This is a genomic window from Microbacterium sp. T32, assembly GCF_001619615.1.
Lineage (GTDB): Bacteria > Actinomycetota > Actinomycetes > Actinomycetales > Microbacteriaceae > Microbacterium.
On sequence record NZ_LQQP01000023.1, the window covers coordinates 1 to 230686 of the forward strand.

Sequence of the window (230686 nt, forward strand, 5' to 3'; positions counted from 1 at the left end):
CGGCGGGGAGGGTGTCGGGGTCGTAGGTCACCCGCCGGTCGGGGGAGAGCGCCCGCACCTCGTCGGCGATCGCCCGTGCGTAGACCGCGACGCCGTGCGGTCCCGCGGGCGTCAGCAGGACGGGACGCACGCTCATGCCGCTCGCCATCGACGCAGGAGCGGCGCGAGCCGTTCCACCGCCGCGCTCACGAAGGCGGGGTGCGCGGCGTACCACCGACGATGGGCCTCGGCGACGGTGTCGGCGTCGAGCGTCTCGCCCGCGACGATCCAGTCGCGTCGGGGCTCGGCATCCAGGTTCCAGGTGTCGACGACCCACGGCTCGAGCGGCGCGTGCACGTCGGCGAGGATCGGGCGCCCGGGGTCGACCGCGGTGCCCGGCGCGCCGAGGGCCGCGACGATGCGCTCGCCCAGCGGCAGGAACACGGCGTTGCCCGGGTGGTTCACGGTGCGCGCGAGGTCGGCGACGACGGGGGCGTACAGATCGGATGCCACGACGTCGACGCCGAGGGCCTCGCGGCGGCGCAGCTCGGCGAGGGAGTCCTCGGCCACGGATCGCACCGCCTCCACCGGGAGGGTGGCGGCCACCGGGAGCCCCGCCGCCTCCGCGAGCAGCCGGACGTCGTGGTACGCCACGAGCGGCGAGTCCTCGTCGACGCCGGGCACGCGGATCGCGGCCTGGAACGGGTGCAGTCCGCCGAAGCGGAGCGAGGGCACGACGACCGTCCGGGCGTGGGCGGGCAGCGCCGCGCGCAGCTGGGCGGTGCCGAGCGGCAGGCCGCGGTAGTCGTCGCGGATGGGCTGGACGATGAGGAACGACGCGCGCGCCAGCAGGCGGTGCAGGCGTTGGGCATCCGCGGCATCCATCTCGTGCACGGCCGGGATCCGCACGCCGGGGTGCGCGTCGTTCGACACGACGAGTCGGATCGACTCGGCCTGGCAATTGCCCACGACGACGCCGTACCCCTCGGGCGCGGGAGCGTCGCCGAAGAACTCCGCGTAGTGCCGACGGCGCGCTAGCACCGCCGCATCCTCGTCCGCAAGGCTCTCGGAACCGCTCTCACTGCCGCGCATGATGTGAACGTACGCCGTCGGTGCCGTCGCCTTCGCAACGGTCCCGTTGCCTTGCGACCTCTCTCCTGATGCGATACACGCCCCCACCGCCGTAGCACAGGAGGACTCCCGATCGACACCGCAGCCCCTCGCCGGATCCGAGTCGCCGCCGTGCCCGCCGGGCACCCGTACACCCGAGCCGTGACCGACGAGCGCGTCGTCGACCTCCGGTCCGACCCGCCGCCGCCCGGCGCCGCCCCCGGGCAGTGGTGGCCGCCGCAGGTGCTGCTGCCGACGTGGCTCGACGCGCACGCCGACGAGATCGACCTGGTCCACGTGCACTTCGGCAGCGAGTCGTACTCGGCGGACGAATTGACGGCGACGGTGGATGCTCTCCGCCGCCGCGGCATCCCGCTCGTCTACACGGTGCACGACCTCGAGAACCCGCAGCTGACCGACCAGCTCGCGCACCACGCCGCCCTCGCCGTTCTCATCGGGGGCGCCGACGCCCTCACGACCCTCACGGCCGCGACCGCGGCGGAGGTGGAACGCGACTACGGCCGCTCCCCCGAGGTGATCCCGCACCCGACGCTCGTCGACGGCGGGACCCTCCCCACCGGACTCCCGCGCACGGCCACCCGCGTCGGCGTCCACCTGCGCGATCTCCGGCCCAACATCGACGGCGTCGGGACCACCGCGACGCTCGTCCGCGCCGTCGCCGACCTCCGGGCGCGCGGGGTGGACGTCGAGGCCGTGGTGCGCCTCAACGAGAGAGTGCGCGACGCCGAGGCCGCGGCATCCGTCCACGCCCTCGCCGGGAACGCCGACGGCGTGACGCTCGAGCGGTCGCCACGCCTCGACGACGACGCGCTCGCGGCGTGGCTCGCCGACCTCGACGCGTGCGTGCTGCCGTACTCGCACGGCACGCATTCCGGGTGGGCCGAGCTCTGCTACGACCTCGCGGTCCCGGTCGTCGGCACGCGCGTCGGCCACGTGGCATCCCAGCACCCGGGCGACTTCCACCTGTTCGGCCTCGGCGATCCGGTGTCGCTGGAGCGGGCGATCGTGGATGCCACGGCCCCCGCGTGGTCGGTCCCGGGGTCTGACGCACGGGCCGCCGAAGTCGCCCGCCGTCGCGAAGAGCGGCTCGACGAGCGCGAGCGGGTGCGGGCGGCACACGTCGCGCTGTACCGCCGGTCGCTCCGGGCGGAGCACGCGGCATGACCCGCGCGCTGAACCGCATGCGGGTACTCGTCGTCGCCCCGTCGCGGTACCCGCTGCGCCAACCGCACGCCGGCGGCCTCGAGGCGACGGTGTGGGACCGCGTGCGGTGGCTGCGCGACCGCGGACACGAGGTGACGCTGTGTGCCGCGGAAGGTTCGGACTTCCTCGAGGACTCGGCCTACGCCCTGCCCGCGCCGGAATGGTCGCGCGTCGAGGACGCCTCCGACACCGGGTACCCCGAGGGGTACGCCGCGGCGACCGACGCCGCACACGCGGCGCTCCTCGAACGCCTCCGAGACGAACGGCACCGCTTCGACGTCATCGACAACCACAGCCTGCACCCCGCTCCGATCCGGTGGAGCCGGGATGCCGGCATCCCGGTCGTCACGACCTTGCACACGCCGCCGCTCGAACCGCTGCTCGAGGCCGCCGCGTACGCCCGCGGGAGCGCGCACCGCTTCGTCGCGGTGAGCCAGGCCACCGCCCGCGCGTGGTCGGTGGAGGGCGTCGATGCCTTCGTCTTCCCGAACGGCATCGACACCGACCGCTGGACCCGCGGACCGGGCGGCTCGCGGTGGGTGTGGTCGGGGCGCATCGTGCCCGAGAAGGCCCCGCACCTCGCGATCGAAGCGGCCCGGGTCGTGGATGCCGAGATCGTCGTCGCCGGGCGCATCGGCGACGTCGACTACTTCCAGCAGGAGGTCGCCCCGCGGCTGGGTGACCGCGCGCGCTACGTCGGCGCGCTGCATCAGCCGGACCTCTGCCGACTGGTCGGCGCCTCGGCCGTCGCGCTCGTGACACCCATGTGGGAGGAGCCGTTCGGGCTGGTGATCGCGGAAGCCCTCACCACCGGAACCCCCGTGGCCGCGTTCGACATCGGCGGGGTGTCGGAGGTGCTCGCCGGGATGCCGGGCACCGCCGCCGTCATGCCGGGCGACGTCACCGCGCTCGCCCACGCGGCCCGCGATCTCGCCGCCCAGGGGCAGCGCGAACCGCTGACGCGCGTGTGGACGCGGCGCGCGGCCGTGCGCGAGCACGCCCTGAGCCGCCGGTACCGCGACGTCGAACGCGTGCTCGCGCACACCGCGCAGCCGGCCGCCGAGCGCCGTGTTCCGGCGGTGTCGTGGTGATCGGCTGGTACGTCCACCATCACGGGTTCGGGCACGTGGCGCGTTTCCTCGCGGTGCACCCGCACCTGCGCGGACCCGTGCGCGCGTTCTCGTCGCTCCCCCGCCCCGCGGCGCTCGCCGACGACGTGGAGTGGGTCGTGCTCCCCGACGATGCCGACGCGGTCGAACGCGAGGACGGCAGCCGCTTCGACCCGCGGCACGCCGACCCGACCGTCCGCGGCGCGCTGCACTGGGCGCCGCACGACCACCCCGGGCACCGCGCCCGCCTCGCGCGGATCGCCGCCGGTGCCGCGGATCTTCGCGCGATGGTCGTCGATGTGAGCGCCGAGGTCGTGGCCTTCGCGCGACTGCTCGGTCTCCGGACCATCGCGGTCACGCAGCCGGGCGAGCGCACCGACGCGGCGCACGCGCTCGCGTACGACCTGGCCGACCGCATCCTCGCGCCGTGGGCGCACGGCGCCGTCCCCGCCGGAGCCTTGGCGGCCCGCACCGACCGCGTCGTGTGGACGGGCGGAATCTCGCGGTACGACGGGCGAGGAGCGACCACGCCGGACGCCGGCCGCACCGTGCTGTTCCTCGGCCGCGTTCTCGACGACGACGTGCGCCGGGATGCCGAGCGCCTCCTCGCCGCGGCCGGATGGCGCACGCACGCCGTCGGGCACGACGCGGACTCGCGCATCGACGACCCGTGGCCGCTCGTGACCTCGCACACCGTCGTCGTCAGCGCGGCGGGACAGAACAGCATCGCCGACCTCGCCGCGGCGGGAGCGCGCGCGGTCGTCGTCGCGCAGGACCGTCCCTTCGACGAGCAGCGTCACACCGCGTGCGCGCTGCACCGGTGGGGGCTCGCGCGCGTCGCGCCGGAGGGCGTCGACGCCGCGGGGATCCTCGCGCTCGTCGAAGCCGCCGCGTCCGACGAGCCCGACTGGTCGCGGTGGCAGGTGGTCGGCGCCGCCCAGCGCGCCGCCGAAGCCGTTGAGGCGATGCTGCCGTGAGGATCGCGGTCCTGACGGTCGCCTCCGCCGCCCGACGCGCACACCTGGAACGCCAACGTGCGGTGCTCGCCGAGGTCGCGCCGGACATCGCCCGGGTGGAGGTGTTCCTCGACGCGGCGCTGCCCGACGGCATCCGGGATGCCGACGTCCGCACGCTGCACGTGCCGCCCGGCCCGCACGGACTCCGCGTGGGCGCGGGACGCAACGCGGCAGCCGCGGCCGCGATCGCGGAGGGGGCGGAACTGCTCGTGTTCCTCGACGTCGACTGCCTGCCGGGACCCGAGGTGTTCGCGCGGTACGCCGACGCCGCCGCGGCCCACCCCGACGCGCTGCTCGCCGGGCCGGTGACGTACCTGGCGAGCGTGCAGCGTCCGGCCGTGGCCGACCTGCCGCACGTGACGCGCCCGCACCGGGCACGGCCGGCGCTGCCCGCCGGCGAGACGCGCGTCGCGGAGCCGGACGAATACGACCTGTTCTGGTCGCTGTCCTTCGCCGTCACCCCGGCGACGTGGCAGCGCCTCGGCGGCTTCCACGACGCCTACGAGGGCTACGGCGCGGAGGACACCGACCTCGCATGGACCGCGCGGGCCGCCGGCGTTCCGCTCGTGTGGACGGGCGGGGCGGATGCCTATCACCAGTGGCATCCGGTGTCCTCGCGGCCCTGGCAGCACCTGGACGACATCCTCCGCAACGGCGCCGCGTTCCACCGCCGCTGGGGCGTCTGGCCGATGCGCGGATGGCTCGAGGCGTTCGCCGCCGCCGGCGCGATCGAGCGCCGCGGCGACGCGTGGGTGCGGTCCCCCCGCGCGTGAGGGGTCAAGAATTGTCGCTTCGGCTGGGCCCGAAGCGACAATTCTTGACCCCTCACGCGCCTGACATCAACCCAGCGCCGCGCGCAGCGCGTCGACGATGCGCGTCGCGCGCGGGTCCTCGGACTCCATACGGTTCGTCACGAACGCGAAGCCCACGCGGGCGTCGAGGTCGGCGAACGCGACCTGCCCGCCGGCGCCGTCGTGCCCGATGCTGCTCGAGCCGAGGTAGCGGCGGGCCTCGGAGTCGAGCTGCATCCCGGCGCCCCACTCCGGCCATGGCGCGGGAGCGTCGAACACCGGAGCACCGCTCGTCCGCACGGCCCCGGCGGCACGGACCGTCGCGTCGTCGAGGAGCCGCACGCCCTCGGTCTCGGCCACGGTCGCCGACCACATCGCCGCGAGCGCGCGAGCGGTCGCGATTCCGCCGGCGCCGGGGATCACCGCGGCGCGGACGTCGTCGGCGTTGAAGCCGTCGTCCTCCGTCACGAGAGTGGGCGGCAGGGCGCCGCCGAGGGTCATCGCCCGGTCGAGCCAGTCGACGCCGTGGGGGTCGCGCGCGGCGGCCTGCGCGGCGACGCCCGCGGCGAGGGTCGGTCCCACCTCGAGGTGGGCGACGGATGCCGCGACCTCCGCCGGCATCCTGAGCCAGGCCCCGCCCCCGACCGCGTCCGCCATCTCGGCGAAGGCGGCGGAGATCCCGACTCCCCCGGCGCGCCGCACGATCTCGCCGGAGATCCAGCCGTGCGTGAGCGCGTGGTACGCCCACCCTTCGCCGGGGGTCCAGAGGGGCGCCTGCGCCGCGATGATCGCGGACACCGCGTCGAAGTCCAGCAGCTGGGTGCGGCTGACGTCGACGCGCGGCGCCGAGACCCCGGCGCGGTGCGCGAGCGCGTCGCCGACGGTTACGGTGTCCTTCCCCTCGACGCCGAATTCCGGCCACAGCTCCGCGAGCGGACGGTCGTAATCGAGGCGACCGGATGCCACGAGCCGGGCGGCGAGGATCGACATCAGGCCCTTGGTGCACGAGAACACCACGGTCGGGGTGTCGCGATCCCACGGGCGGCCGACGCGGGAGTCGGCGATGCCACCCCACAGGTCCACGACCTCACGACCGTCGACGCGCACCGACAGGGCGCCGCCCATGCCCGGGTGGCTCTCGAACGCCGCGCGGAACGCCTCGGCGACCGCCTCGAACCCGGATGCCACGAACCCCTGCGCCGCGGTCATCGGACGAGCTCCGTCACCACGAGACGGTCGCCGTCCCACGCGACCGGCAGCGGGTCGGAGAGCGTGCCGACGAACGCGCCGTCGGCGGCGACGTTCTCGAACGCCAACAGCACGGGTCGGCCGTCGGCGTCCTCCGCGATGCGTCCGCTGTAGAGGTTCTCGGGTGCCACGATCGTCGCGCGGCCGACGTCGTACGGGCCGCGGGGGTCGTCCAGCGCCACGGCCCAGATGCCGCCGCGCTCGCCGGCCCGGTCGCCGGCGAGGTGCGCGGAGTCGCACGAGAAGACCAGAGCCCAGCGCCCGTCGACCTCCACCACCTGCGGCACCTCGAGGTGCGCGAACCCCGCGCCGGGAGTGCTGCGCGGCGGCCGCACCTCCCACCGCACGAGGTCCGGCGACCACGCGTGCCCGACGACTCCGCGGTCGCGCCCCGGGCCGTCGACGGCGCGGGCGGTGACGAGCATGTGCCAGCCGTCCCCGTCGGGATCCGCGAACACCCACGGGTCGCGCCACGCCTCCTCGTGCCAGGTGCCGGCGGCGAGCGTCTCGTACCAGCGCGGGTCGGCCGCGACCACGACGGCGGGGTCCTTCCCCCACTCGGTCAGGTCCCGAGAGGTGGCGGCGAGCACCGTCTCGACGTTGGTGATCCGCCCCGGCTCGAGGAACCGTGACCCCGTGTAGAACATGCGCCACCCCGCCGCCGCCTCGACGATGCTGCCGGTCCAGGTGGCCGTGGCATCCGGAGCCTCTCCCCCGGCGGGCTCGAGCACCGTGCCGTGCACGGTCCACGAGCGCAGATCGCTCGAGGTCGCGTGCCCCACCGTGGCGTTGCGGTGGCGCAGGTCGGGGTCGCCGAGACTCGTCGGCGCCTGGAGGAAGAGCATGTGGTGGGTGTCGCCGTCGCGGGCGAGCCAGAAGTCCCAGACCCAGTGGTCGGGCAGCGTGAACGTCATGATGTCCGTTTCGGAAGGAGGATGGGGCCGCTCAGCCCTTGACGGCGCCCTGGACGAGCGCGCGGATGAACTGCCGCTGGAAGACGAGGAAGAGCAGCACGGCCGGCGTGATGATGATGAGCGCGCCCGCGTTCAGCAGCGGGATGCTGAGCGAGTACTGCCCCTGGAAGAAGGTGAGCGCGCCCGCGACGGTCCGCTGCAGCGGATCGGCGATGAGGACGACCGGGAGCAGGAACTGGTTCCAGGTCCAGATGAACAGCAGGATCGCCAGGGCCGAGAGGGCCGGCGTCGCCAACGGCAACTGGATGCTGCGGAACTCGCGCCACAGCGATGCCCCGTCCACGCGCGCGGCCTCGGACAGTTCGCGCGGGACGTTGATGAAGTGCGCGCGCATCCAGAACACGCCGAAGGGCATGTAGAGGCCGATCAGGGGGAAGATCACGGCCCACGGGGTGTTCACGGTTCCCATCGACTGCGCCTGGTAGTAGAGCGGGATGATCAGGGCCTCGAACGGGATGGTGAGGCCCAGCACGAAGAAGACGAGCACCCCGCGACCGAACCGCACCTGCAGCGACCCGAGGGCGTAGCCGGCGAGGGTCGCCGCGATGAGGCTCACGGGCACGACGCCGAGGACGATCACGAGGCTCGAGCCCATGAGCTGCCACACGTGACCGGTCTCGAACGCCGTGGCGAAGTTGCCCCACTGCGGGTCGGTCGGCCAGGTCAGGCCGGTCGGGTTGCGGTCGGCGGGCTGCAGCGCCGCCGAGAACATGCTGATCAGGGGCAGCAGCGTCACCATCGCGGCGACGGCGAGGAGGACGGTTCCGAGCACGCGCTCGGTGCGGCTGGCGATCACGAGTCACTCGCTCTCGAGAGGCGTTGGATGGGGAGGACGACGACGAGCACCAGCACCATGAGCACGATGCCGAAGGCCGAGGCCAGGCCCACGTCGCTCTGCGTGAAGCCGATGCGGTAGATCGACAGACCGGGCACGAGCGTCGCGCGGCCGGGGCCGCCCTGGGTCGAGGTGTAGATGATGTCGAAGCTCGACAGCGCGGCGATGACGGTGACGGTGACGAGCACCGCGACCTCCTGCCGCAGGCCCGGCAGGGTGATGGTGAAGAACTCCCGCCACCAGCCGGCGCCGTCGAGCCGGATCGCCTCGTACAGTGAGACGTCGATCTTGCCGAGGCCGGTGAGCAGCAGCACGGTGCACAGTCCCGTGAGGACCCATGAGCCGATGAGGCCCACCGCGGGAAGAGCCGTGCCGTAGTCGGCGAGCCACGGCCGGGTGATCCAGCCGAGCCCGACCCAGCCGAGGATCTGGTTCACGGCGCCGGTCTGCGCGTACATCCACGACCACGCGATACCGGCGGCGGCGAGCGGGATGATCTGCGGCAGGAACAGCACCGTCTGCGCGGTGGCCGCGAACGCCTTGTACCGGATGCCACGGATCAGCGTCGCGAGAACCAGCCCGAGCCCCACGGGGATGATCGTGAAGAACGCGATGAGCACGAACGCGTTGCGGATCGCGCCGAGCAGGTCGGGGTCGGTGAAGACGGTGAGGTAGTTGCCGAAGCCCACCCACCTGGCCACGCCGATGCCGTTCCAGTCGTAGAACGAGTACTGCACACCCTGAAACAGGGGCCAGATGACGAACGCGACGTAGAAGCCGAGCGCGGGGACGAGGAGCAGCCAGCCGGCGAGGGTGGCCCGGCGGGCCACTGCGCGTGCAGCGGCCCGCCGAGGCGGTGCGGTCGTCGTCGCCGGGTCGGCGGCGTCTGTTCGGGGGGCCGCCGCGACGGCGACCGCACGATCGGTCATTACTTGCCGACCTCGCTCTCGTAGAACTTCTGCACGCGGTCGACGAAGTCCTGACCGGTGATCTGGCTGGTCACCAGCAGCTGCGACTCGGGGATGATCGAGCCCGCGTAGATGCCGGCGGTGGTGTTGGCCATGAAGTCGACCTGGCCGTTCTCGGCGCCGATCTGCGCCGACATCTTCAGCGCGTTCTCGATGAGGGAACCCGGCTGAACGGTCGGGAGCGCGAGGCTCGGGTCGCCACCGGGCGAGGCGCCCGTGACGTCGACGATGGTCTGCCGCGCCGCGGGGTCGGTGTGCACCCAGTTGAGGAAGTACACGATCTCGTTGAGGTGCTTCGACTTCGCCGCGACCGAGAACGAGTTGGCCGCCCCCATGGCGACGTGGTTCGCCCCGGCCTCGGCCGGCGGCACCAGGAAGAAGCTGACGTTGTCGCCGAGCGCCTTCTGGTAGTTCGCGGCCTCCCAGTTGCCGTTGAACGTGAACAGACCCTCGCCCGCCCCGAAGCGGCTCGTGAAGGTGAAGTAGTCGATCGCGTTGATGTCGGACGGGAAGTACCCGGCATCCGCCCACTTCCGGATGAGTTCGGCACCCTGGACGTTGCCCGGCTCGTCGTAGCGCGCGCCCGGCTCGTTGAACATCCACGACAGGAACTGGTCCTTGTCGACGTACTGGTTCATCGCGGCCTGCACGACGAAGTTCACCACACCGTCCTTGTCGCCCGCCATGATCGGCAGGATGCCGGCGGCCTTGGCCTTGGCCATGTCGGCCTCGAGCTCGGCCAGCGTCTGCGGCGGGGCGGTGATGCCGAGCTGCGACGCGAGGGTGTCGTTCATGTAGATGCCGGTGATGCTGTAACCGAGGCCGAGCTGGTACAGCGACCCCGAGCCGCGGATGCCGTCCTCGCTCATGCGCAGCGGCGCGAGCTGCGACGCCGGCCAGGCGTCCCAGCCGTACGCGTCGAAGTACGGATCGAGGTTGGCCACGAGCCCGTCGCGCACGGTGTCGCCGAGCGTGGGGAGGCGGATCAGGTCGGGAGGGGTGTCGCTCGCGAGGAGCTTGGGGGCGTTGGCGGTGAGGTTCTGGAACGTGTCGCGCGTGATGGTGAACGTCACGTTCGGGTGCTGTTTGGTGAACTCCTCGGTCAGCTTGTCGGTGACGGGGAATCCGGTCTCGTCGGCGATCGTGAGCTGCACCGGGTCGCTGGTGAGCTCGGTGCTGACGTCGGTCGCGGCGGCGGTCTGCGGTGCGGCGGCACCGGGGGCGCAGCCGGCGAGCAGTGCGCCGGTGAGCCCGGCGATCGCCGCGAGCGCGAGGGGCGCGACGCGACGGGTTCGCGAGCGCGGGGTACGGGTGGACATGTCGACTCCTTCGTCTGTGCTGCGGGTACCCGAACGGGGTGTTTCTGGCGCGATCCTTCCTGCGGTACAGTGCTGAAAGGATTTAGCAGGGCTATTTACTCAGACCGCTTCGGCCCTGTCAAGATTCGACGGAGGATCGTTACCGTCGGCACCGTCGCCGACGACCCGGGAGGTGGGCATGGTCAAACGCGTCACGCTGAGCGATGTCGCGCGCCGCGCGGGGCTCTCCCCCTCCGCGGCATCCATGATCCTCAACGGCCGACCCGACACCCGGCTCTCGCGCGACGCGCACGAGCGCGTCCTGGCCGCCGCCGCCGAACTCGGGTACCGCCCGAACGTCGCCGCCCGCGCGCTGAGGACCCGCACCTCCCACACGATCGGGTTCGTCTCGGACCTCGTCGCCACCACGCGCTTCGCGAGCGGTCTCATCAAGGGCGCGCTCGGCGCGGCGGAGGCCGCCGGACACGTCGTGCTCGTCGCGGAGACGGGCGGCGAGCCCGAACGCGAAGCCGAGGCCGTGTCGGCACTGCTCGATCGGCAGGTGGACGGGGTCATCTTCGCCTCGATGCGGGCGCGCGAGATCCTCGTCCCGCCGATCCCCGCCGGCGTGCGGGCGGTCATGCTCAACGCCACGAGCGAAGCGCACGGCTGCAGCGTCCTGCCCGACGAGGAGACGGGCGGGCGTCGAGCGATCGAGCTGCTCCGGGATGCCGGCATCCGCGACGACATCCTGCTCCTGGGGTACGACGCCGAGGCCGAGCGCGATCTGTTCCGCTCGGCGACGGTCGCCGCCCGCGTGCGCGGGATCTACGACACGATGACGCGCGAGGGCATGGCCTTCTCGCGCGAGGAGTCGATCTGGCTGTGGGAGCCCGATCACGGACACGAGGTCACGGCGCGGGTCCTGGCATCCGGTCCCCCTCCCCGGGCGATCGTGTGCCTCAACGACCGTCTCGCGTTCGGCGCCTCGCAGGCGCTGGGCGAGGCCGGGCTGCGGGTGCCGGACGACGTGGCGCTGGTCTCGTTCGACAACGACGAGCTGGCCGCGTACCTCCGCCCGGGCCTGACGACGATCGGCCTGCCGCACGAGGCGATGGGCCGCCGCGCCGTCGAGCTGCTCCTCGCCCCCGACGGCCCTCCCCCCGGCGAGCACCTGGTGGAGATGCCGGTGGTGATCCGCGCCTCGCTCCCCTGACGCTCCGCACGATCGCGTGAGGGGTCAAAAGTTGTCGCCTCGGCACGCCGGAAGCGACAATTCTTGACCCCTCACGCCAGACGAGCAGGGGGGATGCCGGGGGCCTAAGCGCTCCGGAGCCAGGCCGACGCCTCGCCGGGCAGCGCGCCGTCCGCGACCGGAGCGCTCGAGAGCAGCACCTCACCCGCGGGGAGCTCGACCGGCTCGGTGCCGAAGTTCGTCACGACGGTCCATCCGTCGGGGCGGGCGAAGGCCACCACGTCCTCGCGGCCGAGGTCGACCCACTCCAGCTCCTCGGCGGTCTGCAGCCCGTGCCGCAGATCGAGGGCGCGGCGGTACAGCGACAGGGTCGAGTCGGGATCGCCGTCCTGGCGGTCGACGGCGTACGCGGCGAACCACTCCGGCTGCGGCAGGTGCGCTCCGCCCGCGCCGAAGCCGAACGCGGCGTCGGAGGCGCTCCACGGCAGCGGCACGCGGCATCCGTCCCGCCCGATATCGACACCGGGGCTGCGGAAGAACGTCGGGTCCTGGCGGGCGGCGTCGGGGATGTCGGCCACCTCGTGCAGGCCGAGCTCCTCGCCCTGGTACAGGTACGCCGAGCCCGGGAGACCGAGCACGAACAACGCCGCGGCGCGGGCGCGGCGGGCGCCCCGCTCGGCGTCGAGCGCGGGCTCGGTGCCGCCGGCGAGCAGCCACTCGTTGCCGTGCTTGCGGGTGGGCCGACCGTCGGCGCCGCGCTCGGCGTCGGGCAGGCCGTAACGCGTGGCGTGGCGCACGACGTCGTGGTTCGACAGCACCCACGTCGTCGACGACCCCGACTGCGCGGCGAGCACGAGGTTGTCGGCCACGATGCGACGGAACTGGCCCGCGTCGAAGTCCGCCTCGAGCAGGTCGAAGTTGAACGACTGTCCCAGGCTCTCGATGCTCGCGTACAGCGGCACACGCGAGGGGTGCACCCACGCCTCGGCCACGGCGGTGCGGGGCGGGTCGTACTCGTTGAACACGGCGCGCCACTCGGCGTACACCTCGTGCACGTCGTCGCGGTCGATCAACGGGTGGTTCCCGTCGATCGGCAGCGCGGCGAGCTCGGCTGCCGAGGGCAGCGGCTCGCTGAGGTCCTTCGTGAGCATGTGCGCGACGTCGATGCGGAAGCCGTCGACGCCGCGGTCGCTCCAGAAGCGCAGGGTCTTCACGAAGTCGGCGCGCACCTCGGGGTTCGCCCAGTTGAGGTCGGGCTGCGACACGTCGAAGTTGTGGAAGTACCACTGCCCGTCCGCGACGCGCTCCCACGCGGACCCGCCGAACACCGACTGCCAGTCGGTGGGCGGCTCGGATCCGTCGGGTCCGGTTCCCTCGCGGAAGATGTAACGGTCGCGCTCCGCGGAACCGCGGCCGGCGGCGAGCGCCTCCTGGAACCAGGCGTGGTCGTTCGAGGTGTGGTTCGGCACGATGTCGACCACGACCCGGATGCCATGGGCGTGCAGCTGCGCGATGAGCTCGTCCATGTCGGCCAGGGTCCCCAGGCGCGGGTCGACGTCGCGGTAGTCGGCGACGTCGTACCCACCGTCGGCGAGCGCCGACGGGTAGAAGGGGCTGAGCCAGATGGCATCCACCCCCAGTTCGGCGAGGTACGGGACCCGGGAGGTGATGCCGGGGATGTCACCGAGGCCGTCGCCGTTGCTGTCGGCGAAGCTGCGCGGATACACCTGGTACACCACGGCCTGGCGCCACCAGTCGGGGGCGTCGGAGAGCTCGCGGGCGTGCACGGAGGGTGCGGCGGTGGTCACGAAGGATCCTTTCGAGGGGTGGCGGGTCAGCCCTTGACGGCGCCCTGCGTGACACCGGCCATCACCCATCGCTGGGTGAACAGGTAGGCGACGATCGCGGGGGCCATGGCCATGAGGTAGGAAGCGAAGGCGACGTTGTAGTTGTTGCTGAACTGCGTCTGGAACAGGTTCTGCCGCACGGGCAACGTCTGCAAGGCCGGATCGCTGATGATGAGCGACGGCATCATGAAGTCGTTCCACGCGTACAGGAAGGCGAAGATGCCGACCGTGGCGCTCATCGGGGCGAGGAGCGGGAAGATGAGCCGCCAGAACGTCTGCCACGTGGTCGCCCCGTCGATGCGCGCGCTCTCCTCGAGCTCGAGCGGGATGGAGCGCAGGAACGCGGTGAACAGCAGCACGCTGAAGCTGAGCTGGAACATCGTCGCGAGCACGATCACGCCGAACGGGTTGTCGAGGCCGACCCGGCCGGTCAGCTGGATCTGCGGAAGAGCGACGACCGGGAACGGGATGAACATCGCCGCGAGCAGGTAGAAGAACGAGTACCGGAACAGCTTGCGGTCCCAGTTGCGGGCGATCGCGTACGACGCGAAGGCCGCGAGGACGATCGTCGCGACCACGGTGCCGGCGGTCACGAGCAGCGAGATCGCCAGGCCGACCGGGAACTTCGTGAGCGTCCACGCCTGCACGAAACCGTCGAAGCTGATCGGCGTCGGGAACGAGAAGGCGTTGCCGTCGACGACCTGCGCGCCGCTCTTGAGCGCCATCGTGACGGTGACGTACAGCGGGAGCAGCACGGTCACGGCGCAGAGGATCAGGACGGTGGTGGCCGACCAGTTGATGCGTTCGGTGCCGACCCGGCGGAAGCGGCCGCCGGTGCGACGGCGGGACGGGACGGAGAGTTCTGCCTGCTCGAACGCGAGCGCGGGCTGGTTCACGGCGGTCATGCGAGGGTGTTCCTTCCGCGGGTCAGCGAGAGCTGCAGGAGCGAGATGGCGACGGCGACGAGGAAGAAGAGGGCGGCGTTCGCCATCTGGTAGGCGTAGTCGCCGCCGTTGAAGCCGAGGATGATCGACATCGCGACGCTGCGCGTCGAGGTGCCGGGCCCGCCGCCGGTGAGGCCGACGATGATGTCGTAGGCGTTGAGGAAGCCCTTGAAGCCGAGGATGACGTTGATCACGACGTAGCCGGCGACGAGCGGCAGCGTGATCCGCAGCAACTGCTGGGCCTTCCCCGCCCCGTCGAGCCCGGCCGCCTCGTAGACATCGCCCGGCACGGACAGGAGCCCGGCGATGTAGATCAGCAGCGTCCCCGGGATCGCCTGCCACGCGGTGACGATCACGATCGCGACCCACGCGAGGTCGGGGTTGGCGAGCAGGCTCGACTCGAGCCACGGGATGCCGAGGGCGCTCCCCGCCTGCGGCAGGGAGTTGCTGAAGAGGAAGTTGAAGACGTAGGCGATGATGATGCCCGAGATCACCATCGGGATGACGAAGACCGTCCGAAGCGCCTTTTTGAAGCGGATCTGCGCGGTGAGCCCGACGGCCAGGAGGAACGCCGCGACGTTCACGACGATGACCGTCGCCACCGAGAACCCGAACGTGAACAGGTAGGACTGGAGGATCGCCGGGTCGCTGAAGATCGCGATGTAGTTCGTGAAACCGACGAAGTTCCACTCCCCGATGCCGATGGAGTCGGTGAAGCTGAAGAAGATGCCGATGATGCCGGGCACCGTGATCGCCAGCGTGAACAGCACGAGCGTCGGGATGAGGAAGAAGTAGTAGATCGGCTCGACCCGGCGGGTGCTGCGGCGCGCGGACGCCTTGCCGCCGGTGACGATGGTCGTGGTGGTGGTCATCGCTGGCCCCCTTCGGCTGTGGCGGTCGGCGCGGTGGCCGCGGCCGACGCGTCGGCTGTGGCGATCGGCGCGGTGGCGGGCGCCGCGGCGTCGCTCGTCGATGCGGCGGGCTGCCGGAAGGCGAGGCGCGCCCAGTCCTGGTCCATCGTGCGGAGGGTGGCCTCGGGCGAAGCGCCGAGGATCATCGCCTGCGCATAGTTGAACGTCGGGATGGTCTTCGGCACGAGCACCGACGCGCCCTGGTAGATCCGGCCCTCGTCGTAGTACGGGATCATCCCGGCCACGCGCGGATCACTCGGGGCGGGGGCGTTCTTCGTCGGGGCGAACCCGAGCTGCGACTCGTTGTAGGCCTCGATGATCCGCGGCTGGTAGAGGTACTCGAGGAAGTCGCGAGCGGCATCCTGGTGTCGGGATCCCTCGGGGATGATGGCCGCGAGGTCCATGTTGACCCGGACTTTCAGGTCGTTCGGGTCGTCGGTCATCGGGAGTGGGAAGGTGCCCACGCGCAGGTCGGGCGAGGTCTTCGCGATCTCTCCGAGCGCCCACGGTCCCTGCAGGTACATGCCCGCCTGGCCCTGCGCGAACGCGAGGTTGCCGTCGCCGTACGCCCGGCTGTCGGCATCCGGGTTCGTGTAGGTCGAGGCGAGCTGGGTCATACGGTCCATGGCCTGGCCGAAGTCCTTCTGGAACGACACCGTCGAGTCGGGGCCGACCCGGTCGCCCTCGGCCGCGAGCGCGTCGAAGAAGTCGATCACGTTCAGCGAGCCGCCGACCGCGTAGTCGTACCAGCCCTGTCCGACCGTCCAGTCGTCCTTGAAGGTGCCGTAGAACGGCGCGATTCCGTTCGCCTTGAGGGTTTCGGCGGTCTGGACGAGCTCGTCCCAGGTCGTGGGCACCGAGAGTCCGAGCCGGTCGAAGATCTCCTCGTTGTAGATCACCGACGCGGCCATCACCGAGTACGGCAGCGCGCTCGTCCGTCCGGGGCAGACGCCGTACTGGTCCATGAGGGGCTGCAGGTCGTCGCGGACCGTCGCCGCGGCTGCGGTGCCGGAGAGGTCGCTGAGCGCGCACCGCTGCACGAACCGCGCGACCTCGTAGTTGTAGTTGGCGAGCATGATGTCCGGCGGGTTGCCGCGGACGAAGCTCGCGGACACGACGTCGACGCCCGAGGCATCCATCTCCACGCGGACCTTGTCCTGCGAGGCGTTGTACTCGTCGACCACCTGGCCCATGAAGCCGAGGGCTTCGCGCTTGCTGAACGTGAAGCGGATCGTCTCGCGGCCGTCGGCGGAGCAGCCGGCGAGCATCGCTGCTCCCAGAGCCGTTACCGCCAGCGCCGCGAGCCCGCGTCGCACCGTTGTCTTTCTCGACACCTGTTCCCCTCGCATCCTTGCGATCTTGAATCGGAGATTAAATCTACTCGCCAAATCAATGTGTTGACGGCAGTATTGCATCAGGCACGAGAGGGGTCAAGAACCGATGACGGATGCCACAAGCTCGCTGCCATCACTCCGGCGCCACAGTCTCGACGCGGTGCTGGCGTACGCGTGGGACACCGACGTGTTCACCGCCAGCGACGTCATGTCGGCGGTCGCCCTGACCCGCTCGACGACGATCGACGTCCTCGACGAGCTCGTCGCGCGCGGGCTGCTGGAGGAGCTGCCCAACGCGCGCGCCGTCGGCGAATACTCCAAGGGGCGGCCCGCCCGCCGGTTCGCGCTGCGCGCCGACGCCGCGCTCGTGGTCGGAGTGGATGCCGGCCGGGGGCACGTGACCGCGACGGTCGCCGACCTCCGCGGGGCCCCGATCGCCACCTCGCGCTTGTCGATCGACCCCGAGCGCGACTCCCCCGAGCGGCGGCGCCGCGCGGCCGAGAAGGTCGTCGACGCGACGCTGACGCGCGCCCACGCCTCGCGCGACGCCCTCGTGGCGGTGTGCGTGGGCGTGCCCGCCCCGGTCGACCGCGCGGGCCGCTCCCCCGTGCACCACGACGGCTTTTGGCAGCGGATGAACCCCGACTTCGTCGACACCTTCGCGTCGTGGGCGCCGGTCGTCCGGGTCGAGAACGACGCTTCGCTCGCCGCGGTCGCCGAGCACGCGCAGGGCGCCGCCGTGGGCTACGACGACTTCGTGGCGCTGCTCGCCGGCGAGCGGTTCGGCGCCGGGCTGTGGCTCGACGGGCGGCTGCTGCGCGGAGCGCACGGCGGCGCCGGTGAGACGGTGGCGTTCGACCGGGTCGAGGGCGTCGGCAGTGCGTACGGCCTCGCGCCGCGGTGCGTCGACGCCGCGCGCGCAGCGATCGCGGCGGGCACCCTGCCGTCCGGCAGCGCCTTGGCCGACGTTCCCCCGGACGACCTGGATGCCAAGCGCATCCTCGACCTCGCCGCCTCCGGCGACCCGGGGGCCCTGGCCGTCGCGGCCGAGGTCGGCGGTCAGCTCGCGATCGTGACGGGGCTCCTCGGGAGCCTCTTCGACGTGCGCCGGGTCGTGATCTCGGGCGCGATCGCCGCCGGCGCGGGGCCGATCATCGCCGCCGCGACCGAGACCCTCCCCGCCGCGCTGCACCTGCCGCCGCCCGAGATCGTGGCCTCGCCGCTCGGTGCCGACATCGTCTCGACCGGCGCCGTCGCCGCCGCGATCGAGGCGACCCGCGCCCGCGCGATCGACCTGGAGCCCTTTTCCCTGCCGGCCGAGCGCGCGCGGGCCTGAGTCCGCGCGCGCGTGAGGGGTCAGTTTTTGTCGCTTCGAGCGAACCGAAGCGACAGAAACTGACCCCTCACGCCCACCCGGGGGCGCAACCCGTCGCCCGGACGGGCGCCGGCGGATAGCCTCGGGGGCATGCCCGACTGGCCCGCGCACGTTCTCTGGTGGCACCTGTACCCGCTGGGGTTCGTAGGGGCGCCGATCCGCGACGGCATCGACCCCGACGCGGAACCTTCGCACCGGCTCGGGCGGATCGAGCCGTGGCTCGACCACGTCATCGAGCTCGGCCTGAACGGTCTGCTGCTGGGGCCGATCTTCGCATCCGAGACCCACGGGTACGACACCGTCGATCACTTCCGCGTCGACCCGCGGCTCGGCGACGACGGCGACATCGACCGGCTGCTGGCCGCGGCGCGGGGGCGTGGCATCCGGGTCCTGTTCGACGGCGTCTTCAATCACGTGGGGCGCGGGCATCCCGCGTTCCAGGCTGCCCTCGCGGGCGGGGATGCGGCGCTGTTCCGCGGCGCGTGGGTCGACGGCCGGTTCGAGCCCGAGGTGTTCGAGGGGCACGGCGCGCTCGTCGCGCTCGACCACTCCTCCGACGCCACCGCCGACCTCGTGGTCGACGTCATGTGCCACTGGCTCGCGCGCGGAATCGACGGCTGGAGACTGGATGCCGCCTACGCCGTGCCGCCGGAATTCTGGGCGCGCGTGCTCCCCCGCGTGCGCGAGCGATTCCCCGAGGCATGGTTCCTCGGCGAGGTGATCCACGGCGACGGGGCGGCGATCGTGAACGCGTCGACGATGGACTCGCTGACCCAGTACGAACTGTGGCAGGGCATCTGGCACGGCATCGCCGACGGCAACTTCTTCGAGCTCCGTCACGCGATCGAGCGGCACGACGAGCTTCTCGCGACCTTCGTCCCACAGACCTTCGTCGGCAACCACGACGTCACGCGGATCGCCTCGGCCGTGGGGTCGGAGTTCGTCCCGCACGCCCTCGCCGTGCTCTTCACGGTGGGCGGCACCCCGTCGGTGTACGCCGGCGACGAGTTCGGCTGGACGGGCGTCAAGGAGCAGCGCGAAGGCGGCGACGACGCGGTGCGTCCGGAGTTCCCCGCGACCCCGGCGGACGTGACCGACGTCGATGAGCGCATCCTCGACGCGCATCGCGCGCTCATCGCCCTGCGCCGACGGCATCCGTGGCTCTGGCGCGCCCGCACCGACGTCGTCGAGGTCACGAACGAGACCCTCGTGCTGCGCACGGCCGTGGATGCCGAGGCGGTCATCGTCGCGCTGAACCTCGGCGACTCGCCCGCGTCGCTGCCGGCCGCCGACGCCCGGGCCCTGTCCGCCGGCGACGCGTCCGTGCGGGACGCCCGGGTCGACGTCCCGCCCCGCGGCTGGGCGGTGCTGTCCTCGCACGCGTGAGGGGTCAATTTCTGTCGCTTCAACGGGATGGAAGCGACAGAAATTGACCCCTCACGCGCCAGAAACCCGGAAGCGGTGCTCGGGGCGGCCCGTCGAGCCGTAGCGGAGGCCCACCGTGACCAGGCCCCGCTCGGCCAGCGTCGTCAGATGCCGCTGCGCGGTCGCGCGCGAGACGCCGATGCGATCCGCGACCTCCGTCGCCGACGCCTCGTCGTCGCCGAGCGCCGCGAGAATCGTCTGCTCGGTCGCCGAGCGGGCGAGCGAGGCGCCGTCGCGCTCGCCCCGCATCACCGCCGCGGCGCGGTCGATGTCGTCCTGCGTCAGTGATCGCGGCGTCGCGAGCAGGTTGCGGTAGCGCGCGTAGCGGTCGAGGCGTTCGGCGAGGACGCGCGTGTCGAAGGGCTTCACCAGGAACGCCAGCGCCCCGGCCGTGAACGCGCGCCGCACGGTCGCGGCATCCGTCGCCGCCGACAGCACGAAGGCGTCGAGCCCGAGCGATCGGACGAGCTCGATCCCGTCGCCGTCCGGCAGATACACGTCGGCGAGCACGAGGTCGGGAGCGTGTGCCGCGACCGCCGCCCTCGCCTCGCCGACGGTGCGGGCGGGTTCCAGCGCCGCGAAGCCCGGGCGCGCGTCCACGGCGTCGCGGTGGAGCCCCGCCACCCGGAAGTCGTCGTCGACGACGAGCACACGGATATCGGTCATCTCTCCTGCTCCGTTCCGGAATGCAGCACGCCGGGCAGTCGCGCCGCCACCACCGCGCCGCGGCCGGACCCGCCGGCATCCACGATCCAGACGTCTCCCCCGCGCCGCCGGGCGAACTCCCTCGACAACGGCAGCCCGACCCCCAGGCCGTGCACGGCGGCGGGGTCGTCGGTTCGGTCGCGCGGGGCGAACGCGGCGTCGACGTCGACGATGCCGCCGCCGGTGTCGGCCACCGTCAGCACGATGTCGGCGCCGTCGCCGAGCACAGCGACCTCGACCTCGCGGGGTTCGCCGCCGGATGCCGCGGCGCTCACGGCGTTGTCGACGAGGTTGCCGAGCACGGCGACGACGTCCTCCACGTCGGCGACGGTCGACGGCAGCCACGTGTCGTCGCTCACCCGCAGCTCCACCCCGCGCTCCCGCGCGGAAAGCCCCTTCGCGCCGAGGAACGAGCGCAGCATCGCATCGCCGACCAGGTCGAGACCGGGAACGGCCCAGTCGACCGAGCCGCGGTCCACGAGGTCGGCGAGGAACTCCCGAGCCTCGGCGGTGCGCCCCGCGTCGAGCAGCCCGACGGCGGCGTGCACGCGGTTGGCGTTCTCGTGGCGCTGGACGCGCAGCGCGTCGCCGAGCGCGCGGACGCTGTCGAGACGGTCCGTGAGCGCCACGACGTCGGTGCGGTCGCGCAGCACGGCGACGCGGCCGAGCGCCCGCGGCCCGCGCCGGACCGGCCCGACGTCGACGAAGACGATGCGGTCGCCGATCGGCATCCCGGTCGGGGCTCCGGATCCGGCGAGCGCGGCGAGGACCGCGGCCGGCAAACCCAGGTCGTCGAGCCGGCGTCCGACGGCACCGGTCACCCCGAGGAGCGTCTCGGCCGTGGTCGTGCACACGCGGATGACACCGGTGTCGTCGATGGCCACGACCCCCTCGTCCGCGCTCTCCAGCACGGCTGTCTGCGTCTGCACGAGGGCGACGAGCTCCTCGGGCTGCACGCCGAGCGTGACCCGTTCGAGGCGTCGGCGCATGAGGAGCGCCACCGCGACGCCGAGTCCCACGGCCACGACCACCGCGATGCCGATGCCGATCAGCAGCGCGGGGAGGTCGTCGAACACGCTCGCGCGCTCGAACCCCACGCTCACCTCGCCGACCGGGTCGCCTCCCCCGGGCGGGTACACCGGCACTTTGGCGCGCGCGGATTCGCCGAGCGTCCCGGTCTCCCACGTCACGACCTCGCGCCCGGCGAGCGCGTCGGCGAAGCTCGTGCTCACGACCTCGCCGAGGCGGTCGGGGTCGGGATGCGCGAGACGGATGCCATGGTCGTCGGTGATCACGACGAACAGGCCCTCGGTCCGCGCGGTGACGTCGGAGGCGTAGCGCTCGAGCGTGCCGCCGCGCAGGGACGCGGCATCCGGAGTTCCCGGGTCGGCCGAATACTCCGCGACGAGCGCGCGAACTTCCGGGGCCTCGGCCACGGACCGGGCGATGTTGAGCGCGGACGAATCGGCTTCGGCGCGGAGCTGCTGGATGCCGAGTCCCGCGAACACCGCGGTGCACACGGCCACCACCGCGACCATCGTGGCGATCTGCACGAGGAGCATCCGGGTGGCGAATCGCATGACACCTCCGGACGCCGTCGTGCGCGAAATGCGCAGAACCTACGCTACGCGCACAACGCCGCTCAATGCGAGCAAGCGCGCGCGGGGGCACCGCGCTCCGTAGCCTCGGCCCATTCCCCGGCGCGGAGCGTGCCGGCATCCACGACGAAGGAGTCGCGATGACCCCCCACATCCTCTCGGCCGCGGGCCGACGACTACGCCGTGGCGTACACGCCCGCGGACGGCGTACTCGTGGCCCTCGGCTTCCTCATGGTGCTGTCGTTCATGGCGCTGATCATGACGCGTCGGCTCACCCCGATGGTCGCGCTGATCGTGGTCCCCACGGTCTTCGGCCTCATAGCCGGAGCGGGCTTCGGCCTCGGCGACATGGTGATCGACGCGATCGGCAAGATGGCGCCGACCGCGGCCCTGCTGCTCTTCGCGATCATGTACTTCGGCATCATGATCGACGTCGGCCTGTTCGATCCGCTCATCCGCGTGATCACGCGCTTCCTGGGCGACGACCCGGCCAAGATCGTGCTCGGCACGGCGATCCTCGCCGGTGCGGTGTCGCTCGACGGCGACGGATCCACGACGTTCATCATCACGACCTCGGCGATGCTGCCGCTGTACCTGCGCCTGGGCATGAGCCCGGTGGTCCTCACGTGCGTCGCGGGCCTGATGAACGGAACGCTGAACATCGTGCCGTGGGGCGGCCCCACGGTACGCGCGGCCACGGCCCTCGGCCTGCAGCCGACCGACGTGTTCGTTCCGATGGTCCCGTCGCTGCTCGCCGGTCTCGTCGTCGCGCTCGCCTTCGCGTGGTTCCTGGGTCTCTCGGAGCGCAAGCGCCTCGCGGGCTCGGTGGACACCTCGAAGCTCGACGGCCCCGGCGGATTCGGCCGCCTGGGTGCGCCGAAGCTGTTCCGCGGTGCCGAGTCGAAGCCCGGCGCGCTCGCGTCGCTGCGCACCGGCAACATCGTGACCGTCCGCGGCGGACGCGGCGCCGTCGCCGCCCCCGAGCTCGTCGAGGCGGCCGACACCGCGATGGCCGACACGATGCTCGACCCGAACCGCGCGACGCTCCGCCCGAAGCTCATCTGGTTCAACCTGGCGCTCACGATCGCCGTGATGGTGCTGCTCGTGCTCGACCTGTTCCCGCTGGCGTTCGTGTTCATGGTCGGCGCGGCCCTCGCGCTCATCGTCAACTTCCCGAAGCTGCGCGGACAGGCCGACGAGATCGTGGCCCACGCGCCCAGCATCGTCGGCGTGGTCTCGATGGTCCTCGCCGCGGGCGTTCTGGTCGGCGTGCTGAACGGCACCGGGATGGTCACCGCGATGGCCGACTGGATCACCCAGGTCATTCCGTCGTCGCTCGGACCGTTCCTCGCCGTCATCACCGGCGTGCTGTCGATCCCGTTCACGTTCTTCATGTCGAACGACGCGTTCTACTTCGGCATCCTGCCGGTGCTCGCCGAGAGCGCCGCGAATTACGGCATCACTCCGGTCGAGATGGCCCGCGCCTCCATCACCGGTCAGCCGGTCCACCTGCAGAGCCCGCTGGTGCCCGCGATCCTGCTGCTCGTCTCGCTCGCCGGCGTCAACCTCGGCGACCACCACAAGAAGGTGCTGTGGCGCGCGACGATCGTCTCGCTCGTGATGCTCGCCGTCGGCGTGCTCGTGGGGGCGGTCCCGCTCCTCGGCTGAGCCGCTCCGCACGGGCGTGAGGGGTCAAGAAGTGTCGCTTCGCGCCCCGCGAAGCGACACTTCTTGACCCCTCACGCGGGAACGAAGAGGACCCCGGATGCCATGGCATCCGGGGCCCTCTGGGTTCAGAGCGCTAGGACACGGTGCGGCGCGGGCGACGCGTGGTCCACACCACCCCTCCCGCAACGAGCAGGAAGGATGCCAGCAGTGCCGCCCCCAACGGAGCCTGCGCCCCGGTGGCCGCGAGCTGGCCGGCCGCGACCACCGTGATCGGCACGGTGGCGATCGTCCGTCCGTCCGCGCCGAACACCACGATCGAGTGGCTGCCCGCGGCGAGGTTGCCGGGGATCTGCACGTCGAACGTGACGCGGCCGCTGGCGTCGGCGGCGGGGATGCCGGCGATGCGGATCGGGGTGCTGCGCAGTTCGGCCGTGACCTGCTCGCCGGGTTGCAGCCCCGTCACCGTCACCTTCACGATGCCGCCCCGCTCGACCGTCGTCGTCGAGACGGACACCGTCGGAGTGGAGCCGGGTGCCGAGGTCGGCTGGCCGGTCGGCGTCGCCGTCGGGCTCGCCGTGGGGCCGCCCGTCGGCGTGGCCGTGGGCTCGACCGTCGGTTCCGGCGTCGCGGTCGGCTCCGGCGTGGCCGTCGGCGTGGGCGTGGCCGTCGACGTGGGAGTCGGCGTCGGCGTCGGGCCCGGGTCGTCCGGAACCTCCCGCGGTGCGACGCTCGAGAGCGTCGGCTTGACGGTCTGGAAGAGCCCGTCCGCACCGATCTCGAGACGGTCGATCGTCGTCTCGCGGTTGGTTCCGCCGCCGCCCGGGATCGCGAACCGGTGGTACGCGATGTACCACTCGTCGGTGCCCGGCACGTTGATGATCGAGCTGTGCCCCGTGCCGAGGATGCCCTGCGAGGCATCCTTCGACAGGATCACGCCGCGGGAGGTCCACGGGCCGTCGATGCTCGTCGACGTGGCGTAGCCGACGCGGTAGTCGGCCGAACCGGTGTCGTCGATCGAGTACGTCAGGTGGTACAGACCGTCGCGGTAGTTCACGAACGAGCCCTCGCGGAAGTCATTCAGCCCGGAGATCGGCTTGATCGTGCCCGCCTTGATGCTCTTCATGTCGTCCGACAGCTCGCCGTAGACAGGGTTGCCGTTCCCCCAGAACAGGTAATACTTGCCCGTCTGGGGGTCCTGGAACGCCGCCGGATCGATGGCCTGTCCGCTGTGGACGCTCTCGCCGTTCGTGATCATCGGCTGCGCCTCCGCGGTGAACGGCCCCTCGGGGCTGTCGGCCACGGCGACGCCGATCTCCTTGCGATTGTCCTGCGGGTTGTGGCCGCTGAAGTAGAAGTAGTACTTCCCGCCCTTCTCGATGATCGTCGGCGCCCACGCGTTACCCGAGGCCCACGGAACGTTGCCGTTGGCGCCGTCCAGCGTCAGGAACGGCTTGTCCGAGCGCGTCCAGTCGACGAGGTTCTTCGACTTCCACACGTAGAACGTGTTGCCACCCCAGCCGGGAGTGCCGTCGGTCGTGGCGTAGATGTAGTACGTGTCGCCGAACACCGCGATGTTCGGGTCGGCGTACAGCCCCGGCAGGACCGGGCTCTTCATCTCCACCGCCTTGAACGTCCACACGACGTCGGACTGTCCCTCGGTCTTCAGCGTCACCGTCACCGGCGTGCTGAGATTGCGGACCGTTCCGGACGCCGGGGTGGCCGTCGTGCCGGGTGCGGTCGTGAACGTCGGACGCAGCTTCGACAGGTCGGTTCCCGGTACGACGGGGAACAGCACGGTGCGGTTGTCGGCGTCGACGATCGGGGCGACCTTGAGCGCAGCGGCATCCTGCAGACCGATGCCGGTCAGGAGGCCCGGGTTCTGAGCGGCGATCTCCTCCGGGCTCAACGCACGGTTGTAGAGCGCGAACTCCCGCATCTGGCCGCGGAACAGGTTGTCCTCGTTGTACACGGACTTGCCGAGGTAGTTCGCCAGGGTCGCGCCCTTGCCGATGTCGCCTGGTCGAACGGTGACGTTGGTGTTCTCGGCGACCTTCTGCCCGTCCAGGTACAGCCGCGCGGTGTTTCCGCTCAACGTGTAGGTCAGGTGCACCCAGCGGTCACGCGGGAGAGCGCTGGCGGCGGACGCGTTCTGCTCCCCGGTCCAGTTGCCCGTGGTGATCGCGCCCCGATACTGGCCGTTGCCGGTCGAGAACAGGTAGCCGTTCCCCTTGCCGTCGGTGCCGGTGTTGCCGAAGCCGTACAGGAAGTACGGGTTCTTCTGCGCCGGGTCGATCCGCACCTCGGTGTCGACGGTGACCTCGGTCACCCCCGCCAGCACGTTGTCGGGCAGATCGACGTAGTCGTTGCTGCCGTCGAAGGTGAGCGCCCCGTCCGAGAACGTCGCGCCGCCCTGGATCTGCGCGTCGCGCCCCGCACCGGAGCGGTCGTGCAGCGTTGCGCCCGAACCGTCGGTGAAGTCGTACCGCAGCACCTCGCCCTTGTCGTTGGCCGTGACCGGGGTCACGGTCGGCTCGGTCGGGATGTTCTTCCGCAGGGCGGCGAGCTCGTCCGCGGTCACGGGCATGACCGTGCCGTGGCGCGGGCTGCTCGGCAGCTTGTAGCTCGCCGGGACCTGCCAGTTCGGGTTCGCGATGTCGGTCGTGGCGAGAGGGATGTAGCCGCGGCCGCCGTATTCGTCGACGAACAGGTAGTACTTGTCGCCGTTGACGTCGCCCGGGTTGGACTTGAAGATGCTCGGACCCTCGACCGCACCCGTGCCGGCCTTCTTGCCGATGCAGGAGGCGACCTGCGTCCAGTCCTTCAGCGGAGCGGTGAGGACCGGCGAGCTCTCCTGGATGATGTCGCTGCACCCCGTGGTGCCGGCGCCCTCGTCCTTGGTGAAGCGCTGGTAGACGCCGTTCGCCTTGATGACGGTGGAGTCGATGCGCGACATTCCGCCCTGCCACACCTTCGTGTCACTGAAGGTCACGAAGTCGCGCGTGGTGGCGTACAACATGCTGTTGTCGACGCCCGCGGTGTGGTTCGGGTCGTTCTCCGCGTAGAGCTTCGACGCCCAGAACACGACGTACTGGCCGAGGGTCTCGTCGTAGTACGCCTCGGGCGCCCAGGTGTTGCCCGCGGTGTCGGGCGAGACGCGGACGTGACGCTGGTCGCTCCAGTTCACGAGGTCGTGCGACTCCCATACCTCGATGTACTTCGAGCCCTGGCGCTGCGAGGTGTCCCAGGACGTGCCCCCGCCGATCGAGAGGTCGGTGGCGATCAGGTAGAACGTGTCGCCCTCGGGAGAGCGGATGATGAACGGGTCGCGCAGGCCCTTCTCGCCGTACTTCGAGGTGAGGACGGGCTTGCCGCCGTTCAGCTCGGTCCAGGACAGGGCGTTGTTGCCGTTGCTCGCCGCGAAGTAGATGTTCTCGCCGGCGATGGTGTTGCCGGTGAAGTAGGCGAACGTGTACCCCGCGAAGGCTCCGATGTGGGCAGCCTTACGGACCGTCACGACGATGTCGCGGGTCTTCGTGGTCGAGCCCTTCGTGACGGATGCCGTGAGGGTCACCGTCGTGTCGGTCTCCTGGCGCGAGACGACACCCGTCGTGGAGACCACGGCGGGGTTCGAGCTCGTCCATGTCACGGGCAGACCGCTCGCGGTCGTCGGCAGGGTCAGGTTGCCGCGCGCGTCGTCCGCGTTCACGACGGTGATGCCCTCGAGGGCCTTCTGCGCTGCTCCGGCGTCATCCGGAACGGCCAGCACCGTCGCGGCGAAGGCCGCGGTCTCCGTGGCGGATCCGCGCGTGAGCGTCGCCGTGAGCGTGACCTTCGCGTCGGGCTGTCCGGCCGCGGGGCGCGTCACGGTGCCGGTGGCGGATACGACCGCGGCGTTGGAGGACGACCAGGAGATGCTCGCGCCGTTCGTGCCGGTGGTGGGCAGGGCGATGTTCGCGGTGACGGCGCTGAGGTCTCCGAGACTCAGCGCGGCCTTGTCGCGTGCGACACGCTGCGCGTCGGTCGGGACGAGCGTCGTCACCTCGTCCGCGGCCAGCGCCCGGTCGTACAGGCGGAACCCGCGAAGGCTGCCCGCGAGTCGCTTGTCGGGGGTGTAGTTCGAGCGACCGAGGTAGTTGGCCGTGGTCGTCCCGTTGCCGATCGATCCGGGGGTGGTCGTCGTCTTGGTGTTCTCGGCGACCTTGACGCCGTCGATGTAGAGGCGCGAGGTCTTGCTCCCCGCGTCGAGGGTGTAGGTGAGGGTCTTCCAGACGCCGCGGTCGAGGTTGGCCGAGCCGCGAGTCTCCTGCTCCGTGGTCCAGTTCCCACTGGCGATACCCGTGCGTGCCGGATTTCCGGTCGCGAACAGGTAACCGTTGCCGTACCAGTCGGTCGTGTTGCCGAGGCCCCAGATGAAGTAGTTGCCGGACTGCTCCGGGCGTACGAGGACGTCCGTGCTGACCGTCACAGACGAGAGCCCCTTGAGGATGTCATTGGGAACGCTCACATAGTCGTCGACACCGTCGAGCCGCACACCGTCAGTGCCGGTGAGCGAGGGTCCACCGACGTACGTGGCATCCCGACCGTTGCCGGAGACGTCGTGCACGACGGTTCCCGACGTCTCGTCGAGCGGGTAGGAAACGACCAGGCCGGTCGAGGGAGTGTCCGCATTTGCGGCTATCGGGAGCGTGATCGGCGCCGCGACCAGCGCGGCGACGACCGGGACGGCAAGCGTCCAGGATGGGAGACGGCGGGGGAGCGCCGTCCGGTGGGGCGTAGGCACGGGGGTGCTGATCCTCTCGTGAATGCGACATTGCATGGAGTCGTCGACAGCGGCGACTGTCTGCGATGTTAGCGCTCACACTCCGCCATGACCAGGTTGTGACGCGATCGTTGCCGTGTGAGCGGTCCCACGAGAGCCGGGTGAACCGGGCGGCGCGCCGAGCGGAGTCGGGCACCGCGAACGGCTCGCGTCAGGGACGCAGCGGCGCCGAATCGCGCACGACGAGGCGCGTGGGGAGCGGCGTGCTCTCACTCACCGTGTCCGGCTCCTCCACCATCAGCAGAACCTTCTGCATGAGGATTTCACCCAGCGCGGCGAAGTCCTGGCGCACGGTGGTCAGCGAGGGGAACAGGAACGGCGCCTCGGGCACATCGTCGAAGCCGACCACCCCGATGTCCTCCGGTACGCGGAGGCCGCGCTCCCGCAGTGCGGACAGCACGCCGATGGCCATGTGATCGTTGGCGACGAAGATGCCCTCGCCGGGGGCGAGGTCGGTCTCGGTGGCGATCCGGTAGCCGCTCGCGGCCGACCAGTCGCCGTGGACGGGAGGGGTCGACTGCGCCCGAGCGGAAGCGATCTCTTCGCGCCACCCGCGGAGGCGCTCGACCGCGTCGGGGTTGCGCGCGGGACCGGCGATGTGACGGACCGTGCCGTACCCCGACTCGAGCAGGTGCCGCACGGCTGCCCGGGCACCGCGGTACTGATCGATGGCCACGAGGCGCGGGTGCGGACGGCTGGTCGTGGCCGCGGCCACGATCGGCACGTCGATCTCGATCGCCTGCACCGCCGCGAGCACTTCGACGTCCACGACGATGAGCACGATGGCATCCACGCGCTGCTTCAGGAGCCCGTCGATCGCCGCGCGGACAGCGGCGACGTCGTTCTGGGGCGAGCTGATGGCGTCGACGTTGTAGCGCGCGGCGCGCGCCGCGAAGTTGAAGTTCGTCGCGATCGACGAGGGGCCGTAGTCGACGGTCCCGGGGGTGACGAGGCCGATCGTGCGGGTACGACGCGTGACGAGCGCCCGCGCGGCGGGCGACGGGCTGTACCGGAGCTGCGCGATGGCCTGTTCGACGCGCGCCCGCGTCGCCGGGCGCACGTTCGGCATGTTGTTGAGCACACGCGACACCGTCTGGTGCGAGACGCCGGCCAATCGAGCGACGTCGAAGATGTTGGCGGTGCGGGATGCCTTCTCGTCAACCATCGGCCAGCCCCTCCTCCTCCGTGGCGGGCTTGGCCACGAGGGCGAGGAGGGCGTCGGACGTGAGTTCCGCGGCGGGGAGGATCTGCGCGAGCACGCCGTCGCGCATCACCGCCACCAAATGGGCGACGCGCAGCACCTCGTCGAGCTCCGCGGAGATGTAGACGATCGCCAGGCCGTTGTCGGAGAGCTCTCCCACCAGGCGCTGGATCTCGGCCTTCGCTCCGACGTCGATGCCGCGCGTCGGCTCGTCGAGCACGATGACGCGCGGCGACAGCGCGAGCAGTCGGGCCAGAAGCACCTTCTGCTGGTTTCCCCCCGAGAGCGTCGAGACGGGGCGATCGATGTCGGCGGGACGGATGTGGAGCGCCTCCACCCAGCTCGTCGCCAACTCGCGGCGTCGCGCGGTGCTCAGCCGGTGGAAGATCCCCCGCTGCGCCTGCAGCGCGAGCGTGATGTTGTCGAGGACGCTGAGGTCGCCGATGATCCCCTCGGTGCGCCGGTTCTCGGACGAGTAGGCCACCCGCCGACGGATCGCGTCGCGAGGTGACCCGAGCCGCACCGGCTCACCGTCGATGCGCACCTCTCCCCCGTCGGGATGATCGACGCCGGTCAGCGCGCGCGCCAACTCGCTGCGTCCCGACCCGAGGAGCCCGGCGACGCCGATGACCTCGCCTTCCGCGATGTCGACGTCCGCGTCGCGCAGGCGGGGTCCGGATGCCAAGCCCCGCGCGCGCACGATCGACGGCCCCTCCGCGGGCAGCGACGTCCGCTGTCCGAGCGGCGCCAGCGCGTCGGCCGCGGCGCCGAGCATCTTCTCGACGAGGTCGATGCGCAGGAGCTCGCGTGTGCCGTACTCCCCCACGAGGCGCCCGCCGCGGAGCACCGTGACGCGGTCGCAGATCTCGTAGACCTGGTCGAGGAAGTGCGACACGAAGATGATCGCGATCCCCTGCGTCTTCAGGTCACGGATGACGCGGAAGAGCTCGGCGACCTCGTCGGCATCCAGGCTCGAGGTCGGTTCGTCGAGGACGAGCACCTTCACGTCGATCGAGACGGCGCGGGCGATCGCCACGAGCTGCTGGATCGCCAGCGGATGCGTCGACAGGACGGACGACGGGTCGACGTCGACGCCGAGGGCGGAGAGCGCTTCGATCGCCCGTTCGCGCATCGCGCGGTGGTCGATCATCCCGAAGCGGCGCGGCTCCCGCCCGAGCGAGATGTTCTCGGCGACGGTGAGGTTGGGGAGGAGATCGATCTCCTGGTAGACGGTCGAGATCCCGACCGCCTGGGCGTCCGCCGGGGTGGAGAACTGCATCGGGCGCCCCTCCAGGAGGATCTCGCCCTGGTCGAGCCGGAGCGCGCCCGTGATCGCTTTGATCAGCGTCGACTTGCCGGCACCGTTCTCGCCCATGAGCGAGTGGACCTCGCCGGGGCGGAGCCGGAAGTCGACATCGGCGAGCGCCGACTCGACGCCGAAACGCACCGTCGCCCCGCGCACCTCGAGGAGGGGCGGGGCGACGGTCGACATGGGGTCAATCATGCCCTCGCGATGACCGCAGCGTGAACATCCTGTGCGGGCGCGTCATTTGCTGAGGGCCGAGCGGGACACGATGATCCGCTGCACGACGACGAACAGGAGCAGGAGCGCCCCGACGGTGATGCGCGTCCAAGACTGCTCGGCGCCCGAGAACGAGATGATCGTGCGGATCAGACCGTAGACGAAGACACCGATCATCGAACCGAGCACGAAGCCGCTGCCGCCGGTCAGCAGCGTTCCGCCGATGACGACGGCGGCGATCGTGTCCAGTTCCGTGCCGACGCCGTTCAGGGGGTATCCCGCACCGGAGTAGGCCGTCAGGACGATGCCCGCGAGACCCGCGCACACCCCGCTGATGACGTACACCGAGAGCTTCGCGCGGACGACCGGGAGACCCATGAGCCGGGCCGACTGCTCGTTGCCGCCCACCGCGTAGACGGTGCGCCCGAACCGCGTGAACCGGAGAACGAAGGCCGCGAGCGCGACCGTCAGCAACGCGATGATGCCCGTCGGCGTGATTTACCACCCGGCGAACGAGAAGCGGGTGGACTGCAGCCAGAGGATGCCCTCGTTGTCGACCTTGATCGATTCGAGGCTCACGACGAACGCCAGGCCGCGGGCCAGGAACATGCCGATGAGCGAGGCGATGAACGGCTGCACGTCGAAGAACTGCACCAGCACCCCGATCAGCAGGCCGATCGCAGCGCCGATCAGGATCATCGCGGGGATCGCGACGGCGACCGGAACGCCCTGCGAGAGCAGACTCGCGCACAGGATGCCGGTGAACGCCATGACCGCGCCGACCGAGAGGTCGATGCCCCCGGTGAGGATGACGAAGGTCATGCCGACCGCGAGGACGAGCAGGTACGCGTTGTCGAGCAGGATCGACGACAGGATGCGCGGGAGCTGGAAGTTGGGGAAGTACGCCATCGCCCCGGCGATCATGATCAGCAGGATCGCGATCGCCGCGAACACCGGGATCCAGGAGACGTGACGGTTCAGGAACCGTCGATACGTGGTGGTGGCGGCGGCGCCCGAGGGGCCGCGCTCGGCGGTGAGAGTGACCATCAGGACAGCACCTTTGCGTCGGGACGTCGGGTGAGGGGCCGCAGGGCCGAGCGGCCCGCGGTCTGGAAGAACGCGCGGAACCGGCGCGACTGCAGCAGCACCACGATCAGCACGGCCGCGGCCATGAAGACGGGGCTGACGGCGGGCGGCACGCCCAGGAACGTGATCGTGCTCTTGAGCGTCTGGATCGTGAAGACACCCACGACCGTGCCGGCCAGGCTGAACTTTCCGCCGGCGAGCGACGTGCCGCCGAGGACCACCGCGAGGATGGCATCCAGTTCGATGTACAGACCGGCCGCGTTGGCGTCGGCGGCCATGATGTTCGAGCTGTAGAGGACACCGGCCATGCCGGCCAGCGTGCCGCTGGCGATGTAGGCGCCCCAGATGATGCCGCGCGAGCGGACACCGGCCAGACGGCTCGCCTCGGGGTTGATGCCGACGGCCTCGGTGAGCATGCCCAACGCGGTGCGTCGCTCGACGATGCCCACGACGATCACCGCGGCGATCGAGACGTAGAACGCGAACGGCAGCCCCAGGACGTATCCCTGCGCCATGAACTGGTACGGGTCGCTGTTGATCGTGGTGATGAAGCCCTTGGTGATGAGCAGGGCGACGCCGCGACCGGCGAGCATCAGCACGAGCGTGGCGATGATGGGCTGGATGCCGAGCACCGAGACGAGGAACCCGTTCCAGACGCCGAGCAGTAGCGCGGTGCCGACGGCGGCGACGATCGCGATCATGACGACGCCGAGGTTGCCCGGGTCAGGCGAGGCCTCGATGATCGTCAGCGCCACGGCGCCGGAGACCGCCATGATCGCCCCGACCGACAGGTCGATGCCGCGCGTGGCGATGACGAGCGTCATGCCGAGGGCGACGAGCATCAGCGGAGCGCTGTTGCGCAGGATGTCGATCAGCGACCCGTACAGCTCGCCGTTCTGCACCGTGATGCTGAGGAACGACGGTCGCGAGATCGTGTTGACGGCGATGAGCGCCACGAGTGCGGCGATGGGCCACACGAGGCGGTGCGAAAGGAACTTCTTCATGCGATCTTCTCCCGATCGGACGACGTTGTCTCGGGCTGCCCCTCGGCGATGTAGGCCACCAGGCCGTCGAGGTCGACGTCCTGGGTGGCCAGCTCGCCGATCTTACGACGATCGCGCAGCACGGCCACGCGTTGGGCGATGCGCAGCACCTCCTCGAGCTCGGAGGAGATGAACACCACGGACAGGCCCTTCTGGGCGAGCTCGGCGACCTTGCGCTGGATGTCGGCCTTCGCGCCGACATCGATGCCGCGCGTGGGCTCGTCGAGGATCAGCAGTTCCGGCGCGGTGGCCAGCCATCGGGCGAGCAGCACCTTCTGCTGGTTGCCGCCCGAGAGGTTGCGGATGAGCGCGTTCGGGTTCGCGGGGCGGACGCCGAGCGCGGTGATGTACTCGTCGACGATGGCCTGAACCTCGGCGGCACCGAGCTTGCGGAGTGCGCCGCGACGGGCCTGCACGCCCAGGATGATGTTCTCGGCGACGGTGAGGTCGCCGACGATGCCCTCGGCGCGACGGTCCTCCGACGAGAAAGCGATGCCGCGGTCGAGAGCGTGACGCGGTGAGCCGAGGCGTGACGGGGATCCGGCCACGTCGACCTGACCCTGGTCGGCGCGGTCGGCGCCCGCGATCAGGCGCGCGAGCTCGGTGCGCCCCGATCCCAGGAGTCCCGCGAGACCGACGATCTCGCCGGGGTAGACCTCGAGGTCCACCGGTTCCAGGGCGTTCTTGCGGGCGAGCGAGACGGCCTTCAGCACCGGGGTGCCGGAGCGGTCGATGACGCGCTCGGCGCTGGCGGAGATGGCATCCAGTTCGCCGAGCTCACGGCCGATCATCTTCGCCACCAGCTGCTCGCGGCCGAGCTCGGCGATCGGGTACTCCCCCACCAGCGTGCCGTTGCGGAGCACAGTGAGGAGGTCGGAGATCTCGTAGATCTGGTCGAGGAAGTGCGAGACGAAGAGGATCGCGACGCCACGGTCGCGGAGATCCCGGATGACGCCGAAGAGCTGCTCGACCTCTCCGCGGTCGAGGCTGGAGGTCGGTTCGTCGAGGACCAGCACGGTGGTGTCGACCACCATCGCGCGACTGATCGCGACGAGCTGCTGCACGGCGATCGAGTGGCTGGCGAGGATCGAGCGCGTGTCGATGTTCAGGCCCAGCTCGGCGAGAGCCTTCGCGGCAGCGGCGTGGGTCGCGCGCCAGTCCACGAGGCCGGCGCGGCGGACCTCGTTACCGAGCATCACGTTCTCGCCGACGGACAGGTTCTGGCAGAGGTTGACCTCTTGGTACACGGTCGCGATGCCGGATGCCTGAGCGTCGGCGGTCGAGCGGAACAACCGCTCCTCGCCCTGGACGCGAATGGTGCCGGAGTCGATCCCGTACACGCCGGTGAGGGCCTTGATGAGGGTGGACTTGCCGGCGCCGTTCTCTCCCATGAGGGAGTGCACCTCACCGGGATAGAGGGTGAAGTCCACGCCGTCGAGCGCCTTCACTCCGGGGAAGGAGATGCTGATGCCGCGCATCGCGACGACGGCAGCACGTTCGGATGTCATGCTCGATCGCTTTCTCAGGGGGTGAGCGGAGGGAGGGTGTGCGGGGCCGAGTCGGCCCCGCACACCCGAGGGGGGTACGGACGTCGAGCGTCCGCGAGTGGATCAGTACTTGCGGTCGGGCAGAGCGGCCTTCGCCTGCTCCTGGTCGAACGCCTGGTCCTCGACGATGTACTGCTTGTCGACGGACTCGCCGGCGACGACCTTCTTCACGACGTCGGCGACCTTTTCACCGAGCAGCGGGTTGCACTCGACGATGTAGTTGAACTCGCCGTCGGCCAGAGCCGTCATGCCGTCCTTGACCGCGTCGATCGTCACGATCTTGATGTCGGTGCCGGGCTTGAGACCGGCGGCCTTGATCGCGTCGAGGGCGCCGAGGCCCATGTCGTCGTTGTGCGCGAACAGCAGATTGATCTGCGAGCCGTACTTCTGGAGGAAGCCCTCCATGACGGTCTTGCCCTCGGCGCGGGTGAAGTTACCCGTCTGCGAGTCGAGCACCTTGATGTCGGTGCCCTTGATCGCGTCGTTGAAGCCGGTCGCGCGGTCGGTCGCAGCCGACGAACCCGTGGTGCCCTCGAGCACGACCAGATTCGTGGGGGTCTTGCCGAAGTTGTCGGCGACCCACTTGCCGGCGGTCTCGCCTTCCTTCTTGAAGTCGAGGCCGACCCAGCTGGCGTACAGGTCCTTCGACGCCGAGACCGTGCGGTCCTCGAGGATCACCGGGATGTTGGCATCCTTGGCTTCCTTCAGCACGTCGTCCCAGCCGTCGGTGACGATCGGGGCGAGGACGATGGCATCCACACCCTGGTTGATGAAGCTGCGGACCGCGGCGATCTGCGCCTCGGGCTTGTTGTCGGCGGCGTTGAAGATGAGGTTGAAGCCGTTGGCCTCGGAGAACGCCTCCTTCATCGACTCGGTGTTGGCGCTGCGCCAGCCGCTCTCGGAACCGGTCTGGGCGAACCCGACCGTGATCACCTTCTTGTCGCCGCCGTCTCCGCCGGCCGTGGAGCCGCCACCGGCGCAGCCCGTCGCGGTGATGGCGATCGCGCCCACGAGCGCGAGTCCGGCGAGAGTCTTCTTCGCCTTCATGTTGAAACCTCCTCGTTTCGCCGGCTGCGTCGCCGGTCCATGTGATGCAGCCCCCTCGGGCGGGCTGACTCCTGAATGTTAGCGCTCACACTTGCCGTGCTGTCAAGAACGATTTGCAACGGAAAGATCACGGCACGCGCGATGTGAAGCCTCACAAAGCGCGGACGCTCCGCGGAGACGTGTGTCGTCGCGTTTCGCGTTCCGGCGCCGTGGCCCGTGGCGCGCGTTACCGTCGAAACATGACTTCCCTCCCGCAGGAGCGCCCCGAGCACACGCCGACCATCGGCACGTCCGTCACCGCGGACGACTTCAAGCGCGCGTTCCGAGGCCACCCCGGCGGCGTCACGGTCATCACGGCGTACGGCGAGCACGGCCCCGTCGCCCTCACCGCTTCGTCGGTGTCGTCGGTCTCGGCCGACCCGCCGCTACTGATCTTCTCGGTGTCGAGCCTGTCGTCGGCGACCCCCACGATCGTCGCCGCGTCGACCATCGTGGTGCACCTGCTGGACGTCGAGGACATCTCAGTCGCGCGCGCCGGTGCCACCAGCGGCCTCGACCGCTTCGCCGACACCTCGGCGTGGTCGCGCCTGTCGACCGGCGAGCCCGTCTACCACGGCGTGCGCGCGTGGCTGCGGTGCGCCGTGGTGAGCCGGATGGATGCCGGCGGCTCCACGGTCATCGCGGCCCAGGCCCTGCAGGTCAACATCGAGCGCGACCTCGAGCCCGGCGAACCCGGCGCAGCGCTGGTGTACTACAACCGCTCGTGGCACGGCCTCGGCGAGCACTCGCTCCTGGACTGACGCCTCACCCCGGGGTGCGTTGCGACGCGTGACCTCGACCAGGGCACGTGATCCGACGGCCTCGGGATCAGTGCGCGGCGGCCTCGCCACGAGAGAAGACCCGACGGATGCCGGTCACCACGGCGACGATGAGGAGGCCGAGGATCAGGCCGAAGACCGCCGAGATCGCGGTGTCCACGATCCACACGACGACCGGCCCCGTGGCCTCGATCGCGTGCTCCACGGCGTGCAGCAGGTCGGCCGGTCCCGCCCACAGCGTCTCGCCCAGGTTCTGGATCACGAGGTGGCCGCCGACCCACAGCATCGCGATCGTCCCGATGACGCTGATCACGCGGAAGACGGCGGGCATGGATGCCACGACCCGGGCACCGAAACGACGGACGCCGCGCGCCGAGCTCTTCATGAAGCGCAGGCCGATGTCGTCGATCTTCACCAGCAGCGCGACCGCGCCGTAGACGACCACCGTCATCGCCAGCCCGATGATGAGCAGCGCACCGAGCGTCATCCAGATGCCGAAGTCCGGGTCGAGACTCGAGAGCGCGATGAGCATGATCTCCGTGCTGAGGATGAGGTCGGTGCGCACGGCGCCGAAGACGAGCTTGCGCTCGTCGCGCGGCCCGTTCTCTTCCTCTTCCCCGTGCGCGACGCCGAACCACTCGAGCACCTTCTCCGCGCCCTCGTAACAGAGGAACCCGCCGCCGAGGATGAGGAGGAACGGGAGGACGCCCGGGGCGAAGGCCGTGAGCAGCAACGCGATCGGGATGATGACGACGTACTTGTTGATGATGCTGCCGAGGGCGATCTTCCAGACCACGGGCAACTCGCGCGCGGGCGTGATCCCCTGGACGTACTGCGGCGTCACCGCGGCGTCGTCGATGACGACGCCGGCGGTCTTGGCGCTGGCCTTGAGCGCGGCGCTGAGGATGTCATCGACGACGGCGAGCAGTCCGACCGACATGCGTGGATCTCCCTGGGTGGATGGCTGCGACGGGAGGCCCGCGCAGTGACGGAGTCGTCACAGCGACCCTAGCGGCCCGGCGCCACACCGGTCTCCGGGGAGCTTTCGCCCGGGGTGATCCAGTACTGTTGCGGCGCTCCGGCTCCATGGGGCGTGCGACGCTGAACGGATGCTCGAGACCCTCACGCTTCCCGCCCTGGTCGTCGCCGCGGTCTTCGCCGTCAGCGGCATCGGCAAGCTTCTCGACCTCCCGTCCGCTCCCGCCACACTCCGGGCGCTGCGGCTGTCGGGGCTGCCGCCGCGTCCGGTCGTCGCCGGCGTCGCCGGCGTCGAGATCGTCCTCTCCGCCGCGCTGCTGCTCACCAGCGGTCCCGTCCGCGTCGGAGCGGCGGTGGCGGCGCTCGCCGTGACCCTCGGCTTCCTCGCGATCGGTCTACGCGCCCAGGCGCACGCGTCGACCGACGACTGCGGCTGCTTCGGGCGACTGGCGTCCACGCGCGTCGGTCCCGCCATGACGGCGCGCAACATCGCTCTGGCGGTGCTGGCGACCCTCGCCCTCCTTGGCGCCGTGCTCTCTCCCCCCGCGTCGGCGGTGGCCCTCAGCCTCGTGATGTCGCCCCTGCTCGGGGTCGTCGTTCTGATCAGCATCGTGGCCGTGGGGGTGATCGGCGCGACGCTGTGGAGTCCGCCCACCTCGGCCGCCCCGGCGAGCGGGAGCGTCCCGGATGCCGCCCTGATCACCCCCGAGGGCGACGTCGTCGTCCCCCGCCAGCGCGCCCTCCGCGGACGGGCGCAGCTGCTCCTGTTCGTCCGGCGCGGCTGCAGCTCGTGCGAGAACCTCATCAGTCGGATGACGTGGGACCGGGAGCTCCTCGAGACCCTCGTCGACGTGCGGCTCATCGTCCCGGTCGGCGACGGCTCTCCGCTCAGCGCCGCGGACGAGGGTCTTCACGCGGATCCGTCCGGGGAATTCGCCGTCGCCCTAGGCATCCCGGGCAACCGTCCCGTCGGGGTCCTCCTGACCACGACGGGAGAGATCCTGCAGCCGGTCGCGGTGGGCGGCGACGAGACCGCGACGCTCGTCGACACCGTGCTCGCCGCGGCGGCCGACGCCCGCGCCGGCGAGGGTTCCTCGACGAGCTGACACGCGCGAGCGGGAGATCCGACAATCGTCCCTGTCGCGGCCACGATGACCTGGCTAGGGTGAATCACGTCCGCTCCGGGGAGGAAAGAGGCATCCATGTCGTTCATCACTCGAGGGTTCTCCGGACGCCGAGGCGACCGCGATCCGCGCCTCCCTCCCGGCCAGACGCTGGTGGGCGACTGGCCCGTGCTGTCGGCGGGACCGACACCGGAGGTCGAGTTGGACGAGTGGGAGTTCGTCGTCCGCACCGAGAACGGCGATCACCGGTGGAACGCCGAGCAGCTGCAGGCGCTCGGCGTGGAGGACATCACCGTCGACATCCACTGCGTGACGCACTGGACCAAGCTCGACATGCCGTGGCGCGGAGTCTCGCTCGACCGCATCTTCGACGAGGTCGAGACCGCGCACGACTACGTCATGGCGCACTCCTACGGCGGCTACACGACGAACGTGCCGCTCGAAGACCTGCTGGACGGCAAGAGCTGGATCGCCTTCGAGGCCGACGGTGAGCCGTTGACGCCCGAGCACGGCGGCCCGGCGCGGCTGCTCGTGCCGCACCTGTACTTCTGGAAGAGCGCCAAGTGGGTGCGCGGCCTCGTGACGATGCCCGACGACGACCCCGGCTTCTGGGAGCAGAACGGCTACCACCTGCACGGCGACCCGTGGCAGGAGGAGCGGTACTGGTGACGCGCCGCCCGACCGCCTGGCACACCGCGACGGTCGCGGACATCCGCGCCGAGACCCCGACCGCGCAGCGCATCGAGCTCGACGTGCCGACGTGGCCGGGGAACGACGCGGGCGCCCACCTCGACCTCCGGCTCACCGCACCCGACGGCTACCAGGCGTCGCGGTCGTACTCGATCGCGTCGTCGGGGGACGGCACCCGCGTGCTGCTCGCGGTCGACGAGGTCCCGGACGGCGAGGTCTCCCCCTTCCTCGTGCACGACCTCCGCGTCGGCGACGAGATCGAGGTGCACGGACCCCTCGGGGCGTTCTTCGTGTGGACGCCGCCCACCGAGGCATCCCCCCGACCCGTTCAGCTCATCGCGGGAGGATCAGGCGTGGTGCCGCTGTACGCGATGGCCCAGGCTCACGCCGCAGCCGGCGACGCCACCGACTTCCGTCTGCTGTACTCGGTGCGCACCCCCGACGACGTGTTCTTCGCGGACGAACTCGCCGCACTCGCCGCCACGGGAGCGGTCGACGTCGACCTCGTCTACACGCGCGTCGCTCCCCCCGAGGCATCCGTTCCTCCCGGCCGGCTCACGGCCGACCGGTTGCGTGACGCGGTCGTCCCGGCCGAGCAGAATCCGCGCGTGTACGTGTGCGGTCCGACCCCGTTCGTCGAGGCGGTCGCGCGCTGGCTCCAGGACGCCGGGCATCGCCCCGGCGACATCCGCACCGAGCGATTCGGAGGCTCGTGATGAACGTGCTCGACGGCAACGCGCTGGCCGGCCGGTTGGCCGACCTCCTCGGGTGGGATGCCACGGACTCCCCGATCCGCTGCCGCTCCTGCGGCGCCGGCGACGCGGTCGCCGTGTCCGCGGTGTACGTCAGCCCGATGGGAGTCGTCGCGCGATGCCGCTCGTGCGACTCCGTCCTCCTGACGATCGTCGACGCCGTCGGCGGACGGTCCTGGTTCGGGATGCCGGGCATCGACGCCCTCGAGGTGCGGCGGGCGTAGCGCGGCCGACCGGGCCGCCGACGGGGATCACCCCGGCAGCGGCCCGACCGTGCCCGCGGCTACAGCTGTTGCAGCCAGACGTCGTCGATCTGTTCCCATGTCCCTCCGCCCGCACCGTACAGCCCAGCGTGCAGCCGAAGGGAGGTGGCGGAACCATTGGTGAAGCTGACGACGTATCGGGCGTAGCCCGTGGCCTGGCCGTGCCGGAGCTCTCCGATGACGGCGTCCGTCGTGGTCTTGGCCCCGACCCAGGCGTTGTTCACGTTGTCCGAACTGCGCACCCACACGATGAGGCGGTACGTCGCGTTCGGCGTCACCGGAACGGTCTGACGGAGAGCTCCCCAGCCGGTCCCGGACGTCGCGATCCACCCATTGTCCAGTCCGGAGCGCGCCTTGCCGGCGTTGACATCGACACCGTAGGTGAGACCGCCGCCGTCGCTCCACCAGGGCGTCGTGGTCGCGGAGATGGTCGTCTGCGTCTCGAAGCCGCCATCGGCGACGAGGTTGGTCCCCAGCGCCGAAGGCGAGGTCTGCAGTTCATGGGCTCCGATGTCGACCCCGAGCCCCACGCCGGTCGGATTCCCGGCCAGGTCTGTCGTCGACGCCGCTGTCGTTCCGTTGTCGACCGCTGGACTCGTCTGCACCGGCCGATAGTCGCGGGCAGACGCGTTCACGTATGCCGGAGCGGCGATGATGTCTCCAGCGCCGAGGGCGTAGCTCACCTTCACGGACGGCGCGAACAGGTTGTGGTCGTGCGGGAAGTTGAAGAAGCTGAATTTCCCGGACGTCTGGAAGATGTTGTTCTGGATCGTGGCCCAGCCCGCGCTCGGCGACGGTCCGGTGACGCGGTAGTAGTACTGGTCGAACAGCGTCGCGGTGTCGGAGGACCGGATGACCGTGTTGTTCTGCACCACGTAGCCGCTCGGCGTCGTCGTGGTGTCCCACGCGATGAACTGCTGGTAATCGTCGCTGACGTTCTCGCTGACCGTCACATTCGCCGTGGACGTCTCGGTCACCTCGAGGAAGCCCTGCGACCCCCGGGAATAGTTGTGGTGAATCGTGACGTCGTCCTTCGTGTAGAGGAAGCCCTCGATCTCCACCGCACCTCCATCGGCGCCGTACGGGCTGTTCGTGGAACGACAATTCAGAAAATCGTTGTACGCGAGCTCGACCCCGCTGTTGTTCACCGAGACCCCGATGGCACCATAAGAGGTCTGGACACCCGAGTCCGGACCACGGTAGGCGATCCGAAGGTTCTGGAACGTGTTGTGCAGCACCTTTGAGGACGCCCCGTAAGTCTTGACCCCCACTCCCACGTCGCTGAACGTGCTGTCCTGCACGAGCGCTCCGATTCCGTTGCCGGTCACGGCGACCGCCCCACTCCGCTCGTACTTGAGCCCCGTGATTCCGGCTCCATCGGCGTTGTCGAACACGGCCCCGTTGGCGAAGGCGAGATCCTTCACGGCGACGTAGGGGGCATCGACGAGAAGCATGTTCCACCCGCCCGGGTTCGTGAGAAGAGGCTGCGCACCCGACCCGTAGGCGGTGAGGGTCACGGGATTCGTGCTCGTGCCCCCGCCGGAGATCGTCGCGGATCCGGTGAAGGTGTCGCCGCGCTCGAACGCCACGACGTCGCCCGGACCGAAGACGTGGGAGGTGACCTTCGCCAACGTCTTCCACGCGGAGGCGGGCGAGGTTCCGGCATTGGCATCGCTGCCCGCGGTGGCGTCGACGTAGAAGATCGTGCCCCCGGAACCCGCGGTCGGACCACCGGAGCTGGAAGGTCGGGCCCCGGTCGCGGGCGAAAGCGGGTCGGCCGTCGCGGGCGACGCGACGCCGACGGACGCGACCAGCAGCGCGAGAGTCGCCGTTCCCACGGCGACGGCTCGGATGGGTGTCATTTCTGCTCCTTTGCAGAGGAATGCCGGCGGTACTCAGCGCTCGGATCGCGCCAGCTGAACGATCCGAGAAGCGACGTCCACCGCTCGAGCGGTGGCGTGGTGCAGCGAATCCCCGAGCGCCAGTCGTCCCGCGAGGACGCCGGCGAACGCATCCCCCGCACCGGTCGTGTCCACGGCCATCACAACGGGGGCCGGAACCAGTTCGACCGTGTCGTCGAGAGCCACGACGGCCCCTCGGGGACCGTCGGTGACGACCACGGAGCGCGACACGAGCGAGAGATGACGGGCGAGGTCGGTCACCCCGGCCCCTCGAAGGCCGCTGAGGAGCTCGGCTTCATGACGATTGACGATCAGCGGATCCGCCGACGAGAGCACGTGCGGATCGAAGACGATCATCGGGCTGGGGTTGAGAAGGAACCGCGCGTCTCGCGACGCGCACCACTCCGCCGCCCGGTACACAGCGTCGAGCGGAACCTCGAGCTGACAGAGGACCACCGTCGGGCGGAGCGACTCGAGCGCGGCGAAGACCCGGTCGCCCGTCAGGTCGGCGTTGGCCAGCGGCACGACGACGATGCTGTTCTCGCCGTCGGGAGTGAGGGTGATGAAGGCTCGTCCCGTCGGTTTCGACGAGGGACTCACCGCCTGGACATCCACCCCCGCTCGCGAGAGGTCGGCGCGCGCTGCGCCGCCCGCGGCATCCGTTCCCAGAGAGGCCACCAGGGCGGTGTCGACCTCCCGGGCGGCCGCGAGGGCCTGGTTGGCCCCCTTTCCGCCGACGACCTCGGCCAGGTCGCGACCCGCGACGGTCTCGCCGGCGCCGGCACGTCGATCCGCGGTCACCACGACGTCGAGGTTGACCGACCCGACCACCGCGACGCTGCGAGCTGCTGCGCCGCGTGCACTCATTCCTTGCTCCCGGTGCTCGAGACGGATGTGACGAAGAACCGTTGCAGGCCCAGCAGGATGGCCGCGGGAATCACCGCGAGGATCGCGGTCTCGGCGAAGACCCGCCCGTAGTCACTCGAGAACGCTCCGAACGATTTCGCGATCGCAACAGGGGCCAGATCCATCGCCTGGGTCGAGGTGATGAGAATCGGCCAGAGGTAGGCCTGCCACTGGAACAGGAACAGGATCAACCCGGCGCCGATGAGGGCGGGTCTCGTGAGCGGGAGGTAGATCGACCAGTAGATGCGGAACCATCCCGCGCCGTCGAGGTGAGCGGCCTCGGACAATGAATGAGGGATGCCGAGGAAGAACTGCCGCAGGGTGAACACGGCGAGACCGTTGCCGAGGCCCGGAAGGATCAGAGCGACGAGCGTGTTGGCGAGTCCCCAGTCCGAGATGATGCGCGACAGCGGTATCGCGATCGCCTCGAACGGGATCAGGAAGCTCAGCACGACCACGGTGAAGACGGCACCACGGCCACGGAACGGGATCACCGCGAGAGCGAACGCCGCGGCGGAGCTGATCACGAGCCCGATCACCACGGTCGCCGCGGCCACGACGAGGCTGTTGCCGAGTGCCGTCACAAATCCGCTGGCCACCGCGGAGCGCAGGTTGTCGAGGGTCCACTCCTGTGGCCAGAGCACCTGCCAGCTCAAGGGAGAGCTGGACGCGAACGTCTCGGTGGCGGATCGGAACGTGCTCGCGAGGAGCCACAGCACCGGGGCGAGGAAGGCGAGCGAGATCACGACCGCGAGCGCGGTCAGAAGCGTTCGCGACAGCAGGCGAGGGCTGGCGTTCATTCGTCGGTCGCTCCGTTCCCGAGCAGTCGGAACTGGATCGCCACGATGACGATCATCAGGACGAGGAGCACGACGAGCTGTGCAGAAGCCTGGTAGGGATCGCTGAGCTCGAAGCTCCGGTGGAAGATGTCGTACATCAGAAAATCGCTGCGACCCTCCGGACCGCCACCCGTGAGGATCTGGACCGGCGCGAACAGCACGAAGTTCGAGACCGTGTCGGCGACGAGGACGAAAAGCAGGGGGCGTCGGAGCATCGGGAGGGTGACGGAGAAGAACGTTCGCAGGGCTCCCGCCCCGTCCAGGCGTGCCGCCTCGTAGTACACCGGCGGGATGTCGTTGAGACCGGCGATGAGGAACATCATCCAGTACCCGATACCGATCCAACTGGCCAGCACGATGATCGATATCAGAACCTGGTCAGGACTGGTGAACCACGGCTGTGCGGGTACCCCGAGCAGCTGCAGGAACCCGTTGACCGGCCCGTCCGGGCGCAGGGCGATCCCCCAGACGATGGTGCTCCCTGCCAGTGGCACGGCCGCCGGCAGGAAGATTAGCGTGCGCCACAGGCCGCGCCCGGGGAGATTCTGGGTCAGGAGGACTGCGAGCGCGAGCGCAAGGACGATCTGCAACGGATTGACGACGACGTTGAAGATCAGCGTCTGCAGGACGCTGTTCCAGAACGCCGGACTCGCGAACATCTTCCCGAACAGTTCGAGCCCCACGAACTCCGGCTCGGCGAGGCTGCCCGGCAGACCGCTGCGCGTCGCATTCACCACCGCGCCGATCGTCGGCCAGATGCGCAGCAGCACGATGAGGACGATGGTGGGGAGCAGAAAAGCCGCCGCAGCGAGCAGGTCGCGCCGCGCACGGCCACGGCGCCTGCTGCCCGCGCGGGCGGGAGCCGCTGCGACCGCCGTGGCGCGATCGACATGGTCGAGCCGGTGTGTTGCCGAAGTCATGATGTCTCTCCTGATGGCCGGTACCGGGGCGGGAACCCCGGTACCGGCCGCGGTGTCACTGGCGGTACTTCGACCAGGCGTCTTCGAGTTGAGTGGATGCCGAGGCAAGGGCCGTCTTGGCATCCGTGCCGTTGATGATGTCGTCGAAGGTCTTCGTCATGACGTCCTCGAACTCCACGTAGCCGACGGTCTGGAGGCGCAGCGTGGCGGTCTTCGCCAGCTCGCTCTTCATCAGATCGACCACCCCAGCCATGCGGGGGTCCATGAACGCCGACGATTCGTAGAACTTGGCGGACCCGTCCAGATTCGACGGAGGGACCGCGAGGGCGGACAGGTACTGCGCGTACCCGCCGTTGTCGATGCCCATGAACTTCATGAAGATCGCACTGGCGTTGGCCTTCTCCGCCGTCTCCTTGGGGTTCATGCCCAGGGACCACCCACCTGTCGGAGTCGCCGCCGTGCCTCCGGCGAACGCGGGGAACGGTGCGACACCGAAGTCGAGCCCCTGCTCGGCGACGAACTGCCCCGCCCACCAGGGGCCACCGACGTAGTAGGCCACCTTTCCGGCGGCGAAGAGGCTCGGCGTGTCCGCGACCGCGACCCCGCGAGGCGACAGGTTGTCCGCGAACAGCGATCCGTACCAGTCGAATGCCTTCTCCCATCCGGCGTTGGTCACGTCGGGAGTGAGGTTGCCCTCGCCGGTGCCGCCGGCTCCACCACCCGCGCTCTCGGCCAGCGGCTGGAGCTGGTAATAGCGATCGATCTGGTCGAAGACCAGACCGTACTGCGCGCCCGCAGCCTGTGCCTTCTTGGCATCCGCGGTGAGCTGCTCCCACGTCGCACGATCCGCGGGTTTCGCGCCGGGAGCCGAGATGCCTGCCTTCGCGAGAAGGCTCTTGTTGTAGTACATGATGTTCGTCGACGTCTGGTACGGCATCGTGACGAGCTTGCCGTCGACGGTCGCCGCCTTCAGACTCCCGGGATCGACGGCCGAAGCCAGGTCAGGGAAGGTCCCGGAAAGGTCGGTGAGCCATCCCCGCGCCGCGTATGCGGCCGTGCGCGGCATATCGACATCGAACACATCGATGGCGTCTTGCGACGACGTCAACCTCGCCGCGAGCACGCTGTTGAAGTCGTCGAACGGAACTGCTTCGTAGTTCACCGTGATGTTCGGGTGCTCCTTGTGGAACGCGTCGAGCACGGGCTGGATCTGCTTGGCGTCGTACGCCGCGCCGGCGTAGGTGACGGTGATCGGCTGCGTCGGCTCGGTCAGGCTCGTCGGGCCGACGCCTTGGGCGGTCCCTGAGCCCCCCGATCCGCTGCAGGCCGTCAGGGCTGCGAGGGTGAGCGCGGTTCCGGTACCGGCGGCAAGCCAGCGGGTCACACCATTGTGAGATCGCATGTCGGGTTACTCCTTCTGCTGTGGGGGTTCGATGCCCGATTCGGGCGCGGAGGTGAGTTCGATGCGGGAAAAGAAGAGTCGGCGGAACGCATCGACGTCGGTGTCCGTGGCGACGGTCGCGTTCGGAGCCGCGGGCACGGTGAGGGAGAGCCCCCGGTCGGCCACGACGAGGCCACGGGCGAGATCGCTGACGAGCTCCACCTCGACGTGAGCGGCATCCCAGTCGCAGATGCGCTCGTCGAGGTGGGCCGCGATGACCAGAGGGTCGTGGAGGAAACAGCCGTCGGCGTGCTCGGGACGCTTGGGGAAGGCGCGGGCAAGGTAGTCGATCCAGGCGTTGGTGCATTCCCCGACCCACTGCGCGAACGGGTCGGGAGACGCCAGCATCCGCTTCGCATCGGCACGGGTGAGCATGACCTTCGAGGTCTGATCCAGTCCGACCATCCTGATCCGGCCACCGCTGCGGAGAACGGCATCCAAGCCTTCGGGGTCGACATAGGCGTTGAAGTCCCCGACGACGGTGACGTTCTGGGCATAGGTCGTGGCGCTGCCGGCCATCAGGACGAACTCGCGGACGTTGCGCGCGAAGGACGGAGATCGTTGCATCGCGAGCGCCAGATTCGTCATGGGGCCGATCGCGAGGATCGTGATCTCCCCGGGGAAGCGCTCGACCTGTTCGATCATCCAGTCCGCCGCGTGCCCATGGGTGCTCGGGCCGCGAAGTCGTTCGACCGCGCGTCCCGCCTCATGACCGGGGACGGCGTCGAAGAGCGCCCGGACGGATGCCATGTCTCGGATCAACGGCGTGTCGGCCCCGGCGACCACGGGGAGGTCCGGGACACCGAGGCGATCAACGAGATTGCGGGCCACGTTCACGCCGGTCTCGAGGGTGACGTTGCCGTTGACGATGGTCAACCCGAGGACCTCCAACTCGGGGTCGCGCAGCGCCAGGGCGATCGCGAGACCGTCATCGATGTCGCTACCCGGCTCGCCGAGGCCCGGATCCGTGTCGATGATGACCTTGTGGCGGGTCATCGCAGCGCCACCTTGGACGGCGCCGCGACCGCGATCTGAACGACCGCGAGCGTGCGGTCGGCGAGTTCGTCGATCGTGATCCGATCGAAGTCCCGGATGCTGCTGCGCACTCGGCGATGCGTCGAGCCGACGAGTTCGGCGGGAATCGCGTCGTCGCCGTGCAGGGCGCCGTAGATGCTTCCCGTGGTCGCAGCGGACGAGTCGGTGTCGCGTCCGGCCGCAATGGTCAGGGCGACCGAGTCGGTGAATCCGCTCCCCCACAGCAGTCCGACGGCGATCGCCGCGGCGTTGTGGATGGTGTGTACCCAGTTGTAGTGGCCGAGTTCACGGTCGATCCAGTCAAGTGCGTCGACGGGTCCGACGCCGCTGCGGTGGACATCGAGGATGCCGTCGAGCGCCGCCGCGAGGCGGGAGCCGTCGGGCACGAAGCTGCGGCCGACGAGGAGTGCATCTTCCGCCTCGCCTGTGGAGAAGGCAGCCGCCACAACGGCGGCGGCCCACATCTCGCCGTAGATGCCGTTCTTGACGTGCGTGAGACGGGCGTCGACGAGGGCGAGCCGAGCGGCCGCGACCGGATCGCCGGGATGGACGTAACCGAAGATGTCACCGCGGATGAGCGCTCCGATCCACTCGCGGTACGGGTTGTCGACGATGGCTGTATCTGGGGCGCTCAAGCCGTGCACCAGGTTGCGATAGGCGGCCCGCTCCGCCGTGAAGGTCTGGGTGAACGGGATGCGATCCAGCCACTCGACGGCGATGTCGTCGGTGGTGAGTCCTCGACCGTACCGCTCGATGAGGTGCAGCCCGAGGATCGTCCAGTCGATGTCGTCGTCGCGGGGGACGTCGGCGAACCGGCCCGCGGCCGAATCGGGCGCGGATTCGTGCAGGTGCGACACGCCCGCCGGGAGGGGATCGAGCAACGCGACGTAACCGGTCTGCGGCCACTGCCCCGCGGCGCGCAGGTACGCCTCCACCTCGGCGCGGGTGAGCCCTTCGATGGGCTTGCCGAGCGTGTTCCCGACCGCGCGCCCCCGCCATGCACCGCGGAGGCGACGCGGCAGATCGTCGGGGTCGACGGGACGGGGAGCGACCCCGGCTCCGAGGAGCTCCAGGGTGGCCGGGTCGCTGGGCTCGTCGTACGTCCAGTCGGCTCGCCGTGGTGCCGCAGCCAGTTCTTCCCTGATTCGAGCGAGCTCCCGCAGGTCGGACGCTGATGCGGCGGCGCGGGCGCGGGCCCCGAGATCGCCGATGAGATATCCGGAGTGGGCGAGTTGTTCGGCCTCGTCGGGGACGAGGTCGCGGGGATCGAGCGCAGAGTGCACTAGGACTTCTTCCTGGGTGAAGGGACGCGATCGACGGCGGGTCGTCAGGCCGATTCGCGGATCTGGAGGGTGTGCTGCACGAGCACGTGCCGGTGGGTCGTCGTCATCCCCTCGGAGATGCGGTGAAGGAGGAGTTCGCCCGCGGCCCGGCCGATCTCTTCAGCCGGAATGCGGACCGTCGTGAGCGCGGGGCGCACCAAGGCAGCGGCATCGATGTCGTCGACACCCAGGATGGCGACGTCCTGGGGCACCGAGAGGCCCAGCCGCCGGGCGGCATCCAGGGCACCGATCGCCATCATGTCGTTCGCGCAGAAGACGGCACTCGGCCGGTCGCGTCGCGCCGCGAGTCGCATCATGGCCTCGAACCCGCTCTCGCGAGTCCATTCCCCGTGCTCAATCAGCTCCGACGTCACGGGCAGATCGAGGTCGGCCATCGCGCGCAGATATCCGACGTGCCGCGGCTTGCCGGGCGTGTGACCCAACGGCCCTGTGATCGTGGCGATCCGACGATGACCGAGGAGGTGCAGGTGCATCACAGCATCCGCCGCGATTCTCTCGTCATCGGCGGTGACCCAGTCGATGGGGAGCTTTGACGCGCCCGACCCGACGGCGACCACGGGTATACCCGCATCGCGGAGCCGAGCGATGTCGTCGTCGACGTCACTGATGGCGATGACCACCCCGTCGGCGCGCCGCTGGATGGCGTCGGTGACGAAAGCGTGGGTGAGCCCGCCCTCCCCCGCGCCGGCATCGAACAGCATGACGACCTGATCCCGGCTGGATACGGCCGCCTGCAACCCCCGCGCCAGCGACGGGTAGAAGGGATTCGTGATGTCCTGCGCGATGAGGGCGATCGTGTTGCTCCGGTTGCGATTCAGGGCCTGAGCGAAGAAGTTCGGGCTGAAGCCGAGCTCGTCCATGACCTTCTCGACGCGGCGACGGGTATCCGCGGACACGGGCCGGTTACCCGACAGCACGTGCGACACCGTCGTCTTGCTCACGCCCGCCGCAGTGGCAACGGCCTGGATCGTGACGGCCGAAGCGCCATCGCCCCGCTCGGAAGAATCCAAACCGGTTTTACGTGGAGCCATCGCGCGTGCCGCCATTCGTGGTTACTTTCGCTTTTTTAGGCCGCAAACAGTTTGCAAACCAGTTTGCGTGTTGAGACCATATCGCGTTGACTGAGAGCCGTCAACCAGCCGAGAGACCCAGCGCAGACGGTGGCGTGCCTCGAAGACCCGATCCGCCGCGTCGACCGCGCTCATCGACCCGAAGCCGTCCCCGTCAACCGGGCCCCGATCTCGGCCCCTTGCCGCGGACGCGGGATGCCGTCAGACTCGGGCGAGCACCGAGTGGGGCGGGCGAGAAGGGGGAGTCCGATGGCGGACGCACAAGCGGGCTGGTACGACGACGGTTCGGGCCGGATGCGATGGTGGGACGGTCAGCAGTGGACCGATCAGTATCAGACGCCGACCCCGCCGCAGCCGGGCATCGAGGGCTTCATCGCCCGCGCGCAGGCGGATGCCGTCGCGGGGGCGCAGCCGCGCCCGGCGCAGAACGGCTGGAACTACGTCGTGCTGCAGGTGGTCCTGAAGGAGAAGTTCTTCGGCACCGGATCGGGCAACCTCACCGAACTCGAGAACGTGATCAACCGGCAGGCGGCGCTGGGCTTCCGGCTGCACACGATCACCACGGCGTCCTCCGGCAGTACCGGCTTCGGTGGCGGTGACCGCATCCAGGCGACGATGGTGTTCGAGCGCGAGAGCTGATCCCGGTCAGTCGTCCGTTCCCGGCAGCAGCGCGATCGCCGCTTCCGGAGTCGCGATGCGGAAGCTGAAGGACTCCTCGAGGTACAGCTGGACCCGGTCCTCGGTGGTCGCGAGGTACCCGAGGGAGACGTCCTGACCCATCTCGAGCAGGAAGTCGCCGCCGCGGAGGCTGATCACGACGGCGCCCTCGATGCCGGGGGTCCACACGACGTCGCCGCCGAGGATCCGTTCGATGTGGCGCCGGAGGGGCTGCCCGCCGGCGTCGTTCCCACCGAGCACCTCGACCCATTCCCGCGATCCGACCGCCATGCCGTACGGACCGCCGACCCCGGCGTCGCCGAGTCGGCGGACGGCCCCGGCGGTCCGACGCGTGAGCCCGGTGGCATCCCCCGCTCCGTCGATCGGCTGATGCGGGGAACTCGGGACGATGCCGGCGAATCCGACCTCCGGCCACCCCGTCAGAATCGCCGCGTTCTCGCGCACCGCGAGCCGGTGCGCCGCCTCGTCGAGCGCCGAGAGGTCGGTGTCGACCGCGCCCCGCGCGGTGTCGTCGAGCTCGGTCCGTGCCAGGGCGAAGTCGGCGCGCACTTCGGTGAGCGGCAGCACGACGCGCTGGCGCGCCCGCAGTCCGGTGTCGTCGCCGACGGGGCGCACTCGACCGGTGTTCGTCGACGAGTGCTGCCACCCGAGGGGGCCGACGAAGTCGACGAGGCGGCGCGCGCCGAGGACGGGCTGCAGGCGCGTGCGGGCTTCGTCGTCGAGGGCGTCCCAGGTCTCGTCGGTGATCGGGGCGAGCGGGCGAGTGAGATGGTCCATCAAACCTCCTGGGAAACGCGGGCGCGGTTCGCGCCGATGCCGAGGGACGTGGGGGATGCCTCGACGCTCGGCGAGGCGGTGGCGGGCACATCGACGGCGTCGCCGAGCGTCGACAGCAGTCCCGCCGACGGCGCGAAGAACGTCGTACCGGTCTTCGGCACCGAGAAGTCGAGGAGCCGGTCGTGCACGCCGGGCGGATCGCCGACGAACATACGACGCAGCATCGTCTCGATCACCCACAACGCGCGCGACTGGCCGAGGAAGTACGTGCCGAACTCGGCGTGCCCGGGACGACCGAACGGCATGTTGTCGCGGATGATGTCGTGCTCGACCCCGGCGTCGTCGACGATCGTGGCGAGTGTCTTGTGCGACTTCTGGCCGGAGGTCGCGTCGTCCAGCTCCAGGTTGTCGGCCTTGGTGCGGCCCATGATGCGCTCCTGCGCCTCCGTCGGCAGGGCCTGCCATCGGTCCAGCGGATGCAGGTACTTCTGCACCACGACGTAGGTACCGCCGACGAAGGCGGGGTCCTCGTCGCCGACGAGGACTCTGTCGGCGGCATCCGTCCCGACGGGGTTGGCGGTGCCGTCGACGAAGCCGAGCAGATCGCGCCGGTCGAACGACCGGAAGCACGAGGTCTCGTCCTCGACCTGGATGCCATCGCCCAGCGCCGCGACCAGGAGCCGCTCGAACTCGAAGCACAGATCGGCCCGATCGCTGCGGATGTGGAAGAGCAGATCGCCCGGCGTGGACACCGCGGTGTGGACGGCTCCGGCGACGGGCGTGAACGGATGCAGTTCGCGCGGCAACGGGCCTCCGACGAGCACCGGCCAGATCCGCGCCCCGATGCCGACCGTGCACGAGAGCCCGTCCGCGGGATCGCGGAAGCGCACGGTCTGCACGAGGCCGCCGAGGTCGCGGAGCACATCGCGAACGCCGTCGACGGCCTGGTCCGACACGGTCACGACGAGGAAGACCGCGTGCCCGGTGAGCGGCGCGGTGAACCGCTGCACGCCGTCCGGCACCCCGCTCACCCGTGCACCCGCCGCGTAGCCCGCATCCGTCTCCCTTTCCTTCCCGAACGCTCTCGAACGCTAGGCGCTCGGACCCGGCATCCGCTCCGACACGAGTCGAAGAACGATCCGACGGGCGGTCAGCCGCGGTGGAGCAGGCGGCGCAGGACGTTGGTGTCGGCGAGGTCGATGAGTTCGTCGCCGCGACCCGAGAGCAGCGTCCGCAGCGCGAACAGGGCGAATCCCTTGGCCTGCGCCACCGTGATCGTGGGCGGGATCGCGAGTTCCTGCCGCGCCACGACCGCCGAGATGAGCGCGGGTCCCGGGGCGTCGAGGGCCTCGGCGAGCGCGTCCCGGAGCTCGTCTCCGGTCGTCACGCGATATCCCGGGATGCCGATGGCCCGGGCGACCTCGGCGAAGTCCGGATTCTTCAGGTCGGTGCCGGCGTTGACGATGCCCGCGGCCTTCATCTCGACCTCGACGAAGTCCAGCGCCGAGTTGTCGAACACGACGATCTTGATGGGAAGGTCGTTCTGGCGGATCGACAGGAGGTCGCCGAGAAGCATCGCGATGCCGCCGTCGCCGGCGAGCGCGATGACCTGGCGGTCACGGTCCACGGCCTGCGCCCCGAGCGCCTGGGGCATCGCGTTGGCCATCGAACCGTGCGTGAACGACCCGATGAGGCGGCGGCGCCCGTTCATGTGCAGGTAGCGGGCAGCCCAGATGACCGGGGTGCCGACGTCGGCCGTGAAGACCGCGTCGTCGGCGGCGTGCTCGTCGATGAGACGCGCGACGAACTGCGGGTGCAGAGGCGGCCGACCGTCGTCGTTCGCGAGCTCGTCGAGTCCTTTCCGCGCGTGCTGGTAGTGCTCGAGGCTGCGGCGGAGGTGACGGTCGTCACGCCCCTCGCGCAGCAGCGGGAGGAGGGCGCGGGCGGTGTCTCCGGCATCCCCCACCAGGCCCACGTCGATGGGGGTCCGGCGGCCGAGCTGTTCGCCGCGGATGTCGACCTGCACGACCTTCGCGTGGGAGGGGTAGAACTGGCGGTACGGGAAGTCGGTGCCGAGGAGGAGCAGGGCGTCGCAGTGCTCCATGGCGCGGTAGCCGGATGAGAAGCCGAGGAGTCCCGTCATCCCGACGTCGTAGGGGTTGTCGTACTCGATCCACTCCTTCCCGCGGAACGCGTGCACGATCGGCGCCTGCAGCCGCCCGGCGAGCGCGAGGACGTCAGCGTGCGCCCCGGCCACCCCGGCGCCCGCGAGGATCGTGACGTTCTCGGCGCCGTTGAGCACCTCGGCCGCGGCGGCCAGTCCGTCGGCGGCGGGGACGACGTGCGTGCGGGTCGCGACGATGGGCGCGCCGGCGCGGCGCTCCGGAGCCTTCTCGAAGAACACGTCGCCGGGGACCACGACCACCGCGACGCCCTGCTTCTCGACCGCGGCGCGCATCGCGGTCTCCAGGACCCACGGCATCTGCTCGGGGCTGCCGACGAGCTCGGAGTAGATGCTGCACTCGCGGAACTGCTCCTGCGGGTGCGTCTCCTGGAAGTAGCCGGAACCGATCTCGGCCGAGGGGATGTGCGACGCGATCGCAAGGACGGGCACGCGCGAGCGCTGGGCGTCGTAGAGACCGTTGATGAAGTGCAGGCTGCCCGGGCCGCAGCTGCCCGCCACCACCGCGAGACGGCCCGTGATCGCAGCTTCGCCCGCGGCGGCGAAAGCCGCGGATTCCTCGTGGCGCACGTGCATCCATTTGAGCGTCCCGTCGCGCCGCAGCGCGTCGGTGAACGCGTTGAGGGAGTCGCCGGGGAGGCCCCACACGCGCTCCACCCCCGCTCGACGGAGCGTGTCCACCATGGTCTCGGCGATGTTCATGTCTGCCTCCGGCTCTGCTCGTCCTGGGCGGGCGCCCGCCGCCAGCGACGCTACGCCGAGGGGCGGACGTACGGGTCGGACGTGCGCCGATGGTCCGTTCGACATCCGTCGGATCGCGTCGCGCGGACAATCGCCTAGCCTCGGGGCACGGCGGCGCGCCCGGCGACCGCCGCGACAGGACGGACCACACCATGACCGGAGCCGACGCGAGCGCCCTTCCCGATCTCACCGGATCGGTCGACGACCGCCTCGCGCTGCTCACCGAGCTGGAGCGAGCGCACCCCGTGCTGCCGGCCGACTGGCTCCATCGTCAGCTCCGCTCGGCTCTCGCGGAGTGGGCGGGGGATGAGACGCAGCTCGACATCGCGCGCGAGAACCACGACGACTACTGAGCCTCAGCCTCACACGGCCCCGGTTACCGCGTGCCGGCCGCTCCCGACGTGCACGGCCTCGCGGCCCGGGAGCTTGATCACCGCCGTGCAGCCGGGCGGGATGTCGGCATCCAGGCGGACGGCATCCCCGTCGAGCTTCCACCGCACGCGGATCGTCCCGAACCGGGAGTCGAGCGAACCCTCCGCCCAGGTCAGGCCCCCGCCGATGAGCGGGGCGATCGAGATCTCGCGGTACCCGGGGATCAGTGGGGCGATGCCGGCGATCCGGCGGTGCAGGAAGTCGGCCACGGCGCCGAGCGCGTAGTGGTTGAAGCTCGTCATCTCGCCCGGGTTCACCGTGCCGTCAGAGAGGAGCGAATCCCACCGCTCCCAGATCGTCGTCGCGCCGAGCGTCACGGGGTGCAGCCACGACGGGCTCTCGGTCTGCATCAGCAGGCGGAAGGCGACGTCGGCGTGACCGGTGTCGGCGAGCGCGTCGAGCACGAACGGTGTGCCCGCGAAGCCCGTCGCGATGCGGTAGCCCGACTCGGCGACGAGGTCGGCGAGACGGTTCCCGGCCCTCACCCGATCGGCATCCGTCAGGAGGTCGAAGACCAGGGCGAGCGCGTAGACCGTGACGCAGTCGCTCTCGACGATCCCCTCCGAGACGTAATGAGCGCGGAAGGCCTCGCGCACGTGGCCGGCGAGCGCCACGAACCGCTGAGAGTCCTCGCCGAGCACTTCGGCGGCGCGCGCGACGGTGGACAGCGTCCGGTACGCGCACGCGGTCGCGACGACGCCGCGGTCGGCGCGGGCACCGGCCGGGTCGTCCGGCGGGGCGGCGGGGTCGAGCCAGTCGCCGAACTGGAATCCGGTGTCCCACAGTCCCGTCGGCGAGAGAAGCCCGGCGATGCGGTCTGCGTGCGCGGCCATCGAGGCGAAATGCCGTTCGAGCACGTCCGGGTCGCCGTACGCCCGCCAGACCGCCCACGGCACCCACACCGCGGCATCCCCCCAGATCGCCGTGTCTGTGGCGGGGAGTCCGCCGTACGCGGGGTCGTATTTCAGGATGTCGGGCACCACGTGCGGCACCCGCCCGCCCGCGAGATCCTGCTCGATCGCGACATCGCGCAGCCAGTCCGACAGGAAGTCGTGTGTGTCGAACAGGAAGGATGCCGTGTCGGCGAACACCGCGATATCGCCGGTCCAGCCGAGGCGCTCGTCGCGCTGCGGGCAGTCCGTCGGCACGTCGACGAAGTTGCCGCGCATGCTCCACACGACGTTCTCGTGCAGGCGCGACAGCAGTGGATCGGAACAGGAGAACCTGCCGATGCGGCGCATGTCCGAACCGATCACGACGGCCTCGACGCTCTCCTCGAGGGGAGGAGCGGATGCCGGCCACCCGGTGATCCCGGCATACCGGAAGCCGTGGAACGTCAGGGTCGGCTCGAAGACGTCGTCGCCCCCGCTGAGGACGTAGCGGTCGGTTGCGCAGGCGCTCCGCAGTGGACGGGTGGCGAGCTCGCCATGCTCGAGCACCTCGGCGTGGCGCACGACGATCTCCGCGCCACGCGGTCCGCGTACGCGGAAACGGACGAACCCGACGAGGTTCTGACCGAAATCGACGAGGGTCGCTCCCGAGGGCGAGGTCCACACCCGCTCCGGCGGGATCGTCTGGGTGCGACGCACGGGCGGCGCGAGGTACGGCTCGAGCTCGTCGTGCCGCGAGGCGATGACGACGTGCGCACCTGTCGCGCCCTCACGTGAGGACCAGTCGTCGGAGAGGGTGGCATCCACGGTCTGCCCGTCGTACAGGTCGGCGCTGCGCACCGGGCCCTCGCTCCACTCCCACGTCTCGTCGGTCTCCACGGTCTGCGTGTGCCCGTCGCGGTAGGTGATCCGGAGGCTCGCGAACACCGCACCCCGATCACCGTAGATGTGCGACTGACCCCGCCAGCCCAGCCGCCCGAGGTACCAGCCGTCGGCGAGCTGCAGCCCGAGCACGAATCGATCGGAGAGGAGGGATGCCACGTCGGTCTCGGCATACCGGAGCCGACGCTCGTACGCGGTCCAGCCGGGGACGAGGAGCTGATCGCTCGCGGGCGTCCCATTGATCGAAGCCTCGACGATGCCCTCGGCGCTCCACCGGAGGCTCGCGCTCACGATCTCGGTCGACGGACGGTCCAGCGCGACGACGCGTCGGAAGCGGGGCGGCGCGTCCGTGGGGGTCGACGCGGCGATGAAAACGGCGGTCATGAGGCGCTCCCGTTCCTTCGTGCTGCATGGGCGTCCACGTCCGCCACCGTGGAGGCGCGCGCCACCAACGTCGGCGGGACGAGACGGTGGCGGTCCGGCACCGGCCCACCGACCCCGAGTTCGGCCAGCAGCAGGTCGACCGCGGTCTCGCCGACCGCCTCGCCCGACGTTCGGATCGTGGAGAGGGGAATGGCGGCGACCTCGGCGATGTCGTCGCCGTCGAAGCCGATCACCGCGACGTCGCGCGGAACCTCGATGCCGCACGACAGCAGCCCCCGAACGACGCCCAAGCCCACGAGGTCGTTCACGGCGAACACTCCGTCGGGCAGGGGCGAGCCGCTCGTGGCAAGCTCGACGCCGGCGGCGAAACCGGCATCCATCGTGCGCTCGTCCGCGCGGACGGCGGTGAGCGTCGCGCCCGGCGTCTCCCCCACGGCGCGACTCGCCCCGTCGAACCGCTCGGCGATCTGCGCGACGCGGAACGGGCCGCCCACGAACACGATCCGGCGCCGACCGAGGTCGAGCAGGTGTCGCGCCGCCAGATACCCGCCTGTCGCGTCGTCGGCCGACACCGACGCGATGAGGTCGGAGGCCGAGCGACGACCCGTGATGACCGTCGACATCCCGCGTTCCCGCAGCTCTTCGAGCCGGGGCTCGACGTCGTCGAGGGTCGCGACGATGATCCCGGCGACGCGCTTGCGCTCGAACAGCTCGAGGTACTCCCGTTGCCGGCGGGCCGAGCCCGCGGAGTTCGCGATCATCACCGTCCGGCCGCTCTCCGACGCTCGACGCTCGATGGCGTCGGCGATGACGCCGGAGAACGGATTCGTGAACTCGTACGCGATGTAGCCGATCGTTCCGGTGTCGCCCGAGCTGATCTTGCGGGCGGCGTCGCTCGGAACGAACTGCAGTTCCGCGATGACGCGGGCGAGGCGCTCCCGCGTGGACGCGGAGAGGAGCTCGGGGTGATTGAGGTAGTTCGACACCGTGGACCGGGATACTCCCGCGGCCGCGGCGACGTCGGTGATGGCCGCGCGTCGTGTGGTCATGTGTGTTCGCCTCATTGCGGTCTGTGGGGATGGGCGCGATCGAACTGGTTCAATCTCGACCGAATCATCCGATTCTGCGGCCCATCGGACGCGAACGCAAGCGATCGGGGCCATAAATTGGACCGATTCAAGTACGGGGTACAAGAGCTTCTCGACCCGACCCAAGAACCCGGGAATACGATCGCCCGCACGGCCCGTCACGCGGCCGTCCGCGTACACCGCCCCACCAGCGAGGAGCACCCGTGAGAGAACGCATCCTCGACCTGGTGTTCCTCATCGGCGTGCTGTTCAAGGGGATCGACGGTCTCCTGGAAACCGTCGGCGGCATCCTTCTCCTGGTCATCAGCCCCGAACGCCTCGTCTCGGCCGCGAACGCGGCCACGGCGAGGGAGCTGGCGGAGGATCCCCACGACGTCATCGCCAACCTGCTCGTGCACGGCGTCGCGCATCTGAACGCCGGGAGCAAGACGTTCTTCGCCGCCTACCTGCTCCTCCACGGCGTCGTGAAGCTCGCGATCGTGATCGCGCTCCTGATCGGCTCGCGACGCGTCTACCCGTGGGCCATGGCGGCGCTCGGCGCGTTCGTCGTGTTCCAGCTCTACGAACTCGTCCGATCGCCCTCCATCGCAGTCGTGGTCCTGACGCTCCTCGACATCCTGATCATCTGGCTGACCTGGCGCGAGTGGCGACGCAACCGCGAGCTTCGGCACACCTGGCGCGGCACGGTCGACGGGATCCTGCGGCGCCGGCGGGCGCGGTGACCCGGGGGGGGTTCAAAGGATGTTACATATTTCGCACACAGAGGCGGTGTTCGATTTACCTACCATGCTGGTCGTGGTATATTTTCCGAACACGCTATCTCGACGCTTTTGTCGGCCGTGAAGGAGGCGGCGCACGTGAAGCTGCAGACCTCGTCCGACCTCGCGCGCCTGATCAAGAACGCTCGTGTTCAGCAAAACCTCTCTCAGCAGGAGGTCGCCGACGCCGTCGGCATCACACGCCAGTCCCTTGCTCGCCTCGAACGCGGCAATGGGGCCACCTCCTTCGACACGGTGCTGCTCATCCTCGATCACCTCGGCATTCACCTGAACGTCACCACCGACCGCCGCTCCCCTGCTCCCACCACAGTCGCTACGAGGGGGTCAGCCCAGGCCGCGGCCAATGCGCTCAACGAGCGCTCTACACCGCAGATCAGCTCAGGACTTCGTGACGCACTCCGCACGCAGATTCTCGAAGCGCACCACGAGATCGATCCCGCGCTCCGTCCGAGGATCGACCTTGGCGACTTCCTGGAACAGATGACGGCCAAGATCGACCCGGCCACGGTTTCCTCCCTCCGCGAAGCCACCCGCGGACTTACTGCGCGTCTCGCCATCCCCGGCTCGGTCCTGAGTGATCCGCCGCGAGCGGTGGAAGCCGACTCCCCCACCATCGCCGAGACCCCAGCGGAGGCTGACTCGGATGCACCGGGGGGTACCGAGTGATCCGATCCCTCGACGTCCACCTCTACGACACCCACGTCGCCGTGATCACGCGGCAGGGCGAGAACGTGCAGCTGCGCTACCGCCCCGAGTACGTCGAATCGGACAACCCGGTCCCCATCTCCGTGACACTCCCCGTCGTCACGACCCCATTCGGGAACGACAGCACCAAGCGGTTCCTCGACAACCTCCTGCCCGACCGCGCCGACGTCCGCTCGCGCTGGGCACGGGAAGCGAGGTTGGCAAGCGACAGCACCTTCGACCTGCTCACCGTCTACGGCGCCGATGTCGCCGGCGCGCTCGAGTTCTCCCCGGCGGGCACAGCGCCTCGACAGGAGGAGAACCTAACGCCACTCACCGAGGTGGAAATCGGCGACCGGATCCGACAGATCCGCCGGGACGACTCCGACTGGCTGCAGCACCGTGCCATCGAGGAGGGGTTCTCGCTCGGCGGCGCTCAGGGAAAGTTCGCGCTCACTCTTCGCGACTCCCAGTGGTTCGAGCCGTCGGGGCGGCAGCCGTCGACGCACATCTTCAAACCGGGGATCCAGCCGCTGCCCGGCTCCGACGTCACCGAGCACATCACCCTGCACGTCGCGCGCCTACTCGGGATCGATGCGGCGGCATCCGTGATCGCTGAGTTCGACGGCGAGCACGTCCTCGTCGTGGAACGCTTCGATCGGTACGACGACGATGGCAGAGTCGGCCGACTCCACCAGGAAGACCTCGCGCAAGCCACCGGGACGTCGCACGTGCAGAAGTACGAGTCCGACGGGGGGCCCGGTTACCGCGACATCTTCACCGTCTTCGACCGCAATCTCGCTGCCGCCGACGCCAGAGCCGCCAAGGAGCGGTTCGCGAAGCTGCACGTCTTCTCCTGGATCATCGGTCACAACGACGGCCACTCCAAGAACTACTCCTTGACCCATGTTCCCGGTCGTAGCGTGCTCGCCCCGTTCTACGATCTCAACAGCTCGCTGCCGTTCCTGCCGCGAGAGCAGATTCTCGCCCACGACCCCGCCGTGTTCGACAACGTCGAACTCGCCTTTCGCGTCGGCGGAGCGAACACTCTCGGCACTTTCAACGCCGACAGCATCCGGCGTCTCGAAACCGACGCCGGACTCCCCGAAGGGCACCTGAGCGCGTTCGCCCTCGAGATCGCCGCGGGCCTTCAGCCCGCCGTAGCCGTCGCGACGGAAGCGCTCCCCGATCGCCTGAAGGAAATCCCTGCCGTCAGTCTCTATCCCCACGCGACGTACACGCGGACGCGGCGAGTCATCGACATCCTCACCTGACCGAGCCACCGTCGTCTTGGCGGGCGACTCCTCCCGCGAGCATCATCGGCCTGGAGCAGAGAGCGGCGTGCCCGTCGACGAAAAACGGAAAAACCCCCGGCAATCCTGAGGATTCCGAGGGCGTCGAGTCTGGCGGAGACGGAGGGATTTGAACCCTCGGTCCCCTTACGGGGACTCCACCTTAGCAGGGTGGTGCACTAGGCCTGACTATGCGACGTCTCCAGGTGATCGACGCCGGAGCGCGAGCACACCCGTCCATAGTAACGGGTCGGGGCGTGGCATCCGAATCCGGGAAAGGGATGCCACACCCCGCGCGTCAGCGGACGTTTCCGTTCGAGCAGGTGGCCTGTGCCGCCGTCTGACCGGCGATCGACGACGGGAGCGTGATCGTGGTCGAGGACGGCTCGGGTGTGGGGGCTGCGCTCTCGGCAGGAGCCGGCGACGCGGTGTCGGTGGGCGCCGGGGTCGCGCCGTCTTCCGCGATCACGCCGTTACCGTCGCTCAGGTTGCCGGAGAGCTGGATCGGCTGGTTCGCCGCCAGCGCCGACCACAGCGCGTCGGCCGCGTCGTACTCGGGCACGACGCGGTTCGGGTCGGCCGGGTCCGCGGCGGTCGGGTACTGCACGAACACGATCTCGTTGAACGGCACGTCCTTGACGGCCATGGCGATCTGCACGAGCGTCAGCGGGTTCGTCAGCGACGTCGACGGGTCGACGTTGCGCAGCGCGGTCGAGGCGAGCTTGTACAGCGTCGCCGGGTTCGACAGGACTTCTTCACTGCGGAGCTTCGAGGTCAGGCGCGACATGTACTGCTGCTGGTTCGAGATGCGCCCGAGGTCGCCGCCGTCACCGACGCCGTGGCGGGTGCGAAGGAACTGCAGCGCGTCGAGGCCCTTCACGGTGCGCATGCCGGCCGGCCAGTCGATGCCCGTGTACGGGTCCTTGATGCCATTAGCGATGCAGACGTCCACGCCACCGATGGCATCCGTGATGTTGATGACGCCACCGAAACTGACCTTGGCCGCGAACGGGATCTGCAGGCCGCTGAGGTCCGAGATGGTCTTCACCACGCAGGCCAGGCCGCCGTACGAGAAAGCACTGTTGATCTGCTGTTTCGACATCGCCGAGCTGACGTTGCCGTCCGCATCCGTGCACGACGGGATCGGCACCATGAGGTCGCGGGGGAAGGAGATCACCGTGACGCGGCGCGGCTCGTCGGAGATGTGGATGAGCATGTTGACGTCGTTGAGGTTGTCTCCCGCGTCCGGACCCGTGCAGCGGTCGCCGAAGTACTGCGCGAAGTCGGGTTCGCACTCGTCGGTTCCGACGAGGAGCAGGTTCACTCCGCCCTGCAACTCCCCGAGGTCCGGCGGAACGGCCGGCTGGTCGGGCAGATCCACGGCATCCGCGGTGAAGCTCGACGAGAGGTCGTACACGGCATAGGCGGCCACGCCCGCTCCGGCGACGAGCAGCACGGCCATCGCGACGGCGAGCGCGCGGAAGAACTGGCCGAGCGGCCCCACCGACCGCAGACGTCCATGGCGCGCGATGGTCGTGCGCCCGCGCGGGGTCGTGGTTCTGCTCACTCGGGTCCTTTCGGGAGGACGGATGCCACGAGGCGCGGCACGTCGGACCTCGACGAAGCGCAGGTCGGAGACAGTTTAAGGACGAGCTCCTGTGAACTGCGTGAGCAAGTGGACAGCAATCGTTCACGTGACGGCCATCTGAACCGAGACCTGCGTCCGTTGGCGCCTCGGCTGAGGCGCGTCTAAGAATCCGCGCTCTCGCGCCGCGACGCCCTCCACTTGCGGAGGACGGCGACCACCACCGGCAGGACCGAGATCAGGACGATGACGATCATCAGCACGTCGATGTTGTCGACGATGAACGGGATGCCACCGAGCAGCAGACCGACGACCGTCATGACGACGACCCACAGCGTGGCTCCCGTCGTGTTCCAGAGGAGGAAGCGGCGATACGACATGTGGGCGGTGCCGGCGGCGACCGGGACGTAGGTGCGCACGATCGGCACGAACCGACCGAGCACGAGCGACCCGCCGCCGTACTTCGCGAAGAAGCGCTCGGCATCCTGAAGTCGCTCCGGACGCAGGACGCGGGCTCCCTCGCGGAACAGCCGCCTGCCGAAGCGCCGGCCGAGCCAATACCCGGTCTGATCCCCGAGGATCGCGGCCGGGATGGCGACGAGCAGTACCTGCCACGGCTGGATGCCGAGCGGCCCGGCGAGCACCGCGGCGGTGACCAGGAGCGAGTCGCCGGGAAGGAACGGGAACAGCACGCCGGACTCGATGTAGATCAAGAGCGCAATGCCCGCCAGCACCCACGGACCGAACGCGTGGAGGATGGATGCCGCATCGGGGATGACCCCGCCGGCCGCGAGCGCGTGCCCGGTCGCCATCAGCACGGGGAGCCGATCTTCACGCGCATCTGCATGATGCTCAGCATGCGGCCCTCGGGGCTCCGGTCGGCGGCGTTGACGTCGTCATCCCGGCACGGTACGAGTGCGATTCCCGAGGTCGCGGAATCGGCTCCCTAAACGAGGCTCGCGATGAGCTCCTCGACGCGACCCTTGATGTCGTCGCGCACTCCTCGCACGACATCGACCGGCTGCCCGGCCGGGTCGGTGAGCTGCCAGTCTTCGTAGCGCTTGCCGGGGAAGATGGGGCACGCGTCCCCGCAGCCCATCGTGATCACGACATCCGCTTGACGCACGGCATCTGTGGTGAGGATCTGCGGGGTCGCGGAGGACAGGTCGATCCCTTCCTCCGCCATGACCGTGACGGCGGCAGGGTTCACGGCGTTCCCCGGTTCGCTTCCAGCCGAGAACACGTCGATGCGATCTCCGGCGAGAGCGCGGAGGTAGCCCGCGGCCATTTGCGATCGGCCGGCGTTGTGCACGCAGACGAAGAGGACGGCGGGCTTGGTGGAGTCGGTCATGGCATTCCTCGATTTCGGGTTCACGCGGGGGCGGGGGCGGGCTGGGAGAGGGAGAGCAACTGAGCGGACGGCACGCAGCACCCACCGGCGAGTGGCGCCCCCGCCGCGTCGAACAAGCCGGCGCCACCGCACACGCCGGTATCCGGCAGCGACAGCTCGACGCGGCGCGCGGCTTCGTGGTCTCCCGCGAGTTCCGCGACGACGCTGCGCACCTGCTCGTATCCGGTGAGCGCGAGGAACGTCGGCGCGCGGCCGTAGGACTTCGCGCCGACGACGTAGAAGTCGGGCTCGGGGTGGGCGAGATCCGCCGCCCCGGTGGCGGTGACCGACCCGCAGGAGTGCACGTTGGGGTCGACCTCGGCGGCGATGCGGACGGGCGCCTGCAGCGTCGGATCCAGGTCCAGGCGCAGTTCGGACAGGAACGACAGGTCGGGGCGGAAGCCGGTCAACACGACGACGCGATCGGCTGCGAGGGCGCGCCCGTCCTCGGCGACGAGCACGGCTCGGTCGCCGTCGCGGGCGATCCGCTCCGTCCGAAATCCCGTGACGAGAGACACGAGACCCGCGTCGACGGCCTCCTTCGCCCTCATGCCGAGCGCGCCGCGGGCCGGAAGCTCGTCGACGTCACCTCCGCCGAAGGTGGTCGCCGTCGTCGCGCGCCGCAGCGCCCAGGTCACGGTCGTTCCCGGATCGCGTCGCGCCATCCGGGCCAGCGCCAACACCGCGGTCACCGCGGAGTGCCCGGACCCGACGACGACGGTGTGCGCGCCCTCGAAGCCCACGCGGTCACGGAAATCCGGGATGCGGTAGGAGAGCAACGGCCCGGCCTCCGGTTCCCCGAGCGCGGGGAGCCCGTCGGCGCCGGCAGGATTGGGGGTCGACCAGGTGCCAGACGCGTCGATGACCGCGCGCGCCGAGAGCCGGTAGGCCTCACCGTCGGCGGGCTGCACGTGCACCGTGAACGGCTGCTCACCGCGGCCCGCGTCGACCAGTCGGTCGCGGCCGCGTCGGGACACCCCGGTCACGCGGGCTCCGTAGACGATTCGTTCGCCCAGAACTCGCGCGAGAGGGGCGAGGTACCTCTCGATCCACTGCTCTCCCGTCGGGAACCCTGTCGTCGGCGCCGACCAGCCCGTGGACTGCAGGAGTCGCGCGCTCGCGGCATCCACGAGTTCGGACCACTCCGAGAACAGACGGACGTGACCCCACTCGGATACCGCGGCGGCAGGCATCCGGCCCGCTTCCAGCACGATGACGGGCATCCGTCTTTCCGTCAGGTGGGAGGCGGCCGCCAAGCCGTGGGGGCCCGCACCGATCACGACGACGGGAAGCTCTTCGGCCATCCGGGACCCCTCCTCACATTGAAACCTGTCGATGGGACAAGATTCGTGGACAGATCGACAGATGTCAATATGAGGTGCAGAATCGTGGCATGCCGACCTTCCTGCCGCTGCTTTCGAACGACGCCGATGCCTGCTGCTCGACCGCGTCGGCGTCGGCGCTCACGGTAGAGGAGGCAGATCCCATCGCCCGCACGTTCAAGGCCCTCGGCGACCCCGCGCGGGTGCGGCTCCTGTCGCTGATCGCCGCGTCCGAGGGCGGTGAGGCTTGCATCTGCGACCTGACCGAGCCGGTGGGGCTGTCGCAGCCGACCGTCTCGCACCACATGAAGGTGCTCGTGGACGCCGGCCTCGCGACCCGCGAACAGCGTGGAAAGTGGGCCTACTACCGGGTCGTCACCGAGGCACTCGACAGCGCCGTGAGCGCCCTCCGCGCGTGAACGACGCGCGGATCCGCGCCCTGCGACCGGAGGACTGGCCCGCCGTCGAGGCGATCTACCGCGAGGGCATCGCGACAGGGAACGCGACCTTCGAAGCGGAACCGCCCTCGTGGGCTTCCGCCGCATCGGCCACCGCGAACGTATCGCGCGCATGACCTACGGCCCGTGGGCCGGCCAGTGGCGCGACACGATACTGGTGGAACGCCGCCGAGCGGTGTGAGCCGAGACACGAGGACGTGGCCGTCAGCGAGATGATGGGAGCGGATCCCGGAGGAGCCGCTCCCATCGTGGCGGAGGGTGTGGGATTCGAACCCACGGGACATCTCTGCCCACTGGTTTTCAAGACCAGGTCCATCGGCCGCTCGGACAACCCTCCCGATCGCCCGAGTCTACCCAGCCGCGCGCCCGCCCACCGCGCCAGCCCACACCGCCTCGAACGTCGTGAGTGCCCGCGTTCCGGTCGAGAGCACACGCTACGGTCGCCCCTACCGTGGGCGCTCGACCGGAACGTGTGCTCTCGAGGGCTGCCGCAGCCGCACCACGCCCACCGCGCCTCACCCACCCGACACTGCCCGCCGTTCACAGGGCTGTGAGCAACCCGTCACCTCGCCAAGTTACGATCTGCCGGTGACCGTGGGGACTCTGCAAGACGATCGCGCCGTCAGCCGCACCCGCCGGCGGGCGATGGGGGACCTCGGTCTCACCCGCACGCAGCCGGCCGCCCGTCACGCCGCGCCGGAGAGCGCGGCGCAGCGGTGGGGCCGCACCGCCGTGGTCGCGATGGCCGCCGTCGGTGGCCCGCTCACGGTGATCGTGTTCGCCGTCCTCCTCGCCGCCGGCGCGTTCGCCTGGCAGGTGATCCAGGTGCGCGACGATCTCGAGGGTGCGCTGGACCAGTCGAAGGCGCTCGCGCGGGCCGCCGCGAGCGGCGACGCCGGCGGCATCCAGAGCTCCGGCGAAGACATCCTCGAGCGGGCCCAGCACGCCTACGACACCGCGCAGGGCCCCCTGTGGGATCTCGCAGCGGAGATCCCGGCCGCGCGGCCGAACGTGCTCGCCGTCCGCGACGTGACCGAGATCGCCCAGACCATCTCGTCCCAGGTGCTGCCTCCGCTCATCACCACGATGGCCTCGGCGAGCGACGGCTCCTCCGACGGGATCAACCTCAAGCCGTTCCTGCACGCGGGGAAGATCATCCCCACGGTGCTGACGTCGTTCGACGAGGCATCCCGGATCGCGTCGTCCATGGACCGCACGGGCGTGCTTCCGCAGATCGCCGCTCCGGTGGACCAGCTCCAGAGCCTCATCCAGCAGGCGACTCCCGTGCTCAAGACGGTCGACGCGCACCTTCCCGAGCTGCTCCGCGCGGCCGGTGCCGAGCGCCCGATGCTCTACCAGCTCATGATCCAGACGCCGGCCGAGATCCGCGCGACCGGCGGTGGCGTCGCCCAGTGGCTGGTCCTCAAGGTCGACGACGGCCACGTCGACATGCTCAGCCTCGACACCGGCACCGACCTGATGTACTCGACCCTGCCCTCGCTCGGCTTCGACACCGTGAACGGGTCGCTGATCACCCTGCCCTGGCAGACGCGGGAGCTCTACCCGCCCGAGCTCACGAACTGGTCGTCGAACTTCAACATGACGCCGAACTTCCCGACGGCGGTGGAGCTCTTCCAAGCCACGCGCAAGTGGACCGACAAGCCGCAGTTCGACGGATCGTTCTCGATCGACCCGATCGTCCTGGCGCATCTCCTGGAAGCGACCGGCCCCATCACGCTCGCCTCGGGTGAGACGGTGGATGCCCAGAACGCGGCATCCAAGCTGATGAGCGAACCGTACGAACGGTACGGCGTCGACAACGCCGCCATGGACCGGTATTTCAGCGAGATCAGCGCGAGCATGTTCGCCAAGCTCACCGGACGGCAGTGGGACGTCGGCACGATGTGGAATCAGATCGTCCGCAGCGCCGGCGAGGGCCGCATCTTCGCGTGGTTCGACGACGCGGGCCTGGAGAGCCTTGCCCATCAGTACGGCCTCGACGGCACCCTGCCGAAGGACAACCAGGATGCCACCCAGCTCGGCATCTATTTCAACGACTACTCCATCGGGAAGCTGGAGTACCACCTGACGTACTCGCAATACGCGACCTGCAACGCGGACGACCGCACGATCACCGTCTCGATGGACCTGCACAACAGCATCACGGATGCCATCAAGAGCGGTTACACCCTGGGTCTGCGCAACATCGACCGGGGGATCGACCTCCGGACGATGATGCTCGACGTGCTGTTCTTCGCCCCGCCGGGCGGGGAGATCGTGTCGACGGATCCCGAGATCGGCGACTGGTGGGACCCGACGTTCCGCGACCGCTCCGGCTCGGATCACGGCAACCCCGCGGAGAGCAGAACGGTCCTCCTCCCCGAGGGCGAGACGCGCACGATCTCCTACACGGTGAAACTGCCCGAGGGGGACCTGGGGCCGCTGGAGCTCCGCCACACCCCCGGCGCGAACGACACCGAGGTGACGATCGACGCGAACTGCGCGCCGCTGTTCCGCAGCCCCGCGGGTTCGGACAACGTCCTGCTCTCGAAGATCGGCTGACCGCGGGCTCAGAGCTCGCGCAGCACCGCGGCGACGCCGCCGTCCGTCACCGACAGGCCCACCTCGCCGGCGGCGTCGTGCACCTCGACCGGGCCCTGACCCATCGCGATCGCGCGGCCACCGTGCGAGACCGCCCACTGCATCATCTCGATGTCGTTGCGGCCGTCGCCCATGACCAGGACGTTCTCGGGCGGGATGCCGAGCCACTCGCGCACCAGTTCGAGCGCGGTCGATTTGTTCACGCCCTGCGGCGCGATGTCGAGCCACGCGGTCCAGCCGATCGCGTACGACACCTGGCTGAGGCCGATGCGCTTCACCAGCTCGAGGAAGTCCTTGTCGGTCTTCTCCGGCGCCACGACGACGACGCGGCACACGGGCTGGTGCGAGAGCTCGGCGAAGCTCACCTTGTTCGCGCCCGTGAGGTTCCAGTCGTCGAGGTAATCGGTGAAGAGTCGCTGCCCGTCGGGCAGCTCGACGAGGAAGTGGGCGTCCCCGAGATGCTCGCCGAGCAGCGTGAGCACCTCGGTCGGGTCGAACGTCTCGACGTGCGCCCGCTCGTAGTCGGTGGCATCCGGTCCGCCGACCCTGCGCATCACGATGGCGCCGTTCGAGCACACCGCGTATTCGGGATGGATGCCGAGCAGGCTCATGACCGTGTGCGTGCTGTCCCAGCTGCGCCCGGTGGCGAGCATGACCTCGTGGCCCTGCTGCTGCGCGTGGCGCACGGCATCCACGACTCCGGGGCTGAGCGACTCGTCCTCGAGGAGGACGGTGCCGTCGATGTCGAGCGCGATGAGCATGCGGCCCACGGGAGCGGTGCGCGCGACGTCCGCGACGACCTCGGCCGCCTCGTGCTGCGGTTCCGCGTCGACGTCACCGATGCGGGGCAGGGCGGCCTCGTCGGTCACGCGATGGGCTCCATGACCTCGAGGCCGCCGAGGTACGGCCGGAGCACCTCGGGCACCGTCACCGATCCGTCAGCGCGCTGGTGCGTCTCGAGCAGCGCGACGATCCAGCGCGTGGTCGCGAGCGTGCCGTTCAGCGTCGCCACCGGCTGCGTCTTGCCGCCGTCAGCGGGACGGAACCGGGTGTCGAGGCGACGCGCCTGGTAAGTGGTGCAGTTCGAGGTGCTCGTCAGCTCGCGGTAGGCATCCTGCGTGGGAACCCAGGCCTCGATGTCGAACTTGCGCGCGGCGCTGGAACCGAGGTCGCCGGCGGCGACGTCGATCACGCGGTACGCGAGCCCCAGGTCCTGCAGCATGCCCTCCTGCATCGCGACGAGACGGTCGTGCTCGGCCTCGGCATCCGCCGGGTCGGTGTAGACGAACATCTCGAGCTTGTTGAACTGGTGCACGCGGATGATGCCGCGGGTGTCCTTACCGTAGGAGCCGGCCTCGCTGCGGTAGCACGTGGACCACCCGGCGTAGCGCTTCGCGCCGCGCTCGAGGTCGAGGATCTCGTCCATGTGGTAGCCCGCGAGAGGAACCTCGCTGGTGCCGACGAGGTACAGGTCCTCCTTGTCGAGGTGGTACACCTCGTCGGCGTGCTGGCCGAGGAAGCCGGTACCGCGCATCACCTCGGGTCGCACGAGCGTCGGCGGGATCATCGGCGTGAAACCGGCCTGCAGGGCCCGGTCGAGCGCGAGCGTCATGAGCGCGAGCTCGAGGCGCGCGCCGATGCCGGTGAGGAAGTAGAACCGGCTGCCCGAGACCTTCGTGCCGCGCTCCATGTCGATCGCGCCGAGCTTCTCGCCGATGGCGAGGTGGTCCAGCGGCTCGAAATCGAACGTCGGGATCTCGCCGTGAGTGCGAAGGGTCACGAAGTCCTCTTCGCCACCCGCGGGGACGCCCTCGAGCACGATGTTCTCGATCTTGGCGAGCGCCTCTTCCGCGGCCTCCTCGGCGACGGTCACCGCGCGCTGCGCGTCCTTGACCTTCTCACTGAGTTCCTTGGCCTCCGCCACGAGGGCGGCCTTCTCGTCCTTGGGCGCCTGGGCGACCTTCTTGCCGTGCGCGTTCTGCGCCGCCCGCAGCTCCTCGAACGCCGTGATCGCGGCGCGGCGTTCGCGGTCGGCGTCGATCGCGGCGTCGACGGAGTCGGGCGACTCCCCGCGCGCGATCTGGGAGCGCTTCACCAGTTCGGGATCTTCACGCAGCAGAGTCAGGTCGATCACGCGTCCATCCTACGGTCGGGGCGGGAGCCGCTTCCGCGCCTCACGCGGCCGGTGCCGTGGGGTCGAGCGCCTTCGTGACGGCGAGCACGTCGGCGTACTGCGCGTCGATCGCTCCGCGCCGCGCGAGCGCATCGGCATCCGCCGCCTCCACCGCGGCCGCGCGGGCCTCCAGGTCGGCGTGACGGGCGTCGAGGTCGGCCAGGCGCGCGGCGAGCACCTCTTGCCACGTCCCGCTGTGCCGTACGCCGTCCGTCCCCCACCAGTCCTGGTGCCAGCCTCCACGTTCCGCCGGATCGAGGGCGTTGTACCGGTCGGCATCCTGTTGGTAGAGCTGCCGGTCGCTCTCGTAGATCGTCCGATCGTCATCGAGCTCTGCGCGGGCGATCATGGCATCCGCCTGCGCCTGGGCGAGGCCTTTGAGTGCGGCCTCGTACTCCGCGAAGAGACCGTCGACTGCTCCCTGCACGCGATGGTCCACGTCCACGAGGGCGGCGCGGTCGGTGAAGTACCGACCGTAGATGTCCTCCAGCGCGGGATCGAACCCTCCGTCCGGCCACGCCTGTGAACCGAGATACGCGAAGAGCTCGGTGTCGCGTGATTCCTCGTGGTCGCCGACCGACCAGTCGATCTGCCGACGTACCGGGTCGTCGGCCGGGATCCGGTCGAGGGCCGCGCCGACGAGAACGTGCACCCGCTCCCTGTCGCCGGGGCCGAGCCGATCGTAGGCGGCGTGCAGGAGCTCGTGCGTGAGCGTCGTCACGGCCGCATCCGCGACGCGCGGATCGGACGGGATGAACACGAAGATGCCCGCCAAGCCGTAGCACCCGGCCACGGCGTGGTCGTCCGCGGCATGCGCCACACCGCAAGACCGCTGGAGAGCGTCGCCCCGCTCGGAGATCGCGCCGACGCTCGTGAGGAGGTCACGCCCCTCGTCGGTGAGGAAGGCGTGGTCGGCGACCGCCGCGATGTCGGCGGGAAGGGTGCGCGGGCCGGTCTGGTCCTGCACCCACGCGACGACGGCACGATCCGCTCCCGTGCCGAGCAGGACGATGCCGCCGAGGACGACCGCGACGGCGACCACGATCGCGACCGTCCACAGGCGACGCCGGCGGCGGTCCCGCGCGAGGGCGGCGAAGGGCCCCTCGACGGGTCGCGCCCGCCGAGGCGGCGGCTGCTCGAACAGGGTCACGGGCGCACGCTAGACCCGTCCGGCGAACGTGGGGAGGCGGCATCCTGAACAGTGCCCGTCACGCGGTCCGGGTCAACCCCCATCGGCCGAGGCGGAAGCGCGCGTGCGCGGTCCTATGGTGGATGCCATGGCCGACCCTCAAGAACCGCGCGACGACGCGGATTCCCCCGTCTCCCCCGAAGCCGAGAAGGACCGGGCGGCGTCGGAGGGCTCGCACGAGGACTTCCACGAGGCGACTCTGCGGCAGGAGGACGAGCCCGACACCGTCGTGACGGACGAGCCCGACCCCAAGGACGCGGCCGAGCCCGACGACGTCATCCACCAGCCGGGCGACGTCGACCCCGATTCCTCGGAGGGCGCCTCCGGTGAGGCCAAGCGTGTCTCCCCCGAGGGAGACGACGCCCCGATCGACGCCGAACCGACCACGAAGAAGCGCGCGGCACTGGTCTACAACCCCACCAAGGTCGACCCCGAGGTGCTGCGCCCGCGGGTGAGCGAACTGTCCGCCGAGGCCGGCTGGGCCGAACCGCTGTTCTACGAGACGACCGTCGACGACCTGGGCGACATCGCGACCCGTGCCGCCATCGAGGAGGAGGTGGATGCCGTCCTCGTGGCCGGCGGCGACGGCACCGTCCGCGCCGTGGCCGAGGCTCTCACCTCGACCGGCATCCCGCTGACGATCGTCCCGAGCGGCACCGGAAACCTCCTCGCACGCAACCTCAACCTGCCGCTGGACGACGCCGACGCGATGATCCGCGCGACGTTCGACGGGAAGGTGCTCGCGACCGACACCGGGATCGCACGGATCCGTCGTGCCGACGGCACCGTCGAAGAGCACGGCTTCGTCGTGATGGCCGGGATGGGCCTGGATGCCGCGATGATCCAGAACACGCGGCCCGAGCTGAAGAAGTCCGTCGGGTGGGTGGCCTACGTCGACGGCGCCGCGCGGTCGCTCGTCAATGCCAAGCCGTTCCGCGTCATGTACCAGCTCGACGGGCACGGGCACCGCCTGCACTCCGCGAAAGTGCAGAGCGTACTGTTCGCCAACTGCGGCGCACTCCCCGGTGGCGTGGCGCTCATCCCGGGTGCGTCGATCGCCGATGGCATCCTGGATGTCGCCGTCATCCAGCCCAGTGGCGTGTTCGGTTGGCTCGGCGTGTGGCGCAAGATCTGGTGGGACAACTCGGTGCTGCAGCGCTTCCGCGCCGGGCGTCGCGTGCTCGAACGCCGCCGTGACACGTCGGTGCGCTATCTCCGCGGATCCGGCATCGAGCTGGCGACCGCTCCTGCGCAACCGATCGAGCTCGACGGCGACGAGTTCGGCGAGGCGACCCGCATCTACACGCGCATCATCGAGGGCGGCCTGACGGTCGCCCTCCCGGCCGGTCACGACACGTCCGCCCTCTAGGGAGCCGAGCGCTCACGATCGGGTCGAGCGCTCACGAAGCGGCCGCCCCGAACGTGGGCGCTCGACCGGATCGTGGGCGGTGGGCGACCGGGCCGGGCCATGGCGTCGGGCGGCGACGCGGCACGGGGCCACGCCCGCGGCGGGGCCGGGCCGCGGCGTGTCAAGCCCGGCAGCGCGGAACGTCGGCTGGATAGCGTCGCTGCATGGCTTCTCCGTCCCTCGTATGGTTCCGTGACGACCTGCGGCTGACCGACCACCCGGCCCTCCGCGCGGCACTCGACCGCAGCGAGCCGGTGATCGCGCTGTACGTGCTCGACGAGGAGTCCGACGGCGTGCGCGAGATCGGCGGGGCCGCACGGTGGTGGTTGCACCACTCGCTGGCATCCCTCGCCCAGCGCCTGGAGGATCGGGGATCGACGCTCGTGCTGCGCCGGGGACGCGCAGCCGATGTCCTGCCGGCCGTGGTGGACGAGACCGGGGCCGGGGCGGTGTTCTGGAACCGTCGCTACGGCGGCGCGGAGCGCGAGATCGACGCGGGCATCAAGGAGAAGCTGCGCGGCGACGACGTCACCGTCGCGTCGTTCGCGGCGAACCTGCTGTTCGAGCCGTGGACCGTGCGCACGGGCGCCGACAAGCCCTACGGGGTGTACACGCCGTTCCGTCGCGCGGTCGAGAAGATGCCGTCGCCCCGCGCGCCGCTCCCCGAGGCGCGCAAGGTCCCCGGCCCCTCGAAGGCACCGGAGTCCGACGACCTCGATGCGTGGAACCTGCTCCCGACGAAGCCCGACTGGGCCGGCGGCCTGCGCGAGACGTGGGAGCCGGGCGAGCCCGCCGCCCTGACGCGCGTGCGCGAGTTCCTCGACGACGACCTCGGCGACTACGCCTTCTCGCGCGACGCGTTCGCGGGCGGTGCGACCTCGAACCTGTCACCGCGGCTGCGCTGGGGCGAGATCAGCCCGTATCAGGTGTGGCACGCCACGCTCGAGCACCGAGGCTCCGGGAAGCACGCCGAGTCGGCCACCGGGTTCCTGTCGGAACTCATCTGGCGCGAGTTCGCCTGGCACGTGCTGTTCCACTCCCCCGACCTCGCGACGAAGAACTGGCGCGAGCAGTACGACGCCTTCCCGTGGCCGCGACTGAACCGCGCACACCTGGAGACGTGGCAGCGGGGCGAGACCGGCATCGCCGTCGTGGATGCCGGGATGAAACAGCTCTGGCACACGGGGGTCATGCACAACCGCGTGCGCATGGTCACGGCATCCTTCCTCACCAAGAACCTGCTCATCGACTGGCGCCACGGCGAACAGTGGTTCTGGGATTGCCTCGTCGACGCGGATGCCGCGAGCAACCCGTTCAACTGGCAGTGGGTCGCGGGATCCGGGGCGGATGCCGCCCCCTACTTCCGCGTGTTCAACCCGGAGACGCAGCGCGAGAAATTCGACCCGCACGACGAGTACATCCGCCGCTGGGCCCCGGAGCATCTCGACGGCGGCGCGCCCGAGCCGATGGTCGACCTCAAGGAGACGCGCCAGCGCGCGCTGGACGCGTACGACAAGGTCCGGCACGGCGGCTGAGCCCCGGACACGCCGAAGGGCGCCACTCGGAGGTGGCGCCCTTCGTCAGGGGAACGTCAGTTGACGCGGGTCTCGGTGACCTCGTCCTCGTCGTCGTCGCCCGGGATGAAGACGTCCACGACGGTGACGTTGATCTCGGCGACCTTCATACCGACGAGCTCGGTGATGGCCTGGTGCACCGCGGCACGGACGTTGGCGGCCACGCGCTGCAGCTGCTCCGGGTAGTCGACCTGGATCGCGATGTCCGCGGCGACCTCGGTCTCGCCGACCTCGACGCTCACGCCCTGCGCGTAGTCCTTCGCGCCCACGGCCTGGCGGATGTTGCCGATGACGCGAGCCGCGCCGCCGCCGAGCGCGTGCACGCCGGGGACCTCGGCCGCGGCGATGCCGGCGACCTTGGCGACGACGGCATCCACGATGACGGTCGAGCCGCCGTCCTTCGTGGCGGTGGCGGGGGTGGTGGTGGCGGTGTTCTCAGCCATTGCGCTTTCCTTCCGTGAGTGCGGAACCCTGTGTTCCGCGAAGTCACAGTGGAGACGCGCTCGGGCCGGGATTCGTCACGAGGGAACGGCTGGGAGAACCCTGAGCGTCCGGGGATGCCGGTGTCACTCGTCGTAGAAGCCGCCGAAGGGGGTGTCTCCGTCGCCGCGGTCGTCTTCGGCGACGGTCTCGACCGAGAACGCCACGGACGTGTGCGGCGAGAACAACACGCTCACCTCGCTGTTCCCGACGACGACGAACGAAGCGAACCTGCCGCCCTGCGCGACGGCCGTCTCGATCTCGGACTTCAGGGACGCGATGTCCTGTCCCTGCGCCAACGCGAAGACGGCGTCGTTGACGACCATCTGCGTGCGGATCATGGTCTTGCCCCCGTTCATGCCGGGCACGCTAAGCCGGTGTGGAGAGACGGCAGAGGGGGTTGCGGTTCCGCCACCATGCGGAATACTGCGTCACCGGCCGGCGTTGCCGTCGGGGTGAACGACGCGATCCCCTCCCTCTCCGTTCTCGACCTCGTCCCCGTGCGTGCAGGTCAAAGCAGCGCGCAGGCCGTCGCCGCGTCGCTCGACCTCGTCGAGCGGGCCGACCGTCTCGGCTACCGCCGCTACTGGTTCGCCGAGCACCACAACATGCCCGCGGTCGCCTCGACGACCCCGCCCGTCCTCATCGCGGCCGCCGCGTCCCGCACGGCGCGCATCCGCGTCGGCTCGGGCGGTGTGATGCTGCCCAACCACTCGCCGCTCATCGTGGCCGAGCAGTTCGCGGCTCTCGAGGCCCTCGCCCCGGGGCGCATCGACCTCGGGATCGGGCGCGCGCCGGGCAGCGACCCGGTGATCACGCAGCTCCTGCACCGCTCGGGTGCGACGAGCGACGTCTCCCGCTTCCCCGACCACGTGACCGACATCCTGGCGCTCACCTCGCCCGACGGCGCCACCGTCCGGTTCACCTCCGGCACCGAGTACCAGGTGAAGGCGACGCCCGTGGCATCCGGGATTCCGCAGGTGTGGCTGCTCGGCTCCAGCGACTACTCCGCCCAGCTCGCCGCGTCGTACGGGCTCCCCTACGTCTTCGCGAACCACTTCGCCGGCGAGGGGCTCGAGCACGCACTGCGGCTGTACCGCGACCAGTTCCAGCCGAACGAATCCGGCGACGGTCCGCGCACGTTCGTCACGGCCAACGTCGTCGCCGCTCCCACCGCCGAGGAGGCGGAGGAGCGCGCTCTCCCGCAGCTGCGGATGATGGCGCGCCTGCGGACCAACCGCCCGCTCGTGCCGCTCGAGACGGTCGAGCAGGCGAAGGCCGACCCGTTCGACGCGATGGCGGAGTCGATCATGGCATCCAGTCGCCAGAAGTGGTTCGTCGGCACGGGCGACGACGTGCGCGCTCAGCTCGCGGAGTTCGCGGCGCGGTACGACGTCGACGAGATCATGCTCTCGCCGGTCGCCGGAGCGTACGACGGCGAAGCGCTGGACGTCGCGGGCGGCCGCGCGCAGACGCTCGAGCTCGTCGCGGGGGTCGCGGCGTCCGTCGCCGCCTGACGGCGGGTTACGCCTCGGGCTCGCCGCTCAGCAGGCCGCGCAGCCAGTCGCGCGCCTCGACGAACACGTCGTCGGAGTAGCGCTGCGGGTACCGCACGATCGCGCGGTCGGCGCGCGCGTACGACCCCAGGAAGATCACCTTCGGGCTGAAACGGCGCAGGCCCAGCAGCGCGTCGGCCATGCGCTCGTCGTGCACGTGTCCGTCGGCGTCGATCACGAAGCGGTAGCGCCCGAGGGCGTCGCCGATCGGACGGGATGCCAAGAGGCTGAGGTTGATGCCCCGCGTGGCGAACTGCTCGAGCAGCTCCAGCAGGGCGCCCGGGTGGTCCTCGGGCAGCTCGACGATGAGCGACGTCTTGTCGGCGCCGGTCGGCGGCGCGGGCGCGACGGTGCGGCTGACGAGGACGAAGCGCGTCACCGCGTTGGGGTTGTCGCCGATCCCCTCGGCGAGCACCTCGACCGTGTGATGGTCGACGATGCCGGGCGCCGCGATCGCGGCATCCGCCCCGCTCGATCCGTCCAGGACTCCGAGGGCGCTGGCGACGTTGCTCGAGGCCGGGAGGTGGGCGTGCGCGGGGATGTGCTCGCGCAGCCAGCGCAGGCACTGTCCGTACGCGACGGGGTGCGCGGACACGAGCGAGACGTCCTCGAGGGTGGTTCCCGGTCGACCGACGAGGACGAAGTTCACGGGGACGAGGTACTCGCCGATGATGCGGAGGCCGGGCACGGTCGCGAGCGCGTCCTGCGTGGTGGACACTCCCCCGTCGACGGAGTTCTCGATCGCGATCATCGCGGCATCCGATCGCCCCTCGACGACGTCGGCGAGCGCCTCCCCGACGTTGCGCACGGGGCGCCAGATCTGGTCGCGCGCCTCGGGCACCTGCGCCAGCGCGGCCTCGGTGAAGGTCCCGGCCGGACCGAGATAGCTGTAGGCACGGCGAACGGACGCGGAATCGGTGTCGGGCAGCACCGGCTCAGCCTAGTCCTCCCGTTCGAGCGGGCCACGCGAGGGCTGCCACGGGGCGAATTTCGAGGTGAACAGAACCACCGGAATAGGGGGTCGCGGCGGCCCCGCAGGTTGCGGTGGTGTTGACACGATGAACCGTGCCCGTCTGCCCGAGACGGGCACACCCGGCGCCGCGCGCTTCAGCACCGCGCGAGCAAGGAGCCCGATCCGATGGAACGCGCACGCCCGAAAACTCCGCGTCGACCTCGCCCCCGAGGCCCGCTCGACCCCACCCCGGGTGCCCTGCACCCCCGACCGTCGCCCGCGACCATCGTCCGCTCGCGCGTGGCCCTCCTCGCCACCGTCGGACTCTGGTTGCTGTACATGGCGACGGTCGTCGTCACGCTGTCGCGCGGGGACGTGCTCACCAACGTCGGGTACTTGATCGGCACCGTGGTCTTCCTCGTGTCGGTGGCGGCGCTGACGTTCTCCTCGAGCATGTACCTCCTCGCCCGTGTCGGCGCGTTGCCTCGGCTGGCCGCGCATCGTCGCGCTCGGCGTGCCGACATCGACGAACGCTTCGACCGAGACGACCTGAGCGTGCTCACGCTCCTGCCCTCCTACGGCGAGGATCCCGCCTACGTCCGGATGGCGCTGTGGTCGGTCGCCCTGCAGGAGGTTCCCGACCTCCGAGTGGTCCTCCTCCTCGACGACCCGCCGACCGACGACCCCGAGATCGTCGATCGGCTGGCCCGCACGCGCGCGATCATCGATGAGATCCGCCTGGAGCTGTCGGGTCCCCTGGAGCTCGCGCGCGAGGCGTTCGACCGGACCGAGACGGACTCCGTGGCCGACGCCCGCAGCGCCGTCGCCGCGGCATACCACATGGCCGCCTGGTGGCTCCGCAGCAGGGCCGACGTCGAGCCTCGCACCGGCCATGTCGAGGAGTTCTTCACCGAGAGCGTCCTGGAAGCCCTCGCCGACGAACTCGGCGCGGTGGCGTCCGCGCTCGACGAGGCGGAGGACGACGGAGAGCAGGGGTTGTCCCCCGCCCGGGTGCGCTCGCTGGCGCGCCGGCTCGTCCGCATCTTCAGCGCCGACGTCGCCGTGTTCGAGCGCAAACGCTTCCGCGAACCGTCGCACGAGCCCACGAAGGCGGCCAACCTCAACGCCTATCTGGCACTCGTGGGCGGCGAACACGAGCTGCACGACCTCGACGGCGTGCCACACGTGGTGGACATCCCGGCGTGCGATGTCGTCATCACGCTCGACGCCGACTCGATGCTCCTGCCCGAGTACGCCGCTCGTCTGGTCTACGCGCTGCAGCAGCCGAGCAATGAGCGCGTAGGGATCATCCAGACCCCGTACTCCGCGTATCGCGGCCGACGCAGCCACCTCGAACGCCTCGCCGGGGCGACGACCGACGTCCAGCACATCGTGCACCAGGGCCTGACCGCCTTCGACGCCACGTTCTGGGTGGGGGCGAACGCCGTCATCCGCTGGGCCCTGCTCGAGGACCTCCGCACCGTGGAGACCGTGGATGGACACGACGTCGTCCGCTTCATCCGGGGGCGCACGGTCATCGAGGACACCGAGTCCAGCATCGACGTCATCGCCGGCGGATGGTCCCTGGTGAACTACCCCGAGCGGTTGAGCTACAGCTCCACCCCGCCCGACTTCGGCACCCTGGCGGTCCAGCGACGGCGCTGGGCGAACGGCGGGCTGCTCGTGCTCGCCGGGCTCTGGCGCACCGCGGTCGCCCGGCGCGCAGCGGGGCATCCGATGCGTCTGTCCGAGATCCTGTTGCGGGCGAACTACCTCGGCTCGATCGCGTGGGTGACCGCCGCGCTGATCATCCTGCTGACCGTCGTCCCGCTCAACGGCGAGCTGGTCAGCGTCACGTTGATGCTCATGGCGCTGCCGTACTTCGTCGAGATGGCGCATGACCTGCGCGTCCTCGGGTACCGGCGGCGCGACATCTTCGGCGTGTACGGCCTGAACCTGCTCCTCGTCGCCGTGAACATCGCGGGCACGCTCGGCTCGATCGCCCAGGCGTTCACGGGACAGCGCGTCGCTTTCGCGCGCACACCGAAACAGGGCGAGCGAACTCCGGCCGGGGCCCTGCTCATCGTCGCACCGCTCATCATCGCCGGTGGTGCCGTGGTCGTCGCCGTCCGCTCGATCCAGGGCGGGTCCTGGATCGCGGCGGCCTTCGCGATCTTCACCGCCGTCTGCGTGGCCGCCGCCCTGGTCCGCCTCATCGGAATCGGAGCCGCGGCGGCGGACCTGTGGAACGGATGGTTGGAGTGGATCTGGGTGCCGACCGAGCGACGCGCGGCCCACGCGGCCGACACGACCGTTCCGGCGTGGCGTCGCGTCCTCGACGACGGCCTGATCGAACCGGTGCGCGCATGAACGCCCGGCGTCCGCGACGGTTCCGCGGCCGACGGGTGTCCTGGCTCCGGCTCGGCGCCAGTGTCCTCGGGGGACTCGCTCTCCTGGTGGCGGGCGTCGCCGCCGTCGCTCCCCCGTTCTCGTTCCTCCCGACGGGGACGCCCGTGGACCAGCGGTGGTTCGCCGGCTACTACGACGTGACCCTCGACCAGGGGGTCGCCCTCGCCGGTGACGAGATGATCGCGGCGCCGGGCGGGGCGGTCCTCGCCTTCGTGGTCGCCGCCGGCGACGCCGATTGCACTCCGACCTGGGGGAAGACGTACACGCTGGACGATGCCGCCACCCGCTTCGACCTGGACCGTCGAATCGAACGGATGCGCCGGGAGGGACATCCCGTGATGATCTCGTTCGGGGGCGCGATCAACACCGATCTGGCCGTCGCGTGCACGACCTCCGTGGATGCCGCGAAGGCCTACGGCGCGGTCATCGATCGGTACGGGGTCGACTCGATCGACCTCGACATCGAGGGCAAGACCCTCGCCGACCGGTCGTCGTGGGGACGACGCGCCAACGCCATCGCCCGCCTGCAGGGCGCCCGGCCCGCGGATCACCCCCTCACCGTGTGGCTCACGCTCCCCGTCGCGCCCGACGGCCTCACCGCCGACGGTCGTGACCTCATCGCCGGCATGCTGAGCGCCGGGGTGAAGGTGGCCGGAGTCAACTCCATGACGATGAACTACGGCATCCAGGATCCGAAGAATCTCGTCGACGTCTCGAAGCGTGCGCTGGAGGCCACGGCCTCCCAGCTCAGCACCCTGTGGGACGACGCCGGCCTGGACCTGCCGCCCGGCGGCGTGTGGGAGCTGATGGGCGCGACCCCGATGATCGGGCTCAACGACGTCACCACGGAGACCTTCACCCTCGACGACGCGCGAGCGTTCACCGCGTTCGCGAGCGATCGCGGGCTCGCCCGACTGTCGATGTGGTCGATCAACCGCGATCACACCTGCGGACCGAACTACCCCTTCACCGGGACGGTGTCGACGCAGTGCAGCGGCGTCGACCAGGGCGACGAGACGTTCGCGGGCGTTCTGTCGAACGGGTATCTGGGGCGCTATGCGAACGCTGTGGTGGAAACCGATCCGCCGATCATCGAGGACGATCCGAAGACCAGCCCCTACCCGATCTGGAACTCCACGACGTTCTACTCGGCCGGCGTGAAGGTGGTCTGGCACGGCTCGGTCTACGTGGCGAAATGGTGGAACCAGGGCGGCAACGCGCCCGACGACCCGACGCTCGACACCGGCGCCGCCGCGTGGAGCTACATCGGTCCGGTCCTGGCATCCGATCAACCCTTCCGACTGCCGCAGCTCCCCGCGAACACGTACCCGGAATGGGATGCCACGACCCTTTACAACCAGGGCGACCGCGTGATGGTCGACGGCACCGGGTACGAGGCCAAGTGGTGGTCGCGGGGGCAGAACCCGGCCCGCTCGATCCTCGACCGCGACTACTCGCCCTGGACGCCGATCGAGGGCACGGTCGACGCCGGCGCTTCCGGGGAGGGCACCGGCGGGAACGCCGCAGGCGCGGCCGGCCCCGCAGCGGGAGCGGCCGGCCCCCCGGCCACGGGGTAGATCGTCAGGCGCCCGTCCCCGACGACGTGGGCGAGGGAGAGTCGTCCGGGAGGGAGCACCCGGACGACCACGCGGTGTTCCGCTGTCTCCAGCCGGTCACGGACGAGGGCGGCGAACTCCGGCACCCATGTCTCCGCCCGCCCCGTCGAGCCCCCGTCATCGAGCAGGACGACGTCGACGCCGCGCAGACGCGCCTGCATCGCGGCATCCGCGATCCCGTGTCCGTGCAGCCGACCGGCGCGGTAGCCGTCGCGGAGGCGCCCCTCGACGGCGCGCGCCTGCCGTCGGTCCTCGTCCGTGATCGCACCGGCACGGACGACGCGTTCCAGTAGGGGACGGGCGTACTCGTCGACCTCCGTCAGGTGGGCCACCAGCTCGGCGTGGGAGGCGGCATCCCAGGCGGCGCGGCGGGCCGATTCGACGCGCGACTCGGCCTGCGCGGCGGCCGAACCGCGCAGCCGCCGAAGCACCGCGACGAACACGACGCTGAGTCCCACCATGGTGGTCACGCGAGTGCCGATCCCCAGCATCTGCTGCAGATCCGCGCTGCGCGTGATGGCGTCGACCACGAGGAGCCCCAGGAGGATTCCCCCGCCGATGAGCGCGACCCCGCCGCGATCTCGGAGAGCGAGGGCGACCGCGACGAATGCCGAAGCGGTGACGAACCATGCCGATCCGTAACTGATCGGCGCCGGGAGAGCGGAGATCCCGAGCGCGACGCAGCCGCTCAGGAACATGACGAGCGCCAACGCGCTGAGACGAGAGACACCCTCGCGAGCGCGCGCCACCATCGCAGTGAGGAGGAGAAGGAGGGCGAGCATCACGAGAGACACGATCCCGGTCCCCGCGATCCCCGCCTGGACGGCCGCGGCGAGACCCACGGCCGTCTGCGTGACGACGAAGATGGATCCCACGAGACGTTCGCGACTCCGGATGGTCCACGCGTCAGGCGGCGCAGGAGGAGGGGAAACCGGCGGCTCGTCGATGGTCCACTGAAGCCGCACCCGCGTCCCGGCACCGGGGGCGCTGTCGACCTCCGCCCGCATCCCCGGGATCTCCGCCGGCACGCCGAGCACTGTCATGGCGAGCCCGAGGCGGTTCGTCCGCACGTTCTCGGGGGCGAACCCGGGGCCGTCGTCGGCGATCTCGATGCGTCCCCCGCTCGCCTCGACGGAGATGCGGACGCTCACCGCGGCGCCCGGAGCGTGCCGGTGGGCGTTGTCGAGGGCCTGGGCGGTCGCGGCGACGAGGGCGTCGGTGATCTCCGGCGAGCATGTCGTCGCCTCTGGAGAATGCTCCATGTGGAGCCGCGCCCCGGCCTCCTCGGCGAGCGCGGCGACACGCGCGACGAGGTCCGGCGACGGCGGATGGGCGCGCACGGACGCCGTGGCCCGCGCCGCCTGCAGCAGGACGGCCTCTTTCGATCCGGGCGTCGCGTCGGCGACGCCATGCAACGCCGCAAGGACCTCGTCGTGCACGAACGCTGCCGCACGGGAACGGGCCGTCAGGCGCGCCCGCTCGGCCGCCTCTACCACCGCCGCGGCCGCCGCCCTTCCCGCCGCCCGATCGACGTGGACCGCGGTGCGCAGCGCGATGTCGGCGACGGCGCACGTGGTCACCGCCGACAGGAGGGCCTGGGTGTCGTTGGCGAGACCCGTGAGGGAATAGCCGCCGAGGACGAGGCGAGAAACCACGATGACGACGGTCCAGAGGCAGAGGAAGGCCGTCGTCCACCGCCACCCTCCGGCCACCAGGATCGCCAGCGACGGCGCGGACACCGCGGTCAGCAGCCAGGGAACGGTGCCCGGGCTCCCGGGGTCCATCACGGCGATCGCGGCGAAGGGATAGACCACCACGGCCGCCGCGAAGGCGACGGCCGCGATCCGAGCGACCCGTCGCCCGGCCGCAGCGCCCATGATCGCGGCGACACCCCCCGCGAGGGTGAGGGCACCGAATCCTCCGACCATCCAGGCGGACCACCACGCCGGGGCCGTCGCCGCGTTCACGGTCGACACGACGAGCACCGCAACGGTGGCGGAAGCGAGGATCGACACCGCGACCCCCAGCAGGAGCGCCCGTCGGGTCGCATCGACGGCTGACTCGACGCGCGGCTCAGTCACGGCGCGGAACCGGGAGGAACCCGTCCTCGATGCCGCGACGGTACAGGTCGACCTTGCTCGCGGCGGGGCGACCGAGGCGTTGGTATACGCCCTTGATGCGACGGAGGTGGTCGTTCACGGTGTTCTCCGTCACCCACAGGGCCGCCGCGACCTCGCGGGCCCCCATACCGGAGGCGTAGAGCGACAGCACCTCGCGCTCGCGCTCGGTCAGGGGCGCGGCGGTGAGGCCCGGGTCGGAATCGAGCGCCGACGCCCACTCTGTCGTCGGGACGTGGTGCCCCTCGGCTGCCTCGAGGATCGCGGCCAGCAGATCGTCTCCGGGCAGCGACTTGCGGGCGATCCCGAGAGCGGCGGTGCGGGACGCCTCGCGGACGAGGTAGGGGTTCTCCGCCGAGGTGAGCACGAGGACGTGCGCTCCCCACCGCCGGAGAGCCTCGACGTTGTCCTGCGGAGTGCTGCCGTCGCGCAGGCTCAGGTCGAGCAGGACCAGGTCGGCGTCCCGCACGTGACCCGTCATGGCCGGGACGGTCTGTTCGTGGCGGGCGAAAGTCACGAGCGGAGAGGATTCGACGAGGTTGCGCAACGCGAGGCCGACCAGGTCGTGGTCATCCACCAGTGCGACGCGTTTCACCAGCCCTCCCGATCAGACTTTATCCATCCCGCGCAGTCGTCGGGGACAGATGACGCATTCGGACTCCGACCGTCGTCACCAGCACTCCCCCGACGAGCAGCACCCCGCCGATCACCTCAGCGGGGGCGGGGATCTGGCCCAGCAGCACGGCGGCCGCGACCATCGCGACCACCGGTGCCAGCAGCACCCAGGGCACGACCGCCGCCGAGGGGTTGCGGGCGAGCAGACCGTTGAAGATCGCGTAACCGACGAGCGTGCACAGACCCGCGGTGTACAGCGTCGAGAGGGCGGCCGACCAGCCGAAGGCGGCGAGCCCCGCGGCGATCGCTGTCGGCCCCTCCACGACGAACGCGAGGACGAGCGCCGGAACCGGCACCACGAGTGCCGACCACACGGTGAGTGACAGCGCGCCGAGCCTCCCGCGGCCCGCGACGACCCCCGCGCGGCGCGAGATGACGTTGCCTACCGCCCACGACAGCGCCGCGGCGAGCGCGAGCACCACGGCGAGCGCGGGGGCATCGCCGCCCCGGCCGAGGGCGACCGCGGCCAGGCCGACGACCCCGATCGTGACGCCCACGGCCTGCCCGAGCGTCGGTCGCTCGCGAAGGGCCCCGGCCGCGATCACGACGGTGAAGACCGCCTGCGCCTGGAGCAGCAGCGCGGCGAGGCCCGGCTGCAGTCCGAGGGCGAGGGAGGTGTACAGCAGGCCGAACTGGCCGAGGCTCATGAAGAGTCCGACGCCGATGATCGTGGTCCAGGATGCCAACGGGCGCGGCACGATCACGGCGAATGCCGCCACGACGGCGAAGCGGATGGCCACGAACAGGAGCGGTGGGATGCCCGGCATCCCCCAGTCGATGACCAGGAAGTTGAAGCCCCAGGCGGCCGCCACCCCGGCGGCCAGGATCATGTCGCGTCGACTCACGGGTTCAGTCCAGCGCCTCGCTTGATGAAGCACCAGCGAACGTTTCTTCACGAAAAGCGGTAGCGTCGCTTCATGATCGATCTCGAGGCGGTCCGCTCCCTCCGCACCGTCGCCCGGGAGGGCAGCGTGTCCGCCGCCGCCGTGACCCTGGGCTTCACTCCCTCGGCGGTATCGCAGCAGATCAAGCGTCTCGAGCGCGAGACCGGAGTCGCCCTGCTCGAGCGCGTCGGCCGCGGGGTCACGCTGACCGATGCCGGGACACAGCTCGTCGTCGGCTCGACGCCGATCCTCGCCGAGCTCGAGCGCCTGCGCGCCGACCTCCAGGCGAGCGCCCCCGGAGACGGGACGGTGAGCGGCGAAGTCCGTATTGCCGCGTTCTCGACCGTCGTGCGCGGGCTCCTCGCGCCGCTCCTCGTCGACCTCGCCCGGACCCACCCCGACCTGCGGTTGCTCGTGCGCGAGAGCGAGCCGTGGGAGACGGTGGCGCTCATCGCCTCGGGGCAGCGCGACCTCGGCATCGCCCACCAGTGGGGCGGAGTCGCGCTCGCGATCCCCGAGAACATCGTGGTCACGCCGCTGTTCACCGACATCGCCGACATCATCGTGCGCCGCGACCACCCGCTCGCGGGCCGCGACGTCCTGCACCCGCGCGATCTCGCCGACGAGGCGTGGGTCGCGACGTTCGAGACGACGATCTGCCGGCAGTGGCTCCGACGGCTGTTCGACGGCGTCAGCAACGCCCCGCGCGTGATCTACGAGTCCATGGAGTTCGAGAACCACCTCGAACTCGCCCGCACCGGTGCCGTGGTCGCCCTCGTACCCCGCCTCGGACGCGCACCCCTCGGCCCCGATCTCGTCGCGATCCCGACGATCGACCCGGCGTCGACCCGCGACGTCGTCGCCGTGCACCGGCGTTCGCAGTCGGATTCCCCCGCGCTGCGCGCGACGCTCACGGCGCTGCGCGAACGCGGCGCGGCCCTGCAGACCTGATCGGGTCGACCTCTGGGGAGATTCGCGGGATCTTCTGCGCCCCGAATGTGCCGGTGCGCATGCACGAGCGCTCCACAGCGGGCAGACTGTGGGCATGAGCAGTCGCGCAGGACAGCCCGCCGAGGCATCCGATCTCATCGACATCGACGAACTGATCTCCGCCTACTACGACCGCAAACCGGATGCCACCGTGCCCGAGCAGCGCGTCGCGTTCGGCACGAGCGGGCACCGGGGATCCTCGCTGAGCACGAGCTTCAACGAGGACCACATCCTCGCCACGACGCAGGCGATCGTCGACTACCGCGCGGCGCAGGGCATCACCGGCCCGCTGTTCCTCGGTCGCGACACGCACGGCCTGTCGCTGCCGGCCGAGCGCAGCGCCATCGAGGTGCTCGTCGCGAACGGCGTGGACGTCCGCGTCGACGCGCGCGACTCGTGGGTGCCGACCCCGGCCCTCAGCCACGCGATCCTCACCTACAACCGCGACCGCGCGACCGACGACCCGGGCCGCGCGGACGGCATCGTCGTCACGCCCTCGCACAACCCGCCCCGCGACGGCGGCTTCAAGTACAACCCCCCGCACGGCGGCCCCGCCGACACCGACGCCACGGGCTGGATCGCCGACCGCGCCAACGAGCTCATCGCGGCGGGCCTCGAGGGCGTCCACCGCACCCCGCACGCCGACATCGACCTCGACGCCCTGGGCCAATACGACTTCCGTGACGCGTACGTGCGGGATCTGGCATCCATCATCGACGTCGATGCGATCAAGAACGCCGGTGTCCGCATCGGCGCCGACCCGCTCGGCGGCGCGTCGGTCGAGTACTGGGCGCTCATCGCGGAGGTGTACGACCTCGACCTCACCGTCGTGAACCCCGAGGTCGACCCGACGTGGAAGTTCATGACGCTGGACTGGGACGAGAAGATCCGCATGGATCCCTCGTCGCCGTCGGCCATGGCCTCGCTCGTCGCCGCGCGCGCCGACTACGACATCCTCACCGGCAACGACGCGGACGCCGATCGCCACGGCATCGTCACGCCCGACGCGGGCCTGATGAACCCCAACCACTACCTCGCCGTCGCGATCGACTACCTCTTCTCGCACCGCGAGGGATGGCCGACGGATGCCGCGGTCGGCAAGACCCTGGTCTCGTCGATGATCATCGACCGCGTGGCATCCGCTCTCGGCAAGACCCTGCTCGAGGTGCCGGTCGGGTTCAAGTGGTTCGTGCCGGGGCTGCTCGACGGATCCGTCGCGTTCGGCGGCGAGGAGTCGGCCGGCGCGTCGTTCCTGCGCAAGGACGGCACCGTCTGGACCACCGACAAGGACGGCATCCTGCTGTGCCTGCTCGCCGCCGAGATCCTCGCGGTGACGGGCAAGACGCCGTCGCAGCGGTACGCCGAGCTCGAGGCCGAATTCGGCGCCTCGGCCTATCAGCGCGTCGACGCCCCCGCGTCCCCCGCGCAGAAGTCGGCCCTGTCCAAGCTGTCGCCGGATGCCGTGACCGCCACCGAACTCGCGGGCGAGCCGATCATCGCGAAGCTGTCGCACGCGCCGGGCAACGGCGCCGCGATCGGCGGCCTGAAGGTGCAGACGGAGTCGGCGTGGTTCGCCGCCCGCCCCTCCGGCACCGAGGACGTCTACAAGCTGTACGCCGAGTCGCTCCGCGGCGAGGAGCACCTGCGCGCGGTGCAGGAGGAGGCCCGCGCGGTCGTCTCCGCCGCGCTCGGCGAGTAACGTGTCCGCCTGAGCGGCGCCGCTCCCTCGGGGCGGCGCCGCTTTCGCATGCAGTCCGGCGCCGCTCTCTCGGGCCGGCGCCGCTTTGCGTGCGCGCGGCACGCAGCGCGCTGGCGTTCGATGCTCGCCCCACCGCCCAGGCCGGCATAAACGCTCCCGCTCGGCGGAAACGCTCGGACCGGGCGTTTCCGCCGAGCCCGAGCGTTTATGCAGGAAGAGAACGACGGGATGCCGCGGCCCCGGCGCTCCGGAGAGCGTCGGGGCCGTGGCATCCGGGATCAGGCGAAGGTGGCGGCGTCGATCACGAAGCGGAAACGCACGTCGCTCTTGAGCACGCGCTCGTACGCCTCGTTGATCTGCTCGGCCGAGATGAGCTCGATCTCGGGCGCGATACCGTGCTCGGCGCAGAAGTCGAGCATCTCCTGGGTCTCGCGGATGCCACCGATCGACGACCCCGCGAACGAGCGGCGGTTGTTGAACAGCGTGAAGACCTGGATCGGCAGCGGCTCCGGCGGAGCGCCCACGTTGACCATGGTGCCGTCGAGCGTCAGGGTGCCGAGGTACTGCTTGAGGTCGAGGGGCGCGCTGACGGTGTTGACGATGAGGTCGAACGTGTTCTTCAGCTTGTCGAACGTCTCGGGGTCGCTCGTGGCGTAGTAGTGGTCGGCGCCCATCGCGAGCCCGTCGTCCTTCTTGCTGAGCGTCTGCGACAGCACGGTGACCTCGGCGCCCATGGCGTGCGCGATCTTGACGGCCATGTGGCCGAGCCCGCCGAGGCCGACGATCGCGACCTTCTTGCCGGGGCCCGCGTTCCAGTGATTCAGCGGCGAGTACGTGGTGATGCCCGCGCACAGCAGCGGCGCAGCCTTCTCGTACGGGATCGACTCGGGCACGCGCAGCACGAAGTCCTGGTCGACGACGATCTTCTCCGAGTAGCCACCCTGGGTGACGGTGCCGTCGCGGTCGATGCCGGCGTAGGTGCCGACGTTGCCGTTGAGGCAGTACTGCTCCTCGCCCGCGAGGCAGTTCGCGCACTCGCGGCACGAGTTGACCATGCAGCCGACGCCGACGCGGTCGCCGACCGCGTACTTCGTGACGTCGGAACCGACCTCGGCGACCGTGCCGACGATCTCGTGGCCGACGGTCAACGGGTAGGGCACGTCGCCCCACTCGCCGCGGATGGTGTGGATGTCGGAGTGGCAGATGCCGGCGTAGGCGATGTCGATCAGGACGTCGGCCGGGCCGACCGCGCGCCGCTCGATCGTCGTCGGTTCGAGCGGAGAGGTGGCGGACTTCGCCGCGTAGGCGTTGACGTGCATGGGTCTCCTCGGTGAGGGGTTTGGGGACACGTCCATCTTTCCGCGTGCCGCAGCCCGGAGGGCGGGGTTGCACGGACGTGCGCGAGGGGTATGGATGCCGAGCGGCAGGCGCCCCAGCGGAAACGGGGCCGCGCCGACCGCCCGAAGGCGACCGACGCGGCCCGTTTGCGTGGATCAGGCGCGCGTGTCGCCCTGTCCGCGACGACGACGCCACAGCAGGAGTCCGCCGCCGATGAGGAGCAGCACGATCGCTCCGGCCGCGCCGACCGCGATCCCTTCGCCGTGCAGACCGGTTGCGGCGAGGTCGCCGCGGGAACCGTTCGCCGATCCGGGGCCGGTGGACACCGCCCCCGATCCGGCGGAGGACCCGGTGCCCGAGCCGGCGCCCGTGCCCGTGCCGCCGCCGGTGCCCGAGCCGGACCCGCCGCCCGAGCCCGTGCCGCCGCCCGTGCCCGGGTCGACCGGCGCAGCCGCCGGCACGATCGCCGCGGACCGCGCCGTCCCGGCGGTGAAGCCGTCGGCGGACGCGGTGATCTCGACCGAGATCTCCCGCCCCTCATCGGCCGCGACCAGCGCGTAGGCGTCGGCCGTGGCATCCGGGATCGGCGAACCGTCGCGCAGCCACGCGTAGCTCAGCGCGGCGCCGGCCGGGTCGGTCGTGGCGCTCGCCCGGACGGTCGATCCGACGCGGGACTCCCCCGTGACGTCCGGGGTGCCCACCCCGACGGTGCGCTCGATCGTGACCGTGTACGTCTGCACGGTGCCGTCGGGGGCGGTCACGCGGACGGAGCCGACGCCGCCGACCGCACGGGCCGTCTCCGCCGTGTCACCGGGCTGCGTGACCTCGACCGCGGCATCCTCGTCCACCGCCAGCGCGTGGAGCTCCGGCCACGCGGCTCCCGTCGACGCGACGGTGTAGTCGAACACCTTCGGGTCGAAGCCCGCGACGGGCTGATCCCCCACCGTGAGCCGCGCGAGGTCGGCGATACCGGCCGGCGAAGCGGAGGCGGCGAAGATCTCGACCTCCGACACGATCATGTGCGTCTGCGAGCGCGCGTTCATCACGACCCGCACCTCATCGGCCGCGCCCGTGACGGGCACGTCGACACGCGGCGCGCCGCTCGAGGGAGCAGGCACCGGGACGAGGTCGCCCTGGATCCACTCCCCGCCGCGCACCCGGTGGTCGATGCGCATCGTGGCCGGCCAGCTCAGACTGTTGCCGTCGCGGTAGAACTGCACGGCGACGTGCGTGACCGTCTCGCGCTGCGCGAGCGCGTAGCTGAGGGTGTCCTGCTCGTTCTTCGTTCCGCCCTTCCAGTTCGACCAGCCCTTGTCGGTCGCGATGCCGTTGATCGTGTTGCTGACCGGGTAGCCCGACTCGGTGAACGTCGCCGACGGTCGGCTGTCCGGGGCGACGTTGCGTTCCGAGGCGGCGGTGACGATGACCGTCAGCTTCGCGTCGAGACGTTCCCCGGCGGGGCCGGTCGCAACGCGCGGGACGGTCACCGTTCCCGGCTGTGCGAACGCGGCATCCGTCAGCCCGTCCCACGTCCACTCGACCGGGATCCAGTAGCCGCCGCCGGACGGGGTCAGTTCGGCCTGCACGTCGCCGTCGGCCTTGCTCTGCACGAGCGACAACGCACTGCCCGCGGGCACCGTGACCGAGGCGGGACGCGTCGCCGCGAAGGGTCCGACCTCGACGGTCGCGGTCGCCTCGAACGCGGCACCGAAGACGTCGGTGCCCGTTCCGCGCACCTGCACCGTCCCCGGTCGCGACCAGTCCGCGCCGTCGAGCTGCCACGTCACCGCGGCCGCACGCAGCTGGCGACCGGCGTAGCGGACGACAGCCTGGGCCGGGAGCGTCGGAACGACGCCGACCGCCGTGGCGACAGACACCGGCTCGCTGCCCACGATGCGCGAGCTCGACAGACGCCACTGCTGGTTGGAACCGCCGTTGGAGGTCCACAGGCCCACCGTGGCGCCGGGCGTCGTGCTCTGCCCGTTCACGTCGAGCACCCGTTCGCTCGCGACGTTGAGCACCGAGAGGTACGTCCCGTCGGTCGTGGATGCCATCCACTGCAGGGCCGGATCCGCGGCCGCGGTCGCGGGGTCGGAGTCGACCAGCGCGGTGCCGCCGGCGCGGGACGCGAGAAACTTCCCGGTGCCGTTCTGGAGCGTGAACCGGTGCCGGTTCGTCCCGGCGCCCGAGACGGAGCGCACCGTCCAGGACTGCGCGCGGATCGCGTCGGTGGTGGTGGCGCTGCGCTGGAGCACGAGGCCCGCGCCCGACCCGTCGAGCGCGAGACCGCTCTGGAGCCCGGTCAGCTGAACGGTGTCGCCATCGCGGAACGCCGCGGCGTCGTCCGAGACGCCCGAGACGCCGTCGATCACGAACGTCGTGACCGACTTCGCGGGCACGGTGACCGTGGCGGTCCGGGATGCCGCGTTCACGGCGACCTTCGCCCCCTCCTTGAGCGCGTTGGCCGAGGGCTGATCCGCGGTGGACTGCGTCGTGACGATCGGGGTGACGGTCGCGCCGGGCGCGATGGTGCCGAAGTCGCGCAGGTCGATCTCGACCGTGCGGTCGGTCGCCTCGGAGTTCACGTGCACGATGGTCGCGCCCTGGCCGTCGGCATCCACGGCCGCGGTGGACTGGGTGTCGTCGGTCGCCATCAGGCGGTCGCCCGGGTGGATGTAGTGCGTGAAGTTGCGCACGGTGTTGAACTTCTCGTTGGTCAGCACCTTGCACGACGGGTCGGCTTCGCCGTCGGCGATGCGCCTCGCGGACTTGCCCTCGGCGTTGCAGTCGAAGTCGATGAAGACGCTGCCCCAGTTGAGCTTCTCGACCTTCTGCATGTTGTAGAGGTCTTCGACCGGCTGCCAGAAGACCCACGCCGTCGGCTCGAGCTCGCGCAGGTCGCCCACGATGTGCTGGGCCATGCCCAGACCGTTCTCGATGTCGTTGGTAACGAAGCCGCGACCCTCGGTCCAGTTCCCCTCGACCTCGCTCATCCACAGCGGCTTGTCGGCGGCCTTGGCGATGTCACGGACGACCTGGCGCCCGTCCGTGCTGTACGTGTGCACGTTGAGCTGGTCGACGAGACCCTTCGACTGGGGCGACCAGGCGTTCCAGTTCGTCGCGAATGTGCTCGGGTTCGTCTCGTCCATCGCCGAGATCACGGCATCCGTCGTCGTTCCGGGCTGCGCGAGGCGCGCCGCGAGCGCCTTGACCATGGCATCCTGCGCCTGCGGACCGATGTGCGCGCCCTCCTGGCGGCTCTTCGACGTCGGCCACTGAGCACCGTTGGGGATCTGCGTCTGCCAGTAGTCCGTGTTCGGCTCGTTGAACGGGTCGATCGTGTCGAACTTCACCCCGTGCTTCTTCTCGAGCTCGTCGACGACGTTCACGAGGTAGCCGGCGAATTTGTCCATGTCGGCCGGGGCGAGCTGCTCGCTGGTGGCGTTGTTGATGCCGCCCGAGACGTAGCCGCTCTGCGTGAGGAAGTACGGCGGCGAGTTGCTGAAGGCCTCCCAGTGGGTGACCTTGTCCTTCAGCGCGTCGATCCACCACCGCTGCGCGGAGTCGGCGTCGAAGTCGTAAGCGTTCGGGTCGTCGGGATTCCACGCGGCCTTGTAGCGGGCACGGTCGGCGTAGTTCGAGGTGATCGCGCCCTGGGAGTCGGAGGCACCGAGGTCGGGGTTCCAGAACCCGGGGACCGCACCGCCCGGCCGCAGGTACGCCGGCACGTCGGAAGCGTTGCCGCCGCCGATGTTGTAGCGGGCGATGTTGAGGTTCAACCCGTCATCGCCGAAGACGGCGTCGAAGAGCTTCTGCCGCACCTCGGGCGGGTAGTTGCCCGTGGCGTTGGCGAACCACACCAGGCTGGTGCCCCAGCCCTCGAACGGTTCCGCCGCCGTCGCGGGGTTCGGCGTGATGTGGACCGTCGCGTTCGGCGCCGCCACCGCGGGGGCGGGGGTTACGGCGCTGGTTGCGGCGATTCCGCCGGTCGCGAGGGCGACCGCACAGGTCATCGACAGCAGTCGAGCTGACTTCATCGTCATTCCGATTCCGGCCGCAGCGTCGCGGCCTTGGGGGGAGAGGGAAATGTTGACGTCAACATGTTGACGTCAACACCGAACCTATCGGAGGGTGCCGCAGTGACACAACGTCGACCCGGGTGATCTTGTCCAGTCGCGGCGGGCCTTCTGGCCGCGTCGCCGCGCGATCAGTGGAGGAAAGACGGCGAAGGGAGGACGGATGCCACCACTTCGGCCCTCCGCTCGCCGGATCCCCTCCGCTCGGCACGGCACGCGCCGCCGCCACGGCACCGACGCCGAAGCCCGCGCGTCAGGCTCGCGGCCCCGAGCTCTGCCGCACCACGAGCGACGTCGGGATGAGGGTGCGGGCGTGCTCGCCGCCGGCGCCCTCGATGTCGGCGATCAGTGCACTCATGGCCTCTTCGCCGACGCTCTCGAAGCGCTGGCGCACGGTCGTGAGCGGGGGCCAGAAGTTCGCGGATTCGGGCATGTCGTCGAACCCGACGACACTCACCCGCCCCGGCACCGCGCGCCCGGCCTCGTGCAGCGCGCGGATGACGCCGAGCGCCATCTGGTCGTTGGCCGCGAACACCGCGGTCACGGCCGGATCCTGCGCGAGCGCCGCGCCGATGCGGTGCCCCGACTCCGCGGTCCAGTCTCCGAGTTGGACCGGAGGGACCTGGCATCCACGTTCCTCCAGGGCCGCGCGCCACGCGTCACGGCGGCGCTCCGCGGCGAAGGACTCCGGCGGACCGGAGACGTGCCACACGGTTTCGTGCCCCAGGTCCAGGAGGTGCTCGGTGGCCAGGCGCGCGCCCTGCGCCTGGTCGTTGTCGACGACGGCGTAGGGGTAGTCGGCGCTCGAGTCGACCACGACGACGGGGAGGCCGGAGGGGATCGACAGCTCGTTCTCGCCGAGCCGGTGCTTCTCGATGAGGATCACGATTCCGTCGACGGCGTGCTCGCGCAGGCGGAGGAACGCCCCGGACACGTCGCTCTGCGACGCGGTCTGCACCGTGATGAGGGTGATGGAGTATCCGGATGCCGCGGCCACCGACGCGAGCGCGTCGAGGGTGCGCGTGTTGCCGTAGGAGCTGAGCGAGAACATGATCACGCCGATGCTGCGGAAGCGACCCGACCGCAGCGCGCGGGCGGCGCTGTTGGGGCGGTAGCCGAGTGAGGCCATGGCGTCGAGCACGCGCTGCCGCGTCTCGGGATCGACGTTGGAGCGGTCGTTGGCGACGCGCGACACCGTCTGCCCCGACACCCCCGCCGCGGCGGCGACGTCCGCCATCGAGACTTCGCGGCGCCGCCCGCGCTTGCCGGCCGTGGTCGACGTCATCGTCGTCTCGCTCACGTCTGCCCCCTTGGATGTTGACGTTGACATGCTAGCGGCCTCCGGCTATGTTTACGTCAACATCTCAGCGACCCGACCGAGATGCGCACCAACGAAGAGGCAATCGGACGATGACGACCACCGCGGCACCCCCGCCCGCACTGCGCGCCCCCCGGCGCCGGCGGCGCACTCGAATCGATGATCGCGGCTGGCTGTTCGTCGCTCCCTTCGCGATCGTCTTCGCACTGGTGTTCCTCGCGCCGCTCGTGTACTCGGTGTACCTCAGCCTCTTCCGCGACCAGCTCGTCGGCGGCAACGCGTTCGTCGGTCTCGCGAACTACATCGCCGCCTTCAACGACCCGAAGTTCTGGGACGGCCTGGGCCGCGTCTCGATCTTCCTCGTCGTGCAGGTGCCGATCATGCTCCTGCTCGCCCTGGCGGCCGCGCTCGCGATCGACAGCGCGCGCCTCCACGCCGCGGGCTTCTACCGCATCGTCATCTTCCTGCCGTACGCCGTCCCCGCCGTCGTCGCGGTCCTCATGTGGGGCTACATCTACGGCGACCAGTTCGGCCTCACGCGCAACCTCAACGACCTGCTCGGCGGCACGTTCGTCCAGCCGTTCGTCCCCGAATGGATGCTGCTGTCGATCGGCAACATCGTCACGTGGCAGTTCGTCGGCTACAACATGCTGATCTTCTACTCGTCGCTGAAGACGATTCCCGGCGAGCTGTACGAAGCGGCATCCATCGACGGTGCCGGCGCCTGGCGCACGATCTTCTCGATCAAGATCCCGGCCGTGCGCGGCGCGGTCGTGATCGCCACGATCTTCTCGATCATCGGCAGCTTCCAGCTGTTCAACGAGCCGAACATCCTCAAGCCCCTGGCCCCGAACACGATCACGACGTTCTTCACGCCGAACATGTACGCGTACAACCTGTCGTTCGCGGGTCAGCAGTACAACTACGCGGCCACGGTCGCGATCATCATGGGCGTCATCACCGCCGTCATCGCCTACGTCGTGCAGCTGCGCGGCTCTCGTCAGGAGGCGCGATGACCACCGCGACCGCTCCCCGCACCGACACCGTGGCCGTGACCACGTCCCGCTCGCGATCGCGCCGCGGCTTCGCCCGCACGTCGCCGACGCAGAGCAAGAAGTCGGTCGTCCTCACCATCGTCATGGCGCTGTACCTCGTGTACACGCTCGTGCCGCTGTTCTGGCTCGTCATCAACGCGACGAAGACGCAGCCCGACCTGTTCACGACCTTCGGCCTCGGTCCGGGCAACACCTTCGCCCTGTTCGACAACATCGCGCAGACGCTCACCTACCGCGACGGCATCTTCCTGCGCTGGCTCGGCAACACGCTGCTCTACGTCGTCGTCGGTGCGGGCGGCGCGACGCTGCTCGCCACCCTCGCGGGGTACGGTCTCGCCAAGTACAACTTCCGCGGCCGCAAGGCGGTGTTCGCCGTCGTGCTCGGCGCGATCGCCGTCCCCGGCACGGCCCTCGCCGTGCCCACCTTCCTGCTGTTCAGCCAGCTGGGTCTCACGAACACCCCGTGGGCAATCATCATCCCGTCGCTCATCAGCCCCTTCGGCCTGTACCTCATCTGGGTGTACGCGACGGATGCCATCCCCACCGAGCTGCTCGAGGCGGCGCGCATGGACGGTGCCGGCGAGTTCCGGACGTTCTTCACGATCTCGATCCGCCTGCTGACCCCCGGCATCGTGACCGTGCTGCTGTTCGCCGTCGTCGCGACGTGGAACAACTACTTCCTGCCGCTCATCATGCTGAGCGACCCGGCCTGGTACCCCCTCACGGTCGGCCTCAACCAGTGGAACGCGCAGGCCACCGGCGTCGGCGCCCAGCCGATCTACAACCTCGTGATCACGGGAGCCCTGCTCTCGCTGATCCCGATCGTCGCCGCCTTCCTCGTCCTGCAGCGCTTCTGGCAGTCCGGCCTCAGCGCCGGAAGCGTCAAGCAGTGACCCTCGACTCCCTCCCGAACCCGGAGCGTCCTGCCCCGGAAACCGCATCACCCATCCACAACAACGAAGTGAAGGAATCCCGATGACATTCATGCGCAAGGGCACCGCCGCCCGGCGGGCCGTGTTCGCCGTGGCAGCGACCGCGCTCACGGTGGGCGCACTGACCGCCTGCTCCGGCGGCGGCGCGGGCGGCGGCAGCAACGGCGGCAGCGCCGACGACATCGAGAAGGCGCTCCAGGAGGGCGGCGAGATCACGTACTGGTCGTGGACGCCCTCGGCCGAGGCGCAGGTCGCGGCCTTCCAGAAGAAGTACCCCAACGTGAAGGTCAACCTCGTCAACGCGGGCACCAACACCGAGGAGTACACCAAGCTCCAGAACGCGATCAAGGCCGGCTCGGGCGCCCCCGATGTCGTGCAGATCGAGTACTATGCCTTCCCGCAGTTCGCGCTGTCGGACTCGCTGCTGGACCTCGCCCCGTACGGCTTCGGCGACCTGGAGAGCGCGTACAGCGCCGGCCCCTGGAGCTCGGTCGACTTCGACGGCAAGATCTACGGCCTCCCGCAGGACTCGGGCCCCATGGCTCTCTTCTACAACAAGTCGGTCTTCGACCAGTACGGCATCGCCGTCCCCACCACGTGGGACGAGTACTACGCCGCGGCGCAGAAGCTGCACGCGGCCGACCCGACGAAGTACATCACCGCCGACACCGGCGACTCCGGCTTCACCACCAGCATGATCTGGCAGGCCGGCGGCACCCCCTTCAAGGCCGACGGCACGAACGTGACGATCGACCTGCAGGATGCCGGCTCGAAGAAGTTCGCCGAGAACTGGAACCGCCTCATCGACGGCGGCCTGCTGTCGGACACCCCGAGCTGGAGCGACGAGTGGTTCAAGGGCCTCGGTGACGGGTCGATCGCCTCGCTCGTGATCGGCGCCTGGATGCCGGGTGTCCTCGAGTCGTCCGTGAAGGACGGCGCGGGCAAGTGGGCCGTCGCCCCGATCCCGACGTACGACGGCAAGCCGGCCACGGCCGAGAACGGCGGCGGTGGCCAGGCCGTGACCAAGCAGAGCAAGAACCCTGCTCTGGCCGCGGGCTTCCTCAAGTGGCTGAACAACGACGACGAGAGCCTGAAGATCTTCGCGGAGTCGGGCGGCTTCCCCTCGACCACGGCGCAGCTGAGCGACCCGTCGTTCGTCGACCAGAAGTCGGACTACTTCGGCGGCCAGCAGATCAACCAGGTCCTGACGCAGGCGTCGAGCGACGTCGTGAAGGGCTGGAGCTACCTCCCCTTCCAGGTCTACGCCAACAGCATCTACGGCGACACCGTGGGCCAGGCCTACGCCACGAAGGGCGACCTGAACAAGGGTCTCTCGACCTGGCAGGACCAGCTCGTGCAGTACGGCAACGACCAGGGCTTCACGGTCAACAAGTAAGTCGATGAACCGGGGGCGGGCCGCAGTTCGAGCGGCCCGCCCCTTTCCTTCCCTTCCCGCTCCAGGAGAGCCCGCATGACCTCCCCCACCCGCATCTCGCTCGACCCGCGTCGGCCCGGCCCCGAGGTGCCCCGCCGCCTGTTCGGAACGTTCGTCGAGCACATGGGCCGCTGCGTGTACGACGGCATCCATTCGCCCGGACACGCCACCGCCGACGCGGCGGGCTTCCGCTCCGACGTGCTCGCCCTCGTGCGCGAGCTGGGGGCGACCGTGGTGCGCTACCCCGGGGGCAACTTCGTCTCGGGCTACCGCTGGGAGGACGGCGTCGGGCCGCGCGAGGATCGTCCGGTGCGACTGGATGCCGCGTGGCACAGCACCGAGACCAACCAGGTGGGTCTGCACGAATTCGCCGACTGGGCGGATGCCGCGGGCCTCGAGGTCATGGAGGCGGTGAACCTCGGCACGCGCGGCGTCGCCGAAGCCGCCGATCTGCTCGAGTACGCGAACCACCCGTCCGGTACCGCGCTGAGCGACCGCCGCCGCGCGAACGGGCGCGACGAACCGTTCGGCATCCGCCTGTGGTGTCTCGGCAACGAGATGGACGGCCCGTGGCAGATCGGGCACAAGACCGCCGACGAGTACGGACGCCTCGCCGCCGAGACCGCGCGCATGATGCGGTTCATCGACCCGACGGTCGAGCTCGTCGCCGCCGGCAGCTCCAACCACGAGATGCCCACGTTCGGCGACTGGGAGCGCACGGTGCTGCGGCACACCGCCGGCCTCGTCGACCACATCTCGGTGCACGCGTACTACGAAGAAGACCCGTCCGACCCGGCGAGCTTCCTGGCCAGTGGCGCCGCGCTCGACCGCTACATCGGCGAGGTCGTCGACATCATCGACGAGGTCGACGCCCGGACGCCCGACGGTGCGCCCGTGGGCATCAGCGTCGACGAGTGGAACGTCTGGAACCAGACGCGCTGGAACGAGGTCGACAAGCCCCGCGTCTTCACGGGCGACTGGCCGATCGCGCCCCGCCTCATCGAGGACGACTACACCGTGACCGACGCCGTCGTCGTGGGCTCGCTGCTCATCACCCTGCTGCGCCGCGCCGACCGTGTCTCGATGGCGAACCTCGCGCAGCTCGTCAACGTCATCGCCCCGATCCGCACCGAGCCCGACGGTGGACCCGCGTGGCGGCAGACGACGTTCCATCCGTTCCGCCTGACGGCCGAGGCCGCGACCGGACGCGTCGTCCCCGTCGACGTGCGCGGCGCCCGTATCTCCACGGCCCGCCACGGCGAGGTCGACGCGGTGGACGCGATCGCCACCGTCGACGACGACACCGCCCACGTCTTCCTCGCCCACCGCTCGCTCGACGCGGCGAGCGAGGTCGAACTGGACCTCGGGGCCGTGGCATCCGCCGACGCCGTCGTCATCACCATCCCCGAGGGCGGCGACCGGAACAGCACCAACTCGGCCGACGCCGAGCCCGTCGCACCGGCGGACCTGCCGGTCGCGGTGGTCGATGGCATCCTGCGCTTCACCCTTCCCCCGCTCGCGTGGGCCCGCGTGCGGGTCCAGCTGGCCTCCTGACCCGAGAGAGAACGTGACCACCTTCACCATCGGCGAGACCGACTTCCTCCTGGACGGCGACCCCTTCCAGGTCATCTCCGGAACGCTGCACTACTTCCGCATCCACCCCGAGCACTGGGCCGACCGCATCCGCACGGCCAAGGCGATGGGGCTCAACACCATCGAGACGTACGTCGCGTGGAACGCGCACGAGCCGGTGCGCGGGGAATGGGATGCCACGGGCTGGAACGACCTCGGACGCTTCCTCGACCTCGTCGCCGCCGAGGGTCTGCACGCGATCGTGCGCCCGGGCCCGTACATCTGCGCCGAATGGCACAACGGCGGTCTGCCGGTGTGGCTCACGTCGATGCCGGGCATCGGCCTGCGCCGCTCGGAGCCGCAGTACCTCGCGGCCGTCACGGAGTACCTCGAGCGCGTGTACGAGATCGTCGTCCCGCGGCAGATCGACCGCGGCGGCAACGTCGTGCTGGTCCAGATCGAGAACGAATACGGCGCCTACGGCTCCGACAAGGACTACCTGCGCGAGCTCGTGCGCGTCACGCGCGACGCCGGGATCACCGTGCCGCTCACGACCGTCGACCAGCCCATGCCCTGGATGCTCGAGAACGGCAGCCTCCCCGAGCTGCACCTCACCGGCTCGTTCGGCTCCCGCTCCGCCGAGCGCCTCGAGACCCTGCGCGAGCACCAGCCGACCGGTCCGCTCATGTGCTCGGAGTTCTGGGACGGCTGGTTCGACTGGTGGGGCAGCATCCACCACACCACCGACCCCGCGGCCTCCGCCCACGACCTCGACGTGCTGCTCGCGGCGGGCGCGTCGGTGAACATCTACATGGTGCACGGCGGCACGAACTTCGGCACCACGAACGGGTCGAACGACAAGGGCCGCTTCGACCCGATCGTCACGTCGTACGACTACGACGCGCCGATCGATGAGGCCGGGCACCCGACCGCGAAGTTCCACGCCTTCCGGGACGTCATCGCGAAGTACGCGCCCGTGCCCGACCTCGAGCCCTCGCCGCGGCCGGATGCGCCGGTGTTCGACGTGGCGCTCTCGGGAGAGGGCGACTGGATGCCGGCATCCACGGGTTCCGAGCCGACGTTCGACCCACAGACCTTCGAACAGCTCGGACACCTCGGGGCCCTCGTGCGGTACGACGTCGACCTGCCCGCGAACGCTCCCGCCGTGCTCGCGTTCGGCGAAGTGCGCGACCTCGCGTGGGTGCACGTCGACGGCGTGTTCGTCGGTCGTCTGTCCCGCACGCTGCACGAGCGCGCGCTCGCGATCCCCGCGGGGGCGACGCTCACGGTGCTCGTCGAGGACCAGGGTCGCGTGAACTACGGCCACCGCCTCGGCGAGGAGAAGGGCCTGATCGGCGGCGCGACCCTCGACGGCGCCCCGCTCACCGGCTGGACCGCGACGCCGATCGACCTCGCGTCGGCCGCGGGCACCGGCTCCGGCACGCTCGGCCGCGCGCTCCTCCGTGGCACGTTCGAGCTCGACGCGCCCGCCGACCTCTTCCTCGACACCACGGCGTGGGGGAAGGGCTTCGCGTTCGTGAACGGCTTCTTCCTCGGCCGGTATTGGCGCAACGTCCCGCAGGAGACGCTGTACGTCCCGGCGCCGGTGCTGCGCGCGGGCACGAACGAGATCGTCGTGCTCGAGCTCGAGCAGGCCGTTGCGCCGGTCGCACGCTTCGTCGCGCAACCGTCGTTGGGGCAGCTCGAGGAGTAGGACCGGCGCTGTGCGGGGCGCCGTCAGCGGGCGCTCTCGCGCACGGTCAGCGTCGCGGGAACCGTCTCGGCGACCGGCCCGGCACCCTCGATCGCAGCGACGAGGGCCGCGACGGCGCGGGCGCCGAGAGCGTCGAAATCCTGCCGCACCGTGGTGAGCGGGGGGCGGTACTCCGCGGCATCCACGATGTCGTCGAATCCCACGACCGCGACGTCCTCCGGGACGCGTCGGCCGGCGTCGGCGAAGGCGCGCAGCGCACCGAGCGCCATCTGGTCGTTCGCGACGAAGACCGCAGTCGCGTCGGTCAGGCACGAGACGGCGGCATGACCGGATGCCGAGGTCCAATCGCCGCGCACGAGCTCGGGCACGCGCCGCCCGGCGTCGGCGAGCGCGGCGCGCCAGCCGCGTTCGCGCTCGGCCGCGGCGAAGGAGCGCGCGGGACCGGCGACGTGGTGAACCGTGTCGTGGCCGAGGGCGAGGAGGTGCTCCACGGCCGCGCGGGCGCCGCCGGCGTGGTCGGTCTGGACGATCGAGAACCGCGGGTCGGGCGGCGAATCGACGACGACGAGGTGCAGGTCGCCGGGCGGATCGACGTCGCGCGCGAGCTCGGTCGCCTCGTTCAGCACCACGGCACCGTCGACGCCCTGCGAGCGCAGGCGGGCGAAGGCGTCCCGGATGCCGCGCTCCCCCACCGTGACCACCGCGAGGGCGTAGTCGCGCGCGGCGGCCGCTTCGGAGATCGCCTGCAGCATGCGGGAGTTGCCGACCGAGGCGAGCGTCGAGACGACGAGTCCGATCGTCGAGGTCTGGCCCGTGCGCAGCGCGCGAGCGGCGCGGTGCATGCGGTAGCCGAGGTCACCCATCGCCTTCTCGACACGGGCGCGAGTGGCGGGATCGACGCGCGGACTGCCGTTCGCCACGCGCGAGACCGTCTGCGCCGACACGCCGGCCGCCGCGGCCACATCGGCCATCGATATAGGCATCGAACCCCCTCGTGTTGACGATATCACGCCCGGTCTGTAGCGTGTTATCGTGAACACGCTCAGCCCCACCGCGGTGGCTCTCGGCGCCGGAGTCGTCAAGCGCTCCACGCGTCTCGCCGACGGCCGCGAACTGATCTACTTCGACGACGCCGACACGACGCTCGGCCCGGAGCGCGCGATCGACGCGCGCACCCTCGACCCCCGCCCTGTGACCGCGACGATGCGGCAGGACGTGCTGACGGGCGACTGGATCACCGTGGCATCCAATCGCCAAAACCGGGCGTTCCTTCCTCCCGCGCACCTCGACCCGCTCGCCCCGCAGACGGCGACGAACCCGTCCGAGGTGCCGTCGCGCTACGACGTCGCGGTGTTCGAGAACAAGTCGCCGTCGTTCGGTCCGGCGCTCGACGTCGTCCACGGAGACGCCCCGGCCGCCGTCGACCCGCCGCGCGGCGACGACGACCTGGAGCATCTCGGCCTCGGGCGTACACGCACGTCCGTCGGACGCTGCGAGGTCGTGTGCTTCAGCCCCGAGCACGAGGGGTCGTTCGGCTCGCTGTCGCGCACCCGCGCACGCACCGTCATCGAGGCCTGGGCCGACCGTACGGCGGCGCTGTCGGCGCTTCCCGGCATCCGGCAGGTGTTCCCGTTCGAGAACCGCGGGCAGGAGATCGGCGTCACCCTCCCCCACCCGCACGGCCAGATCTACGCCTACCCCTACGTCACCCCGCGCACGCAGCGCCTGCTCGACACCGTCTCGCGCACGTCGCCCGATCTGTTCGCGCGCATCCTGGAGTTCGAGGCATCCGGTCCCCGCGTGGTCCTGCGGGGCGAGCACTGGACCGCGTTCGTCCCCTTCGCGGCACGCTGGCCGATCGAGGTGCACGTGCTGCCGCACCGCCACGTCGCCGACCTCGCCGAGACGACGGATGCCGAGCGCGACGAGCTCGCCCCGTTCTACCTGCGGCTGCTGCGCGGCATCGACGCGCTGTACGAAACCCCCACGCCGTACATCGCCGCGTGGCACCAGGCCCCCGTGGGCCGTGCGCGCGACAGCGTGCGACTCAACCTGCAGATCACGTCGCCGCGCCGCGCCGCCGACAAGCTGAAGTACCTCGCCGGATCCGAGGCCGCCATGGGCGCCTGGATCGGCGACATCACCCCCGAGTCGCAGGCCGAACGCCTGCGCGCCGCCCTCGACACCGTTCCGGAGGTGACGGCATGACCGCCGTCGACGACGCCCGCGCCCTGCTCGCCACCCTGACCGACGCCCCCGCCGTGGGCGTGTGGTCGGCCCCCGGACGCGCCAACCTCATCGGCGAGCACACGGACTACAACGAGGGGTTCGTCCTCCCGTTCGCCATCGCGCAGCGCACTGCCGCCGCCGTCGCGCTGCGCGACGACGACGTGATCCGCGTCCGCTCGACCTTCGCCGACGACGCCGTCGAGGTGTCGCTGGCCGAGCTCGACGCCCGCATCGCCGCCGGCGGGCTCGACTGGGCCGGGTACCCGCTGGGCGTGGCGTGGGCGCTGCGCGCCGAGGTCCCGGATGCCGTGACCCGCGGCGTCGACATCGCCCTGGCGTCCGCGGTGCCGGTGGGTGCCGGCCTGTCGTCGTCTGCCGCGATCGAGGGAGCCGTGGCCTCCGCCCTCAACGATGTCTGGGGAACCGGTCTCGACAAGGTCGCACTCGCCCGCGTGGGCCGGACGGCCGAGAACGACGCGGTCGGCGCCCCGACCGGGATCATGGACCAGATGGCATCCATGCTCGGTGTGACCGACGCGGCGACGTTCCTCGACTGCCGGACGCTGCAGACGCGGCCGGTGCCGCTCGGGTTCGCCGAGACGGGCCTCGAGATCCTCGTCGTCGACACCCTCGTCGAGCACGCTCACGCGTCGGGCGGGTACCGCGAGCGTCGCGCCTCGTGCGAGAAGGGCGCCGCCGCGTTCGACGTTCGGGCGCTCCGCGACCTCACCGTCGACGACCTGCCCCGCGCGCGGGAGATCCTCGACGACGTGACCTTCCGCCGCGTGCGGCACATCGTGACCGAGAACCAGCGCGTGCTCGACACCGTCGCGGCCCTCGACCTCGCGGGTCCGAGCGCGATCGGCGACCTGCTCACCGCCTCGCACGCGTCGATGCGCGACGACTTCGAGATCTCGGTGCCCGAGCTCGACCTCGCCGTCGAGACGACGCTGGCCGCGGGCGCCCTCGGCGCACGGATGACCGGCGGCGGCTTCGGGGGCGCGGCGATCGCGCTGATCCCGGCGGAGCTCGTGCCGGCGGCGACGGACGCCGTGTACGCCGCCTTCGCGGCATCCGGTTTCCGCACTCCGAACGTGTTCACGGTGACGCCGTCGGAGGGCGCACGCCGCGACGCGTGACGCCGCCGGAGGGCGCACGCCGCGACGCGTGACGCCGTCGGAGGGCGCACGCCGCGACGCGTGACGCCGGCGGCCGCGCGGGCGCGCGGCGCTACGCCGAGCCGGTGATGCTGTACCGAGGGCGCGCGGGCGCGTAGCGTGCGGGGCATGGAATCGGATGCCGCGGTCCTCGCGTGGCTGCACGACAGCGACCCCGCGCTGCGGTGGAAGGTCGAGCGCGACCTGCTCGATGCGCCCGCGGCGCGATGGGAGGAGACCCGCGCCCGGGTGGCGCGCGAGGGCTTCGGCGCGCAGCTGCTCGCCCGGCAGGATCCCGACGGGCAGTGGGCCGGCGGCGCACATTTCCCCGCCGACTTCCGCGGCGATGAGCCGCAACCGTGGACGGCGACGTCGTGGTCGCTGATGTCGCTGCGCGAATGGGGCGTGGATGCCACCGCCCTCCGCCCCGACACGGCCGGGCTTCTCGAGCGCAACGCGCGCTGGGAGTATGAGGATCTGCCGTTCTGGGACGGCGAAGTGGATGCCTGCATCAATGCGTTCACCCTCGCGAACGGCGCGTGGCTCGGGGCGGAGGTCACCGGCATCCGGGACTGGTTCGTCACCCATCGTCTGCCCGACGGCGGCTGGAACTGCGAGTGGGTGGAGGGGTCGACGCGGTCGTCGTTCCACTCGACCCTGAACTCGGTGATCGGGATCCTCGACGACGAGCGGCGCACGGGCGGGGCCCCGGCCCTGCACGACGCGAGGCGCGCAGCCGAGGAGTACCTGCTCGAACGGCGGCTGCTGTACCGCCTCTCCACCGGCGAGGAGCACCCGTGGGCGGACCATCTCGGGTATCCGTTCCGGTGGCGCTACAGCGCGCTTCGCGCCCTCGACCACTTCCGCGCGGCCTCCCGACACGACGGAACGGCTCCCGATCCGCGCCTCGCCGACGCGATCGAGCGGGTGCGCGCGACCCGCGACCCCGACGGCACGTGGCACCAGGCGTACCCGCCCCAGGGCCGCGAGTGGTTCCCGGTCGACGTGCCGGCCGGCGAGCCGTCGCGGTGGCTGACGTTCTTCGCGCTGCGCGTCCTGCGGTGGTGGGACGAGGCGTAGGGGCGCGGCGTGCCGCACATACTCGGGGCAGCTCCGGCATAAACGCTCGCGCTCGGCAGAAACGCTCGGGCGCGGCGTTTCTGCCGAGCCGGGGCGTTTATGGCGCAGGGGTGTCGCGAAACATCGGCGCCGCGTGCGCCAGGATGGGGCGATGGATGCCACAGCCCGCGTCGTCGCCACCACCCGGGGCGGCGTGCGCGGCTTCACGCGCGGCGGAACGGCGGTGTTCCTCGGCATCCCGTTCGCGCAGGCGCCGGTCGGAGCCCTGCGGTTCGCCGCCCCGGAGCCCGTCGCGCCGTGGGAGGGCGAGCTCGACGCGACGGCCTACGGCCCGACGGCTCAGCGCGGCGACACGGGCATCACGCTCATTCCCGAACCCAGCGTGCCGGGCGACGCCACGCTGAACATCAACGTCTTCGCGCCGGCGGACGCGACTCCGGATGCCACCCTCCCGGTGCTCGTGTGGATACACGGCGGCGGCTTCGTCTCGGGGTCCCCCGCGAGCCGCTGGTACGACGGCGACGCGTTCGCGCGCGACGGCGTGGTGACGGTCACCCTCTCGTACCGGCTCGGGTTCGACGGCTTCGGCGCGATCGACGGCGCCCCGTCCAACCGCGGACTCCGCGACCAGATCGCCGCCCTGGAGTGGGTGCGCGACGAGATTCGCGCGTTCGGCGGCGACCCCGCGCGCGTGACGCTCGCGGGGCAGTCCGCGGGCGGCGGGTCGGTGCTCGCGCTGCTGGCGTCGCCCGCGGCATCCGGTCTCTTCGCCCGCGCGATGGCGCTGTCCCCCGCGGTGGGTGCCGTCGCCGCGCCGGCCGCGCGTCGATTCGCCGAGCGGCTCGCGGCCCTCGCCGGCGTGCGGCCCGACCGGGACGGCTTCGCCACCCTCCCCGAGGAACGGCTGCTCGACCTGCAGCGGCGGGCGCAGCAGCCCGAGCGAAGGGCGCGGCTCGCGGGGCTGACCGCGCTGCTCGACGACGGACTGCCACTCGGGCCGGTCATCGACGGCGACGTGCTCCCTCGGTCGCCGCTCGAGGCACTCGCGGACGGGGTCTCGGCGGGAATCCCCCTCGTCGTCGGCTCCACGGACGACGAGTTCACGATGATCACCGCGCGCACCCGGCGTCTGCTAGATCTGGCGCCCGTGCCGCTCGCCCTCGCGCTCCTCGGCCTCGGACGCTCGCGGCGCCGCGCCTACCTCGCCCGGTCACGCCGCCGGGGCGGAGCCGCGCGACTCGGTGGCTACGTCTCGGACCGCGTCATCCGTTCGGTCGTGCTGCGCACCGCCCGGGCGCGGGCATCCGCCCCGACCTGGGTGTACCGGTTCGCGTGGGCCTCGCCCTCGATCGGATACGCGTGCCACTGCCTCGACGTGCCGTTCTGGTTCGACCACCTCGACGCCGACGGCGTCTGCACGATCGCGGGAGACGCTCCGCCCGCCGACCTCGCCGCCACGATGCACACCGCCGCGGTCCACTTCGTCCGCGACGGCGATCCGGGATGGCCCGCCTGGGATGCCACGGCCCGCCGCGCGCGCGTGTTCGGCGCTCCGGCATCCATCCCGTCCGTCGAACCCGACGCCTACGCCGACGTCGCGCCGCTGGTCCCCCCACCCCAAGCGTGAGGGGTCAATTTCTGTCGCTTCCAGCGCGCCGAGGCGACAGTTCTTGACCCCTCACGCGTACGTCACAGCGCCGGAACCACCTCGCGCTCGAACAGCGTGATGCCGGAGGTGTCGTACGCGGCCTCGGGGAAGTAGTGGATGGCGTAGCCGAGGCCGTGCTCGGCGCGGGCACGGAGTCGCTCGACGATCTGCTCGGGGGTACCGAACGCGTCGGATGCGCGGTAGTCGGCCTCGATGGCATCCGCCCGCTCGTCGCCCACGTGGGGCCGGAGACGCGCCACGACCGCAGCGAGACGCTCGTCGGCCTCGGCTTCGGTGGGCGCGATGATCGTGTTGAAGTTCGTCGAGCGCGTGATCTCGCCGAAGTCGCGACCGAGCGTCTCGCAGTGGTCGCGCAGCACGGCCGACTTGTGGTCGAACTCGTCGAGCGAGCCGCCGAAGTTCGTGTACGAGGCATATTTCGCCGCGACCTTGAGCGTCACCTTCTCGCCGCCACCGGCGATCCAGAGCGGGATGCCACCGGGCTGCAGCGGCTGCGGCTGAACGATCGCCCCGTCGACCTCGTAGTACTTCCCGGCGAGGGTCGCCGAGCCCGTGGTCCAGGCCTGGTGCATGATCTCGACGCCCTCGCGGAGCCGTCCGAGGCGCTCGGCGATCGGCGGGAACCCGTAGCCGTAGGCGCGCCACTCGTGCTCGTACCAGCCGCCGCCGATGCCCATCTCGGCACGACCGCCCGAGATGAGGTCGACGGTCGCGGCGACCTTCGCGAGGTACGCCGGGTTGCGGTAGCCCATGCACGTGCACATCTGCCCGAGCCGGACGCGGTCGGTGACCGCGGCGAACGCGGCCATCAGCGTCCACGCCTCGTGCGTCGCCTCGGCGCTCGGCACCGGCGTCGTGTGGAAGTGGTCGTACACCCAGATGGAAGACCAGGGACCCTCGTCAGCGCTCTGCGCGAGCGAACTCATCGCCCGCCATTGCTCGGCGGGGTCGATGCCCACCAGATCGAAACGCCAGCCCTGCGGGACGAAGATGCCGAATTCCATGGGCTTCACCTTAGAGCCGCGGTCCGACATCCGCGCGGGCTTGCGCTCGATCCGCGCCGCGTCGAGCAGCCCACGCAGCGCCCCGCCTCAGCCGCGGAACGCCGCGAGACGCTCCTTCATCACGGCGACGGCGTCGGCGTTGTCGTCGATCAGGACGCTGTGGCGCCCCAACGGCGCCGCGACGGCGCCGAGCGTGCCACTGCCGGCGAACATGTCGAGCACCCGATCACCGGGACGACTGGATGCCTGGACCATCCGCCGCAGCACCCCCTCGGGCTTCTGCGTCGGGTAGCCCGTCTTCTCGCGGCCCGTGGTCGGCACGATCGTGTGCCACCAGACGTCCGTCGGGAGCTTCCCGCGCGCCGCCTTCTCGGGGGTCACGAGGCCGGGAGCCATGTACGGCTCGCGGTCCACGGCATCCGAGTCGAAGAAGTACGCGGACGGGTTCTTCACGTACACGAGGATCGTCTCGTGCTTCGTCGGCCAGCGGCGCCGCGTCTTCGCGCCGTAGTCGTACGCCCAGATGAGCTCGTTGAGGAACCGCTCGCGCCCGAACAGCGCGTCGCACATGACCTTGGCGTAGTGCACCTCGCGGTAGTCGAGGTGCAGGTACAGCGTGCCGTCGTCGGCGAGCAGCCGCCACGCCTCCTCGAGGCGCGGCTCGAGGAACGCCCAGTAGTCGTCGAAGCGGTCGTCGTAGGTGCGTAGGTCGCCGCGCAGCCGCGCATAGTCGCGCCCGTGGAATCCGCGCTGCACGACCGGCGCCGGAGCGGGTTCCTCCTCGTCAGGAAAGACGAGCATCGCCGGGTCGTGCGGGGGTTCGGATGCCAGGACGAGCGGTTCTTCGGCATCCGGAGCCTCTTCCGCGGGCGGCGTCCACCGCGCCGACTCGACGGCCTTCGAGCGCGTGCGGCCCGTGTTGAACGGCGGGTCGAGATAGACGAGCGTGAACGAGCCGTCGGGGAGGCCGGGCGTGATCGCGAGGTTGTCGGCGTGGTGGATCTCGACGCTGCCGTGGTCGAGGACGCCGTCCAGGGTCGTGCCGCTCACGGAACGCGCTGAAGCCACGCGTCGGTGGCGAACTTCGAGGCGACGAGCGCCTCCGCCTCGGCATATTCCTCTTTGGTGATATGTCCGGTGGTTGCGCCGTACAGCGTCGTGAAGGTGTCGATGAAGCGCTGGATCACGGCATCCCGGGGAAGGCCGGTCTGGCTCCGCAGCGGGTCGACGCGCTTCGCGGCCGACACCGTGCCCTTGTCACTGAGCTTCTCGCGGCCGATGCGGAGCACCTCGGTGAGCACCTGGCCGTCCATGTCGTAGCTGAGGGTCGCGTGGTGCAGGACGCCGCCGTTGGCGAGGCGCTTCTGCGCGGCCCCGCCGATCTTGCCGTGGGGACCGGCGATGTCGTTGAGCGGCTGGTAGACCGCGTCGATGCCGAGCGAGCGCAGCGCCTGCAGCACCCAGTCGTCGAGGAACGCGTAGGAGTCGGCGAACGTCATACCCGCCACGAGCGACGCCGGGACGTACAGCGAGTACGTGACGATCGAGTTGGCAGCCATGAGCATCGCGCCGCCGCCGGAGATGCGGCGGACGACGTCGAAGCCGTACTTTGCGGCCCCTTCGGGGTCGACCTCGTTGCGCAGCGACTGGAACGACCCGATCACGACGGCGTTCTCGTTCCACTCCCACAGGCGCAGCGTGGGCTTCCGCAGGCCCGCGCCGACCCGCGCGGTGAGCACCTCGTCGAGCGCGAGGTTCATGCGGGGCGAGACGGGAGCGTCGTGCACGACCTCCCACTCGAAGTCACCCCAGCCGGGGGCGGTGACGAGCGCGCGACGGATCGCCGTGGCCACCGACTCGGGTGTGAAGCCGAGCAGCTGCGCACCCTCGGGCAGCGCCGCGCGGATCGCGGCCGCGATCGTCGGGACGTCCGACTCGACCGGCAGACCGTTCACGGCCGCGTCGATGTCGTCCAACGCGTCATCGGGCTCGAGGAAGAAGTCGCCCGCGAGGTGGAAGCCGGCGATCCGGCCGTCGCGCTCCTCGAGGTCGACGACGACCAGCTTCCCGCCGGGGACCTTGTACTCGCCGTGCATGCTTCCAGCCTACGGCGCGCAGCCGGGCGTCCCGCCCGTCGTCGCGGCGACCGGCGATGCGCCCACATGACGTTCAGTCGCGCCGGGGGAACCGCGGATCCAGCCAGGCGGTGAGGTCGGCGCGGACCTCGGCCTGCGCCGCTTCGTTGAAGATCTCGTGGCGCGCACCGGGGTAGACGAGCGTCGTGACGTCGGTGAAGCCGGAGCGGTTCCGGTAGGCGTCGGCGAGACGGTGCACGCTGCGCGGGCCGCCGACGGTGTCGTCGCGGCCGACCAGGAGGAGCGTGGGGATGTCGTGCCCGAGATTCCGTCGCGGGCGACCGATCAGCTTCGCGGTCTCGATCGGGCCGAACAGCCGCAGCAGCGGCGTCGAGGTCGTCAGCGGATCGGCGAGGAAGTCGCGCCCGACCTGCTCGACGCTCGACAGCCACTCCAGGCCGGTGCCTTTGAGGTGCTTCCACGGCGCATTGAGGTCGCCGGAGTTCAGGGCACCGGGCCAGCGGAGCGCGGAGCCGCTCAGGACCAGGGCGTCATAGGCATCCGGATGCCGATCCACCAGCATCTGCGCGAGGAACGAGCCCCAGGAGTGGCCGAGGAGGACGAGCGGCAGGTCGGGGTGCTTCTCGCGGATGATCTGGGTCAGAGTCCAGACGGCGTCGCGGGCGGCGCCGAGCCCGCCGGGACCGAGGCGTCCGAGCTTGCCGTGGTCGCCGTCCCACTGCCGCAGGCCCGTGCGGCCGTGCCCGCGGTGGTCGTCGGCGAAGACGGTGTAGCCGTCGGCGACGAGGGCGTCGATCAGGGCGCCGTAGCGCCCGGCGTGCTCGCCGACGCCGTGCAGGAGCTGGACGACCGCGCGCGGCGACTCCGCCTCGTGGACGTCGTAGACCGTGGAGATGCCATAGGCGTCGACGAACTCGGGCATGCGCCGAGTCTAGGGGCGGGATCGCGGCCGGAGAACGACCGATCGAACCGTTAGCAAGACTAATGAGCTATGCTAATTAACGAGCATCATGAACGAACGCGTCGACGAATCCCCCCGATCCGGCCCGCGTGATGAGCTCCTCAGCCCGACCTCCGAGCTGAGGATGGCCACTTTCCGCCTCGCCCGTCGCCTGCGCGCCCAGCGCGCGGTCGACACCATGAGCGACGGGCAGTTCGCGGTGCTCGCGGCGCTCTCGATCCACGGCGAGCACACGCTCGGCCAGCTCGCGGATCGCGAGCGCGTGACCGCTCCCTCGATGAACCGCACGGTGTCGCTCCTCGAGGAGGCGGGCTACCTCACGCGCACCCCCGACGACGACGACCGCCGCAGGGTGACGATCGCACTGACGGATGCCGGGCGCCTCGTCGTCGCCGAGACCGTGCGGCGCCGCGACGCCTGGCTCGAGGAGGCCCTCGCCGCGCTGACCGCCGAGGAACGGAAAACCCTGGCCGCCGCGGCCGAGATCATGCGAAAGGTGGCAGACACATGAGTGCGATGTTCCGCTCGTTCTCGGTCTACAACTATCGCGTCTGGTTCATCGGCGCCCTGGTGTCGAACATCGGCGCCTGGATGCAGTCGACGGCGCAGAACTGGGTCGTCCTCACCGAGCTGACCCCCAACGACGCCGCCGCGATGGGCGTGACCATGGCGCTGCAGTTCGCGCCGCCCCTGCTGCTCGTCGGAGTCACCGGGTGGGTGGCCGACCGGTTCGACCGTCGCAAGCTCATCATGTGCACGCAGAGCGCGATGCTGCTCATGGCCATCACGCTCGGCATCCTGCTGCTCACCGGCGTGATGACGCTGCCGCTCATGTTCGTGTTCGCGCTCGCCCTGGGCGTCATCACGGCGTTCGACAACCCCGCGCGGCAGGCATTCGTGTCCGACCTGGTCGCGAAGGAGAACGCGTCGAACGCCGTCGCCCTCAACGCGGCATCCTTCAACACCGCGCGCCTGATCGGTCCCGCCGTCGCCGGGATCATGATCGTCGTGGTCGGCACCGGGTGGGTGTTCCTCGCCAACGCGCTCACGTTCGTCGGCATGCTCGGAGCCCTGGCCCTCATGCGCCCGCACGAGTTGGTCCGCCACCACCGCGGCGCCGGCCCCTCGCGTCTCGCGGACGGCTTCCGCTACGTCGCGAAGCGGCCCGACCTCGTCGTGACCTTCGCGATGGTGTTCCTGCTCGGGGCGTTCGGCATGAACTTCCCGATCTTCGCGTCCACCATGGCGCTCGAATTCGGTCGCGGCGCCGACGGCTTCGGGCTGCTGAGCTCGTTCGTCGCGATCGGGTCCCTCGCCGGGGCGCTGCTCGCCGCCCGCCGCGAGCGCGCCCGCATGCGGGTCGTGATCCTCGGCGCCGGCGGTTTCGCCGTGGCATCCACTCTCTCGGTTCTCGCGCCCAGCTACGAGACCTACGCCGCGACGCTGGTGCTGACGGGCTTCTGCGTCGTGACGACGCTCACCACGGCCAACGGTTACGTGCAGACGACGACCGACCCCGCCCTGCGCGGCCGCGTGCTGGCGCTGTACATGGCGATCCTCCTGGGCGGCACACCCATCGGCGCCCCGATCGTGGGATGGGTGGCCGAGGCGTTCGGTCCGCGTTTCGCGATCGGCCTCGCGGCGATCGTGGCGTTCCTCGCGTGCGGCATCGGCGTCGCCTGGACGATGGCGAGCGGTCGCGTGCACAAGCACGAGACGAAGCGGTTCCGCCTGACGCTCGACGAGACGCGTCCGATCACCACGATCGCCGTGGAGCCCGAGGACTTCAGCGACGAGGTCGCGGGCACGACGCCGATTCCGCTCCCCTCGGACCGGTCCCCGGCGGTGCGACCCGCACCGCACGCGCGGCCGTCGGCCTGAGCGGGGGCCGCCGCCCCACGCGCGACCGTCGGCCTGAGCGGGGGCCCGACCACCCCGCGCCGGCGCCGCGACCCCGCGTCACACGTAGAAGCCGTGCGCCTCGAGCACGGCCACCGCGGCATCGCGGCCGGAGACCTGCAGCTTCGCGTAGATCGAGCGCAGCTGCGACTTGACGGTGTTCGGTGATACGTCGAGTTCCTCCGCGATCTGCGGCAGGCTGCGCGGACCCCGCAGCGAGAGCGCGAGACGCTCCTCCCGCGGACTGAGGTTGGGCAGCGGAGGGCGGTGATCGTGCGTGGGCACGAGCTCGAGCATCGCGGCCAGACGCTCGGCCGCCTCCGCCGAGGCGGGGTGCTGCTCGGCGAGCCGCTCAAGCAGCATCAGGACATCGGCCTGCGGAAGCGTGAGATACGGCGTCAGCGATCCCCCGAGGGACTCCGAGAGGTGGAACCCTTCCGAGAAGGCGGCGTCGGCGGCCTGATCGTTGCCGAGCCGCACGTGGGCCACGGCGCGGCGGAGGAGGAGCGGCGTCAGCGTGCGGACGCAGTGCTGCGTCCCCATGCGGAGGCACGGGTCGGTGGTCTCGAGCACCTCGCGTTCGTGCCCGAGGGCGATGAGCGCCGCCGCACGCTGCATGTCGAAGCACAGGGCGTGCCCCGGCGGCGACACACGCCCCTCGAGCACGGCGAGAGCCCGGCGCGGTTCGCCGCGCGAGAGCAGCAGGTCGGCGTACACGCCCTGCGCGAATCCCCGCACCATGGCGTGACCGGACGACGCCTCGGTCCCCCCGGCCAGGGTCGCGACGAGCACGATGCCCTCGGAGTAGTCCCGACGGACGAGCGCGCACATCGCCTCGGCAGCCCGCGCGGTGTACTGCCAGAACGGGTCGTTCGGGGCTCCTTCGCGCAGCTCCATCGCCGTGGCCGCCAGGGCCTCGGCATCCAGTGCGGCGGACGAGACCAGGATCCGTGCCAGCAGCACCGCGTAGTCAGGGAAGACCGCGTCCCATCCGGACGTGGATGCCAGCTCCTCGCACACCGCGAGACTCGCCCCGGCCAGGCGGTACTCGCCGTTGATCGCCGCCGCCAGGGCGCGCACGGCGTGGGCGCGGTAGAGCGTCACCGCGTCGTCCGCGTACGTGATCGCGGTCGCGGCGTACTCGCCGGCGCGCCGGGAGGATCCGGATGCCGCGTACACCTCGGCGACCGCGGAGAACAGGGTGGAGCGCGTGGCGGCGGCGAGCCGAGCGGGGGCGCGCAACCGACCGTCCACGAAGTGCGCGTCGATCAGCCGGAGCCCGTCGTCGATGTGGTCGACGCGGGATCGCGCGATCAGGAGCGCCTCGAGCGCCTGGGCACTGGCATCCACCCAGGCCCTGGGCGCGGGGCCCGCTTCCACGTCGGCCAGAAAACGCAGATCGAGGATGTCGGGCGCAGGCGCGATCGGCAACGCCCCCCTGACGACCCGCGCCCCCACGGCCTTGACGTTCAGTATCGGGGAGGTCTCGGACACCGTTCGCTCCTCATTCCCCGATGCTAAGACACCGCTGCGCTCCGCGGCCTAAGGAACCTCTCACGATTGCTTCCCCATCGGCCATTTCGCTAGATAAGCTAGCGATATGAACGAACGCATGGCTGGGCGCCGCTGGGCGGGGCTCGTCTTCATCAGCATCGCCGTGTCGCTGATCATCGTGGACTCCACGATCGTCAACGTCGCCGTGCCCTCGATCGTGGAAGATCTCGGCATCTCCTCCACCGAGGTGCAGTGGGTACAGGAGGCGTACACCCTCGTCTTCGCGTCGCTGCTCCTCGTGTTCGGCAGCCTCGCCGACCGTTTCGGCAGGCGCCGGCTCATGCTCATCGGCGTCGTCGTCTTCGGCGTGGCGTCGATCGCCGCCGCGCTCGCGCCGAGCGGCGGGCTGCTCATCCTCGCCCGACTCGTGCAGGGCGTCGGCGGGTCGATGATCCTGCCGACGACGCTGTCGCTCATCAACGCGACCTTCCGCGGACGCGAGCGCGGCATCGCCTTCGCCGTGTGGGGCTCCACGATCGGCGGCATGGCGGCCGTGGGTCCCCTCCTCGGCGGCTGGCTGACCACCTCGTTCTCGTGGCGGTGGGCGTTCGGGATCAACATCCCCCTCGGTATCCTGATCGTGATCGGCGTCCTCTTCACCGTGACCGAATCGCGCAGCGACCGGCGCGAGAGCATCGACGGCATCGGGGCGCTGCTGTCGGTGCTGACGATGGCTCCTCTCGTCTTCGGGCTCATCGAAGGTCGCACGTACGGCTGGTGGACCGCGAAGCAGGGCGCGCAGATCGGCGACTGGCAGTGGCCGCTGCCGCTCTCGCCCGTGCCGATCGCGTTCGCCGTGGCGGCAGTCGCCCTCGTGGCCTTCATCGCGTGGGGCGTGCACCGCCGGCGCGCCGACCGCTCGACGCTGCTGGCGCTGGGCCTCTTCCGCATCGCCTCGTTCCGCAACGGCAACATCGCCGCGGCCGTCGTGTCGCTCGGCGAGTTCGGCATCATCCTCGCGCTCCCCCTGTGGCTGCAGTTCGTCGTCGGCTTCGACGCGCTGCAGACCGGCCTGCTGCTGCTCGCGCTCGCGATCGGGTCGTTCGTCGCGAGCGGCGTCGCGGGCGCGCTGAGCGGCCGCATCGCGCCGGTGTGGGTCGTCCGCGCGGGCCTCCTGGGCGAGATCATCGGCGTCGCCGGCGTCGCCTTCACCATCGGACCGGATGCCACCTGGGGCCCCCTCATCCCGTTCCTGTTCGTCTACGGCATGGGCGTCGGTCTCGCCACCGCGCAGCTCACGGGCGTCGTGCTTGCCGAGGTCCCGCCCGCGGAGAGCGGCGCCGCCTCGGGCACCCAGTCCACCTCGCGGCAGCTGGGCGCAGCCCTCGGCGTCGCGATCCTCGGCACGGTGCTGTTCTCCACGACCGGGAGCGTGCTGGCATCCGCCCTCGACGACCGCGGTCTGCCCGCCGACCAGCGCGACCAGGTCGTGTCGCAGGTCGTCGACAGCGCCGGCGCCGCGATCGTGGGACTCGAGCAGGCACCGCAGACGCAGGACCTCGCCTCCGACGCGAAGGCGGCGTTCAGCGACGGCACCCGCGCGGCGGCGTTCACCGCGGCCGGCTTCCTCGCCCTGGGTCTGCTCTCCACGCTCACGCTCGGCGCGGCCGCGAGCGCCCGGAGTTCGCGCGAGGAGGCTGCGTAACGGCGGTGGATGCGGCACAACCTCAGCGATCCGCGCTGACTCAGTGGCATCCACAGGATCCGGACTGACATTGCGCGAGTCGCCGACGCTGCACTCGCGCGGCGGCCGGCGGCCCGCGCCGGCACAACCTCAGCGATCCGCGCTGAGTCAGTGGCATCCGGGGGATTCGGACTGAGGGTGTGCGAATCACTGAGCCCCCGCACGCCGCCGGCGACCGGCGGCCCGCAGGGGCTCAGACCGACCCCCGCGTCAGACGCGCGCGTCGGCCCCGTCGGCCACCGGCACGAGACGCGTGAGCTGCGTGACGTGGCGGGGCTCGAGTTCGGCGAGCGACGAGACCCCGAGCAGCGCCATCGTGCGCTCGATCTCGCTGCGGAGGATCGCGATCGTCCGGTCGACGCCCTGGCGTCCGCCGGCCATCAGCCCGTAGAGGTACGCGCGCCCGATGAGCGTGAACTTCGCCCCCAGGGCGATGGATGCCACGATGTCGGCGCCGTTCATGATGCCGGTGTCGACCATGACCGTGGCGTCCTTGCCGACCTCGCGCACGACGTGCGGCAGGAGCCGGAAGGGGATCGGCGCGCGGTCGAGCTGGCGGCCGCCGTGGTTCGACAGGACGATGCCGTCGACGCCGAGGTCGACGAGGCGAGCGGCGTCGGCGACGTTCTGCACGCCCTTCACGACGAGCTTGCCCGGCCACATGCCCCGGATGATGTCGAGGTCGTCATAGCTGATCGTCGGGTCCATCGCGGCGTTCAGCAACTCGCCGACGGTGCCACCGGTCGTGCTGAGCGACGCGAACTCGAGCTTCGGGGTGGTGAGGAAGTCGTACCACCACCACGGACGCGGGATGGCGTTCACGATCGTGCCGAGCGTGAGCTGCGGCGGAATCGAGAAGCCGTTGCGCTTGTCCCGCAGACGCGCACCGGCGATGGGGGTGTCGACCGTGAACTGGAGCGTGTCGAAGCCCGCCTTGGCGGCACGCTCGACGAGACCGTAGGAGATCTCGCGCTGCTTCATGACGTAGAGCTGGAACCAGTTGCGCCCGACCGGGTTCGCCGCCTTCACGTCCTCGATGGACGTCGTTCCGAGCGTGGAGAGCGTGAACGGGATGCCGGCGGCCGCCGCCGCGGAGGCCCCGGCGGTCTCGCCCTCGGTCTGCATCAGTCGGGTGAAACCGGTCGGGGCGATGCCGAACGGCAGGGCCGACGGGCCGCCGAGGATCTCGCACGACGTGTCGACGTTGGCCGCGGGGCGCAGGATGTCGGGGTGGAACTCGACGTCCTCGAAGGCGCGGCGCGCGCGGTCGAGCGAGAGTTCGCCCTCGGCGGCACCGTCGGTGTAGTCGAACGCGGCCTTGGGCGTCCGGCGCTTCGCGATCGTGCGCAGATCGTTGATCGTGAGCGCGGCGTCGAGGCGGCGCTTACGGGCGTCGAGTTCGGGCTTCTTGAACTGCATGAGCTCGAGGAGCTCGCCGACCTTGGGGAGCTGACGCTGCACCATGGAGTCTCGCTGTCGTGTGGTCTGACCACAGACTACGCCGGTTCCGCGACGACGGAGCCGCGGGGCGTGTATCGGATCGGAGGGAAGGCGCGGGCGACACGCGCACGCAGGTTCTCGAGGCTCGCGTCGGCGCCGAAGCTGCCCAGCGCGCGCGCCTGGACCAGAACATTGCCGAGCGCGGTCGCCTCGACGGGCCCGGCCAGCACGGGAACGCCCGCGCGGTCGGCTGTCGCCTGGCACAGCAGCGCGTTGCGCGCGCCGCCGCCGACGAGGTGGATGACGTCGACCTCGCGGCCGGCCACCTCACCGGCGGTCTGCACGGCACGGGCGAACGCCGCAGCGATGCTCTCGACGATGATGCGCGCGAACATCGGGCGCCCGGCGCGTCCGGGACGGTCGGCGCCGAGGAGCGCGGCGATGCGCCCGGGCATGTCCCCCGGCGCGGTGAGCTCGGGCGCGTCGGCGTCGAAGAGGCGCGCCGGTGGCGACACCGCACCCGCCGAGGCGAGGAGCAGCGGCAGGTCGATCGCGGAACCGTCCTCCTCCTCCCACGCGCGCACCGTCTCACTGAGGAGCCACAGCCCGGTGACGTTGTGGAGGAAGCGCACGCGCCCGTCGACGCCGCCCTCGTTCGTGAAGTTCGCCTGGCGGGCGGCATCCGTCACGATCGGCTCCGGAAGCTCGAGCCCCACGAGCCCCCACGTGCCGCACGAGATGTACGCCGCGTTCGGGGTGGACAGCGGAACGGCGACGATCGCCGACGCCGTGTCGTGCGACCCGACCGCGACGACGGGCACCGCGCCCAGGTCGGCGGGGGTCTCGCCGATCGTCTCACCCGGGTCCACGAGCGGGGGCAGAACGGATGCCGGGATGCCGAGCACGTCGGCGAGATCCGTGTCCCACTCCCCCGTGCGCACGTCGAGCAGGCCGGTCGTCGAGGCGTTGGTGCGTTCGGCGACCGCGCGCCCGGTCAGGCGCTCGGCGATGAGATCGGGGATGAGCACGCTCGCGTCCGCTTCACCGAGGCGCGGGTCGGCCGCGTACTGGTATAGGGAGGTGAACGGCAAGAACTGCAGACCGTTGCGGCGGTACAGCTCCTCGAACGGCACCGCCGCGTGGACGGCCTCGACTCCGCGCGCGGTGCGGGCGTCGCGGTAGTGGAACGGTTCGGCGAGCAGCTCACCGCCGCGGAGCAGGCCGTAGTCGACGGCCCACGAGTCGATGCCCGCGCTCTCGATCGACGGCTCGCGCCGGAGGGCTTCGGCGAGCCCGGCACGAACGTGCCCCCACAGCGCCTCGATGTCCCAGTGCCACCCGTCGGCGCGCTCGACGGGTCCGTTCGGGAAGCGGGCGACCTCCTCGAGCGCGAGCGTGTCGTCGCCGACGCGGCCGATCATGACGCGGCCGCTCGTGGCACCGAGGTCGACGGCGGCGACGGCGCGTACCCCGCCCGGCGCCGCAGCGCCGGCCGCGTCGTCGGGCTCGGCCGGCGTCATCGCAGGAACGCCGCGGCGACGCCCGAGTCCACGGGGATGTGCAGACCGGTCGTGCGCGACAGCTCGGGCCCGGTGAGCACGTACACCGCGTCGGCGACGTTCTCGGGCACGACCTCGCGCTTGAGGATCGTGCGGTTGGCGTAGAACTGGCCGAGGTCCTCTTCCTTCACGCCGTAGGTCGCGGCGCGGTTGGCGCCCCAGCCGGCGGCGAAGATCCCCGAGCCGCGGACCACGCCGTCGGGGTTGATGCCGTTGACGCGCACGCCGTGCTCGCCGAGCTCGACCGCGAGAAGGCGTACCTGGTGCGCCTGGTCGGCCTTCGTCGCCGAGTACGCGATGTTGTTGGGCCCGGCGAAGACGCTGTTCTTGGACGAGATGTAGATGACGTCGCCGCCCATCCTCTGCGCGATGAGCGCCTTCGCTGCCGCCTTGGACACGAGGAACGAGCCCTTCGCCATCACGTCGTGCTGCAGGTCCCAGTCCTTCTCGGTGGTCTCCAGCAGCGGCTTCGACAGCGAGAGCCCGGCGTTGTTGACGACGAGGTCGATGCCGCCGAACGCCAGCAGCGTCGCGTCGATCGCGGCCTGGACGCCCTCGGCATCCGCCACGTTCGCGGCGACGCCGATCGCGACGTCGGTTCCGCCGAGTTCGGCGGCCGCGGCTTGGGCCTTCTCGAGGTCGAGATCGGCGACGACGACGCACGCGCCCTCCGCGGCGAGACGGGTGGCGATGGCCTTGCCGATCCCGGATGCCGCTCCCGTGACGAACGCGATGCGTCCCTGGTGCGTCTTGGGCTTCGGCATCCGCTGGAGCTTGGCCTCTTCGAGCGCCCAGTACTCGATGCGGAACTTCTCGGCATCCGAGATCGGCGCGTAGGTGGACAGCGCCTCGGCGCCGCGCATGACGTTGATCGCGTTGACGTAGAACTCCCCCGCGACGCGCGCCGTCTGCTTGTTCGCGCCGTACGAGAACATCCCGACGCCCGGCACCAGCACGATGAGCGGGTCGGCGCCGCGGATCGCCGGGGAGTCGGCATCCGCGTGCGCGTCGTAGTACGCCTGGTAGTCGGCGCGGTACTCCTGGTGCAGCTCCTGCAGCCGTGCGATCGCGTCCTCGACCGGGGCGTCGGCGGGTAGGTCCAGGATCAGCGGCTTGACCTTGGTGCGCAGGAAGTGATCGGGGCAGCTCGTGCCGAGCGCGGCGAGGGCGGGGGCCTTCTCGGATGCCAGGAAGTCGAGCACCACGTCGGAGTCGGTGAAGTGCCCGACCATGGGCTTGTCGGTGGACGCGAGCCCACGGATCGTGGCGGCGAGAGCCGCGGCCTTCGCACGGCGCTCGGGCTCGGGCAGGGCCGCGAAGCCCGCGCGGACACCGCCGAAGGGCTCGGCCGCACCGTTCGCGTCGATGTACGCCTGGGCGGTGTCGATGATCCAGAGCGAGTTGCGCTCGGCCTCCTCGGAGGTGTCTCCCCACGCGGTGATGCCGTGCCCGCCGAGGATCGTGCCGATCGCCTGCGGGTTCGCGGCCTTGATCGCCGCGATGTCGAGGCCGAGCTGGAAACCGGGGCGACGCCACGGCACCCACACGACCTTGTCGCCGAAGATCTTCGTCGTCAGCTCTTCGCCGTCGGCCGCGGTCGCGATCGCGATGCCCGCGTCGGGGTGGAGGTGGTCGACGTGGGCGGCATCCACGAGTCCGTGCATGGCGGTGTCGATCGACGGGGCCGCGCCGCCCTTGCCGTGCAGGCAGTAGTCGAACGCGGCGACCATCTCGTCCTCGCGGTCGATGCCCGGATAGACGTCGACGAGGGCGCGCATGCGGTCGAGGCGCAGCACCGCGAGTCCCTTCTCGGTGAGCGTCCCGAGGTCGCCGCCGGAACCCTTGACCCAGAGCAGCTCGACCGGCTCACCGGTCACGGGGTCGATGTCGGTGCCCTTGGCGGACGTGTTGCCGCCCGCGTAGTTGGTGACCTTGGGGTCGGAGCCGAGGCGGTTGCTGCGCGCGACGAGATCGGCGGCGGTGGAGCTGGTCATGTGGGGAGGTTCCTTTCACCATTCGGTGTCCAGAACACGCGGATGCCTGCGGGGCGCATCCGCGTGTCGTGGACACTCAAGCCATGTGGGGGTCGCCCGGCGCGGGGCGGGAGCGGGGTGGACACCGGGGCGACGGATTCAGGGCGCCGCCCCGGTGGGTCTGGATCAGGCGCCCCAGCCGGCCTGGGTGCCGCCGACGCGCTCCTCGGCGATGCGGGGCAGGTACCCGGATGCCGCGAACGCGGCCATCGGATCGGCGGGGAGCCCGCGCGACTCGCGCCACTCGGCGAGCGCGGGACGGACGTCGGTGTAGAAGGCGTCCATCAGCACCGCGTTGGCGGTGAGGACGTCGTTCGTCTGCTGGGCCGCCGTCAGCGCGTCACGGTCGACGAGCAGGGCGCGCGCGGACATCTCCTGCACGTTGAGCACCGAGCGGATCTGGCCGGGGATCTTGTCCTCGATGTTGTGGCACTGATCGAGCATGAACGCGACGTCGGGATTGTTGAGGCCCCCACCGCGGACGACCTCCGTGAGGATGCGGAAGAGCTGGAACGGGTCGGCGGCCCCCACGATGAGGTCGTCGTCGGCGTAGAAGCGCGAGTTGAAGTCGAACGACCCGAGCTTCCCCAGCCGCAGCAGCTGCATGACGATGAACTCGATGTTCGTGCCGGGCGCGTGGTGGCCGGTGTCGAGGCACACGAGCGCCTTGTCGCCCAGCGCGGCGACCTGCGCGTACGAGGTTCCCCAGTCGGGAACGTCGGTGTGGTAGAACGACGGCTCGAAGAACTTGTACTCCAGGACCAGGCGCTGGTCGTCGCCGAGCCGGGCGTAGATCTGCTGCAGCGAGTCCTGCAGGCGGTCCTGGCGGCCGCGCATGTCGTTCTGACCGGGGTAGTTCGACCCCTCGGCGAGCCAGATCTTCAGATCCCGCGAGCCCGTGGCATCCATCACGTCGATGCAGGCGAGGTGGTGGTCGATGGCCTTGCGGCGGATGCGCTCGTCGTGGTGGGTGAGGGCGCCGAACTTGTAGTCCTCGTCCTGGAACGTGTTGGAGTTGATCGTGCCGAGCTTCACGCCGAGGTCTTCGGCATGACGGCGAAGCGCACCGAAGTCGTCGACGAGATCCCACGGGATGTGCAGCGCCACGGTCGGGGCGAGCGCCGTGAGGCGGTGGACCTGGGCGGCATCCGCGATCTTCTCGAAGGGGTCGCGCGGGGTGCCCGCGGTCGGGAACACGCGGAAGCGCGTGCCGGAGTTGCCGAACGCCCACGACGGCAGTTCGATCGCCTGGCCTTCGAGGGTCGACAGGATCTCGGGGGTGAGGGTGCTCATGGGCGGTCCATTTCCACGACGGTGGGGGCGGCCGAAACGCGTGAATCGTTTCAGATTGTGAATCGTTTCAGACTGTAGTGTGGAAGCTTCGACTCGTCAAGCGGAGGAGGCACCGGTGTCAGCGAGCATCAAGGACGTGGCGGCCGCCGCCGGGGTCTCCGTCGGAACCGTCTCGAACGTGCTCAACCGGCCGGAGAAGGTCTCGCCCGCGATCCTCGAACGCGTCCACGCGACGATCGAGGATCTCGGATTCGTCCGCAACGACGCCGCCCGCCAACTGCGCGCGGGACAGAGCCGCTCGGTCGGGCTCATCGTCCTCGACAGCGCCAACCCGTTCTTCGCGGAGGTCGCGCGCGGAGTGGAGGAGCGCGCCGACGCCGAAGGCCTGTCGGTCCTGCTCGGCAACAGCGGGCAGCACGGCGCGCGCGAGGGCGCCTACCTCGACCTCTTCCGCGAGCAGCGCGTGCGCGGTGTGCTCCTGACCCCGAGCGATCCCGGCGCCGCGACGCTGGGGCACGCCGGCATCCCGCTCGTCCTGATGGATGGCGACTCGCCCGACGGGACCCTCCCCTCGGTCGCGGTCGACGACGTGGAGGGCGGCTACCTCGCCACCCGCCACCTCCTGCAGGGGGGTCGTCGCCGACTCGCTTTCGTCGGCGGGCCGCTCGCCGTGCGCCAGGTGGCCGACCGCCTCGCGGGCGCACGACGCGCCCTCGCCGAGGTCCCGGGCGCGCAGCTCGAGATCATCGAGAAGCCCGCACTGACCGTCCTCGCGGGGCGCGAGGTGGGCGAGGGATTCGCCGCCCGCCGTCCCGAGGATCGACCGGATGCCGCTTTCTGCGCCAACGATCTGCTCGCCGTCGGCGTGCTGCAGGGGTCGGCGATCCTCGGGGCGATCCGGGTGCCGGCCGACCTCGCACTCATCGGCTACGACGACATCGACTTCGCGCAATCGACGGTGGTGCCGCTGTCGTCGGTGCGCCAGCCGGCGCGCGAGATCGGCGCGACCGCGATCGATCTGCTGCTCGAATCCGTCGCCGATCCCGACGCCGCCCCCCGTCGGGTCCGGTTCCGGCCCGAACTCGTCATCCGCGCCTCGACGGGCGGCTGAGCACGATCGCGAGGCCGGCCCCGCGCGCCGGGGACCGGCCTCGCCGCTCGTCACAGGATGCCGATCTCCGCCAGTTGCATCCGGAACTCGGACGGCTCCTCGGCGACGACACCTGGTCCGCCCGCGGCAGCGAGTCGTGAGGACGCAGCATCGAAGGTGCGCACGCGATCGGGCCGAGGGCGACCGCGTGCGCACCGGATCGACTCAGAACTGCTGACGGATCACGGAGACCTCGCTGACCTGCACGTTGCGCGCCATCTCGGGGGTGCGGTCGTTGTCCCACGCCGCGGTGATCACCAATCGGATCGCATCGGCGGTGGTGAGCGGCACGGTATGGCTCGCGCTCACGCGCCCCTGTGTCACGTCCGCCAGCCGCACCCAGTTTCCGTTCACCCGGGCTTCGATGCCGAACGCCCGGATGCCCGACGTCGCATTGCGCGGGGCAACCGTCACGGTGTCGAAGCTCTGGGCCCGCCCGTAGGTGACGGTTAGCACTTCGGGTCGGGACGGCTGCGGCCCGGCTCCGTCCGTGGTGCCCCCGGAGACCCAGAAGCTGGAGGTCGAGCCGTCGACGGCGTTCGACGCGGCGTACCCGGGCTGTGCGCTCGAGGCCGCCGCCGTTCGGGTGACCGGCACGTAGGGAGTGGGAGCTGCCTGAGGGGTCGTCGACCGGGGCTGAGAGGCGGCGCCCGCAACGATGGAGAAGTCCGCCACGCGGAACGCCGACGGAGCGTTGGCCACCGGCCGTTCCTGGTACGCCACGCTCAGGACCGATTCGGTCGACAAGCGGGTGCGGTCCACGATGAGCTCGGCGATGTTGTCGACGGCGGGGTCGTCGAAGACGGTCCTCCAGTCCGTCCACCCGCTGGCCGCGGTGGACGCGACGATGCGGGCGTCGGGAAGCACGACGTAAGCGGTGTCGTTCGCATCGAACAGCAGTCGCGAGCGACCGGCACTGTTGTTGTAGAAGGGGAGTTCGAGACTCCTCCACGTGCCGTCGGCCTCACGCCAGTGGTGGAACGGCTTGGCGTACTGCGCTCGCTGCGTGTAGGTCTGCCGGTGGCACCCGCCGATCGCCGCGAGGTCGGCGTCGGAGAAAGAGCTCGTCAGCACGTGGGGACGCCCCTGCGCATCGAAGGTCATCGACTCCTGATTGATCAGCCCGCGATTGATGCCGATGGGAACGACCACGTGCGGGTCGGTCACGGAGATCAGGTCGGCCGTGCCCGCGACGCCGATCGTCGCACCGGCCGAGTTCTTCCACGTCTTGCCGCCATCGGAGCTCGTGGCGTACCCCAGATCGTGATTGCCGAGGCCGTTGGGGTCGCACCACGCGGCCTTGTTCTCGCGCCACGACCAGGTCGCCGTCAATTCTTTGGTGCGCGGATTCTCCTCGAATCCGTGGAGATACGCGTATCGATTCGTCGACGTGCCCCACTGCGACGAGTAGCTTCCGGTGGAGGAGGTGAAGGCACCGACGAATGTCCACGACCCCGCCACCGCGTCATAGCGCGCGAGCTGGTTACGTCCGTTGTCGGACGCGCCCTCGCGCCACGTGAAGTACAGCTGGCCCGCCGAGGTGGTCTCGAAGACGGGATACGTACCCGTCGTCGGTGCCCCTGCGGCTCCCGGGAGGCCGAGGGACTCGGGCAGGAACGAGGACGCACTCCAGGGAACCGTCGCGGGACGGGTGAGGAGTCCGGGAATGCTGCGGATGTACCGCAGGCTCGACGCGTGGGTTCCCAGCACGAGGTGCAGTCGGCCGTCCGCGGGCGACACCCCCATCGAGATGACGTTGTGCGAGTCGTCGATGTCGAGGAATTGCGGCATCTCGATGCTCTGCCACGCACCGGTGGGCAGCGCCCGCCTCGACAGCGCGACCTGCTTGTCGGCTTGGAACCAGGCGGCGTACTGGAACCCGTTGTAGGTGAGCAGTCCCTCCTGTTGGAAGCTGGCGATGTTGACCGTTCCCTCGTACGTCACCACGCCACGAGCGGCGGGATCGAGGATCCAGTCCCCCTGGCGTATCGCCGCGGGTGTCGGAGCCGCGGCTGTTGCGGCGTCCGCGGTCACGGGGACGAGCAGGGCGGTGAGAATGGCTGCGGCGAAAGAGAGGGCCGCTGCGGAACGAATGCGTCGTTGCATTTTCTTCCTTCGGTATCGGTTCCGGGAATCCGCCCCGGTCGCGGTTCAGTCGTCGGCGGGAGGCCGCGCGTCGAGGTGGAAGACCATCGGCACGAGCTGGAGTCCGGTGTCGGGCGTCCCCTCCGAGGAGTCGAAGAAGCGCGCCATCTCAGCCTGCCAACGCGCGTTGACCTCGCGCGCGCCCATCGCGGCCTGCAGCTCGTCGAATCCGAGAAGCGACTCCACATATCCGATGAGAAGGCCATCGGGACGAAGGAAGAGCGAGTAGTTGCGCCACCCGGTCTCTCGGAGCGCCTGCTGCATCTCGGGCCAGACGGCCTCGTGGTGCCGCCGGTACTCCCCCAGATGCTCGGCGAGCACACGCAACGTGAAGCAGTAGCGGTTCACCGCCGTCCTCCCGGGACGCGCCCCTTCTGCTCGTCCCCCAGGGGGACGGCATCCAGGAACCAGACATCGTAGGGACGGACCAGGACGTCCGCGATCAGCTCGTTGAGCCGGGCGAGAGGTTCGCCCGTCGCGTGGGCGTCGAGGGCGGCCGCGGTCGCCCATCGTTCGAACATCACGACGGCATCACCGTCCCTTTCCCGATGAGCGGCGTACGTCTCGCAGCCCTCCTCCGCGTGCACGAGGGGCGAGACCTTCTCGAACGCGTCGATCAGCTCACCTGCCCGCCCGACCTTTGCCGTGAGGACGGCGACCACCGTGACGGTCATTCACACCACCCGGTATTCGATGCCGAGAAGCGAAGCGGCGGCGCGGTAGGTCTGCGCCCGGTGCCCGATGGACAGGCTCCAGTGGTGCCCGACGCCCGTGGCCGACCAGGCATCGACCCATTCCCCGGGATCGCGACCGAAGTCGACGCGGCTCGTCGTGTTCCCGATCGCCAGCAGCGGGCCGGGCACGACCCGGCCCTCGGATGCAACGAACACCAGCGATCCGTCGCGATCCTGGCCGAGACCGAGGAGCGTTACCGGGCCCGGCTCGACGTCGAACTCGACCGATACTCCCCATCCGCGTTTGCCGTGGAACACCCCGAGCCCGCGCAGAAGCGGTTCACGCGCCGACACGGCCAGATGGGCGGGCCCGTCGTGACCCATTTCGACCACGTCGTCGTCGAAGTTCAGCGCCTGGATCTCGCAGAACGATCCGCCCGCGCCGATGACCTGCGTCGCCAACTGAGCGACGGTCGTCCGCAGTTCGTATTCGCCGGTGGTCGGTATCCCCCGCGCGGTGAGCAGGGAGGCTCCGAGGATCATGCCGGCACCAAGTTGTTCGTGCAGCTCTCCGCCGAGACCGCGGTGGTAGTACGACAGGGAGTCGAGATCGAAGTCGTCCACGAGCCGATCGAGACCGACCGACACGCGGGCCCCCCAGAGGAAGTCGTCGTCCACCACGGAGTCGTCGAGGGAGAAGATCTGGGAGGCCATCTGCATCCGCTCTCGCGCCTGCGCGTCGGTGACCTCGGCGACCCGCACACGCAGATCGTCGAACTCCAGCACCTCCACGTGCGATCCGAACGTCGCCGGCAGCAGGGTCAGATCGGTCGACACATCCAGCATGCCCGGATAGAGGTGGCCCATCAGACCGTGGCGGGCGTGACGCAGCGCCGCCCGAACGTGGGCGGCGTGGATCCAGCGTTCGATCCGCTCCCATGCCGACTCCTGACGCAACCACCCCGACACCGATCGGAACGGCACCCCGGCGCGGCGGAAGACGTTGCCCACCTCGGGCACGGGGCACTGACCGCAGTAGGCCAACCAGGCCCCCGTGTCGAAGCCGGCGTGATCCATCCGCTCCGTGGGTTGCAGGTCGATGATCAGCACGGGGGCATCCGCGCGCTGCGCGATGGGAAGCACCATCGAACTGGTCAAGTAGGTGGTCAGGAAGAGGACGATGAGGTCGCAGTCGGCCTGGCGGAGGGTCTCCGCCGCGGCGGCACCCTCTTGCGCGTCCGAGATGAAGCCGACGTCCGTCACGTCGGCATCCATCCCCGCGAACCGTTCGGAGACGTAACGAGCGGACTCCTGCAACTGGGGAAGGAGGTCGGGGAACTGCGGCCAGTAGGTGCCGAGGCCTCCCGCGACGAGACCGATACGCGGCTTGCGCCTCTGGCGCGGGGGAAGGAGGGTGGCCAGCGAGGCCGCGGGGAACGTCATGGAGCGTCAGCTTTCGTCGAGCGAGGCCCCCCGGGTGGCAGCATTCCCGCTGCCACCCGGGGGAGGGAATCAGAATGTGATGTAGTCGTACTGGTCGATGTTCTCGGCGTTGAACTTGAGCAGCTCTCCTACTAGGACGAGACCGTTCGCGCCGACGGTGTAGGTTCCGAGCTTGCCGGCTTCGAAGGTGTCACCCTCCGCGCCGGTGATGGTGCCATCCACCAGCGCCTTACCGGCGTATGCCGTCAGGTAACCGACCTCCGACGGGTCCCAAAGAGCGAACTCCTTCACGGTTCCGTCCGTCAGGTACTCCTTCATCTGACCGGGGAGCCCGAGACCGACGAGCGCGACCTTGCCCTTGTACTCGGAGGTCGACAGGTAACGCGCGGTGGCGGCGATGCCCACCGTCGTCGGCGAGATGATGCCCTTCAGGTTGGGGTAGGACTGCAGCAGGCCCTGCGCTTCCTGGAAGGATTTCGTGTCGTCGTCGTCGCCGTACACCGTGGCGACGAGGTTCCACTCGTAGTCGGGGTTGCTCGCGATCTCGGCCTTCATGGCTTCGATCCAGGCGTTCTGGTTGGGTGCCGCAGCCGTGGCCGAGAGGATCGCGATGTCGCCTGTGCCGCCGATCTGGTCGTAGAGCTGCTCGAGCTGCCCCTTGGCGACGTCCTCGACGGCGACCTGATTGATGAAGAGGTCGCGGCACTCCGCCGCCGAGTCGGAGTCGAACGTGATGATCTTGGCCCCGCCGGTCCGGGCGTCCTCGAGGGCCGGGCAGACCGCGTCGGGATCGTTCGGCGAGACGGCGATGATCTTGGTGCCGTTCTGCACCTCCGTCTGGATGAAGGGGATCTGGCTGTCTGCGCCGGCGTCCAGCGGAGCGGCCTCGGCGTAGGTGAATCCGAGCTCCTCGGCCGCCGACTTGGCCCCGGAGAGTTCGAGGGTGATGTACGGGTTGTTGAGATTCTTCGGGATGAACGACAGCGTGGTATCGCCGCCGTCGCCTCCCCCGGATGCGGTTCCCGCCCCGGAGCAGGCGCTGAGAACGAGGGCGAGCGCGGCCACGGCGCCCGCCGCGACGAGGGCGCGGTGGCGTGGGCGGTGAGTGCGGAGGAACGTCATTGTTTTTTCCTTTCAGGTGAGACGCCGGTGCGGGGCGTTCTCGGCCCCGGCCCGGGCGGGTCGGGGAAGTGTGCGCTGCACGCGACGCACGTGCAGAGAGCGACGGACCGCGGCGAAGATGCTCGGGCCGACGACGGAAACGATGAGAAGGGCGCCCGTGACGATGACGAGAGTCACGTCGGGGATCCGCTGCAGCCGCATCGCGTACGTGACGACCGCGATGACGAGCACTCCCGTGACTGCGCCGAGGATGGAACCCCGACCGCCGAAGATCGACACGCCACCGAGCAGCACGGCGGCGATCACGGTGAGCTCGAGCCCCGACGCGCTGTCGCTGCGCGCGCTGTACGACAGCGCCCAGAACACCCCGACCACGCCGCACATCAGACCGCTCAGCACGTAGAGCACGAACTTCACGCGCGGAACACGGATGCCGACGAAACGGGCCGCCTCCTTGCTGTACCCCACCGCGAACAACCCGCGGCCGAACGGGGTCGCGTGCAGGACGATCGCGAAGATCGCCACAGCCGCCGCGACGGCGATCGCCAGGACGGGGATGCCGGTTCCCCCCAGCTTCGCGCCGACCAGCTCGATCGCGGCATCCGGATACGAGCTGGCCGAGACCGATCGATCACCGATGACCACGAGCGCCAGTCCACGGAACAGCGCGAGCGTACCGATCGTGACGGCGAGAGAGGGGAGCCCGACGAAGGCGATGAGCACGCCGTTCACGGCACCCGCGATGAGACCGACGACGATCGCCGCGGCCGCCGCCGCACCGAACGGCCATCCGGCCGTGGTGAGGGTGCCGACCGTCACCGTCGACATCGCCACGATGCTCGCGACGGAGAGGTCGATCTCGCCCGTGATGATGATGAGCGTCATCGGCAGGGCGATCAGCAGCGCCGGCATGGCGTTCAGCAACAGGTATCCCGTCGTCACGGGGGACGCGAAGCGCGGTACGAACAGACACGCGACGAGGACGAGCAGTAGGAGCACCGCCACGAAGAGTCCGTCGCGGCTGAGGAGCAGACGCGAAAGACCCGTGCGGACGCGTGTCTCCTCGGTAATGGTGAACGTGGCGGTGGGTGCGCTGGTCATTTGCGGGCCTCACTCAGTCGGAGCGTGCGTGCGGCGCGCAGGGTCGCGACGCGATCGATGACGATGGCGGCAAGGATGAGGATGCCGACCACCGCCTGTTGCCAGAACTTGTCCACGCGCAGTGCGGTGAGCGAGCTCGTGATGGTGGTGAGCAGCACGGCTCCGATCGCCGCACCCGCCACGGTGCCGCTGCCACCGAAGATCGCGACGCCTCCCACGACCGCGGCCGCGACGACGTCGAGCTCGAGTCCGGTGCCGGTCGTCGCTCCCACCGAGCTGAAGCGCGATGCGTAGAGGACGCCGGCCAGGCCGGCCAGCAACCCGTTGAGGACGAACGCCGAGAACACGCGGCGCGCGAGGGGGATGCCGAACAGTTTCGCGGCGTCGGGATCCGACCCGATGGCGTAGAGGTCGCGGCCGCGCCTGGTGTAGCCGAGCGACACGGCCAGGACAGCGATCACCGCGAGCGCGATCAACGTGATGATCGGGAAACCAAGGACGGTGTCGACGGACAGATCGCCGAACGCGACAGGGCGGTCGCCCGAGAAGTACTCCTTGCCGCCCGCCCAAGCATTGTTGATGCCCCGGTAGATGTACAACGTCCCCAGCGTGATCACGAGCGCGGGCACACCCGCGAAGGTCACGAGCAGGCCGTTGACCGCGCCGAGGAGGGCCCCGACGACCATCGCGATGACGAAGACCACCGGGATGGGGATGCCGGGGACCGTGGCGAAGAGGGTGCCGGTGAGGAACCCCGTGATGCCGAGGATCGACCCCACGGACAGATCGACGTTGCGCGTGATGAGGACCAGGGCCTGTCCCGCGGCCAGGATCATCAGGATGGTGGCGTTGAGAAGCAGATCCTTCACGCTCTGGGGTGTCAGAAAGCGTGGATTGATCAGCGTCGTCACGACGATGAGAAGGACGAGTGCCCCCGCGACGGGGAGCTCTCGGAGTCGGGTGGCTTTCATCAGGCCCTTCATGCGCGAGCTCCCTCGACGGCTGTGGCGGCGTGCATCACGTTCTCGCTCGTGGCCTCCGCTCGATCGAAACGGCCGCTGATGCGTCCCTCGCACATGACGAGCACCCGATCGGACATGCCGAGGACCTCCGGCAGTTCCGACGAGATCATCAGAATCGCGATGCCCCGCCCCGCGAGATCTGACAGCAAGCGATGCACCTCGGACTTCGTGCCGACGTCGATGCCGCGCGTCGGTTCGTCGACGATGAGGAGCTTGGGGTCGTTGGCGAGCCACTTCGCGAGCACGATCTTCTGCTGATTACCGCCGGAGAGAGTCGAGACGGCGATGCGCGGGGAGCCCGCCTTCACCTGCAGTCGACCCGCCCAGTCGTCGGCTGTCCGTCGCTCGGCCGCGGCATCGATGATGCCGAAGCGGCTGAGCGAGCGCCGAAGGGTGAGGGTGATGTTGCGCGCTACCGAGAGGTCCATCACCAGTCCCTGCTTCCGGCGGTCCTCGGGCACGAAGCCGATGCCGGCCCGGATGGCCGCATCCGGGGCACGCTGCGGCAGCGCGGACCCGGCGAAGACGACCGAGCCCTCGTCGTACGGGTCGATGCCGAAGATCGCGCGGGCCACCTCGGTCCGCCCCGCGCCGACGAGTCCTGCCAGACCGACGATCTCGCCGGCACGCACGTCCAGGTCGACGTCGGCGAACACGCCCGCTCGGGTGAGCCCGCGCACCGTGAGGACGGGCTCGCCGATCCGGGCCGGCTCCTTCGGGAACAGCGTGTCGACGTCGCGGCCCACCATCGCCCGAACGATCGTGGGTACGTCGGTCCGGCTCGTCTCGTGCGTGGAGATGTAGCGACCGTCGCGCATCACCGTGATCCGGTCGGTCAGGTCGAACACTTCGTCGAAGCGATGCGAGATGAAGAGGATGGCGGCGCCCTGGTCGCGGAGGCGACGAGCGACCACGAACAAACGGTCCACCTCGGCGCCGCTGAGCGCGGCGGTCGGCTCGTCCATCACGAGCACGCGAGCATCCAGGGAGATGGCTTTGGCGATCTCGATGATCTGCTGATCCGCGATGGAGAGCCCTTCCGCCGGCCGATCGGGATCGATCGGGACACCGAGGCTGGCGAAGAGCTCGGCCGCGGCCGCACGCATCGCACCTCGGTCGATTAGTCCCAACCGCCCGCGGGGCTGTCGCCCGATGAAGATGTTCTCCGCCACCGAGAGATCGGGGAACAGGGTCGGCTCCTGGTAGATGACGGAGATACCCGCAGCCTTGCTGTCGGCCACCGATCGGAAGGCGACCGGAGCGCCCGCGACGAAGAATTCCCCGGCGTCGGGAGCGTGAACACCGGCCAGGATCTTCACCAGAGTCGACTTGCCGGCGCCGTTCTCACCGACCAGGGCGTGGATCTCTCCCGCTCGCAGGTCGATGGATCCGTCCGCGAGCGCCACGACGGGTCCGAAGGTCTTCACCGCCGACCGCAGACGCAGCACGTCGAGGTCGGGCGGTGGCGAGGTCTGCTCGGGCTTCATTGTCCAGCTTCTCCGTTTTTAATCGATTAAATTCGGGTTTACTATAGCCAAGAACGCGCAGCCGTCAACCTGGCGGAGCACAAGCATTGAGCGGCAAACCGCTCGGACGGGGACGAATGAAAGGCATCGGGCTCTCACGGGTCGCAGAGGCCGCCGGGGTCTCCGTGGCGACCGTCTCGAACACCATCAACCGTCCGCACCTCGTGGCGACCGCGACCCGCGAGCGTGTCCTGCAGACCATGCAGCGACTGGACTTCGTTCCCAACCGCGCCGCTGCGACGCTCCGCAGCGGATCGAACAAGCTTCTCGGCGTCGTGGTCCCCGAGCTGGTCAACCCGTTCTACGCCGCCATCACCGAGGCCATCGCGGTGGCCGCCGGCCGCCGCGGATACGCCGTCGCCCTCTGCGTCAGCCACGACGATGCCGCCGTCGAACTCTCGCACTTCGAGATGCTCGCCGAACAGCGTGCCGCCGGGGCGATCGTCGTCCCGTACAGCGCGTCGGGCCCGCGTCTACGGCAGCTGCGCATGGTGGGAACGCACCTCGTGCTGGTCGACCGCGTGGTCGACCAGCACGACGGGTGCGCCGTCGCGGTCGACGACGTCGCCGGTGGCGCTCTCGCGACGCGGCATCTGCTGTCCGCTGGCGGCGAGGGACTCACCCTGGTGAACGGCCCCGTCTCGATACCTCAGTGTCGCGACCGACGGCGCGGTGTGCTCGACACAGCCGCCGATCGAAGCGCGGTCATCGAGTTCACGAGCCCGCACATGACCGTCGACGAGGGTGTCCGCATCGGCCGGGAGATCGCCGACAGCGGGGCCCCGCGGCGCGTCTTCTGCACGAACGATCAACTCGCTCTCGGGGTCATCCGCGGACTCCGAGATCGAGGACTACGCACTCCCCTCGACGCATCGGTCGTGGGGTACGGCGACCTCGCTCTCGCAGTGGAGGGCGACACCAGCATCACCACCGTCGCACAGCCAAAAGCCGCACTCGGCGCGGAAGCGGTAACGAAAGTGCTCAGCGAGATCGACGAAGGCGATGCTCACCGCCACTCCACGATGATCTTCGAGCCTCACCTCGTGGTGCGCGAATCCGCCCCTCTAGGCTCCTGAGCGACTGCCGCCGTGGACGAGAACCGTCACGTCTCGCGCGTGATCGTCACCTTCACCTTGAGCTGGCTCTTGCCGGGCCCGGCATACACGCCGCGCAGCGGCGGGACGTCGTTGTAGTCGCGGCCACGGCCGACGAGGACGTGGCGGTCGCCGATCTCGATGTTGTTCGTGGGGTCGAAGCCCTGCCAGTCCCCCGCGAACCACTCGACCCACGCGTGCGACTCGCCCGTCACGGCCTCGCCGATCTCGGCCGCCGGCTTCGGGTGCAGGTAGCCCGAGACGTAGCGGGCCGGGATGCCGACTTCGCGCAGAGCACCGAGGGTGATGTGCGCGATGTCCTGGCACACGCCCTTGCGGGCCTCCCACGCGTCGACGGCCGTGGAGTGCACGCCCGTCACGCCCTGCATGTACTCGATCGCGTCGCCGATCGCCTCGGCGATCGCGTGCGCGGCGGGACCCGGACGCTCGTGCTGCGCCGCGATCTCGCGCGCGAGCGCCGCCACCTCGGGGTGGGGCATGGTGCGGCGCGTCTGCGTCAGCTGCTCGACCGTCGTGATGGAACGGGCCGCCTCCTCGCGGAGCCCCTCCCACGTGATGTCGGCGTGCTCGATCGGGCGCGGCCGCACCTCCACGAGCGAGCGGGCGGTGATCGTCAGACCGACGTGCGGCGAGAGCACGTCGAACGCCGCCACACGGGTGCCGAAGTAGTCGACGTACTGGTTGACCGACGTCGAGGGCTCGATGTCGAGCGACGAGCTGAGTACGAACTGGCTGTCGGTCGAGCCGGGCAGCATCCGCGCCTCGTTGTACGAGGCCACGACATCGCCCGGGTACACGAACCCGGTCTGGTGCTCGATGCGCAGACGTTTCACGAGATCTCTCCGATCCACGCGGGCTCGGCCTGCGTCGGGAAGAACCGCGACCGGATGGCCTCGGATGCCTCGCGGGTCACCGTCTGCACGCGCTGCATGTGCTCGGGGAGCTCGGCGAGGATGTCGCTGATCGGGCGGTACTCCAGGTCGTTGCGGATCTGCCCCAGGGCACGCAGCACGGTGTTGGAGTGGCCGACGCGGTCGGCGCGGGGGTCGATGGCGCTCATGCAGTCCTCGGCGCGCTGGATGGAGTAGATGATCGACCGCGGGAACAGGCGGTCGAGGAGCAGGAACTCGGCCGCGTTGCGGGCGCTCGGCATCCCGCGATACGTCCGGAGGTACGCCTCGTACGCGCCGCACGAGCGGAGGATCGTCGTCCACGACGGACCCGAGACCTCGGTGAGCGACCGGGTCGCGAGCAGCCGCGCGGTCATGTCGGTGCGCTCGATGCTCCGCCCGAGGGTGAAGAACTGCCACGCCTCGTCGCGGTTGGTCGAGGAGTCCACGATCCCGATCGCGAGCGCCGCGCGCTCGCGCACCCATTGGAAGAACTCGTGCACCTTCTCGGTCTGCAGGCGCCGTGGCATCCGGGAGTTCGTGGTGTTGAGGATCTCCCACAGCTCGGTCGAGACGATCTCGCGCGCGCGGCGGGCGTTCTCGCGGGCGGCGGTGATCGAGTAGGCGATGCTCGACGGGTTCATACGGTCGACGGCGAGACGCGCCAGCACGTCCTCGCGGCGGACCGAGTCGACGTTCTCGGGGAACGGCGACCCCATGACGCTGAGGAGCGACCGGCACGCGGTGTCCTCATCGATCCACGGGTCTTCGAGCAGCAGCTGCAGGTGGACGTCGAGGATGCGCGCGGTGCCGTCGGATCGCTCGATGTAGCGGCCGATCCAGAACAGCGACTCGGCGATGCGGCTCAGCACGACGCCACCTCCCCCGTCTGCTGCTGCTGTTGCTGCTGCTCGGCCTGCGGGCCGTGCTCCACGCCCGCATCGGCCTGTTGCTGCTGCTCCTGCTGGTCGCGGTCGGCACGCGGATCGCGAGGTGCCGTGGCGGGAGCGGGCTGCCCGTCGTAGACGATAGCGATCGCTTCGGTCACGGCAGCCTGGTCGGCGACGAGGCCGGACACACCGTTGCCCTGGCCGTACTCGACGTGCGAGGGGGCGGAACCGCCGACGACCCAGGTGTCCTTCGAGCCGCCGCCCTGGCTCGAGTTCACGACGAGCTGCCCCTCGGGGAGCGCGACGCGGGTCAGGCCGCCGGGGAGCACCCAGATGTCGTCGCCGTCGTTGACCGCGAACGGACGCAGGTCCGCGTGCCGCGGACGCATGCCGTCCTCGACGAGAGTCGGAATGGTCGAGAGCATGACCACCGGCTGCGCGATCCAGCCGCGGGGGTCGGCGAGCAGCCGCTTCCGCAGCTTCTCGAGCTCTGCGGGCGAGGCATCCGGTCCCACGACCAGGCCCTTGCCGCCCGAGCCGTCGACGGGCTTCACGACGAGTTCGTCGAGGCGGTCGAGCACCTCCTCGAGCGCACCCGGATCCTCGAGGCGCCACGTGTCGACGTTCTTCAGGATCGGCTCCTCGGACAGGTAGTACCGGATCAGATCGGGCACGTACGTGTAGAGGAGCTTGTCGTCGGCGACGCCGTTGCCCACCGCGTTCGCGATCGTGACGTTGCCCAGACGCGCCGCGAGCATGAGGCCCGGGGCGCCGAGCATCGAGTCGGCGCGGAACTGCAGCGGGTCGAGGAAGTCGTCGTCGACGCGGCGGTAGATGACGTCGACGCGCTGCGGGCCGCGGGTCGTACGCATGAACACCTTGCCGCCGACGCACAGCAGGTCGCGCCCCTCGACGAGCTCGACGCCCATGAGGCGCGCGAGCAGCGTGTGCTCGTAGTACGCCGAGTTGTACACACCCGGCGTGAGCACGACGATGTTCGGGTCGTCGATTCCGGGCGGGGCGGACGCGCGCAGCGCCGCGAGCAGCTTGTTCGGGTAGTCGCCGACGGGCCGGACGCGCATCGAGACGAAGAGCTCGGGCAGCGTCTGGGCCATGACGCGGCGGTTCGAGATGACGTACGAGACACCGGAGGGCACGCGCACGTTGTCTTCCAGCACCCGCATCTCGCCGTGCTCGTCGCGGATCAGGTCGATCCCCGACACCTGGATGCGAACGCCGTTGGCGCTGCGGATGCCGGCGGCCTGACGGTAGAAGTACTGGGACGAGGCGATGAGTCCGGCGGGCAGCACACCGTCGCGCACGCAGTGCTGGTTGCCGTACGCGTCGTCGAGGAAGGCCTCCAGCGCCCGCACCCGCTGCTTCACCCCCGCCTCGATGCGCGACCACTCGTCGTACGCGATGACCCGGGGCACGGCATCCAGAGGGAACGGACGCTCCTCGCCGGCGAAGTCGAACGTGACGCCCTGGGCGAGATACGAGCTCGCGAGCGAGTCGGTGCGACCGCGCAGCTCTTCCTGCGTCATCTGCGCCAGCGTCTGGTACAGCTCCCGATACGCCTCGCGCGAGGGTGCGGCATCTCCCGGGGTGGCCGGGACGCCGAACATCTCGTCGTACGCCGGGATGCCGGATGCGGTCTTGCGCGGCGCCAGCGTGGAGCCGTAACCGTCGAACAGGTCACCCATGCAGCGAGCCTACCGAGGCCCGTGTTGCGCAGATGTTTCCCCCGCGGCGCGCGCCGCCGTCGCTAGGCTGGCGCGACATCCGTCGCCTCCGCCGAAGGTGCCCTCATGCGCGTCCTCATCACCAGTTCCCGCAACACGTTCGCCCTGGACCTCGTCCGCAAGCTCGGCAGCGTCGGCCATACGGTCTTCGCCAGCGACACGTACGACGGCGCGGTCGGCAACCACTCCCGCTTCCTCGCCGGGCACCTGGTCACCCCGTCTCCCCGATTCGAGACGGATGCCTTCATCGAGACGGTCGGCGCGTACGTGCGCGAGCACGACATCGACGTGATCATCCCCACGTTCGAGGAGGTCTTCTACCTCGCGGCCCGCGTCGCCGACCTCCCGGAGGGCGTCGAACTGTACGCGGGGAGCTTCGCCGATCTGGCGCGCCTCCACGACAAGGCGAGCTTCCAGCGCCTGGCTCAGGATGCCGGGGTGCCGATCCCCGAGACGGTCGTCGTCACGTCGCCCGACGAACTCCGCGCGGCGATCGACCGCTTCCCCCGGTACTTCGCCCGCGCGGCGTTCTCACGCGGCGGGGTCGGGCTCCTCACGAACACCGGGCCGCTCGCGGGCAAGGTGCCGATCGAGGACTGCGTGCCGACGCCCGAGCAGCCGTGGCTCGTGCAGCCGTTCGTCGACGGGCCCATGGTCTGCACGTACAGCGTCGTCGTCGACGGTCAGGTCACGGCCCACACGACCTACAAGGCCGCCGAGCAGTGGGCGCACAGCACCGCGATCGGCTTCATCGCCGTCGACAGCACCGACACCCTGCGGTACACGCAGCAGCTCGTCGACGCCCTCGACCCGACGTTCACGGGCCAGATCTCGTTCGACTTCGTCGACCACGGCACACCCGACGCGCCGGACTACAAGATCATCGAGTGCAATCCGCGACCCACGAACGGCGTGATCCTGCTCGAGGCTGAGGACGTCTCCCGCGCGATGGAGGGCTCCGTCGATCGGACGGTCGTGGCGGTCCCCGGCACGCAGCGCCAGATCACGCTCGCGGTCCTCGCCGACGCCTTCACCGAACCGCTGTCGCACCTGCCGCGAACGCTGCACGACCTCGTGCGGGTCCGCGACGTCGGCGCCGGCTGGTGGGACGACGCCGCGATGCTGTGGAGCCCGGCGACCATCGTGCACGGGGCCAAGATCTCGCACGGCGACCGCAAGGAGGTGCTCGCCGCCCTCGGCGACGACATCGTCTGGAACGGCGAGCCGATCCCCGGCATGTCCCCCGCCGACGCCGCAGCTCTGGAGTCCGTGCACCGGGCCCCACGCGCGTGAGGGGTCAATATTTGTCGCCTGGCGGAGCCAGAAGCGACAAATATTGACCCCTCACGCGCCAGGAATCAGGGGCGCAGCACGACCTTGATGCAGCCGTCCTCCTTCTTCTGGAACGTCTCGTACAGGCGGGGGGCGTCCTCGAGCGGCGCGTGGTGCGTCACGAGGTCCATCACGCCGAGCGGGTCGGCGGGGTCCTCCACCAGCGGCAGCAGGTCGCCGATCCAGCGCTTGACGTTGCACTGCCCCATCCGCAGGTTCAGCTGCTGGTCGAACATCGTCTTCATCGGCAGGATGTCCGCCTCACCGGCATAGACGCCGCTGAGCGACACGGTTCCGCCGCGACGGACCACGTCGATCGAGGCGTGCATCGCGGCGAGCCGGTCGAGGCCCGCCGTGTCCATGAGCTTCTGGGCGATGGCATCCGGGAGCAGACCGATCGCGTTCTGCGCGAATTTGATGCCGCCGTTGCCGTGCGCTTCCATGCCGACCGCGTCGACCACGCCGTCGGCTCCGCGACCCTCCGTGAGGTCGCGCAGTTCGTCGACCACCGTGTCGGTGAGGTCGAAGGTCTCGACGCCGTGGCGCTGGGCCATCGCGCGACGCTCGGCCACGGGCTCGACCGCGAGGACGCGGTAGCCAAGGTGCACGCCGATGCGCGAGACGAACTGCCCCACGGGCCCGAGGCCCATGACAGCGAGCGTGCCGCCGTCCGGAACGTTTGCGTACTGCACGCCCTGCCACGCCGTCGGCACGATGTCGCTGAGGAACAGGTAGCGGTCGTCAGGCAGGTCGTCGCCGACCTTGATGTGGTTGTAGTCCGCGAGCGGGACGCGGAGATACTCGGCCTGACCGCCGGGTACCTGGCCGTACAGCTTGGTGTAGCCGAAGAGCGACGCCCCGCTGCCGTACTCGCGTACCTGCGTGGTCTCGCACTGGGACTGCAGCCCGCGCCGGCACATGAAGCAGTGCCCGCACGAGATGTTAAAGGGAACGACGACGCGGTCGCCGACCGCCAGGTTCGTGACGCCAGAGCCGATCTCGACGACGACACCCATCGGCTCGTGGCCGAGGACGTCGCCCGGGTCGATGAACGGTCCGAAGATCTCGTACAGATGCAGATCGGAGCCGCAGATGGCGGTCGAGGTGATCTTCACGATCGCGTCGGTCGGTTCGAGGATCTGCGGGTCGGGGACCTCCTCGACACTCACGTCGCGCGTGCCCTGCCAGGTCAATGCCTTCATCGTGCTGCCTCTCGTCGGGGGAACGAGGGGCCAGTGTCATCCGCGGCGTGTCCTCCGCCGACCCCGTTGACGAACCCGGCGTTCAGGGACAGGGGGTGCGGATGCCAGGGCTCAGAGCCGCGGGCGGATGGCGGTGTCGGCCTGGGCCAGGGCCTGCAGCGCCCGCGGGAACCGCCCGGAGACGCCGGTGCGGCGAAGGCGATCCAGCGCGGGCTCCTCGGCGGGCAGTCGGTGGTGCTCGCCGCGGACGAGCCGTCGCGTGGCGTTGAGGAGCGCCATGGGGTGGGTGTCCAGGGCGCTGTGTCCGTTGTGGAGCCGGACCAGGGTGGCATCCGGAGCCGTCCTCACCACCCGCTCGGCGATCGCCGGCGGCGTCCGCAGGTCGCGGTCGCCCGAGAGGGCGACGAGCGGCCACGAGAATCCCGCGGCGGCGGCCGTGAGGTCGTAGGGCTCTCCCGCGAAGGCGGGGAAACGCTCCGCGAGCAAGGCGTAGGTGAGCGCCGGGTCGAGCGGGAGTCCGTCCGGTGGGGCGCCGTAGTGCAGCTCGCGGAACGCGATCGTGCCGACGACGTCGAATTCGTAGATGCCCGGGACCCGCGCGATCGACGCGTCGCGCGTGGCGTACGCGGCGAGCGCGCGCCACGCGAGTCCGGGGCGGTGCCGCACGAGCGTCCGCGACAGCTCCGCGCCGGCGAGCTCGTAGGCCGCGCGGACGACGTCGAGCACGACGCGCTCGTCGATCCCCTCGTCGACGAGTCGCCGCACGCCGCGGGACAGGTCGTCGTCGGCATCCCAGAAGAGGGCCCGCAGACGCGCCCGTTCGAGCGCGAGGTCGTCGGCGGATTGCAGCGCCGAGTCGAGCAGCATGCCCGCGACCCGGTCCGGATGCCGAGCGCCGAAACTCGACGCGAGATAGCTGCCGTATGACGACCCGACGATGAACGCCCGGTCGACGCCCTCGGCATCCATCACCGCGGCGAGATCGTCGAGGACGGCGGTGATACGCATCGCGTCGGGCGGCAGGACGTGGCCGGCGAGGTCGTGCCGCGAGCGTCCGATGCCGCGGTGTTCGACCATCAGGACGTCGAGTCCGCCCTCGGCGGCGCGTCGGCGGAGTCCGCGGTAGGGCAGAACGGATGCCAGTCCAGGGCCGCCGGGGATGATCAGGGCCGGGGTCGCGGTACGCGGACCGGCGCGGACGTACGCGAGATCGAACGGCGGCACCCCGTCCGCCGCCGGGCGCCGCACGGTCCTCACTCGCTCGCGCATGCCCCCGACGGTACCCGCGCATCGAGCGCGTGAGGGGTCAAGAAGTGTCGCTTCGGGCGGGCGCAAGCGACATTCTTTGACCCCTCACACCTCCGGACGCGGCTCATGCGGCGACCGAGGGGCCCAGGACCGCCAGGAGGCGCAGCTTCTCGGCGCTCTCGCTGCCGGGGACCGCGGTGTAGACCAGCAGCGAATGCGACGTCTCGGGGTCGACGAGCGACTGGCAATGCAGCTCGAGCGCGCCGACCGCGGGGTGCACGAACCGCTTGGTCGCGCTCGGCCGAAGCCCGACCTCGTGCGCGGCCCACAGGGTCCGGAATTCCGCGCTGCGCTCGAGAAGATCGTCGGCCAGGGCGGCGGCCCGAGAACCCGGGCCGCGGCGGCCCGCGAGCTCGCGGAGACCTGCGGCGAAGAGCCGGCTGAGGAACTCGTGCTCCTCCGACGCGTAGAGCGCTCGCGACGCGGGATCACTGAACCACCGGTAGCCGAGGCTGCGCTCGGGCCCGGTCCGCCGCGACGCGTCACCGACCAGGGTGGCGCCCAGGGGCGACTGCCGCAGGGTCTCGCCGAGTTCGGTGACGATCTCGGCGGGGGTGTCGTCGAGGCGATCGAGGATGCGGAGGAGTCCCGGGCTGACGTGCTCGCCCGCGGCGGAGCGCTCGTCCGGCACGTGCCCGGCGAGGCGGAACAGGTGGTCGCGCTCGGCGCGCGTGAGGTGGAAGCCCTGCGCGATCGCGGCGAGCATCTGCGGCGACGGCTGCGGGCCGCGCTCCCGCTCCAAGCGCGCGTAGTAGTCGGTCGACATGTGCGCGAGGGCCGCGGCCTCCTCGCGCCGGAGCCCGGGGGTGCGACGCCGTGCGCCGCGCGGCATCCCGACGTCCTCGGGTTGGAGCGCCTCGCGCCGGGTGCGGAGGAAGTCCGCGAGGGCCGTTCGGTCGATCATGCTCCCTGTCTACCCCTCGGTCGGGCGCGGATCCAGGACGCGGCGATCCCCCTCTCGCGGTTCGTCGGGAGAAGCGGCCCGGCTCGCGGGACACCCGGCCCGCAGCAGCGGGAGACACGGAGCGCACCATCCCGCGTTCCGGTTGGCTGTGAGTTCGGGATGCCACGGCGCTCGCGCCCCGTGCGCTGCCTATGCTCCGAACGTGGCCTCTGCTTCCCGCTCCCTCGACCTGCTCGCGGCCGGCGCCGGTGTCGCGGCCGCCGTGCTCGGCGCGGGACTCGGCGAACTCACCGCGGCCGTCGTCGCGCCGACGGCGAGCCCGTTCGCCGTCATCGGCGGCGGGATGATCGACATCGCACCGCCGTGGGGGAAAGACCTGGCGATCAGCTGGTTCGGTACGAACGACAAGGCCGCGCTGCTGGTCGGCATCGCGATCCTCCTCCTGGCGATCGCCGCCGCGGCCGGTGTTCTCGAGCGTCGCCGCCCGCCGTGGGGGCGCGTGATCCTGGGCGGACTCGGCGTCGTCGGCGTGGTCGTGTCGATGACACGGGCCGACGCGGACGTGCTGTCACCCGCGCCGTCGTTCGTCGCGGGAGCCGTCGCCGTGATCACGGGGGCGCTGCTGATCGCGCGCCTCCGCCGAACGGGTGCCGCCGCCCCCGAGGACACCACCGGCCCGTCACGGCGCAACGTCCTCGCGTTCTCGGGCATCGCGGTCGTCGTCGGCGCCCTCGCCGCGGTCGGTTCCGCGGCCGTCCGCGGCGGTGCTCAGGCGGCGTCGGCGGTCCGTTCCGCCCTGCGTCTGCCGACCCCGGCCACCACGACCCCCGTCCCGGCCGCGGCGGAGCTCGGCATCGACGGCCTCGCGCCGGTGATCACGCCGGCCGCGGACTTCTACCGCATCGACACCGCGCTCGTCGTGCCGCAGGTCGATCCGTCGACGTGGAGTCTTCGCATCCACGGGCTCGTCGAAGAGGAAGTCGTGCTGACCTGGGACGACCTCGTCGCCCTCCCCCAGCGCGAAACCGTCGCGACCCTCGTGTGCGTGTCGAACGAGATCGGCGGCGACCTGATCGGCACGGCGCGTTGGCTGGGCGTCCCGATCCGCGACCTGCTCGAGCGGGCGAAACCGACGGCGGATGCCGACATGGTGCTGTCGCACTCGATCGACGGCTTCACCGCCTCGACGCCGCTCGAGGCGCTGACCGACGAACGCGATGCGCTGCTCGCGATCGGGATGAACGGCGAGCCGCTCCCGATCGCGCACGGATTCCCCGTCCGCATGGTCGTCCCGGGCCTGTACGGCTACGTCTCCGCGACGAAGTGGGTGACCGAGCTCGAGGTGACGCAGTACGCGGTCGCCGAGGGCTACTGGACCTCGCGCGGATGGTCGGCGCGCGGCCCGGTGAAACTGGCATCCCGCATCGACGTCCCCCGCGCCGGCGCGCGCGTCACCGCCGGCTCCACGACCATCGCCGGAGTCGCCTGGCAGACCCACGTCGGCGTCTCGGGCGTCGAGGTGCAGATCGACGACGGCGCGTGGCAACCCGCGAAGCTCGCGACGGCGATCTCGTCCGACACGTGGGTGCAGTGGAGTCTGCCGTGGGATGCCACGTCGGGCACGCACACGATCCGCTGCCGCGCGACGTCCGCCACCGGCGAGACCCAGACCCAGCAGCGCGCCGCGCCCGCGCCCGACGGCGCGACCGGCTGGGACGAGCTGACCCTCACCGTCGCGTGAGGGGTCATTTTCTGTCGCCTGGAGCGACCGGAAGCGACAGAAATTGACCCCTCACGCCTGGGTCAGGGTCAGGGCAGGACGTGACGGAGCTGCTCGATCGCCCAGTCGATCTCGGTCGCGCGGATCGTCAGGGGCGGCGCGATGCGGATCGTCTGCCCGTGCGTGTCCTTGACCAGCACGCCGCGCGCGAGGAGCTTCTCGGCGATCTCGCGCCCGCGGCCCGCGACCGGGTCGATGTCGACGCCCGCCCAGAGCCCGGCCACGCGCACCGCTGTCACGCCGTGACCGACGAGCGCCTCGAGCCCCTGCGTGAGATGCTCGCCGAGCGCCTTCGCGCGGGTCTGGAACTCTCCGGATGCCAGCATCTCGACGACCCGCAGTCCCACCGCGGCAGCCAGCGGATTGCCGCCGAACGTCGAGCCGTGCTCACCGGCACGGATGACACCCAGGACGTCCTCGTTCGCGACGACCGCGGACAGGGGCAGGATGCCACCGCCCAGCGCCTTGCCGAGGAGGTAGATGTCGGGCACGACGCCCTCGCGGTCGCACGCGAACGTCTCGCCCACGCGGCCGAGGCCCGACTGGATCTCGTCGGCGATGAACAGCACGTCGTTCTCGGTACAGATCTCGCGCACCCGGCGGAGGAACCCCTCCGGCGGGATGATGATGCCGGCCTCGCCCTGGATCGGCTCGAGGAGCACCGCGGCGGTGTTCTCGTCGATCGCGGCGGCGATGGCATCCGCGTCTCCGTAGGGCACGTGCACGAAGCCGGGCGCGTACGGACCGAAGTCGTCGTGCGCGACGGGGTCGTCGCTGAAGCCGACGATCGTCGTGGTGCGGCCGTGGAAGTTGCCGTTCGCGACGATGATGGTCGCGGCATCCGGGGCGATGCCCTTCGAGCGGTAGCCCCACGCGCGGGCGACCTTGATACCGGTCTCGACCGCCTCCGCGCCGGTGTTCATCGGCAGCACGAGGTCCTTGCCGCACAGCTGCGCGAGCGCCGTGGCGAAGGGGCCGAGCTTGTCGTTGTGGAACGCGCGGCTCGTGAGCGTGAGGCGCTCCAGCTGCTCGCGGGCGGCGGCGAGGATCGCCGGGTGGCCGTGGCCGAAGTTCAACGCGGAGTACGCCGACAGCAGGTCGAGGTAGCGCTTGCCCTCGACGTCGGTGACCCAGACGCCCTCGGCGCGCGCGGCGACGACCGGCAGCGGGTGGTAGTTGTGCGCGAGGTGCGCGCCCTCGGCGGCGATGAGCTGAGCGCCGAGGTCGTCGACGGTGGTGCTCATCGGGTGCCTCCGCGCAGCTCGAGCGTGCAGCACTTGATCCCGCCGCCGCCGAGCAGCAGCTCGGACAGGTCGACCAGGACGGGCGTGTAGCCGCGCTCGCGCAGCTGCGCCTCGAAGCCCTTCGCGCGCAGCGAGATGATGACGTTCTTGCCGTCGCTGGCGGAGTTCAGGCCGAACACCGCGCCGTCGGCATCCGAGACCCGGATGGCATCCGGATACCGCTCACGGAGGATCGCCTGGCTGCGCTCATCGAAGGCGTTCGGCAGGTACGCGATGTTGGCCTTCTCGACGCCGCCGGGACCCTCGACCGGGTCGAGCACGGCGATCGCGGTGTCGAGGTGGTAGAACCGCGGGTCGGTGAGCGTCAGCGACACGACCTCGCGCGAGAACACCTCTCCGACCTCGCGGTGGCTGTCGCCCGTCGAGCGGAAGCCGGTGCCGGCGAGGATCGTGTTCCCGACGAGCAGGAAGTCGCCCTCGCCCTCGTTGACCTCGACCGGCTCGGCGACCTCGAAACCGTTGGCGGCGAACCAGTCGATGAACGCGGGGGCCTCGTCGGCACGCTCGCGGAAGCGGAACTTCGGGCCGTACGCGACGCCGTCGATGACGAAGCCGCCGTTGGCCGTGTAGACCATGTCGGGCAGGCCCTCGAGCGGGTCGATGAGCTCGATCTCGTGGCCGAGCTCGGTGTACGTGTCGTAGAGCGACTGCCACTGGCGCAGGGCCAGGGCGGTGTCGGTGGGGCGCGACGGCTCCATCCACGGGTTGATGCTGTAGCTGACGGTGAAGTGCTCGGGCCGGCACATGAGGTACCGGCGGTGCTGCTGCACGCGCTCGACCGTTGCGGTCTCGGCGGGGGCGGCGGTGGGGTTCGCGGACATCTCTGCTCCTCAGGAGAAGGTGCGGCGGACGCTGTCCTCTGGGCCCGGTGGCCCTTCGACCCGGCGGCGCCTTCGCGCCGTGCGGGGAAAGGTCGGTCCGAGCACGCCGTGGCCATTGTCTCACGCGGGCGCGGGCGCGCGCGAGCCGCCGGGCGGGTTCGGCACAACCTCAGCGATTCGCGCCGGGTCAGTGGCATCCGGCCGAATCGGGCTGAGGTAGCGCGGATCGCGGAGGATGCGCCGATCGCGGAGCGGGCGCGGCGCATCGCCGCCGCCGCGGCACAACCTCAGCGATTCGCGCCGGGTCAGTGGCATCCGCCCGAATCGGGCTGAGGTTGCGCGGATCGCGGAGGATGCGCCGATCGCGGAGCGGGCGCGGCGCATCGCCGCCGCCGCGGCACAACCTCAGCGATTCGCGCCGGGTCAGTGGCATCCGCCCGAATCGGACTGAGTGTGCGCGGATCGCGGACGGGGCGCGTCGCGCGGCGTCACGGGCGCCGTCGCTGTCGGACGTGCGTGGGAGAATCATCGCGATGTCTGCCACGCTCGAGAACTCCGTCGTCTTCGACGAGTCGGCCGGTGTCGTCCGCATCCTCGATCGCCGCGTGTTCCCCGCGCGGGTGGAATGGGTGGATGCCACGACCCCCGACGAGGTCGCCACGGCCATCCGCGACATGGTGACCCAGAGCTCGGGGCCGCTGTACGCCGCGACCGCCGGCATGGGGCTGGCCGCGCTCCACGTGCGCGGGCTGCCGCTCGGCGAGGCGCGCACCGCGCTCGGCCGCGCGGGTCGCGCCCTCGCCACCGCCCGCCCGACGAATGCCCACCCGCGCGATGCCGTCGCCCGGATCCTCACGGCCGGACGGGATGCCGACGACACCGACGCCCTCGTGTCCGTGACGCTCAAGACGGCCGCGGCCGTCGACCGCGACTACCGCGAGGCGAGCCTGCGTCTCGGTCGCGCGACGCTGTCCCTGCTGCCGGCGTCGCCGCGCATCCTGACGCACTGCTGGGCCGACGCGTACCTGTTCGGGCTCGTCGCAGCCTCCCGCGAGGCCGGCCGCGAGATCGAGTGGATCGCGACCGAGACCCGCCCGTACCTGCAGGGCGCGCGCCTGACCGCGCACTCGCTGCGCGAGCTCGACCAGAAGGTCACGCTGATCACCGACGGCATGGCCGCAGCGGCCCTCGCCTCGCCGCGCGGTGTCGGCTCCGGACCGATCGACGCCGTCGTCACCGCCGCCGACCGTGTCGCGCTCGACGGATCCGTGGTGAACAAGGTGGGCACGCTCGCGCACGCGGCCGCAGCGGCGGCGTTCGGCATCCCGTACTACGCCATGGTCGAGGCGCCCGATCCCGGTGCTCCGACGGGCGCCGACGTCGTGATCGAGGACCGCGACCCGCGCGAGGTGCTCGAGGTCCTGGGGCACCGCACCGCGAGCCCGCTCGTGACCGACGCGTGGTACCCCGCGTTCGACGTCACGCCGCCGCGCCTGGTGACCCGGATCGCGACGAGTCGCGGAACCTTCGCCCCGGCGAACGTCGGCGAGCACTTCGCGACGGACCCGGATGCCGAGGCGCCCGCGCCCGCGCTCCGGCGCCGCCGCTCGCCCGCCGAGCCCGCGCCGGTCGCCGCGACCGTGCAGCCCGACACCATCGCTTTCCGCTCCGTGACCGCTTCCCCCGACGAGGACCCGCAATGACCGCCATCTCCGCCGACGTCGTCGTGCTCGACATCGAGGGCACGACGAGCGCCGCCGGGTTCATCCTCGGCGACCTGTACGACTACGCCCGCCCGCGCCTCGACGCGCTCCTCGCCCGCGACGACGACACCGTGCGCGCCGCCCGCGCCGACGCGATCGCCGAGACCGGACTGGATGCCGACGCCACCGATACCCAGGTCGCCGACGCGCTGCGCGAGCTCATGGCATCCGATGTGAAGTCGACGCCGCTGAAGACGCTGCAGGGCATCCTGTGGGCCGAGGGTTTCGCCGCCGGCGAGATCCACTCGCAGTTCTTCGAGGACGTGCCGCCGCGCCTGCACGCGTGGCACGAGGCGGGGATCCGGCTCGCGGTGTACTCGTCCGGCTCCGTCGCATCGCAGGTGCCGTGGTTCCGCCACGCGCCGCAGGGCGATCTGACGCCGCTCGTCGAGGACTTCTTCGACACGGTGAGCGCGGGTCCCAAGAAGGAGTCCGGGTCGTACGACCGCATCGCCGCGGCGCTGGGGGTCGCTCCCGGGCGCGCGCTGTTCCTCACCGACCACCCCGACGAGGTCGCCGCGGCCCTCGCGGCCGGCTGGCAGGTCGTCGCGCTCGACCGCGCCGGCGAGCCCTGGCACGGCGCGGAGTTCGCGGCGCCGGCGGTGGCCTCCTTCGACGAGATCGAGCTCACGCGATGACGCTCCCTCTCACCGCGCGCGTGCAGGAAGCCGGTGCCGCTCTCGCCACAGAGGCCGCCCGGTTCTCGGGGTACGGCTGGATGCGCGGCACCTCCGGCAACCTGTCGGTCGTGATCGACCGGCATCCGCTCGTGCTCGCGGTCACGGCATCCGGTCTCGACAAGTCCGAGCTCACCGATCGCGACGTCGTGCTGATCGACGCCGACGGCGCGGCGATCGACCCCGACGACCCGCGGCCGCCGTCCGCCGAGGCGGGGCTCCACGCGCACATCGCCGCGCGGACCGGCGCGGGAGCGGTGTTCCACGTGCACGCGTTCGACGCGGTCGTCGCGGGGCACCGGTGGCCGGGCGGGGTCGAGATCCGCGACATGGAGATGCTCAAGGGCATCGGCCACCGCGCGCACGGCGAGACCGTGACGATCCCGGTGATCGCGAACGACCAGGACATGAGCGTCGAGGCCGCCCGCTTCGACGAGGTCTACGTCCCGGCCACGGCCGACGTGCCCGAGGTCCCCGCGCTCATCGTCGCGAGCCACGGCATGTACGCGTGGGGCGAGGACGTCGCCGCCGCCCGCCGCCACCTCGAGATCGCCGAGTGGCTGCTGCGTTTCACCGTCGCGACCCGCTGAGCAGCGGCGCTGCGCTCTCGGCGTGCGTCGCGACCCGCTGAGCCGCGGCATCCGTCACCGCCCGGCCGCCTGCGGCCAGGACCAACTCCGCATAAACGCTCCGGCTCGGCAGAAACGCTCGGAGAGGGCGTTTCCGCCGACGCACAGCGTTTATGCGCGGGGGCGGGGCGGCGCCCCGCCCCCGTCAGCCGAGCAGCGCCACCGTCCGCGCGGTCAACACGCGCGGGTCGGCGTCCTCCAGCCGCGCGGTCCCGAGGGTCCGCGCGGCGCGCAGCACGAAACGGGCGGCGACCGCGCGCTCGGGCTCGGGCAGGGTCTGGATGTCGGCGACCTTCGAGAACCCGACGATGCGGCGCACGGCCTTCGCGGCGCCGTAGATCGCGGCATCCGATCGCACGACCGCGAGCGTGTGCTTCAGGACCTCGTCGCTGTACACGCGCGGGTCGACGCGGTCGGGCCAGCGGCGACGGAACTCCGCCTCGAACGCGTCGACGAGCTCGACGGGCAGCGTCAGCAGCGTCTCGGCATCCGCAGACCGCCCGAGCACGTGCGCGCGAGCCGCGGCGATCACGAGGTTCGCCCACACGGCACCGAGGTCGAAGCCCGTGGGGCCGTAGGTGCCGAACTCCGAGTCGAACGCGCGCACCGACTCCCCCTCGGCCCGCACGAACACCGATCCGGTGTGCAGGTCGCCGTGCATCAGGCTCTGCGTGCTCTCCTGGAACCGCAGCTTCGCCAGGCCGATCTCGCGCACGAACGCCCGGTCGGCGCGCAGCTCGCGCACGTCCTCGTCGTTCGCGGGCAGCCACCCGTTGTGCTCGTGGTCGACGTACGGCTCGGTGAAGACCAGGTCCTCGGTGATCTCACTCAGCTCGGGGTTCGTCGCGGCGGCGATCGCACGGCGGCGCTCCGGCCCCGGCGTCCCGAAGGCGCTCGTCGCGAACCCGACGGCCCCCACGTACTCGCCGAGCTGCGCGGCGGCGTAGGTGTGCAGCCGCCCGGCGTTGAGTTCTCCGCGCCAGACGGCGTGGTCGCTGAGGTCCTCGATCGACAGCGCGAGGTTCTCCGCGTCGAAGCCGTGGAACGCGGGCACGTGCGCCGGATCGATCCGCTCGTGCACCCCGAGCACGACGGCCTCCCGCGCCACCCGTTCGCGCGTGAGCGGCCAGGACGGATCGACGCGTACGTGCGGCAGCGACTGCTTCACGACGACACCGTTGCCTGCGGCATCCTTCACGATGAAGACGAGGTTCAGATTGCCGTCGCCGACCTCGTCGACGGACACGATGGATGCCGGATCCACCGGCCCCGAGAGGTGCGGGCGTGCGGCGAGGTAGGCGGGGACCGTGGCGACGGTCAGCTGATCGGTGAGGACGGTCATGATGCGGTGGTGCTCCCGGCGACGATGGTGGTCTTGCGACGGCGGAACGTGAAGCTGAACAGCAGGGCCACGAGCAGCACGAGGCCCTTCCCGAAGTCCTGGATGTAGTACGGCAGGCCCATCATCGAGAACCCGGTGACCATCACGGCCACGAGCACCGCGCCGAGCGCCGTGCCCCACGCGTTCGGGCGCCCGATGCCGAGCACCGAGACGCCGACGAGCGCGACGGCCACGGCATCCAGGAGCAGGCTGTTGCCGGCCGAGACGTCGCCCTGTCCGATGCGGGCGGCGAGGATGAGACCGGCGATGGATGCCAGGATCCCGCAGCCGATGTACGCGGCGGCGCGGTAGGCGCGGACGCGCACACCGGCGAGGCGCGCGGCCTCGGGGTTCGAGCCGACAGCGGCGAGCGCGCGACCCCAGCGGGTGCGGTCGAGGACGAACCACAGCACGACCGTGAGTCCGAGGAAGAGCACCACGGGCACCGAGATCGGGCCGATGAAACCGCGGTCGAACCACACGAAGTCGGGCGTGAAGCGGCCCGGCGCGGTGCTGCCGTCGTCGAGGGTCATCTGCGACGAGATGGACTTGCCGTCCACGATGATGAGCTTGAGACCGACGACGGTGAACATCGTCGCGAGCGTCGCCAGCAGGTCGGGGATGCGGGCGAACACGATCAGCGCGGCGTTGATCGCGCCGATCAGGGCACCCGAGAGCAGGACGACGCCGACGGCGATCCCGCCGACCTGGTTCGCGATCACCATGGTCCACGCGGCGATGGACACCGCGAATCCGGCGTTGGCGCCCACCGACAGGTCGAGTCCGCCGACGGTCATCGCGAGGGTCACGCCGAGGCCGGCGATGCCGATCGGGGCGATGTACTTCAGCATCCCGACGAGGTTCTCGGGGGTCGCGAACGCCGGCTGGCTCAGGGCGAAGAACGCGATCAGCAGGACCGTGACGGCGACGAAGCCCCACTTCGCGATGGCATCCACGATCCGGGAGCCGACGCTCACCCGCGCGGGGACGAGAGCGGTGGTCATGCGGTTTCCTTCCGGTGGCCGGGGTCGTCGAGGAGAGCGGCGACGATGCGCGCGCGGTCGAGCACTCCGGCGGGGGTGTCCAGAGCGATGCGCCCCGAGACGAGGACGACGATGCGGTCGGCGACGTCGAGGATCTCGTCGACGTCGCTGGAGAGCACGATCACGGCCGCGCCCTCGGCCGCGCGGTCGCGGGCGGCGTCGCCGATGCGGCGGCGGGCGCCGATGTCGACGCCGCGGAAGGGCTCGTCGAGCACCGCGAGCCGCGGCCCGGTGCGCAGCCACCGCCCCACGACGACCTTCTGCTGGTTGCCGCCGGAGAGGTCGTCGACGCGCGTGTCGGCGGACGGCGCGACGACGCCGTACGCGTCGATCACGTCGTCGGCGGCCGCGCGTTCGCGGCCCGGCGACACGACGCCCCAGCGCGAGATCTGTCGCAGCACCGGGAGTCCGACGGTCCGGCCGATCGACCAGCCGGGCTGGATGCCCTGCCGCTGGCGATCCTCGGGCACGAGCACGACGCCCGCGTCCTTCGCCGCGGCGGGCGAGGAGGGTCGGTACGGTGCGCCGTCCAGCCGCAGCCGCGCGTCACCGTCGACACGGACGCCCGCGATGAGTTCGGCGAGTTCGGTCTTCCCGGCCCCCAGCAGACCCAGGATGCCGGTCACCTGGCCCGCGGCCACCTCGAGGGTGAGCGGCTCGCTGCCGGGCAGCAGCACGGCGCCGTCGACCTCGAGGACCTGCGCGCCCGGGGGGAGCGGCTCGGTGACGTGCTGCTGCAGCTCGGTGGGGACGCCGAGCATCGCCTCGAGCGCGGCGGTCCAGTCGAACGGGCGCCCCGACTCGAGCTCGAGTCGACCGTCGCGCAGGACGACGATGCGATCGGCCAGCCGCTCGATCTCGCCGAAGCGGTGGCTGACGAACAGGATCGACAGGCCCTCGTCGCGCAGCACCCGCAGCACGGCGAACAGGCGGTCCGCCTCCGCCGCGGTGAGCGCCGACGTGGGCTCGTCGAGGATGAGCAGGCGCGGCGTCGAGCGCAGGGCGCGGGCGAGCACGAGCAGTTGCGCATCGGAGGTGCCGAGGCGCGCGGCATCCGCTCTCAAGACCTCGTCGGACCACGACAGGCCGAGCCGCTCGAGCGCCGCGCGAGCGACCCGTTCCGCCTCCGCCCGGCGCACGAGGCGGTGCCCCCCGGTCGCGAGGTCGGTGAGCGCGAGGTTGTCGGCGACGCTCAGTCCGGGCACGATGCCGTCGGCGATCCGCTGGTGGACGGTCTCGATGCCGGCGCGGCGGGCGCGGGCGGGTGAGGTGAGCCGCTGCGCCGACCCCTCGACCGCGATCTCCCCCGTGTACGCCGCGTTGGCGCCGGAGATCGCGCCGATGAGCGTCGACTTCCCCGCGCCGTTGGTCCCGAGGAGCGCCGTGATGCTCCCCGGGTACAGGTCGAGCGAGACGTCGCGGAGCACCTGGTTGGTGCCGAACCGCACGCCGACGCCGCTCAGGCGGACGACGGGGGCGTCGTTCACCTGAGCGGCGTGCGAGAGCGGAAAGGTCATCCGGAGACGGCCGGCAGCCAGTCGGCGACCACCGTGTCGTTCAGGAGCAGCGACGGCTCGGCCTCGCGCAGCTGGGCGACGTTGGTGATGCCCTTCTCGATCAGGAAGTCGCGCGTGATGGTCACGGCGGGGAACTGGACGGTGTCCTCGGTGAGCTGGCCGGCCAGCTTCAGCGCGAGAGCACGCACGACACCGGCGCCCACGGCCGAGGGGTCGGTCGCGCTCGTGGCGACCCACGGGCTGCCGTCGGCGGTCATGACCTCGATGTCGGCGTTGGAGATGTCGATGCCGTAGACCTTGACCTTGTCCTGCAGGTTGTTCTGCTCGACGGCCTGGACGACGCCCTTCGTGATCTCGTCGTACGGGGCGAAGATCGCCTGCACACCCGGGTTGGCCTTGAGGGCGGCGTCGACGAGCGGGATGTTGTCGGTCGCGGTCGACTCGGTCACCTTGCCGGTGAAGAAGAGCTGGTCGAGGCCGTTCTTCGCGATGACCTCGTCCCACACCTTCTTGCGGCGGTCGAGCGGGGCGAAGCCCTCGGCGCTGACGAGGCCGACCTTGGCACCCTGGCCGTTGTCCTTCACGAGCTGGTCGAGGACGCCCTGCGCCATCGAGGCATCCGACTGCGAGGTCACGACGACACCGGTGGAGTCCTTGAGCGCGAGGTCGTAGACGATGACCGGGATGCCGGCATCCACCGCCGCATGCACGCGCGGCTCGATCGTGTCGGTCTGGCCGTGGTCGACGATGATCGCGTCGGGCTTCGCGGCGATGGCCTGCTCGAGGTCGGACGCCTGCTTGGCGTTGTCGTTGCGCGCGTCGAAGACCGTGAGGTCGATGTTGACCGCGGCGGCCTGCGCCTTCGCGCCGGCCGTCCACGCGGTGAAGAAGTCACCCGCGCCGGACTGCTGGACGAGGGCGACCTTCAGCGGCGCGCCGTCGAACGGCGCCGGGAGGTTCTCGGCCTTCTGGACGGGGGCGGACGAAGCGGCGGGCGCGGCGGTGTTCTGCTGAGCGCAACCGGTCAGGGCGATCGCGGCGATGCCGGCGGTGGCGACGAGCGTCGCCCAGCGGTGGGAACGAACGGACACGGGGGTCCCCTTCGGAGGAGGTCGGGTGCGGGAAGCCGCGGCGGGTGCTGTGGGGCGGCGGCCGTCGAGCAGTAAATCAGCGGGCGCTGTGCGGAGCCGTCCGAGGTTGCGGTTTGTTACGGGTCGCGGCGGCGGGAACGCCCCGGACCCTCCCCGGGGGCGAGACAATCGACACGTCCCGACCGTATCCGTCCGAGAGGAGGAGCCATGACGCTCCTGACCGTCTGGAAAGAGACCGACCCGACCAGCCCCGTCCTCGAGACGACCGACGAGGACGAGATCCGCGCGGCCCTCGCCGAGCTCGGCGCCCGCTTCTCCCGGTGGGACGTGCACGAGATCGCCTCCGACGCCGCCCTCGACGACGTGCTCGCGCTCTACGCCGAGCAGGTCGAGAAGGTGAAGCAGGACGAGGGCTACACCCTCGTCGACATCGTGGGCCTCTCCCCCGCGCAGGACAACTACGACGAGGTCAAGGGCGCCTCGCGCGAGCGCTTCCTGTCCGAGCACCGCCACGACGACGACGAGGACCGCTTCTTCGCGAAGGGCGCCGGCGTCTTCTACCTGCACGTGAACGAGAAGGTCCACGCGCTCTACTGCGAGGCGGGCGACCTCGTCTCGGTCCCGGCGAACACTACGCACTGGTTCGACATGGGCACGAACCCCGAGTTCGTCAGCATCCGGTTCTTCCACGACGACGACGGCTGGGTCGGCCACTTCACGGGCAACCCCATCGCCGAGTCGTTCGCGACGTTCGACGAACTGCATGCGCGCCGCGCTCAGCTCGCCTGACGCCGCTTCTTCGCAGAAACGCCCCTTTCTCGCAGATTCCCCCGGGAATCCTGCGAGAAAGGGGCGTTTCTGCGAGTTTCAGCCCACGCGGCGCAGCGCGAGCGCGGCCCACGCGATCGGCGGGAGCGTCACGTGCAGGATGCCGTCCTCGATCCGCGCCCCCTCGAGCACACCCGGCTGCACGCGGTCGGGGTGCTCGAGCGTGTTGCTCGCGTACGGATCGTCGTCGTGCAGCAGGTGCGTCTCGACGAGCTCGACGTTCCCGAAGCCCGTGACGTCGATCGCGACCTCGACGGGCTGCTGCCGCCCGCGGTGGACGAGGAAGACCGCGGCCTCGCCCGTCTCGGCGTCGTGGGTGGCGACGGCATCCACCGCCGGGACCGTGCCGTGCTTCGCCGTGTCGATCGTGCCCGCCTCGATCTGTACGCGCAGCGCCTCACCCCGCGCGAGACGGGACGTGATCGAGAACGGGTAGAACGTCGTCTGCCGCCAGGCGGGCCCGCCGGGCTCCGTCATGATCGGCGCGATCACGTTCACCAGCTGAGCGAGGGACGCGGATGCCACCCGGTCGGCGTGCGCGAGCAGCGAGATCATGAGACTGCCGAAGACCACGGCATCCACCGCCGAGTACACGTCCTCGAGCAGGCGCGGCGCGACGGGCCAGTTGTCGATGCCGCTGAGCTGATCCACGTCGTGGAAGCGCGTCTGGTACCAGATGTTCCACTCGTCGAACGAGATGTCGATCTTCTTGTCGCTGCCGCGCACCGCGCCGACGTGGTCGGCGGTCGCGACGACGGCCTCGATGAACCGGTCGGTGTCGACCGACGACGCGAGGAACGAGTCGATGTCGCCGTCGTGCTCCTGGTAGTAGGCGTGGCACGAGATCATGTCGACCTCGTCGTACGTGTGCGTGAGCACGACGCGCTCCCATTCGCCGAACGTCGGCATCTGGGCGCCGGAGGACCCGCACACCACGAGCTCGATGGTCGGATCGAGCTGGCGCATGCCCTTGGCCGTTCGCGCCGCGATCTTGCCGTAGTCGTCGGCGGAGCGGTGGCCCAGCTGCCAGGGTCCGTCCATCTCATTCCCGAGGCACCACACGCGCACGTCGAACGGCGCCTCGCGGCCGTTGTCGATCCGCTGCTGCGACAGGGCGGTCCCGCCGGGGAGGTTGCTGTACTCCAGGAGGTCGATGGCCTCGAGCGTCCCGCGCGTGCCGAGGTTCACCGCGAGCATCAGCTCGCTGCCCGCCTTCTCGAGCCAATCGGAGAACTCGTGCAGCCCGACCTCGTTCGTCTCGGTGGAGTGCCACGCCAGGTCGAGGCGACGAGGACGCTTCTCGCGCGGGCCGACACTGTCTTCCCAGCGGAAGCCCGACACGAAGTTGCCACCGGGGTAGCGGATCATCGACACGCCCAGCTCGCGCACGAGCTCGAGCACGTCGCGACGGAACCCCTGCTCGTCGGCCTCGGGGTGGCCGGGTTCGTAGATGCCGTCGTAGACGTGGCGTCCCAGGTGCTCGACGAAGCCGCCGAAGAGGCGGCGCCGCACGGCCCCGATGGGGAAGCGGGGGTCGACGGTCAGGCGGGCGGTGGTCATCGTGCTCCTCGGGATGCGTGTGCGGCGAATCGGTCGGCCACCGGGTTACGCCGGCGCGCCAGGGTGGTCGGGGTCTCCACGAGGTCGTGGAGGCCCATGGTCAGAAGGTGAGCGGAGCGGGGGAGATCGCTGTGGCGATAGGTCCACTCGTACATGTCGAACAGCGGCCACCACGTGTATCCGACGACGTCGACACCGTCGGCGCGGAGACCCTCGACGGCGGCGACCGAGGCATCCAGCCACGCCAGGCGCGTGGGGACGTCGTCGGTGACGCAGGTCTCGGCGAGCATGACCGGAGCGCCGTAGCGCTCCGCGTACGTGCGCAGCATCTCGACCATTCCGTCGGTGCCGTCGTCGCGCGTGGGGCGCGGGTCGGCGAAGCCGCCTCCGTGATGGATGCCGGCTTCGAACAGCTCCGTCGAGTGACGCGGGTAGTAGTTCACGCCCATGACGTCGGGCTGTACCGCGTTGTCGCGGAACCACGCGAGCTGTACGTCGTCGACGCCGTTGGCCCGCAGGAGCGGGAGCAGCGGATGCCCCTCGGTCACGTGTCCCGTGACGAGATCCTCGACGAGGAAGGCCTGATGCGCGTAGCGGTGCGCGGTCTCGCGGTGCTCGGGAGCGTCGACGTCGCCGGCGTACCGCATCGAGGCGTCGACGTGCACGAAGGTCGCCGCGCCGCCGAGCACGTCGGCGACGGCGCGCTGCGTGCCCACGAACCCGCGCGCGATCGCGGTCGCGATCTCGACGAGACCGGCGGGTCCCGAGCGGTACGGCGGCCAGTACGCGTACTCGCCGCTGAACAGGGAGTGCAGCATCGGCTCGTTGACGGGGGTGTAGTCCGTGGCGAGCCCGCGGTAGCGCTCGGCGGCGCGGGCGGCGTACTCGGCGACGAACGCCGCGTAGTCGGGGTGGGCGAACTCCCCCTCGATCCACGTCGGCGTGCCGTAGTGCAGCAGGTCGACGATCGGGCGGAGGCCGCGCTCGGCGAAGCCCTCGAGCACGCGGTCGGTCCAGGACCAGTCCCACCGGCCGCGCTCGGGCGACACCACGTGCCACGGAATCCCCCAGCGCAGGAACTCGGCATCCACCGAGACGGCCAGGTCGAGGTCGTGCGCCCACTGGGTGTAGTGCTCGGTGAGCGCGTATTCGTCGATCGCGCGCTCCCCCGGCCGCTCCTGCGGCACGAAGGTGTTCTCGATCCCCGCACCGAAGTGCAGGCGACCGTCGCGGTACCAGGGCGTGTTCGGCATCCGTTCCTCGCTCATTTCAGGCCCGACGTTCCGACGCTGTCGACGAACCGTCTCTGGATCAGCAAGAAGAGGATCGCGAGCGGCAGCAGGGCGATCAGGGAGCCCGCCATCATCACGCCCTGCGGGATGATCCCGCCCGGTCCAGTCAGCAGCGTGAGACCGGATGTCACCGTGCCCATCTCGGACTGCGTGGTGAACACGAGCGGCCACAGCAGGTCGTTCCAGTTGTTGACGAACGTGAAGATCCCGAGGGTGAGCAGGGCCGGCACGGCGTTGGGCAGCACGATGCTGCGGAAGATGCGGAACTCGCTCGCGCCGTCGATCCGCGCCGCGTTGTCGAGATCGCGCGGGAGCGAAAGGAAGAACTGGCGGAGGAAGAAGATGCCGAACGCGTCGGCCGCGCGGGGGGCGATCAGCCCGGCGTACGTGTTCACCCAGCCGAGGTCGGACACCAACTGGTAGATCGGGATGAGCGTCGCCTGGAACGGGATCATCAGGCTCGCGATGATCGCGATGAGCAGCACGCGGCTGCCCCGGAAGTCCAGCCGCGCCAGCGCGTACGCCGCCAGGGAGTCGAACACGAGCGCGAAGGCCGTGACGCCGCCGGCGAAGACGAAGCTGTTGAGGATCAGCCGGGCGAACGGCAGGTCGGTGAAGATGCGCGCGAAGTTGTCGAGCGTCCACTGTCCCGGGAGCAGCGTCGGCGGGTACGCGTTCACCTCGGCGATCGGTTTGAACGCGGTGAACAGGATGATGAGGATCGGCAGCATCAGGACCAGCGTCGCGATCCCGACCACCACGAACAGAACGACCGACACGAGGGTACGGCGGCGGGCCTGGGGCGAACGGCGGCGGATCGGACGGGCGGATGCCGTGGCGGCGGGCGCGGAGGCGAGGGCGGTCATGCGGCATCCTTCTCTCGGCGTGAGAAGAAGAGGAACTGGGTGAGGCTCAGCACGAGCGTGATGAGCAGGAGCACGTACGACAGGGCGGACGCGAACCCGAGGTCGAGCTTGCGGAAGCCCGACTGGTAGATCTCCATGACGATGGTCTGGGTGCTTCCGTAGGGGCCGCCGCCGGTCATGACGTAGATCTGGTCGAAGGCCTGCAGGGCCGCGATGAGCGCGACGATGACGACGAAGCCCAGGGTGTTGGAGAGCATCGGCAGGGTGATGCTCCAGAACCGCTGCAGCGCGGAGGCACCGTCCACGCGCGCCGCTTCGTAGAGGCTCGTGGGGATGTCCTGCAGGCCGGCGAGGAAGATCACCATGGAGAAACCGAAGCTCTTCCAGACGGCCACGAGGACGACGGCCGGCATGGCGAGGTTCGGATCCTGCAGGACGTTCCCGAGTTGGATGCCGACGGCTCGCAGCCAGTAGTTGAGCAAACCCACCTGCGGGTCGAGGAGATACGACCACGCGAACGCGGCGACGGCGAGCGACACGATGAACGGCGTGAACAGGGCCGTCCGGAACAGGCCGCGCAGGGGAAGGAGCGGGTTGTTCAGCAGGAGAGCGAAACCCAGCGCGAGCGCGATCGCCACCGGGGTGAAGAGCACCGCGTAGACAGCGGTGTTCCCCATGGCCCGGAGGATGTCGCCGTCGGTGAAGACCCGGACATAGTTGTCGAGGCCGACGAACTTCTCACGGCCGAACCCGCTGGCGTTCGTGAACGACAGGCGGAGGGCCGAGATCATGGGCCAGGCGACGAAGACGGTGAGGATGACGATCGCCGGCGTGAGGAAGGCGATCACCGTGAGTCGGTGACGGGGGGTGTGGCGGAGCGATCCCCGGCCGCCGAGGGGAGCGGGCGGCCGGTACGCACCGGGGCGGCGGGTCCGCGCTCCCGGGGCTTGCGTGGTCATTGAGGATTCCTGTTCGTCGGGCGTCGAGGGGAGAGACACGGGAGGGGCGGCGCGGGCGCCCCTCCCGTGCCGCGGGTCACCCGATGGCCTGCTGGATCTTGTCCTGAGCGGTCTTCAGGAGGTCGGCGACGTTCCCGCCGGAGACGGCCTTCTGCGTGAGCTCGTCGATGTCGGTGAGGACGTCGACGCTGTTGACCACGCCGGGGAGCAGGGCTCGACCGGTCGAGGCGATCTCGCTCAGCGAAGCGACGACGGGGTTCGACGAGACGTCGCTCAGCGGGATGTCGGTGCGCAGCGGAGGCCACCCCGAACCGAGCGACCACTTCGTGGCGACGTCCTTCTGGAAGAAGTACGAGAAGAACGCCTCGGCGCCGGCCTTCTTCGCGTCGTCGGCCTGCGCGGTCACACCCATGGAGACGCCGATCGCCGAGGCGGCCTGCTCGGCGGGACCGGCCGGGATCGCGGCGATGCCGTAGTCGATGTTGTTGTCCTTGGCGATGGATGCCATCCACGGACCGCCGACGTGCATGGCGGCCTTGCCGGAGCTGAAGAGCTTGTCGGCAGCGATGCCGTCGAGTCCGGTCGGCGAGATCTTGTCCTTCGTGATCGCGTTGGTCCAGTAGTTCAGCGTCGCAGCGTTCTCCGGCGAGTCGATGACGGCCGTGGTGCCGCCGTCCACGATGTTCCCGCCACCGCTGAGGAAGAGGCTCGGCCACAGGCCGTTGGCGACCGTGGCGTGATCGGGGATCGCGACGCCGTACTGCTCGGGGGTCCCGTCACCGTTCTCGTCCACCGTGAGCTTCTTGGCATCCGCGACCCATTCGTCCCATGTGGTGGGGGCGGCCGTGATGCCGGCCGCGGAGAACAGGGCCTTGTTGTAGAACATCGCGAGGGGCACGAAGCCGGTCGGCACCCCGTAGGGGGTGCCCTTGACCGTGACCATGTCCTTGGCCTGCGACACCAGGTCGGCGGTGTTGCTGTCACTCGACCCGTAGAAGTCGCTGAGGTCGGCGAACGCGCCCTTGTCGGCGTAGACGGGGAGCCGCTCCGCGGGCATCGCGACGATGTCGGGACCCTGCTTGGACGAGAGCGACGGCAGGAGGGTGTCGTCGATGACGGCCCACGTCTTCGTCTCGGTCGTGATGACGTACTTGTCCTGCGAAGCGTTGAAGTCGGCGACGATCTGGTCGAGGACCTTGCCGTCGGCCTCGGTGTAGCCGTGCCAGAACGTGAGGGAAACCGGGCCGGAGGTGTCCGAGCCGGAGGAGCCGGAGCATCCCGCCAGCACGAGGGCCGTGGCCCCCACCGCCGCGAGGACGGCTGCGGTGCGCTTGATCATCTTCTTCGATGCCTTTCTGTGACTGCGTCGTCGGGTGTGCCCCGTGCCGGGGCCGCTGCGTTTACAACGATGTAGGTAAACGTTGTAAATGGATGATCACCCGCCGGTGCGGCGCTTGTCAAGCACCGGACTCAGGCGCGGGTCGACTCGCGCTCGACGAGCCGGAAGTCGGCGAAGACCTCGCGCGGCGCGACACCGTCGTCGCCGGTGATGCGGTCCACGAGCAGGTCGACTGCGACCCGCGCGATCTCGGACCGACCCGGGTCGATCGTCGTGAGCGCCGGCAGCGAGTAACGGGTCTCGTCCAGATCGTCGAACCCGACGATCGCGACCTCTTCGGGAATGCGCACGCCCCGCTCCAACAGGACGCGCATCGCACCAAGAGCGAGAGAGTCGTTGAACGCCACCACTCCGTCGAACGCGGTCCCGGCGTCCAGAACAGCGCGCATCGCGTCGGCCCCGTCCACCCGATGCCAGCGGTCGACGGGCACGACCAGTGCCGGATCCACAGCTCGTCCGGCTTCGGCGAGCGCCGATTCGTACCCGCGCAGGCGCAGCCCCGCGGACCCCACCACCTCGCCGGGGTGCGACCCGAGTGCAAGAATCCGCTGCCGACCCGCCGCGATCAGGTGCGCCGTGGCCGCGTGCGCGGCCTCGGTGTTGCGCATGGTGACGTGATCGTGCGCGGAGTGGAAGATCCGCTCGCCGAGCAGGACCATCGGCATCCCCACCTCGTCCAGCAGGGCCGCATCGTCTTCGCCGAGCGACAGCACCGAATACAGCACTCCGTCCAGACCGCGGCGCCGCGCACCGCGCAGGGCAGCGAGTTCGCTGTCGCGCTCGGCGTCGAACTGCTCGATGAGCACAGAGAACCCGTGCGCGCGGGCCGCGCGCATCACGTCGTCGGCGAGCTCGGCGAAGTACGGATTCCGGAGGTCCGGGACGATGAGCCCGATCATGTCGGCCCGGCCGGACCGGAGGCTCCGCGCCGCCTGGTTGGGGCGGTACTGGAGCTCATCGATCGCCGCCTCGACGCGCTCCCGCGTCGCCGACCGCACGTGCGGATAGTTGTTGATCACGTTCGAGACCGTCTTGATCGACACTCCGGCCGCGCGGGCCACGTCGTGCAGCGTTGCGCTCATGGCATCCCTCCCCCATCTCTGTGCGCCGACTCTACAACGTTGCAATCGACTCTTGACGGCGGGTACGTCCCACCCCTACCGTCGTGACGTCTCTACAACGTTGTAGTACACGGGGTGGAGCGTACCGATCACCAGAGCGGGTCGTCGCGCGGACGCGGCGCGTGCCGGCTCCGACTCCCCGACAGAGGAGCAGGAACCATGTCCCCATTGCCCAGCCCCCATCGACGGCGACGCGTCCTCGCGGCCGCGCTCACCGCGACCGCCCTGGCGGTCGCGTCCTTCCTCACACCGACCGCCGCCTCGGCCGTGACGACGGGCAACGGCTCGCTCGTGTACTCACCCGCCGCGGGCTCGTCGTTCAACCCGGAGGGCGGCACACCCGCGGGAACGACGTACGCGAAGATCATCGTCCTGAAGAACAACGGGTCGTACAACGGAACTCAGCTGGTCACCTTCGACAAGCTCGTGCTGCAGAGCGGGAAGCAGGTCTACCCGATCTATCGCAGCTCCGACAACGGCACGACCTGGACGAAGATCGCCGACATCGACCCCAGCGTGGCCTTCCCCGGCTACAACCGGACCGCGCAGCCGTTCCTGTACGAACTGCCGCAGGCCTCGGGCTCGCTCCCCGCGGGCACGATCCTGCTCGCCGGCATGATCATGCCGCAGGACCGGTCGGCGAGCCGCCTCGTGGTCTACAAGAGCACCGACCGGGGCACCACCTGGAGCCCGCTCAGCACGATCGACTCCGGTGGCCCGGCCGTCTACGACCCGAGCCCCACGTCGACGACCTCCACGGTGTGGGAGCCGTCGCTCGCCATCGACGGCGGCGGCGGGCTCGTCGCCTACTTCTCGGACGAACGCCAGAAGTCGTCCGGCGTCCTGCAGGCCGTCTCCTACCGCCGGTCCACGGACGGCGGTGCCACGTGGGGCGCCCTCGGCAACGTGTCGGCGCCACCGAACCAGAGCGATCGTCCGGGCATGATCACCGTCACCAAGCTGCCCGACGGCCGGTACCTCGCGACGTTCGAAGTGGTCAACCGCCCGAGCCAGTCGCAGAACACCGCGCCGGTGTACTTCAAGACGTCGTCCGACGGTCTGAACTGGGGCGACACCACCACCATCGGCACACCGATCCGGCTGGCCGACGGCCGGGGCATCGGCTCGTCGCCGTTCGTGAAGTGGGTGCCGAGCGGTGGGCCCAAGGGCACCGTGATCGTGGCATCCAAGTGGTCGCTCACCGCGAGCGGTGCGATCGACGGCGGCCAGAATTTCTACGTCAACTACAACCTCGGCGAAGGACCCTGGGAACGTCTGCCGATGGCCGTCACCTACGACGCGAGCGACACCCAGGGCGGCAACTTCAGCGGGTTCGCGCAGGGCATCGACATCGGCACCGATGGCCGCACGCTCTACCAGGCCACGAACGTCGAGAACACCGCCACCGCGCTCAATGACATCCGGGTCGGATCGATCCCCGTCGACGCGCAGCAGTACGAGGCAGAGAAGGCGACCCTGACCGACGCCTCCATCGTCACGCACCCGCAGGCCGCGAACGGGCAGAAGGTCGGCAACATCAACAACAGCGGCAGCGCGGTGCAGTTCACCGTGCGGGTGCCCGCGGCCGGCACGTACACGCTCGACGTGCGCTACGACAACGGCTACGGCAGCACCGCGACGCACAACGTCAGCGTCAACGGCGGGACGTCGTCGACGATCTCGTACCCGCCGACGGTCGACTGGGGCCGCTACGCCTGGGCGCAGAAGACCGTCACGCTCAACGCGGGCGTCAACACGATCCGGTTCGGCAAGGGCACCAACTTCGCCGAGCTCGACACCCTGCGCGTCTGGCGCACCTCGGGGCTGGACCCGCAGTTCCAGATCGCCAACCGCAACAGCGGGAAGCTGCTCGAGGTCACGGGGGCGTCGCTCGCGGACGGCGCGGCGGTCGGTCAGTGGGGTCCGACCGGGAACGCCACCCAGCGGTGGACGCTGACACCGACCGGTTCGAACACGCAGCTGGTCAACCTGAACAGCGGCAAGCTGCTCGAGATCCCATCGGCATCCACGGTCGCGGGAGCGAACGCCGGGCAGTGGGGCCCGACCGGCAATGCCACGCAGAACTGGAACGCCGCCACCTCCGGCGGGTGGTGGACCTTCACCAACGCCAACAGCGGGCAGCTCCTCGAGATCGACGGGTGCTCGACCGCCGACGGCGCGGTGGCCCAGCAGTGGCCGGCGAACGGCCTGACCTGTCAGCAATGGCGACTGACGCGGGAGGGCATCCAGTGACGCCCTGACCCCGGCCCCGACCCCGCCCGGCGCGACCGGGTGGGGTCGGAGCGGCCGCGTCAGATGACCTCGGCGCTCCAGTGGTCGGGGAGGCCGAAGCGGAACGCCTCGATCGACACCGCCTGCTCGCGCAGGAAGGGCAGCAGCTCGATGCGGCCGGCCGTCGTGACCTCGCCGGCGTACACCGTCAGCGTCGGGTCGCCGCAGAGCGCCTCGGCCAGCGCAACGCGCAGGCCCTCGCCCGACGCCGCCGTCCCCACGATCCGCACGCGCGACGGACGAGGGGCGACCGCCGCGTCATCGGCGGACTCGGCATCCGGGATGCCACCCGCCAGGCGCTGCAGCCACTCCGCGTCGGACTCGACCGACACGGGGACGCCGCTTTCTCCGAGCAGGTGCCGCACCGCGGCGGGGAGTCCCACCGGCGTACTGAGCGTGTAGCGGGACCCCGAACGGACGGCCGCGACGAGCACGCGCAGCACCGCCTGCCACGGGGCGTCGGCGGTCGCGCGCACGGCCACGTCGGTCGGTCGGTACCGCAGGAGGTTCCGCTCGACACCGAGGCGGGAGGCATCCTTCACCCGTCCGAATTCGCGATCCCACGCGACGGCGTCCGACAGCGCACCGCGCCGCAGCCATTCGAACGCGGCGTAGTCGAGGGTCGGCTGGGCGGCTTCGATGAGCGACGAGATGCGCGTGTCGAGCCCGCGCAGGTGCAGCGTCGACGACGCGGGGCCACCGGACGACGGCCGCCACGACCCCAGCGCCACGAGTCGGTTCGGGCCGCCCGACATCGCGCCCGGACCCACGCCCGCCGCACCCCAGCCGCCGAGCGGCTCGCGCTGCACGGCCGCGCCCGTGGTGGGACGGTTGACCCGGAGCACCGCCGCCTCCGCCGTGTCCAGCCACAGCTCGAGATCGGCGGCATCGCGGGTGTGCAGCCCCGCGACGAAGCCCGAGCCGACGAGGTTCTGCAGCTCGATCGCGCGGGCCAGGGTCGGAGCGTGCAGGATGCCGAGTACCGGCGCCGCGACGGCGGTCCGGGTCAGGTGCGAACCGGCGTGGACGCCCGTCCGGACGCCCGGCGTCCAGAAGCGGCCCGCGGTCTCGGGCCCGAGGTCGAGTTCGCGCGGCTCGACGAGCCACCGCTCGCCGTCGGCGAGGACGGTCAGTGCGCGGCGGACGTCGCCGGTGGGCTCCTCGACCAGCGGACCGACGTCGGACAGCGGATCGTCGGCGGGCCCGACGCGGAGCGACCCGACGGCATCCTTCAGCTGCGCGAGGAACCGCGTCGAGCGCGCGACGGCCCCCACGAGGATCACGAGCGATGACGCCGTCGCCGCCTGACCGGCGCGGACGAACGCCCCCGACACGATGTCGGCGACCGCACGGTCGACGTCGGCCGACGGCGTGACGATGACGGCGTTGCGCCCGGCCGTGAGTGCCTGCAGCGGCAGATCGGGGCGCCATTCGACGAAGCGCTCGGCCGTCGCGCGCGCCCCCGCGAGCAGCACGCGGTCGACGCCCGGGTGCACGATCAGGGCGCGACCGGATGCCTCTTCGTTCAGGTCGACGTACGCGAGTGCGTCGCGCGGGACCCCCGCGGCCCACAGCGCCTCGGCGACGACGGCTCCGGCTCGCCGCGCGCGCGGCGACGGCGTCAGCACGATGCCGGAACCGGCGGCGAGCGCCGCGAGGGTCTCGGCGGCGCACAGCCCGACCGAGGAGTTCCAGCGGGGCGCGACGACCGTGAGCCGATCGGGCACGAATACGGCGCCCGCGACCCTGTCCAGTTCCTTCGCGGTGGCGGCGGAGTACGCGGCGGCGTCGATGGCCTGGTCGACCTCCGCGTCGGCCTCGGCGAAGAGCGCACCGCTCTCCGACGCGAGCACCTCGACCAGCTCCGCCCGGCGTTCGGCGAGCGACCGGGATGCCGCTTCGATCACCGCGGCGCGGTCGGTCGCGGCCCGGCTCCCCCACTCCTCGGCGGCGGCGCGGACGCGCGAGATCACGGCATCCAGGCCCGCCTCGTCGTCGATACGACCGGCGGCGGCCGTCGCGTCCCCGGCCGTCGAGCCGGCGACGGCGGTGAGGACGTCGTGCGCCCACGCGCGGTCCTCGGGGACGCTGGGGTCGGCGGCGGGCACGTTGCGGAAACCGGGTGCCGCGCCCGACAGCTCGGCGGTCTCGCGCACCGAGAACACGGCGGTGTCGACGAACGCCTGACCACCGAAGAGCATCTGCTGCGCGTCCGGTCCGAGCGCCTGCGTGTCGCCGGGGGCGGCGTCGCGGGCGATGCCGAGCACCGCCTGCGTCAGGCCCGGCTCGTCGGCGTCGTCCGCCGCGGGCTCGCGCAGGATCGGCGGGGTCGGCGCGATGCCGCGCTGCGGGGCGCGGGCGGGCGCGGGCGTCGCCTCGGGGGTCGCGAACGCGGCCGCGATGCGGGTACGGGGATCGCCGTCGCCGTCTTCGGGATGCCACTGCGCCGCCCGGGCGGCGAGCCCGGCGATCACCGCGTCGACGTCATCGGGATGCGCGACGGGCGCGAGCAGGACATGCCGTTCGTCGACAGCCCAGCCACCGAGGGGCAGCGCGAGATCGATGTGCCCCTCCGCGTCCTCGGCGAGGGCGCGCACGATCGCGGCGCGCACCGGGTCGCCCGTGGCGAACTCGACCCGCAGTCCCTCGGTCGCACGGCGACCGAGCGCTTCGCGCGCCGTCGCCACGGTGAGCGCGTCCAGGTCGGCCGTGGCCGTGACGGCGGGAGCGGGCCAGCCGCCTCGAGCCGCGCGGAGGGCGTCGTCCGTGACCGGGATCGCGTCGTCGAGGCGCACCGCGAGCGGCGCTCCGCCGTCGCTGACGCGCACCCGCGCCCACGCGGCGAGTTCGCGCAGCGCCCCGAGCGTCTCGGGCACGGCGACGGGCAGCGCGATCCCGGCGGACGCGTCGCGCAGGCGCGGCTCTTCGAGCACGCGGGTGAGGACGGCGACGGTGAGGTCGAGGTCGTCGCGCCCCTCGGCGACGAGCGTGACGCGCGTGCCCGAACCCGCGGCATCCAGGAACAGCGGAAGGAGCCGCTCGGCCGCGTACTCGACGTCCGCCTCGAATGCCCATCGCGACAGCCCCGCGACGACCTCGGTCACGGCGACGGAGACGCGCGGCACGTCCTCGCGCGCGACGAGGGCCCGGATGCCATCGAGCCGGTGCCGCGCGGCCGCCTCGCCCCGCACGGCGGGCGCGGTCAGCCGCAGGTCGGGGGTGACGTCGGGGCCCAGCGCGGCGAGCGCCGGACCGAGGTGGTCGCCGCGCGCGTCGAGGAACAGGGGCGAGAGCGCGTCGGAGAGGAAGCGCCGGGCGAGAGGCACGGCCGGGGACGGCAGCACGGGGGCGATCGCCGCGCCGAGCTGGACCGCGCCCCGCGCCACCCAGGGCAGTCCCGCGGGGACCTCGCCCGACAGGCGGTGGAGAGCAGCGGCCGGCGCGGTCGTCCCCTCGGGCCGCAGCACACCGTCCGCGGCGCGGGCGAGGAACCCCGAGATCTCCGCGGATGCGGGATGGGTTTCCGCGAACGTCGCGGCGTAGGAAACGGCGCGCTCGACCGGGTCGGTGGAGAGCAGGGGACCGTGCGCGTGCGGCTCGTTCTGGCTCATGCTCCACAGCCTAAGGAGCCGATGCGCCCACCCCCGGCGGCCCCGCCGCGCGGCCCCGAATCGACGCGGGCACCGGCCCGCCCCGATGCCCGGGCGCAGACCGTCCGCCCGGCTCACCCGGTACGGTCAGCCGACCGCTATCCCGCCCGCAAGTAGGCGTCGATCGCGTCGCGCATGATCTGGCTGGGACGAAGATGATCCCGGGCCGCCCGCTGAGTCAAGAGATCGTCGAGTTCACGTGGGAGCCGCACCTGCCGTTTCGGCGAGGGGCCAGAACCTGCCCGACCGCTGAGCCCGGGCCGACCCCCGAGGGCGATGAGTTCCTGCAGATCCTCTTCCGTGGCACGACCGCCGGTGACACCGGGTGGTGTGGAGGAGGTGGGGAGGTCGTAAATACCCTCGACGAGCTCGTCGAGCTCATCGAGAGTCGTGCTGCGTTCTGTGGCGAGCTTCGCCGCGTGTTCGATCGGGGAGTAGTCCTCGTTCTCCGCTCGTGCTGCCATTGCGGCGTAATGCGCCTGCTGCTTCTTGCTCAGTGTCATGTGTTCCCCTCCTTGTCATGTCGTGCCGCGATGATCGCCTGCGCTCGCGACTTCGTCCTCGGCCGAAAGTGCAGGACGTGGAAAATGTAGACGATCCGCGGCGAGCGGCGATGGACGAAAACCTCGAGGAGTTGCCCATCACGCGCCGGGCCGATCACCAGGTCGACGACTTCCCCCGTCTCGGGGTCCACATCAAACCCCGCCAAGAAGAATCTCTTGTGCTGAATGGCGTGGACTCCGTCGGCGATTGGATAGTGCTTCTCGGCGCTCTCCGCCCAATCCAATGCCACGGCCTCAGTGTACTCCAAAACCCCAGTTTCGTACTACAGAACTATCCGACACGGGACCGCTTGCTGCTCCCGCGGGACACGCCAGTGCCCAGGCCGCGCAAGCGGCCGGGGCACCGCGCGCTCCGTCCTCAGCCGATCACGCGGCGCCTCCGCCGGATCACCACACCCGCGGCCAGCGCGAGCAGACCGAGCACGAGTGCGGCGATCGACACCATCCCGCCGGTCACGGCGAGGGGCGTGCTCGCGGTCGGAGCGGCCGGAGCCGGGGGCGTGACGCCGGCCGCCCCACGGATCTCCACCGGCACGGACGCCTGCACGTCCCCGACGATCGCGACCAGGTCGTGCGTCCCCGCGGGAACGTCGGCCGACAGCGTCACGGTCACCCGGAACGTCCCGTCACCGTCGGTGCGCAGCGTGCCGAGGTCGATCGGCGTCGAGTGCAGCGCGAGGCGACCGTCGGTGTTTGCCGGCCAGCCGGTGCCCGTGACGGTGATCGTCCCGCCCGCGACCAGGTCGCCCGACACCGCCAGCGTCGGGTCGCCGGCGGCGGCGCCGACCGAGGCCGAGCCCGTCCCCCCGACGTTGCCGGCGACATCGACCGCGCGGTACGACACCGTGACGGGCCCCGCCGGAGCGGTCACCGAGGCCTCGGCGCCGGACACGGCGGTCCAGGTCGCCGCGTCGCCCAGACGGTACTCGATGCGGTCCACGCCGGAGGCGGCGTCGGCCGCCGTCAGGCGCACCGTGCGGGCCGTGGCATCCACCGCGCTCGTCACCGTCGGCGCGGCGCGGTCGACGCGCACCGTCGCGGGAACGGATGCCGAGACGTTGCCGGCCGCGTCCGTGGCGCGGAACGCGAGGTTCGCGGTGCCATCGGCCGGCGTGACGGCGCCGGTGTACGCCGCCCAGGTCGCGCCGCCGTCGGTGCTGACCTCGAGCCGCGGGGCGGCGTCGGTGTCGTCGGTCGCGGTCGCGGTGACCGAGACGGGCGACACGAACCAGCCGTTCGCCCCGTCCGGCGCGGCGGGCGAGGTCGCGACCGTCACGCTCGGCGCCTGAGTGTCGGGCGTCCGGGTGTGCATCCGGAGGAACGTCACCGAGTACGGCGCGAACGTCCGCGTGAAGCTTCCGCTCACGGTCACGTCCGTCGTGGTCGGTGCCACCGGAGAGGCATCCGCGGTGTTGACCGCCCCCGGGGCGGCGGCCAGCACCGTCATCTGCGCGGTCGGCAGCACCGAGAGCCCGCCGAGGTCGACCTTCGTCACGGCCTCCTTCGCCTGCGCGTTGACCACCTTGAGGATGACGTCACCGGTCGCCTCGTCCTTCGTCATCACCTGGGCGAAGGGCTCGACCGCGGTGTTGGTGAAGTGGCCGGCCTGCTGACCGTCGACGAAGAGCGTCACCTCTGGGCCGCGCACCTGGATGCGCAGGTCGTAGGTGCGTCCCGTCTCGACGCGCGGCGTCCCGGTGTCCGTCACGATCGACTTCGCCCCGTCGACGGCCTTCTCCACGACGCTGCGGGTGTTGCCCCAGCCGCCGAGGTTCCACCACAGGTAGTCGGCCGCCCCCTTCACGCCGAACCCGACGAGGAAGCCCTCGGCGCCGGCGAGCTTGGTGGCCTTCAGCGACACGTCGTAGTCCGTGGCATCCAGGGCGGGACCGGCGACGAGCGTATTGTTCGCCGTCGTCGACGACTGCACGTAGCTGCCGTCGGCCGCCGACCACGACCCCGCGTTCGCGAGCTTCGTCCAGCCGTCGTCGTTCTTGTCGGAGAAGTCGTCCGCGAAGAGCGTCTTCCCGTCCGGGTCGGTGACCTTCACGTCGTCGTAGCGCGCCGACGTGCTCCAGGTCGAGAGCCCCACCGAACCCGCCAGACCCGTGGATGCCAGGTCCCCCGCGGCCGAGGTCGGTACGACGCGGTCGCCCGTGTTGGTCATGAAGAGCTTCTGCACCTCGTAGTTCGCCGAGCCCCACACCTGGTCGCGGTCGAACCAGATGAGGTCGGGCCGCCACTGGTTGCTGCTCTGGTCGGCGAGGAGCGGCGCGTACGACGCCATCTTCACGACGTCGGCGTTGCGCTCGAGCCCGGTCATGTACGCCGCCTCCGACAGCGCGTTGAAGAAGCGGTTGTCGCGCGAGGCGTACTCGCCGATCCACACCTTCGGCCCGTTGCGGTCGTACGAGTCGTAGCGGATGTTGTGCGAGAGGAACCACGACGGGTCGCGGTAGTAGTGCTCGTCGACCATGTCGACCTTCTCGGCCCGGTTCTGCTCCCAGTGCTTCTCGAAGTTCGCCCCTTCGGCGTCCGGCCCCGAGTTGCTGATCAGGATCATGTCGGGGTACTTCGCCTTGATGGCATCCCGGAACTTCACGAAGTTCGCCATGAACGCCTCGGGATAGTTCTCCTCGTTGCCGATCTCGATGCGGTCGAGACCGAACGGAGCCGGGTGTCCCATGTCGGCGCGGAGCTTGCCCCACGTCGTGTCGACGCCGCCGTTGGCGAACTCGATGAGGTCGAGCGTGTCCTGGATGTGGCGCTGGAGCAGCGCGGGGTCGGTCTGCTGCAGGCCCTGGCCGCAGCCGTTCAGCAGCGCCGGAACGTCGGGCACGGGCTTGGCGCCGATATCCTCCGCGAACTGGAAGTACTCGTAGTACCCGAGACCGAGCGACTGGTTGTAGCCCCAGAAGTTGGCGTTGGTGGCGCGAGTCTCCACCGGCCCGACGCTGTCCTTCCACTGGTACGACCGGGCGCGCTGATAACCGGATGCCGCGGAGTAGTCCTGGTGGCTGTTGACGTTGACGATGCAGCCACCGGGGAACCGGATGAATTTCGGGTGCAGGTCGGCGATCTTCTGCGCGATGTCCTTGCGGAGACCGTTCGCGTGGCCCTTGAAGGTGTCGCGCGGGAAGAGCGAGACCTCGTCGAGGCGCAGCGTCCCGGTGCCCCCGGCCTGCACGAGCAGACGGGCGCGGTCGGTGGTCGCGGATGCCGTGACGGTCCCGGTGTATTTCACCCACCCGTCGCCGGCCACCGTCGCGGTGACCGCGTCGGAGAGCGCGGTACCGTCGGCGGCGCGCAGCACGAGCGAGACCGGCGTCCCGGCCGGGGCGGTGGTGCGCGCCCAGAACGACACGTCGTACAGCCCACCCGACGTCAGCGCGATGCCCGTGTCGAACCCGGCGTTCTCCACCCCGAACGTGCCGGCGCCGGCGTTGGTGAGGTCGAGCTGCAGGTACGTACGGTTGCGGTCGTTCATGCGCGCGGCGTCGTTGACCGGCTTCGCCGACCCCGTCCCGCCGCCCAGACCCACGGGGGTCCAGGCCGTCATGCCCGTGAAGTCACGGTTGTCGACCGGGAGGAACTCGAACGACCGGTTGCGCGCGAGCTCGGCGTACAGCCCGCCGTCCGCGGCGTTGTTGATGTCCTCGAAGAACACGCCGTACATCTCGTCCGAGATCTCGGCACCGTCCTTCGACGGGTCGGCGGTGATCGAGTAGTCCGCGGTCTCGTCGGTCGGGTACGCGGCGTTCAGACGCTGCTGCTCGGCGACGCTGATGGGCAGGACCGTTCCGTGACGCGGACGGCTCGGGAGCCCGGCATCCGGGACCGACGTCCAGTTCCCCGACGCGATGTCGCGGGTCTCGAACATCATGTAGCCCTGACCGCCGTGGTAGCTCGGCTGGTCGATGAGCATGTACCAGTGGCCGGCTTCGGCGTTGTCGCGGAAGACGGTCGGCCCCTCGCCGTTCGTGAACGTACCGCCCCAGGGGTTCGGCTGGCCGACGCCGATCTGCTCCTTCACGAGCTGCCAGCCGGGCGTCGAGGTGGTGGTGGGGAGCGAGCCGGTGACGGTCGCGGTCAGGTCGGTCGAGCGCTCCTGACGGACGGTCATGGATGCCTCGTCCTTGAGGAAGCGGTAGTACACGTCGCCGTCGCGCACGACGGTGGCGTCGATCGTGCCCTTGCCCGCGCCGCGCTTGACGTCGACCCACGGCTGCGGCTCGCTGAACGTGACGAAGTCACGGGTGGTGACCATCATCATGCGGTTGTAGCTGTCGGCGGCGCGACGGCCGTCGGTCGACGCGCTCGGGTACAGGTTCGAGGCCCAGTACACGACGTACTCGCCGCGGTCCGGGTCCCACGTCGCCTCGGGCGCCCACGTGTTGCCGGCGAGCGCGCTCGACACGGTGATCTGCCGCAGCGGGCTCCACGTCACGAGGTCGTCGGACTGCCAGACGTTGAGCTTGCGGCTGCCGACCTCCTGCGCGCGACCGAAGTCGCCGTTGTAGCGGTCGAACATGTTGAGGTCGGTGGACAGCATATAGAAGCGGTCGCCGTCGGCCGAGCGCATCACGAACGGGTCGCGGATACCTTCCTCGCCCTGGTTCGAGGTGAGCACGGGCTTGCCGTCGTTGAGGGTCAGCCAGCTCTTCGGGTCGTTGCCGCGCGACGTCGCGAACGAGATCTCCTCGTCGGTCGTCGTGCTCTCACCCGTGAAGAACGGGAAGAAGTACGCACCGAGCTCCTGCTTCTCCGGAAGCGGCTGCACGACGAGCGAGAAGGTGCGGGTGGCGGAGCTCGAGCCCTTGCTGACGGTCGCGGTGACTTCGACGGTCTTCGCGGCGGAGCCGTGCGCGGGGCGGGTCACCTCGCCGGTGGCCGTGACGACCGCCGCGTCGGACGACGACCAGGCGACGGTGGTGCCGTTCTGCCCGGCGGCGGGCAGGGTGACGTTGCCCCGGACGTCGTCGGCGCCGGGGATCGCGAGCGCCGCGGCCGCGGCATCCACGTCCTGCTGGTTCGAGGGCGTGCCCTCGGCGACGAGCGCCTTCACCTCGTCGTCGGTGAGCGCGGAGTCGTAGATCGCGACGTCGCGCACGCCGCCCTTCCAGATGCGGTCGGGGTACGACGACTTGCCGATGTAGGAGACGAGCCCGGTCCCGAAGTCGGCGACGGTCCGGGTGGATGCCACGGTGCCGAGCTTCGTGCCGTCGAGGTACGCCGTGATCGAGGTGGGCGTGATGACCGTCGTGTACAGCGCCCACGCGTCGGTCGCCGCGGGGCCGGCGACGCCGCGCGACCCGTCGGTGGGCGAGATGCCGCGCTCGAGCGTCCACGGCTGTCCGATGCGCGGACCGTCGGTGAGCACCGACTTCACACGGCCGGCGGGGTTCGACGGGTTCAGCAACCAGTACTGCTGCGGCAGGTTCTCGGTCGTGCCGAAGAACATCGCGGCTTGGTTCCCCGCCCCGGTGCGATCCTGCAGCCACGCGGACACCGTCACGGTGCTGTGGCCGTCGAAGAGCCCGGTGGGCAGTTCGACGTACGCGGCGTTGGATCCCGCCGCCCCGCCCGGGAGCGACAGCTTGTCGCCGTCGACCGCGAAGCCGGTGCCGCGGATCGTCGCGGCGTGACCGTGGCCGGACGCGTCGGGGACGGTGGTCCCGGTCGTCGCGGCGAAGTCGTACGACGCCAGGGGCACGGGCAGCGGGGCCGCGGCCGCCCCCACCGCGGGCACGAGCCCGCTCAGGACGACGGCGGCAGCGGCCAGGAGAGAACCGGCGCGACGGAGTGTCCTCCCGCGCGCGGCCTCAGGGGTTCGGGGGCGTGACAGCACCAAGATCGTCCTCCTCGACGATGGGTGATCCGGCGGGGGCCGGCGGAAGCGGGCTCGAATTGTGAGCGCTCACTTTTTCATCATCTTTGAGGTTGTCGAGCGTCCGTGTCAACCGTTATCGCCCGTGGTAGCGCTCCCGATCACGAAATGTGAGGCCTCACACGCGAACGCGAGTGTGGCGTCTCACGCGCTTCGCGTCCCCGGCCGTGACCCTGGTTCGCTACTGTCGATTCGCCCCGACCACTGGAGATCGCCATGGCTCAGACCTTCACCGACATGCCGCTGGACCTGCTGCACGAGTACCGGCCGGAGCTCATCGAGCCCGAGGGCCTGGATGCCTTCTGGACCGAGACGCTCGCGGAGGCCCGCGCCGCCGCCCGTCCCGCGACGCTCACCGCGGTGGACGGTCCCGTCCGGGCCCTGTCGGTTCAGGACCTGACTTTCACGGGGTACGCGGGCGACGAGATCCGCGGCTGGGTCGTCCGCCCGCACGGCGACGAGCCGCTGCCGGCGGTCGTCGAGTTCATAGGGTACGGCGGTGGGCGCGGCCTCCCCGGCGACAAGATCGCGTGGGCCGCCGCCGGCTACGTCCACGTCATCATGGACACCCGCGGCCAGGGCTCGGGATGGAGCATCGGCGACACCCCCGACCCCCACGGATCCACCGCCGCCTACCCGGGCGTCATGACCCGTGGCATCCACGATCCGCGCGAGTACTACTACCGCCGCCTGTACACCGACGCCGCGCGGCTGGTCGACGTGGTCCGCGAGCTTCCCGGAGTGGATGCCACCCGCATCGCCGTCACCGGCGGCAGCCAGGGCGGCGCGCTCGCGATCGCCGCGGCGGCGCTGTCGGGCGACGCGGTCGCCGCGGTGATGCCCGACGTGCCGTTCCTGTGCGACATCCCGAACGCGATCGTGCGGACGCCGTCCCCGCCGTTCACCGAGGTCACGCGGTGGCTCTCGATCCACCGCGACGACGCCGCGGCGGCCCTGCACACGCTGTCGCACATCGACGGCGCGATCCTCGCGCGACGGATCGCGGTGCCCGCATTCTTCTCGGTGGCACTGATGGATGACATCGTGCTGCCGTCGGGGGTGTTCGCGGCGTTCCACGCCCTGGCATCCGAGGACGCCGCGATCGAGGTCTACCCGTACAACGGCCACGAGGGCGGCGGATCGCGGCACTGGGCGCGTCAGGTCGCGTGGCTCGACGCCCGTTTCGGCCTTTCGGACGCGGGGTCCGCGCAGGGCTGAAGCGTCTCGCCTCTGCGCGCCCAGCGCGCCCGGGATCAGCGCCAGTCGCTCGGGGCGGGCCGCTTCGTCGAGGGCAGCGCGGAGGCCGCGGCCCAGTCGTGCACCCACGGCTCGACGTCCGGCACGCCCTCGGGGCGTCCGACCGCGGCGAACAGTTCCTCGTGCGGCACGGTCCCGCCGGTGCGGCGCAGGATGCGGGCGCGGATGATCGCGCGGGCGAAGATCTCGCCGCCGACCACGGCGCGGTGCTCGAGGTAGACGGCGCGGTCGTCGTGGCCGAGCATGCGCGTCTCGAGCTCGAACCGCTGCCAGAGCTCCAGCGACCGGCGGAACGTGATCGTCTCGGCCGCGACCACGGCGTACCAGCCGTGCGCCTTCATCGCGCCCGCGATGCCCGTGCGGGTGAGCAGGTCCCAGCGCCCGAGGTCGAACAGCGACAGGTAGCGGCCGTTGTTGAGGTGACGGAGCAGGTCGATGTCGGTGGGCAGCACCCGGATGCGGATGCGTCCGACCGAGTTCGGGTCGACGGGGCCCTCTCGCCGCAGGCGACCCTGCGCGCGGAGGAGGACGAGGAGGGTGCGCCAGAGGACGTTCACGAGCCGCGAGCGTAGTGATCTTCCTACGAAGCGGCGATTCCTTTGTGCGCAGCCGACAAGGCCGGCGCGTCGGGTTCGCGCGGCGGATACACCCAGGCCACCAGCACGACCGACACGATCATCAGCAGGAACCACGACGACAGCTTCGACGCGTCGACCGGATGCCACCCGCCCACCTGCGACGGATACAGCCACGCGCCGGCGTACGTGGCGATGTTCTCGGCGAGCCAGATGAACACCGCGACACCGGCGAACGCGAGGAGGAGTGGCATCCGGAATGTGCCGCGGAAGAAGCGGAAGTGCATCATCGTGCGCCCCCACAGCGCGACGACCGCGACGACGAGCACCCAGCGCAGGTCGACGATCCAGTGGTGGGTGAAGAAGTTCGCATAGATCGCGGCGGCCACGATCGCCGTGAGCCACCGCCGCGGATAGCGCGTGAAGCGCAGGTCGAACAGCCGGTAGACCCGCACCATGTAGCTGCCGACCGCGGCGTACATGAAGCCGCTGTAGAGCGGGACGCCGCCGATCCGGAGGACGCCGTCGGCCGCGTACATCCACGACCCGACGTCGGTCTTGAACAGCTCCATCAAGGTTCCGACGACGTGGAACAGCACAATGACGCGCAGCTCGCGCAGCGTCTCGAGCCGAGCCACCACCATGACGACCTGGATCAGAACGGCGGCGATCGTCAGCGCGTCGTTCCGCGCGAGCGCGGCGTCGGCCGGGTACCAGGCCTTCGCGGTCAGAACCACCGCGAGGAACGCCGCGCCGAACACGCATGCCCACGCCTGTTTGAGGACGAAGACGGCGAACTCGACGAGACGCGCGCGGACACCGGTCGCGGGAGCGGAGCGCAGCAGCCGGTTCGCGTACGCGTCGATGCGCGCCTCGACCGACGTGAGGGCGGGGCGCGCGATCATGCCCCGGATCGTGGCACGCGAGTCTGGCAGGACGCCGATGCGTACCGCATCCCGAGGTCGTCGGCATCCGATTTCCGGGTGACGGGAGGGCCGCGTAGAGTCGCGCCATGACTGCGGAAACCCGAACCGACATCGTCGTCCGTCCGGTACGCGACGTGGATGCCGAGGCCCTCGGCCGTGTGCACGCGACGTGCTGGCACGAGACCTACGATCACCTGATCAGCACCGCCGCTCTCGAAGCCGTGTCCCCCAAGCGCATGGCCGAGCTGTGGACCCACTGGGCCGCCCAGGGCGAGGACTTCCGCATGCGCGCGGCGCTCGTCGACGGCGAGATCGTCGGCTTCGTCGGCTCGGGCCCCGCCCGCGACGAGGACGCCCCGCGGGCGCGCGAGCTGTACTTCATCTACCTGCTCGACCAGTTCCACGGAACCGGCATCGGCCAGCAGCTCTTCGACGCCGCCGTCGACGAGGGCGAAGAGCTGTATCTGTGGGTCGCGGAGGACAACCCCCGCGCCCACCGCTTCTACGCGCGCAACGGTTTCGCGCTGGACGGCGCCTCGCACGTCGAGCCCTTCCTCGGTGAGGAGCTCACCGAGGTGCGCTTCGTCCGCTGACGTGCTGCAGATCTGGGCCCTCGAGGGCATCGGCGAGATCACGCCCGGCACCGACCTGGTCGGGGTGATCCTCGAGGCCGCGGGCGACACGCTGCGTGACGGCGACATCGTCGTCATCACCAGCAAGATCGTGTCGAAGGCCGAGGGCCGGATCCTGCACGCCGACGACCGCGAAGACGCGATCACGCGCGAGACCGTGCGGCTCGTGGCATCCCGCACCTCCCCCTCCGGGCACGTGACGCGCATCGTCGAGAACCGCCTCGGGATCGTCTCCGCCGCCGCCGGGGTCGACGCCAGCAACACCCCCGAGGGCACCGTGCTGCTGCTGCCCGAGGATCCCGACGCCTCGGCCCGTTCGATCGCCGTGGGGCTTCGCGCCACCGGCTCGCGCGTCGGCGTGCTCATCACGGACACGCTCGGCCGCGCCTGGCGCGAGGGTCAGACCGACCACGCGATCGGCGCCGCGGGCGTGCACGTGTTCGAGGACCTGCGCGGGACCGTGGATGCCGAGGGCCGCCCCCTCGTCGTGACGCTGCCGTGCGTGGCCGACGAACTCGCCGCCGCCACCGACCTCGTCAAGGGCAAGGCCGCGCGTCTGCCCGTCGCCGTGGTGCGCGGCCGTGGCGACCTCGTCGGCGACCTCGACCTTCCCGGCGCCCGTTCGATCGTGCGGCCCGCCGAGCGCGACATGTTCGCGCTCGGGTCGGACGAGGCGTACGCCGCCGGCTTCGCGGCGGGGCGCGCGGCGCGCGCCTGAGCTGCGGGCTGAGCTGGGGTCACCGGGCTCCCGGCATCCCGTCGTCCCGCTCCGATGAGGCATGTCCCACTTTGTGCGGTGCGTGTCCCACTTCGTGCGGTGGGTGTCCCACTTTGTGCAGCTACGGGGGCGGATATCTGCACAAAGTGGGACACGCCAGCCCGACGCCGCGCCCGTCACCCCGACCCCGCACCGCCGCTGCAGCGACCCCAGCCGAGTCATGTCCCACCACGTGCAGCTACGAAGGGCGAAATCTGCACAAAGTGGGACACGCCAGCCCGACGCCGCGCCCGTCACCCCGACCCCGCACCCCGCACCGCCGCCGCAGCGACCCCCAGCCGAGTCATGTCCCACTACGTGCAGCTACGAAGGGCGAAATCTGCACAAAGTGGGACACGCCAGCCCGACGCCGCGCCCGTCACCCCGACCCCGCACCGCCGCCGCAGCGACCCCAGCCCAGTCATGTCCCACTATGTGCAGCTTGGGGACCCTTAACCTGCACAAAGTGGGACATCAGGAGAGCGGTCAGCGGACGCCGCGGGCGGCGAGCGCCTCGCCGAGCTGGTCGGCGTGGCGGAGCGACAGCACGAGGAACGGCACCAGCCCCGCGCGCAGGGACGGACGGATGCCACGGGCTCGCTGCGCCTCGCGCACTTCGGCGGCGAGCCGCGCGAGGACCGGAATCGTCGTGATCGTCACCGCGAGGAGGAGCGCTGCGCGCTCGGCATCCATTCCGATCCGGCGCAGCGGACCGAGGCCCCGCTCGAGGGCGTCGAGCATGTCGTCGACGCGCGTCGTGAGCGGGAGGAGCGCCGCCACGAGCAGGGCCGCGGTCACCCGCGCGGTGTTCGCGAGCGCGGGTTCGGGGCCCAGGAAGATCAGCTGCCCGAGGGCGGTGACCGCGATGATCCAGCGCAGCCCCCACACCTGTCGACCGAGTTCGCGCATGCCGACACCCGAGCCGACGTACGCCAGCAACACCGCTCCGGCGCAGACCGCGGCCGTCCAGGCCACGGTCGGCAGGCCCGCGAGTGCGATCGCCGCGACGGCGAGCACCAGCATCTTCGGGCCCGCGGGCAGGCGGTGCAGGATGCCGTTCCCGGGGCGGTAGAGGCTCAGCACACGAGCGCCCGTTCGTATTCGTCGACGACCTCGGATGCCACGCCCGCGGCGCTGAGGCTTCCGTCGGCGAACAGCACGGCGGCGTCGCACCGGCGGGCGAGGGCGAGGTCGTGGGTGATCAGGACCAACGCGTGGCCGGCGTCGGCGAGGAGGTGGCTCGCGATGCGGCGGGCGTTGCGCGCGTCGAGGTACGCCGTGGGCTCATCGGCGACGACGAGGTCGGGCTCGCGCACGAACGCCCCCGCGAGCGCGAGCAGCTGCTTCTGGCCACCGGACAGGTCGTGCGCGGGCCGCTCCGCGAGGTCGGTGAGACCGAACCGCTCCAGCGCCCGTGCAACCCGCTCGGCGCGCTCCGCTCTCGGGAGCCGCTGCGGGCGCAGCGAGAACGCGACGTCCTCCGACACCACCGGCATGACGATCTGCGCGTCGGGGTTGCTCAGCACGAGCGCGACGCGGCGGCGGTGCTCCGCGGCATCCGTGTCCGGGTCGAGTCCGAGCACCCGCACGTCGCCAGCGTCGCGACGGACGAGCCCCGCGAGCACGCGCGCGAACGTCGACTTGCCCGAACCGTTGTCGCCGATCACCGCGATCGTGCGGGCGTCGAGATCGAGGGTGACTCCGCGCAGGACGTCGCGGCCGTCCAGCCGCACGCCGAGGTCGCGACAGTGCAGGATCACGCGGCGACGCGCTCCTCGACCGGCGCGGCGCGCCACTGCCGACGGAAGCCGCGCGGGTACACCCGCACCAGGAGCGTCACGACGATCGTCGCGACCGCCGCCTTCAGCAGGTCGCCCGGGATGAACACGAGGCTCGCGATGACGGTGTCGCCGAGGGGCAGGCGCGTGACGAGACTCTGCACCGGGATGCCGAGCGCGTAGATCGCGACGACACCGCCGGCGACCATGGCGATCGCGGTGCGCCACCAGACGGGGCGGCGGTTGCCCGCGTGCACGATGAGGCCGACGACGATCGCGCCGAGGATCCAGCCGATCGCGTACCCGGCGGTCGGGCCGAGGAAGACCGCGAACCCACCGCGACCTCCGGCGAGGAGCGGGAGTCCGACGGCGACGAGGACGAGGAGGACCGTGACCGACAGCGCCCCGAGCCACGGCCCGAGGATCGCGCCGGCCAGCATGACACCGAGGGTCTGCGCGGTGATCGGCACGCCACCGAACACCGGGAAGCTGCCGGGGAGGCCCAGCACCGCGATCAGTGCGGCGAGGACGGCCACGCGCGCGAGGTCGGTGGCATCCGGGGTGCGAAAAGTCATGGTGCGATCCTTACCTGAACAGCGTTCACCTGAACGGTGTTCACTATAGTGGGGTCGTGACTCCTTCCGCACGCGGCCGTGGACACTCCGCCGACGACGTCGCGCGCACCGCGCTGCGGATCCTCGACGACGACGGCCTCGCCGACCTCACGATGCGCCGCCTCGCGATGCGGCTCGACGTCCAGCCGAGCGCGCTGTACTGGCACTTCCCGAACAAGCAGTCACTGCTCGCCGAGCTGTCCGACCGCATCGTCGGGCAGGCGGCATCCCTCCTGCGCGGATCCGGAGTCGTCGCCGAAGCCCGCGCGCTGCGCGACGCGCTGCTCGCCTACCGCGACGGCGCCGAGGTCGTGTCGAGCACGCTCGCGCTCGGGCTGGGCTCGTCCGCGGCGTTGGATCGGCTGACGGCCGCGGTCGCCGCCGAGGGCTTCGCGCCCGAGGTCGCCGCCCGCGCCGCCACGACGCTGCTGCATTTCGTCCTGGGGTTCGTCTGGCACGAGCAGCAGCGGCTCCAGTACGACAGCGTGGGGGTGGTGTCGCCCGGCACCGGGCACGTGCCCGAGGCGGACTTCGCCTTCGGCGTCGACCTCATCCACCGGGGCCTGCACGCCGCCGCGGGCGCGCGGCCTGCGTAGGCCGGGGCGGTCGGGCCCGGCCCCGCATGCCCGAGCGCCCACGATCGGGTCGAGCGCCCACGGCTAGGGCGACCGTAGCGTGAGCGCTCGACCGGATCGTGGGCACCCGGCGCGACCGGGCGGGATCAGCGCTGGCGCACGTCGCCGAACAGGCGCGCGACCGGGATCAGCAGGCGCGGACGGGCGGCGATCCACGCGGCGGCCATCACCAGTAGGGATGCCGCGAACAACAGCAGGCCGGTCGGGTCGGTGGCGAAGGCGTCGGGGTCGACCGAGCCGCGAGCGGCGTACATGTGGTCGAGGTTGCGCAGGGCACCCGTCGCAAGCACGAGGAACACGTGCACCGCGATGAACACGACGAAGAACAGCATCACCGGGAAGTGGATGCGACGCGCCCACTCCGCGGGAAAGAGCCGGTTCAGCCGCTCGGCGTCCTTCGGCCAGACCCCTGACAGCCGCACGCCGGTGACGATCGCGAGGGGCGCGGCGACGAACGTGATCGCGAAGTACGACAGCTGCTGGAGGCTGTTGTAGTTCACCCATCCGTTCTCGGTGGGCCAGTCGAGCGAGGCGTACTGGAGCGCCGCGGAGACCGCGTTCGGGAAGACGTCCCACGACGTCGGCACCACGCGCATCCACTGTCCCGTCACGAACAGCAGCGCGATGTAGATGACGCCGTTGGCGATCCAGAGCACGTCGATCGCCTGGTGGAACCACAGCGCGAGGCTGATACGGCGGCGCTTGTTGCCGCGCGGCGACCAGAAGGCATCCGGCCGCTTCTGGCGGCGGAACTGCAGCCCCGAACGGATCACAAGGAGCAGGAACAGGCTGTTGAGGAAGTGCTGCCACCCGAGCCAGGCCGGGATGCCGACGGGGGCGGCCGCGGGGAGTTCGTACGCCCCGGGGTAGTCGGCGACGAACTCTCGGACCGGTCCGAGCGAGATCAGCACCCGCGCGATCAGGACGAGGAAGACGGCGAGCACCAGCGCCGCGAAGCCCAGCAGGAGGACGGACCCGATCCATTGCACGGGCGTCAGCTCGCCGAAGACGCGCGACGGCCCGCGCTGGGGGGTGCGGGGTGTGGACGGCATCTACTTCTTCGGGCGGGAGCGAGCGCTGACTTCCCGACGATACCGAAAGCGACGGCCTCCCGACCGGGCGCGGTGTCCCCTTGGCCGCCGCGGCGCGCGGTGGTAGGCGGATCAGCGGTGCGTGAAGTTCGGCGACCGCTTCTCGCGGAACGCCGCCATCCCCTCCTTCTGATCGGCGGTGTCGAAGAGGGCGGCGAACGCCTGCCCCTCGAAGCGCAGCCCCTCGGCAAGGGTCGATTCCAACGCGACGTCGAGCGCCGCCTTCGCCGCGTAGAGCGCGGGGAGCGACTTCGCGGCGATCGTCTGCGCGACCTTGTCCGCCTCGTCCAGCAGCTCGGCGGCGGGCACGACCCGCGAGACGAGGCCCGCACGCTCGGCCTCGGCGGCGTCGATCATGCGCCCCGTCAGCACCATCTCGGCCGCCTTGTAGTACCCGATCGCCCGCACGAGTCGCTGCGTGCCGCCGAGCCCCGGGATGACACCGAGCTGGATCTCGGGCTGCCCGAACTTCGCACGATCGGATGCCAGGATGATGTCGCACATCATCGCCAGCTCGCACCCGCCGCCGAGGGCGTATCCCGACACCGCGGCGATCACGGGAGTCCGCACCGCGGCGAAGCGCCGCCAGGCCCCGAAGTGGTCAGTCAGGGTCATGTCGAGCCCCGACTTCGTCTCCATCTCCTTGATGTCGGCGCCGGCCGCGAACGCCTTCTCGGAACCGGTGACGACGATCGCCCCGATGTCGGGAGACTCGTCGAATGCCGTCGCCGCGGCGACCACCTCGACCATCGTGCGCGTGTTCAGGGCGTTCAGCGCCTCGGGGCGATCGAGCGTGATCCACCCCACCCGCCCGCGCTGCTCGACCCGGATCGTCTCGTACTCGACGGTGTGATCGGCCATGCCGCTCCCCTCGTGGTGTCCTCCCGGCATCGTCGCACGCCCCTCCGACATCGCCGAGGGGGTTCCGCTCACGCCCGGGACAGCCCGGTGTCAGCCAGGCGCGGGCCCGGACTGCCCGGCTCAGCCCGCCGCAACCCCGAACAGCGCCCCCACCGCGTACGTCGCACCCAGTGCGAGGGCGCCGCCGATGACGGTGCGCAGAATCGCGCGCACGCGACGCGCGCCGCCGATCCATGCGGCGAGGTATCCGGTCACGGCGAGCGCAACCAGCACCGCGACGAACGTCAGCGGTACCCGCACCTCGACGGGCGCGAGCAGGATCGTGAGCATCGGCAGGATCGCGCCGACCGTGAACGCCACCGCCGACGCGAGCGCCGCGGCCCACGGACTCACCACGTCCTCCGCGTCGATGTTGAGCTCAACCGCGAGGTGGGCTTTCAGGGCATCGGATGCCGTGAGCTCGGTCGCCACGCGCGTCGCGGTGTCACGGCTGAGCCCCTGCGCCTCGTACAGGCCGATGAGCTCGGTGAGTTCAGCATCCGGGTCCTCCGCGAGCTCGCGGCGCTCCTTCTGGATGAGCGCGTGCTCGCTGTCGCGCTGGCTGGATACCGAGACGTACTCGCCGAGGGCCATCGAGATCGCGCCGCCCACAAGGGCCGCGAGACCTGCGATCAACACCGGACCGACCTCGCTCGTCGCGCCCGCCACACCGACGACGACGGCGGCCGTCGACACGATGCCGTCGTTCGCGCCGAGGACTCCGGCGCGCAGCCAGTTCAGGCGCTGCGCGAGTCCTTGGCGGTGGGGTTCATCGGGGTGCGCTCCGGCGGGCGAATCGGTCACGCGATCAGGTTAGTCGCGTGGGGAATCGCCTCGATCCGATCGGTCACATCGCGGCATCCCGCCCGGTCTCTTCCCGTCCCGTTCACCGGATCGTCACCATCGGCCGACACAGTGGAGCGACCGGCGCCCCCGCACCGGTCGTTCCCCCTCATCCCCCGCACCCGAGGACACAGCCATGCCTTCGACGTTCCTTCGCCGTGCCGTCGCGTTCACCGCGACGACCGCGGCGGTGTGCGCGCTCGCCCTCTCGAGCGCGACGGCGGCTTCGGCCGCCATCGTTCCCACGCCCGTCTCCGACAGCGCGCCCGGCGCCGCGATCGGCCTGACGCCGGTCGGCTCCTACGACACGAACGTGTTCAATAAGTCCGCCGCCGAGATCGTGCAGGCGTACCGCGACCGCTTGTTCGTCGTGAACGCGCAGGCCGGCGCCGTGACGGTGCTCGACAACAGCGACCCGAAGAACCCGACGAAGCTGTTCGAGATCACCTCGGACGGCGTCGCCAACTCGGTCGCCGTGCGCGATGACGGCCTCGGGGTCGTGGCCTTCGAGGCCGCCGACAAGACCGCGCCCGGTCACCTCATGTTCTTCGACGCGAACAAGGACGACGCCGCGAGCGCGAAGCTCGGCGAGGTCACCGTCGGAGCTCTCCCCGACATGGTCACGTTCTCCAAGGACGGGACGTACGCCGTCGTCGCCAACGAGGGCGAGCCGGCCAAAGACTTCTCCACCGATCCCGAGGGTTCCGTGAGCGTCGTCACGCTGGCATCCACGCTCTCCGCTCCCGCGCAGACGGCCGTCAAGACCGCCGGCTTCGGCGCGTTCGAGCAGGGCGGATCGAAGACGCTCGACCCGAAGGTGCGCGTGTTCGGCCCCGACGTCGCCGCGCCCGACCAGGGCTCGAAGCCCCTGTCGGCGAACCGCGTCTCGCGCAACCTCGAGCCCGAGTACATCACCGTCGACGGCACCGTCGCCTACGTCGCGCTGCAGGAGGCCAACGCCATCGCGACGGTCGACCTGACGAAGGCCGAGGTCACCGGCATCCTCCCCCTCGGCTACAAGGACTGGGGCGCCGCGGGCAACGCGCTCGACACGAGCGACAAGGACGGCGGGATCAAAATCCGCAGCGTCGACGGTCTGAAGGGCCTGTACATGCCCGACGGCATCGCGTCGTACTCCGTGCCGGTTGCGGGCAAGGCCACGACCTACCTCGTCACCGCGAACGAGGGCGACGGCCGCGAGTGGGGCAGCTTCACGGACGAGGCCCGGATCAAGGATCTCGGCAAGAAGGACCTCGCCCCGATCTGCGCGACCTCGCCGCTGGCTGGACGCTCGGCGGATGCCGACCTCGGACGCCTCAAGGTCGTCACCGACCTCGGCAAGACCGCCGACGGCTGCTACAGCGAGCTCTACGCGTACGGCGGCCGTTCGTTCTCGATCTGGGACACCACGGGCGCGCTCGTCTTCGACTCCGGCGACGACTTCGAGCAGAAGCTCAAGGAGGTCGCCCCCGAGCTGTTCAACGTCTCGAACGACAACAACACCGTAGACGACCGCAGCGACGACAAGGGCCCCGAGCCCGAGGGCGTCGCGATCGGCGTCGTCGACGGCCGCACGTACGCCTTCATCGGCCTCGAGCGGGCGGGCGGCGTGATGGTCTACGACATCACCGACCCGAAGAACGCGACCTACGTCACATACGTGAACAACCGCGACGCCTCGGCGAACGTGGAGTCCGCCGCGGCGGGCGACCTCGGCCCCGAGGGCCTCACGTTCGTCTCGGCGCTGCGTTCACCCACGGGCGTTCCGCTGCTCATCACCGGCAACGAGGTCTCGGGCTCGACCACCGTCTTCGAGGTGCGTCCGACGCAGCCGAAGGCGCCCGACCTGCAGATCCTGACGATCAACGACTTCCACGGCCGTCTGCTGCAGGAGACCGGCGGAGTCGCGGGCGCGGGAGTGCTCGCCGGCGCGGTCGAGAAGTACCGTCAGCAGAACCCGAACACGCTGTTCGTCTCGGCCGGTGACAACATCGGCGCGAGCGCGTTCGAGTCGTTCATCGACCAGGACACCCCGACGATCAAGGCCCTGAAGGCCGCGACGCTCGACGTGAGCACGGTCGGCAACCACGAGTTCGATCGCGGCTTCGCCGACCTGACCGACCGCGTGATCCCGGCGTACGGCGGCAACACGGGCGACTTCAGCGACTTCGCGCTCGGCGCCAACGTGTACGAGAAGGGCACCAAGACCCCCGCCCTGAAGCCGTACACGATCAAGGACGTCAACGGCACGAAGGTCGCCTTCGTCGGCACCGTGACCGAGCAGACCGCCGGCATGGTCGACCCCTCGAAGATCACCGAGATCGAGTTCGGCGACCAGGTCGAGGCGGCCAACCGCGAGGCGAAGAACGCCCGCGCAGCCGGTGCCGACATCGTGATCCTCCTCGCCCACGAGGGCTCGGAAGGCACCGACTGCACGAAGATCGCCACCGAGTCGGGAGACTTCGGCGATCTCGTGCGCAACGCCTCGAGCGACGTGGATGCCATCGTCTCGGCGCACACGCACCAGAAGTACGCGTGCGAGATCGGCGGCCGCTCCGTCATCCAGACCGGTCAGTACGGCACGAACCTCGGCACGCTCGACATCGACCTCGACGACGCCGGCAAGCTCGTCTCGATCACGCCGGGTGTGCGTGCGCTGTACGACTCCACCGTTTCGCAGTGGATCGCCTACCCGCAGACTCAGGTCGCCAAGATCGTGGCGGATGCCAAGGCCACCGCCGACGTGAAGGGCCAGGTCGAGGTCGGCACGATCACGACCGACATCACGCGGGCGAAGAACGGCTCCGGCGGCGAAGACCGCGGCGCCTACTCGACGCTCGGCAACACCGTCGCCGACGTGTACCTGTGGGCCACGAGCGAGAACCCCTCCTTCAACGGCCAGGACGCGCAGATCGCCTTCATGAACCCCGGCGGACTGCGCGCCGATCTGCTGTACGGGACCGACAACGGCTCGATGTCGTACCGCGAGGTCGCGAACGTGCAGCCCTTCGGCAACACGCTCGTGACGCTCTCCCTCACGGGCGCGCAGCTGAAGTCGGTGCTGGAGGAGCAGTGGCAGCCCGCGGAGGCGTCGCGTCCGGTGCTCGCGCTCGGTGTCTCGAAGGGCTTCACGTTCGAGTACGACCCGACGGCGGCGAAGGGTTCGCGGATCGGCTCCATTGCCCTGAACGGCACGCCGATCATCCCGACCGCGTCGTACCGCGTTGTGACCAACTCGTTCCTCGCGGGGGGCGGCGACAACTTCGGCACCTTCGCGCAGGGCACCGGCAAGGCCGACTCGGGTCAGATCGACCTGCAGGCCACCGTGGACTACTTCGCCGCGAAGGGCACGGTCGCACCGTCGCCGCTCGGCCGCGCGTACCTGAAGGGCACGCAGCCGGTCGACGAGGGCACCGGCTCCACCCCCACCCCGACGCCCGACCCTTCGGCGTCGACGACGCCGACGCCGACGCCGACCCCGACGTCGACGTCAACGCCGGGCGCAACGGCCGGTCGGCCGGGTTCGCTGGCCACGACGGGCACCGAGCTGCCCTGGGGCCTCGCGCTCGGCGGTGCGTTCCTGGTGGTCGCCGGTGGTCTGGCCTTCGTCCTGCGCAAGCGCCGCACGGTCTGACCCTCGCCTCAGGAACGGCCCTCACCCTTCGGGATGGGGGCCGTTCCCCTTCGCGTGAGGGGTCAATTTTTGTCGCTTCGCGGCTCGCGAGGCGACAGAAATTGACCCCTCACGCAGCTAGAAGCGCCGGAGCAGCGCGGCCAGGGCCTGGCCGCCGCCGATGCACATCGTCACCACGGCGTACTCCAGGTCGCGGCGCTGCAGGTCGAGGGCGGCGCGGACCGTCAGGATCGCGCCGGTCGCTCCGACCGGATGCCCCAGCGCGATCGCGCCGCCGTACGGGTTGACCTTCTCGGGGTCGAGGCGCGCGTCGCGGATCACCGCCACCGCCTGCGCCGCGAACGCCTCGTTCAGCTCGATCACGTCGACGTCGGCGGGCGTGAGCCCGGTCTGCTCCCACAGCCGCTGCAGCGCCAGGACCGGGGCGTACCCCATGATCTCGGGGTCGACGCCCGCGGTCGTCACGGCTTCGAGGGTCGCGAGGCCGGTCAAGCCCCGCTCCCGTACGTCGTCCTCCCGCATGAGCACGGTCGCGGCCGCGCCGTCGTTGATCCCCGAGGAGTTGCCCGCCGTCACGGAGCCTTCCGCGGCGAACGCGGGCCGCAACCCGGCGAGCACCTCGAGCGTCGTGCCGGGGCGCGGGTGCTCGTCCGTCGCGACCTCGACCGGGCGCTTGCCGCCGGTCGTCACGGGCACGATCTCCTCCGCGAACGCCGCACGGCTGGCATCCAGGGCCGCCCTGCGCTGGCTCTCGACGGCGAAGGCGTCCTGCTCGGCTCGGGAGACGGAGTATCGGGATGCCACGGTCTCGGCGGTCGTGCCCATGTGCCGGCCGCTGAACGGGTCGGTGAGGATCGCGAGCGTGCCGTCGAGGAGCGTCCGGTCGCCGAGCCGCGCGTTGCCGCGCGCGCCGTACTCCAGGAACGGGGTGCGCGACATGCTCTCGTCGCCGCCCGCGACGACGATGTCGACGCCGCCCCAGCGCAGCTCCTGGGCGCCGGACCAGATCGCCTGCAACCCCGACCCGCACAGGCGGTTGACGGTGAAGGCGGGCACGCGGGTCGGCAGCCCTGCGGCGAGCGCGACGCGGCGGGCGTTGTAGGCGTCGGGTCCGTTCTGCGCGATGCAGCCCATGATCACTTCGCCCACGGCATCCTTCGGGACCCCCGCGCGCTCGAGGGCGGCCGACACCGCCGCCGCGCCGAGCTCGTGCGCGTCGACGCCGGAGAGGGCGCCGCCGAAGGAGCCGATCGGCGTCCGCGCCCCCGCGACGAGGACGATGCGGGGCGGGGCCGGGGAGACCGTCATGGTGATCCTCCAGGGGTGGAACGGAAGGCTAGAAACGGTACGCCGTGCGGCGTAGTGTCCGCCATATGGACGCGGTGATCCGCACGGTGGGGCTGCGCAAGTCCTACGGTCGTACGAACGCTCTCGACGGCCTCGACCTCGAGGTGGCGGCAGGGCAGATCCACGGCTTCCTCGGCCCGAACGGCGCCGGGAAGTCGACGACGATCCGCATCCTCCTGGGTCTGGCGCGGGCCACCGGCGGGACCGCAACGGTGTTCGGGGAAGACCCGTGGCGCGATGCGGCGCGCCTGCACCGACGCGTCGCCTACGTCCCGGGCGACGTGAACCTGTGGCCGGGGCTGTCGGGCGGCGAAGCCATCGACCTGCTCGCGCGCCTGCGCGGCGACGGACGTTCCGTGGCCTATCGCGACGAGCGGGCGCGACTCCTCGAGGCGTTCGACCTCGACCCCCGCAAGAAGGGCCGGTCGTACTCGAAGGGCAGTCGGCAGAAGGTGGCGCTCGTCGCCGCGTTCGCCGCGCCGGCCGATCTCTTCGTCCTCGACGAGCCCACGAGCGGACTCGACCCCCTCATGGAGGTCGTCTTCCAGCGCGAGGTGCGGCGAGCCCGTGACCGCGGAGCGACCGTGCTGCTGTCGAGCCACATCTTGTCCGAGGTCGAGCAGGTCTGCGACCGGGTCAGCATCATCCGCGCCGGCCGGGTCGTCGACGACGGCTCCCTCGACGACCTCCGGCACCTCACCCGCACCCAGGTCTCGTTCGCCGACGCGGGCGGCGACCTGCCGACCCTGCCCGGCGCGCACGAGGTGCAGCGACGCGACGGGCGCGTGCACCTCACCGTCGACACCGCCGAGGTGGCATCCCTCCTCCCCGCGCTCGGGGCGCTGGGAGTCCAGGCGCTGCGCGTCGAACCGGCGTCGCTCGAGGAGCTCTTCCTCCGCCATTACGGGTCGCAGCCGTGACCGGATTCTCGCTGCTCCTGCGGGCGCGATGGCGACGGGATGCCGTGCAGCTCACGATCTGGATCGCCGGTGCCCTGCTGCTCGCCGCATCGGCGGTGGTCGGGGTGCGCGGGACGTTCCCGGACGAGACCGACCGCGTCACGCTGCTGGCCACCGCGGTCGCGAACCCGGTGGTGCTGCTGTTCCGCGGCCTGCCGTCGGGGACGGACGAGGGCGCGTTCACGGCGTTCCTCATCCTGCCGTTCGTCGCGCTGCTCGCGGCGCTCATGAGCACGTTCCTCGCCGTGCGGCACACCCGCGGAGACGAGGATGCCGGCCGCGCCGAGCTCGTCGCCGCCACCCCGGCCGGCCGGGTCGTCCCGCTGGTGGCGACGGTGGTGCACGGCATCCTCGCGAACGTCGTCCTGGGGGTTCTCGTGACCCTCGCCTACCTCGCGATGGGGTTCGCCGGGGCGGGAAGCGTGCTCATGGGGGCCGCCTCGACGCTGACCGGCGTGGCGTTCCTCGGGGTGGGGCTCGTCGCGGCGCAGGTCGCGGCATCCGCGCGGACGGCGAACACGATCGGCGTGTGGGCCGTGCTGCTGAGCTACCTCGCGTGCGGCCTCGGCAACGCCCTCGGCACGCCCAACGCCGACCTGCAGCGGATGACGAGCGCGCCCCTGGCGTGGGTGTCGCCGTTCGGGTGGGCGGAGAACACCCGCCCGTACGACTCGAACGCGGCCGGGACGCTCGCGCCGTTCGCCGGGGTCATCGTCGTCGCGCTCGTCGCGGCCTTCGCCCTGTCGAGCGCCCGTGATGTCGGCGGTTCGCTGCTGCCCGCGCGCCGGGGACACGCGACGGCGAGCGTCGCACTGTCGGGACCGATCGGTCTGGTGTGGCGCGAAGCGCGGGGCTCGCTCCTCGGGTGGACCGTGGGCGGGGCGATCGTGGGCGTGATGTCGACGCGACTCGCGGCGGCGATCGCCGACATCGGCGACTCGATCGCGTCGGTGCAGGCGCTGCTGCAGGCGCTCGCATCGCAGGGATCGCTCGCGCAGGGCGCCATCGAGGTGTTCTTCACCCTGGCCGGGGTGCTCGCGGCGTGCGCCGGCATCCAGACGGTCACGCGCGCCCGGCAGGATGAGGCCGCGGGCCTCGCGGAGCCCGTGCGTGCGGCGGGCGTCGGACCGGTGCGGTGGGTCGCGGCGTACCTGGTCGTGGCGGTGGTCGCCGTCTTCGCGTGCCTCGCCGCGGCGACCGCGGGCGCGGCCCTCGGCCAGCTCGCGACCGACGCCTCGCAGACCGATCTGATCCGGGATGCCGCGGTGGCGGCGGCAGGCCAAGCGGTGGCGGCTCTGACGCTCGTCGTCGTCGCCGCGCTGGTCGTCGTGGTCGCTCCCCGGCTGTCGCTGCCGGTGGGCTGGGCGCTGGTGGGCGTCGCGACCGTTGTGGGGCTGTTCGGTCCCCTGCTCGGACTCTCGGATGCCGCGGTCGACGCGTCACCCTTCGCCGCCGCACCCCGCATCGACGGGGATGCCCTGGATGTCCGCGGCGGCGTCTGGCTGGCCGTCGCGGTGATCATCGGGGTGGCGCTGCTCGCGGCGGCCGCCCGGCGCCGCGAGCTCGCCCCGGAGCGGTGAGCGCCCTACCCCCAGGAATCGAGCGTCGGCGGGATGGATGCCAGCGTGGCCACGGCCGCATCACGATCGGCGCGGGCGAGGGTCAGCGCCGCCACCACGAGCGACGCGCACACGGCGGAGAGGGAGTCCACGGCATCCGGGGTCAGGTCGGGACGCCGGTCGGCGACGGCGGCGCGGATCGCGGCACGCATCTCGGCGGCGTACCCCGATACGAGCGCGCGGACCTCGGCGTCGTCCGACGCCAAGGGCGATGAGCCGGCGTTGAGCAGCAGGCAGCCGAGACGGGCACGCGGGGTGTCGGCCGCGATGGCGGCGCGCATGTCCTCGACATACGCCTCGAGCGCGCCGGGATCGCCGCCGCCGAGGGGCCGGAGCCGCGTGCGCACGACGTCGTCGAGGTACGCCCCGAGCACCGCGTCGAAGAGGCCGCGCTTGCTGCCGAAGGCGTTGTACAGGCTCGACCGCGTGAGTCCGGTCGCGTCCTCGAGCTCGGTGATCCCCGCCTCGGCGTACCCGCGCTGCCAGAACACGTCGCGCGCAGCGTCGACCACCGCGCGGCGGTCGAACGTCGGCATCCTGCCCATGGGTTTCCTTCTTCCCGATCCGGGTCTATATTAGACCGGTCGTTACAAAATAACCACCAAGGAGAGACATGCGCGCCATCGTGCACCCCCAGTTCGGCGAACCGACCGACGTCCTCGACGTCGAAGACGTCGAGACCCCCGAGCCCGGCCCCGGCCAGGTGCGGCTGCGCATCCTTCTGTCTCCGATCCACAACCACGACCTGTGGACGATCCGCGGCACCTACGGGTACAAGCCCGAGCTCCCCGCCCGCGCCGGAACCGAGGCCGTCGGCATCGTCGACGCGCTCGGCGAGGGCGTCGAGGGACTCGAGATCGGCCAGCGCGTCGCCACGGGCGGGACGTTCGGCGTCTGGGCCGAGTACGTCGTCGCCCCCGCCGCCGGCCTCATCCCCGTCGCCGACGCTCTGCCCGACGAGATGGCCGCGCAGCTCGTCTCGATGCCGTTCAGCGCGATCAGCCTGCTGCACTCGCTCGACCTGAAGGCCGGCGACTGGCTCGTGCAGAACACCGCCAACGGTGCGGTGGGGCGCATGGTCGCGCAGATCGCGAAGGCTCGTGGCATCCATGTCCTGGGTCTGGTGCGCCGCGCGAGCGCCGTCGACGAACTCGCGCAGCAGGGCATCACGAACGTCGTGTCGACCGACGCGGACGACTGGCGCGACAAGGCCCTCGCGATCATCGACGGCGGACGCGTCGTCGCCGGCGTCGACTCGGTCGGCGGATCGGCGGCGAACGACGTGCTGTCGCTGCTGTCCGAGAACGGCACGCTCGTGATCTTCGGGTCGATGGGCGAGAGCACGCTCGAGCTTTCCGCGGGCGACATCATCTTCCGCCAGGCGACCGTGAAGGGCTTCTGGGGCAGCGTCGTCAGCAAGACGATGGATGCCGAGACCCGCGGCGCCCTCTTCGGTGAGCTGTCGCGCTACCTCGCCGACGGCACCATGACCCTCCCGGTCGCGGCGACGTTCGCGCTCGAGGACGTCCGCGACGCCGCCGCCGCGAGCTTCTCGCCGCGCGTCGGCAAGGTGCTGCTGCGCCCGTAAGCCCCGGGGCCCCGCGCCCCTCGCTCGAGTGTCCAGGACACGCCGTTGCGGCCCGCTCGCACACGGCGTGTCTTGGACACTCGGCGTTTGGGCGGGCGTGCGGGGTGGGTGGCGAGCGCGGGGCGTGCGGCGCCGGCGGCGAGTTCGGTGTCCAAGACACGCGGACGGCGGCGCGTGGCATCCGCGTGTCTTGGACACTCAACGGGGGAGACGGACGGCACCGATGTTCAGTGTCCAGGACACGCCGTTGCGCCCCACCCGCACACGGCGCGTCTTGGCCACTCGACGGGGCGCCACGGCGCGAAACCTCAGGCGAGCAGGCGCTCCAGCGCGTCGAGCGCGGGGCGCTGACCCTTCACGAGCGCCTCGCGGGCGGCATCCAGGTCCCTCCACTCGGCCCGGTCGACCTCGGGGAACGACGCCGTGCGGCCCGACCGCGGCGGCCACTCCATCTCGAACTCGCCGAACGAGAACCCGGATGCCTCGAACCCGGTGCCGTCGAGGGCGAAGACGACGAGCTTCTTGCTCGACGCCGCGGCGAGCGTCCCGAGCTCGACCCACTCCCCCGCGGGGGGTTCGAGGCCGAGTTCCTCGACGAACTCGCGGTGCGCGGCATCCCGGGGCTCCTCGATCGCGGGGTCGAACTCGCCCTTCGGGATCGACCACGCGCCGGCGTCCTTGCGTGCCCAAAAGGGACCGCCCATGTGCGCGATGAGGACCTCGAGCGCGGGATGCCGCCGATACAGCAGCAGTCCCGCACTCCAGGCGACCATCAGACGCCCGCCGGGACGCGCGCGGCTTCGTCGGCGATCACGTCCGCGCGCTTGCGGAACGTGCGGGCCGTGACCCGGTCGAGGGCGATCTGTCCGCGCATGCGCTCGGCCTTCTCGTACAGCGACGGACCGCCGAACCCGGTGAGCACCTTCACGAGCACCGGCAGCAGCTCGATCATGAAGAACAGCGCGGCGATGAGCCAGTGCGCCCACCGGAGCGTCGGCTCGCGCTCCGACAGCCGCTCGAGCGCCGAGATTTGACTGAGCAGGCCCACGGCGCCGGCGTTGCCGTTCGCCACCGACGCGGCGCGATCGTTGTAGGCCGTCAGGGCCGACTCGTACTGCGCGCGGGCCGCGGGGAGCTGATCCTGCGCCTGCTGCTTGTTCTGGTCGGCGGATGCGGCTGCGGCCTCGGCACCGGCCGAGTTCGCCGTGGCCAGCGACGACTGCGCCTGCTGCAGCTGCGCCGCCAGCGCGTCGTACGACGACTGCGCCTGCGCGAGCTGCGCCTTCGCGGCCTCGGAGCTGGCGCCGTCACCGGCGACGCCGGTGCACCCGGGCACCTGCCCCGCGCCCTGCCCGGTCAGCTCGCACTGGTACACCGCACGCGCCTGGTCGATCACGGTCTGCTGCGCGGCGAGCTGCTGCGTCAGCTGATCGACGGTCTGCTGTGCGGCGGCGGCCTCGGCCGACGTCGAGGACGTTCCGGCGACGATTCCGGTCGCGGCCTGGTTCTCGAGCGCCGCGACCTGGGCGCTCGCGGCATCCAGGGCCTGCTTCTCGGGGCCGTTCGTCACGGCATCCTGATCGCTCAGCGCCTGGGTCACGTTGGTCGAGTTGACCTCGCGGACGATGTCGTTCTGGAACACCTGCAGCACCAGCGGCTCGGCGACCACGATGCCGATGAGCGCCGCCATGACCACGCGCGGGAACGCCAGGCCGAGCAGCCGGAAGACGTTCTTCGTCGACCGCATGGTCGAGGTGAGGAAGCGGTCGAGGTTGAAGATGATGAGGCCCCACACCAGCGCGAGCGGGATCGCGAGGAAGATGCTGATCCGCACGCCCGTGAGCAGCGCGAACATCATCGACAACGACGAGACGAGCGCGGTCCCGGCGAGCACGAGGAACATCTGCACGAAGCGCGGAACCTCTTCGGGCACCTCGTCGAGCACGTCGTTGTCGGCGCCGCCGAGGACCGCCATGCGGCGCACGAGCGACAGGCTGGGGCGGCGGGGATCGGCGCGACGCAGACGCGGCGGACGGGGGTCGGATGCCACGGGCGCGGGGAACGGCGCGGCCTCGGGCAGCACGGGCTCGGGCGCCGCGGCCTCAGCGGCGACGGGCTCGGACTCGGCCGCGGCGGGCGCGGGCGCGGCCTCAGCGGGCTCGGCGGGCTCGGGCTCTGCGGCAGCGGGCTCGACGGGCGCGGGCTCCGCAACGGGCGCGGGCGCGGCCTCAGCGGCGGCGGGCTCCGCAACGGGCGCCCGCGCGGCCACGAACGGCTCGGGCTCGGGCCACTCGAACGGACCGGTGTCGTCGTCGCCGGCGGGCGGCGCGCCCCAGGGCTCGGTGGGGTCGTCGAGGGTCACGGCGTCGGCCGACGCGTCGGCGTCGTCACGCTGCTGGGCGAGGATGTCGTCGAGGTACTGGGGCTCGCGGTCATCGTCCGTCGTGAACTCGATACGGCCGTCGGAGCCGAAGCGACCGGGCCGGTGAGCGGAAAAGGACATTCGCACAGGGTACGACGCCCGTCCTGCTCTCTCCTGAGCGGGGCCTGAGGCACCCCCCAGTCCCCGCTCAGGTGCGGATCAGACCAGGCGGCTCTTCGGCGAGACCTCGTACGTGTTCTCGGGGTCGGAGAACACGGCGTCACCGAGGGCCGTGTCGATCGCCGCGAGGGTGTCGGCGTCGAGCGTGACGCCCGAGGCCTTCACCGTGTCGGCGAGCTGCTCGGGACGCGAGGCGCCCACGAGAGCGGCCGCGACGTTGGGGTTCTGCAGGACCCAGGCGATCGCGAGCTGCGGCATGCTGAGCCCGGCCTCGTCGGCGATCGGCTTGAGGCGCTGCACGGCCTCGAGTACGTCGTCACGGAGGAACCTCTTGATGAAGTTGGCGCCGCTCTTCTCGTCGGTCGCGCGCGAGCCGTCGGGCACGGGCTGACCGGGCAGGTACTTGCCGCTCAGCACGCCCTGCGCCATCGGCGACCAGACGATCTGCGAGATGCCGAGCTCTTCGCTCGTCGGCACGACCTTGCCCTCGATGACGCGCCACAGCATCGAGTACTGCGGCTGGTTCGAGATGAGCTGGATGCCGAGCTGCTTCGCCAGCGCGTGTCCTTCGCGCAGCTGCTCGGCGGTCCACTCGGACACACCGATGTAGAGCGCCTTGCCCTGACGCACGATGTCGGCGAAGGCTTGGAACGTCTCTTCCAGCGGGGTCTCGTAGTCGAAGCGGTGCGCCTGGTAGAGGTCGACGTAGTCGGTGCCGAGACGCGTCAGGGAGCCGTTGATCGAGTCCATGATGTGCTTGCGGCTGAGACCGGTGTCGTTGGGGCCCATGGGACCGGTGGGGAAGTACACCTTCGTGAAGATCTCGAGCGACTCGCGCCGGTGACCCTCGAGGGCCTTGCCGAGGACAACCTCCGCCGCCGTGTTGGCGTACATGTCGGCCGTGTCGAACGTCGTGATGCCCGCGTCGAGCGCGGCGTGCACGGTCTGGATCGCGGCGTCGTCTCCGACCTGCGAGCCGTGCGTCACCCAGTTGCCGAGGGTGATCTCCGAAATCTTGAATCCACTGTTGCCGAGGTAGCGATAACCGACCATGGGTCAACGCTATCGGCGGCATCCGACATCGAGGGCCGCCATTGGGGCGGATCCGTTGCCCTTCACCGATCAAACCCATATGATGGCTGACGCCTGACGGCGTATGGATCGCGCGGGCAGTTGCACAAAGGAGTCAACCCATGAACGCGAGCGACGCCCTCCGCCCCTTCCCCGCCGACCGGACGGTCCCCGCAGCCGAGGTGCGCGACCTCTCCGCCGGACTCGGCTCACGTCTCGTCGTGCTCGACGACGACCCGACCGGAACGCAGTCCGTCGCCGACCTCCCCGTCCTGACGGGCTGGGACACCGCCGATTTCGCCGGCGTCTTCGCCACCGACGCCCCGGCCGTGTACGTCCTCACCAACGCCCGCAGCCTCGGCGAGGACGATGCCCGCACGCGTAACCACGAGGTCGCCCGCAATGCCCTGACCGCCGCTCGCGCCGCCGGCGTCGATGTCGAGTTCGTCAGTCGCGGCGACTCCACACTGCGCGGCCACTTCCCGCTCGAGACCGACGCCCTCGCCGACACGATCGCGGAGTCCGGCGGCGGCTCGATCGACGGCGTGGTGATCGTCCCGGCGTTCCCGGATGCCGGTCGCGTCACCGTCGGCGGCATCCATTACATGCGCGAGGGCGACGAGCTGCGCCCCGTCGGCGAGACCGAGTTCGCTCGCGACGCGACCTTCGGCTACCGCTCGTCGGACCTCGCCGCCTGGGTAGAGGAGAAGTCACTCGGCCGCCACCGCGCCGAAGACGTCATCGTGCTCGACCTGGCCGTCATCCGTTCCGGCACTGCGGCCATCGCGGACGCGATCCAGGATGCCGCCCACCGCACGCCCATCGTGTGCGACGCCGTGACCGAGGACGACCTGCGCCTGCTGTCGCTCGGAGTCATTGAGGCGCGGCGACGCGGCAAGGCCCTGATCCATCGCGTCGGGCCCCCGTTCGTTCGCGCACGCATCGGCGCGGAGCGCCGCTCACCACTCACCACCGAGGAGATCTTCCCCGACGGCGGCGCTCCGCGCGGCGGACTCATCGTCGTCGGCTCCCACGTCGCCGTCACGACGCGCCAGCTCCAGCGCCTGCGCGCGGTGAACGGCGACATCACCGACATCGAGATCGACGTCGCCCGCGTCCTCGCGACCGACACGGCATCCGTCTACCTCGCCGAGGTCGTCGACGCGACCGTCGCGGCGCTCGAGACGGGCGACGTCGTGGTCAGCACGACTCGCACCGTCACGACCGCGACGAGCGCCGACGCGAGCCTCGCGATCGCCCGCACGGTCTCGGCCGCGGTCGTCGATCTGGTCCGCGGGGTCGTCGCGCGCACACACCCCCGCTTCGTCGTCGCGAAGGGCGGCATCACCTCCAGCGACGTCGCCGCCCACGGTCTGTCGATGCGGCGCGCGACGGTCCGGGGCCCGATGCTCCCCGGGATCATCTCGCTGTGGGAGCCCGCCGACGGCCCGGCGCTCGGCATCCCCTACGTCGTGTTCGCGGGCAACGTCGGCGACGACGACGCCCTCGCCCACGTCGTCTCGACCCTGACCCGTTCCGCGGTCGCCGCCGCGAACTGACCCACCCCGCACCACGAGCGAAGGAGCTTTCATGACCACCGACTACACCGTCGCCGTCCTCGGGCTGGGGGCCATGGGCCTGCCCATGGCCTCGCGTCTGGCCACCGGACTCACCGTCCACGGATTCGACATCGCGCCCGCGCGTCTGGACCTCGCGCGGGAGCGCGGCGTGAAGCCATTCCCGTCCGCGCGGGAGGCGGTCGCCGACGCGGATGCCGTGCTCCTGGCCGTCCGCGACCAGTACCAACTCGACGACGTGCTGTTCGGCGATGCGGGCATCGCCCCGGCCCTGCGCGCGGGCTCGGTCGTGATCCTCACGAGCACCGTCGGCACCGCGGGCGTCCGTCCCGTGGCCGAACGCCTCGCCGCGAGCGGCATCGACCTGGTCGACGCGCCGCTGTCCGGCGGGCCGGCCCGCGCCGGCGAGGGTGACCTGCTCATCGTGGTGGGCGCCGCGCCGGCCGCACGCGAGAAGGCCGCGCCCGTGCTGGAGCTGCTGGCATCCACTCTCACCGTCGTCGGCGACAACGCCGGGGACGGACAAGCCCTCAAGACCGTGAACCAGCTGCTCTGCGGCGTGCACATCGCCGCGGCCGGCGAGGCGCTCGCCCTCGCGGACGCCCTCGGCCTCGACCCCGCCAAGACCCTCGATGCGCTCATGGGCGGCGCGGCCGCGTCGTTCATGCTCGGGAACCGCGGCCCGCGGATGCTGCAGGCCTACGACGACGAGGGAGCCGAGGTGCTGAGCGCCCTCGACATCTTCGTGAAGGACATGGGCATCGTCGGCGACGCCGCTCGGCGCCTCGGCCTCCCGACGCCGGTCGCCGCCGCCGCCGAGCAGCTCTACCTCTCCGGCAGAGCGCAGGGTCTCGGCTCGCGGGACGACTCCAGCGTCATCCGCGCCGTGGCGCCCGAGCGACGCCACCCCTGACTCCCCCACATCACTCGAATCGAAGGAGATCCGACATGCTGCTCGTTCCCATGGCCGACACCCCTCCCATCGCCCCGGCGGTGGAGCTGGGCACCGGTCCTCTTCTCGGCATCGCGGCAGCGGGCATCGCGCTGCTGCTGGTGCTCATCATCCTGTTCAAGGTCCACGCGTTCGTCGCGCTCCTCATCACGAGCATCGCGGTGGCCCTCTCGGCCCAGATCCCGGCCGGTGACGTGTTCACCCTCGTGGCCAACGGCGTCGGCTCGACGATGGGCAAAGTCCTCATCATCATCGCCCTCGGCGCGATCCTCGGGCGGCTCATCGAGGTGTCGGGCGGCGTGCAGAACCTGGCGGAGCGATTCACCGACCGACTCGGGCCCCGCCGGGTGGCCGTCGCACTCACGATCGTGGCGTTCGTCGTCGCGATCCCGGTGTTCTTCGAAGTCGGCGTGATCGTGCTCGTTCCGATCCTCTACGCCTTCAGCAAGATCGCGGGCGTGCGACCGATCGTGTTCGGCCTCCCGATGTTCGGCCTGATGCTGGCCGTCCACGTCTCGGTGCCCCCGCACCCGGGCATCGTGGCCGGCGCCGGCGTCTTCGGGGCCGACCTCGGGCTCATCACGGCGATCGCGCTGCCCATCTGCGCCGTCCTGGGCCTGCTGTGCTTCTGGGTCGCCCGCATCATGAACCGCACCGAGTACGCGCTCGCCCCGCGCGTCGCCGAGCAGATGGCCGAGTTCGGCCAGACGTCCACGGTCATCGAGTCGCGTCGCGCGGACGGCACGGTCCTCGCGCCGCCGCGCCCGCTGACGGTGGTCGCGCTCATCGCACTGCCGATCGTGCAGATCCTCGTCGGCACGGTGCTCTCTCTGAGCCTCCCTACGGGTTCGGCCGCGCGCGGTGTGGCGACCTTCGTCGGAACCCCCGCGTTCGCCCTGCTCGTGGCGGTGATCGTGGCGTTCTTCGTGCTGCCGGTCCGCCGGCGCTGGGGTCTGGCCCGCACGAACGAGGTCTTCGAGAGTTCAATGCCCCCGATCGCGTCGATCCTCCTCGTCGTCGCCGGCGGTGGCGTGTTCGGGGCGGTGCTCCAGGCATCCGGGATCGGCGCGGCCCTCTCGGTCACCCTCGAAGGTCTCGGCGTTCCCCTGCTGGGCGCGGCATTCCTCATCACGCTCGCGCTGCGCGCGGCTCAGGGATCGGCGACCGTCGCGATCGTCACGACCGCGAGCCTGCTCTCCGCGGGGGTCGCGGCCGCCGGATACAGTCCCCTGCAGATCGCGGCGATCTCGGTCGCGGTCGGCTTCGGGTCGCTCGGTCTGTCGATGGTCACGGATGCCGGGTTCTGGATCGTCACGCGCTACCTCGGCCTCAGCGTCGCCGACGGCCTGCGGACCTGGACCGTGCTCACCACGATCCTCGGAATCGCCGGGTTCCTCCTCACTTGGGCGGTGTTCGCCCTGGCGGGCTGACGCCCGCGAAACGCCCCGGGCGGAGCGCGATTCACGCCCGGGGCACATCTCACCGCCGGGTCGGGGACGGACGTCCCCGGCCCGGCGATTAGGTTGGGAGCCGGAGAGGGGATGCCATGGCCCGACGTTCACGTGTCGAGGAGGTCGTCGACGGGATCTTCGACGACATCGTCGCCCGACGCCTCGTCGCCGACCAGGCCCTCCCCAGCGAACCCGAACTCGGGGATCGTTTCGACGTCAGCCGCGTGACCGTCCGCGAGGCCGTGAAGACTCTGCAGGCCCGCGGCGTCGTGCGGGTCGAAAGCGGACGCGGATCGTTCGTCGAACCGGTGTCGCGGTGGACGTCGCTCTCGGCGGTGCTGGCGGCCACGGCCGCGGTCGACGACGCGAGCGCCGCGGAGCAGCTCATCGAGTTGCGGCGCCTGTTCGAGACCGGTGCGGCGGCCCTCGCCGCGGAGCGCGCGCAGCCGGAGGAGCTGAACGCCATCGCCGCCGAGCTCGCCGCGATGCGCCACGCCCACGAGATCGACGATCTGGCGGCGTTCGTGGCTGCCGACCTGGCGTTCCACGACCGCATCCTCGCGGCATCCCGCAATCCGTTCCTGACGGTGATGTTCGCGCCGCTCACCGAGGTGCTTTCGGAGCGGCGGGCGCAGACCTCGCGAGTGCGCGTCATCCAAGCGCACGCCATCACCGAGCACGAGCACGTTCTCGCGGCGCTGCGCAGCGGCGACGGCGAGGCCGCGCGCCTCGCGATGGACGGGCACATGCAGCAGACCCTCGACGATCTCCGCACGCACGTGCTGCACGCCGGGGCCGCCTGAACCGACCACTGCGGGAGCCTGTGACGGTGCGGTAGCTTAGGCCTCGGAGGGGGGCCATGAGTCAGCGCAATGTGATCCAGACGACCTTCGACGAATTCGGAAGAGCGGCTTTCACGACCAAGAAGTCCGGTTCCCGGCATCGGCAGAGTGCCGAGACGATCGTCGTTCTCCACCTCCAGAAGTCGAATTACGGGCCGCGGTACTACGTCAACGTCGCGGTCTGGCTGCTCGAGGCCGGCCCCGCCACTGCCCCGAAGCCGTGGGAATGTCATGTGCAGACGCGCCTGGGACGAGTGGTTCCGCGCGGGGTGGACGACCGCCTGCGCGAACTCCTCGACCTCGATGCTCCCATCGCGGACGACGTGCGGCGCGAGGAACTCCTGGGGGTGTGGCGCGAGCACCTGCTGCCCGTGCGGGAGGCGGCGGCGACGCTGAACGGTCTGCGCTCGGGGGACGGCCTGCGGCTGGTCCAAGCGTCCCTGGTGAACGGCGAAGGCCAGCGACTGCTCGCCGGGCGCTGACCGGCAGGCGAGCTCTCCCCACGACGATGCGTCCGCGGGTCCTTTCGGACCGGCCGTCAGGCGACCGGCGTCTCCGCCGCGGCGGCCTCGTCCTCTTCCGTCGCGACGAGCTGACCGCACGCGCCGTCGATCTCCTTACCGCGGGTGTCACGGAGGGTCGTCGGGATGCCGGCGTCGTTGAGGCGACGGACGAATTCGTTCTGCACCGGCACCTCGGAGGCCGTCCAGATGGACCCCGGCGTCGGGTTCAGCGGGATGGGGTTCACGTGCACCCAGCCGCGGCCGCGGGCGTTGAGCTTTTCCGCCAGCAGATCGGCACGCCAGGCGTGGTCGTTCATGTCCTTGATCAGCGCGTATTCGATCGAGACGCGGCGGCCGGTCTTGTCGAAGTAGGCGCGGGCGGCATCCAGGGCCTCGTCGACCTTCCAGCGGGAGTTCACCGGGATCAGCTCGTCGCGCAGACCGTCGTCGGGCGCGTGCAGCGACAGCGCGAAGGTCACCGGGATGTCCTCGTTCGACAGCTTCGTGATCGCCGGAACGAGCCCCACCGTCGACACCGTGATGCCGCGGGCGCTCATGCCGAGGCCGTGCTCCTTGTCGACCATCACGCGCACCGCCTGCATGACGCGGGCGTAGTTCGCGAGCGGCTCGCCCATGCCCATGAAGACGATGTTCGAGACGCGGTCGAGCGAGTGGTCGTCACGCTTCTTGCCGCCCAGGCCACCCTCGGCGATCAAGCGGTTGGCGCGGACGATCTGCTCGACGATCTCCGCCGCCGACATGTTGCGCGTGAGGCCCGCCTGCCCGGTGGCGCAGAACGGGCAGTTCATGCCGCACCCGGCCTGGCTCGACACGCACAGCGTGATGCGACCGGGGTAGCGCATCAGCACCGACTCGACGAGCGCGCCATCGTGCAGCTTCCACAGGAACTTGATCGTGTCGCCGCGGTCGGTCTCGAGGCGGCGCACCTCGGTGAGCAGCGGCGGCAGCAGCCCCGCGACGAGTTCTTCGCGACCGGATGCCGGCAAGTCGGTCATCGCGGCCGCGTCGGACGTGTAGTGGGTGAAGTAGTGCTTCTCGAGCTGCTTCGCACGGAACCCGGGGAGCCCGAGCTCCTTCACCTTGGCGACGCGCTCTTCGGCGGTGAGGTCGGCGAGGTGCACGGGCGGCTTGCCGCGCTTCGGGCTGGCGAACTGCAGCAGCGGCCGCCCGGTCTCGTCCTTGGCCTGCTGCCAGCCCTCGGTCTTCGGCCGCACCTGGCGGGGCTTCGTCTCGCGGATACCGGTGTCGGCCGGAGCCCCCGCGGGACGCCCCTGCCGGGGCGGGGTCTCGCGCACGGGGGTCTGATCGGTCATACGTCCCAGGGTACCGGCGCCCACCTGCGCCGAGGCTGGGCGCTCCGGCCGGGCGCCGCCGCGCGCCGGGCCGCCCGGCGCCGCGGCGGGACCGCACGGCCCGCGCCGGACACAACGCAGGAATAACGGGATGCCACGGCCCCCGCACCCGCGGCATCCCGCGGTTCCGCAGGAGTTGTGCCCGTCATGTCCGCGCGGGCCCCGGACACCCGCGCCCGCCCGCACCGAGGGTGTGCGCCGCGGCCGCGCGGTGCTGCACCCCGCCACCCCGGGCACAACGCAGGAAAACCCGGATGCCACAGCCCCCGCACCCGCGGCATCCCGCGGTTCCGCAGGAGTTGTGTCCGCCGTGTACGCGCGGGGGCCGGACACCCGCGCCCGGTACGGTGGCAGTCGACCGCCGGGGCAGCCCGCGCCCCGACCGGCCGGTCCGGCGCCGACCCACGGAGAACCATGACCCGCATCGCCTTCCTCGACGTGGACGGCACGATCGCCGAGCACGGCTCGACGATCGCCCCCTCGACCGTGACCGCCATCCGCCGCGCCCGCGCGAACGGCCACCTCGTGTGGCTGTGCACCGGACGGGCGGACGGCGACATCCACCCCGACGTGCGCGCGATCGGCTTCGACGGCGCGATCAGCAACGCGGGGGCGTACGCCACGAGCGGCGACGAACTGATCGTGGAGCACCCCATGCCCCGCGCGGACGTGGCGGCGATCGAGACGTACTTCGAGGCGCATGGCATCCACTACTTCCTGCAGACGCACGAGGCGGTGTTCGCTTCGCCGGGTATCGAGCCGATGATGCGCGAGTACGTGCGCGAGCGTCTCGCGAAGCGGGCAGCCGAGATCGCGGCGCGGGGGCTCGACGGGGAGCCGACGACGTCGATCCCCCGTGCCCGGCCCCTCGCCGAGGTCGATCGCGGCCGGGTCGCGAAGGCGGTGTTCATCAGCCCCGTCGCCGACACGGTTGCGCACGCCGGTGCCGAACTGGGCGAGCGGTTCCACGTCATCCCCGGGTCGATCCCGCTCCCCGGCGGCTCGAACGGCGAGATCGGGCTCGCGGGCGTCACGAAGGGGTCGGCGATCCTCGAGGTGCTGGAGCACCTGGGCCTGGATCGAGCGGAGGCCATCGGCATCGGCGACTCCTGGAACGACGTCGAGATGTTCCAGGTCGTCGGCACCCCCGTCGCGATGGGCAACGCCCCCGTCGAGCTGCAGCGTCTGGCCGGCCGCGTGACGACCGCGGTCCTGGACGACGGCGTGCACAACGCCTTCGCCGAGCTCGGCCTGCTCTGACGCGGCGCCCCTCACGCCTAAACGCTCCTGCTCGGCAGAAACGCCCGGCCGCAGCGTTTCCGCCGAGGCACAGCGATTATGCCCCCCTTGCGCCGTGCCCCGCGCCCCCGAGCGGACGCCCGGCCTCAGTCCAGGAAGATGTCGGGGTACATCGCCTCGTCGGGCGTTCCGGGGACAGCGGCGTAGCCGGAGAAGTCCGTCACCCCGGCGGCCTGCAGCACGTCCTCGACGATCAGCATCTGGCCGGTGAGGTCACGCGACGGGGACGTGAGCACCTCGTACGCGGCATCCGCGTAGATCTCGGGCGTGCGCGAGACGCGCATGAGCCGGTCGCCGCCGATGACGTTCTGCACCGCCGCGGTCGCGATCGTCGTGCGCGGCCACAGGGTGTTGGCCGCGATCCCGGCCTCGGCGAACTCCGCCGCGAGCCCGAGCGTCGCCATCGTCATGCCGAACTTCGCGAGGCTGTAGCCGGTGTGCGCTCCCAGCCAGCGAGGCGTGACGTTCAACGGCGGCGAGAGCGACAGGATGTGCGGGTTCTCGGCGTCCTTCAGAACGGGCACGGCCGCGCGCGAGAGCAGGAACGTCCCGCGCACGTTGACGTCCTGCATGAGGTCGTACTTCTTCGTCGCGAGGTCGAGCGAGCCCGACAGGTCGATGACGCTGGCGTTGTTCACCACGATGTCGACGCCGCCGAACTCCCCCACCGTACGCAGCACGGCCTCGGTGATCGACTCCTCGTCGCGGACGTCGCCGACGATCGGCAGCGCGTGACCGCCCGCGGCGCGGATCGCGTCGGCCGCGGTGTGGATCGTCCCCTCGAGCTTCGGGTGCGGGGTGTCGGTCTTGGCGAGCAGCGCGACGTTCGCGCCGTCGCGCGCGGCGCGCAGCGCGATCGCGAGGCCGATGCCACGGCTACCGCCCGACATCAGGATGGTCTTGCCGGCGAGCGTCGTCATGAGCGTCCTTTCGCGGAGGCGGCGGCGAAGGCCGCGACCCGCGCCCGCGCCTCGGGGGTCTCGAAGGCCGCGCCGATCGTGGCGGCTTCGTCGGCGAGGTTCTCCGCGAACGTGCGCCCGGCACCGACGCGCACGAGCCGCGTCGCCTGACCGAACGCGGCGGTCGCCCCCGCCAGCCAGAACCGCGCGATCTCCTCGACCCGCGACGCCAGATCCGTGGATGCCACGACCTCGGCGACCAGCCCCCAGTCGAGGGCCTCCGCGGCGTCGATCATGCGGTCCTGGAGCAGCAGCTGCAGCGCGCGTCGCTGTCCGATCGCGGCCGGGAGCAGCGTCGAGACGCCGAGGTCGGGGGTGAGGCCGATGTTGGCGTAGCGGCTGACGAAGCGGGCGTTCTCGCTCGCGACGACGTAGTCCGCGGTGAGCATGAGCCCGAGTCCGCCGCCCGCGACCGCCCCCTGGACGGCGGCGACCATCGGCAGCGGCGCTTCGACGAACGTGCGGATGCCGTCGTGGATCGCCTCCGCGGTCTCGGTCACGTCGACACCCGACGCGCCGGTCGTCGCCATGGCCACGACGTCGCCGCCGGCGCAGAACGCGGGGCCCGTGGCATCCAGGATCACGGCTCCGACGGAGGCGTCGGACGTGATCTCATGCGCGACCTCGCGCCAGCGCCGGGCCATCGGGAAGTCCATCGCGTTGAGCGACGCGGGACGATCGAACGTGACGCGGGCGAGACCGGCGTCGATGGAGAGCAGGATGCCGTCGGTCATTTCGGCGCCATCCGGATCGCGCCGTCCAGGCGAATGGTCTCGCCGTTGAGGTAGCCGTTGTCGACGATCGCGAGCACGAGTCGCGCGTACTCGTCGGGCGCGCCGAGCCGCGAGGGGTACGGCACCTGCTGTCCGAGCGAGTCCTGCGCGGCCTGCGGCAGCCCCTTGAGCATGGGCGTCTCCATGATGCCGGGGGCGATCGTGACGACCCGGATGCCATGGCGGGCGAGCTCGCGCGCGATCGGAAGGGTCATGGCGTGAACGCCGCCCTTGCTCGCCGAGTACGCGGGCTGGCCGATCTGCCCGTCGAAGGCGGCGACGCTCGCGGTGTTCACGATGACGCCGCGGTCACCGCCCTCCGTCGGCTCGGACGCGGCCATGAGCGCCGACGTCTGCGCGATCACGTTGTACGTGCCGACGAGGTTGATGCGGACGAGCCGCTCGAAGTCGGCCAGGGGCGTGGGCTTCAGGTCACGGTCGAGGACCTTGGCCGGCGGCGCGATGCCGGCGCAGTTCACCACGACCCGGAGCGCGCCGGACTCCGCGGCGAGCGCCGCGGCAGCCGCCACCTGCTCGGCATCCGTGACGTCCGCCGCCGCGAACGTTCCGCCGAGATCGTCGGCGACGGCCGCACCCGACGAGGACGGCAGATCGATGATCGTGACGTGGGCGCCCGCGGCGGCGAGGCGACGCGCGGTGGCGAGACCGAGGCCCGAGGCCCCTCCGGTGACGAGGGCGGATGCTCCCGCGATGTCCATGCGTTCTCCTTCGAAGCAGAAACTCAGTGTCACTCTACCCGGGACTCAGGTTCGCGGAATACGGCTCCGCGACCAGCCGATCCTGCGCCGCACGGGCGTCCGGATCGCCCCCGTCGAGGCGCCGTCCGCGAGCAGCGTGATCTCGTCGGCGCTCCAGCCGAATTGCGAGCGGAGGCAGTGCGCGAGGGCCGTCAGGGGCTGCGCGACTCCCACCTCGATCCCGCGCGGGACGTCGGCGGCGTCCGGGTCGAGCGTGCGCCCGGCCTCACGGAGGTCGCTCACCAGCCCGCGCATCCGATCCGTGCCGTAGGCGGCCGACGCGAGGTCCCAGTCCCCGAGAACGACGATCGCTCCCGCGGGGCGACCCGCGGGACGCTCGGGTACGGCGCTGCGGGCCGCGAAGAGGCGGACGACGGCGATCCCGATCATCAGCACCGCGAGGCATCCCGCGGCGGTCACCGGGGCGAAGGAGAACACCGCGGTATAGACGGCCGACTCCAGCCCCAGGAGGAGGCCGACGAGAAGCCGGACGACGCAGAACACCGCGTACCCGCCGCACGTCACTATCAGCAGGCGCATCGGTGCCCGCGGCTCGACGTCCGAACGCGCGGCCGCCACCCCGCACGCGGCACACACCACGGCGAGCACGACGACCTTGACGACGCCCGACGTCGAGAGGGGCGCGCTGGCCGACACGATCGCGACACCCAGCCCCACGGCGACGACGGCGACCGACCAGCGCCGCGCGTGATCACCCGACAGCACCCGGAGCGCGATGAAGAACACCGCCGGGGCGAGCACCATCGCGGTGTCGCCGACCACGCGCGGAACGATCCCGCCGCCGGCGATGAAGATGAGGTACATCACGCTCGACGCGACGGCCGCGAGGCCCGAAACCACGGTCAGGCGCAAGAACAGCGTCGGGGCTCCCGGCTTGCCGAGCCGCGGAAGCGCGACGAAGAGCACCGCGGCCGAAACGGCGACGCTCACGGCCACCAGGCCGAACGAGAATCCCATCGCGCCCCCGGACTGATCCAGCCCCGACGAGAAAAGCACTTACCGATTAGGCAGGACGAGCGTCGGATGCGCAAGTGCCTATCGCCTCGCGGCCAGGTTCTCTACGCTCGTGCCCTGGGTGATCCCGGCTTCGGTGCCGAGACCGCTGGCCGGCCGAACGAGTCCGAGTTCACCCGCCGACGAAGCGGAAGGCCCCCGTCGCCACGGCCACCGCGAAAGCCACGCCGATCACCACCAGCGCGCCCGCGAGCGCGACGACGTCGCGAGGGTGCAGGCGCGACGGGCGCGACCACGTCCGCTCGACGGGGGCCCCGAAGCCACGGGCCTCCATCGCGGTCGCGAGGGTCGTGCCGCGCCGCACGGCGAAGACGAGCAGCACGAACGCCATCCCGAGGAATCGCCGGAGCGCGCCGTGGTCGCCGAGGCCGCGCGCGCGGCGGGCGAGGGTCATGGTGCGCCAGTCGTCGACGAACAGCCCGACCGTCCGCGCGCCCGCCAGGATGCCGAGGACGAACCGACTCGGCAGCTTCGCGACCTGCGCCAGGCCGTCGGCGAGCTCGGTCGGATCCGTGCGCCCGAACAGCAGGATCGTGGGGAGGCCCAGCGCGATGACGCGGAGCATCACGGCCAGGGACAGGGCGATCGAGTCGTCGCTCACGGCGGCGAACAGGAACCGGCCGTACACGGTTCCGCCGGGCTTCGCGTAGAGCAGCATGCTCACGCCGGCGACGGGCGCGAACACGACCACGGGCACCAGTCGCCGCAGGACGGTCCCCCACGCCAGTCCCGTCAGCGGCACGCAGGCGAGTTCGAGCACGATCGCGACCGACGCGCTCACCGGGTCGAGCGTCGCGAACAGCGGCACCGACAGCACGAGCGCGATGACGATGCGCGTGACGGGGTTCACCCCGTCAAGCCAGGGCCGGGTGCGCTCGGGCACCGTGAGCGCCGCGGTCATGCGGCGCTCCCGAGGACGATGCGGTGCTGCCCGAGATGCCGGATCACGTCGGCGTCGTGAGTGACGGCCACGACGGTGCGTCCGCGCGCGATCTCGCGCTGCAGCAGCGCGACGAGCTCGCTCCAGCCGCGCCGGTCCTGACCGAACGTCGGCTCGTCCAGCACGATCACCGCGGGCGACGACGCGAGCACGGTCGCGACCGACAGCCGTCGCTTCTGTCCGCCCGAGAGGGTGAACGGGTGGGCTTCGGCGAGGGATGCCAGGTCGAGCCGCTCGAGCAGCTCGTCGACGATCGCGTCGACCTCGGTCGCCGGCATCCGGAGCGCGCGCGGGCCGACGGCGAGTTCTTCGCGCAGCGTCGAGGCGAGGAACTGGTGCTCGGGTTCCTGGAACACCGTGCCGATGCGGGTGAGGAGTTCGGTCGACCGCCAGCGCGACGGGCGCCGCACCCCCCGCGCGGCCAGCGACGGCGCGGCGACGACCTCGCCCGCGAGCTCGGGCAGGAGCCCCGCGAGGGTCAGCGCGAGCGTCGACTTGCCCGCGCCGTTCGGTCCCGTGATCACCATGCCCGCGCCCTCCGGAACGACGATGTCCAGCCCCGCGCGCACGGGCGTGCGGCGCTCGCGACCGATCGTGAGAGCGGATGCCGAGAGCGTGGCATCCATCGACGGGGAGGCCGGAGGGAGCACGGGCAGGTCGACCGGACGCCCCGGCACCCACACGCCCGCCGCGGCGAGCGCGTCGCCGTGCTCCGCGAACACCCACGCGGGCGGCCCGTCGGCGAGTAGGCCGCCGCCGGGCGCGAGGACGATCACGCGCGTGACGAGGTCGGCCCACACCGCGGTGCGGTGCTCGATGAGCACGAGGGTCGTCTCGTCGCGGGAGACCACGCGATCCACCGCGGCGCGCACCTCGCGTACCCCGTCGGGGTCGAGGTTGGCGGTGGGTTCGTCGAGGAGCAGCAGCCCCGGGCGCATCGCCAGCACGCCGGCGAGCGCGAGCCGCTGCTTCTGGCCGCCGGACAGTGCCTTCGTCGGGCGGTCGAGCGGCACGTCGAGACCGACGGATGCCAGCGCCTCGGCGACGCGCGAGGGAATGGCATCCGCCGGTATGCCGAGGTTCTCGCAGCCGAAGGCGACGTCGTCACCGACCTTCGACAGCACGACGCCGGCCTCAGGGTCCTGCAGGACGAGACCGATGCGTCCGCGCTGCGCCTCCGGCGGTTGCCCGTCGACGAGGATGCGGCCCGTGACCTCGCCCTCGTCGCTGCCCCCGAGCAGGCCGGCGAGACCGGCGAGCAGCGTCGACTTCCCGGCCCCGGAGGCGCCGAGTAGAAGCACCCGCTCCCCCGGTTCGATCGTCAGGTCGACGTCGCGGGTGGCCGGCAGCCGGCGCCCGGCGTACCGCCACCCCCAGCCGTCGACGTCGACGCGCGCCGGATGCGGCATCAGACCTCTCGGCGGCGTTCGCGTCCCGCGGCGAAGCGGCTGAGCGCACCGCTCGCGGCCAGTGCCCGGACGAGCAGCCAGCCCACGACGCCGCCGAGCACCGCGCCCGAGACGATGAGCGTGGTGAGGTACAGCAGGTTGAACTCGGCGGTCTTCGCGATGTTGCCGGTGAAGAACTCCAGCACCCACGCGCCGACACCGGCGCCCGCACCGGCGAGCATCGCGACCGGCAGCGAGAAGCGCAGGTAGAGGAACGCGAGGAAGATCAGCTCGGCGCCGAGACCCTGCGCGAGACCCGAGTAGATCGTGCTGATGCCCCACACGTTGCCGATGAGGGCGGACACGATCGCGGCGATGAGCTCGACCAGCAGCGCCGCCCCGGGCTTGCGGATGATGAGGCCGCCGACGATGCCGCCGAGCAGCCAGATACCGACCGCGATGCCACCGAGGCCGGGAGTCAGGCCGTCCATCGCGGTGAACCAGAGGCCGCCGACGGTGTTCCAGCCCCAGAAGACGAGACCGATCGCGACACCCAGCACGGCGGTGACGACGATGTCGACGACCCGCCAGCGGAAGCGGTCGGTCGTGGCGACGGCGGGGGCCGTCCGGGCAGACGTGGACGTGTGCATTTCTCTCCTCCCTGCGCCGGCATGATCCGGATCAGGTTCGACGGTCGAAGCGTGGGTCGCTTCCTCTCAGCCCGGCTCACCGGACTCCCGTGGTTGTGAAACCAGAGTATAGGCCGGTCCCCGGGGTAGCGTGGGCGAGTGCACGACCAGACCCCGGCCACACGGCGCGAGCTGCGTGACCGGGACGATCCGTCCGTCGAGACGGATGCCGAGGACCCGGCACCCGCGAGCACCCCGGCCCCCGCGCCCTCCCCCACGCCCGCGCCGTCCGCCGCCGCGCCGTCCGCGGCTGCGCGCGTGACGGAGGGAGGAGATGCGGCCGAGGGAGGACCCATCCCCGCCCCGGCATCCTCCCCTCCTCTGAAATCCTCCGCTCTTCCCGAGGTCGCGCCCGCCACCGCCGCCGCCGACGCCCCCGCCATCGCCCCCGAGCGCATCCTCATCGGCGCACCGATCGCGCTGACGTGGGTCGATCCCGCCGCGGCGGCGGCCCCGCGCCCCGCGCCCGAGCTCGCCCTCACCGCGAGCGGCCCGCGCCCGCCCGACCTCCTCGCCGGGCGCCGCCGCCGCGCGCTGCGCCCGGGCACGGTCGTGCCCCCGGTGGTCCTGCTGCTGCTCGTCGCGGTGTACGCCGCGGTCACGCTGCTGTGGCCGCTGAACGCCGTGGCGCCCCGCGTGACCCCGCTCGTCGTGCAGACCGCCGCGGCGCCCGCCGCCGTGCCCGCGTGGCCGTCCCAGGGCGAGGCCGCGATCGCGGTGCAGGGCATGGGCGGCGTGCTGTCGTCGGCCGATGCGCCCGAGTCGATCGCCAGCATCACCAAGGTCGTCACGGCACTGCTCGTACTCGACCGGCTGCCGCTCGCCCCCGGCGAGCAGGGGAAGTCGTACGCGTTCACGCAGGCCGACAGCGACGACTACTGGCAGTACCGCTTCCGTGGCGAGTCCTCGCTCGACGTCCCGGTGGACGGCAGCCTCACCGAGCTGCAGATGCTCCAGGGCATGCTGATCGCTTCCGCGAACAATTACGCCCAGCGGCTGGCATCCGATCTCTGGCCCTCCAACTCCGACTTCGTCGCCGCCGCGACCGCGTACCTGGCCGACCGCGGCATCTCGGGCATCACGATCGTGAACCCCACCGGGATCGAGGCGGGCAACACCGCGACCCCGTCCGCCCTCATCACCCTCGCCGAGAAGGCGCTGCAGAACCCGGTGATCGCCGAGATCGTCCGCACGCCCGAGCTCACGCTGCCGGGCGCCGGCACGTTCAAGAACGGCAATCCGCTGCTCGCCGATCCCGGCGTCGTGGGGATCAAGACCGGGACCCTGGATGCCTGGAACCTGCTGTCCGCGAAAGACCTGACGGTGGGGGCGGTCACGGTGCGCACGTACGCGTCGGTTCTCGGACAGCCCGGCCCCGACGAGCGGACGCAGGCGGCACGCGACCTGTACGCGAGGCTGGCGGAGGAGATCCAGCTGCGCACGTCCGTGCCCGCGGGGACCGTCGTCGGCAAGGCGACGACGCTGTGGGGCGAGGATGTCGCGCTCGTCACCGCGTCCGACGCGCAGAACGTGCTGTGGAACGGCGCGAGCGCGACCCCGGACACGTCGTTCACGCTCGGGGAGTCCCGCACCGCCGGCGACACCGTCGGCGAGCTGATCGCGACCGGGCCGCTCGACGCCGCCACCGTCGACGTGCGGCTGCAGGACGACATCGACCCGCCGAGCCCGTGGTGGCGGCTGACCCACCCGCTCGACCTCTTCGGGCTGAACGACTGACCACCCGCGGGTCTCCGCGGCCGTCCCGCGCCCCGGGGACGGGAGCCCTCCTGCACGGCCCGTGTGCGGTCGCATCCATCCCCAGAATTCCCGTTGCGCCGGGGTCGATGTCGGAGGCCCCCGCTAGCATGCACACATGTCTTCCGACGTCGCTCCCGACACTCCCTCCGGCGCCCCGACGGGCCAGCCGGCAGGGCTGTCCGCCGTGCTCGACGACGTGCTTCGCGCCGGGGCCCAGCTCGCCGCCGCAGAGGTTGCCCGCACGCGCGCCCTCGCAGCGGCCGGTCACCTCGCCCTCGACGTGATGGCCGATCGACGGGCGTCCGCTCGAGCTTCCGAGATGGCGCTGCGCGAAGTCGCCTCCGAACTCGCGGCTGCCGAGTATCTGTCCGATCGCACCGTGCAGACGCAGATCAGCCGCGCCCTGACGCTGGTCGACGACTACCCGCAGACCCTCGCCGCGTGGGAGGCGGGGGTGATCACCCGCGCCCACGCACACGCGATCATCGACGTCGGCGCGCCGCTGCCGGTCGAGGTGCGCGGTGAGTTCGACCTGCTCGCCGTGGCAACGGCCGAGGGCCTCAGCCCCGGCCGACTGCGCTCGCGTCTCGCCGCCCTCGCGGAACGTCTGCAGCCGACCACCCTGACGGAACGGCACCACCGCGGTCGCGAGGCACGGTGCGTCCGCGTCGTGACCGGGCAGGACGGCATGTCCGACATCGTCGCCACGCTGCCGACGATCCTCGCTGTGGGAATCCACGACCGCCTCACCCAGCAGGCCCACGCCGTCATCGACGCCCGGAACGAGACTTCCGAGACGGGCACGGACGAGCGCACGGCCGCCCAGCTGAGGGCCGACATCCTCGCCGACCTGCTGCTGACCGCCGCCCCCGACGCCGACCCCACCCGCGTCGACGACGGCCCCGGCACCCTCGGCGCGATCCGCGCGCGCGTGCAGGTCGTCGTGCCGGCGCTGACCATGCTGCGACCGGGGGAAGAGAACGTCGACCCCGCCGCCCTGGTCGGCCATGGCCCCATCGATGCCGATACCGCTCGCGCTCTCGCCGAGACGACGTCGCTCCCCTGGGACCGAGTCGTCACACAGCCGGTGACCGGCGCAGTACTCCACACCGACACCTACCACCGGAGCACCGCCATCGATCGGTTCCTCCGTGCCCGCGACCGCCACTGCCGGTGGCCCGGCTGCACGGTTCCCGCGGTGCGCGCCGAGGTGGACCACACCCGCGACTACGCCCTCGGCGGTTCGACGGACGTCACGAACCTCGCCCACCTCTGCCAGCGGCACCACACGCAGAAGCAGTTCACGCGGTGGAGCGTGAGTCAGCTGCCCGGCGGCGTCCTGAAGTGGACCTCCCCCACCGGACGCACCTACACCGACGAACCGCTCCCCTACTCACCGGCCGCGCGCTTCGTCCCCGACGATCCACCTCCGCCCGACCCCGGCGAAGCTCCGCCCCCGTTCTGACGCCCACGGCACTCGGCCGACCGCTTCTCGGCCTGGCCGCGCCCGCCCGCGTAGCCTCGACCCATGCCCCTCGTCCTCGTCACCGGCGCGGAACGCCCGAACAGCACTGGGACAACTCCTGCACACCGACGGCGGCTTCTCCGCGCGGTACTGACCCGGCGGCGCGTCGAGCCTCCGCCGTGCTACCTTCGCGGCAGTGACACGGGGTGCCCCACGGGGGCTGAGAACACACCCGTCGAACCTGATCTAGTTCGTACTAGCGAAGGGATGTCGCGAATGGTCGTTCGCACGTCGCCGTCTCCGTCCACCGTTCTCGCCGACCTGCGGGACAGCCCGCCGCTCGTGCAGTGCATCACCAACGCGGTGGTGACGAATTTCACCGCCAACGCACTGCTGGCCCTCGGCGCCTCGCCCGCGATGTGCGACATCCCCGGCGAGGCCGGGCTCTTCGCGGGGATCGCCGGAGGCGTGCTCGTGAACCTCGGCACCCCGACCGCCGAGCAGCGCGACGCCGCGCGCGAGGCCGCCGCCGCGGGCACGCCGTGGGTGCTCGACCCCGTCGCGGTCGGCGTGCTGCCCGTCCGCACCGCGCTCGCCCACGAACTGCTCGAGGCCCGGCCCGCGATCGTCCGCGGCAACGCGTCCGAGATCCTCGCCCTCGCGGGGGCCGGGGCCGGCGGTCGCGGCGTCGACTCCACCGACAGCCCCGAGGCCGCGCTCGACGCCGCCCGCGCGCTCGCGGTCCGCACCGGCGGGACGGTCGCCGTGTCGGGTCCGGTCGACCTGATCGTGGATGCCGACCGCGTCGCGCGCGTGTCCGGCGGCAGTGTCCTGCTCACCCGCGTCACGGGCGGCGGCTGCGCCCTCGGCGCCGCGATGGCGGCGCTGCTCGCGGTGACCGACGGATTCGCGGCCGCGACGACGGCGAGCGCGATTTGGGCCGTGGCATCCGAGCGGGCGGAGGCCACGTCGAGCGGACCGGGGTCGTTCGCGGTCGCGTTCCTCGACGCCCTCGCCGCGATCGCCCCCGCCGACCTCGACGGCCGGGTCGCCGAGTGAGTCGGCACGACCTGTCCCTGCACCTCGTCACCGATCACCGGATGCCGTTCGCCGACGTCGTCGAGATCGTGGATGCCGCTGCCTCTTCGGGCGCGAGCATCGTGCAGTTCCGCGACAAGGACGCGTGCGGCCGCGAGCTGTTCGACCGCGTCACGGCCCTGGCCGACGTCATCGCGGGGCGCGCGACGTTCGTCGTCGACGACCGCGTGGACCTTGTGCTCGCCGCGCGCGCGGCCGGCGCGCGCGTGGACGGCGTCCACCTGGGCCAGGACGACCTCCCCGTCATCGCCGCGCGCTGGGTGCTCGGCCCCGACGCGCTCATCGGCCTGACCGCGAACACCCCGGCCCACTTCGTCGCCGCCGCCCACCTCCCGGCCGGGACCGCGGACTACCTCGGCGTCGGGGTGATCCGCGCGACCGCGACCAAGCCCGACCACCCGCGACCCCTCGGGGTGGACGGGTTCGCCGAGCTGGTGGCATCCGCTCCCTTGCCGTGCGTCGCGATCGGGGGCATCGAGGTGGGCGACGTTGCTCCCCTGCGTCGGGCCGGGGCCGCGGGTGTCGCCGTGGTGTCGGCCGTGAGCGGTGCCGAGGATCCAGCGTCGGCGACCCGGGCGCTGCGGGAGGCGTGGGCATGATCCCCCGCGTGCTGAGCATCGCCGGGACCGACCCGACCGGGGGTGCCGGCATCCAGGCGGATCTGAAGAGCATCTCGGCGTTCGGCGGATACGGGATGGCCGCCGTGACCGCGCTCGTCGCGCAGAACACCCTCGGTGTGCGCGAGGTGCACGTGCCGCCGACGGAGTTCCTGTCGGCGCAGCTGCGGGCGGTCAGCGACGACGTCGAGATCGACGCGGTCAAGATCGGGATGCTGGGGTCGACCGATGTCGTCGCGGTCGTGGCCGCGTGGCTCGCCGAGGTCCGCCCGCCGGTCGTCGTGCTCGACCCCGTGATGATCGCGACGAGCGGCGATCGGCTGCTCGACGCCGACGCCGAGGCGGCCGTCCGCGACCTGTGCCGCCTCGCCGACCTCGTGACCCCCAACCTGCCCGAGCTCGCGGTGCTCGTCGACGCCCCGGTCGCCGACGACTGGGACACCGCGGTCGCGCAGGCGCGGACCCTCGCCGCGCGCGCCGACACCGCGGTCCTGCTGAAGGGCGGGCACCTGCGGGGTGCGGAGAGTCCGGATGCCATCGTCGACGCGGCCGGCGTCCAACCGGTATCCGGCCGCCGCGTCGACACCCCGCACACGCACGGGACGGGATGTTCGCTGTCGTCCGCGATGGCGACGCTCGCCGCGCACGGACTCGCCTGGCCCGCCGCGCTCGAGCGCGCGAAGCCGTGGCTCACCGGGGCTCTCGAGCACGCCGCCGCGCTACGCGTGGGGCGCGGCAACGGTCCGATCGACCATCTCCACGAGCTGCGGCCGCACCTCGACCTCGGACCGGCCTGGAGTGCCGTCGCGTGGGCCGAGGCGGCACCGGTGCGCGCAGCCGTGGACGACTCCGCGTTCGTGCGGGGACTGGCATCCGGTGACCTCGAGCGCGCCGCCTTCACCTGGTATCTCGAGCAGGACCTGCTGTACCTGCGCGAGTACGCCCGCGTCCTTGCGCGCTCCGCCGCGCTCGCCCCGACCACCGAGGAGCAGCGCTTCTGGGCCGCGGCGTCGGCGTCGTGTCTCGCCGAGGAGGCGCGCCTGCACGAGAGTCACGTGGATGCCACCGCCCTCCAGCCCGCGCCCGACACCGTCGCCTACACCGACCACCTGCACGCCGTGTCGGCGGGCGGCTCGTACGCGGTGCTGGTTGCGGCGGTGCTGCCGTGCTTCGTGCTCTACACCGACATCGGCGCGCGCTGGCGCGGCACCTTCGCCCCGGACCACGCCTACGCCGACTGGCTCACGGCCTACGGCGACGAGGTGTTCGCGGCGTCGTCCGCCGAGGCGTCCCGGATCGCGGATGCCGCCGCCCGGTCGGCCTCTCCCGCCGTCCGCGCCGCGATGTCGGTCGCGTACGCCCGGTCGATGCAGCTGGAGCTGGCGTTCTTCGAGGCGCCGCTGCGGCCCGGCGGTGTGCGGAACTCCTGAGTTCCGCTGGACCCGGCGCCCGTCCCGGCGGGGAGGCGGGCCGAACTCCTGAGTTTTCGTCGCCGCGGCCGTCTCCCGGCGTCGTGGGGACCGCGAGGGGTCCGGATCTCAGGAGTTCGGCCCGCCCGGCGGCGAGTCGGTCGGCTGATTCGAAACATCGGTCCGCATCGCCTGACGGCAGCGTGGCGAGCGGCAACTGCATCTGGTGTGTCACGACGTCTGGTCTTGAATTGAGACGGATGCGAACATGACAACATGCAGCGCCGCAGCGCCATACTCTCGGCAGTATCGGCACTGACCGTGCTCGTCGTGACGGGATGCTCATCGGCCGCCCTAGCCTCATGGGCTACCGACACCTGCAACATCTCTGCATCGTGGGACAACTCCGACCGCCCTGAGTCTGATCGGGCCCGCGTCGCCAGGTCCCTCTCGGCGGCGGTGCCAGATGACGATACAAGCACGATCGCGGAACTGTCGCGTGCGTTCGTCACAGCCGTTGCCGACAGAGACGACGCGGCCCTCCCTGATGCGGGGGAGCGTCTTCGCGACGAATGCATAGCAAAGGGGTGGGAACCAGCCGAAGGCTGATCCCCACCCCTTTGCTTCCGGGCCGGTCTCCCGCTGCTCGACGCGCTGCTGCTGCAGCTCTGGGCGCCCGCCCCCTGCGATCCAGTCTGGAGGTCAGCCGCTCTTGCGGCGGAACTCCCGCTTGGTCACGGCTCCGTGGGTGCCCTGCACGGCCGAGTGACCGTCCAGGTGAGCCTGACCCGACCGCTGCTGCCCGTTCTTCTTCGCCAGGGCTTCCTTGAACTTGCGCTTCATCTCGTCGGATGCCGCGCCGGTGGTGGCATCCGGGGTCTCGTCGGTACTCATGTGCCCACCCTAGGCAGGTCCGGCCGCCCGCGCGCAGTTCGCCCGCTTCGGAACCCGGATGCCAGGCCCCCGGGCTCAGCTCACGTCGCCGCCGTGGTCGCTCCGTCGTCGGCCGCGTGGTGGCCGTTCTGGGCGTCGCCGACGGAGGCGACGCCGCGTCCGAACGCCTGCCCCTGCAGGATGGCGCCCAGGTCGACGCCGGTCGCCGACTTCACGCTGCTGAACGTGGCGGCGAGACCCGCGGCCTGCTCGCGGGCGATGTGCGTGCCGGCCGAGTCGCCGCCGACGAGGGTGACGCTGCCCACGTTCTGGTAGCCCTTCGAGAACTCGGCCATGAGCGCCGGAAGCTGGCCGATGAGCTCGCGTCCGAGGATCGCCTCCTGGTTCTCGCGCAGCGCCTCGGCCTCGGCCTTGATCGCCGCGGCGCTGGCCTCACCCTTCGCGCGGATCGCTTCGGCTTCCGCGACGGCCTTCGCGCGCAGCGCTTCCGCCTCGGCGCCGGACTGGGCCCGGAGCGCTTCGGCCTCGGCCTCGGCCCGTGCCCGGACGGCGGCGGCTTCGGCCGCGGCGGACGCCTGCCGCGCCTCGGCCTGACGCTGCACCGCGTAGGCCTCGGCGTCGGATTCCTGCTGCGCCACCTGCCGGTCGGTCTCGGCCTTCTTCTGCCGCGCGTAGGACTCGGCATCCGCTTCGGTCTGCTTGCGGTACTTCTCCGCGTCGGCGACGCGCTTGACGTCGGCGTCGAGCTCGGCCTGGCGGTTCTCGGCCCGCTGCACGAGCACCGCCTGCTCGCGCTCGGCGCGGGCGAGGTTCTCGGCCTGCTCGGCCTCGGCGTTGGCGCGCCCCACCTCGGACTTGGATGCCGCGGTGTTCTTGTCGAACGCCGTCTGCTCGACGAGGTTCGCCTCCTCGGTGGCGATCTGCCGGGCCTTGACCTCGCGAGCGGCGTTGATCCGGGCGACCTCGGCTTCGCGCTTGACGCGCTCGACCTCCTGCGCGCCGAGCGCATCGATGTAGCCGTTGCGGTCGGTCACGCCCTGGATGGCGAAGGAGTCCAGCACCAGGCCCTGGGCGAGCAGATCGCCCTTGATGCCCTCGGCGATCTCGTCACCGAGCTTCTGCCGGTCCTGCATGACCTCCTCGACGCTGAGCTTCGCCACCACACCGCGGAGGGCGCCCTCGAGTTGTTCGGTGGTGAAGACGTCGATCGCCTGGTCCTGCGAGGCGAAGCGTTCCGCGGCGGCGCGCACCTGGTCGGGCAGCGACCCGATCTTCACGAGCGCGACGCCCGCGAGGTGGATCGTCACGCCGTTCTTGGTCTGCGCGACCGGCTCCATCTTGATCTGGCGCGAGCGCAGCGAGATCCGGTCGGACCGCTGGGTCAGCTTGTTGACGAACGCGCCGCCGCCGGTGATGACCGTCATGTTGGAGGTCAGACCGTCTTCGCCGCGCTGCTTCTTACCGACGATGACGATGGCTTCGTCGGCCTGCGGCACCTGATACCAGGCGCGGAAGAGGAACAGGCCGATCACGGCGATCACGAGGATCGCCACGACGGCGATGGTCACGCCGATGATTCCGAAAAGGTCGATTGGCACCGTAGCCCCCAAGACACTCGGTTCACGGGTGCCGGAACAGCCCCCTCCCTCCACGCTATCGGGCGTTCGCGCGACACGACGAAGGAAATCGGATGCCGATACCGGGCGCGGGCGCCGGGTTCCCGGCATCCACTCCCGCCGTCAGACGTGGCGGACGCGCTGCTGAAGGCGGGTGCGGATGTCGAACAGCTCGGTGCCGCCGACCTCGCGGGCACCGGGGATGCCACGGCGCAGAAGTGTCATGAGGGCGCTCCGCTGCACCAGCACCACCGGCGTCCCGCGGACCTTGCCGAGGTCGGTGACCGCGTCGAGGATCGCGTCGTCGGGCAGCACGACCATCGCGCCGCTGAACCGGACGCCGGCCGCCCGCGCGATCACGCGCGCCCGCGACACGAGCTGCGTCACGGGCGCTCCGATGACGTTCGGGCCCGTGATCTCGCCGCGACGCACGCCCACCGGACCGCCGAAGTCCTCGCTGAGCATCGCGTAGAGGCCGCTGGGCCCGAGCACGAGGTGGTCGATCTTCTGCTCCGGGTCGAGCCCGTCGCGGTCGGCGAAGACGTCGTGCCAGACCGTGTACCCCATGCCGAGATCGGCCACGAGGCGCGCGGTCTCCTCCTCGGCGAGCGCGTCGGCGAGGATGTGCCGGATCTCCGGCGGCGCCGACCGCACCAACGCGGGGTCGTACGGGTCGGCGACCTCGACGCCGCGGCCCACCCACTCGCGGATCAGCGACAGGTACCGCTCGCGCCGCCACCCACCGGGCTGCCCGTACGCGCGGGCACGCGGCCGCGTGTCCGGACGGGGAGGAGGGGATGCCGCTGTCCCACCGCCCCATTCGGCCGACGCGTGTCCACGGCCGCGGTCGTACGCGGCGCGGGCCTCGGGAGTCCCGACGAGCTCCCACGCGCGCTGTACCTGCACGAACAGCGCGGCGTCGCCGCCGGTGTCCGGGTGCGTCTCGCGGAGCCGGACGCGGTAGGCGCGGCGGAGTCCCTCGTCGTCGATGTCGACGTCGACACGCAGCACCTCGTACGCCGAGGCCGACATGGGGCTGTCGAACACGTCCGTCATCCGTTCCGCCGCTCGGGTGCGGCATCCTTCAGGCTATCCGCCGCCGTCTGTGCAACCCCCGGGATGCACCCGAGGTTTCGCTGACGGCGGCACAACTCCGGCACACCCCTGCCCCACCAGCCCACCCCGGCCCCACCGGCCGATCCCGCAGGAGTTGTGCGCGCCACGGCATCCACCCGCACAACTCCGGCACACCCCGGCCCACCACCCCACCCCGGCCCCCACCGGCCGATCCCGCAGGAGTTGTGCGCGCCACGGCATCCACCCGCACAACTCCGGCAGAACCGCACACTGCGCCCCACCCGGGCGGATGGATGCCGATCCCGCAGGAGTTGTGCGCGGGCCCGGGTCAGCGGCGCTCGTTGCGGCGGGCGTAGGCTGCGGCATCCCGGCTCGACAGGGCGAGCAGCACGAGGATGTCGAGGCTCACCGTGACGAGGGTGGTGCCGACCGTGATCTCCTGCCCGAGTTCCCACCAGCCGACGAACGCCGTGGCGATCGAGGAGGTCGACACGAGCATCACGATCACGCGGGCGACGTTGCTCCCGCGGAGCAGCAGGATGCCGAACACCGCCTGGACGAGGGTGATCACGCCCAGGATGCCGAAGAACACGCCGACGCCGATCCCCAGGTCCGAGAGGGCCAGGGTCGGCTCGGCACCGGAACCGTCCGCCGCGCCGGCGACGACCTGCAACCACGGCGGCAGATCGAACGCGACCGCGAGCCCCCACACGATCCCCGAGAGCGCGCGCAGGAGCACGAGCACTCCCCCGGCGACCGTCGCGATCGGACGGCGCATGGCCGGGTCGCGCGCGACCGGGGCGGCGATCGGTTCGAACGCGGCCCTCTTGGCGGGATGCCTCTCGCTCATGGCCGCCCCTCTCTCGAGGCACCGTGGCTGACGGCATCCACCGAAACGCCCCGTACGTCGAGGATCGGGAGGTCGCCGTCGGTCGTGATGCTGTCGCCGCCGCCGTTGCGCGAGTGATACCCGGTCGAGAAGTCGCGGATGACGTCGACCACCACCCCCGGCAGCGGCCGCACGGTCGCGACGATGTGGTCGCGCTCGATGTCGGTGTCGGCGTCGATGCGGTGCGTGACCTGCAGCGTGAAGAGCGACAGGCCGACCGCGCGGTCGAACGTCCCCGCGGCGAGCCAGTCGACGCGTCGGCCGCCGGGCAGGAGCCAGCCGTCGGGGCAGCGCCAGAGCCGCACGTGGTGCCGCTGCGCGGGCGAGCCGGCGACCTCCTGCTGGTACGCGAGGTCCTGCATGCGGCCGAAGAGGAACAGCGGGCTGACCGGGGCCGTCGGGTAGCTCCGGCGACGCAGCGTCGACACGATGATGCGCCATGACGAGCCGAGGCCCACCGGGTCGGCGGGGATCCACCCGGCGGCGGCCATCGCCGCCTCGACCTGCGCACGCTCGCCCTGGAACGCGAGGTTCACCGGGTCGCCGAGCAGCCCGTCGGATGTGCGCGTGCGACCCATGAAGTAGTCGGGCACGTAGATGGCGGTCAGGATGCGATGCAGCCGCGGGAGCACGAGATACGCGAGGAGACCCCAGAACACGATAGCCATGAGGATGCCGCCCCAGCCGAGAGTGAAGGTCTGGGTGAAGCTCAGGTACGCGAGCCAGACCGCGGCGAGACCCGCGAAAACGAAGAAGAACCCGTCGAGCAGCCGCCCGAACGACCAGCGCCTCCGCCTCGCCATGGCTCTACCAGAGCGCGGGTTCGGGCTGGTGGGCGAACGCCTCGGCCACGCGGCCCGGCGGCAGGTCGAAGCGGTGCGAGGGCGACCACGACGGCGAACGGTCCTTGTCGACGAGCTGCGCGCGGATCCCCTCGGCCAGGTCGGGCTGCGTCGTCGCGAACCACATGACGAGTCCGTACTCCTGCGCGAGCGCGGCGCGCAGCGACGGCAGGGCGCGAGCGCGCCGGACGGCCTCGAGCGTCACTGACACCGCCGTCGGAGCCGACGCCTCGAGCAGGTCGGCGGTCGCGTGGGCCTCGGGCTCCCACCTCTGGCGGAGCCGATGCAGGATGCCATCCAGGTCGTCGGCCGAAAACGCGTCGTCGATCCACGGACGCCAGGTCTCCAGGTTCGACCGCTCGGGACTCTCGTCGAACAGCAGCACGAGCTCGGTCGGGCTCGACGGATCGGCGCGGTACTCGAGCGCCTCGTGCAGCGCGGAGAGGTGCGCGACGGGCACGAGGTGGTCGGCGAATCCCGCGTACAGGGCGTCCGCGGCATCCATCGTCGCTCCGGTCAGGCCGAGGTATTCGCCCAGGCGACCGGGCGCGCGGCCGAGGAGCCACGACCCGCCCACGTCGGGGGTGAACCCGATGCGCGTCTCGGGCATCGCGAGCTGCGAGCGCTCAGTGACGATGCGGATGCGCGCGTGTCCGGCGAGGCCGATGCCGCCGCCCATCGTCACGCCGTCGGCGAGCGCGACGATCGGCTTCGGGTAGGTCGCGATGCGAAGGTTGAGGGCGTACTCCTCGCGGAAGAAGGTGTGCACCTCGTCCGTGCGCCCCTGCACGACGAAGTCGTAGAGCGCCCGGACGTCGCCGCCGGCGCAGAAGCCGCGATCGCCCGCGCCGTCGAGCAGGACGAGGTCGACGTCGGAGTCGTGCTCCCAGCGGTCGAGCGCCGCGGACAGGAGCCGGATCATCCCGAGATCGAGCGCGTTGATGGCGCGGGGACGATTGAGCGTCAGGTGACCGACGCCCCGCCAGGCTCGCGCGATGACGGCGTCTTCGTCGGATCGCTGTGCGTTCACGCTGCCACGTTACACATCACCCCAGATGGGTTTTCGGCTCGGGATCGGGGAAGATGGGGCGAACGCCCGCCGAACGAAAGGTACTCGATGCCCGAAGGACAGGTGCTGGAATTCTCCGGGCTGACCAAGCGCTTCGGCGCCGTGTCGGCCGTCGACGGCCTGACCGCGCGCGTGGAGCCGGGCCTGGTGACCGGCTTCCTCGGCCCCAACGGCGCCGGGAAGACCACGTCGCTGCGCATGCTGCTCGGACTCGTCCGCCCCACCTCCGGCTCCGCGACGATCGGCGGCCGCCGCTACGCCGAGATCGATCGGCCGCTGCAGTCCGTGGGCGCCGCGCTCGAGGCATCCAGTTTCCATCCGGGTCGTTCGGCCGCGAACCACCTCAAGGCCTACGCCCGCGCCGCGCGGCTTCCCCTGTCGCGCGTGGACGAGGTGCTGGGGCTGGTCGGTCTCGCCGACGTCGCGGGGCGCCGCGGGGGCGGCTACTCGCTCGGCATGCGGCAGCGCCTGGGCCTTGCGACCGCGCTGCTCGGCGATCCCGGCGTCCTCGTGCTCGATGAGCCGTCGAACGGTCTCGATCCCGAGGGCATCCGCTGGATGCGTTCGCTGCTCCGCCACCTCGCGGAAGAGGGCCGCACGGTGCTGATTTCGTCGCACCTGCTCGCCGAGGTGCAGCAGACCGTCGATGCGCTGCTCATCATCTCGCGCGGAAAGCTCGTCTTCCAGGGCGGCACCGAAGATCTCGCCGATCCCGACGAATACTCCACCGTCGTGGACTCCCCCGACCGCGAGGCGCTGTCGCGCCTGCTCGAGGAGCGCGGCATCGAGTTCTCCCTGCTGCGCAACGGCTTCACGATCCGGCACGTCGAGCCGATCGAGATCGGCACCCTCGCCGCGGGCGCCGGCATCGTGCTGTCGCACCTGCAGAGCAAGGGCGCGAGCCTGGAGGACATCTTCCTCGAGCTCGTCAGCGGCGTACGGACGCACCCGAGCGCGGCGGGGGTGACGGCGGTTCCGGATGCCGCGGCCCCGACGCCGGAGCCCCCGGTCGCTACCGCGGCGGAGCCCGCCCCCTCGACCGACCTGGTGGCGATCGTCCCCGCGCCGCGGAGCGCGGTCTCCGCGCCCGAGCCCGATCCCGGTCCGCGGTCCTCGTACGCCGTGGCATCCACGGGGGTCATCGACATCGTGCCGGCCGCCGATACCCGCGCCGAAGACACGGAGGTGCCGCGATGAGCCTGGTGGCATCCACTCGCTCCGAGTACACGAAGCAGTTCAGCACCGCCGGCTGGTGGGTGCTGGGGATCGTGCTGCTGGTCTACGTCGGCTTCACCGCGGGCGTGCTCGCGCTGGCGTTCGGGGGCGTGGCATCCGGCAAGCTTCCGGGCGCCTCCGGGCCGGCGCTTCCCACGGACGGTCTCGCCGCCCTGGTCTACAGCTCGGCGAGCGCCGTGGGGTACGTCTTCCCGCTGCTGGCGGGGACGCTCATGGTCACGACCGAGTTCCGGCACAAGACGCTGACGCCCACGTTCCTCGCCACGCCCCGGCGCGGCGTCGTGCTGGGCGGGAAGTTCGCGATCGGCATCCTGGTCGGGCTGCTGTACGGCGTCGTCGGCTCCATCGCCGCGATCGGCGCGGGAGCGGCGGTGTTCAGCCTGTTCGGGCTCGGCACCGAGCTCGGCTCGTCGGACACCTGGGTGCTCGTGGGCCGGATGCTCCTGGCGTTCGCGCTGTGGGCGCTCGTCGGGATCGGCGTCGGCACCGTCGTGCGGAACCAGGTCGCCGCGATCGTGATCGTCCTCGCGGTGACGCTGTTCATCGAGCCGATCGTGCGGACCATCGCGGGCGTCGTCGACGGCCTCGGAGAGGTCGCACGGTGGTTCCCCAGCGCGGCGAGCGACGCCCTCGTGGGCAAGACGATCTTCGGCGCGGTGGGCGCGGGCGGCGCGCAGCCGCTGGACTGGTGGCTCGGAAGTCTCGTGCTCCTCGGCTACGCCGTGGTGCTGGTGCTCGTCGGCCTCGCCACCACCTGGCGCCGCGACGTCGACTGACGCGGCGGGCAGGCTTCGACCGGCGCGGGGCTTCGGCCGGCGCGGGCGGTGTGGCCAGGCGAGTGCCCACGATCCGGTCGAGCGCTCACGTACCGGTCGACCCGATCATGAGCGCTCGACCCGATCGTGGGCGCTCGGCGGCAAGGACCCGCGTCAGGACACCAGGTCGGCGACGTCCTCGGGTTCGGATGCCACGTGCAGACGCAGCGCCTTGAGCAACGCCACGCCGTGCTTGGTCGTGAGGACGAGGCGCTCGAACTCGTCGTGGCCGCTCAGGTCGATCACGACGCTCGACTTGCGACGTCTGATGATGACGAAGTCGTTGCCGCCGGCAGACTTCCAGGTGCCCGCGGCCACGACGACGGGCAGGTTGGTGCCGGGGTTGGGCACACCGCGGAGCCACGTCCACGCGTCGTCGGTCAACTGCACGCGGTCGATCGTCGCGCGCGGCACGACGATGTTGCGCTTGCGGAACGAGAGCGCACGCTCGGTCGGCGAGAGCACGACCTCGAGCTGCGTCGAATCGAGCAGCAGGGTCACCATGGCATCCATCCTGCCAGCGACGAAGGATGCCATCGGCCCCCGCGCCTCACGAGACGGCAACGATCCGCTCGGCGGCAGGCCGTCCTGGCCGCGAGACTGCACGCGCCTGACGAAACCGCCGCAGCCTGCAGTGGGGTTGTCGGGCAGATGCAGTCTCGCGGCCGAGGCCCCTCGCGGTGCGGCCCGCACGGCCCGGGTGTCGGAGGGGAGGGATAGCCTGGAGCGATGAGTACGGGCAGCGCTGCGCCGCAGGCCGCACCGGCCCGGGGCGATTCGATCGACGACCTCCTCGCCCGCGTGCGCGACGGGCACCGGCCCGACGTCGACGAGACCGAGCGGCTGCTGCACGCCCCACTCGACGTGCTGTCCCGCGCGGCAGCGCAGCTCCGCGACGAGGGGTTGGAGCGCGCCGGGCGGTCGCGGGTCATCACGTACTCGCGCAAGGTGTTCGTGCCGCTCACGACCCTGTGCCGCGACCGCTGCCACTACTGCATCTTCGTCGACACCCCCGGGCAGCTCGCGCTTCTCCGCAAGCCCGCGTACATGACCGCCGAGCAGGTGCTCACGGTCGTGCGGCAGGGGCAGGCGCTCGGCTGCAAAGAGGCACTGCTGACGCTCGGCGACCGCCCGGAGGAGCGCTGGCCCGAGGCCCGCGCGTGGCTCGACGAGCACGGCTTCGCCTCGACCATCGACTACGTCGCGCACATCGCGCGGCTCATCACCGCCGAGACGGGCATGCTCGTGCACGCCAACCCCGGCGTGATGCACCCCGACGAGCTCGCGACGCTCCGCCCGGTCGCCCCGTCGATGGGCATGATGCTCGAGACCACCTCGCGCCGCCTGTACGAAGAGCCCGGTCAGGTGCATTTCGGCTCGCCCGACAAAGACCCCGACCTGCGTCTGCGCGTCATCGACGACGCGGGGGCCGCCGGCATCCCGTTCACGACCGGCATCCTCGTGGGCATCGGCGAATCCGTCCGCGACCGCGCCGAGTCGCTCATCGCCCTGCGCGACCTCGACGACCGGCACGGCCATGTGCAAGAGGTGATCGTGCAGAACTTCCGCGCGAAGCCCCGCACCGCCATGCAGGGAGCCCCGGATGCCGACATGCACGAGTACCTCGCGACGGTCGCCGTCGCGCGACTCGTGTTCGGGTCCGACATGCGCATCCAGGTTCCGCCGAACCTCTCCGACCCGCGCGAGCTGGGGCTGCTGATCGGGGCCGGGATCGACGACTGGGGCGGAGTCTCGCCGCTCACCGCCGATCACGTGAACCCCGAGCGCCCGTGGCCGCACATCGACGACCTCGCAGAGCACACCGCCGCGCACGGCTTCGCGCTCCGCGAGCGCCTCACCGCGCATCCCGAGTACGTGAGCGACGCGGCGACGTGGATCGACCCCGCCCTCCACGCCCCCGTGCGGGCGTTGGCGGATGCCACGGGCCTCGCGGCCGACGTGATCCCGGGGGGTGCAGGGTCGGCCGCGGGAGGAGATCCCGCGACGGGAGGACGCGCCGAGGCTGCGGCATCCTCCGCTCCCCGAATCTTCTCCGCTCCCGCCAGTGCCGCTGCCGCGCGCAGCGCCGACCCCGGCGTGCAGCGCCTCGCCGAAGCCGCGGCGGGCGACCCGCTCGCGCTCGACGACGCCGACTGGACGCGGCTGCTCCACGCCACCGGCGCCGAGCTCGACGCCCTGACCGCCGCGGCCGACGACGCCCGTCGCTACACCGTCGGCGAGCCGGTGACCCTGGTCCGCAACCGCAACCTCACCTCGACCGGCTACCGGCGCGCGGGCCGCGCGGGCGTCGGCGAGTTCGACCTCGCGGATGCCGAGGCGATCGCCGCGGATGCCGCCGACCTCGGCGCCACCGAGATCTGCATCCAGGGGGCGCTCCCCGCCGACGAAGACCCCTCGGGGTACCTCGACCTCGTGCGGGCCGTGAAGCGCGGGGCTCCTGGCATCCATGTCCACGCGTTCCGTCCGCTCGACGTGCGCGACCTCGCCGACCGCAGCGGACTCGGACTCGAGGGCGCCCTCGCGGCGATGCGCGAGGCCGGGGTCGACACGGTCCCGGGGACGGGGGTCAAGGTGCTGAGCGAGCGCGTGCGCGGGCTCGTCGCGCCCGGCGACCTCGAGATCGACCGCTGGGTCGAGGGCATCACGGCCGCGCATCGGGCCGGGTTCCGCTCGACGTCGGTGCTGTTCTACGGCCACGTCGAGACCGCCGCCGAGCGCATCGCGCACCTGCGCCTGCTGCGCGGCATCCAGGCCGAGACGCGAGGCTTCGCGGAGTTCGTGCCGATCCCCCTCCCCGGCGGCGACGTTCCGCTGGTCGCGGGGCGTTCCCCGCTCGACGAGCACCGCGCGATGGTCGCCGTGTCGCGGCTGCTGCTGTCGGGCGCGATCCCGCACGTGCAGATCCCGTGGACCCGCGTGGGCCGCGAGACCGCCGCCGTGCTCCTGCGCTCCGGCGGCGACGACCTCGGCGGCACGCTGTACGACGGTCGCGTGCTGCCCGACACGGGCATCGAGCAGGGGCTCGAGCTGCCGGTGAAGGATGCCGAGCGCCTCGCCCGCAGCCTCATGCGGCCGTTCCGCCTGCGCACGACCGACTACGGCGTGGCCGCCGCGCACGCCGCCGCCGGAGCCCTCGCGTGAGCGTCGTCGACGTCGTCGTGGTCGGTGCCGGCTTCGCCGGGCTCGGCGTGGCCGGTGCCCTGCACCGCGCGGGCCGCGACGACGTCGTGATCATCGAGCGCGCGGGCGACGTCGGCGGAACCTGGCGCGACAACACGTACCCCGGTGTCGCGTGCGACGTGCCCGCGCACCTGTACAGCTACGCGGCGCACCCGCACGCGGGGTGGTCCCGCACGTTCGCCGAGGGACGCGAGATCCAGCAGTACCTGCGCGACGTGGCCGCGGGCGTCGGCGAGCGCATCCGGCTGCACACCCCGCTCGTGGGGGCGGAGTGGGATGCCGACACCTCGGTCTGGCACATCGACACCGGTGCCGAGGTGCTGCAGGCGCGCTCGCTCGTCCTCGCGTGCGGGCGCCTCACCGAACCGCACGTCCCCCCGATCGACGGCCTCGAGTCGTTCCCCGGTCCGCTGTTCCACTCCGCGCGCTGGGACCACGACGTCGACCTCACCGGCAAGCGCGTGGCGGTCGTCGGGACCGGCGCGAGCGCCGTGCAGCTCGTCCCCGAGCTCGCGCGGCG

General features: G+C 70.9%; 186 protein-coding genes, 2 tRNA genes, 2 pseudogenes and 2 riboswitches (1 of these 192 cut by a window edge). Of the genes and pseudogenes, 71 read left to right on the plus strand and 119 right to left on the minus strand.

Annotated elements, in window-relative coordinates; all coding sequences use genetic code 11:
• Nucleotides 1–132 precede the first annotated feature (132 nt).
• Nucleotides 133–1071, minus strand: a complete 939-nt coding sequence (locus AVW09_RS12285; protein ID WP_063258353.1) for a WcbI family polysaccharide biosynthesis putative acetyltransferase — start codon at nt 1069–1071, stop codon at nt 133–135.
• A gap of 150 nt (nt 1072–1221) precedes the next feature.
• On the opposite strand from AVW09_RS12285, the gene AVW09_RS12290 reads away from it, so the two are divergent.
• The 4 genes from AVW09_RS12290 to AVW09_RS12305 are packed head-to-tail and all read left to right on the plus strand — an operon-like array spanning nt 1222 to nt 5211.
• Nucleotides 1222–2274, plus strand: coding sequence for a glycosyltransferase (locus AVW09_RS12290; protein WP_063258354.1), 1053 nt, complete (start codon nt 1222–1224; stop codon nt 2272–2274).
• Nucleotides 2271–3404: a glycosyltransferase gene (locus AVW09_RS12295; protein WP_063258355.1), complete on the plus strand. Its 1134-nt coding sequence runs from the start codon at nt 2271–2273 to the stop codon at nt 3402–3404. Before AVW09_RS12290 ends, AVW09_RS12295 begins: the two co-directional genes overlap by 4 nt.
• Nucleotides 3398–4399 carry a glycosyltransferase gene (locus AVW09_RS12300; protein WP_063258356.1) on the plus strand — a complete coding sequence of 334 codons (1002 nt, stop codon included), beginning with the start codon at nt 3398–3400 and terminating at the stop codon, nt 4397–4399. The genes AVW09_RS12295 and AVW09_RS12300 overlap by 7 nt, the downstream gene beginning before the upstream one ends.
• Entirely contained in the window at nt 4396–5211 is an 816-nt protein-coding gene (locus AVW09_RS12305; RefSeq protein WP_063258357.1) for a glycosyltransferase family 2 protein, read from the plus strand. Before AVW09_RS12300 ends, AVW09_RS12305 begins: the two co-directional genes overlap by 4 nt.
• A gap of 66 nt (nt 5212–5277) precedes the next feature.
• On the opposite strand, the gene AVW09_RS12310 is transcribed toward AVW09_RS12305, so the two are convergent.
• Genes AVW09_RS12310 through AVW09_RS12330 form a run of 5 tightly spaced genes read right to left on the minus strand, consistent with a single transcriptional unit; the run spans nt 5278 to nt 10573 of the window.
• A complete protein-coding gene (locus AVW09_RS12310; RefSeq protein WP_063258358.1) occupies nt 5278–6438 on the minus strand; it encodes a serine hydrolase domain-containing protein in 1161 nt (386 codons plus the stop codon).
• Nucleotides 6435–7391, minus strand: a complete 957-nt coding sequence (locus tag AVW09_RS12315; RefSeq protein ID WP_063258359.1) for a family 43 glycosylhydrolase — start codon at nt 7389–7391, stop codon at nt 6435–6437. The genes AVW09_RS12310 and AVW09_RS12315 overlap by 4 nt, the downstream gene beginning before the upstream one ends.
• A gap of 31 nt (nt 7392–7422) precedes the next feature.
• Entirely contained in the window at nt 7423–8247 is an 825-nt protein-coding gene (locus tag AVW09_RS12320; RefSeq protein ID WP_063258360.1) for a carbohydrate ABC transporter permease, read from the minus strand.
• Nucleotides 8244–9215, minus strand: coding sequence for a carbohydrate ABC transporter permease (locus tag AVW09_RS12325; protein WP_231901835.1), 972 nt, complete (start codon nt 9213–9215; stop codon nt 8244–8246). Before AVW09_RS12325 ends, AVW09_RS12320 begins: the two co-directional genes overlap by 4 nt.
• Entirely contained in the window at nt 9215–10573 is a 1359-nt protein-coding gene (locus AVW09_RS12330) for an ABC transporter substrate-binding protein (RefSeq protein ID WP_063258361.1), read from the minus strand. The genes AVW09_RS12325 and AVW09_RS12330 overlap by 1 nt, the downstream gene beginning before the upstream one ends.
• 178 nt (nt 10574–10751) lie before the next feature.
• Between AVW09_RS12330 and AVW09_RS12335 the strand changes: the two genes are divergently transcribed.
• Complete coding sequence (locus tag AVW09_RS12335; protein ID WP_063258362.1) at nt 10752–11768, plus strand: LacI family DNA-binding transcriptional regulator; 1017 nt, start codon at nt 10752–10754, stop codon at nt 11766–11768.
• 104 nt (nt 11769–11872) lie between these two features.
• Here the strand turns inward: AVW09_RS12335 and AVW09_RS12340 are convergent, their stop codons facing one another.
• From AVW09_RS12340 to AVW09_RS12355, 4 genes are read right to left on the minus strand one after another with little or no spacing between them, the layout of a single operon-like run.
• Nucleotides 11873–13555: a glycoside hydrolase family 13 protein gene (locus AVW09_RS12340; RefSeq protein ID WP_063258363.1), complete on the minus strand. Its 1683-nt coding sequence runs from the start codon at nt 13553–13555 to the stop codon at nt 11873–11875.
• A gap of 26 nt (nt 13556–13581) precedes the next feature.
• Complete coding sequence (locus AVW09_RS12345; protein ID WP_063258364.1) at nt 13582–14499, minus strand: carbohydrate ABC transporter permease; 918 nt, start codon at nt 14497–14499, stop codon at nt 13582–13584.
• Nucleotides 14496–15410 (minus strand): carbohydrate ABC transporter permease, encoded by a 915-nt coding sequence (locus tag AVW09_RS12350; protein ID WP_063258365.1) that lies wholly within the window; start codon nt 15408–15410, stop codon nt 14496–14498. Before AVW09_RS12350 ends, AVW09_RS12345 begins: the two co-directional genes overlap by 4 nt.
• Entirely contained in the window at nt 15407–16783 is a 1377-nt protein-coding gene (locus tag AVW09_RS12355; protein ID WP_082822961.1) for an ABC transporter substrate-binding protein, read from the minus strand. Before AVW09_RS12355 ends, AVW09_RS12350 begins: the two co-directional genes overlap by 4 nt.
• A 106-nt stretch (nt 16784–16889) precedes the next feature.
• Between AVW09_RS12355 and AVW09_RS12360 the strand changes: the two genes are divergently transcribed.
• Nucleotides 16890–18119, plus strand: coding sequence for an ROK family protein (locus tag AVW09_RS12360; RefSeq protein WP_063258367.1), 1230 nt, complete (start codon nt 16890–16892; stop codon nt 18117–18119).
• Nucleotides 18120–18248: 129 nt separating this feature from the next.
• The gene (locus AVW09_RS12365) at nt 18249–19544 is read left to right on the plus strand and encodes an alpha-amylase family glycosyl hydrolase (RefSeq protein WP_063258368.1); all 1296 of its coding nucleotides are present in this window, start codon (nt 18249–18251) and stop codon (nt 19542–19544) included.
• A gap of 51 nt (nt 19545–19595) precedes the next feature.
• Here AVW09_RS12365 and AVW09_RS12370 read toward each other — a convergent pair whose 3' ends face one another.
• Nucleotides 19596–20249, minus strand: coding sequence for a response regulator (locus AVW09_RS12370; RefSeq protein WP_063258369.1), 654 nt, complete (start codon nt 20247–20249; stop codon nt 19596–19598).
• On the minus strand, nt 20246–21868 hold the full coding sequence (locus AVW09_RS12375; RefSeq protein ID WP_231901836.1) for a sensor histidine kinase: 1623 nt from the start codon (nt 21866–21868) through the stop codon (nt 20246–20248). Before AVW09_RS12375 ends, AVW09_RS12370 begins: the two co-directional genes overlap by 4 nt.
• A gap of 249 nt (nt 21869–22117) precedes the next feature.
• On the opposite strand from AVW09_RS12375, the gene AVW09_RS12380 reads away from it, so the two are divergent.
• Complete coding sequence (locus tag AVW09_RS12380; protein WP_231901849.1) at nt 22118–23554, plus strand: CitMHS family transporter; 1437 nt, start codon at nt 22118–22120, stop codon at nt 23552–23554.
• Nucleotides 23555–23687: 133 nt separating this feature from the next.
• Here AVW09_RS12380 and AVW09_RS12385 read toward each other — a convergent pair whose 3' ends face one another.
• The 7 genes and pseudogenes from AVW09_RS12385 to AVW09_RS12415 all read right to left on the minus strand — a co-directional run bounded on the left by AVW09_RS12385 (nt 23688) and on the right by AVW09_RS12415 (nt 35819).
• Nucleotides 23688–28334 carry a family 43 glycosylhydrolase gene (locus AVW09_RS12385; RefSeq protein WP_063258371.1) on the minus strand — a complete coding sequence of 1549 codons (4647 nt, stop codon included), beginning with the start codon at nt 28332–28334 and terminating at the stop codon, nt 23688–23690.
• Between the two features lie 190 nt (nt 28335–28524).
• Nucleotides 28525–29538 carry a LacI family DNA-binding transcriptional regulator gene (locus AVW09_RS12390; RefSeq protein ID WP_022877454.1) on the minus strand — a complete coding sequence of 338 codons (1014 nt, stop codon included), beginning with the start codon at nt 29536–29538 and terminating at the stop codon, nt 28525–28527.
• Nucleotides 29531–31066: a sugar ABC transporter ATP-binding protein gene (locus AVW09_RS12395; protein WP_063258534.1), complete on the minus strand. Its 1536-nt coding sequence runs from the start codon at nt 31064–31066 to the stop codon at nt 29531–29533. Before AVW09_RS12395 ends, AVW09_RS12390 begins: the two co-directional genes overlap by 8 nt.
• A 54-nt stretch (nt 31067–31120) precedes the next feature.
• A pseudogene (locus tag AVW09_RS12400) lies at nt 31121–32143 on the minus strand (ABC transporter permease subunit).
• Nucleotides 32143–33186 (minus strand): ABC transporter permease, encoded by a 1044-nt coding sequence (locus AVW09_RS12405; RefSeq protein ID WP_063258372.1) that lies wholly within the window; start codon nt 33184–33186, stop codon nt 32143–32145. Before AVW09_RS12405 ends, AVW09_RS12400 begins: the two are co-directional and overlap by 1 nt.
• Nucleotides 33183–34733 carry a sugar ABC transporter ATP-binding protein gene (locus AVW09_RS12410; protein ID WP_063258373.1) on the minus strand — a complete coding sequence of 517 codons (1551 nt, stop codon included), beginning with the start codon at nt 34731–34733 and terminating at the stop codon, nt 33183–33185. The genes AVW09_RS12405 and AVW09_RS12410 overlap by 4 nt, the downstream gene beginning before the upstream one ends.
• Before the next feature lie 102 nt (nt 34734–34835).
• A complete protein-coding gene (locus tag AVW09_RS12415) occupies nt 34836–35819 on the minus strand; it encodes an ABC transporter substrate-binding protein (RefSeq protein WP_022877449.1) in 984 nt (327 codons plus the stop codon).
• A gap of 239 nt (nt 35820–36058) precedes the next feature.
• Between AVW09_RS12415 and AVW09_RS12420 the strand changes: the two genes are divergently transcribed.
• Complete coding sequence (locus tag AVW09_RS12420; protein WP_063258374.1) at nt 36059–36619, plus strand: flavin reductase family protein; 561 nt, start codon at nt 36059–36061, stop codon at nt 36617–36619.
• A gap of 67 nt (nt 36620–36686) precedes the next feature.
• Here AVW09_RS12420 and AVW09_RS12425 read toward each other — a convergent pair whose 3' ends face one another.
• Complete coding sequence (locus AVW09_RS12425) at nt 36687–37577, minus strand: DUF808 domain-containing protein (RefSeq protein ID WP_063258375.1); 891 nt, start codon at nt 37575–37577, stop codon at nt 36687–36689.
• 169 nt (nt 37578–37746) lie between these two features.
• Here AVW09_RS12425 and AVW09_RS12430 point away from each other — a divergent pair, with 169 nt between their 5' ends.
• The 4 genes from AVW09_RS12430 (at nt 37747) to AVW09_RS12445 (ending at nt 40405) form a co-directional block, all read left to right on the plus strand.
• The gene (locus tag AVW09_RS12430; RefSeq protein ID WP_063258376.1) at nt 37747–38721 is read left to right on the plus strand and encodes a MauE/DoxX family redox-associated membrane protein; all 975 of its coding nucleotides are present in this window, start codon (nt 37747–37749) and stop codon (nt 38719–38721) included.
• A gap of 96 nt (nt 38722–38817) precedes the next feature.
• The gene (locus tag AVW09_RS12435; RefSeq protein ID WP_063258377.1) at nt 38818–39408 is read left to right on the plus strand and encodes a molybdopterin-dependent oxidoreductase; all 591 of its coding nucleotides are present in this window, start codon (nt 38818–38820) and stop codon (nt 39406–39408) included.
• A complete protein-coding gene (locus tag AVW09_RS12440) occupies nt 39405–40145 on the plus strand; it encodes an FAD-binding oxidoreductase (protein WP_231901837.1) in 741 nt (246 codons plus the stop codon). The genes AVW09_RS12435 and AVW09_RS12440 overlap by 4 nt, the downstream gene beginning before the upstream one ends.
• Complete coding sequence (locus AVW09_RS12445; RefSeq protein ID WP_063258378.1) at nt 40145–40405, plus strand: DUF6510 family protein; 261 nt, start codon at nt 40145–40147, stop codon at nt 40403–40405. The genes AVW09_RS12440 and AVW09_RS12445 overlap by 1 nt, the downstream gene beginning before the upstream one ends.
• A 59-nt stretch (nt 40406–40464) precedes the next feature.
• Here the strand turns inward: AVW09_RS12445 and AVW09_RS12450 are convergent, their stop codons facing one another.
• From AVW09_RS12450 to AVW09_RS12485, 8 genes are read right to left on the minus strand one after another with little or no spacing between them, the layout of a single operon-like run.
• On the minus strand, nt 40465–42306 hold the full coding sequence (locus AVW09_RS12450) for a choice-of-anchor Q domain-containing protein (protein WP_063258379.1): 1842 nt from the start codon (nt 42304–42306) through the stop codon (nt 40465–40467).
• 33 nt (nt 42307–42339) lie between these two features.
• Complete coding sequence (locus AVW09_RS12455) at nt 42340–43212, minus strand: ribokinase (RefSeq protein WP_082822963.1); 873 nt, start codon at nt 43210–43212, stop codon at nt 42340–42342.
• Entirely contained in the window at nt 43209–44051 is an 843-nt protein-coding gene (locus AVW09_RS12460; protein ID WP_063258380.1) for a carbohydrate ABC transporter permease, read from the minus strand. Before AVW09_RS12460 ends, AVW09_RS12455 begins: the two co-directional genes overlap by 4 nt.
• Nucleotides 44048–45010 carry a carbohydrate ABC transporter permease gene (locus tag AVW09_RS12465; protein ID WP_063258381.1) on the minus strand — a complete coding sequence of 321 codons (963 nt, stop codon included), beginning with the start codon at nt 45008–45010 and terminating at the stop codon, nt 44048–44050. The genes AVW09_RS12460 and AVW09_RS12465 overlap by 4 nt, the downstream gene beginning before the upstream one ends.
• Before the next feature lie 55 nt (nt 45011–45065).
• On the minus strand, nt 45066–46412 hold the full coding sequence (locus tag AVW09_RS12470; RefSeq protein ID WP_082822964.1) for an ABC transporter substrate-binding protein: 1347 nt from the start codon (nt 46410–46412) through the stop codon (nt 45066–45068).
• A gap of 6 nt (nt 46413–46418) precedes the next feature.
• Nucleotides 46419–47447, minus strand: a complete 1029-nt coding sequence (locus AVW09_RS12475) for a nucleoside hydrolase (protein ID WP_063258383.1) — start codon at nt 47445–47447, stop codon at nt 46419–46421.
• Nucleotides 47444–48769 carry an ADP-ribosylglycohydrolase family protein gene (locus tag AVW09_RS12480; RefSeq protein ID WP_063258384.1) on the minus strand — a complete coding sequence of 442 codons (1326 nt, stop codon included), beginning with the start codon at nt 48767–48769 and terminating at the stop codon, nt 47444–47446. The genes AVW09_RS12475 and AVW09_RS12480 overlap by 4 nt, the downstream gene beginning before the upstream one ends.
• Nucleotides 48770–48813: 44 nt before the next feature.
• On the minus strand, nt 48814–49875 hold the full coding sequence (locus AVW09_RS12485) for a LacI family DNA-binding transcriptional regulator (RefSeq protein ID WP_082822965.1): 1062 nt from the start codon (nt 49873–49875) through the stop codon (nt 48814–48816).
• 273 nt (nt 49876–50148) lie between these two features.
• Between AVW09_RS12485 and AVW09_RS17320 the strand changes: the two genes are divergently transcribed.
• Nucleotides 50149–50538 (plus strand): DUF4177 domain-containing protein, encoded by a 390-nt coding sequence (locus AVW09_RS17320; RefSeq protein WP_082822966.1) that lies wholly within the window; start codon nt 50149–50151, stop codon nt 50536–50538.
• A 6-nt stretch (nt 50539–50544) separates the two neighbouring features.
• Here the strand turns inward: AVW09_RS17320 and AVW09_RS12495 are convergent, their stop codons facing one another.
• The 3 genes from AVW09_RS12495 to poxB form a co-directional block, all read right to left on the minus strand.
• Nucleotides 50545–51354: a family 1 encapsulin nanocompartment shell protein gene (locus tag AVW09_RS12495; protein WP_063258386.1), complete on the minus strand. Its 810-nt coding sequence runs from the start codon at nt 51352–51354 to the stop codon at nt 50545–50547.
• Nucleotides 51354–52385 carry a Dyp-type peroxidase gene (locus AVW09_RS12500; RefSeq protein WP_082822967.1) on the minus strand — a complete coding sequence of 344 codons (1032 nt, stop codon included), beginning with the start codon at nt 52383–52385 and terminating at the stop codon, nt 51354–51356. The genes AVW09_RS12495 and AVW09_RS12500 overlap by 1 nt, the downstream gene beginning before the upstream one ends.
• Nucleotides 52386–52504: 119 nt before the next feature.
• Nucleotides 52505–54238 carry a ubiquinone-dependent pyruvate dehydrogenase gene (poxB, locus tag AVW09_RS12505; RefSeq protein WP_063258387.1) on the minus strand — a complete coding sequence of 578 codons (1734 nt, stop codon included), beginning with the start codon at nt 54236–54238 and terminating at the stop codon, nt 52505–52507.
• 191 nt (nt 54239–54429) lie between these two features.
• On the opposite strand from poxB, the gene AVW09_RS12510 reads away from it, so the two are divergent.
• On the plus strand, nt 54430–54630 hold the full coding sequence (locus AVW09_RS12510; protein WP_063258536.1) for a hypothetical protein: 201 nt from the start codon (nt 54430–54432) through the stop codon (nt 54628–54630).
• Nucleotides 54631–54639: 9 nt separating this feature from the next.
• Here AVW09_RS12510 and AVW09_RS12515 read toward each other — a convergent pair whose 3' ends face one another.
• Together AVW09_RS12515 and AVW09_RS12520 are read right to left on the minus strand one after the other, a co-directional pair.
• Entirely contained in the window at nt 54640–56865 is a 2226-nt protein-coding gene (locus AVW09_RS12515) for a family 78 glycoside hydrolase catalytic domain (protein ID WP_063258388.1), read from the minus strand.
• The gene (locus AVW09_RS12520; protein WP_063258389.1) at nt 56862–57914 is read right to left on the minus strand and encodes a LacI family DNA-binding transcriptional regulator; all 1053 of its coding nucleotides are present in this window, start codon (nt 57912–57914) and stop codon (nt 56862–56864) included. Before AVW09_RS12520 ends, AVW09_RS12515 begins: the two co-directional genes overlap by 4 nt.
• 242 nt (nt 57915–58156) lie before the next feature.
• Here AVW09_RS12520 and AVW09_RS12525 point away from each other — a divergent pair, with 242 nt between their 5' ends.
• The 3 genes from AVW09_RS12525 (at nt 58157) to AVW09_RS12535 (ending at nt 60690) form a co-directional block, all read left to right on the plus strand.
• Nucleotides 58157–58675 (plus strand): DUF2127 domain-containing protein, encoded by a 519-nt coding sequence (locus AVW09_RS12525; protein ID WP_063258390.1) that lies wholly within the window; start codon nt 58157–58159, stop codon nt 58673–58675.
• A 135-nt stretch (nt 58676–58810) separates the two neighbouring features.
• Entirely contained in the window at nt 58811–59398 is a 588-nt protein-coding gene (locus AVW09_RS12530; protein ID WP_197462634.1) for a helix-turn-helix transcriptional regulator, read from the plus strand.
• Nucleotides 59395–60690, plus strand: a complete 1296-nt coding sequence (locus AVW09_RS12535) for a type II toxin-antitoxin system HipA family toxin (protein WP_063258392.1) — start codon at nt 59395–59397, stop codon at nt 60688–60690. Before AVW09_RS12530 ends, AVW09_RS12535 begins: the two co-directional genes overlap by 4 nt.
• A 130-nt stretch (nt 60691–60820) precedes the next feature.
• On the opposite strand, the gene AVW09_RS12540 is transcribed toward AVW09_RS12535, so the two are convergent.
• From AVW09_RS12540 to AVW09_RS12560, 5 genes are all read right to left on the minus strand, one after another.
• Nucleotides 60821–60912: transfer RNA gene (locus AVW09_RS12540), tRNA-Ser, on the minus strand.
• 94 nt (nt 60913–61006) lie between these two features.
• Nucleotides 61007–62275, minus strand: a complete 1269-nt coding sequence (locus AVW09_RS12545; protein WP_063258393.1) for an LCP family protein — start codon at nt 62273–62275, stop codon at nt 61007–61009.
• 182 nt (nt 62276–62457) lie between these two features.
• A complete protein-coding gene (locus tag AVW09_RS12550; protein WP_063258537.1) occupies nt 62458–63105 on the minus strand; it encodes a DedA family protein in 648 nt (215 codons plus the stop codon).
• A 134-nt stretch (nt 63106–63239) separates the two neighbouring features.
• A complete protein-coding gene (locus tag AVW09_RS12555) occupies nt 63240–63644 on the minus strand; it encodes an arsenate reductase ArsC (RefSeq protein WP_063258394.1) in 405 nt (134 codons plus the stop codon).
• 20 nt (nt 63645–63664) lie between these two features.
• Nucleotides 63665–64987 carry an NAD(P)-binding domain-containing protein gene (locus tag AVW09_RS12560; RefSeq protein WP_063258395.1) on the minus strand — a complete coding sequence of 441 codons (1323 nt, stop codon included), beginning with the start codon at nt 64985–64987 and terminating at the stop codon, nt 63665–63667.
• An 89-nt stretch (nt 64988–65076) separates the two neighbouring features.
• On the opposite strand from AVW09_RS12560, the gene AVW09_RS12565 reads away from it, so the two are divergent.
• On the plus strand, nt 65077–65424 hold the full coding sequence (locus tag AVW09_RS12565; protein WP_063258396.1) for an ArsR/SmtB family transcription factor: 348 nt from the start codon (nt 65077–65079) through the stop codon (nt 65422–65424).
• Between the two features lie 288 nt (nt 65425–65712).
• Here AVW09_RS12565 and AVW09_RS12570 read toward each other — a convergent pair.
• Nucleotides 65713–65800, minus strand: a tRNA-Ser gene (locus AVW09_RS12570).
• Between the two features lie 251 nt (nt 65801–66051).
• On the opposite strand from AVW09_RS12570, the gene AVW09_RS12575 reads away from it, so the two are divergent.
• Nucleotides 66052–68025 (plus strand): DUF4012 domain-containing protein, encoded by a 1974-nt coding sequence (locus AVW09_RS12575; protein WP_063258397.1) that lies wholly within the window; start codon nt 66052–66054, stop codon nt 68023–68025.
• Nucleotides 68026–68033: 8 nt separating this feature from the next.
• On the opposite strand, the gene AVW09_RS12580 is transcribed toward AVW09_RS12575, so the two are convergent.
• The 3 genes from AVW09_RS12580 to AVW09_RS12590 are packed head-to-tail and all read right to left on the minus strand — an operon-like array spanning nt 68034 to nt 71387.
• Entirely contained in the window at nt 68034–68933 is a 900-nt protein-coding gene (locus tag AVW09_RS12580; protein WP_231901838.1) for an HAD family hydrolase, read from the minus strand.
• Nucleotides 68930–70198 carry a serine--tRNA ligase gene (gene serS, locus AVW09_RS12585; RefSeq protein WP_063258398.1) on the minus strand — a complete coding sequence of 423 codons (1269 nt, stop codon included), beginning with the start codon at nt 70196–70198 and terminating at the stop codon, nt 68930–68932. The genes AVW09_RS12580 and serS overlap by 4 nt, the downstream gene beginning before the upstream one ends.
• A gap of 40 nt (nt 70199–70238) precedes the next feature.
• Nucleotides 70239–71387, minus strand: a complete 1149-nt coding sequence (locus AVW09_RS12590) for a hypothetical protein (protein WP_063258399.1) — start codon at nt 71385–71387, stop codon at nt 70239–70241.
• Nucleotides 71388–71514: 127 nt separating this feature from the next.
• Between AVW09_RS12590 and AVW09_RS12595 the strand changes: the two genes are divergently transcribed.
• Together AVW09_RS12595 and AVW09_RS12600 are read left to right on the plus strand one after the other, a co-directional pair.
• Nucleotides 71515–72795 carry a diacylglycerol/lipid kinase family protein gene (locus AVW09_RS12595; RefSeq protein WP_082822971.1) on the plus strand — a complete coding sequence of 427 codons (1281 nt, stop codon included), beginning with the start codon at nt 71515–71517 and terminating at the stop codon, nt 72793–72795.
• A 203-nt stretch (nt 72796–72998) separates the two neighbouring features.
• Nucleotides 72999–74369, plus strand: a complete 1371-nt coding sequence (locus AVW09_RS12600) for a cryptochrome/photolyase family protein (RefSeq protein ID WP_063258400.1) — start codon at nt 72999–73001, stop codon at nt 74367–74369.
• 56 nt (nt 74370–74425) lie between these two features.
• Here AVW09_RS12600 and AVW09_RS12605 read toward each other — a convergent pair whose 3' ends face one another.
• Together AVW09_RS12605 and AVW09_RS12610 are read right to left on the minus strand one after the other, a co-directional pair.
• The gene (locus AVW09_RS12605; protein WP_022880214.1) at nt 74426–74851 is read right to left on the minus strand and encodes an Asp23/Gls24 family envelope stress response protein; all 426 of its coding nucleotides are present in this window, start codon (nt 74849–74851) and stop codon (nt 74426–74428) included.
• 123 nt (nt 74852–74974) lie between these two features.
• Nucleotides 74975–75247: a hypothetical protein gene (locus tag AVW09_RS12610; RefSeq protein ID WP_063258401.1), complete on the minus strand. Its 273-nt coding sequence runs from the start codon at nt 75245–75247 to the stop codon at nt 74975–74977.
• Nucleotides 75248–75304: 57 nt separating this feature from the next.
• On the opposite strand from AVW09_RS12610, the gene AVW09_RS12615 reads away from it, so the two are divergent.
• Nucleotides 75305–76405, plus strand: coding sequence for an LLM class flavin-dependent oxidoreductase (locus AVW09_RS12615; protein ID WP_063258402.1), 1101 nt, complete (start codon nt 75305–75307; stop codon nt 76403–76405).
• Nucleotides 76406–76412: 7 nt separating this feature from the next.
• On the opposite strand, the gene pheA is transcribed toward AVW09_RS12615, so the two are convergent.
• Nucleotides 76413–77375 carry a prephenate dehydratase gene (pheA, locus tag AVW09_RS12620; RefSeq protein ID WP_063258403.1) on the minus strand — a complete coding sequence of 321 codons (963 nt, stop codon included), beginning with the start codon at nt 77373–77375 and terminating at the stop codon, nt 76413–76415.
• Nucleotides 77376–77696: 321 nt separating this feature from the next.
• On the opposite strand from pheA, the gene AVW09_RS12625 reads away from it, so the two are divergent.
• Together AVW09_RS12625 and AVW09_RS18390 are read left to right on the plus strand one after the other, a co-directional pair.
• A complete protein-coding gene (locus AVW09_RS12625; protein WP_063258404.1) occupies nt 77697–79766 on the plus strand; it encodes a glycosyltransferase family 2 protein in 2070 nt (689 codons plus the stop codon).
• Complete coding sequence (locus tag AVW09_RS18390; protein ID WP_063258405.1) at nt 79763–81382, plus strand: chitinase; 1620 nt, start codon at nt 79763–79765, stop codon at nt 81380–81382. The genes AVW09_RS12625 and AVW09_RS18390 overlap by 4 nt, the downstream gene beginning before the upstream one ends.
• Nucleotides 81383–82383: 1001 nt before the next feature.
• Here the strand turns inward: AVW09_RS18390 and AVW09_RS18395 are convergent.
• The 3 genes and pseudogenes from AVW09_RS18395 to AVW09_RS12650 all read right to left on the minus strand — a co-directional run.
• Nucleotides 82384–83349, minus strand: a pseudogene (locus AVW09_RS18395) (sensor histidine kinase); the annotation flags it as partial.
• Between the two features lie 145 nt (nt 83350–83494).
• Nucleotides 83495–84133, minus strand: a complete 639-nt coding sequence (locus AVW09_RS12645; protein WP_231901839.1) for a LuxR C-terminal-related transcriptional regulator — start codon at nt 84131–84133, stop codon at nt 83495–83497.
• A gap of 19 nt (nt 84134–84152) precedes the next feature.
• Nucleotides 84153–85058 carry an EamA family transporter gene (locus AVW09_RS12650; protein WP_063258408.1) on the minus strand — a complete coding sequence of 302 codons (906 nt, stop codon included), beginning with the start codon at nt 85056–85058 and terminating at the stop codon, nt 84153–84155.
• A 72-nt stretch (nt 85059–85130) separates the two neighbouring features.
• On the opposite strand from AVW09_RS12650, the gene AVW09_RS12655 reads away from it, so the two are divergent.
• Nucleotides 85131–86048 carry a LysR family transcriptional regulator gene (locus AVW09_RS12655; protein ID WP_063258409.1) on the plus strand — a complete coding sequence of 306 codons (918 nt, stop codon included), beginning with the start codon at nt 85131–85133 and terminating at the stop codon, nt 86046–86048.
• Nucleotides 86049–86142: 94 nt separating this feature from the next.
• Complete coding sequence (gene pgm / locus AVW09_RS12660) at nt 86143–87786, plus strand: phosphoglucomutase (alpha-D-glucose-1,6-bisphosphate-dependent) (protein ID WP_063258410.1); 1644 nt, start codon at nt 86143–86145, stop codon at nt 87784–87786.
• 278 nt (nt 87787–88064) lie between these two features.
• On the opposite strand, the gene AVW09_RS12665 is transcribed toward pgm, so the two are convergent.
• The 3 genes from AVW09_RS12665 to AVW09_RS12675 all read right to left on the minus strand — a co-directional run bounded on the left by AVW09_RS12665 (nt 88065) and on the right by AVW09_RS12675 (nt 94437).
• Nucleotides 88065–89105 (minus strand): NAD(P)-dependent alcohol dehydrogenase, encoded by a 1041-nt coding sequence (locus AVW09_RS12665; RefSeq protein ID WP_063258411.1) that lies wholly within the window; start codon nt 89103–89105, stop codon nt 88065–88067.
• Nucleotides 89106–89279: 174 nt separating this feature from the next.
• On the minus strand, nt 89280–93161 hold the full coding sequence (locus tag AVW09_RS17340) for a glycoside hydrolase (protein WP_197462635.1): 3882 nt from the start codon (nt 93159–93161) through the stop codon (nt 89280–89282).
• Between the two features lie 292 nt (nt 93162–93453).
• On the minus strand, nt 93454–94437 hold the full coding sequence (locus AVW09_RS12675; protein WP_156496107.1) for a LacI family DNA-binding transcriptional regulator: 984 nt from the start codon (nt 94435–94437) through the stop codon (nt 93454–93456).
• 173 nt (nt 94438–94610) lie between these two features.
• On the opposite strand from AVW09_RS12675, the gene AVW09_RS12680 reads away from it, so the two are divergent.
• The 5 genes from AVW09_RS12680 to AVW09_RS12700 all read left to right on the plus strand — a co-directional run bounded on the left by AVW09_RS12680 (nt 94611) and on the right by AVW09_RS12700 (nt 101226).
• Nucleotides 94611–95534, plus strand: a complete 924-nt coding sequence (locus AVW09_RS12680; RefSeq protein ID WP_063258413.1) for a carbohydrate ABC transporter permease — start codon at nt 94611–94613, stop codon at nt 95532–95534.
• Between the two features lie 122 nt (nt 95535–95656).
• Nucleotides 95657–96466, plus strand: a complete 810-nt coding sequence (locus AVW09_RS12685; RefSeq protein WP_063258540.1) for a carbohydrate ABC transporter permease — start codon at nt 95657–95659, stop codon at nt 96464–96466.
• An 82-nt stretch (nt 96467–96548) separates the two neighbouring features.
• Complete coding sequence (locus AVW09_RS12690; protein ID WP_156496097.1) at nt 96549–97901, plus strand: ABC transporter substrate-binding protein; 1353 nt, start codon at nt 96549–96551, stop codon at nt 97899–97901.
• A gap of 75 nt (nt 97902–97976) precedes the next feature.
• The gene (gene arfA / locus AVW09_RS12695; RefSeq protein ID WP_063258414.1) at nt 97977–99494 is read left to right on the plus strand and encodes an arabinosylfuranosidase ArfA; all 1518 of its coding nucleotides are present in this window, start codon (nt 97977–97979) and stop codon (nt 99492–99494) included.
• Nucleotides 99495–99507: 13 nt separating this feature from the next.
• Nucleotides 99508–101226, plus strand: coding sequence for a glycoside hydrolase family 35 protein (locus AVW09_RS12700; RefSeq protein ID WP_063258415.1), 1719 nt, complete (start codon nt 99508–99510; stop codon nt 101224–101226).
• Between the two features lie 23 nt (nt 101227–101249).
• Here AVW09_RS12700 and AVW09_RS12705 read toward each other — a convergent pair whose 3' ends face one another.
• Nucleotides 101250–102209, minus strand: a complete 960-nt coding sequence (locus AVW09_RS12705) for a LacI family DNA-binding transcriptional regulator (protein WP_156496098.1) — start codon at nt 102207–102209, stop codon at nt 101250–101252.
• A gap of 49 nt (nt 102210–102258) precedes the next feature.
• On the opposite strand from AVW09_RS12705, the gene galT reads away from it, so the two are divergent.
• The 4 genes from galT (at nt 102259) to AVW09_RS12725 (ending at nt 107319) form a co-directional block, all read left to right on the plus strand.
• Nucleotides 102259–103434 (plus strand): galactose-1-phosphate uridylyltransferase, encoded by a 1176-nt coding sequence (galT, locus tag AVW09_RS12710; RefSeq protein WP_063258417.1) that lies wholly within the window; start codon nt 102259–102261, stop codon nt 103432–103434.
• Complete coding sequence (galK, locus tag AVW09_RS12715; RefSeq protein ID WP_063258418.1) at nt 103431–104594, plus strand: galactokinase; 1164 nt, start codon at nt 103431–103433, stop codon at nt 104592–104594. The genes galT and galK overlap by 4 nt, the downstream gene beginning before the upstream one ends.
• Before the next feature lie 147 nt (nt 104595–104741).
• Nucleotides 104742–105692 carry a hypothetical protein gene (locus tag AVW09_RS12720; RefSeq protein ID WP_063258419.1) on the plus strand — a complete coding sequence of 317 codons (951 nt, stop codon included), beginning with the start codon at nt 104742–104744 and terminating at the stop codon, nt 105690–105692.
• Nucleotides 105693–105843: 151 nt separating this feature from the next.
• Complete coding sequence (locus AVW09_RS12725) at nt 105844–107319, plus strand: carboxylesterase/lipase family protein (protein WP_063258420.1); 1476 nt, start codon at nt 105844–105846, stop codon at nt 107317–107319.
• A gap of 62 nt (nt 107320–107381) precedes the next feature.
• On the opposite strand, the gene AVW09_RS12730 is transcribed toward AVW09_RS12725, so the two are convergent.
• The 4 genes from AVW09_RS12730 to AVW09_RS12745 all read right to left on the minus strand — a co-directional run bounded on the left by AVW09_RS12730 (nt 107382) and on the right by AVW09_RS12745 (nt 111383).
• Nucleotides 107382–108365 (minus strand): LLM class F420-dependent oxidoreductase, encoded by a 984-nt coding sequence (locus AVW09_RS12730; protein ID WP_063258421.1) that lies wholly within the window; start codon nt 108363–108365, stop codon nt 107382–107384.
• Between the two features lie 87 nt (nt 108366–108452).
• A complete protein-coding gene (locus AVW09_RS12735) occupies nt 108453–109415 on the minus strand; it encodes a DNA-methyltransferase (protein ID WP_063258422.1) in 963 nt (320 codons plus the stop codon).
• The gene (locus tag AVW09_RS12740) at nt 109412–110461 is read right to left on the minus strand and encodes a lipoate--protein ligase family protein (RefSeq protein ID WP_063258423.1); all 1050 of its coding nucleotides are present in this window, start codon (nt 110459–110461) and stop codon (nt 109412–109414) included. Before AVW09_RS12740 ends, AVW09_RS12735 begins: the two co-directional genes overlap by 4 nt.
• Nucleotides 110462–110534: 73 nt before the next feature.
• On the minus strand, nt 110535–111383 hold the full coding sequence (locus tag AVW09_RS12745) for an alpha/beta fold hydrolase (protein ID WP_063258424.1): 849 nt from the start codon (nt 111381–111383) through the stop codon (nt 110535–110537).
• A gap of 163 nt (nt 111384–111546) precedes the next feature.
• On the opposite strand from AVW09_RS12745, the gene AVW09_RS12750 reads away from it, so the two are divergent.
• The gene (locus tag AVW09_RS12750; RefSeq protein WP_063258542.1) at nt 111547–111933 is read left to right on the plus strand and encodes a MarR family winged helix-turn-helix transcriptional regulator; all 387 of its coding nucleotides are present in this window, start codon (nt 111547–111549) and stop codon (nt 111931–111933) included.
• Nucleotides 111930–113303, plus strand: a complete 1374-nt coding sequence (locus AVW09_RS12755) for an MFS transporter (RefSeq protein ID WP_063258425.1) — start codon at nt 111930–111932, stop codon at nt 113301–113303. Before AVW09_RS12750 ends, AVW09_RS12755 begins: the two co-directional genes overlap by 4 nt.
• Nucleotides 113304–113381: 78 nt before the next feature.
• On the opposite strand, the gene AVW09_RS18015 is transcribed toward AVW09_RS12755, so the two are convergent.
• The gene (locus AVW09_RS18015) at nt 113382–114815 is read right to left on the minus strand and encodes a helix-turn-helix transcriptional regulator (protein WP_063258426.1); all 1434 of its coding nucleotides are present in this window, start codon (nt 114813–114815) and stop codon (nt 113382–113384) included.
• Nucleotides 114816–114921: 106 nt separating this feature from the next.
• Between AVW09_RS18015 and AVW09_RS12765 the strand changes: the two genes are divergently transcribed.
• Nucleotides 114922–116520, plus strand: a complete 1599-nt coding sequence (locus tag AVW09_RS12765; protein WP_231901840.1) for a DHA2 family efflux MFS transporter permease subunit — start codon at nt 114922–114924, stop codon at nt 116518–116520.
• A 249-nt stretch (nt 116521–116769) separates the two neighbouring features.
• Here AVW09_RS12765 and AVW09_RS12770 read toward each other — a convergent pair whose 3' ends face one another.
• The 4 genes from AVW09_RS12770 to rhaI all read right to left on the minus strand — a co-directional run bounded on the left by AVW09_RS12770 (nt 116770) and on the right by rhaI (nt 122884).
• Nucleotides 116770–118023, minus strand: a complete 1254-nt coding sequence (locus AVW09_RS12770; RefSeq protein ID WP_063258428.1) for an alpha-hydroxy acid oxidase — start codon at nt 118021–118023, stop codon at nt 116770–116772.
• Nucleotides 118024–118055: 32 nt separating this feature from the next.
• The gene (locus AVW09_RS12775) at nt 118056–119519 is read right to left on the minus strand and encodes a rhamnulokinase (protein WP_063258429.1); all 1464 of its coding nucleotides are present in this window, start codon (nt 119517–119519) and stop codon (nt 118056–118058) included.
• The gene (locus AVW09_RS12780) at nt 119516–121552 is read right to left on the minus strand and encodes a bifunctional rhamnulose-1-phosphate aldolase/short-chain dehydrogenase (protein WP_063258430.1); all 2037 of its coding nucleotides are present in this window, start codon (nt 121550–121552) and stop codon (nt 119516–119518) included. The genes AVW09_RS12775 and AVW09_RS12780 overlap by 4 nt, the downstream gene beginning before the upstream one ends.
• A gap of 165 nt (nt 121553–121717) precedes the next feature.
• Entirely contained in the window at nt 121718–122884 is a 1167-nt protein-coding gene (gene rhaI / locus AVW09_RS12785) for an L-rhamnose isomerase (RefSeq protein ID WP_063258431.1), read from the minus strand.
• A gap of 115 nt (nt 122885–122999) precedes the next feature.
• On the opposite strand from rhaI, the gene AVW09_RS12790 reads away from it, so the two are divergent.
• A complete protein-coding gene (locus AVW09_RS12790) occupies nt 123000–123995 on the plus strand; it encodes a LacI family DNA-binding transcriptional regulator (RefSeq protein WP_063258432.1) in 996 nt (331 codons plus the stop codon).
• Nucleotides 123996–124199: 204 nt separating this feature from the next.
• Here the strand turns inward: AVW09_RS12790 and AVW09_RS12795 are convergent, their stop codons facing one another.
• The 8 genes from AVW09_RS12795 to AVW09_RS12830 form a co-directional block, all read right to left on the minus strand.
• On the minus strand, nt 124200–126140 hold the full coding sequence (locus AVW09_RS12795) for a BNR-4 repeat-containing protein (RefSeq protein WP_063258433.1): 1941 nt from the start codon (nt 126138–126140) through the stop codon (nt 124200–124202).
• 45 nt (nt 126141–126185) lie between these two features.
• The gene (locus tag AVW09_RS12800) at nt 126186–126527 is read right to left on the minus strand and encodes an L-rhamnose mutarotase (RefSeq protein WP_063258434.1); all 342 of its coding nucleotides are present in this window, start codon (nt 126525–126527) and stop codon (nt 126186–126188) included.
• Complete coding sequence (locus AVW09_RS18275; protein WP_063258435.1) at nt 126524–126853, minus strand: putative quinol monooxygenase; 330 nt, start codon at nt 126851–126853, stop codon at nt 126524–126526. The genes AVW09_RS12800 and AVW09_RS18275 overlap by 4 nt, the downstream gene beginning before the upstream one ends.
• Nucleotides 126854–128296, minus strand: a complete 1443-nt coding sequence (locus AVW09_RS12810) for an L-fucose/L-arabinose isomerase family protein (RefSeq protein WP_063258436.1) — start codon at nt 128294–128296, stop codon at nt 126854–126856. It lies immediately after the preceding gene.
• A 69-nt stretch (nt 128297–128365) separates the two neighbouring features.
• Nucleotides 128366–129418, minus strand: a complete 1053-nt coding sequence (locus AVW09_RS12815; RefSeq protein ID WP_063258437.1) for a rhamnose ABC transporter substrate-binding protein — start codon at nt 129416–129418, stop codon at nt 128366–128368.
• A 12-nt stretch (nt 129419–129430) separates the two neighbouring features.
• On the minus strand, nt 129431–130519 hold the full coding sequence (locus AVW09_RS12820) for an ABC transporter permease (RefSeq protein ID WP_063258438.1): 1089 nt from the start codon (nt 130517–130519) through the stop codon (nt 129431–129433).
• Nucleotides 130516–131490, minus strand: coding sequence for an ABC transporter permease (locus tag AVW09_RS12825; protein ID WP_063258543.1), 975 nt, complete (start codon nt 131488–131490; stop codon nt 130516–130518). The genes AVW09_RS12820 and AVW09_RS12825 overlap by 4 nt, the downstream gene beginning before the upstream one ends.
• Before the next feature lie 8 nt (nt 131491–131498).
• Entirely contained in the window at nt 131499–133028 is a 1530-nt protein-coding gene (locus AVW09_RS12830) for a sugar ABC transporter ATP-binding protein (protein WP_063258439.1), read from the minus strand.
• 116 nt (nt 133029–133144) lie between these two features.
• On the opposite strand from AVW09_RS12830, the gene AVW09_RS12835 reads away from it, so the two are divergent.
• Complete coding sequence (locus AVW09_RS12835; RefSeq protein WP_063258440.1) at nt 133145–134143, plus strand: LacI family DNA-binding transcriptional regulator; 999 nt, start codon at nt 133145–133147, stop codon at nt 134141–134143.
• Between the two features lie 26 nt (nt 134144–134169).
• On the opposite strand, the gene AVW09_RS12840 is transcribed toward AVW09_RS12835, so the two are convergent.
• Genes AVW09_RS12840 through AVW09_RS12850 form a run of 3 tightly spaced genes read right to left on the minus strand, consistent with a single transcriptional unit; the run spans nt 134170 to nt 137665 of the window.
• The gene (locus AVW09_RS12840; protein ID WP_063258441.1) at nt 134170–135015 is read right to left on the minus strand and encodes a transglutaminase family protein; all 846 of its coding nucleotides are present in this window, start codon (nt 135013–135015) and stop codon (nt 134170–134172) included.
• Complete coding sequence (locus tag AVW09_RS12845) at nt 135012–135944, minus strand: alpha-E domain-containing protein (protein ID WP_063258442.1); 933 nt, start codon at nt 135942–135944, stop codon at nt 135012–135014. The genes AVW09_RS12840 and AVW09_RS12845 overlap by 4 nt, the downstream gene beginning before the upstream one ends.
• Nucleotides 135938–137665 carry a circularly permuted type 2 ATP-grasp protein gene (locus AVW09_RS12850; protein ID WP_063258443.1) on the minus strand — a complete coding sequence of 576 codons (1728 nt, stop codon included), beginning with the start codon at nt 137663–137665 and terminating at the stop codon, nt 135938–135940. The genes AVW09_RS12845 and AVW09_RS12850 overlap by 7 nt, the downstream gene beginning before the upstream one ends.
• Nucleotides 137666–137770: 105 nt before the next feature.
• Here AVW09_RS12850 and AVW09_RS12855 point away from each other — a divergent pair, with 105 nt between their 5' ends.
• Nucleotides 137771–138997, plus strand: coding sequence for a carbamoyl-phosphate synthase large subunit (locus tag AVW09_RS12855; protein WP_063258444.1), 1227 nt, complete (start codon nt 137771–137773; stop codon nt 138995–138997).
• Between the two features lie 65 nt (nt 138998–139062).
• On the opposite strand, the gene AVW09_RS12860 is transcribed toward AVW09_RS12855, so the two are convergent.
• From AVW09_RS12860 to AVW09_RS12870, 3 genes are all read right to left on the minus strand, one after another.
• Nucleotides 139063–140238 carry a zinc-dependent alcohol dehydrogenase gene (locus AVW09_RS12860; protein WP_063258445.1) on the minus strand — a complete coding sequence of 392 codons (1176 nt, stop codon included), beginning with the start codon at nt 140236–140238 and terminating at the stop codon, nt 139063–139065.
• A gap of 111 nt (nt 140239–140349) precedes the next feature.
• Complete coding sequence (locus AVW09_RS12865; RefSeq protein WP_063258446.1) at nt 140350–141507, minus strand: alpha/beta fold hydrolase; 1158 nt, start codon at nt 141505–141507, stop codon at nt 140350–140352.
• Between the two features lie 103 nt (nt 141508–141610).
• Complete coding sequence (locus AVW09_RS12870) at nt 141611–142450, minus strand: helix-turn-helix transcriptional regulator (protein ID WP_063258447.1); 840 nt, start codon at nt 142448–142450, stop codon at nt 141611–141613.
• 202 nt (nt 142451–142652) lie between these two features.
• On the opposite strand from AVW09_RS12870, the gene AVW09_RS12875 reads away from it, so the two are divergent.
• Complete coding sequence (locus AVW09_RS12875; RefSeq protein ID WP_231901841.1) at nt 142653–144191, plus strand: molybdopterin-dependent oxidoreductase; 1539 nt, start codon at nt 142653–142655, stop codon at nt 144189–144191.
• A 68-nt stretch (nt 144192–144259) separates the two neighbouring features.
• On the opposite strand, the gene rocD is transcribed toward AVW09_RS12875, so the two are convergent.
• Both rocD and ddaH read right to left on the minus strand, forming a co-directional pair.
• Entirely contained in the window at nt 144260–145474 is a 1215-nt protein-coding gene (rocD, locus tag AVW09_RS12880) for an ornithine--oxo-acid transaminase (protein ID WP_063258448.1), read from the minus strand.
• Nucleotides 145471–146355 carry a dimethylargininase gene (gene ddaH / locus AVW09_RS12885; protein ID WP_063258449.1) on the minus strand — a complete coding sequence of 295 codons (885 nt, stop codon included), beginning with the start codon at nt 146353–146355 and terminating at the stop codon, nt 145471–145473. The genes rocD and ddaH overlap by 4 nt, the downstream gene beginning before the upstream one ends.
• A gap of 533 nt (nt 146356–146888) precedes the next feature.
• On the opposite strand from ddaH, the gene AVW09_RS12890 reads away from it, so the two are divergent.
• Genes AVW09_RS12890 through mtnB form a run of 3 tightly spaced genes read left to right on the plus strand, consistent with a single transcriptional unit; the run spans nt 146889 to nt 149385 of the window.
• Nucleotides 146889–148058, plus strand: coding sequence for a hypothetical protein (locus tag AVW09_RS12890; RefSeq protein ID WP_082822977.1), 1170 nt, complete (start codon nt 146889–146891; stop codon nt 148056–148058).
• Entirely contained in the window at nt 148055–148756 is a 702-nt protein-coding gene (gene mtnC / locus AVW09_RS12895; RefSeq protein ID WP_063258450.1) for an acireductone synthase, read from the plus strand. Before AVW09_RS12890 ends, mtnC begins: the two co-directional genes overlap by 4 nt.
• Nucleotides 148753–149385, plus strand: coding sequence for a methylthioribulose 1-phosphate dehydratase (gene mtnB / locus AVW09_RS12900; protein ID WP_063258451.1), 633 nt, complete (start codon nt 148753–148755; stop codon nt 149383–149385). The genes mtnC and mtnB overlap by 4 nt, the downstream gene beginning before the upstream one ends.
• A gap of 184 nt (nt 149386–149569) precedes the next feature.
• On the opposite strand, the gene mtnK is transcribed toward mtnB, so the two are convergent.
• From mtnK to AVW09_RS12920, 4 genes are read right to left on the minus strand one after another with little or no spacing between them, the layout of a single operon-like run.
• Nucleotides 149570–150766, minus strand: a complete 1197-nt coding sequence (mtnK, locus tag AVW09_RS12905; protein ID WP_063258452.1) for an S-methyl-5-thioribose kinase — start codon at nt 150764–150766, stop codon at nt 149570–149572.
• Entirely contained in the window at nt 150763–151809 is a 1047-nt protein-coding gene (locus tag AVW09_RS12910; RefSeq protein ID WP_063258453.1) for an ABC transporter permease, read from the minus strand. Before AVW09_RS12910 ends, mtnK begins: the two co-directional genes overlap by 4 nt.
• Nucleotides 151806–153365: a sugar ABC transporter ATP-binding protein gene (locus AVW09_RS12915; protein ID WP_063258454.1), complete on the minus strand. Its 1560-nt coding sequence runs from the start codon at nt 153363–153365 to the stop codon at nt 151806–151808. The genes AVW09_RS12910 and AVW09_RS12915 overlap by 4 nt, the downstream gene beginning before the upstream one ends.
• The gene (locus tag AVW09_RS12920; protein WP_063258455.1) at nt 153362–154456 is read right to left on the minus strand and encodes a substrate-binding domain-containing protein; all 1095 of its coding nucleotides are present in this window, start codon (nt 154454–154456) and stop codon (nt 153362–153364) included. The genes AVW09_RS12915 and AVW09_RS12920 overlap by 4 nt, the downstream gene beginning before the upstream one ends.
• A gap of 207 nt (nt 154457–154663) precedes the next feature.
• On the opposite strand from AVW09_RS12920, the gene AVW09_RS12925 reads away from it, so the two are divergent.
• Complete coding sequence (locus tag AVW09_RS12925) at nt 154664–155245, plus strand: 1,2-dihydroxy-3-keto-5-methylthiopentene dioxygenase (protein ID WP_063258456.1); 582 nt, start codon at nt 154664–154666, stop codon at nt 155243–155245.
• 78 nt (nt 155246–155323) lie between these two features.
• Here the strand turns inward: AVW09_RS12925 and arfA (AVW09_RS12930) are convergent, their stop codons facing one another.
• The 6 genes from arfA (AVW09_RS12930) to AVW09_RS12955 all read right to left on the minus strand — a co-directional run bounded on the left by arfA (AVW09_RS12930) (nt 155324) and on the right by AVW09_RS12955 (nt 162442).
• The gene (gene arfA / locus AVW09_RS12930; RefSeq protein WP_063258457.1) at nt 155324–156844 is read right to left on the minus strand and encodes an arabinosylfuranosidase ArfA; all 1521 of its coding nucleotides are present in this window, start codon (nt 156842–156844) and stop codon (nt 155324–155326) included.
• Nucleotides 156841–158112 (minus strand): family 1 glycosylhydrolase, encoded by a 1272-nt coding sequence (locus AVW09_RS12935; protein WP_231901842.1) that lies wholly within the window; start codon nt 158110–158112, stop codon nt 156841–156843. Before AVW09_RS12935 ends, arfA (AVW09_RS12930) begins: the two co-directional genes overlap by 4 nt.
• Nucleotides 158109–159002, minus strand: coding sequence for a carbohydrate ABC transporter permease (locus tag AVW09_RS12940; RefSeq protein WP_063258459.1), 894 nt, complete (start codon nt 159000–159002; stop codon nt 158109–158111). The genes AVW09_RS12935 and AVW09_RS12940 overlap by 4 nt, the downstream gene beginning before the upstream one ends.
• Nucleotides 158999–159961 (minus strand): carbohydrate ABC transporter permease, encoded by a 963-nt coding sequence (locus tag AVW09_RS12945; protein WP_063258460.1) that lies wholly within the window; start codon nt 159959–159961, stop codon nt 158999–159001. Before AVW09_RS12945 ends, AVW09_RS12940 begins: the two co-directional genes overlap by 4 nt.
• A gap of 76 nt (nt 159962–160037) precedes the next feature.
• On the minus strand, nt 160038–161300 hold the full coding sequence (locus AVW09_RS12950; protein ID WP_156496100.1) for an ABC transporter substrate-binding protein: 1263 nt from the start codon (nt 161298–161300) through the stop codon (nt 160038–160040).
• A 131-nt stretch (nt 161301–161431) separates the two neighbouring features.
• Nucleotides 161432–162442 carry a LacI family DNA-binding transcriptional regulator gene (locus tag AVW09_RS12955; protein ID WP_063258461.1) on the minus strand — a complete coding sequence of 337 codons (1011 nt, stop codon included), beginning with the start codon at nt 162440–162442 and terminating at the stop codon, nt 161432–161434.
• Between the two features lie 198 nt (nt 162443–162640).
• Between AVW09_RS12955 and AVW09_RS12960 the strand changes: the two genes are divergently transcribed.
• Nucleotides 162641–164734 carry an RICIN domain-containing protein gene (locus AVW09_RS12960; protein WP_063258462.1) on the plus strand — a complete coding sequence of 698 codons (2094 nt, stop codon included), beginning with the start codon at nt 162641–162643 and terminating at the stop codon, nt 164732–164734.
• 59 nt (nt 164735–164793) lie between these two features.
• Here AVW09_RS12960 and AVW09_RS12965 read toward each other — a convergent pair whose 3' ends face one another.
• The 4 genes from AVW09_RS12965 to AVW09_RS17345 form a co-directional block, all read right to left on the minus strand.
• Entirely contained in the window at nt 164794–168384 is a 3591-nt protein-coding gene (locus tag AVW09_RS12965; RefSeq protein WP_063258463.1) for a proline dehydrogenase family protein, read from the minus strand.
• 137 nt (nt 168385–168521) lie between these two features.
• Nucleotides 168522–168926, minus strand: coding sequence for a hypothetical protein (locus tag AVW09_RS12970; RefSeq protein WP_063258464.1), 405 nt, complete (start codon nt 168924–168926; stop codon nt 168522–168524).
• Complete coding sequence (locus AVW09_RS12975; protein ID WP_156496101.1) at nt 168923–169216, minus strand: hypothetical protein; 294 nt, start codon at nt 169214–169216, stop codon at nt 168923–168925. The genes AVW09_RS12970 and AVW09_RS12975 overlap by 4 nt, the downstream gene beginning before the upstream one ends.
• A 128-nt stretch (nt 169217–169344) precedes the next feature.
• Entirely contained in the window at nt 169345–174834 is a 5490-nt protein-coding gene (locus tag AVW09_RS17345; RefSeq protein ID WP_231901850.1) for an alpha-L-arabinofuranosidase C-terminal domain-containing protein, read from the minus strand.
• A 255-nt stretch (nt 174835–175089) separates the two neighbouring features.
• Here AVW09_RS17345 and AVW09_RS12985 point away from each other — a divergent pair, with 255 nt between their 5' ends.
• Nucleotides 175090–176091 (plus strand): acetylxylan esterase, encoded by a 1002-nt coding sequence (locus AVW09_RS12985; protein WP_063258466.1) that lies wholly within the window; start codon nt 175090–175092, stop codon nt 176089–176091.
• Between the two features lie 35 nt (nt 176092–176126).
• Here AVW09_RS12985 and AVW09_RS12990 read toward each other — a convergent pair whose 3' ends face one another.
• Together AVW09_RS12990 and AVW09_RS12995 are read right to left on the minus strand one after the other, a co-directional pair.
• Nucleotides 176127–176687, minus strand: coding sequence for an acyl-CoA thioesterase (locus tag AVW09_RS12990; RefSeq protein WP_063258467.1), 561 nt, complete (start codon nt 176685–176687; stop codon nt 176127–176129).
• A gap of 23 nt (nt 176688–176710) precedes the next feature.
• On the minus strand, nt 176711–177610 hold the full coding sequence (locus AVW09_RS12995; protein WP_063258468.1) for a DUF817 domain-containing protein: 900 nt from the start codon (nt 177608–177610) through the stop codon (nt 176711–176713).
• Between the two features lie 107 nt (nt 177611–177717).
• Here AVW09_RS12995 and AVW09_RS13000 point away from each other — a divergent pair, with 107 nt between their 5' ends.
• Together AVW09_RS13000 and cofE are read left to right on the plus strand one after the other, a co-directional pair.
• Nucleotides 177718–178224: a GNAT family N-acetyltransferase gene (locus tag AVW09_RS13000; protein WP_063258469.1), complete on the plus strand. Its 507-nt coding sequence runs from the start codon at nt 177718–177720 to the stop codon at nt 178222–178224.
• A gap of 1 nt (nt 178225) precedes the next feature.
• A complete protein-coding gene (gene cofE, locus AVW09_RS13005; protein ID WP_063258470.1) occupies nt 178226–178981 on the plus strand; it encodes a coenzyme F420-0:L-glutamate ligase in 756 nt (251 codons plus the stop codon).
• 525 nt (nt 178982–179506) lie between these two features.
• On the opposite strand, the gene AVW09_RS13010 is transcribed toward cofE, so the two are convergent.
• From AVW09_RS13010 to AVW09_RS13020, 3 genes are read right to left on the minus strand one after another with little or no spacing between them, the layout of a single operon-like run.
• Nucleotides 179507–180103 carry an energy-coupling factor transporter transmembrane component T family protein gene (locus tag AVW09_RS13010; RefSeq protein WP_063258471.1) on the minus strand — a complete coding sequence of 199 codons (597 nt, stop codon included), beginning with the start codon at nt 180101–180103 and terminating at the stop codon, nt 179507–179509.
• Entirely contained in the window at nt 180097–180780 is a 684-nt protein-coding gene (locus tag AVW09_RS13015) for an energy-coupling factor ABC transporter ATP-binding protein (protein ID WP_063258472.1), read from the minus strand. Before AVW09_RS13015 ends, AVW09_RS13010 begins: the two co-directional genes overlap by 7 nt.
• Nucleotides 180777–181373: a biotin transporter BioY gene (locus AVW09_RS13020; RefSeq protein WP_063258473.1), complete on the minus strand. Its 597-nt coding sequence runs from the start codon at nt 181371–181373 to the stop codon at nt 180777–180779. The genes AVW09_RS13015 and AVW09_RS13020 overlap by 4 nt, the downstream gene beginning before the upstream one ends.
• Before the next feature lie 56 nt (nt 181374–181429).
• Between AVW09_RS13020 and AVW09_RS13025 the strand changes: the two genes are divergently transcribed.
• Nucleotides 181430–182008, plus strand: coding sequence for a TetR/AcrR family transcriptional regulator C-terminal domain-containing protein (locus tag AVW09_RS13025; protein WP_082822979.1), 579 nt, complete (start codon nt 181430–181432; stop codon nt 182006–182008).
• Between the two features lie 125 nt (nt 182009–182133).
• Here the strand turns inward: AVW09_RS13025 and AVW09_RS13030 are convergent, their stop codons facing one another.
• The 3 genes from AVW09_RS13030 to AVW09_RS13040 form a co-directional block, all read right to left on the minus strand.
• Nucleotides 182134–183099: a cytochrome b/b6 domain-containing protein gene (locus AVW09_RS13030; RefSeq protein WP_063258474.1), complete on the minus strand. Its 966-nt coding sequence runs from the start codon at nt 183097–183099 to the stop codon at nt 182134–182136.
• 111 nt (nt 183100–183210) lie between these two features.
• Entirely contained in the window at nt 183211–183999 is a 789-nt protein-coding gene (locus AVW09_RS13035; RefSeq protein ID WP_063258475.1) for an enoyl-CoA hydratase-related protein, read from the minus strand.
• A gap of 120 nt (nt 184000–184119) precedes the next feature.
• Complete coding sequence (locus AVW09_RS13040) at nt 184120–184842, minus strand: VIT1/CCC1 transporter family protein (RefSeq protein WP_063258476.1); 723 nt, start codon at nt 184840–184842, stop codon at nt 184120–184122.
• A 175-nt stretch (nt 184843–185017) separates the two neighbouring features.
• Between AVW09_RS13040 and AVW09_RS13045 the strand changes: the two genes are divergently transcribed.
• Entirely contained in the window at nt 185018–188515 is a 3498-nt protein-coding gene (locus AVW09_RS13045) for a choice-of-anchor I family protein (protein ID WP_063258477.1), read from the plus strand.
• Nucleotides 188516–188632: 117 nt separating this feature from the next.
• Here the strand turns inward: AVW09_RS13045 and AVW09_RS13050 are convergent, their stop codons facing one another.
• Nucleotides 188633–189823, minus strand: coding sequence for a thiolase family protein (locus AVW09_RS13050; RefSeq protein ID WP_063258478.1), 1191 nt, complete (start codon nt 189821–189823; stop codon nt 188633–188635).
• Nucleotides 189824–189888: 65 nt separating this feature from the next.
• Here AVW09_RS13050 and AVW09_RS13055 point away from each other — a divergent pair, with 65 nt between their 5' ends.
• The gene (locus AVW09_RS13055; RefSeq protein WP_197462638.1) at nt 189889–190782 is read left to right on the plus strand and encodes an ABC transporter ATP-binding protein; all 894 of its coding nucleotides are present in this window, start codon (nt 189889–189891) and stop codon (nt 190780–190782) included.
• Nucleotides 190779–192401 carry an ABC transporter permease gene (locus AVW09_RS13060; protein ID WP_063258479.1) on the plus strand — a complete coding sequence of 541 codons (1623 nt, stop codon included), beginning with the start codon at nt 190779–190781 and terminating at the stop codon, nt 192399–192401. Before AVW09_RS13055 ends, AVW09_RS13060 begins: the two co-directional genes overlap by 4 nt.
• 5 nt (nt 192402–192406) lie before the next feature.
• Here the strand turns inward: AVW09_RS13060 and AVW09_RS13065 are convergent, their stop codons facing one another.
• On the minus strand, nt 192407–192985 hold the full coding sequence (locus AVW09_RS13065) for a TetR/AcrR family transcriptional regulator (protein WP_022879308.1): 579 nt from the start codon (nt 192983–192985) through the stop codon (nt 192407–192409).
• Nucleotides 192986–193053: 68 nt separating this feature from the next.
• On the opposite strand from AVW09_RS13065, the gene AVW09_RS13070 reads away from it, so the two are divergent.
• Nucleotides 193054–194028 (plus strand): zinc-binding dehydrogenase, encoded by a 975-nt coding sequence (locus AVW09_RS13070; protein WP_063258480.1) that lies wholly within the window; start codon nt 193054–193056, stop codon nt 194026–194028.
• Nucleotides 194029–194336: 308 nt separating this feature from the next.
• Here AVW09_RS13070 and AVW09_RS13075 read toward each other — a convergent pair whose 3' ends face one another.
• The 3 genes from AVW09_RS13075 to AVW09_RS13085 all read right to left on the minus strand — a co-directional run bounded on the left by AVW09_RS13075 (nt 194337) and on the right by AVW09_RS13085 (nt 197623).
• Nucleotides 194337–194801, minus strand: a complete 465-nt coding sequence (locus AVW09_RS13075; protein WP_063258481.1) for an NUDIX domain-containing protein — start codon at nt 194799–194801, stop codon at nt 194337–194339.
• On the minus strand, nt 194801–196531 hold the full coding sequence (locus tag AVW09_RS13080; RefSeq protein ID WP_063258482.1) for a DUF4407 domain-containing protein: 1731 nt from the start codon (nt 196529–196531) through the stop codon (nt 194801–194803). The genes AVW09_RS13075 and AVW09_RS13080 overlap by 1 nt, the downstream gene beginning before the upstream one ends.
• Before the next feature lie 78 nt (nt 196532–196609).
• Nucleotides 196610–197623: an aldo/keto reductase family protein gene (locus tag AVW09_RS13085; protein WP_063258483.1), complete on the minus strand. Its 1014-nt coding sequence runs from the start codon at nt 197621–197623 to the stop codon at nt 196610–196612.
• Nucleotides 197624–197763: 140 nt separating this feature from the next.
• Between AVW09_RS13085 and AVW09_RS13090 the strand changes: the two genes are divergently transcribed.
• The 5 genes from AVW09_RS13090 (at nt 197764) to AVW09_RS13110 (ending at nt 202945) form a co-directional block, all read left to right on the plus strand.
• A complete protein-coding gene (locus AVW09_RS13090) occupies nt 197764–199200 on the plus strand; it encodes a four-carbon acid sugar kinase family protein (protein ID WP_063258484.1) in 1437 nt (478 codons plus the stop codon).
• Nucleotides 199201–199231: 31 nt separating this feature from the next.
• Complete coding sequence (locus AVW09_RS13095) at nt 199232–200131, plus strand: NAD(P)-dependent oxidoreductase (RefSeq protein WP_063258485.1); 900 nt, start codon at nt 199232–199234, stop codon at nt 200129–200131.
• A gap of 35 nt (nt 200132–200166) precedes the next feature.
• Nucleotides 200167–201600: a GntP family transporter gene (locus tag AVW09_RS13100; RefSeq protein ID WP_082822980.1), complete on the plus strand. Its 1434-nt coding sequence runs from the start codon at nt 200167–200169 to the stop codon at nt 201598–201600.
• A gap of 116 nt (nt 201601–201716) precedes the next feature.
• Nucleotides 201717–202424 (plus strand): FadR/GntR family transcriptional regulator, encoded by a 708-nt coding sequence (locus tag AVW09_RS13105; protein WP_063258486.1) that lies wholly within the window; start codon nt 201717–201719, stop codon nt 202422–202424.
• A 56-nt stretch (nt 202425–202480) separates the two neighbouring features.
• Complete coding sequence (locus AVW09_RS13110; protein WP_063258487.1) at nt 202481–202945, plus strand: DUF4304 domain-containing protein; 465 nt, start codon at nt 202481–202483, stop codon at nt 202943–202945.
• Between the two features lie 56 nt (nt 202946–203001).
• Here AVW09_RS13110 and rlmN read toward each other — a convergent pair whose 3' ends face one another.
• Nucleotides 203002–204300, minus strand: coding sequence for a 23S rRNA (adenine(2503)-C(2))-methyltransferase RlmN (gene rlmN / locus AVW09_RS13115; protein ID WP_231901843.1), 1299 nt, complete (start codon nt 204298–204300; stop codon nt 203002–203004).
• Nucleotides 204301–204753: 453 nt separating this feature from the next.
• Here rlmN and AVW09_RS13120 point away from each other — a divergent pair, with 453 nt between their 5' ends.
• Nucleotides 204754–205599 carry an HAD family hydrolase gene (locus AVW09_RS13120; protein WP_063258488.1) on the plus strand — a complete coding sequence of 282 codons (846 nt, stop codon included), beginning with the start codon at nt 204754–204756 and terminating at the stop codon, nt 205597–205599.
• A gap of 125 nt (nt 205600–205724) precedes the next feature.
• Here AVW09_RS13120 and AVW09_RS13125 read toward each other — a convergent pair whose 3' ends face one another.
• The 7 genes from AVW09_RS13125 to AVW09_RS13155 form a co-directional block, all read right to left on the minus strand.
• Nucleotides 205725–206558, minus strand: a complete 834-nt coding sequence (locus tag AVW09_RS13125) for an SDR family oxidoreductase (protein WP_063258489.1) — start codon at nt 206556–206558, stop codon at nt 205725–205727.
• The gene (locus AVW09_RS13130) at nt 206555–207331 is read right to left on the minus strand and encodes an enoyl-CoA hydratase/isomerase family protein (RefSeq protein WP_063258490.1); all 777 of its coding nucleotides are present in this window, start codon (nt 207329–207331) and stop codon (nt 206555–206557) included. The genes AVW09_RS13125 and AVW09_RS13130 overlap by 4 nt, the downstream gene beginning before the upstream one ends.
• Nucleotides 207328–208089, minus strand: coding sequence for an SDR family NAD(P)-dependent oxidoreductase (locus AVW09_RS13135; RefSeq protein WP_063258491.1), 762 nt, complete (start codon nt 208087–208089; stop codon nt 207328–207330). The genes AVW09_RS13130 and AVW09_RS13135 overlap by 4 nt, the downstream gene beginning before the upstream one ends.
• A 45-nt stretch (nt 208090–208134) precedes the next feature.
• On the minus strand, nt 208135–209145 hold the full coding sequence (locus tag AVW09_RS13140; RefSeq protein WP_156496102.1) for a hypothetical protein: 1011 nt from the start codon (nt 209143–209145) through the stop codon (nt 208135–208137).
• Nucleotides 209146–209275: 130 nt separating this feature from the next.
• Nucleotides 209276–210064, minus strand: a complete 789-nt coding sequence (locus AVW09_RS13145; protein ID WP_063258493.1) for an energy-coupling factor transporter transmembrane component T family protein — start codon at nt 210062–210064, stop codon at nt 209276–209278.
• On the minus strand, nt 210061–211512 hold the full coding sequence (locus AVW09_RS13150) for an ABC transporter ATP-binding protein (RefSeq protein ID WP_063258494.1): 1452 nt from the start codon (nt 211510–211512) through the stop codon (nt 210061–210063). Before AVW09_RS13150 ends, AVW09_RS13145 begins: the two co-directional genes overlap by 4 nt.
• Entirely contained in the window at nt 211512–212141 is a 630-nt protein-coding gene (locus AVW09_RS13155) for an ECF transporter S component (protein ID WP_063258495.1), read from the minus strand. Before AVW09_RS13155 ends, AVW09_RS13150 begins: the two co-directional genes overlap by 1 nt.
• Nucleotides 212133–212242: riboswitch (TPP riboswitch) on the minus strand. It overlaps the preceding gene by 9 nt.
• 37 nt (nt 212243–212279) lie before the next feature.
• Between AVW09_RS13155 and AVW09_RS13160 the strand changes: the two genes are divergently transcribed.
• The 5 genes from AVW09_RS13160 (at nt 212280) to thiD (ending at nt 218548) form a co-directional block, all read left to right on the plus strand.
• Entirely contained in the window at nt 212280–213917 is a 1638-nt protein-coding gene (locus AVW09_RS13160; protein ID WP_063258496.1) for a D-alanyl-D-alanine carboxypeptidase family protein, read from the plus strand.
• A 136-nt stretch (nt 213918–214053) separates the two neighbouring features.
• A complete protein-coding gene (locus tag AVW09_RS13165; protein ID WP_063258497.1) occupies nt 214054–215403 on the plus strand; it encodes an HNH endonuclease in 1350 nt (449 codons plus the stop codon).
• 192 nt (nt 215404–215595) lie between these two features.
• Nucleotides 215596–215688, plus strand: a riboswitch (TPP riboswitch).
• On the plus strand, nt 215680–216462 hold the full coding sequence (thiM, locus tag AVW09_RS13170) for a hydroxyethylthiazole kinase (protein ID WP_063258498.1): 783 nt from the start codon (nt 215680–215682) through the stop codon (nt 216460–216462). It overlaps the preceding riboswitch by 9 nt.
• Nucleotides 216459–217100: a thiamine phosphate synthase gene (gene thiE / locus AVW09_RS13175; protein WP_231901844.1), complete on the plus strand. Its 642-nt coding sequence runs from the start codon at nt 216459–216461 to the stop codon at nt 217098–217100. The genes thiM and thiE overlap by 4 nt, the downstream gene beginning before the upstream one ends.
• Complete coding sequence (thiD, locus tag AVW09_RS13180) at nt 217097–218548, plus strand: bifunctional hydroxymethylpyrimidine kinase/phosphomethylpyrimidine kinase (RefSeq protein ID WP_063258551.1); 1452 nt, start codon at nt 217097–217099, stop codon at nt 218546–218548. The genes thiE and thiD overlap by 4 nt, the downstream gene beginning before the upstream one ends.
• A 681-nt stretch (nt 218549–219229) precedes the next feature.
• Here thiD and AVW09_RS13185 read toward each other — a convergent pair.
• The 6 genes from AVW09_RS13185 to AVW09_RS13210 form a co-directional block, all read right to left on the minus strand.
• Nucleotides 219230–219421: a DUF5302 domain-containing protein gene (locus AVW09_RS13185; protein WP_022879329.1), complete on the minus strand. Its 192-nt coding sequence runs from the start codon at nt 219419–219421 to the stop codon at nt 219230–219232.
• An 80-nt stretch (nt 219422–219501) separates the two neighbouring features.
• Nucleotides 219502–220989, minus strand: coding sequence for an SPFH domain-containing protein (locus AVW09_RS13190; protein WP_231901845.1), 1488 nt, complete (start codon nt 220987–220989; stop codon nt 219502–219504).
• A gap of 171 nt (nt 220990–221160) precedes the next feature.
• Nucleotides 221161–222084 (minus strand): J domain-containing protein, encoded by a 924-nt coding sequence (locus AVW09_RS13195; protein WP_063258552.1) that lies wholly within the window; start codon nt 222082–222084, stop codon nt 221161–221163.
• A 358-nt stretch (nt 222085–222442) separates the two neighbouring features.
• Nucleotides 222443–222964 carry a hypothetical protein gene (locus AVW09_RS13200; RefSeq protein ID WP_063258499.1) on the minus strand — a complete coding sequence of 174 codons (522 nt, stop codon included), beginning with the start codon at nt 222962–222964 and terminating at the stop codon, nt 222443–222445.
• Nucleotides 222961–223806 (minus strand): LssY C-terminal domain-containing protein, encoded by an 846-nt coding sequence (locus tag AVW09_RS13205; protein ID WP_063258500.1) that lies wholly within the window; start codon nt 223804–223806, stop codon nt 222961–222963. The genes AVW09_RS13200 and AVW09_RS13205 overlap by 4 nt, the downstream gene beginning before the upstream one ends.
• 4 nt (nt 223807–223810) lie before the next feature.
• Nucleotides 223811–224875 carry an enoyl-CoA hydratase/isomerase family protein gene (locus AVW09_RS13210; RefSeq protein ID WP_063258501.1) on the minus strand — a complete coding sequence of 355 codons (1065 nt, stop codon included), beginning with the start codon at nt 224873–224875 and terminating at the stop codon, nt 223811–223813.
• 87 nt (nt 224876–224962) lie between these two features.
• On the opposite strand from AVW09_RS13210, the gene AVW09_RS13215 reads away from it, so the two are divergent.
• Together AVW09_RS13215 and AVW09_RS13220 are read left to right on the plus strand one after the other, a co-directional pair.
• Nucleotides 224963–226111: an ABC transporter ATP-binding protein gene (locus AVW09_RS13215; protein ID WP_063258502.1), complete on the plus strand. Its 1149-nt coding sequence runs from the start codon at nt 224963–224965 to the stop codon at nt 226109–226111.
• Nucleotides 226108–226926, plus strand: a complete 819-nt coding sequence (locus AVW09_RS13220) for an ABC transporter permease (protein ID WP_063258503.1) — start codon at nt 226108–226110, stop codon at nt 226924–226926. The genes AVW09_RS13215 and AVW09_RS13220 overlap by 4 nt, the downstream gene beginning before the upstream one ends.
• A gap of 153 nt (nt 226927–227079) precedes the next feature.
• Here the strand turns inward: AVW09_RS13220 and AVW09_RS13225 are convergent, their stop codons facing one another.
• A complete protein-coding gene (locus AVW09_RS13225; protein WP_231901846.1) occupies nt 227080–227502 on the minus strand; it encodes a hypothetical protein in 423 nt (140 codons plus the stop codon).
• Between the two features lie 192 nt (nt 227503–227694).
• Here AVW09_RS13225 and cofG point away from each other — a divergent pair, with 192 nt between their 5' ends.
• Both cofG and AVW09_RS13235 read left to right on the plus strand, forming a co-directional pair.
• On the plus strand, nt 227695–230127 hold the full coding sequence (gene cofG / locus AVW09_RS13230) for a 7,8-didemethyl-8-hydroxy-5-deazariboflavin synthase CofG (RefSeq protein ID WP_063258505.1): 2433 nt from the start codon (nt 227695–227697) through the stop codon (nt 230125–230127).
• Nucleotides 230124–230686, plus strand: partial view of a flavin-containing monooxygenase gene (locus AVW09_RS13235; RefSeq protein ID WP_063258506.1) — the beginning only. It continues 901 nt past the right edge of the window; 563 of the gene's 1464 nt are visible here — the first part of the coding sequence; the start codon lies at nt 230124–230126; the stop codon falls past the right edge of the window. Before cofG ends, AVW09_RS13235 begins: the two co-directional genes overlap by 4 nt.

Bases quoted from the DNA above. Each gene is read 5' to 3' on its own strand.
- AVW09_RS12335 (WP_063258362.1), top strand. From the start codon at position 10,752: ATGGTCAAACGCGTCACGCTGAGCGATGTCGCGCGCCGCGCGGGGCTC.
- AVW09_RS12390 (WP_022877454.1), bottom strand. From the start codon at position 29,538: ATGGTTGACGAGAAGGCATCCCGCACCGCCAACATCTTCGACGTCGCT.
- AVW09_RS12950 (WP_156496100.1), bottom strand. From the start codon at position 161,300: ATGATCAAGCGCACCGCAGCCGTCCTCGCGGCGGTGGGGGCCACGGCC.
- AVW09_RS12745 (WP_063258424.1), bottom strand. From the start codon at position 111,383: ATGCCCGAGTTCGTCGACGCCTATGGCATCTCCACGGTCTACGACGTC.
- AVW09_RS13055 (WP_197462638.1), top strand. From the start codon at position 189,889: ATGGACGCGGTGATCCGCACGGTGGGGCTGCGCAAGTCCTACGGTCGT.
- AVW09_RS12725 (WP_063258420.1), top strand. From the start codon at position 105,844: ATGGATGCCACAGCCCGCGTCGTCGCCACCACCCGGGGCGGCGTGCGC.
- AVW09_RS13165 (WP_063258497.1), top strand. From the start codon at position 214,054: ATGTCTTCCGACGTCGCTCCCGACACTCCCTCCGGCGCCCCGACGGGC.
- AVW09_RS13095 (WP_063258485.1), top strand. From the start codon at position 199,232: ATGACCACCGACTACACCGTCGCCGTCCTCGGGCTGGGGGCCATGGGC.
- AVW09_RS12690 (WP_156496097.1), top strand. From the start codon at position 96,549: ATGACATTCATGCGCAAGGGCACCGCCGCCCGGCGGGCCGTGTTCGCC.
- AVW09_RS13090 (WP_063258484.1), top strand. From the start codon at position 197,764: ATGAACGCGAGCGACGCCCTCCGCCCCTTCCCCGCCGACCGGACGGTC.
- AVW09_RS13125 (WP_063258489.1), bottom strand. From the start codon at position 206,558: ATGACGACGCTCGCCGGCAAGACCATCCTGATGTCGGGCGGTAGCCGT.
- AVW09_RS12965 (WP_063258463.1), bottom strand. From the start codon at position 168,384: ATGAGCCAGAACGAGCCGCACGCGCACGGTCCCCTGCTCTCCACCGAC.
- AVW09_RS12285 (WP_063258353.1), bottom strand. From the start codon at position 1,071: ATGCGCGGCAGTGAGAGCGGTTCCGAGAGCCTTGCGGACGAGGATGCG.
- pgm (WP_063258410.1), top strand. From the start codon at position 86,143: ATGAGCAGTCGCGCAGGACAGCCCGCCGAGGCATCCGATCTCATCGAC.
- AVW09_RS12475 (WP_063258383.1), bottom strand. From the start codon at position 47,447: ATGACCCGCCACAAGGTCATCATCGACACGGATCCGGGCCTCGGCGAG.
- AVW09_RS12615 (WP_063258402.1), top strand. From the start codon at position 75,305: ATGCGGAATACTGCGTCACCGGCCGGCGTTGCCGTCGGGGTGAACGAC.
- AVW09_RS12345 (WP_063258364.1), bottom strand. From the start codon at position 14,499: ATGACCGCCGTGAACCAGCCCGCGCTCGCGTTCGAGCAGGCAGAACTC.
- AVW09_RS13110 (WP_063258487.1), top strand. From the start codon at position 202,481: ATGAGTCAGCGCAATGTGATCCAGACGACCTTCGACGAATTCGGAAGA.
- AVW09_RS12605 (WP_022880214.1), bottom strand. From the start codon at position 74,851: ATGGCTGAGAACACCGCCACCACCACCCCCGCCACCGCCACGAAGGAC.
- AVW09_RS12365 (WP_063258368.1), top strand. From the start codon at position 18,249: ATGCCCGACTGGCCCGCGCACGTTCTCTGGTGGCACCTGTACCCGCTG.
- AVW09_RS12455 (WP_082822963.1), bottom strand. From the start codon at position 43,212: ATGAGTGCACGCGGCGCAGCAGCTCGCAGCGTCGCGGTGGTCGGGTCG.
- AVW09_RS13155 (WP_063258495.1), bottom strand. From the start codon at position 212,141: ATGCACACGTCCACGTCTGCCCGGACGGCCCCCGCCGTCGCCACGACC.
- AVW09_RS12680 (WP_063258413.1), top strand. From the start codon at position 94,611: ATGACGACCACCGCGGCACCCCCGCCCGCACTGCGCGCCCCCCGGCGC.
- AVW09_RS13000 (WP_063258469.1), top strand. From the start codon at position 177,718: ATGACTGCGGAAACCCGAACCGACATCGTCGTCCGTCCGGTACGCGAC.
- arfA (WP_063258457.1), bottom strand. From the start codon at position 156,844: ATGACCACCGCCCGCCTGACCGTCGACCCCCGCTTCCCCATCGGGGCC.
- AVW09_RS12750 (WP_063258542.1), top strand. From the start codon at position 111,547: ATGGCCACTTTCCGCCTCGCCCGTCGCCTGCGCGCCCAGCGCGCGGTC.
- AVW09_RS13105 (WP_063258486.1), top strand. From the start codon at position 201,717: ATGGCCCGACGTTCACGTGTCGAGGAGGTCGTCGACGGGATCTTCGAC.
- AVW09_RS13130 (WP_063258490.1), bottom strand. From the start codon at position 207,331: ATGACCGACGGCATCCTGCTCTCCATCGACGCCGGTCTCGCCCGCGTC.
- AVW09_RS13185 (WP_022879329.1), bottom strand. From the start codon at position 219,421: ATGAGTACCGACGAGACCCCGGATGCCACCACCGGCGCGGCATCCGAC.
- AVW09_RS12740 (WP_063258423.1), bottom strand. From the start codon at position 110,461: ATGCACGGCGAGTACAAGGTCCCCGGCGGGAAGCTGGTCGTCGTCGAC.
- AVW09_RS12825 (WP_063258543.1), bottom strand. From the start codon at position 131,490: ATGAAAGCCACCCGACTCCGAGAGCTCCCCGTCGCGGGGGCACTCGTC.
- AVW09_RS12835 (WP_063258440.1), top strand. From the start codon at position 133,145: ATGAAAGGCATCGGGCTCTCACGGGTCGCAGAGGCCGCCGGGGTCTCC.
- mtnB (WP_063258451.1), top strand. From the start codon at position 148,753: ATGACGCTCCCTCTCACCGCGCGCGTGCAGGAAGCCGGTGCCGCTCTC.
- AVW09_RS12445 (WP_063258378.1), top strand. From the start codon at position 40,145: ATGAACGTGCTCGACGGCAACGCGCTGGCCGGCCGGTTGGCCGACCTC.
- AVW09_RS12595 (WP_082822971.1), top strand. From the start codon at position 71,515: ATGGCCGACCCTCAAGAACCGCGCGACGACGCGGATTCCCCCGTCTCC.
- AVW09_RS12405 (WP_063258372.1), bottom strand. From the start codon at position 33,186: ATGAAGAAGTTCCTTTCGCACCGCCTCGTGTGGCCCATCGCCGCACTC.
- AVW09_RS12325 (WP_231901835.1), bottom strand. From the start codon at position 9,215: ATGACCGATCGTGCGGTCGCCGTCGCGGCGGCCCCCCGAACAGACGCC.
- AVW09_RS12775 (WP_063258429.1), bottom strand. From the start codon at position 119,519: ATGACGCCGGCCGAGCCCGACGACGCGGCCGGCGCTGCGGCGCCGGGC.
- AVW09_RS12310 (WP_063258358.1), bottom strand. From the start codon at position 6,438: ATGACCGCGGCGCAGGGGTTCGTGGCATCCGGGTTCGAGGCGGTCGCC.
- arfA (WP_063258414.1), top strand. From the start codon at position 97,977: ATGACCTCCCCCACCCGCATCTCGCTCGACCCGCGTCGGCCCGGCCCC.
- AVW09_RS13070 (WP_063258480.1), top strand. From the start codon at position 193,054: ATGCGCGCCATCGTGCACCCCCAGTTCGGCGAACCGACCGACGTCCTC.
- rlmN (WP_231901843.1), bottom strand. From the start codon at position 204,300: ATGACCGATCAGACCCCCGTGCGCGAGACCCCGCCCCGGCAGGGGCGT.
- AVW09_RS12850 (WP_063258443.1), bottom strand. From the start codon at position 137,665: ATGGGTGACCTGTTCGACGGTTACGGCTCCACGCTGGCGCCGCGCAAG.
- AVW09_RS12705 (WP_156496098.1), bottom strand. From the start codon at position 102,209: ATGCCTATATCGATGGCCGATGTGGCCGCGGCGGCCGGCGTGTCGGCG.
- AVW09_RS12770 (WP_063258428.1), bottom strand. From the start codon at position 118,023: ATGGTGCAGCGTCAGCTCCCCAAGGTCGGCGAGCTCCTCGAGCTCATG.
- AVW09_RS12395 (WP_063258534.1), bottom strand. From the start codon at position 31,066: ATGTCGACCGTCGCCCCGCCCCTCCTCGAGGTGCGCGGGGCGACGGTG.
- AVW09_RS13045 (WP_063258477.1), top strand. From the start codon at position 185,018: ATGCCTTCGACGTTCCTTCGCCGTGCCGTCGCGTTCACCGCGACGACC.
- AVW09_RS12450 (WP_063258379.1), bottom strand. From the start codon at position 42,306: ATGACACCCATCCGAGCCGTCGCCGTGGGAACGGCGACTCTCGCGCTG.
- AVW09_RS17320 (WP_082822966.1), top strand. From the start codon at position 50,149: ATGGCGGACGCACAAGCGGGCTGGTACGACGACGGTTCGGGCCGGATG.
- cofG (WP_063258505.1), top strand. From the start codon at position 227,695: ATGAGTACGGGCAGCGCTGCGCCGCAGGCCGCACCGGCCCGGGGCGAT.
- poxB (WP_063258387.1), bottom strand. From the start codon at position 54,238: ATGAACATCGCCGAGACCATGGTGGACACGCTCCGTCGAGCGGGGGTG.
- AVW09_RS12515 (WP_063258388.1), bottom strand. From the start codon at position 56,865: ATGACCGCCGTTTTCATCGCCGCGTCGACCCCCACGGACGCGCCGCCC.
- AVW09_RS12870 (WP_063258447.1), bottom strand. From the start codon at position 142,450: ATGATCGACCGAACGGCCCTCGCGGACTTCCTCCGCACCCGGCGCGAG.
- AVW09_RS12465 (WP_063258381.1), bottom strand. From the start codon at position 45,010: ATGACTTCGGCAACACACCGGCTCGACCATGTCGATCGCGCCACGGCG.
- AVW09_RS12360 (WP_063258367.1), top strand. From the start codon at position 16,890: ATGACGGATGCCACAAGCTCGCTGCCATCACTCCGGCGCCACAGTCTC.
- AVW09_RS13080 (WP_063258482.1), bottom strand. From the start codon at position 196,531: ATGTCCTTTTCCGCTCACCGGCCCGGTCGCTTCGGCTCCGACGGCCGT.
- thiD (WP_063258551.1), top strand. From the start codon at position 217,097: ATGATCCCCCGCGTGCTGAGCATCGCCGGGACCGACCCGACCGGGGGT.
- AVW09_RS13085 (WP_063258483.1), bottom strand. From the start codon at position 197,623: ATGGTCGGTTATCGCTACCTCGGCAACAGTGGATTCAAGATTTCGGAG.
- AVW09_RS12485 (WP_082822965.1), bottom strand. From the start codon at position 49,875: ATGGCGGCACGCGCGATGGCTCCACGTAAAACCGGTTTGGATTCTTCC.
- AVW09_RS13220 (WP_063258503.1), top strand. From the start codon at position 226,108: ATGAGCCTGGTGGCATCCACTCGCTCCGAGTACACGAAGCAGTTCAGC.
- AVW09_RS12985 (WP_063258466.1), top strand. From the start codon at position 175,090: ATGGCTCAGACCTTCACCGACATGCCGCTGGACCTGCTGCACGAGTAC.
- AVW09_RS12970 (WP_063258464.1), bottom strand. From the start codon at position 168,926: ATGACACTGAGCAAGAAGCAGCAGGCGCATTACGCCGCAATGGCAGCA.
- AVW09_RS12350 (WP_063258365.1), bottom strand. From the start codon at position 15,410: ATGACCACCACCACGACCATCGTCACCGGCGGCAAGGCGTCCGCGCGC.
- AVW09_RS12600 (WP_063258400.1), top strand. From the start codon at position 72,999: ATGGCTTCTCCGTCCCTCGTATGGTTCCGTGACGACCTGCGGCTGACC.
- rocD (WP_063258448.1), bottom strand. From the start codon at position 145,474: ATGAGCACCACCGTCGACGACCTCGGCGCTCAGCTCATCGCCGCCGAG.
- AVW09_RS12380 (WP_231901849.1), top strand. From the start codon at position 22,118: ATGGTGCTGTCGTTCATGGCGCTGATCATGACGCGTCGGCTCACCCCG.
- AVW09_RS12925 (WP_063258456.1), top strand. From the start codon at position 154,664: ATGACGCTCCTGACCGTCTGGAAAGAGACCGACCCGACCAGCCCCGTC.
- AVW09_RS13065 (WP_022879308.1), bottom strand. From the start codon at position 192,985: ATGGGCAGGATGCCGACGTTCGACCGCCGCGCGGTGGTCGACGCTGCG.
- AVW09_RS12820 (WP_063258438.1), bottom strand. From the start codon at position 130,519: ATGACCAGCGCACCCACCGCCACGTTCACCATTACCGAGGAGACACGC.
- AVW09_RS18390 (WP_063258405.1), top strand. From the start codon at position 79,763: ATGAACGCCCGGCGTCCGCGACGGTTCCGCGGCCGACGGGTGTCCTGG.
- AVW09_RS13035 (WP_063258475.1), bottom strand. From the start codon at position 183,999: ATGGCCGATCACACCGTCGAGTACGAGACGATCCGGGTCGAGCAGCGC.
- AVW09_RS13135 (WP_063258491.1), bottom strand. From the start codon at position 208,089: ATGGACATCGCGGGAGCATCCGCCCTCGTCACCGGAGGGGCCTCGGGC.
- AVW09_RS13100 (WP_082822980.1), top strand. From the start codon at position 200,167: ATGCTGCTCGTTCCCATGGCCGACACCCCTCCCATCGCCCCGGCGGTG.
- AVW09_RS12915 (WP_063258454.1), bottom strand. From the start codon at position 153,365: ATGACCTTTCCGCTCTCGCACGCCGCTCAGGTGAACGACGCCCCCGTC.
- AVW09_RS13030 (WP_063258474.1), bottom strand. From the start codon at position 183,099: ATGCCGTCCACACCCCGCACCCCCCAGCGCGGGCCGTCGCGCGTCTTC.
- AVW09_RS12865 (WP_063258446.1), bottom strand. From the start codon at position 141,507: ATGCGCGAGCGAGTGAGGACCGTGCGGCGCCCGGCGGCGGACGGGGTG.
- AVW09_RS12510 (WP_063258536.1), top strand. From the start codon at position 54,430: ATGACCGGAGCCGACGCGAGCGCCCTTCCCGATCTCACCGGATCGGTC.
- AVW09_RS13120 (WP_063258488.1), top strand. From the start codon at position 204,754: ATGACCCGCATCGCCTTCCTCGACGTGGACGGCACGATCGCCGAGCAC.
- AVW09_RS13225 (WP_231901846.1), bottom strand. From the start codon at position 227,502: ATGGCATCCTTCGTCGCTGGCAGGATGGATGCCATGGTGACCCTGCTG.
- AVW09_RS12780 (WP_063258430.1), bottom strand. From the start codon at position 121,552: ATGACCAGCTCCACCGCCGCCGATCTCGTCGCGCGCAGCAACCGCCTC.
- AVW09_RS12435 (WP_063258377.1), top strand. From the start codon at position 38,818: ATGTCGTTCATCACTCGAGGGTTCTCCGGACGCCGAGGCGACCGCGAT.
- AVW09_RS12470 (WP_082822964.1), bottom strand. From the start codon at position 46,412: ATGCGATCTCACAATGGTGTGACCCGCTGGCTTGCCGCCGGTACCGGA.
- AVW09_RS12675 (WP_156496107.1), bottom strand. From the start codon at position 94,437: ATGGCGGACGTCGCCGCCGCGGCGGGGGTGTCGGGGCAGACGGTGTCG.
- mtnK (WP_063258452.1), bottom strand. From the start codon at position 150,766: ATGACCGTCCTCACCGATCAGCTGACCGTCGCCACGGTCCCCGCCTAC.
- mtnC (WP_063258450.1), top strand. From the start codon at position 148,055: ATGACCGCCATCTCCGCCGACGTCGTCGTGCTCGACATCGAGGGCACG.
- AVW09_RS13075 (WP_063258481.1), bottom strand. From the start codon at position 194,801: ATGGTCGCCTGGAGTGCGGGACTGCTGCTGTATCGGCGGCATCCCGCG.
- AVW09_RS12410 (WP_063258373.1), bottom strand. From the start codon at position 34,733: ATGACATCCGAACGTGCTGCCGTCGTCGCGATGCGCGGCATCAGCATC.
- AVW09_RS12560 (WP_063258395.1), bottom strand. From the start codon at position 64,987: ATGGCCGAAGAGCTTCCCGTCGTCGTGATCGGTGCGGGCCCCCACGGC.
- AVW09_RS12370 (WP_063258369.1), bottom strand. From the start codon at position 20,249: ATGACCGATATCCGTGTGCTCGTCGTCGACGACGACTTCCGGGTGGCG.
- AVW09_RS12330 (WP_063258361.1), bottom strand. From the start codon at position 10,573: ATGTCCACCCGTACCCCGCGCTCGCGAACCCGTCGCGTCGCGCCCCTC.
- AVW09_RS18275 (WP_063258435.1), bottom strand. From the start codon at position 126,853: ATGACCGTCACGGTGGTCGCCGTCCTCACGGCAAAGGTCGGGCGGGCA.
- AVW09_RS13150 (WP_063258494.1), bottom strand. From the start codon at position 211,512: ATGCCGCATCCGGCGCGCGTCGACGTCGACGGCTGGGGGTGGCGGTAC.
- AVW09_RS12940 (WP_063258459.1), bottom strand. From the start codon at position 159,002: ATGACCGCCCTCGCCTCCGCGCCCGCCGCCACGGCATCCGCCCGTCCG.
- AVW09_RS12935 (WP_231901842.1), bottom strand. From the start codon at position 158,112: ATGAGCGAGGAACGGATGCCGAACACGCCCTGGTACCGCGACGGTCGC.
- AVW09_RS12610 (WP_063258401.1), bottom strand. From the start codon at position 75,247: ATGAACGGGGGCAAGACCATGATCCGCACGCAGATGGTCGTCAACGAC.
- AVW09_RS12495 (WP_063258386.1), bottom strand. From the start codon at position 51,354: ATGGACCATCTCACTCGCCCGCTCGCCCCGATCACCGACGAGACCTGG.
- AVW09_RS12375 (WP_231901836.1), bottom strand. From the start codon at position 21,868: ATGCGATTCGCCACCCGGATGCTCCTCGTGCAGATCGCCACGATGGTC.
- AVW09_RS12550 (WP_063258537.1), bottom strand. From the start codon at position 63,105: ATGGCGACCGGGCACGCGCTCGCGGCCGGCGGGGTCATCCCCGATGCG.
- AVW09_RS12295 (WP_063258355.1), top strand. From the start codon at position 2,271: ATGACCCGCGCGCTGAACCGCATGCGGGTACTCGTCGTCGCCCCGTCG.
- AVW09_RS12730 (WP_063258421.1), bottom strand. From the start codon at position 108,365: ATGGAATTCGGCATCTTCGTCCCGCAGGGCTGGCGTTTCGATCTGGTG.
- AVW09_RS12460 (WP_063258380.1), bottom strand. From the start codon at position 44,051: ATGAACGCCAGCCCTCGCCTGCTGTCGCGAACGCTTCTGACCGCGCTC.
- AVW09_RS12685 (WP_063258540.1), top strand. From the start codon at position 95,657: ATGGCGCTGTACCTCGTGTACACGCTCGTGCCGCTGTTCTGGCTCGTC.
- AVW09_RS12860 (WP_063258445.1), bottom strand. From the start codon at position 140,238: ATGAAGGCATTGACCTGGCAGGGCACGCGCGACGTGAGTGTCGAGGAG.
- AVW09_RS12565 (WP_063258396.1), top strand. From the start codon at position 65,077: ATGCCGACCTTCCTGCCGCTGCTTTCGAACGACGCCGATGCCTGCTGC.
- AVW09_RS12720 (WP_063258419.1), top strand. From the start codon at position 104,742: ATGGAATCGGATGCCGCGGTCCTCGCGTGGCTGCACGACAGCGACCCC.
- AVW09_RS12815 (WP_063258437.1), bottom strand. From the start codon at position 129,418: ATGACGTTCCTCCGCACTCACCGCCCACGCCACCGCGCCCTCGTCGCG.
- AVW09_RS12420 (WP_063258374.1), top strand. From the start codon at position 36,059: ATGACTTCCCTCCCGCAGGAGCGCCCCGAGCACACGCCGACCATCGGC.
- AVW09_RS12890 (WP_082822977.1), top strand. From the start codon at position 146,889: ATGTCTGCCACGCTCGAGAACTCCGTCGTCTTCGACGAGTCGGCCGGT.
- AVW09_RS12755 (WP_063258425.1), top strand. From the start codon at position 111,930: ATGAGTGCGATGTTCCGCTCGTTCTCGGTCTACAACTATCGCGTCTGG.
- AVW09_RS12555 (WP_063258394.1), bottom strand. From the start codon at position 63,644: ATGACCGACTCCACCAAGCCCGCCGTCCTCTTCGTCTGCGTGCACAAC.
- AVW09_RS13145 (WP_063258493.1), bottom strand. From the start codon at position 210,064: ATGACCGCGGCGCTCACGGTGCCCGAGCGCACCCGGCCCTGGCTTGAC.
- AVW09_RS12855 (WP_063258444.1), top strand. From the start codon at position 137,771: ATGCGCGTCCTCATCACCAGTTCCCGCAACACGTTCGCCCTGGACCTC.
- AVW09_RS12665 (WP_063258411.1), bottom strand. From the start codon at position 89,105: ATGCACGTCAACGCCTACGCGGCGAAGTCCGCCACCTCTCCGCTCGAA.
- AVW09_RS12520 (WP_063258389.1), bottom strand. From the start codon at position 57,914: ATGACCACACGACGCGCGGCCATCACCGACGTCGCCGCGGCCGCGGGA.
- ddaH (WP_063258449.1), bottom strand. From the start codon at position 146,355: ATGTCCGCGAACCCCACCGCCGCCCCCGCCGAGACCGCAACGGTCGAG.
- AVW09_RS13205 (WP_063258500.1), bottom strand. From the start codon at position 223,806: ATGGCGAGGCGGAGGCGCTGGTCGTTCGGGCGGCTGCTCGACGGGTTC.
- AVW09_RS12430 (WP_063258376.1), top strand. From the start codon at position 37,747: ATGCTCGAGACCCTCACGCTTCCCGCCCTGGTCGTCGCCGCGGTCTTC.
- AVW09_RS12810 (WP_063258436.1), bottom strand. From the start codon at position 128,296: ATGACGTTCCCCGCGGCCTCGCTGGCCACCCTCCTTCCCCCGCGCCAG.
- AVW09_RS12955 (WP_063258461.1), bottom strand. From the start codon at position 162,442: ATGAGCGCAACGCTGCACGACGTGGCCCGCGCGGCCGGAGTGTCGATC.
- AVW09_RS12425 (WP_063258375.1), bottom strand. From the start codon at position 37,577: ATGTCGGTCGGACTGCTCGCCGTCGTCGATGACATCCTCAGCGCCGCG.
- AVW09_RS12995 (WP_063258468.1), bottom strand. From the start codon at position 177,610: ATGATCGCGCGCCCCGCCCTCACGTCGGTCGAGGCGCGCATCGACGCG.
- AVW09_RS12315 (WP_063258359.1), bottom strand. From the start codon at position 7,391: ATGACGTTCACGCTGCCCGACCACTGGGTCTGGGACTTCTGGCTCGCC.
- rhaI (WP_063258431.1), bottom strand. From the start codon at position 122,884: ATGAGCACCCTCACCCCCGAGATCCTGTCGACCCTCGAAGGCCAGGCG.
- AVW09_RS12945 (WP_063258460.1), bottom strand. From the start codon at position 159,961: ATGACCACGCAAGCCCCGGGAGCGCGGACCCGCCGCCCCGGTGCGTAC.
- AVW09_RS12655 (WP_063258409.1), top strand. From the start codon at position 85,131: ATGATCGATCTCGAGGCGGTCCGCTCCCTCCGCACCGTCGCCCGGGAG.
- AVW09_RS12830 (WP_063258439.1), bottom strand. From the start codon at position 133,028: ATGAAGCCCGAGCAGACCTCGCCACCGCCCGACCTCGACGTGCTGCGT.
- AVW09_RS12415 (WP_022877449.1), bottom strand. From the start codon at position 35,819: ATGAAGGCGAAGAAGACTCTCGCCGGACTCGCGCTCGTGGGCGCGATC.
- AVW09_RS12795 (WP_063258433.1), bottom strand. From the start codon at position 126,140: ATGCAACGACGCATTCGTTCCGCAGCGGCCCTCTCTTTCGCCGCAGCC.
- AVW09_RS13215 (WP_063258502.1), top strand. From the start codon at position 224,963: ATGCCCGAAGGACAGGTGCTGGAATTCTCCGGGCTGACCAAGCGCTTC.
- AVW09_RS13200 (WP_063258499.1), bottom strand. From the start codon at position 222,964: ATGAGCGAGAGGCATCCCGCCAAGAGGGCCGCGTTCGAACCGATCGCC.
- AVW09_RS13020 (WP_063258473.1), bottom strand. From the start codon at position 181,373: ATGACTTTTCGCACCCCGGATGCCACCGACCTCGCGCGCGTGGCCGTC.
- thiM (WP_063258498.1), top strand. From the start codon at position 215,680: ATGGTCGTTCGCACGTCGCCGTCTCCGTCCACCGTTCTCGCCGACCTG.
- AVW09_RS12765 (WP_231901840.1), top strand. From the start codon at position 114,922: ATGAACGAACGCATGGCTGGGCGCCGCTGGGCGGGGCTCGTCTTCATC.
- AVW09_RS12960 (WP_063258462.1), top strand. From the start codon at position 162,641: ATGTCCCCATTGCCCAGCCCCCATCGACGGCGACGCGTCCTCGCGGCC.
- AVW09_RS13050 (WP_063258478.1), bottom strand. From the start codon at position 189,823: ATGACGGTCTCCCCGGCCCCGCCCCGCATCGTCCTCGTCGCGGGGGCG.
- AVW09_RS12910 (WP_063258453.1), bottom strand. From the start codon at position 151,809: ATGACCACCGCTCTCGTCCCCGCGCGGGTGAGCGTCGGCTCCCGGATC.
- galK (WP_063258418.1), top strand. From the start codon at position 103,431: ATGACCGCCGTCGACGACGCCCGCGCCCTGCTCGCCACCCTGACCGAC.
- AVW09_RS17340 (WP_197462635.1), bottom strand. From the start codon at position 93,161: ATGAAGTCAGCTCGACTGCTGTCGATGACCTGTGCGGTCGCCCTCGCG.